At 67.2% G+C, this 222,592-nt stretch carries 207 protein-coding genes, 12 tRNA genes and 1 riboswitch (2 of these 220 cut by a window edge); of the genes, 118 read left to right on the top strand and 101 right to left on the bottom strand.

Annotation, left to right across the window (positions count from 1 at the left end):
* Positions 1-227 carry the 5' end (the start) of a polysaccharide lyase gene (locus tag AC5P56_RS13890; RefSeq protein WP_495231749.1) on the bottom strand. Its footprint begins 772 nt before the window's first position, so 227 of the gene's 999 nt are visible here — the first part of the coding sequence; it begins with the start codon at positions 225-227; its stop codon lies off the left edge, out of view.
* Positions 228-438: 211 nt separating this feature from the next.
* Here AC5P56_RS13890 and AC5P56_RS13895 point away from each other — a divergent pair, with 211 nt between their 5' ends.
* Positions 439-675, top strand: a complete 237-nt coding sequence (locus tag AC5P56_RS13895; protein ID WP_046429698.1) for a hypothetical protein — start codon at positions 439-441, stop codon at positions 673-675.
* Between the two features lie 89 nt (positions 676-764).
* Here the strand turns inward: AC5P56_RS13895 and AC5P56_RS13900 are convergent, their stop codons facing one another.
* Positions 765-2,573, bottom strand: a complete 1,809-nt coding sequence (locus AC5P56_RS13900; protein ID WP_495231750.1) for a DUF885 domain-containing protein — start codon at positions 2,571-2,573, stop codon at positions 765-767.
* Between the two features lie 112 nt (positions 2,574-2,685).
* On the opposite strand from AC5P56_RS13900, the gene AC5P56_RS13905 reads away from it, so the two are divergent.
* A complete protein-coding gene (locus AC5P56_RS13905; protein WP_014646478.1) occupies positions 2,686-3,042 on the top strand; it encodes a GFA family protein in 357 nt (118 codons plus the stop codon).
* Positions 3,039-3,854, top strand: coding sequence for a DUF4349 domain-containing protein (locus AC5P56_RS13910; protein WP_032956827.1), 816 nt, complete (start codon positions 3,039-3,041; stop codon positions 3,852-3,854). Before AC5P56_RS13905 ends, AC5P56_RS13910 begins: the two co-directional genes overlap by 4 nt.
* A 31-nt stretch (positions 3,855-3,885) precedes the next feature.
* Here the strand turns inward: AC5P56_RS13910 and AC5P56_RS13915 are convergent, their stop codons facing one another.
* Together AC5P56_RS13915 and AC5P56_RS13920 are read right to left on the bottom strand one after the other, a co-directional pair.
* On the bottom strand, positions 3,886-4,179 hold the full coding sequence (locus tag AC5P56_RS13915) for a hypothetical protein (RefSeq protein WP_005408721.1): 294 nt from the start codon (positions 4,177-4,179) through the stop codon (positions 3,886-3,888).
* A gap of 68 nt (positions 4,180-4,247) precedes the next feature.
* The gene (locus AC5P56_RS13920) at positions 4,248-5,192 is read right to left on the bottom strand and encodes a LysR substrate-binding domain-containing protein (protein ID WP_014646480.1); all 945 of its coding nucleotides are present in this window, start codon (positions 5,190-5,192) and stop codon (positions 4,248-4,250) included.
* Between the two features lie 115 nt (positions 5,193-5,307).
* Here AC5P56_RS13920 and AC5P56_RS13925 point away from each other — a divergent pair, with 115 nt between their 5' ends.
* Entirely contained in the window at positions 5,308-6,180 is an 873-nt protein-coding gene (locus tag AC5P56_RS13925; RefSeq protein WP_197621005.1) for a DMT family transporter, read from the top strand.
* Positions 6,181-6,768: 588 nt separating this feature from the next.
* Here the strand turns inward: AC5P56_RS13925 and AC5P56_RS13930 are convergent.
* Positions 6,769-7,671 carry a peptidylprolyl isomerase gene (locus tag AC5P56_RS13930; protein WP_075075656.1) on the bottom strand — a complete coding sequence of 301 codons (903 nt, stop codon included), beginning with the start codon at positions 7,669-7,671 and terminating at the stop codon, positions 6,769-6,771.
* Positions 7,672-7,807: 136 nt separating this feature from the next.
* Between AC5P56_RS13930 and AC5P56_RS13935 the strand changes: the two genes are divergently transcribed.
* Both AC5P56_RS13935 and AC5P56_RS13940 read left to right on the top strand, forming a co-directional pair.
* On the top strand, positions 7,808-8,173 hold the full coding sequence (locus AC5P56_RS13935) for a PadR family transcriptional regulator (protein WP_059033797.1): 366 nt from the start codon (positions 7,808-7,810) through the stop codon (positions 8,171-8,173).
* Positions 8,170-9,159: a sensor domain-containing protein gene (locus tag AC5P56_RS13940; protein ID WP_014646483.1), complete on the top strand. Its 990-nt coding sequence runs from the start codon at positions 8,170-8,172 to the stop codon at positions 9,157-9,159. Before AC5P56_RS13935 ends, AC5P56_RS13940 begins: the two co-directional genes overlap by 4 nt.
* A gap of 199 nt (positions 9,160-9,358) precedes the next feature.
* Here the strand turns inward: AC5P56_RS13940 and AC5P56_RS13945 are convergent, their stop codons facing one another.
* Complete coding sequence (locus tag AC5P56_RS13945) at positions 9,359-10,666, bottom strand: polyhydroxyalkanoate depolymerase (RefSeq protein WP_014646484.1); 1,308 nt, start codon at positions 10,664-10,666, stop codon at positions 9,359-9,361.
* Between the two features lie 93 nt (positions 10,667-10,759).
* Positions 10,760-11,350 carry a class I SAM-dependent DNA methyltransferase gene (locus AC5P56_RS13950; protein ID WP_032956833.1) on the bottom strand — a complete coding sequence of 197 codons (591 nt, stop codon included), beginning with the start codon at positions 11,348-11,350 and terminating at the stop codon, positions 10,760-10,762.
* A gap of 149 nt (positions 11,351-11,499) precedes the next feature.
* Here AC5P56_RS13950 and AC5P56_RS13955 point away from each other — a divergent pair, with 149 nt between their 5' ends.
* Complete coding sequence (locus tag AC5P56_RS13955) at positions 11,500-11,955, top strand: CopD family protein (protein ID WP_014646486.1); 456 nt, start codon at positions 11,500-11,502, stop codon at positions 11,953-11,955.
* A 139-nt stretch (positions 11,956-12,094) separates the two neighbouring features.
* On the opposite strand, the gene AC5P56_RS13960 is transcribed toward AC5P56_RS13955, so the two are convergent.
* From AC5P56_RS13960 to AC5P56_RS14075, 24 genes are all read right to left on the bottom strand, one after another.
* Entirely contained in the window at positions 12,095-13,054 is a 960-nt protein-coding gene (locus tag AC5P56_RS13960; RefSeq protein ID WP_014646487.1) for an acetyl-CoA carboxylase carboxyltransferase subunit alpha, read from the bottom strand.
* Between the two features lie 113 nt (positions 13,055-13,167).
* Positions 13,168-14,037, bottom strand: coding sequence for a hypothetical protein (locus tag AC5P56_RS13965; RefSeq protein WP_014646488.1), 870 nt, complete (start codon positions 14,035-14,037; stop codon positions 13,168-13,170).
* Positions 14,038-14,101: 64 nt separating this feature from the next.
* Positions 14,102-17,692 (bottom strand): DNA polymerase III subunit alpha, encoded by a 3,591-nt coding sequence (dnaE, locus tag AC5P56_RS13970; protein ID WP_126411871.1) that lies wholly within the window; start codon positions 17,690-17,692, stop codon positions 14,102-14,104.
* A 237-nt stretch (positions 17,693-17,929) separates the two neighbouring features.
* Positions 17,930-18,589 carry a ribonuclease HII gene (rnhB, locus tag AC5P56_RS13975; RefSeq protein ID WP_014646490.1) on the bottom strand — a complete coding sequence of 220 codons (660 nt, stop codon included), beginning with the start codon at positions 18,587-18,589 and terminating at the stop codon, positions 17,930-17,932.
* Positions 18,586-19,788, bottom strand: coding sequence for a lipid-A-disaccharide synthase (gene lpxB, locus AC5P56_RS13980; protein WP_134967132.1), 1,203 nt, complete (start codon positions 19,786-19,788; stop codon positions 18,586-18,588). Before lpxB ends, rnhB begins: the two co-directional genes overlap by 4 nt.
* A gap of 53 nt (positions 19,789-19,841) precedes the next feature.
* The gene (gene lpxA, locus AC5P56_RS13985) at positions 19,842-20,633 is read right to left on the bottom strand and encodes an acyl-ACP--UDP-N-acetylglucosamine O-acyltransferase (protein ID WP_014646492.1); all 792 of its coding nucleotides are present in this window, start codon (positions 20,631-20,633) and stop codon (positions 19,842-19,844) included.
* A gap of 16 nt (positions 20,634-20,649) precedes the next feature.
* Complete coding sequence (gene fabZ, locus AC5P56_RS13990; protein WP_005415845.1) at positions 20,650-21,108, bottom strand: 3-hydroxyacyl-ACP dehydratase FabZ; 459 nt, start codon at positions 21,106-21,108, stop codon at positions 20,650-20,652.
* Positions 21,105-22,127 carry a UDP-3-O-(3-hydroxymyristoyl)glucosamine N-acyltransferase gene (gene lpxD / locus AC5P56_RS13995; RefSeq protein WP_014646493.1) on the bottom strand — a complete coding sequence of 341 codons (1,023 nt, stop codon included), beginning with the start codon at positions 22,125-22,127 and terminating at the stop codon, positions 21,105-21,107. The genes fabZ and lpxD overlap by 4 nt, the downstream gene beginning before the upstream one ends.
* 388 nt (positions 22,128-22,515) lie before the next feature.
* The gene (gene bamA / locus AC5P56_RS14000) at positions 22,516-24,879 is read right to left on the bottom strand and encodes an outer membrane protein assembly factor BamA (RefSeq protein ID WP_495231751.1); all 2,364 of its coding nucleotides are present in this window, start codon (positions 24,877-24,879) and stop codon (positions 22,516-22,518) included.
* A 74-nt stretch (positions 24,880-24,953) separates the two neighbouring features.
* On the bottom strand, positions 24,954-26,312 hold the full coding sequence (rseP, locus tag AC5P56_RS14005; RefSeq protein ID WP_014646495.1) for an RIP metalloprotease RseP: 1,359 nt from the start codon (positions 26,310-26,312) through the stop codon (positions 24,954-24,956).
* Between the two features lie 55 nt (positions 26,313-26,367).
* On the bottom strand, positions 26,368-27,558 hold the full coding sequence (locus AC5P56_RS14010) for a 1-deoxy-D-xylulose-5-phosphate reductoisomerase (RefSeq protein ID WP_049403801.1): 1,191 nt from the start codon (positions 27,556-27,558) through the stop codon (positions 26,368-26,370).
* 2 nt (positions 27,559-27,560) lie between these two features.
* Entirely contained in the window at positions 27,561-28,397 is an 837-nt protein-coding gene (locus AC5P56_RS14015; RefSeq protein WP_014646497.1) for a phosphatidate cytidylyltransferase, read from the bottom strand.
* Positions 28,394-29,161 carry a polyprenyl diphosphate synthase gene (gene uppS / locus AC5P56_RS14020; RefSeq protein ID WP_032956844.1) on the bottom strand — a complete coding sequence of 256 codons (768 nt, stop codon included), beginning with the start codon at positions 29,159-29,161 and terminating at the stop codon, positions 28,394-28,396. The genes AC5P56_RS14015 and uppS overlap by 4 nt, the downstream gene beginning before the upstream one ends.
* A gap of 5 nt (positions 29,162-29,166) precedes the next feature.
* Positions 29,167-29,721: a ribosome recycling factor gene (gene frr / locus AC5P56_RS14025; protein ID WP_014646499.1), complete on the bottom strand. Its 555-nt coding sequence runs from the start codon at positions 29,719-29,721 to the stop codon at positions 29,167-29,169.
* A 96-nt stretch (positions 29,722-29,817) separates the two neighbouring features.
* Positions 29,818-30,546 (bottom strand): UMP kinase, encoded by a 729-nt coding sequence (pyrH, locus tag AC5P56_RS14030; protein WP_014646500.1) that lies wholly within the window; start codon positions 30,544-30,546, stop codon positions 29,818-29,820.
* Positions 30,547-30,667: 121 nt separating this feature from the next.
* On the bottom strand, positions 30,668-32,206 hold the full coding sequence (locus AC5P56_RS14035; RefSeq protein WP_046429719.1) for a GGDEF domain-containing protein: 1,539 nt from the start codon (positions 32,204-32,206) through the stop codon (positions 30,668-30,670).
* A gap of 258 nt (positions 32,207-32,464) precedes the next feature.
* Positions 32,465-33,340, bottom strand: a complete 876-nt coding sequence (gene tsf, locus AC5P56_RS14040; RefSeq protein WP_495231752.1) for a translation elongation factor Ts — start codon at positions 33,338-33,340, stop codon at positions 32,465-32,467.
* Positions 33,341-33,465: 125 nt separating this feature from the next.
* Positions 33,466-34,272 carry a 30S ribosomal protein S2 gene (gene rpsB, locus AC5P56_RS14045; protein WP_005408748.1) on the bottom strand — a complete coding sequence of 269 codons (807 nt, stop codon included), beginning with the start codon at positions 34,270-34,272 and terminating at the stop codon, positions 33,466-33,468.
* 220 nt (positions 34,273-34,492) lie between these two features.
* A complete protein-coding gene (locus AC5P56_RS14050; protein ID WP_227863795.1) occupies positions 34,493-35,191 on the bottom strand; it encodes a fimbrial biogenesis chaperone in 699 nt (232 codons plus the stop codon).
* Entirely contained in the window at positions 35,191-35,406 is a 216-nt protein-coding gene (locus tag AC5P56_RS14055; RefSeq protein ID WP_041863203.1) for a hypothetical protein, read from the bottom strand. Before AC5P56_RS14055 ends, AC5P56_RS14050 begins: the two co-directional genes overlap by 1 nt.
* 152 nt (positions 35,407-35,558) lie before the next feature.
* A complete protein-coding gene (locus tag AC5P56_RS14060; RefSeq protein WP_495231753.1) occupies positions 35,559-36,596 on the bottom strand; it encodes a Csu type fimbrial protein in 1,038 nt (345 codons plus the stop codon).
* Complete coding sequence (locus tag AC5P56_RS14065) at positions 36,593-38,962, bottom strand: fimbria/pilus outer membrane usher protein (protein ID WP_495202573.1); 2,370 nt, start codon at positions 38,960-38,962, stop codon at positions 36,593-36,595. Before AC5P56_RS14065 ends, AC5P56_RS14060 begins: the two co-directional genes overlap by 4 nt.
* Positions 38,963-38,969: 7 nt before the next feature.
* Positions 38,970-39,719: a fimbrial biogenesis chaperone gene (locus AC5P56_RS14070; protein ID WP_495231754.1), complete on the bottom strand. Its 750-nt coding sequence runs from the start codon at positions 39,717-39,719 to the stop codon at positions 38,970-38,972.
* A complete protein-coding gene (locus AC5P56_RS14075) occupies positions 39,719-40,249 on the bottom strand; it encodes a Csu type fimbrial protein (protein ID WP_032956855.1) in 531 nt (176 codons plus the stop codon). The genes AC5P56_RS14070 and AC5P56_RS14075 overlap by 1 nt, the downstream gene beginning before the upstream one ends.
* 230 nt (positions 40,250-40,479) lie before the next feature.
* On the opposite strand from AC5P56_RS14075, the gene map reads away from it, so the two are divergent.
* From map to dapE, 6 genes are read left to right on the top strand one after another with little or no spacing between them, the layout of a single operon-like run.
* Positions 40,480-41,265, top strand: coding sequence for a type I methionyl aminopeptidase (gene map, locus AC5P56_RS14080; RefSeq protein ID WP_005412748.1), 786 nt, complete (start codon positions 40,480-40,482; stop codon positions 41,263-41,265).
* Between the two features lie 20 nt (positions 41,266-41,285).
* Positions 41,286-43,895: a [protein-PII] uridylyltransferase gene (locus AC5P56_RS14085; protein WP_445978323.1), complete on the top strand. Its 2,610-nt coding sequence runs from the start codon at positions 41,286-41,288 to the stop codon at positions 43,893-43,895.
* Entirely contained in the window at positions 43,895-44,974 is a 1,080-nt protein-coding gene (dapD, locus tag AC5P56_RS14090) for a 2,3,4,5-tetrahydropyridine-2,6-dicarboxylate N-succinyltransferase (protein WP_014646511.1), read from the top strand. Before AC5P56_RS14085 ends, dapD begins: the two co-directional genes overlap by 1 nt.
* Before the next feature lie 2 nt (positions 44,975-44,976).
* Entirely contained in the window at positions 44,977-45,843 is an 867-nt protein-coding gene (locus tag AC5P56_RS14095) for a hypothetical protein (RefSeq protein ID WP_495231755.1), read from the top strand.
* Positions 45,844-45,874: 31 nt separating this feature from the next.
* On the top strand, positions 45,875-46,246 hold the full coding sequence (locus tag AC5P56_RS14100; protein ID WP_014646513.1) for an arsenate reductase: 372 nt from the start codon (positions 45,875-45,877) through the stop codon (positions 46,244-46,246).
* A complete protein-coding gene (gene dapE, locus AC5P56_RS14105; RefSeq protein ID WP_197574138.1) occupies positions 46,243-47,370 on the top strand; it encodes a succinyl-diaminopimelate desuccinylase in 1,128 nt (375 codons plus the stop codon). The genes AC5P56_RS14100 and dapE overlap by 4 nt, the downstream gene beginning before the upstream one ends.
* 120 nt (positions 47,371-47,490) lie before the next feature.
* On the opposite strand, the gene AC5P56_RS14110 is transcribed toward dapE, so the two are convergent.
* The gene (locus AC5P56_RS14110; RefSeq protein ID WP_495202597.1) at positions 47,491-48,369 is read right to left on the bottom strand and encodes a tetratricopeptide repeat protein; all 879 of its coding nucleotides are present in this window, start codon (positions 48,367-48,369) and stop codon (positions 47,491-47,493) included.
* A 338-nt stretch (positions 48,370-48,707) separates the two neighbouring features.
* Between AC5P56_RS14110 and asnB the strand changes: the two genes are divergently transcribed.
* Both asnB and AC5P56_RS14120 read left to right on the top strand, forming a co-directional pair.
* Positions 48,708-50,399, top strand: coding sequence for an asparagine synthase B (gene asnB, locus AC5P56_RS14115; RefSeq protein WP_049441563.1), 1,692 nt, complete (start codon positions 48,708-48,710; stop codon positions 50,397-50,399).
* Positions 50,400-50,500: 101 nt separating this feature from the next.
* Positions 50,501-51,889, top strand: a complete 1,389-nt coding sequence (locus tag AC5P56_RS14120) for a cation:proton antiporter domain-containing protein (protein ID WP_495231756.1) — start codon at positions 50,501-50,503, stop codon at positions 51,887-51,889.
* An 82-nt stretch (positions 51,890-51,971) separates the two neighbouring features.
* Here AC5P56_RS14120 and AC5P56_RS14125 read toward each other — a convergent pair whose 3' ends face one another.
* The gene (locus AC5P56_RS14125) at positions 51,972-54,299 is read right to left on the bottom strand and encodes a penicillin acylase family protein (RefSeq protein WP_046429734.1); all 2,328 of its coding nucleotides are present in this window, start codon (positions 54,297-54,299) and stop codon (positions 51,972-51,974) included.
* A 123-nt stretch (positions 54,300-54,422) separates the two neighbouring features.
* Between AC5P56_RS14125 and bfr the strand changes: the two genes are divergently transcribed.
* Positions 54,423-54,911, top strand: a complete 489-nt coding sequence (gene bfr, locus AC5P56_RS14130; protein ID WP_005408763.1) for a bacterioferritin — start codon at positions 54,423-54,425, stop codon at positions 54,909-54,911.
* A gap of 318 nt (positions 54,912-55,229) precedes the next feature.
* On the opposite strand, the gene parC is transcribed toward bfr, so the two are convergent.
* Together parC and AC5P56_RS14140 are read right to left on the bottom strand one after the other, a co-directional pair.
* Positions 55,230-57,473 (bottom strand): DNA topoisomerase IV subunit A, encoded by a 2,244-nt coding sequence (gene parC, locus AC5P56_RS14135; protein WP_288494573.1) that lies wholly within the window; start codon positions 57,471-57,473, stop codon positions 55,230-55,232.
* Between the two features lie 60 nt (positions 57,474-57,533).
* On the bottom strand, positions 57,534-58,415 hold the full coding sequence (locus AC5P56_RS14140) for a helix-turn-helix domain-containing protein (RefSeq protein WP_495231757.1): 882 nt from the start codon (positions 58,413-58,415) through the stop codon (positions 57,534-57,536).
* A gap of 172 nt (positions 58,416-58,587) precedes the next feature.
* On the opposite strand from AC5P56_RS14140, the gene emrR reads away from it, so the two are divergent.
* From emrR to emrB, 4 genes are read left to right on the top strand one after another with little or no spacing between them, the layout of a single operon-like run.
* Positions 58,588-59,031, top strand: a complete 444-nt coding sequence (gene emrR / locus AC5P56_RS14145; RefSeq protein WP_014646521.1) for a multidrug efflux system transcriptional regulator EmrR — start codon at positions 58,588-58,590, stop codon at positions 59,029-59,031.
* Positions 59,028-60,521 (top strand): multidrug efflux transporter outer membrane subunit EmrC, encoded by a 1,494-nt coding sequence (gene emrC / locus AC5P56_RS14150; RefSeq protein WP_046429738.1) that lies wholly within the window; start codon positions 59,028-59,030, stop codon positions 60,519-60,521. The genes emrR and emrC overlap by 4 nt, the downstream gene beginning before the upstream one ends.
* 11 nt (positions 60,522-60,532) lie before the next feature.
* Complete coding sequence (gene emrA / locus AC5P56_RS14155; protein WP_032956867.1) at positions 60,533-61,714, top strand: multidrug efflux MFS transporter periplasmic adaptor subunit EmrA; 1,182 nt, start codon at positions 60,533-60,535, stop codon at positions 61,712-61,714.
* Positions 61,715-61,721: 7 nt separating this feature from the next.
* Positions 61,722-63,308, top strand: a complete 1,587-nt coding sequence (gene emrB, locus AC5P56_RS14160; protein WP_005408769.1) for a multidrug efflux MFS transporter permease subunit EmrB — start codon at positions 61,722-61,724, stop codon at positions 63,306-63,308.
* Between the two features lie 152 nt (positions 63,309-63,460).
* Here emrB and AC5P56_RS14165 read toward each other — a convergent pair.
* Both AC5P56_RS14165 and AC5P56_RS14170 read right to left on the bottom strand, forming a co-directional pair.
* Positions 63,461-63,545: transfer RNA gene (locus AC5P56_RS14165), tRNA-Leu, on the bottom strand.
* Between the two features lie 50 nt (positions 63,546-63,595).
* Positions 63,596-64,495, bottom strand: a complete 900-nt coding sequence (locus AC5P56_RS14170) for a LysR family transcriptional regulator (protein ID WP_134966017.1) — start codon at positions 64,493-64,495, stop codon at positions 63,596-63,598.
* Between the two features lie 98 nt (positions 64,496-64,593).
* On the opposite strand from AC5P56_RS14170, the gene AC5P56_RS14175 reads away from it, so the two are divergent.
* Entirely contained in the window at positions 64,594-65,340 is a 747-nt protein-coding gene (locus AC5P56_RS14175) for a sulfite exporter TauE/SafE family protein (RefSeq protein WP_288494570.1), read from the top strand.
* 56 nt (positions 65,341-65,396) lie between these two features.
* Here AC5P56_RS14175 and AC5P56_RS14180 read toward each other — a convergent pair.
* Positions 65,397-65,481 (bottom strand) — tRNA-Leu (locus AC5P56_RS14180).
* A gap of 207 nt (positions 65,482-65,688) precedes the next feature.
* Positions 65,689-65,773, bottom strand: a tRNA-Leu gene (locus tag AC5P56_RS14185).
* Positions 65,774-65,901: 128 nt separating this feature from the next.
* On the opposite strand from AC5P56_RS14185, the gene rnr reads away from it, so the two are divergent.
* The 3 genes from rnr (at position 65,902) to rlmB (ending at position 69,833) form a co-directional block, all read left to right on the top strand.
* Entirely contained in the window at positions 65,902-68,361 is a 2,460-nt protein-coding gene (rnr, locus tag AC5P56_RS14190) for a ribonuclease R (protein ID WP_049442198.1), read from the top strand.
* 84 nt (positions 68,362-68,445) lie between these two features.
* Complete coding sequence (locus AC5P56_RS14195; RefSeq protein WP_014646528.1) at positions 68,446-68,928, top strand: GFA family protein; 483 nt, start codon at positions 68,446-68,448, stop codon at positions 68,926-68,928.
* Between the two features lie 161 nt (positions 68,929-69,089).
* Complete coding sequence (gene rlmB / locus AC5P56_RS14200; RefSeq protein WP_005408775.1) at positions 69,090-69,833, top strand: 23S rRNA (guanosine(2251)-2'-O)-methyltransferase RlmB; 744 nt, start codon at positions 69,090-69,092, stop codon at positions 69,831-69,833.
* A 77-nt stretch (positions 69,834-69,910) separates the two neighbouring features.
* Here the strand turns inward: rlmB and AC5P56_RS14205 are convergent, their stop codons facing one another.
* From AC5P56_RS14205 to AC5P56_RS14215, 3 genes are read right to left on the bottom strand one after another with little or no spacing between them, the layout of a single operon-like run.
* Positions 69,911-71,350, bottom strand: coding sequence for a TolC family protein (locus tag AC5P56_RS14205; RefSeq protein ID WP_046429746.1), 1,440 nt, complete (start codon positions 71,348-71,350; stop codon positions 69,911-69,913).
* The gene (locus AC5P56_RS14210) at positions 71,347-73,305 is read right to left on the bottom strand and encodes a MacB family efflux pump subunit (protein ID WP_288494566.1); all 1,959 of its coding nucleotides are present in this window, start codon (positions 73,303-73,305) and stop codon (positions 71,347-71,349) included. Before AC5P56_RS14210 ends, AC5P56_RS14205 begins: the two co-directional genes overlap by 4 nt.
* Complete coding sequence (locus AC5P56_RS14215) at positions 73,302-74,543, bottom strand: efflux RND transporter periplasmic adaptor subunit (RefSeq protein ID WP_288494564.1); 1,242 nt, start codon at positions 74,541-74,543, stop codon at positions 73,302-73,304. Before AC5P56_RS14215 ends, AC5P56_RS14210 begins: the two co-directional genes overlap by 4 nt.
* Before the next feature lie 204 nt (positions 74,544-74,747).
* Between AC5P56_RS14215 and AC5P56_RS14220 the strand changes: the two genes are divergently transcribed.
* The 3 genes from AC5P56_RS14220 to AC5P56_RS14230 all read left to right on the top strand — a co-directional run bounded on the left by AC5P56_RS14220 (position 74,748) and on the right by AC5P56_RS14230 (position 80,095).
* Positions 74,748-75,476 (top strand): response regulator, encoded by a 729-nt coding sequence (locus AC5P56_RS14220; protein ID WP_041863210.1) that lies wholly within the window; start codon positions 74,748-74,750, stop codon positions 75,474-75,476.
* Positions 75,477-75,482: 6 nt separating this feature from the next.
* Positions 75,483-76,892, top strand: coding sequence for an ATP-binding protein (locus AC5P56_RS14225; protein WP_032956880.1), 1,410 nt, complete (start codon positions 75,483-75,485; stop codon positions 76,890-76,892).
* Between the two features lie 176 nt (positions 76,893-77,068).
* Positions 77,069-80,095: a ligand-binding sensor domain-containing diguanylate cyclase gene (locus tag AC5P56_RS14230; protein ID WP_288494561.1), complete on the top strand. Its 3,027-nt coding sequence runs from the start codon at positions 77,069-77,071 to the stop codon at positions 80,093-80,095.
* A gap of 162 nt (positions 80,096-80,257) precedes the next feature.
* Here the strand turns inward: AC5P56_RS14230 and rnt are convergent, their stop codons facing one another.
* From rnt to pstS (AC5P56_RS14285), 11 genes are all read right to left on the bottom strand, one after another.
* A complete protein-coding gene (rnt, locus tag AC5P56_RS14235; RefSeq protein WP_032956522.1) occupies positions 80,258-80,908 on the bottom strand; it encodes a ribonuclease T in 651 nt (216 codons plus the stop codon).
* A gap of 131 nt (positions 80,909-81,039) precedes the next feature.
* The gene (locus AC5P56_RS14240) at positions 81,040-81,561 is read right to left on the bottom strand and encodes an HvfX family Cu-binding RiPP maturation protein (RefSeq protein ID WP_032956524.1); all 522 of its coding nucleotides are present in this window, start codon (positions 81,559-81,561) and stop codon (positions 81,040-81,042) included.
* A gap of 24 nt (positions 81,562-81,585) precedes the next feature.
* Positions 81,586-82,341: an HvfC family RiPP maturation protein gene (locus AC5P56_RS14245; protein WP_014646535.1), complete on the bottom strand. Its 756-nt coding sequence runs from the start codon at positions 82,339-82,341 to the stop codon at positions 81,586-81,588.
* Positions 82,334-83,209 carry an HvfB family MNIO-type RiPP peptide maturase gene (locus AC5P56_RS14250; protein ID WP_032956527.1) on the bottom strand — a complete coding sequence of 292 codons (876 nt, stop codon included), beginning with the start codon at positions 83,207-83,209 and terminating at the stop codon, positions 82,334-82,336. The genes AC5P56_RS14245 and AC5P56_RS14250 overlap by 8 nt, the downstream gene beginning before the upstream one ends.
* On the bottom strand, positions 83,196-83,549 hold the full coding sequence (locus AC5P56_RS14255) for an HvfA family oxazolone/thioamide-modified RiPP metallophore (protein ID WP_014646537.1): 354 nt from the start codon (positions 83,547-83,549) through the stop codon (positions 83,196-83,198). Before AC5P56_RS14255 ends, AC5P56_RS14250 begins: the two co-directional genes overlap by 14 nt.
* 237 nt (positions 83,550-83,786) lie before the next feature.
* Positions 83,787-84,494, bottom strand: coding sequence for a phosphate signaling complex protein PhoU (phoU, locus tag AC5P56_RS14260; RefSeq protein WP_005408787.1), 708 nt, complete (start codon positions 84,492-84,494; stop codon positions 83,787-83,789).
* 76 nt (positions 84,495-84,570) lie between these two features.
* Positions 84,571-85,401 (bottom strand): phosphate ABC transporter ATP-binding protein PstB, encoded by an 831-nt coding sequence (gene pstB / locus AC5P56_RS14265; RefSeq protein WP_005408788.1) that lies wholly within the window; start codon positions 85,399-85,401, stop codon positions 84,571-84,573.
* A gap of 19 nt (positions 85,402-85,420) precedes the next feature.
* Positions 85,421-86,284, bottom strand: coding sequence for a phosphate ABC transporter permease PstA (pstA, locus tag AC5P56_RS14270; protein ID WP_014646538.1), 864 nt, complete (start codon positions 86,282-86,284; stop codon positions 85,421-85,423).
* A complete protein-coding gene (gene pstC, locus AC5P56_RS14275) occupies positions 86,284-87,252 on the bottom strand; it encodes a phosphate ABC transporter permease subunit PstC (RefSeq protein ID WP_005412771.1) in 969 nt (322 codons plus the stop codon). The genes pstA and pstC overlap by 1 nt, the downstream gene beginning before the upstream one ends.
* Before the next feature lie 79 nt (positions 87,253-87,331).
* Positions 87,332-88,420 carry a phosphate ABC transporter substrate-binding protein PstS gene (pstS, locus tag AC5P56_RS14280; RefSeq protein ID WP_049405775.1) on the bottom strand — a complete coding sequence of 363 codons (1,089 nt, stop codon included), beginning with the start codon at positions 88,418-88,420 and terminating at the stop codon, positions 87,332-87,334.
* 414 nt (positions 88,421-88,834) lie between these two features.
* Positions 88,835-89,851 carry a phosphate ABC transporter substrate-binding protein PstS gene (gene pstS, locus AC5P56_RS14285; protein ID WP_049405778.1) on the bottom strand — a complete coding sequence of 339 codons (1,017 nt, stop codon included), beginning with the start codon at positions 89,849-89,851 and terminating at the stop codon, positions 88,835-88,837.
* A 554-nt stretch (positions 89,852-90,405) separates the two neighbouring features.
* Here pstS (AC5P56_RS14285) and AC5P56_RS14290 point away from each other — a divergent pair.
* On the top strand, positions 90,406-91,638 hold the full coding sequence (locus tag AC5P56_RS14290; RefSeq protein WP_014646541.1) for a porin: 1,233 nt from the start codon (positions 90,406-90,408) through the stop codon (positions 91,636-91,638).
* Positions 91,639-91,719: 81 nt separating this feature from the next.
* Here the strand turns inward: AC5P56_RS14290 and nth are convergent, their stop codons facing one another.
* The 3 genes from nth to AC5P56_RS14305 are packed head-to-tail and all read right to left on the bottom strand — an operon-like array spanning position 91,720 to position 93,552.
* Positions 91,720-92,412: an endonuclease III gene (nth, locus tag AC5P56_RS14295; protein ID WP_014646542.1), complete on the bottom strand. Its 693-nt coding sequence runs from the start codon at positions 92,410-92,412 to the stop codon at positions 91,720-91,722.
* The gene (locus tag AC5P56_RS14300) at positions 92,412-92,765 is read right to left on the bottom strand and encodes a hypothetical protein (RefSeq protein WP_049442206.1); all 354 of its coding nucleotides are present in this window, start codon (positions 92,763-92,765) and stop codon (positions 92,412-92,414) included. The genes nth and AC5P56_RS14300 overlap by 1 nt, the downstream gene beginning before the upstream one ends.
* A gap of 4 nt (positions 92,766-92,769) precedes the next feature.
* A complete protein-coding gene (locus AC5P56_RS14305; RefSeq protein WP_049407492.1) occupies positions 92,770-93,552 on the bottom strand; it encodes an enoyl-CoA hydratase/isomerase family protein in 783 nt (260 codons plus the stop codon).
* A gap of 167 nt (positions 93,553-93,719) precedes the next feature.
* On the opposite strand from AC5P56_RS14305, the gene AC5P56_RS14310 reads away from it, so the two are divergent.
* The 3 genes from AC5P56_RS14310 to AC5P56_RS14320 all read left to right on the top strand — a co-directional run bounded on the left by AC5P56_RS14310 (position 93,720) and on the right by AC5P56_RS14320 (position 96,301).
* On the top strand, positions 93,720-94,421 hold the full coding sequence (locus tag AC5P56_RS14310; RefSeq protein WP_014646545.1) for an FKBP-type peptidyl-prolyl cis-trans isomerase: 702 nt from the start codon (positions 93,720-93,722) through the stop codon (positions 94,419-94,421).
* Between the two features lie 177 nt (positions 94,422-94,598).
* Positions 94,599-95,402 carry a CoA pyrophosphatase gene (locus AC5P56_RS14315; RefSeq protein WP_032960242.1) on the top strand — a complete coding sequence of 268 codons (804 nt, stop codon included), beginning with the start codon at positions 94,599-94,601 and terminating at the stop codon, positions 95,400-95,402.
* Complete coding sequence (locus tag AC5P56_RS14320) at positions 95,399-96,301, top strand: sulfurtransferase (protein ID WP_032960239.1); 903 nt, start codon at positions 95,399-95,401, stop codon at positions 96,299-96,301. Before AC5P56_RS14315 ends, AC5P56_RS14320 begins: the two co-directional genes overlap by 4 nt.
* Before the next feature lie 262 nt (positions 96,302-96,563).
* Here AC5P56_RS14320 and AC5P56_RS14325 read toward each other — a convergent pair whose 3' ends face one another.
* Positions 96,564-97,130, bottom strand: coding sequence for an N-acetylmuramoyl-L-alanine amidase (locus tag AC5P56_RS14325; protein WP_414611643.1), 567 nt, complete (start codon positions 97,128-97,130; stop codon positions 96,564-96,566).
* 72 nt (positions 97,131-97,202) lie between these two features.
* Here AC5P56_RS14325 and AC5P56_RS14330 point away from each other — a divergent pair, with 72 nt between their 5' ends.
* On the top strand, positions 97,203-97,730 hold the full coding sequence (locus tag AC5P56_RS14330) for an alpha/beta hydrolase (RefSeq protein WP_032961606.1): 528 nt from the start codon (positions 97,203-97,205) through the stop codon (positions 97,728-97,730).
* A 145-nt stretch (positions 97,731-97,875) separates the two neighbouring features.
* Positions 97,876-100,014, top strand: a complete 2,139-nt coding sequence (gene rlmKL, locus AC5P56_RS14335; protein ID WP_049405921.1) for a bifunctional 23S rRNA (guanine(2069)-N(7))-methyltransferase RlmK/23S rRNA (guanine(2445)-N(2))-methyltransferase RlmL — start codon at positions 97,876-97,878, stop codon at positions 100,012-100,014.
* 120 nt (positions 100,015-100,134) lie between these two features.
* On the opposite strand, the gene AC5P56_RS14340 is transcribed toward rlmKL, so the two are convergent.
* The 6 genes from AC5P56_RS14340 to aptA form a co-directional block, all read right to left on the bottom strand.
* A complete protein-coding gene (locus AC5P56_RS14340) occupies positions 100,135-100,464 on the bottom strand; it encodes a DUF3325 domain-containing protein (protein ID WP_032961601.1) in 330 nt (109 codons plus the stop codon).
* Positions 100,461-102,098 (bottom strand): PepSY-associated TM helix domain-containing protein, encoded by a 1,638-nt coding sequence (locus tag AC5P56_RS14345; RefSeq protein ID WP_134808666.1) that lies wholly within the window; start codon positions 102,096-102,098, stop codon positions 100,461-100,463. The genes AC5P56_RS14340 and AC5P56_RS14345 overlap by 4 nt, the downstream gene beginning before the upstream one ends.
* Entirely contained in the window at positions 102,095-102,409 is a 315-nt protein-coding gene (locus AC5P56_RS14350) for a DUF3649 domain-containing protein (RefSeq protein WP_046429774.1), read from the bottom strand. The genes AC5P56_RS14345 and AC5P56_RS14350 overlap by 4 nt, the downstream gene beginning before the upstream one ends.
* Before the next feature lie 245 nt (positions 102,410-102,654).
* Complete coding sequence (locus tag AC5P56_RS14355) at positions 102,655-103,941, bottom strand: DUF445 domain-containing protein (protein WP_046429775.1); 1,287 nt, start codon at positions 103,939-103,941, stop codon at positions 102,655-102,657.
* Positions 103,942-104,065: 124 nt separating this feature from the next.
* The gene (locus tag AC5P56_RS14360) at positions 104,066-104,944 is read right to left on the bottom strand and encodes a ParB N-terminal domain-containing protein (RefSeq protein WP_014646555.1); all 879 of its coding nucleotides are present in this window, start codon (positions 104,942-104,944) and stop codon (positions 104,066-104,068) included.
* A gap of 62 nt (positions 104,945-105,006) precedes the next feature.
* Entirely contained in the window at positions 105,007-106,359 is a 1,353-nt protein-coding gene (gene aptA / locus AC5P56_RS14365; RefSeq protein ID WP_288494539.1) for an omega-aminotransferase AptA, read from the bottom strand.
* Between the two features lie 103 nt (positions 106,360-106,462).
* On the opposite strand from aptA, the gene AC5P56_RS14370 reads away from it, so the two are divergent.
* Both AC5P56_RS14370 and AC5P56_RS14375 read left to right on the top strand, forming a co-directional pair.
* A complete protein-coding gene (locus AC5P56_RS14370) occupies positions 106,463-107,959 on the top strand; it encodes an aldehyde dehydrogenase (RefSeq protein ID WP_032961594.1) in 1,497 nt (498 codons plus the stop codon).
* A gap of 200 nt (positions 107,960-108,159) precedes the next feature.
* Entirely contained in the window at positions 108,160-109,461 is a 1,302-nt protein-coding gene (locus AC5P56_RS14375; RefSeq protein WP_032961593.1) for an MFS transporter, read from the top strand.
* Here the strand turns inward: AC5P56_RS14375 and AC5P56_RS14380 are convergent.
* The 3 genes from AC5P56_RS14380 to AC5P56_RS14390 all read right to left on the bottom strand — a co-directional run bounded on the left by AC5P56_RS14380 (position 109,442) and on the right by AC5P56_RS14390 (position 112,991).
* Positions 109,442-109,903: a bacteriohemerythrin gene (locus AC5P56_RS14380; RefSeq protein WP_004151683.1), complete on the bottom strand. Its 462-nt coding sequence runs from the start codon at positions 109,901-109,903 to the stop codon at positions 109,442-109,444. The two genes, AC5P56_RS14375 and AC5P56_RS14380, sit on opposite strands and share 20 nt — an antisense overlap.
* A gap of 85 nt (positions 109,904-109,988) precedes the next feature.
* A complete protein-coding gene (locus tag AC5P56_RS14385; protein WP_041863220.1) occupies positions 109,989-111,332 on the bottom strand; it encodes a diguanylate cyclase in 1,344 nt (447 codons plus the stop codon).
* A gap of 96 nt (positions 111,333-111,428) precedes the next feature.
* Entirely contained in the window at positions 111,429-112,991 is a 1,563-nt protein-coding gene (locus tag AC5P56_RS14390) for an MASE1 domain-containing protein (RefSeq protein ID WP_495231758.1), read from the bottom strand.
* Between the two features lie 459 nt (positions 112,992-113,450).
* Between AC5P56_RS14390 and AC5P56_RS14395 the strand changes: the two genes are divergently transcribed.
* Complete coding sequence (locus tag AC5P56_RS14395) at positions 113,451-113,939, top strand: hypothetical protein (RefSeq protein ID WP_049405537.1); 489 nt, start codon at positions 113,451-113,453, stop codon at positions 113,937-113,939.
* 158 nt (positions 113,940-114,097) lie between these two features.
* On the opposite strand, the gene AC5P56_RS14400 is transcribed toward AC5P56_RS14395, so the two are convergent.
* On the bottom strand, positions 114,098-115,690 hold the full coding sequence (locus tag AC5P56_RS14400; protein ID WP_049405548.1) for an MASE1 domain-containing protein: 1,593 nt from the start codon (positions 115,688-115,690) through the stop codon (positions 114,098-114,100).
* 225 nt (positions 115,691-115,915) lie between these two features.
* Positions 115,916-117,193 carry an NAD(P)/FAD-dependent oxidoreductase gene (locus tag AC5P56_RS14405; RefSeq protein ID WP_495231759.1) on the bottom strand — a complete coding sequence of 426 codons (1,278 nt, stop codon included), beginning with the start codon at positions 117,191-117,193 and terminating at the stop codon, positions 115,916-115,918.
* Between the two features lie 161 nt (positions 117,194-117,354).
* Between AC5P56_RS14405 and AC5P56_RS14410 the strand changes: the two genes are divergently transcribed.
* From AC5P56_RS14410 to AC5P56_RS14440, 7 genes are all read left to right on the top strand, one after another.
* Positions 117,355-118,116 carry a gamma-glutamyl-gamma-aminobutyrate hydrolase family protein gene (locus AC5P56_RS14410; RefSeq protein WP_014646563.1) on the top strand — a complete coding sequence of 254 codons (762 nt, stop codon included), beginning with the start codon at positions 117,355-117,357 and terminating at the stop codon, positions 118,114-118,116.
* The gene (locus AC5P56_RS14415; protein ID WP_032960938.1) at positions 118,113-119,510 is read left to right on the top strand and encodes a glutamine synthetase family protein; all 1,398 of its coding nucleotides are present in this window, start codon (positions 118,113-118,115) and stop codon (positions 119,508-119,510) included. The genes AC5P56_RS14410 and AC5P56_RS14415 overlap by 4 nt, the downstream gene beginning before the upstream one ends.
* A gap of 92 nt (positions 119,511-119,602) precedes the next feature.
* The gene (locus AC5P56_RS14420) at positions 119,603-120,712 is read left to right on the top strand and encodes a polyamine ABC transporter substrate-binding protein (protein ID WP_014646565.1); all 1,110 of its coding nucleotides are present in this window, start codon (positions 119,603-119,605) and stop codon (positions 120,710-120,712) included.
* A gap of 189 nt (positions 120,713-120,901) precedes the next feature.
* Complete coding sequence (locus AC5P56_RS14425; RefSeq protein WP_014646566.1) at positions 120,902-122,038, top strand: ABC transporter ATP-binding protein; 1,137 nt, start codon at positions 120,902-120,904, stop codon at positions 122,036-122,038.
* Positions 122,035-122,967, top strand: a complete 933-nt coding sequence (locus AC5P56_RS14430) for an ABC transporter permease subunit (RefSeq protein WP_014646567.1) — start codon at positions 122,035-122,037, stop codon at positions 122,965-122,967. Before AC5P56_RS14425 ends, AC5P56_RS14430 begins: the two co-directional genes overlap by 4 nt.
* Complete coding sequence (locus AC5P56_RS14435; RefSeq protein WP_005415928.1) at positions 122,964-123,806, top strand: ABC transporter permease subunit; 843 nt, start codon at positions 122,964-122,966, stop codon at positions 123,804-123,806. The genes AC5P56_RS14430 and AC5P56_RS14435 overlap by 4 nt, the downstream gene beginning before the upstream one ends.
* An 83-nt stretch (positions 123,807-123,889) precedes the next feature.
* Positions 123,890-125,254 (top strand): NAD-dependent succinate-semialdehyde dehydrogenase, encoded by a 1,365-nt coding sequence (locus AC5P56_RS14440; protein ID WP_049408076.1) that lies wholly within the window; start codon positions 123,890-123,892, stop codon positions 125,252-125,254.
* Positions 125,255-125,420: 166 nt separating this feature from the next.
* Here the strand turns inward: AC5P56_RS14440 and AC5P56_RS14445 are convergent, their stop codons facing one another.
* The 7 genes from AC5P56_RS14445 to AC5P56_RS14475 form a co-directional block, all read right to left on the bottom strand.
* Positions 125,421-126,443: a magnesium and cobalt transport protein CorA gene (locus tag AC5P56_RS14445; protein WP_014646569.1), complete on the bottom strand. Its 1,023-nt coding sequence runs from the start codon at positions 126,441-126,443 to the stop codon at positions 125,421-125,423.
* A gap of 6 nt (positions 126,444-126,449) precedes the next feature.
* The gene (locus tag AC5P56_RS14450; protein WP_288494517.1) at positions 126,450-127,709 is read right to left on the bottom strand and encodes a lipoprotein N-acyltransferase Lnb domain-containing protein; all 1,260 of its coding nucleotides are present in this window, start codon (positions 127,707-127,709) and stop codon (positions 126,450-126,452) included.
* Entirely contained in the window at positions 127,706-128,587 is an 882-nt protein-coding gene (locus AC5P56_RS14455; protein ID WP_014036584.1) for a CorC family transporter, read from the bottom strand. Before AC5P56_RS14455 ends, AC5P56_RS14450 begins: the two co-directional genes overlap by 4 nt.
* A gap of 64 nt (positions 128,588-128,651) precedes the next feature.
* Positions 128,652-129,218 carry a hypothetical protein gene (locus AC5P56_RS14460; protein WP_069117598.1) on the bottom strand — a complete coding sequence of 189 codons (567 nt, stop codon included), beginning with the start codon at positions 129,216-129,218 and terminating at the stop codon, positions 128,652-128,654.
* 77 nt (positions 129,219-129,295) lie between these two features.
* Positions 129,296-129,871: a hypothetical protein gene (locus tag AC5P56_RS14465; protein WP_227863814.1), complete on the bottom strand. Its 576-nt coding sequence runs from the start codon at positions 129,869-129,871 to the stop codon at positions 129,296-129,298.
* Between the two features lie 77 nt (positions 129,872-129,948).
* Positions 129,949-130,434: an rRNA maturation RNase YbeY gene (gene ybeY, locus AC5P56_RS14470; RefSeq protein WP_014036587.1), complete on the bottom strand. Its 486-nt coding sequence runs from the start codon at positions 130,432-130,434 to the stop codon at positions 129,949-129,951.
* Complete coding sequence (locus tag AC5P56_RS14475; RefSeq protein WP_032960924.1) at positions 130,431-131,417, bottom strand: PhoH family protein; 987 nt, start codon at positions 131,415-131,417, stop codon at positions 130,431-130,433. The genes ybeY and AC5P56_RS14475 overlap by 4 nt, the downstream gene beginning before the upstream one ends.
* Before the next feature lie 524 nt (positions 131,418-131,941).
* On the opposite strand from AC5P56_RS14475, the gene AC5P56_RS14480 reads away from it, so the two are divergent.
* From AC5P56_RS14480 to AC5P56_RS14490, 3 genes are read left to right on the top strand one after another with little or no spacing between them, the layout of a single operon-like run.
* Positions 131,942-132,898 carry an HlyD family secretion protein gene (locus AC5P56_RS14480; RefSeq protein WP_495231760.1) on the top strand — a complete coding sequence of 319 codons (957 nt, stop codon included), beginning with the start codon at positions 131,942-131,944 and terminating at the stop codon, positions 132,896-132,898.
* Positions 132,899-132,918: 20 nt separating this feature from the next.
* Positions 132,919-133,842: an ABC transporter ATP-binding protein gene (locus tag AC5P56_RS14485; protein ID WP_495231761.1), complete on the top strand. Its 924-nt coding sequence runs from the start codon at positions 132,919-132,921 to the stop codon at positions 133,840-133,842.
* A complete protein-coding gene (locus AC5P56_RS14490) occupies positions 133,839-134,951 on the top strand; it encodes an ABC transporter permease (RefSeq protein ID WP_032960915.1) in 1,113 nt (370 codons plus the stop codon). The genes AC5P56_RS14485 and AC5P56_RS14490 overlap by 4 nt, the downstream gene beginning before the upstream one ends.
* Before the next feature lie 88 nt (positions 134,952-135,039).
* Here AC5P56_RS14490 and miaB read toward each other — a convergent pair whose 3' ends face one another.
* Complete coding sequence (gene miaB / locus AC5P56_RS14495; RefSeq protein ID WP_014646577.1) at positions 135,040-136,458, bottom strand: tRNA (N6-isopentenyl adenosine(37)-C2)-methylthiotransferase MiaB; 1,419 nt, start codon at positions 136,456-136,458, stop codon at positions 135,040-135,042.
* Between the two features lie 187 nt (positions 136,459-136,645).
* Positions 136,646-137,263, bottom strand: coding sequence for a glutathione S-transferase family protein (locus AC5P56_RS14500; RefSeq protein ID WP_014646578.1), 618 nt, complete (start codon positions 137,261-137,263; stop codon positions 136,646-136,648).
* Positions 137,264-137,343: 80 nt separating this feature from the next.
* Between AC5P56_RS14500 and AC5P56_RS14505 the strand changes: the two genes are divergently transcribed.
* From AC5P56_RS14505 to AC5P56_RS14535, 7 genes are all read left to right on the top strand, one after another.
* A complete protein-coding gene (locus tag AC5P56_RS14505) occupies positions 137,344-138,312 on the top strand; it encodes a helix-turn-helix transcriptional regulator (protein WP_014646579.1) in 969 nt (322 codons plus the stop codon).
* 46 nt (positions 138,313-138,358) lie between these two features.
* Complete coding sequence (locus AC5P56_RS14510) at positions 138,359-139,264, top strand: lytic transglycosylase domain-containing protein (RefSeq protein WP_046429799.1); 906 nt, start codon at positions 138,359-138,361, stop codon at positions 139,262-139,264.
* Between the two features lie 199 nt (positions 139,265-139,463).
* Positions 139,464-140,084 carry a ubiquinol-cytochrome c reductase iron-sulfur subunit gene (gene petA, locus AC5P56_RS14515; RefSeq protein ID WP_004151998.1) on the top strand — a complete coding sequence of 207 codons (621 nt, stop codon included), beginning with the start codon at positions 139,464-139,466 and terminating at the stop codon, positions 140,082-140,084.
* The gene (locus tag AC5P56_RS14520) at positions 140,084-141,343 is read left to right on the top strand and encodes a cytochrome b (protein ID WP_014646581.1); all 1,260 of its coding nucleotides are present in this window, start codon (positions 140,084-140,086) and stop codon (positions 141,341-141,343) included. Before petA ends, AC5P56_RS14520 begins: the two co-directional genes overlap by 1 nt.
* Entirely contained in the window at positions 141,336-142,085 is a 750-nt protein-coding gene (locus tag AC5P56_RS14525; RefSeq protein ID WP_288494498.1) for a cytochrome c1, read from the top strand. Before AC5P56_RS14520 ends, AC5P56_RS14525 begins: the two co-directional genes overlap by 8 nt.
* A gap of 134 nt (positions 142,086-142,219) precedes the next feature.
* Positions 142,220-142,855, top strand: coding sequence for a glutathione S-transferase N-terminal domain-containing protein (locus tag AC5P56_RS14530; RefSeq protein WP_005408842.1), 636 nt, complete (start codon positions 142,220-142,222; stop codon positions 142,853-142,855).
* A gap of 84 nt (positions 142,856-142,939) precedes the next feature.
* Positions 142,940-143,392: a ClpXP protease specificity-enhancing factor gene (locus AC5P56_RS14535; protein WP_014646584.1), complete on the top strand. Its 453-nt coding sequence runs from the start codon at positions 142,940-142,942 to the stop codon at positions 143,390-143,392.
* A 104-nt stretch (positions 143,393-143,496) separates the two neighbouring features.
* On the opposite strand, the gene AC5P56_RS14540 is transcribed toward AC5P56_RS14535, so the two are convergent.
* The 4 genes from AC5P56_RS14540 to AC5P56_RS14555 form a co-directional block, all read right to left on the bottom strand.
* A complete protein-coding gene (locus tag AC5P56_RS14540) occupies positions 143,497-143,847 on the bottom strand; it encodes a DUF3301 domain-containing protein (RefSeq protein ID WP_005415950.1) in 351 nt (116 codons plus the stop codon).
* 67 nt (positions 143,848-143,914) lie between these two features.
* On the bottom strand, positions 143,915-144,916 hold the full coding sequence (locus AC5P56_RS14545) for a DUF2272 domain-containing protein (RefSeq protein ID WP_495231762.1): 1,002 nt from the start codon (positions 144,914-144,916) through the stop codon (positions 143,915-143,917).
* A 180-nt stretch (positions 144,917-145,096) separates the two neighbouring features.
* Entirely contained in the window at positions 145,097-145,948 is an 852-nt protein-coding gene (nadC, locus tag AC5P56_RS14550) for a carboxylating nicotinate-nucleotide diphosphorylase (protein ID WP_014646586.1), read from the bottom strand.
* Complete coding sequence (locus tag AC5P56_RS14555) at positions 145,945-146,214, bottom strand: Trm112 family protein (RefSeq protein WP_014036599.1); 270 nt, start codon at positions 146,212-146,214, stop codon at positions 145,945-145,947. The genes nadC and AC5P56_RS14555 overlap by 4 nt, the downstream gene beginning before the upstream one ends.
* Positions 146,215-146,272: 58 nt before the next feature.
* Here AC5P56_RS14555 and purE point away from each other — a divergent pair, with 58 nt between their 5' ends.
* From purE to AC5P56_RS14570, 3 genes are all read left to right on the top strand, one after another.
* On the top strand, positions 146,273-146,776 hold the full coding sequence (gene purE, locus AC5P56_RS14560) for a 5-(carboxyamino)imidazole ribonucleotide mutase (protein ID WP_005412808.1): 504 nt from the start codon (positions 146,273-146,275) through the stop codon (positions 146,774-146,776).
* On the top strand, positions 146,773-147,921 hold the full coding sequence (locus AC5P56_RS14565) for a 5-(carboxyamino)imidazole ribonucleotide synthase (RefSeq protein WP_241884905.1): 1,149 nt from the start codon (positions 146,773-146,775) through the stop codon (positions 147,919-147,921). The genes purE and AC5P56_RS14565 overlap by 4 nt, the downstream gene beginning before the upstream one ends.
* Positions 147,922-148,046: 125 nt before the next feature.
* A complete protein-coding gene (locus AC5P56_RS14570) occupies positions 148,047-148,388 on the top strand; it encodes a carboxymuconolactone decarboxylase family protein (protein ID WP_004152082.1) in 342 nt (113 codons plus the stop codon).
* A 75-nt stretch (positions 148,389-148,463) separates the two neighbouring features.
* Here AC5P56_RS14570 and AC5P56_RS14575 read toward each other — a convergent pair whose 3' ends face one another.
* The gene (locus AC5P56_RS14575; RefSeq protein ID WP_049408054.1) at positions 148,464-149,042 is read right to left on the bottom strand and encodes a superoxide dismutase; all 579 of its coding nucleotides are present in this window, start codon (positions 149,040-149,042) and stop codon (positions 148,464-148,466) included.
* Between the two features lie 120 nt (positions 149,043-149,162).
* Here AC5P56_RS14575 and grxD point away from each other — a divergent pair, with 120 nt between their 5' ends.
* From grxD to AC5P56_RS14630, 11 genes are all read left to right on the top strand, one after another.
* A complete protein-coding gene (gene grxD, locus AC5P56_RS14580) occupies positions 149,163-149,483 on the top strand; it encodes a Grx4 family monothiol glutaredoxin (protein WP_005415957.1) in 321 nt (106 codons plus the stop codon).
* Complete coding sequence (locus AC5P56_RS14585) at positions 149,480-150,256, top strand: SDR family NAD(P)-dependent oxidoreductase (protein ID WP_053494946.1); 777 nt, start codon at positions 149,480-149,482, stop codon at positions 150,254-150,256. The genes grxD and AC5P56_RS14585 overlap by 4 nt, the downstream gene beginning before the upstream one ends.
* A gap of 251 nt (positions 150,257-150,507) precedes the next feature.
* Positions 150,508-153,708, top strand: coding sequence for a TonB-dependent receptor (locus tag AC5P56_RS14590; RefSeq protein WP_049442246.1), 3,201 nt, complete (start codon positions 150,508-150,510; stop codon positions 153,706-153,708).
* 253 nt (positions 153,709-153,961) lie between these two features.
* The gene (gene ppnN, locus AC5P56_RS14595) at positions 153,962-155,350 is read left to right on the top strand and encodes a nucleotide 5'-monophosphate nucleosidase PpnN (RefSeq protein ID WP_014036604.1); all 1,389 of its coding nucleotides are present in this window, start codon (positions 153,962-153,964) and stop codon (positions 155,348-155,350) included.
* A 161-nt stretch (positions 155,351-155,511) separates the two neighbouring features.
* Positions 155,512-156,027, top strand: a complete 516-nt coding sequence (locus AC5P56_RS14600; protein WP_041863227.1) for a pilus assembly FimT family protein — start codon at positions 155,512-155,514, stop codon at positions 156,025-156,027.
* A complete protein-coding gene (gene pilV, locus AC5P56_RS14605; protein ID WP_046429810.1) occupies positions 156,024-156,521 on the top strand; it encodes a type IV pilus modification protein PilV in 498 nt (165 codons plus the stop codon). The genes AC5P56_RS14600 and pilV overlap by 4 nt, the downstream gene beginning before the upstream one ends.
* Before the next feature lie 8 nt (positions 156,522-156,529).
* A complete protein-coding gene (locus AC5P56_RS14610) occupies positions 156,530-157,687 on the top strand; it encodes a PilW family protein (protein WP_495231763.1) in 1,158 nt (385 codons plus the stop codon).
* A gap of 5 nt (positions 157,688-157,692) precedes the next feature.
* Entirely contained in the window at positions 157,693-158,214 is a 522-nt protein-coding gene (locus AC5P56_RS14615) for a pilus assembly PilX family protein (protein ID WP_046429812.1), read from the top strand.
* 13 nt (positions 158,215-158,227) lie between these two features.
* Positions 158,228-161,995, top strand: coding sequence for a pilus assembly protein (locus AC5P56_RS14620; RefSeq protein ID WP_049407951.1), 3,768 nt, complete (start codon positions 158,228-158,230; stop codon positions 161,993-161,995).
* Between the two features lie 23 nt (positions 161,996-162,018).
* Entirely contained in the window at positions 162,019-162,426 is a 408-nt protein-coding gene (locus tag AC5P56_RS14625; protein WP_014646597.1) for a type IV pilin protein, read from the top strand.
* Between the two features lie 47 nt (positions 162,427-162,473).
* Positions 162,474-162,550: transfer RNA gene (locus AC5P56_RS14630), tRNA-Asn, on the top strand.
* Positions 162,551-162,602: 52 nt separating this feature from the next.
* On the opposite strand, the gene AC5P56_RS14635 is transcribed toward AC5P56_RS14630, so the two are convergent.
* Positions 162,603-163,148: a GspH/FimT family pseudopilin gene (locus tag AC5P56_RS14635; protein WP_495231764.1), complete on the bottom strand. Its 546-nt coding sequence runs from the start codon at positions 163,146-163,148 to the stop codon at positions 162,603-162,605.
* Between the two features lie 128 nt (positions 163,149-163,276).
* Here AC5P56_RS14635 and uvrB point away from each other — a divergent pair, with 128 nt between their 5' ends.
* From uvrB to AC5P56_RS14650, 3 genes are all read left to right on the top strand, one after another.
* Entirely contained in the window at positions 163,277-165,307 is a 2,031-nt protein-coding gene (gene uvrB / locus AC5P56_RS14640; protein WP_134808684.1) for an excinuclease ABC subunit UvrB, read from the top strand.
* 106 nt (positions 165,308-165,413) lie between these two features.
* Positions 165,414-165,488, top strand: a tRNA-Val gene (locus AC5P56_RS14645).
* Between the two features lie 98 nt (positions 165,489-165,586).
* Positions 165,587-165,661: transfer RNA gene (locus tag AC5P56_RS14650), tRNA-Val, on the top strand.
* A gap of 132 nt (positions 165,662-165,793) precedes the next feature.
* Here the strand turns inward: AC5P56_RS14650 and AC5P56_RS14655 are convergent.
* Positions 165,794-166,096 carry a hypothetical protein gene (locus AC5P56_RS14655; protein ID WP_049442248.1) on the bottom strand — a complete coding sequence of 101 codons (303 nt, stop codon included), beginning with the start codon at positions 166,094-166,096 and terminating at the stop codon, positions 165,794-165,796.
* Between the two features lie 182 nt (positions 166,097-166,278).
* Here AC5P56_RS14655 and AC5P56_RS14660 point away from each other — a divergent pair, with 182 nt between their 5' ends.
* Complete coding sequence (locus tag AC5P56_RS14660; protein WP_162838510.1) at positions 166,279-166,419, top strand: hypothetical protein; 141 nt, start codon at positions 166,279-166,281, stop codon at positions 166,417-166,419.
* Positions 166,420-166,506: 87 nt separating this feature from the next.
* On the opposite strand, the gene AC5P56_RS14665 is transcribed toward AC5P56_RS14660, so the two are convergent.
* Both AC5P56_RS14665 and AC5P56_RS14670 read right to left on the bottom strand, forming a co-directional pair.
* Positions 166,507-166,791 (bottom strand): hypothetical protein, encoded by a 285-nt coding sequence (locus AC5P56_RS14665; RefSeq protein WP_014646601.1) that lies wholly within the window; start codon positions 166,789-166,791, stop codon positions 166,507-166,509.
* 29 nt (positions 166,792-166,820) lie between these two features.
* Positions 166,821-167,588 (bottom strand): MipA/OmpV family protein, encoded by a 768-nt coding sequence (locus AC5P56_RS14670; protein ID WP_032960877.1) that lies wholly within the window; start codon positions 167,586-167,588, stop codon positions 166,821-166,823.
* Positions 167,589-167,733: 145 nt separating this feature from the next.
* Here AC5P56_RS14670 and AC5P56_RS14675 point away from each other — a divergent pair, with 145 nt between their 5' ends.
* The 19 genes from AC5P56_RS14675 to AC5P56_RS14765 all read left to right on the top strand — a co-directional run bounded on the left by AC5P56_RS14675 (position 167,734) and on the right by AC5P56_RS14765 (position 187,674).
* Positions 167,734-168,405 carry a response regulator transcription factor gene (locus AC5P56_RS14675; RefSeq protein ID WP_005415973.1) on the top strand — a complete coding sequence of 224 codons (672 nt, stop codon included), beginning with the start codon at positions 167,734-167,736 and terminating at the stop codon, positions 168,403-168,405.
* Between the two features lies 1 nt (position 168,406).
* Positions 168,407-169,750, top strand: a complete 1,344-nt coding sequence (locus AC5P56_RS14680; protein ID WP_142234488.1) for a sensor histidine kinase — start codon at positions 168,407-168,409, stop codon at positions 169,748-169,750.
* Positions 169,751-169,809: 59 nt separating this feature from the next.
* Complete coding sequence (locus AC5P56_RS14685) at positions 169,810-172,209, top strand: DNA internalization-related competence protein ComEC/Rec2 (protein ID WP_495231765.1); 2,400 nt, start codon at positions 169,810-169,812, stop codon at positions 172,207-172,209.
* Positions 172,210-172,212: 3 nt separating this feature from the next.
* Entirely contained in the window at positions 172,213-172,875 is a 663-nt protein-coding gene (locus AC5P56_RS14690) for a MotA/TolQ/ExbB proton channel family protein (protein WP_014646605.1), read from the top strand.
* A 3-nt stretch (positions 172,876-172,878) separates the two neighbouring features.
* Positions 172,879-173,301, top strand: coding sequence for an ExbD/TolR family protein (locus AC5P56_RS14695; RefSeq protein WP_053494939.1), 423 nt, complete (start codon positions 172,879-172,881; stop codon positions 173,299-173,301).
* Positions 173,298-175,046, top strand: a complete 1,749-nt coding sequence (msbA, locus tag AC5P56_RS14700) for a lipid A export permease/ATP-binding protein MsbA (protein ID WP_014646606.1) — start codon at positions 173,298-173,300, stop codon at positions 175,044-175,046. The genes AC5P56_RS14695 and msbA overlap by 4 nt, the downstream gene beginning before the upstream one ends.
* On the top strand, positions 175,046-176,065 hold the full coding sequence (gene lpxK, locus AC5P56_RS14705) for a tetraacyldisaccharide 4'-kinase (protein WP_032960871.1): 1,020 nt from the start codon (positions 175,046-175,048) through the stop codon (positions 176,063-176,065). The genes msbA and lpxK overlap by 1 nt, the downstream gene beginning before the upstream one ends.
* Positions 176,066-176,140: 75 nt before the next feature.
* On the top strand, positions 176,141-176,914 hold the full coding sequence (gene kdsB, locus AC5P56_RS14710; RefSeq protein ID WP_495231766.1) for a 3-deoxy-manno-octulosonate cytidylyltransferase: 774 nt from the start codon (positions 176,141-176,143) through the stop codon (positions 176,912-176,914).
* The gene (locus AC5P56_RS14715; RefSeq protein ID WP_014646609.1) at positions 176,911-177,399 is read left to right on the top strand and encodes a low molecular weight protein-tyrosine-phosphatase; all 489 of its coding nucleotides are present in this window, start codon (positions 176,911-176,913) and stop codon (positions 177,397-177,399) included. The genes kdsB and AC5P56_RS14715 overlap by 4 nt, the downstream gene beginning before the upstream one ends.
* The gene (locus AC5P56_RS14720) at positions 177,396-178,808 is read left to right on the top strand and encodes a hypothetical protein (RefSeq protein WP_495231767.1); all 1,413 of its coding nucleotides are present in this window, start codon (positions 177,396-177,398) and stop codon (positions 178,806-178,808) included. Before AC5P56_RS14715 ends, AC5P56_RS14720 begins: the two co-directional genes overlap by 4 nt.
* Positions 178,805-180,649, top strand: coding sequence for an excinuclease ABC subunit UvrC (gene uvrC / locus AC5P56_RS14725; protein WP_014646611.1), 1,845 nt, complete (start codon positions 178,805-178,807; stop codon positions 180,647-180,649). Before AC5P56_RS14720 ends, uvrC begins: the two co-directional genes overlap by 4 nt.
* Positions 180,650-180,667: 18 nt before the next feature.
* Positions 180,668-181,294 (top strand): CDP-diacylglycerol--glycerol-3-phosphate 3-phosphatidyltransferase, encoded by a 627-nt coding sequence (pgsA, locus tag AC5P56_RS14730; protein ID WP_012510614.1) that lies wholly within the window; start codon positions 180,668-180,670, stop codon positions 181,292-181,294.
* Positions 181,295-181,543: 249 nt separating this feature from the next.
* Positions 181,544-181,619 (top strand) — tRNA-Gly (locus AC5P56_RS14735).
* A gap of 139 nt (positions 181,620-181,758) precedes the next feature.
* Positions 181,759-182,865: an NAD(P)/FAD-dependent oxidoreductase gene (locus tag AC5P56_RS14740; RefSeq protein WP_495231768.1), complete on the top strand. Its 1,107-nt coding sequence runs from the start codon at positions 181,759-181,761 to the stop codon at positions 182,863-182,865.
* 117 nt (positions 182,866-182,982) lie between these two features.
* A tRNA-Gly gene (locus tag AC5P56_RS14745) sits at positions 182,983-183,058 on the top strand.
* Between the two features lie 366 nt (positions 183,059-183,424).
* Positions 183,425-184,888 (top strand): efflux transporter outer membrane subunit, encoded by a 1,464-nt coding sequence (locus AC5P56_RS14750; protein ID WP_288494430.1) that lies wholly within the window; start codon positions 183,425-183,427, stop codon positions 184,886-184,888.
* Entirely contained in the window at positions 184,885-186,024 is a 1,140-nt protein-coding gene (locus AC5P56_RS14755; RefSeq protein WP_032959316.1) for an ABC transporter permease, read from the top strand. The genes AC5P56_RS14750 and AC5P56_RS14755 overlap by 4 nt, the downstream gene beginning before the upstream one ends.
* Positions 186,025-186,034: 10 nt before the next feature.
* A complete protein-coding gene (locus AC5P56_RS14760) occupies positions 186,035-186,763 on the top strand; it encodes an ABC transporter ATP-binding protein (protein WP_495231769.1) in 729 nt (242 codons plus the stop codon).
* Complete coding sequence (locus tag AC5P56_RS14765; RefSeq protein ID WP_014646637.1) at positions 186,760-187,674, top strand: HlyD family secretion protein; 915 nt, start codon at positions 186,760-186,762, stop codon at positions 187,672-187,674. Before AC5P56_RS14760 ends, AC5P56_RS14765 begins: the two co-directional genes overlap by 4 nt.
* A 2-nt stretch (positions 187,675-187,676) precedes the next feature.
* On the opposite strand, the gene AC5P56_RS14770 is transcribed toward AC5P56_RS14765, so the two are convergent.
* Both AC5P56_RS14770 and AC5P56_RS14775 read right to left on the bottom strand, forming a co-directional pair.
* Entirely contained in the window at positions 187,677-188,126 is a 450-nt protein-coding gene (locus AC5P56_RS14770) for a hypothetical protein (RefSeq protein ID WP_495231770.1), read from the bottom strand.
* Positions 188,119-188,520 (bottom strand): hypothetical protein, encoded by a 402-nt coding sequence (locus tag AC5P56_RS14775; RefSeq protein WP_046429875.1) that lies wholly within the window; start codon positions 188,518-188,520, stop codon positions 188,119-188,121. Before AC5P56_RS14775 ends, AC5P56_RS14770 begins: the two co-directional genes overlap by 8 nt.
* Before the next feature lie 130 nt (positions 188,521-188,650).
* On the opposite strand from AC5P56_RS14775, the gene AC5P56_RS14780 reads away from it, so the two are divergent.
* From AC5P56_RS14780 to AC5P56_RS14800, 5 genes are all read left to right on the top strand, one after another.
* Positions 188,651-188,726, top strand: a tRNA-Gly gene (locus AC5P56_RS14780).
* 142 nt (positions 188,727-188,868) lie between these two features.
* A tRNA-Gly gene (locus tag AC5P56_RS14785) sits at positions 188,869-188,944 on the top strand.
* A gap of 66 nt (positions 188,945-189,010) precedes the next feature.
* Positions 189,011-189,084, top strand: a tRNA-Cys gene (locus tag AC5P56_RS14790).
* A gap of 121 nt (positions 189,085-189,205) precedes the next feature.
* Complete coding sequence (locus tag AC5P56_RS14795; protein ID WP_014646667.1) at positions 189,206-190,120, top strand: ADP-ribosylglycohydrolase family protein; 915 nt, start codon at positions 189,206-189,208, stop codon at positions 190,118-190,120.
* Positions 190,121-190,337: 217 nt separating this feature from the next.
* Positions 190,338-190,607 carry a hypothetical protein gene (locus AC5P56_RS14800; RefSeq protein ID WP_032959304.1) on the top strand — a complete coding sequence of 90 codons (270 nt, stop codon included), beginning with the start codon at positions 190,338-190,340 and terminating at the stop codon, positions 190,605-190,607.
* A 175-nt stretch (positions 190,608-190,782) separates the two neighbouring features.
* Here AC5P56_RS14800 and AC5P56_RS14805 read toward each other — a convergent pair whose 3' ends face one another.
* A complete protein-coding gene (locus AC5P56_RS14805) occupies positions 190,783-191,856 on the bottom strand; it encodes an alpha/beta hydrolase family protein (RefSeq protein WP_164077629.1) in 1,074 nt (357 codons plus the stop codon).
* 260 nt (positions 191,857-192,116) lie between these two features.
* Here AC5P56_RS14805 and AC5P56_RS14810 point away from each other — a divergent pair, with 260 nt between their 5' ends.
* Complete coding sequence (locus AC5P56_RS14810) at positions 192,117-192,635, top strand: P-loop nucleotide/nucleoside kinase family protein (protein ID WP_049442329.1); 519 nt, start codon at positions 192,117-192,119, stop codon at positions 192,633-192,635.
* Between the two features lie 141 nt (positions 192,636-192,776).
* The gene (locus AC5P56_RS14815; RefSeq protein WP_014646671.1) at positions 192,777-193,610 is read left to right on the top strand and encodes an AraC family transcriptional regulator; all 834 of its coding nucleotides are present in this window, start codon (positions 192,777-192,779) and stop codon (positions 193,608-193,610) included.
* 3 nt (positions 193,611-193,613) lie between these two features.
* Here AC5P56_RS14815 and crcB read toward each other — a convergent pair whose 3' ends face one another.
* The gene (gene crcB, locus AC5P56_RS14820; protein WP_014646672.1) at positions 193,614-194,006 is read right to left on the bottom strand and encodes a fluoride efflux transporter CrcB; all 393 of its coding nucleotides are present in this window, start codon (positions 194,004-194,006) and stop codon (positions 193,614-193,616) included.
* Positions 194,007-194,087: 81 nt separating this feature from the next.
* A riboswitch (Fluoride riboswitch) is annotated at positions 194,088-194,151 on the bottom strand.
* Positions 194,152-194,173: 22 nt separating this feature from the next.
* Positions 194,174-194,575, bottom strand: coding sequence for a helix-turn-helix domain-containing protein (locus AC5P56_RS14825; RefSeq protein ID WP_005415999.1), 402 nt, complete (start codon positions 194,573-194,575; stop codon positions 194,174-194,176).
* Between the two features lie 111 nt (positions 194,576-194,686).
* On the opposite strand from AC5P56_RS14825, the gene AC5P56_RS14830 reads away from it, so the two are divergent.
* A complete protein-coding gene (locus AC5P56_RS14830) occupies positions 194,687-194,890 on the top strand; it encodes a helix-turn-helix domain-containing protein (RefSeq protein WP_014646673.1) in 204 nt (67 codons plus the stop codon).
* 359 nt (positions 194,891-195,249) lie between these two features.
* The gene (locus AC5P56_RS14835; RefSeq protein WP_005416001.1) at positions 195,250-195,486 is read left to right on the top strand and encodes a hypothetical protein; all 237 of its coding nucleotides are present in this window, start codon (positions 195,250-195,252) and stop codon (positions 195,484-195,486) included.
* Between the two features lie 9 nt (positions 195,487-195,495).
* Here the strand turns inward: AC5P56_RS14835 and AC5P56_RS14840 are convergent, their stop codons facing one another.
* Positions 195,496-196,551, bottom strand: coding sequence for a 4Fe-4S dicluster domain-containing protein (locus AC5P56_RS14840; RefSeq protein ID WP_241886667.1), 1,056 nt, complete (start codon positions 196,549-196,551; stop codon positions 195,496-195,498).
* Positions 196,548-196,835 carry a hypothetical protein gene (locus AC5P56_RS14845; protein WP_134808706.1) on the bottom strand — a complete coding sequence of 96 codons (288 nt, stop codon included), beginning with the start codon at positions 196,833-196,835 and terminating at the stop codon, positions 196,548-196,550. Before AC5P56_RS14845 ends, AC5P56_RS14840 begins: the two co-directional genes overlap by 4 nt.
* A gap of 179 nt (positions 196,836-197,014) precedes the next feature.
* Between AC5P56_RS14845 and AC5P56_RS14850 the strand changes: the two genes are divergently transcribed.
* Both AC5P56_RS14850 and hemN read left to right on the top strand, forming a co-directional pair.
* Complete coding sequence (locus AC5P56_RS14850; protein WP_134808707.1) at positions 197,015-197,455, top strand: group III truncated hemoglobin; 441 nt, start codon at positions 197,015-197,017, stop codon at positions 197,453-197,455.
* Positions 197,456-197,499: 44 nt separating this feature from the next.
* Positions 197,500-198,909, top strand: coding sequence for an oxygen-independent coproporphyrinogen III oxidase (hemN, locus tag AC5P56_RS14855; protein WP_041864131.1), 1,410 nt, complete (start codon positions 197,500-197,502; stop codon positions 198,907-198,909).
* 21 nt (positions 198,910-198,930) lie between these two features.
* Here the strand turns inward: hemN and AC5P56_RS14860 are convergent.
* Positions 198,931-199,017 (bottom strand) — tRNA-Leu (locus tag AC5P56_RS14860).
* Between the two features lie 131 nt (positions 199,018-199,148).
* Here AC5P56_RS14860 and AC5P56_RS14865 point away from each other — a divergent pair.
* The 4 genes from AC5P56_RS14865 to AC5P56_RS14880 all read left to right on the top strand — a co-directional run bounded on the left by AC5P56_RS14865 (position 199,149) and on the right by AC5P56_RS14880 (position 203,249).
* Entirely contained in the window at positions 199,149-199,583 is a 435-nt protein-coding gene (locus tag AC5P56_RS14865) for a BLUF domain-containing protein (RefSeq protein WP_014646679.1), read from the top strand.
* A gap of 134 nt (positions 199,584-199,717) precedes the next feature.
* Positions 199,718-201,004, top strand: coding sequence for a nucleotide sugar dehydrogenase (locus AC5P56_RS14870; protein WP_134808708.1), 1,287 nt, complete (start codon positions 199,718-199,720; stop codon positions 201,002-201,004).
* A gap of 55 nt (positions 201,005-201,059) precedes the next feature.
* A complete protein-coding gene (locus AC5P56_RS14875) occupies positions 201,060-202,682 on the top strand; it encodes an FMN-binding glutamate synthase family protein (protein WP_134808709.1) in 1,623 nt (540 codons plus the stop codon).
* A 105-nt stretch (positions 202,683-202,787) separates the two neighbouring features.
* The gene (locus AC5P56_RS14880) at positions 202,788-203,249 is read left to right on the top strand and encodes a GNAT family N-acetyltransferase (protein WP_032959291.1); all 462 of its coding nucleotides are present in this window, start codon (positions 202,788-202,790) and stop codon (positions 203,247-203,249) included.
* A 91-nt stretch (positions 203,250-203,340) separates the two neighbouring features.
* On the opposite strand, the gene AC5P56_RS14885 is transcribed toward AC5P56_RS14880, so the two are convergent.
* Positions 203,341-204,588: a TIGR03862 family flavoprotein gene (locus tag AC5P56_RS14885; protein ID WP_241886668.1), complete on the bottom strand. Its 1,248-nt coding sequence runs from the start codon at positions 204,586-204,588 to the stop codon at positions 203,341-203,343.
* Complete coding sequence (locus AC5P56_RS14890; protein WP_241886669.1) at positions 204,575-205,009, bottom strand: FKBP-type peptidyl-prolyl cis-trans isomerase; 435 nt, start codon at positions 205,007-205,009, stop codon at positions 204,575-204,577. Before AC5P56_RS14890 ends, AC5P56_RS14885 begins: the two co-directional genes overlap by 14 nt.
* Positions 205,010-205,079: 70 nt before the next feature.
* On the opposite strand from AC5P56_RS14890, the gene AC5P56_RS14895 reads away from it, so the two are divergent.
* The 4 genes from AC5P56_RS14895 to AC5P56_RS14910 all read left to right on the top strand — a co-directional run bounded on the left by AC5P56_RS14895 (position 205,080) and on the right by AC5P56_RS14910 (position 208,272).
* The gene (locus AC5P56_RS14895; RefSeq protein ID WP_032959288.1) at positions 205,080-205,445 is read left to right on the top strand and encodes a DUF6164 family protein; all 366 of its coding nucleotides are present in this window, start codon (positions 205,080-205,082) and stop codon (positions 205,443-205,445) included.
* A 308-nt stretch (positions 205,446-205,753) separates the two neighbouring features.
* The gene (locus AC5P56_RS14900) at positions 205,754-206,521 is read left to right on the top strand and encodes a sulfurtransferase (protein ID WP_134808711.1); all 768 of its coding nucleotides are present in this window, start codon (positions 205,754-205,756) and stop codon (positions 206,519-206,521) included.
* A gap of 190 nt (positions 206,522-206,711) precedes the next feature.
* Positions 206,712-207,707 carry an LLM class flavin-dependent oxidoreductase gene (locus AC5P56_RS14905; protein WP_053463437.1) on the top strand — a complete coding sequence of 332 codons (996 nt, stop codon included), beginning with the start codon at positions 206,712-206,714 and terminating at the stop codon, positions 207,705-207,707.
* Positions 207,708-207,774: 67 nt separating this feature from the next.
* Positions 207,775-208,272: a pyridoxamine 5'-phosphate oxidase family protein gene (locus tag AC5P56_RS14910; protein ID WP_288494397.1), complete on the top strand. Its 498-nt coding sequence runs from the start codon at positions 207,775-207,777 to the stop codon at positions 208,270-208,272.
* 92 nt (positions 208,273-208,364) lie between these two features.
* Here AC5P56_RS14910 and AC5P56_RS14915 read toward each other — a convergent pair whose 3' ends face one another.
* Together AC5P56_RS14915 and AC5P56_RS14920 are read right to left on the bottom strand one after the other, a co-directional pair.
* Complete coding sequence (locus tag AC5P56_RS14915) at positions 208,365-209,024, bottom strand: exopolysaccharide biosynthesis protein (RefSeq protein ID WP_014646689.1); 660 nt, start codon at positions 209,022-209,024, stop codon at positions 208,365-208,367.
* The gene (locus AC5P56_RS14920; protein WP_032959200.1) at positions 209,008-210,312 is read right to left on the bottom strand and encodes a hemolysin family protein; all 1,305 of its coding nucleotides are present in this window, start codon (positions 210,310-210,312) and stop codon (positions 209,008-209,010) included. The genes AC5P56_RS14915 and AC5P56_RS14920 overlap by 17 nt, the downstream gene beginning before the upstream one ends.
* Positions 210,313-210,604: 292 nt before the next feature.
* On the opposite strand from AC5P56_RS14920, the gene AC5P56_RS14925 reads away from it, so the two are divergent.
* Positions 210,605-211,231 carry a DUF47 domain-containing protein gene (locus tag AC5P56_RS14925; RefSeq protein WP_004152833.1) on the top strand — a complete coding sequence of 209 codons (627 nt, stop codon included), beginning with the start codon at positions 210,605-210,607 and terminating at the stop codon, positions 211,229-211,231.
* Between the two features lie 13 nt (positions 211,232-211,244).
* Positions 211,245-212,366 (top strand): inorganic phosphate transporter, encoded by a 1,122-nt coding sequence (locus AC5P56_RS14930; protein ID WP_014646691.1) that lies wholly within the window; start codon positions 211,245-211,247, stop codon positions 212,364-212,366.
* A 265-nt stretch (positions 212,367-212,631) separates the two neighbouring features.
* Here the strand turns inward: AC5P56_RS14930 and AC5P56_RS14935 are convergent, their stop codons facing one another.
* From AC5P56_RS14935 to parE, 3 genes are all read right to left on the bottom strand, one after another.
* The gene (locus tag AC5P56_RS14935; protein ID WP_046429900.1) at positions 212,632-214,128 is read right to left on the bottom strand and encodes a S10 family peptidase; all 1,497 of its coding nucleotides are present in this window, start codon (positions 214,126-214,128) and stop codon (positions 212,632-212,634) included.
* Positions 214,129-214,238: 110 nt separating this feature from the next.
* Entirely contained in the window at positions 214,239-214,817 is a 579-nt protein-coding gene (locus AC5P56_RS14940; protein ID WP_111205705.1) for a GNAT family N-acetyltransferase, read from the bottom strand.
* A gap of 178 nt (positions 214,818-214,995) precedes the next feature.
* Positions 214,996-216,885 (bottom strand): DNA topoisomerase IV subunit B, encoded by a 1,890-nt coding sequence (gene parE / locus AC5P56_RS14945; protein ID WP_032959196.1) that lies wholly within the window; start codon positions 216,883-216,885, stop codon positions 214,996-214,998.
* A gap of 171 nt (positions 216,886-217,056) precedes the next feature.
* On the opposite strand from parE, the gene AC5P56_RS14950 reads away from it, so the two are divergent.
* The 7 genes from AC5P56_RS14950 to ftsB form a co-directional block, all read left to right on the top strand.
* Entirely contained in the window at positions 217,057-217,290 is a 234-nt protein-coding gene (locus tag AC5P56_RS14950; protein WP_014646695.1) for a hypothetical protein, read from the top strand.
* Positions 217,291-217,690: 400 nt separating this feature from the next.
* Positions 217,691-219,355: a CTP synthase gene (gene pyrG / locus AC5P56_RS14955; protein ID WP_014646697.1), complete on the top strand. Its 1,665-nt coding sequence runs from the start codon at positions 217,691-217,693 to the stop codon at positions 219,353-219,355.
* Positions 219,356-219,444: 89 nt separating this feature from the next.
* Positions 219,445-220,275, top strand: a complete 831-nt coding sequence (gene kdsA / locus AC5P56_RS14960) for a 3-deoxy-8-phosphooctulonate synthase (protein ID WP_005408999.1) — start codon at positions 219,445-219,447, stop codon at positions 220,273-220,275.
* Entirely contained in the window at positions 220,272-220,619 is a 348-nt protein-coding gene (locus tag AC5P56_RS14965) for a hypothetical protein (RefSeq protein ID WP_032959194.1), read from the top strand. The genes kdsA and AC5P56_RS14965 overlap by 4 nt, the downstream gene beginning before the upstream one ends.
* On the top strand, positions 220,619-220,948 hold the full coding sequence (locus AC5P56_RS14970) for a hypothetical protein (protein WP_049442298.1): 330 nt from the start codon (positions 220,619-220,621) through the stop codon (positions 220,946-220,948). Before AC5P56_RS14965 ends, AC5P56_RS14970 begins: the two co-directional genes overlap by 1 nt.
* A 96-nt stretch (positions 220,949-221,044) precedes the next feature.
* Positions 221,045-222,337, top strand: a complete 1,293-nt coding sequence (gene eno, locus AC5P56_RS14975; RefSeq protein ID WP_014646700.1) for a phosphopyruvate hydratase — start codon at positions 221,045-221,047, stop codon at positions 222,335-222,337.
* Between the two features lie 4 nt (positions 222,338-222,341).
* Positions 222,342-222,592: the 5' portion of a cell division protein FtsB gene (gene ftsB, locus AC5P56_RS14980; protein ID WP_005412924.1), read on the top strand. It continues 103 nt past the right edge of the window; the window shows 251 of its 354 coding nt (coding positions 1-251); it begins with the start codon at positions 222,342-222,344; the stop codon falls past the right edge of the window.

Here is a 222,592-nt window from a genome sequence, read left to right on the forward strand (position 1 = left end):
TCGTCGCTCATGCGCGCCACGTCGGCGGCATAGCGGTCCAGCGGCGCGGTGGCGTCCTTGTTCTGCTGGCGAAGTGCCGGGTCGATCACCGAACCGGCCTTGTCGGTGTAGTAGCCCAGGGCACGGATGTCGGGCTGTCCCGCCGGTGGCGGCGGGCAGGCAGCGTAGGCAGGAGTGCTGGCCAACAGCGCGGGCAGCAGCGCAAGACGCAAGAGGGGGAGAGACATGGACGCCGGCGGAAGGGGGAACCTGGCGAAAGATGCGCCCGGAGTTGTTCGCCAGGTGTGAGGTCACGCACGCCCGATGTGCAACGGTTCAGGACCGGAGCGGCTCCAACGTGGCGGGAAGGATGCGTTGCCCTGTAGGCGACGCGTGCCCTTCTGGGCTGCGGGGTTGCGATGTAGTCTGCGGGTGATTCACCTACTCTGGAGATCGACCATGAAAATCACGGACTTTCTGGTAATGGATCACTATGGCGACCAGATCGACGCCGATCCCCATGGCAACAACATTGCATTCTGCTGTTTCGACTGCGGGCATCCCATACTGGCCGTCGCGCTGGAGAACCAACGTGGGTTTGATGAAGTGCATCCGGCGGCATGCCGGGGCTGCAAGGTGAAGTACTTTCTTGATATCCGCAGCAATGCCGGGAAGCTGTACATACACCGGATGTGAGGCCGTCGGGCGCTTCAAACGAGAACGGCCCGGGAAGCCCGGGCCGTGAGGTGCTGCCAGAGCCGCGGGGCATTCAGCCCCGCAGCCGATCACTCGATCGGCTGGTCCAGCATCATCTGGCGTGCGAAACGCACCGGCGGTGCGCCGTAGGACAGTACCTGGTCGTGGTACGCCTTCAAGTTGAACTTGTCGCCCAGCTTTTCCTGCACCGCCTTGCGGGTGTCGAAGTGTTCCTGCGCACCCACGAAGTAGGTCGGCAGCTGCGCCGAGGTCAGCTGCGCGCGCACCCACTTGCCGGCCGCTTCGCTTTCCTGCTGGAACGCGTCGTGGGTCATCAGGTGCATCGCCTTCTCGCGATCCCAGTTGTCCACGTGCACGCCCTGGTCGAGGATCGCGTTGGAGATCGTGCGCAGGTAGAACTTCAGCTGCACCAGGTGGAACAGCGGGTCGTTGTCGAGGTAGCCCTGCTCCTGCATCATGCGCTCGGTATAGACCGCCCAGCCTTCGGCGAACAGGCCCGAACGCAGCACCGCACGCAGGGTGGAGGGGAACTTGGCCGAGTGCCAGCCTTCCAGGTAATGGCCCGGGGTGCCTTCATGGATGCTCAGCAGGTGGATCATGCGCGAGTTGTATTCACGCAGGAACGAGTCGACCTGCTTCTCGTTCCAGTCGTCCGGAATCGGCGACACGGCGTAGAAGGTCTTCAGGTTCTTGTCCAGCGGGCCCGGAGAATCGCAGTAGGCCACGGCCACGCCACGCTGGAATTCCGGCATCAGGATGATGTCCACCGGCGCATCGGGCAGGGTCACCAGGTCGTGCTCGCGCACGAACGCGGTAGACTGCTCCAGCGCGGCCTTGGCATCATCGACTACCTTGTCGCGCGCCGGCTTGTCGGCGTAGGCCAGTTCCAGTGCGGCCTCGATCGCCTTCTGCTGCTGCTCGTCGGTCGGCTGGGCCGGCATCTCCGGCGCACCCGGCTTGTCCTTCAGTACGGTCTGCGCGATGCCGTACATGTCCTCGCGCACGCGCTTGAGTTCGGCGCGTGCACGCTCACCGATCTCCTGGCGCGACAGCGAGGAGCTCAGCGCGAACTTCAGCTTCTGGTCGTACTTTTCCGCACCAATGCGGAAGTCGCCCTTGGCGTTCGGCACCAGGGTCTTGTCCAGCCAGGTCTGCTGCTCGTCCACGGCCTTCTTCAGGCCGTCGATGGCGGCCTGCAGGCGCTGCTGGTCGGCCTGCGGCAGTTCGCCGATGTGCGGGGTGATGAAGGTATCGACGATGCTGAGGATGCCCTTGTTCTGCTTGGCCACCGTCTCGGCATGGATCTTCGGAACGCGGGCCGGATCCAGGTTCTCGCGTGCCTGGGCGAAGATCGCCGGCAGCTTTTCCATGCGCGCGGTCGCCGACTTCAGGCGTTCCGGCAGCGGTGCGAACTCCCGGGCCATCAGGCCATAGATCGCGCTGCCGGCGATGCCGTTGTACAGCTGCGGGTCCCACTTGCCGGACTGGAGCACTTCGGCGTTCCAGATTTCCGACTGCAGCTGGTTGCGCAGGATCGCCGCGTCCACCTGGTTCTCGCGGCCCAGCTTGGCCACCTCGATCTTGTCCAGCTCGCCCAGCAGCGCCTTGTAGGCGGCCACGGTCTTCTGCTGGCCGGCGGCGCTCAGGTCGTCCAGTTCGCTGTCGTAGCGGTGGTCACCGATCTGGGTGGCGCTGACCGGCGACAGCTGCATCCAGGTGTCCAGGGCGCGCTTGGACAGATCGGCGAAGGCGGCATCGACCGCCGCGTCACCGGCCTGCTGGCTGGTGCCCGGGGTGGAAGCGTTGGTCGGGGCGTCGGCAGGCTGGCAACCGGCCAGCGCAGCGACCAGGGCGAGGGCAAGAAGATGCGGGCGCATCGGCATTCCTGTACGGGGTCAAACCCTGAGCATAGGGCCCCGTCGCTGCTTTGTCCCCGTGCCATAGGATTACCATGGGCGGTTTCAAGGACCCTCCAAAGGAGCGCAGGACATGGAATACCAGGGAAGCTGCCATTGCGGCAGGATCGCATTCACCGTACAGGCCGAGGCGCCGATCAGCGACGTCATCGACTGCAACTGCTCGATGTGCCGCCGTCGCGGCAGCCTGCTGTGGTTCGCCCCGCGCGAGGCGTTCCAGCTGGCCACCGATCCGGCTGACGTGGCCACCTACCACTTCAACAAGGCGCATATCGACCACCACCACTGCCGCCAATGCGGTATCGCCCCCTACAGCGAAGCGATCGATCCGCGTACCGGCACACCGATGGTGGCGGTGAACGTTCGCTGCGTGCCGCAGGTCGATCTGGCCGGTCTTTCGGTGACCTCCTACAACGGAGCCGCGCTGTGAGGCCGCTGTGCGCGTGGACGCGCACGCTGGCAGTGCCGGTGCTGCTGTTGGCACTGGCAGCCTGCGCCAAGAACGGTGAGCGCGCTGCAGAGGCGGGCGCGACCGCGGCCGATGCCGCTGTTGCTTCGCCGGAAGGCGCATTCCTGGCCTACGAACATGACGTGCAGGTGCAGCTGGAGGCGGCGCAGATCGCACCGCGCATCCAGCAGATCGCCCAGGCCTGCCAGAGCGCGAAGTTCGGCGACTGTGCAGTGTTGCAGGTCGACCAGCGCGGCGGCGAGCAGCCCAGCGGTGAAGTGAAGGTGCGCATCGCGCCGAAGGGCACCGAGCCGCTGATCGCGATGGCCGGTGAGGGCGGCACGCTGCAGTCGCGCAACACGCGCGCGGAGGACCTCGCGCAGGAAGTAGCGGACACCGCGCTGACCAAGTCCCGGCTGGAGAAGGAACACGCGCGGCTGTTGTCCTACCAGGACCGCAAGGACCTGAAGATCGAGGACCTGATGGCGATCACCACGCGGCTGTCGGAGATCGAAGCAGGCGTCGAGCAGGCCAACAAGGATGCCGCACAGCAGCGTCGGCGCATCGATACCCAGCTGGTGACGATCCACTTCGACACCACCTCGGGCCAGCGCAGCCGCAGCGAGATCGGCGAGGCGCTGAGCGAGTCGGGCAGCATCCTCAGCGGCAGCATTGCGTTCCTGATCCGCGCCGTCGCCGCGTTGCTGCCGGTAGGTGTGCTGGCCCTGGTCGTGGCCTGGGGTGTGCGGGCGTGGTGGCGTCGCCGCCGTCGCACGCTGCCGCCCACCCGCTGAGGTGACGGCTGATGCCGGCAGGGAGCCGGCGTCAGCCCTCGTCGGTCTCGTACTCGACGAACACATCCAGCTCCAGCGCCAGTTCCTGCACCGCGTCGCGCACCTTCTGCGCGGTGCTTTCATTGCCGACTTCCACTTCCAGCTCGTGGATGCCCGGGCCGATGTCATCGGACAGCCCGGCCGAACTGGAATCGTCGTCGTCCATGTGTGGCATCAGGTCGTCGGTTTCCTCGACATGTTCGATGCCCTCCAGGCCGAGCAGCAGGTCGCTGATGGCGCGGGCGTCGTCTTCGGTTCCGGTGATGCGCAGTCGCAGCATGGCCATGGCGTAGGTACGTTGTGGAGTTGCCTGCAGCCTAGCCAGCGCCGGGCAAAGAACGGGTGAGGGCGCAGTCAGGCGCGTGTGGCCGGGCGTCCGAGCAGGCTGTCCGGCAATGCGGGAATCGGCGTGCGTTCGTCCTGCGCCTGCTCCAGCAACCAGTCGATGAACAGGCGTGCGGCCGGGCTCGGCGGTTGTCCTTCGGCATGCACCACGTGATACGCATAGCGCGCCTTCAGCGCCGGGCCGGGCAGGCGTACCACCTCGTAGCGCTGCAGGTAGGGCTGCGCGATGTGGGTACGTGCCAGCACCGCGCCCATGCCGTACACCGCTGCACGCATCGCATCGGTGCTGTCGGCGAAGGTGTGCATCGGCGGCAGCGGCGAGGGCGGGCGCACGCCGGCATGACGGAACCAGTCGCGCCAGCCCTGCGGCGACAGGTCGGTCAGCAGCGGCAGGTCGGCGATGCGCGCCGGATCGACCAGTGCTTCGACCCCGGCCAGCGCCGGCGAGGCCACCGGGAACAGGTAGTCGTCCATCAGGTGCTGCGCACGCAGGCCCGGCCACTGGCCCAGACCGTAGCGGATGCCGACTTCCGGCCCATTGTCGTCGTAGCGATCCAGGCCGCTGCCGGTGTGCAGCTCGATGCGGATGTGCGGATGGGCCTGGGTGAAGCGCGGCAGCCGTGGCAGCAGCCAGCAGTAGGAGAGCGAGCGCAGCGTGGTGATCCGCAACGGCACGCTGTCGGCATCCGGCTGCAGGTGATGGGCGACGGCCGCGACATCGGTGAAGGCGGCGCTGGCGGCGTCGGCCAGTTGCCGGCCCTCGGCGGTCAGGCGCACGCCGCGGGCGTGGCGCAGGAACAGGCGTACTTCCAGCACTTCTTCCAGCCGGCGCACATGGTGGCTGACCGCGCTGGCGGTCAGGTGCAGCTCCTGCGCGGCCTGGGCGAAGTTCTGGTGGCGCGCGGCGACCGCGAACACGGCCAGTGCGGGGAGCAGGGAAGGGCGTAGCTGCATGTCGAGCCTCAAACCATATTTGTGGCTGGCAGCGATACTACGCGCTTGTGCGGCAGGCGTCTGCGCCCGATCCTGTCTGCCTTGACGAGGAATTGACGATGGACGGAGGCGAGGCATGAATGCGGTCCCACAGGCAGCCGAGCGCGACTGGCGCACACCGCTGGAGTTGACCCTGCTGGGCGCCATCTGGGGCTGCTCGTTCCTGTTCATGCGGGTGGCGGTGCCGTCGTTCGGTCCGTTCGCGCTGGTCGAGGTGCGGCTGGTGCTGGGCGCGCTGGTGCTGCTGCCGTTCCTGTGGCGTGCCCGCGCGCAGTTCCCACCGCGGCGCTGGCTGTGGCTGGCACCGATCGGGCTGATCAACTCGGCGCTGCCGTTCGTGCTGTTCGCCTACGCGGCCGAGCGAGCCCCTGCGGCGATCGGCGCCATCTGCAATGCGATGACCGTGCTGTTTGCCGCGCTGATCGCCTTCCTGTTCTTCGGCGAGAAGATCGGCATGCGCCGCGCGGGCGCGTTGCTGGTCGGCTTCGCCGGCGTGGTGGTACTGGCCACGGCCAAAGTCTCGGGCCTGAGCATCGGCACTGCAGTGCTGGCTGGTGCCGCGGCTTCGTTGCTGTACGGCCTGGGCGTGAACCTGGTGAAGCGGCACATGACCGGCCTGCCTTCGGCGGCGGCCGCTGCTGCAACGCTGTCGTGTGCCTCGCTGTGGATGCTGCCGATGGCGGTGACCCACTGGCCGCAGGCGGCGATTCCGCTGAAGGCGTGGGGCGCGGCGATTGCCTTGGGCGTGGCCTGCACCGGGATGGCGTTCCTGATGTTCTACCGCCTGATCGGTCGTATCGGCCCGTCGCGGGCGTCGACGGTGACCTACCTGATTCCGCTGTTCGGCGCGGCGTTTGCGTGGTTGTTCCTGGGGGAGGCGGTGACGGTGCAGATGTTGATTGCGGGTGTGTTGATTCTGGGCAGCGTGGCGGTGAGTCAGAAGGGCTGAGCGCGCCGACGCACTGGTAGTGCCGGGCGCTGCCCGGCAGCTCTTTTCCACGCCTGCGGAGAGGTGTCACTTTCTTTGCTCGTGCAAAGAAAGTAACCAAAGAAACACGCCGCCAGGCCGCGAGCCGGTGCTGCGCACCGGTGCCCTGCGCTCCTCGGCCCGTCGAGGGACGGCGCGGGAACTCGCTGCGCTCAGACACCCGCGCCTCTTCGCCCTCGCCAGACCTGCGGTGCTCGGCTCGCTCAAGGCGGACTGGAAGGTCAAGATCAACAGCAAAAGCATCCACGCATTGCGTGGATCTTCTGGATGCAGCTGTGGCCTTTGAACTGGGTCCGCCTTGAGCGACCCGAGCATCGCAGGGGAATCAGGGGCGAAGAGGTGCCGATGTCCTGTAGAGCCGACTGCTAGTCGGCTGCCTTGTGCACACCGTCCCCTGATTCACCGAGAAGCGCAGGGGACCGACGTGCGAAACACGGCGGCTCGCGACCTGGCGGCGCGTTTCTTTTGGTTACTTTTCTTTGCGTACAAAGAAAAGTAACGCCCATGAACAGTGAAGCACCTTCAGCACGCGTCACGCGCAGGAAACCATCAGCGAACCGGCACCGGAATATTGCACAGATCGATATGCCCGGCCGGGCGCTTGTAGAAATCATCCACGCGGTTGCGCCGCGCCTCCACCGTATCGGCGAAGGTCTTCGAGTCGGTACGCAGTACCTGGATCGGCGTGCGCTCGGCTGCCGGCACGTCGCTGGCGCGGCGGATCGACACGATCGGCGTGCGCAGTGTCGGGTCGGTGTAGAAGCCCATCGGCGCCGGCCCGCGCGGCGTCGCGCTGAGCAGCTCCATGCCCTTCAGCACGCGACCGACCAGGGTGATGTTGCGGTCCAGTTGGCGCGGCGACTGTCCGGTCACCACGTACAGTTCGGCACCGATGCTGCTGTCTTCCTCGTTGCTGCGGCCCGCGCCCAGCATGCCGTAGCAATGTGCCAGCCAGGCCTTGCCGGCCTGTGGGTCCTGGCCGACCGGGAAGCCGTCGACAAAACCGGTCTGCGCGGCCCAGCCATCGCGGTCCGGCAGCACGGTGACCTTCAGGCCGGCGCTGGCGCGCTCGAACTCGGCCGGCAACTTGCGCGCGGCGCTGCCGAACGGCTTGGCCTTGGCTGCGTCATCGGCGTCGGCATCGCCGAACTGCACCACGAAGTTGTCCTGCGAGCGGTAGATGCTGGTGCCGTCCCAGAAATGCTCGTGGGCGAAGGTCTGGATGTTGGCGACATGGCGCGGGGCGAACTGCGGTGCCAGCTCGATGATGACCCGACCGGCCGGCAGGTCCATGTACAGCAGGTTGGCCGGGTCCGGGGTGCGCCAGTCGCTGGCCGCCGAGGCGTCGAGGATCTGCTGAGGGCTGCGGTAGGGCGTGGCCGCGCTGGCCAGGGCGGGCAGCAGGCAGGCCAGGGCGAGGGCGGTCAGGGCAAGGCAACGGCGGTGCGGCATGGGAACCCCGGAACATGAACGAGGCTTCGATTCTGCGCGAGCCGCGCAGCGGCGCCAACCGGGAGAGTGACTAACGACACATTCGCTATACCGAACTTCGCACTACTGTGGACTTCAACGTAGTGGAGGGCCGGTCATGTCCGAGGACGATGTCCACCTGAAGAAGTTCCAGAAGGAGCTCAGCGCCGGAACGGTGTCGCTGGCCCTGCTGGCGGTGCTGGCCCGGGCCGGGGAGCCGCTGTACGGCTACCTCATTGCCAAGGAGCTGGAGCGGGTGGGCGAGGGCGTGCTGAGCGGCAAGCAGAGCGCGCTGTACCCGGTACTGCGCAACCTGGAGGGCGCCGGCCTGCTGGAAAGCCATGTGGAACCTTCCAGCAGCGGGCCGCCGCGGCGCTACTACCGCATCAACGAACGTGGCCGCGAGGTGCTGGCGCAGTGGCGCCACGCCTGGCAGGCCACCCGCGATTCCGTCGATTCCGTGTTGGAGGGGGTACCGCAATGAACGACCCGAGCCTGGCAGGCCGCGCCCTGCCCACGACCATCCCGCAGTACCTGGCGCAGCTGCGCGCGGCGCTGGAAGGTGCCGATCCGGCGATGGTGCAGGACGCGCTGTACGACGCCGAGGAATACCTGCGCTCGGAGCTGGCGGCGCAGCCCGGCCGCAGCGAGGCCGAGGTGATCGCCGACGTTGCCGGCAGCTATGGCGCGCCGGATGAAGTGGCCGACATCTACCGCGAGACCGAAGTGACGGTGAACCGCGCGCTGCGTACGCCGCGTGCGGATACCGCGCCGGTGCTGCGTGCAGCGGCGGAAGCCAGTGGCGTCGAGCCGGCCTCACCGCCGCAGGCGCCGGTGCAGCGTTCGCTGCTGGCGCGCTTCTTCGGCGTGGTGACCGATCCGCACACCTACGGTGCGCTGTTCTACATGCTGCTGTCGCTGGCCACCGGCATCTTCTTCTTCACCTGGGTGGTGACCGGCCTGTCATTGTCGCTGGGCCTGCTGATCCTGATCATCGGCATTCCGCTGACCGTGCTGTTCTTCGGCTCGGTGCGCGGGCTGGCGCTGCTGGAAGGACGGCTGGTGGAAGCGCTGCTGGGCGAGCGCATGCCGCGCCGCCCGCGTTACACCGACCGCAGCCGCACCTGGCTGCAGCGCATCGGCGACATGTTCACCGATGGCCGTACCTGGCTGACGCTGCTGTACTTCGTGCTGATGCTGCCGCTGGGCGTGATCTACTTCACCATCGCGGTGACGCTGCTGTCGCTGTCGCTGAGCCTGATCTGGGCGCCGGTCGCGGCGATCTTCAGTGGTGACATCCCCGGCGTGTACATCAACGACGTGAATGTGCTGCCGATGGCGGCCTCGCCGCTGGTGGCGATCGCGGTTGCTGCGGCGGGCGCACTGCTGCTGGTGCTGACGATGCACCTGGCACGCGGCATCGGCAAGCTGCATGGGCTGATTGCCAAGAACCTGCTGGTGCGGTTGTAAGCGGGCGCGCATGCTTCGGCAGGTGCCAACCTTGGTTGGCACAAGCCATCAGCGCCGGGACGTTTGGTGGGCTTTGCTTTGGCAGGTGCCAACCTTGGTTGGCACGATCCATCAGCTGCAGGGATTCACGGTAGAGCGCCAACCAAGGTTGGCATCTACCAAGGCGTACCGACCAAGGTCGGCACACGCCAGAGGCGAGTTACCCCGCCTTGCGCCGCAACGGGGTGACGTTGCTCTTCTTCTTCGCGGCCTTCGCCGCCGGGGCTTCGGCATGCGCGGCGAAGAAGTCGCGCACCTTCGGGTACACCACCTCGCGCCAGCGACGGCCGCTGAAGATGCCGTAGTGGCCAGCACCTTCGACGATGAAATGCTCACGGCGGTCCGCAGTGATGCCGGTGCACAGCGCCTGCGCGGCTTCGGTCTGACCAAGGCCGGCGATGTCGTCCAGCTCGCCTTCGATGCTCAGCAGCGCGGTATCGCGGATCGCCGACGGATCGACCTTCTCGCCGTTGACCACCCACTCGCCACGCGGCAGCAGGAAGTCCTGGAACACCACGCGGATGGTATCGAGGTAGTACCTGGCCGGCATGTCCAGCACCGCGTTGTACTCGTCGTAGAAACGACGGTGCGCGTCGGCGTCTTCCAGGTCGCCCTTGACCAGGTCGGTGTAGAAATCCCAGTGCGAGCTGAAGTGGCGGCTCGGGTTCATCGACAGGAAGCCGGCGTGCTGCAGGAAGCCCGGGTACACGCGGCGGCCGGCACCCGGATAGCTGGCCGGCACGGTGTGGATGACGTTGTTCTCGAACCACGACAGCGGGTTCTGCGTGGCCAGGTTGTTCACTGCGGTCGGGCTGCAGCGCGCATCGATCGGGCCACCCATCATCACCAGCGTGCGCGGCGTCGGTTCACCACGGCTGGCCATCAGTGAAACCGCGGCCAGCACCGGTACGGTCGGCTGGCACACGCTCACCACGTGCAGGCGTTCGACGCCGAGGTGGCGGATGAACTCCTGGATGTAGGCGATGTAGTCATCCAGCCCGAACTCGCCTTCGCTGGCCGGCACCATGCGCGCGTCGACCCAGTCGGTGACGTACACGCGGTGGTCGCGCAGCAGCGTGCGCACGGTGTCGCGCAGCAGCGTGGCGTGGTGGCCGGACAGCGGCGCCACCACCAGCACGAACGGCTGGTTGAGCATGGTGTGCAGCTGGTCGGCTTCATTGCTGTGGCGCTTGAAGCGCAGCAGCTTGCAGAACGGCTTGCTCACTTCCTCGTGCACGACGATCGGCACGCGCTCGCCATCGACGTCGATTTCGTTGATGCCCCACTCGGGCTTCTCGTAATCCTTGCCGATGCGGTGGAAGAGTTCATTGACCGCCGCCAGGCGATCAGCACCGGGCATCTGCGACCACCAATGGCCCTGGTTGGCGAAGAATCTGGCGTTGGCCTGGGCCTGGTGCACCCAGGGGGCGAGCAGGTTGCGGGTCAGTTCGTGCAGTTGATAGAGCATGACGACCGAATATGTATGGTCATATGTTGCCGCGCAGCATATCCCATCCAGGTGTCCCGCAGGTTAAGTCGGCTGAAAATAATGAATCCGGATTCACATCCGTTCCAGCGCGGCCGCATCGCCCGCCAGGGCGGGGCCGAGCCAGCAGTGCGACCCTACCGGCTGCAGGCCCTGGCCGGCCAGCGTGCGGCGGTACCAGCGCGCCGGTCGGGCCTGGAAGCCGTCGTGGTCGCCTTCGAACGCGTCCTCGGCGGCGAAGGTCTCCAGGAAGGCCACGCCGCCGGTCAGCTCGGCCACGCCGGCCAGTCCTGCACGCAGCTCGCGGTCGGGCACGTAGTGCATCACGTCCGAACACACCAGCAGGTCAACCGGGGCACAGGGCCGCAGCCAGGCGAAGTCGCCGAAGCGGGCCAGGTGCAGGTTGCGGGTCCTGCCGTAGCGGCGCACAGCGTACTCGCTGCTGTCGAAGCCGAGATATTCGACCTTCGGACGCAGCTTCAGCAGCGGCGCGCGCCAGGCGCCTTCACCGCAGCCGATATCCAGCACGCTGCGGATCGGCCGCTCCAGGTAGTACTCGGCGCTGGCCACGGCCAACGCCACCTTGCGCGCCAGGCGGGCGCTGCCGCCGATGTCGGCACGGCGGTACCAGCGTTGGAAGTAGGCGGCGTCGTAGGTCTTGTCCATGGGGCAGTGCGCGATCGGGGAAAACGGCGCCTATCGTACGGTGTTGCGGCGCGCCATGCGTCGATGTGTCGCGGCGCGCGTGCCTGCGGCGGCTTCGCCACGGCATGCGAGAATGGCCGCCAACCTACGCCAGCCGCCGGAGCGAGCGCATGCAGAGCTACTACTGGGTCAAGACCTTCCACATCGTGTTCGTGGTGGCGTGGATGGCCACGGTGTTCTACCTGCCGCGCATCCTGGTGAACCTGGCCGAGACCGCGGGCCAGCCGGCGGTGACCGAGCGCCTGCAGCTGATGGGCCTGCGCCTGTACCGCTTCGGCCACTCGATGTTCGGCCTGGCGTTCCTGCTCGGCCTGGTGCTGTGGCTGGGCTACAAGGTCATCCCCGATTTCCCGACCATGGTGGCGCCGGGAGCTGCCGGCTGGCTGCACGCCAAGCTGGGGCTGGTGGTGGTGCTGCTGGTGTACTTCGGCTGGACCGGCCGCCTGCTCAAGGGCGTGGCCAAGGGCCGGGCGCTGCCGTCGTCGCGCGCGCTGCGCTGGATCAACGAGATCCCGCTGCTGGCGTTCATTCCGATCGTGTGGCTGGTGCTGGCCAAGCCGTTCTGAGGCGGGGTCACCTGCGTCCGGTAGATCCACGCCATGCGTGGATGCTGTCAGGGCACAAACGAAGGAGCCGGGCAAATGCCCGGCTCTTTCATTTCTGCAATCACCTCGTGTTGCCGGCCAGCGGCCGGCACTACCGGGCTTAGGCCGCTTCGTACGTGCCGTAACTGCGCAGGCGCGTGTAGCGCTGTTCCAGCAGCTGTTCGGTGGACAGCTTGTCCAGCGCGTCCAGTTCGTTCAGCAGCACGGCCTTCAGGCGCTTGGCCATCTGCGTCGGGTTGCGGTGGGCGCCACCGGTCGGCTCGCGCACGACCTTGTCGACCAGGCCGAGGCTCTTCAGGCGCGGCGCGGTCAGGCCCAGCTGTTCGGCCGCTTCCTTGGCCTTGCCCGCGTCCTTCCACAGGATCGAGGCGCAGCCTTCCGGGGTGATGGTCGAGTACACCGCGTATTCCAGCATCACGGTGCGGTCGCCCACACCCAGTGCCAACGCACCGCCGGAGCCGCCTTCACCGATCACGGTGCAGATGATCGGCACCTTCAGCTCGGCCATCTCGATCAGGTTGCGCGCGATCGCTTCGGACTGGCCGCGCGACTCGGCGTCGATGCCCGGCCAGGCGCCGGCGGTGTCGATCAGGGTCAGCACCGGCAGGCCGAAGCGCTCGGCCATCTTCATCAGGCGCAGTGCCTTGCGGTAACCCTCCGGCTTGGGCATGCCGAAGTTGCGCTTGATCTTTTCCTTGGTGTCGCGGCCCTTCTGGTGGCCGATCACCATTACCGCGCGGCCATTGATGCGGGCCAGGCCGCCCATGATCGCCTTGTCGTCGGCGAAGGCGCGGTCACCGGCCAGCTCCTGGAACTCATCGAACATGACGCGGAGGTAGTCGGCGGTGTACGGGCGCGACGGGTGGCGGGCCAGCTGCAGCACCTGCCACGAGGTCAGGTTGCGGAAGATCTGCGCGGTGCGCATGCGCAGCTTGTCCTGCAGCGCGTGCACTTCCGCCTCGACATTGACCGCCGGCCCGGCACTGGCGTTGCGCAGCTCCTGGATCTTGGCTTCCAGGTCGGCGATGGGTTGCTCGAAGTCGAGGTAGTTCGGATTCATCGGAAGCCGTCGTGTAAAGAAGGGGGGAATTCTAGCCGAATGCGTGCAAACCACCCGTACGCCTTCGTCTGGAAGGCGACGGTAGCGCAGCCGGGCAGGGGGCGCCAGTCAGCTCAGGGCACCACCAGGGCGCTGCGGCCCATCAACTGGCTGCGCTGGGAGACGAAGTCGTTGTAGGCCTCGTTGGCTTCCCGGCCAAGGCCGCTGCCCAGGGTGGCAGTGGCCGAGGTGAAGGCCATCTGCGCGGCGAAATCCTGCTTGCGCAGGGCCTTCTGTTCATCGGCGGTGGTGGCCTTCAGCCAGCGCGCATAGACCTCGCGCAGGGGCGCGGCGTGGGCCTCGAAGGCCGGCACCAGCGCCGGCAGGCTGGCCGGGGCCGGTTCCAGGCTGTAGGCCGGGGCCACGTAGCCACCTGGTTGTTCGCGCTTGAACGCGCCGGGCTCGCCCATGCCTTCTTCCACGTAAGCGATGAAGTCGGGAGCGGTGAACACCTTGGCCACGATCTGGCCGCCGCTGGAATCAACGTGGGCCACCACCTTTTCCTTGGGGAAGGGTTCGCGCACGCCGTAGGTCCAGGTCTTGTCGATGAACAGGTCGTGGCGCTTCTCGAACGGGCCTTCGAAGTCGACGCCGCCGAGCTGGATACCGCTGTTGCCGACGCCGAAGTTCTTCACCTTGCTCTCGTCGGTGACGTAGATCTCGCGGGCGATCACGTACTCGCTGAGGGTCGGATTGATCAGCCCGCCACGACCGTCGACGTAGACGATGAAGCGCACATCACCGAGCTTGTCGGTATGCAGGCGATGCTCGCCGACAGCGAGCGAGACCGGGCGCGAGCCCTGTGCGGCCACCGGCAGGTCCTGGCCGTCGATGCTCAACGCCAGCGGCGTGTCGGTCGGGTTGTCGATCTGGAACTCGATCTTCGACGGGGAGCAGGCGGCCAGGGCCAGTGCGGCAGCGAACGGGAACAGCAGGGTCTTCATCGGCAATCGTCCTTGATACTTGGAACGGGGAAACAGGGGAGACAGGACAGCGAGGGAGCCAGCCTCAGCTGGCCCATGGCGGGCTGTAGCGCACCTTCAGCGTGCGCACGGCCGGGTCGGCGCGCAGCGCCTCCATCAGCTTGGAATCGATGCGTACCGCGCTCTGCCCGGACACATCGAGCATGCCGGCGACGCCGCCGTGCGGCCCCTTCAGCAGCAGGTCCAGGCGCAGTGGCGTCCGTCCCGGGCGATGGCGGTCGAGCAGCGCATCGATGCGCTCCCAGACCGGGCGCTGCTGGCGCAGGTCCAGGCGCAGCGACAGCCGCGTGGCGTAGTTGGCGCAGACCTCATCGAAGTCCCAGCACTGGCGGATGCGCAGCGCGAAGCCGCCGTTGAACTCGTCCTCGCGCAGGCCGCCCTTGACCACCAGGATGCGGTCCTTGGTCATCAGGTGGCCGAACTCGGCCATCGCGTCGGAGAACGCGCTGCACTCGACGCGGCCACGTCCGTCCTCAAGCTGGATGAAGATCTGGCTTTCGCCCTTGCGGCGCACGCCGACCACCTGGCCGGCCAGCACCGTCTGCACTTCCGGGCGCCAGCGCTTTTCGCCGCCGCCGCCACCACCGCTGTTGGCGCTCCAGATCTTCTCCACCGAACTCAGGTCATTGCCGACCAGGTCGCGCACATCGTCGCGCCAGGGATCGAACGGGTGGCCACTGAGATAGAAGCCCAGCGTGTCGCGCTCGCCGTTCAGGCGCTGCAGCAGCGGCCACTCCTCGGCTTCGGGCAGGTCCAGCTGGATCGTGGTCGCGCTCGGGTCCGGGCCACCGAACAGCGAGTTCTGTCCCGAAGCCCGCTCGCGGGCCATCTGGTCGGTAGCCTTGATCACCTCCGGCAGCTGCAGCATCAGCGAGGCACGGTTGCGGCCGAGCTCGTCCAACGCACCACAGTTGATCATCGCTTCCAGCGTGCGCCTGTTGAGCTTGGCCGAACCAACGCGCGTGCAGAAGTCGAGCAGGTCCTTGAACGGGCCGCCCTTCAGCCGCTCCTCGACCACCGCCTCGCAGGCACCCTGGCCGACGCCCTTGATCGCCCCGAGGCCGTACTGGATGGTGTCCGGCGTCACCGCTTCGAACATGAAGGCCGACTGGTTCACCTTGGGCGGCAGCACGGTCAGGCCGAGGTTGCGCACCTCGTCGAGGAAGCCGACCACTTTGTCGGTGTTGTCCAGATCGGACGACAGCGTGGCCGCCATGAACTCAGCCGGGTAATGGCGTTTCAGCCAGGCGGTCTGGTAACTGACCAGCGCGTAGGCAGCGGCGTGCGACTTGTTGAAGCCGTAGCCGGCGAACTTCTCCATCAGGTCGAAGATTTCGTCGGCCTTGGGGCCATCGACGCCGCCCTTGGCTGCACCTTCGCGGAAGATCTCGCGGTGCTTGGCCATTTCGGCCGGGACCTTCTTGCCCATCGCGCGGCGCAGCAGGTCGGCGCCGCCCAGCGAGTAGCCGCCGACGATCTGCGCCATCTGCATGACCTGCTCCTGGTACACCATGATGCCGTAGGTGTCCTTCAGGATGGCTTCGGTGCGCGGATCGGGATAGATGATCTCTTCCTGGCCGTGCTTGCGCGCATTGAAGGAGGGAATCAGGTCCATCGGGCCGGGGCGGTACAGCGACACCAGCGCGATCAGGTCTTCGAAACGGTCGGGGCGCGCGTCCTTCAGCAGGCGGCGCATGCCCGAGGATTCGAACTGGAACACCGCGCCGGTATTGCCGTTGGCGAAGATGTCCCTGTAGGTGGGCGTGTCGTCCAGCGGGATCGCGGCGATGTCCACCGGCGGGATGCCGGCGCGCTCATGGCGCTTGTTGATCGCCTTCACCGCCCAGTCGATGATGGTCAGCGTGCGCAGGCCCAGGAAGTCGAACTTCACCAGGCCCACTTCTTCCACGTCGTTCTTGTCGAACTGGGTGACCGGGTTCTTGCCGAGGCCGTTCTCGTCGTGTTCGGCGTACAGCGGGCAGAACTCGCTCAGCGGCTCGGGCCCGATCACCACGCCACCGGCGTGCTTGCCGGCGTTGCGGGTCAGGTCTTCCAGCTGCAGCGCCAGGTCGATCAGGTCGCGGACATCGTCCTCGGTCTCGTAGCGCTGGATCAGTTCGGCCGACGCCATCTCAGAGCTCGGGCCTTCCTTGCCCTTGCCCAGCGCATCTTTCAGGTGGATGCCCAGAATGTTCGGGATCAGCTTGGAGACGCCGTCGACCAGGCCGTACGGGAAGCCGAGCACGCGGCCGGAGTCGCGCACCACCGCCTTGGCGGCCATGGTGCCGTAGGTGATGATCTGGCTGACGCGCTCGCGCCCGTACTTGCGGGCGACGTAGTCGATCACCTCGTCGCGGCGGTCCATGCAGAAGTCGATGTCGAAGTCGGGCATCGACACGCGTTCCGGGTTCAGGAAGCGCTCGAACAGCAGGTTGTACGGCAGCGGGTCCAGATCGGTGATCTTCAGCGCCCACGCCACCAGCGAACCGGCACCCGAACCACGGCCGGGGCCGATCGGAATACCCTGGTTCTTGCCCCACTGGATGAAGTCGGCCACGATCAGGAAGTAGCCCGGGAAGCCCATCTTGATGATGGTGTTGAGCTCGAATTCCAGGCGCTCGAAATACTCTTCGCGGGTCTTGCCCGGCGCCAGCGGATTCTTCTCCAGGCGCTCTTCCAGGCCATCGCGCGACATCTTCTGGATCCAGGTGTCCAGCGTCTCGTCGTCCGGCACCGGGTAGTTGGGCAGGAAGTAGGTGCCCAGCCGCATCTCGATGTTGCAGCGCTCGGCCAGCGCCAGCGTGTTGTCGATCGCATCGGGGATGTCGGCGAACAGCGCGCACATCTCCTCGGCCGACTTCAGGTACTGCTGGTCGCTGTATTCGCGCGGGCGCTTGGGGTCGTCCAGCACGCGGCCGGTGGAAATACACACGCGCGCTTCGTGCGCGCTGAAGTCCGACGGCGACAGGAAGCGCACGTCGTTGCTGGCCACCACCGGCAGGCCACGCTGGCCGGCGGCCATCAGCGCGAACTGGTTGAAGGTTTCCTCGCCCTCGCGGCCGGTGCGGGTCAGCTCCAGGTGCAGGCCATCGCCGAACACGCGCTGCCAGTCGGCCAGCTGCTGCTCGGCCAGTTCATGCTTGCCGTCCAGCGCCAGGCGCCCGGCCAGGCTCTGCCGCCCGGCCAATGCGAACAGGTTGGCGTTGCCGGCCTTCAGCCAGTCCGGGTGCACGGCCACGCCGCCCTCGGGGCGATGGCCTTCCATCCAGGCGCGGGTCAGCAGCCGCGACAGGCTCAGGTAACCCTCGCGGTCGCGGCACAGCAGGGTCATCCGCCACGGGTCCTGGCCTTCCTCGGCGATCAGCACGTCGGCACCGGCGATCGGCTTGATGCCCACGCCTTCGGCGGCCTTGTAGAACTTGACCAGGGCGAACAGGTTGTTGAGGTCGGTCACCGCCAGCGCGGGCAGGCCGAGTTCGACCGAGCGCGACAGCAGGTTGGCCTGCTTGGCCTTCTTCGGGTCCGCCTGGTCCGGTTTGGCCGGCACACGGATGGTGGAGTCCGCCAGCGAGAACTCGGTGTGGACGTGGAGATGTACGAAGCGGGAGTTGGACATGCCGGACCAGGTTGGAGCGCGCGGGCCCCGGGTGCTGACGGACGATCGTCGCCGGGGTCGGGAAGCGCTGGAATGCCCGGTCAGGGTAGCGAGGGCAGGGGGTTGCCACAAGGCTTGACAGGGGCACGGCGTGGCGCCGGATTCAGGCGTGCGGGAGGCCGCCTTCTGTAGAGCCGAGCCCATGCTCGGCTGTCCACAGCAGCCGAGCATGGGCTCGGCTCTACAACTCCAGCAGGCTCAGGCGATGGCCGCCGCCTGCGTCAGGCCCAGGCACTCACGCACCGGGGCGAAGCTGCGCCGGTGTTCCATGCAGGGGCCGTGCTCGCGCAGGGCGGCCAGGTGGGCCGGGGTGCCATAGCCCTTGTGCTGTTCGAAGCCGTACTGCGGGTGGCGGGTATGCACGTCCTGCATGTAACGGTCGCGCGAGACCTTGGCCAGGATCGAGGCGGCCATGATCGCGCGGTCGATGCCATCGCCGCCGACCAGCGCCTGCGCCGGCAGCACCAGGCCCTTGGGCACCACGTTGCCATCGATGCGGGCGAAGCCGGCCACATGGGCAACCGCTGCAACGACGTCACGCATGCCCTGCAGGGTGGCCTGGTAGATGTTCAGGCGGTCGATGGTGTCCACGTCCACCAGTACCACGTGCCAGGCCAGGGCACGCTCGATGATGCGGTCATGCAGCTGTTCGCGGCGGGCCGCCGTCAACTGCTTGGAATCGTCCAGGCCGTTGATGCGTGGCCGTGACGGATCGAATACCACCGCCGCCACCGCCACCGGCCCGGCCAGCGGGCCACGTCCGGCCTCGTCGACGCCAGCGACCAGGCGTTCCGGCTCGACCACCGTCGCGCCGTCGAACAGGGCCAGGCTGGCCGCTGCGGCGTGACGGCGGCTCATGCCTGCGCCTGGTCGCGCATCAGCAGTTCGCCGACGGCATCGGCGGCACGCGCCGAAGCATTGCGGCGCAGGCGCTCGTGCAGTCGCACGTACGTGTCCTGCAGGTCGATCACCCGCTGCGGGTGGTCGAACCATTGCTGGATGGCCGCGGCCAGCCTGTCCGGCGTGCAGTCGTGCTGCATCAGCTCCGGCGCCAGGTCCTGGCCGGCCAGGATGTTGGGCAGGGCGAAGCGGTCGACCTTGATCAGGCCCAGCGCCTTGACCAGGCGATAGGTCAGTTCGTTGACGCGGTAACCGACGACCATCGGCCGCTTCACCAGCATGGCTTCCAGGGTCGCGGTGCCGGAGGCCAGCACCACCACGTCGGCGGCGATCATCGCGTTGCGCGCCTGGCCATCCAGCACGTGCGAGTAGGCCACCGGCAATGCCGAGCGCGACAGCTGTTCTTCGATCAGCTGCCGGCAGGCCGGGTTGGCGGCAGGCACCACCACATGCAGGCCCGGAATGCGTTCAGAGACCTGCCAGGCGGCTTCGAAGAAGGGTTCGCCCAGGCGCGAGATCTCGCCCAGGCGGCTGCCCGGCAACACCGCCAGCACCTTGGCCGAGGTCGGCAGCCCGAGCGCGGCACGGGCTTCCTCGCGGTTGCCCTGCAGCGGAATGTCATCGGCCATCGGGTGGCCGACGAAGCGTGCGTCGATGCCGTGCCTGGCATAGATCGGCGGTTCCATCGGGAACAGGCACAGCACCAGATCCGCGCTGCTGCCGATCTTCTCGGCGCGCTTCTCGCGCCAGGCCCAGACCGAGGGACTGACGTAATGCACGGTGCGCACGCCGCGTTGCTTCAGCCAGCGCTCGATGCCCAGGTTGAAGTCGGGTGCGTCGATGCCGATGAACACGTCCGGCTGCCATTCCAGGGCGCGCTGGCGGAACGCCGAGCGCAGCTTGAGCAGCCGCGGCAGGTGGCGCAGCACTTCGGTCAGGCCCATCACCGCCAGCTCGCTGGCATCGTGCCAGGTCTGGCAGCCGGCGCTGCGCATGGCATCGCCGCCAATGCCGGCGAACTCGGCATTCGGGAAGCGCGCCTTCAGTTCACGCACCAGGCCCGCACCGAGCAGGTCGCCGGACGCTTCGCCGGCAACCAGCGCGATCCGCAACGGGCGCTCGCTGAGCACCCGCTGTGCGGGAACGCTGCCGGCCATCGAGGCCAACGGAATCACCGCGGCGCCGGCCGCCGCCTGGCCGGTCGTGCTGCTCATCGCAGCAAGGGCCTCTCGGCGTGCTCGATGAAGTCCAGCATGGCCTTCACGTCATTGCTGTCACGCGCCTGTTCGGTCAGCTGCTGCTTGGCTTCGGCCAACGGCAGGCCGGCCACGTACAGCGTGCGGTAGGCACGCTTGATGGCCGAGATGCGGTCGGCGTCGAAGCCGCGGCGCTTCAGGCCTTCGCTGTTGATGCCGCGCGGGCGGCCCAGCGAATCGGTACCGACCATGGTGAACGGCGGTACATCGCCATTGGTCAGCGCGCCCATGCCGAGGAAGGCATGCGCACCGATGCGGCAGAACTGGTGGGCACCGGCGAAGCCGCTGATGATCACGTAGTCGCCCACGGTCACGTGGCCGGCCAGGGTGGTGTTGTTGGAGAACACGCAGAAATTGCCGACATGGCAGTCGTGCGCCACGTGCGTGTAGGCCAGCATCCAGTTGTCGTTGCCGATGGTGGTGATGCCGCCGCCGCCGCCGGTGCCACGGTTGAGCGTGACGAACTCGCGGAACACGTTGCGGTCGCCGATCACCAGTTCGGTGCGCTCACCGGCGAACTTCTTGTCCTGCGGCTCGCCACCGATCGCGGCGTGGCCGACGAAGCGGTTGTCGCGGCCGATCCGGGTCGGGCCGTGGATGCTGCAATGGGGGCCCACCACCGTGCCGGCGCCGATTTCAACATCGGGGCCGATCAGGGTGAAGGCGCCCACCTGCACATCGTCGGCCAGGCGCGCGGCCGGATCGATGACGGCGGTGGGGTGGATCCGCGGTGCGTTGTCAGTCATTGCTGCCTCCAGTGGATCAGCCCTTGGCGCCGGCGCACATGACCTCGGCCGACGCGACGACTTCGCCGTTGACCTTGGCTTCGCCGTAGTACCAGCCCATGTTGCGGATCAGGCGCTTCATCTGCACGTCCAGCATCAGCACGTCGCCGGGCACGACCTGCTTGTTGAAGCGGGCGTTTTCCACCTTGACCATGTAGAACAGCTTGGACTGCGCATCGCGGCCGAGCGTGAGCTGGGTCATGACGCCGCCGGCCTGCGCCAGCGCTTCGATGATCAGCACGCCGGGCATGATCGGGCGGCCCGGGAAGTGGCCCTGGAAGAACGGCTCGTTGATGCTGACGTTCTTCTGCGCCAGGATGCGCTTGGCCTCGACGTCGAGTTCAAGCACCCGGTCCACCAGCAGGAACGGGTAGCGGTGCGGAAGCAGTTCCTGGATCTGGCAGACATCGATCGGAAGCTGCAGCGAATCGTTCATTCTTTCTCCTTGCCAGCAGCCAGGACGCGGCGAGCCAATGCGTCCAGCTGCTTGAAGCGCGCGGCGTTCTTGCGCCACGTGCGGTTGTCGGTCAACGGGGTGCCGGACGAGTACTCGCCTGGCTCATGGATGGAGTTGCGGACCACCGACTTGCCGGTGATCACGACCTTGTCACAGATTTCGAGGTGGCCGACCACGCCAACGTGGCCGCCAAGCAGGCAGTAGCGGCCGATCTTGGCGCTGCCGGCGATGCCGGTGCAGCCGGCGATGGCCGAATGCGCGCCGATCTGCACGTTGTGGGCGATCTGCACCAGGTTGTCCAGGCGCACATCCTCGTCCAGCACGGTGTCTTCCAGCGCGCCGCGGTCGACGCAGGTATTGGCGCCGATCTCGCAATCGTCGCCGATGCGGACGCCGCCGAGCTGCGGCACCTTGATCCACTTGCCAGCGTCCATCGCCAGGCCGAAACCGTCGGCGCCGAGCACGGCACCGGGATGCACGCGCACGCGCTTGCCCAGCGTGACCCGGGTGACCAGGGTCACGCGGGCGATCAGTTCACAGCCGGCATCCAGGCTGCAGTCCTCGCCGATCACGCTGCCGGTGCCGATGATGCAGTTCTCGCCGACCACGCTGCGCGCACCGACCGAAACGAACGGGCCGATATGGGCGCTGGCGGCCACCTGGGCGCTGGGGTCGATGACGGCGCTGGGGTGGATGCCCGGCGGGCGGGTCGGCGCGATGTCGAACAGCGCGGCGATCTTGGCGAACGCGGTGTACGGGTCCTTGGCGACGAGCGCAGTGCCCGGGGCGGCCTCGGCGTCGTCGGCACGCAGGACCACCAGCGAGGCCTGGCTGTCGGCCAGCTGGGCGCGGTAGCGCGGGTTGGCAAGGAAGGTCAGCTGGCCAGGGCCGGCATGGGCGAGGGTGGCCACGCCATGGATGGCGGTGGCGGGGTCGCCATGGACCTGCAGGCCGAACTGCTCGGCGAGTTGCTGGGCGGTGTAGGTGGGAGTATTCACGGCGGGAGTTTAACGTGTGACGCCATTTCGGTCATGCGGGGGCAGGGCTTGGCGCCTGCCTGGTACGGGCGGGAGGCGGCGGGTGGCCCTGGCCAGGACACGCAAAACCCCCTCCATGGTGCTCGATGGCGCCATCCATGGCGCCAACGGTCCTGTCCAGGGCCACCCGCCGCCTCTGGACAATTTCCCGCGAGCGCGGCCAAAAGCCCGTGCAGTGCAGTGTCATCTGCAAAACGAAAACGCCGGGCAATGCCCGGCGCTTCGCGCCCCGTCTGGTGGAGAGCCCCCCTTCTATTAAGGGGGGCGCGCCAATGGCGCGGGGGATAGGAGGTAGGTCGGGACCCGCTGCTTGCGCAGCAAGCCGCGGCGCACCTTCGGTGGTCAGTTCTTAGAACTGACCGCCGAAGGTGAACTGCAGACGCTCGATCTTGTCATCGTCTTCCTTCTTCAGCGGGAAGGCGTAGCTGATCGAGATCGGGCCGACCGGGGCGCGCCACAGCAGGGCCACGCCGGTGGACACGCGCAGCTCGTTGGCCTTGAAGTTCTGGGTGCCATTGTAGACGTTGCCGAAGTCGACGAAGGCCGACACGCGTGCCGACGGGCTGTCGAACAGGCGCGGGAAGTAGGCTTCGACCGAACCGACGGTCTTCAGCGAACCACCCAGCGGCTGGCCTTCCGGATAACCGGTGGTGACTTCGCGCGGGCCGAGGGTGTTGTCCTCGAAGCCGCGCACCGAGTTGGTGCCACCGGCGTAGAAGTTCTCGAAGAACGGCAGGCCGCTGGCGGTGACGGTGCGGGTGGTGCCATCCGGATTGGTCAGCGTACGGGTGTAGTCGTTGCCGTAGGCATCGCCGTAGCCGATTTCCGCGCGGGTGTTGATCACCAGCGACGGCATGATCGGCCAGTACTTGCTGATCTGGTAGTTCAGCTTGTAGTACTCGATGGTCGAACCCGGCAGCGTGGTTTCCAGGCCGACGCGCTGGTAGGTGCCGCGGGTCGGCATGAAGTAGTCGTTGCGCGAGTCGCGCGCCCAGCCCAGCTCGGTGCGCCAGGCGTGGAAGGTGCGCTGACCGACCGCGTTGATGTAGTCGATGATCGACTGCGGGGTCGAGCCCTGGTAGGTGGTGATCTGGTTGCTGTCGATGCCGAACATCAGCGAGACGGTATCGGTCTCGGTCAGCGGCACGCCGAACACCACCTGCGCCGAACCATTGGTGCTGTTGTACTGCGCGGTATTGAAGTCGGAGTAGTCCAGTTCGCGCCAGGACAGGTTATAGCCCAGCGACACGCCGTCATCGGTGAAGTACGGGTTGGTGTAGCTGAAGCCGTAGCGCTGCAGGTAGCTGCTGCGCGAGGCTTCGACCGACACGCGGTTGCCGCCGCCAAGGAAGTTGTTCTGCGACAGCTGCACCGAGGTGGTCATGCCGTAGGACTGCGAGTAGCCCAGGCCGAACACGAAGCTGCCCGAGGTGGTTTCCTTGACGTTGTAGACGACGTCGACCTGGTCGTTGCTGCCGCTGACGGCCGGGGTCTCCACTTCCACCGATTCGAAGTAGCCCAGGCGCTGCAGGCGGATCTTGGAGCGGTCGATCGCGGCCTGCGAGTACCAGCTGTTCTCGAACTGGCGCATTTCGCGGCGCATCACCTCATCGGAGGTGCGGGTATTGCCACGGAACAGGATGCGGCGCACCGACACGCGCGGGCCGGGCACGACCTGCATGTTGATGGCGACGGTCTGCTCGGCGCGGTTGGTGGTCGGGATCGGGTTCACCTTGGCGAACGCGTAGCCGATGTTGGACAGCGAATTGGTGATGGTGTCCGAGCTGAATTCCAGCAGGGCACGCGAGAACGTGTCGCCGGACTTCTGGATCACCATGCGCTCGACGTCCTCCTGCGGGAGGATGGTGTCGCCGCTGACCTTGATCTCGGAGATCTTGTACTGCGCACCCTCGGTCACGCCCGCAGTCAGGAACATGTCGCGCTTGTCGGGGCTGATCGAGACCTGGGTGGAATCGATGCTGAAATCGACGTAGCCGCGGTCCAGGTACCAGGAGTTGAGCTTTTCCAGGTCACCGGACAGCTTTTCCTTGGAGTACTGGTCGTCACGGCGGTACCACGACGCCCAGTTGTGCTCCTTGGACTCCCAGGTCTCCAGGATGTCCTTGCTCTCGAACTTTTCGGTGCCGACCAGGTTGACGTGGCGGATCTTGGCCGCCTTGCCTTCCTTGATGGCGATGGCGATGTCCACGCGGTTGCGGTCCAGCGGGCTCACCGTCGGGGTGATGTCGACGTTGTATTTGCCACGGTCGTTGTACTGGCGGCGCAGTTCCTGGGTCACGCGGTCCAGGCTCAGGCGATCGAAGGTGCCGCCCTCGGTCAGGCCGATGTCGGACAGGCCCTTGAGCAGCTGGTCGGACTTGATGTCCTTGTTGCCGGTCACGGTCAGCTTGTTGATCGCCGGACGTTCCTTGACGGTCACCACCAGGATCGTGCCCTGGCGGTCCAGCTGCACGTCTTCGAAGAAGCCGGTCTTGTACAGGGCGCGGATCGTCTCGCCGACCTTGTTGTCGGTGACCGTCTCGCCACGTTCCACCGGCAGGTAGGTGAATACCGTGCCCGAGCTGATGCGCTGCAGGCCATCGACGCGGATGTCGCTGACAGTGAAGGGCTCGGCTGCCTGGGCCAGGGCGGGAGCGCCGGTGACGGCGGCGAGGGCGAGGGCCAGCAGGCGGCGATTGGGGAGTCGCGTCATGTCACGTCCGGTAGGAAGGTCGATTTCATTGGTGCGGGATGCCGACGCTGTAGACGGCAACAACATGGAAAAGTTCATCGCGGGACCAGGCCGAGGATGTCGTTGTAGAACGCCAACCCCATCAGCCCGGCCAGCAACGCCAGGCCGATGTATTGGCCGGCGGCGATGGCACGCTCGCTCAGCGGGCTGCCCTTGACCAACTCGATAAGGTAATACAGCAGGTGGCCGCCGTCCAAGATCGGGATCGGCAGCAGGTTGATGATGCACAGGCTGAGGGACAGCAGGGCAAGGAACTGCAGGAACCAGTCGAGGCCGCGCTTGGCCGAGACATTGGCCACGCGGGCGATGGTGACCGGCCCGGAAACGTTCTGCAGCGAGGCCTTGCCGGTGACGATGCGGCCCATCATGCCCAGCGAGTCGGCCGCCAGGCGCCCGGTTTCGCGTACCGCGACGGTGACCGAGTCCAGGGGGCCGTAGCGCAGGAGGGTGTCGTAGGGGGGGCTGAACTTGGTCGGGAACTGAACGCCGATCTGCCACGTGGGGCCGCCCTTGGCATCCTGGCCCTTGCGCGGCGTGACTTCCAGCGCCAGGCGCTCGCCGCCACGCAGGACCTCGATCATGCCCGGGCCACCGGCACGGCCCAGCGCCTGGATCTCGCCGATCACCTGGTCGGCGCCGTCGATGCGCTGGCCGTCGATGGCCACGATCAGGTCGCCCGGCTGCAGTTGCCCGGCCACCACGGAGTCCGCGGTGAGCGACTCGACCAGCGCGGGCTGCAGCCACGACTGCCAGTACATGCCAGCCAGGATCGGCACCCGCCGCTCATCGAAACCCGCCGGCAGCTGCGACAGCGGCAGGGTGCGCGTGCGCACCTGGTCGGCCGTATCCAGCACTTCCAGCTTCACGTCGCGGCGGTCCATCGCGGCCGCGGTCAGTGCCATGCTGGCCTCGCCGAGGGTGACCACCTGGCGGTCGTCCACGCGCAGCACGCGGTCGCCGCTGGCCAGGCCGGCACTGGCGGCGATGCCGCTGACGCGGCCGACGGTGGGCGAGTAATCCTGCTTGCCGATCACGAACATCGCCCACAGCAGGAGGATGCACAGCAGCAGGTTGGCGATCGGGCCGGCGGCAACGATCGCGATGCGCTGCCAGACGGTCTTGTGGTTGAAGGCCTGGCCGCGCTCGTGCGGGTGGACTTCGACCTCGCGTTCGTCGAGGAACTTCACGTAGCCACCCAGCGGAATGGCGGCGATGGCGAACTCGGTACCATGCCGGTCGCGGCGCGACCACAGCGGCCGGCCGAAGCCGACCGAGAAACGCAGGATCTTGACCCCGCACAGGCGCCCGACCCAGTAATGCCCGAACTCGTGGAACGTGACCAGCAGCCCGAGGCTGACAATCATCCACCAGACCGATCCGATGAAGTCAGTCATGCAGGCTCACAGTGGCGGGCAGGGGCGGCGGCGTCATGCTGGGCGAGGCGGTCGTTCAGGCGGCGTCGATGGCGTTCAGGGTGAGCTGGCGTGCCCGCTGGTCGGCGGACAACAGGACCTCCAGTGTATCGGCTGCTTGCGTCGGCAGTGTTGAAAGAGCGTTAGCAACCAGCGCCGGGATCGTCAGGAAACCGATCCGGCCCTGAAGAAACGCTGAAACCGCCTCCTCGTTGGCAGCATTCAGCACCGCCGGTGCGGTGCCGCCGGCCTGCATGGCCTGCCAGGCCAGGGCCAGGCAGGGGAAGGCGTCGGTGTCCGGGGCCTCGAAATCCAGCCGGCCCTGGGCCAGCAGGTCCAGCCCGGCCACGCCCGATTCGATGCGCTGTGGCCAGCCCAGGCCAACGGCGAGGGTGGTGCGCATGTCCGGCAGGCCCATCTGCGCCAGGGTCGAGCCGTCGACGAACTCGACCAGCGAATGGACCAGGCTCTGCGGGTGCACCAGCACTTCGATGCGTTCACCGGGCACGCCGAACAGGTGGTGGGCCTCGATGACTTCCAGGCCCTTGTTCATCAACGTCGCCGAATCGACCGAGATCTTCGGTCCCATCGACCACTTCGGGTGGGCAACGGCCTGGGCCGGGGTGACCTGGGCCAGTTCGGCGCGGCTGCGGCCACGGAACGGGCCGCCGGAGGCGGTCAGCAGGATCCGGCGCACGCCGGCGCCGTCGACGCTGGCGTCGCGCGAGCGCAGGCACTGGAAGATCGCGCTGTGTTCGCTGTCGATCGGGATGATTTCGGCGCCGGCACGTTCGGCGGTACGGGTCAGCAGTTCGCCGGCCAGCACCAGCGATTCCTTGTTGGCCAGCAGGATGCGCTTGCCGGCGGCGGCCGCGGCCAGGGTCGAGGACAGGCCGGCAGCGCCGACGATGGCCGCGACCACGGTATCGCAGGCGTCGCTGGCGGCCAGCTGGTCCAGCGCGGCATGGCCGGCATGGGCTTCGGTGGCCAGTCCGGCGTCGCGCAGGCCGTCACGCAGTTCGGCGAACAGCGATTCGTCGGCGATCACCGCGTGCGCGGGCTTGTGCTGGCGGCACAACGCCAGCAGCCCCTGCACCTGGCGTCCGGCGGCGAGCACGGTCGCCTGGTAGCGCTGCGGGTGGCGGGCGATCACGTCCAGCGTGGAGGCACCGATCGAGCCGGTGGCGCCGAATACGGCGACCCGGCGCAGGTCTGCAGCAGCATTCATGGTCAGAACCCGAAGATTTCCTTGCCCAGCGCGAACACCGGGACGGCGGCGAGGACGCCGTCGACCCGGTCGAGCACGCCGCCATGGCCCGGGATCAGGTGGCCCGAATCCTTGGCGCCCGCGTGGCGCTTGATGAGGCTCTCGAACAGGTCACCCAGCACCGAGGCGAACACGGCCACGACCGCGGTGATCAGCAGGCCCGGCAGGTGTGCGGTATCGATCCCGGCCAGCCAGCCCAGGCCGACGGCCACGGCGACACCGGCCAGCAGGCCGCCGAACAGGCCTTCCCAGGTCTTGTTGGGGCTGATCCGCGGGGCCAGCTTGTGCTTGCCGAAATGGCGGCCGGCGAAGTAGGCGCCCGAGTCGGCCGCCCACACCAGTGCCAGTGCAGCCAGCAGCCACAGGTGGCCCTGCTTGCCCGGCGGATCGCCACCGGCATGGATCAGCACCAGCGCGGCCCAGGCGGGCACGATGGCAAGCGTGCCGGCCAGCATCTTCAGGATGCGCGAGGGCGCCGACGGCTGTGCACCGAAATTGAAGAAGCGCAGCCAGACCAGCGCGGCCAGCCACCAGGCAACGCCGGCCAGCGTGGTTATCTGGAACAGCACCAGCGTACTGCCATCGGCCCAGACCAGCAGCACCATCAGCAGCAGGTTCAGCACCAGAAGTACGGTGCGTGCCAGGGTGTCTTCGATACCGGCCAGCTTCAGCCATTCCCACAGGCCGATCAGCAGCACCGCAGCGGCGGCGGCGGCCAGCCATTGCGTGGGCAGCAGCAGGATCGCCGCAATGGCAACCGGCGCCATGATCAGCGCGGCGAGGACTCGGGTCTTGGTCATGGGCTGGAAGTCTCGGTGGCCAGTGCGGCAATCTGGGCGCTGGTCAGGCCGAAACGACGCTCGCGGCCGGCATAGGCGTCCAGCGCCTGCTGCAGCTGCCCGGCATCGAAGTCCGGCCACAGGGCCTCGGTGAACCACAGCTCGGTGTAGGCCAGCTGCCACAGCAGGAAGTTGCTGATGCGGGTGTCGCCGCCGGTGCGGATGAACAGGTCCGGCGGCGGCAGGTCGGCAAGGGCGACCTGGCTGCCCAGCAGCGATTCGTCGATCTGCTCGGGCAACAGGCGACCGGCCGCCACTTCGACGGCCAGGGCGCGCGCGGCGCGGGCGATGTCCTGGCGGCCGCCATAGCTGGCCGCGATCGACAGGGTCAAGGTGGTGTTGTCGGCGGTGCGCTGTTCGGCCAGCTGCATGCGGCTGACCAGCCCGGCACCGAAGCGCTCGCGTTCGCCGATGAAGCGTACGCGCACGCCGCGCCGGTGCAGCTCGTCCACCTCGCGGTCGAGCGCGCCGAGGAACAGCTTCATCAACGCATCCACTTCCTCCTGCGGCCGGCCCCAGTTCTCGCTGGAGAAGGCGAACAGGGTCAGCGCCGGAATGCCCAGTTCAAGGCAGCGCTCGATGGTGCGGTTGACCGCGCGCGCGCCGGCACGGTGGCCGATCACGCGGGGGCGACGGCGCTGCTGTGCCCAGCGCCCATTGCCATCCATGATGATGGCAATGTGGCGGGGCAGGGCGGCCGGTAACGGAGGCGGGGCTGAAGGCATCGACTTCAGACCGACAGCAGTTCTTTTTCCTTGTCGGCGACGACCTTGTCGACGTCCTTGATGTTGGCGTCGGTCAGCTTCTGGATGTCGTCTTCGCCGCGCTTCTTCTCGTCTTCGCTGATCGCCTTGTCCTTGACCAGCTTGGCGATTTCCTTGTTCGCGTCCTGACGGATGTTGCGGATCGCGATCTTGGCGCCTTCACCTTCCTTCTGCACCTGCTTGGCCAGCTCCTTGCGGCGCTCTTCGGTCGGCGGCGGCATGTTGATGCGGATCGCGGTGCCGAGGGTGTTCGGGGTGAACTCGGCGTTGTAGAGACCCTTTTCGATCTCCTTGATCATGCCCTTGTCGAACGGCGTGACCAGCAGCGAGTGCGCGTCGGCGTTGGAGATCGAGGCAACCTGGTTCAGCGGGGTGCTGGCGTTGCCATAGGCACTGACCGTCACGCGGTCCAGCAGGGCAGGCGTGGCACGCCCGGTCCGGATGGAGGTGAGGGTGTGCTTCAGAGCGTCGATGCTCTTGGCCATGCGCGTCTGCGCGTTGTTCTTGATGTCGTTGAGCATCGCCCGGTCCTGGATGTATCTGGAATCGGGCGATTATAGGCGAATACGGGACGCTGCCGGGCCTGAATCGGCCCGATCGCCGCTTCGCGCTCAGGCTCAGGCCGGGTCGCGGCCCTGGACCAGGGTGCCGATGTTCGCGCCGTTGAGGATCTTCAGCAGCTCGCCCGGCTGGCCCATGTCGAACACGCGCATCGGCAGGTCGCTGTCGCGGGCCAATGCGAAGGCCGCCGTGTCCATCACTTCCAGGCCGCGGCGGATCACTTCGTCGTAGCTCAGGCTGTCGAAGCGGACCGCATCGCTGTGCTTGTTCGGGTCCTTGTCGTACACGCCATCGACCTTGGTGGCCTTCAGCAGCAGGTCGGCGCCGATCTCGATCGCGCGCAGGGCGGCGCCGGAATCGGTGGTGAAGAACGGGCTGCCGACGCCGGCGGCGAAGATCACCAGGCGGCCTTTTTCCAGGTGGCGGATGGCGCGGCGGCGGATGTAGTCCTCGCACACGTCGTTGATCTTGATCGCGCTCATCACGCGGGCCTTGGCGCCCAGCTTCTCGAGGGCATCCTGCATGGCCAGGGCGTTGATGACCGTGGCCAGCATGCCCATCTGGTCGCCGGTGACCCGGTCCATGCCGCCGGCGGCCAGGCCGGCGCCGCGGAAGATGTTGCCGCCGCCGATCACCAGCGCCACTTCGGCACCGGCCTGCTGGGCTTCGATGACCTCGCGGGCCAGGCGATTGATGACCTTCGGGTCGATGCCGTAGTCCTCGTCTCCCATCAGCGCCTCCCCGGACAGTTTCAGAAGGATGCGGCGATAGGCGAGCTTGGACATGAGGACCTCGGGTGCGTGGAAATCGCGGGCGATTCTACGCGCATGCGGCGTCGTGCCAAAGTGTTTTGTGCACTGCGGCGCAGAATCCGGTCGTTCGCCGCGGTCAAACGGGGCTTCCCGTTCAGCCCAGCTCGGCGCCAGCGGTGGCCGACAGCTCGTCGTGGCCGAGGGCACCTGGCGAGCGGGCGATCACCCGGTTGCGGCCCAGGTTCTTGGAGCGGTACAGCACGTCGTCGGCTGCGCGCAGCAGGTCCTGCACGTCGGCGAAGCGCTCGTAGCCACCCTGGGTGGCCACGCCGGCGGAGAAGGTGACGAACAGCGGCCCGCCCTCCAGCTCGGCCATCGGCGTGGCGACGATGTTGGCCAGCACCCGGCGGATCACGTCCAGGGCCACGCTTTCGCTGGTGTTTGGCAGCAGCGCGACGAATTCCTCGCCGCCGAAGCGGGCGACGGTGTCACTGTTGCGCAGCTGGCCCTGCAGCTTGCCGGCGAAGGCGCGCAGTACCTCGTCGCCGGTCAGGTGGCCGTGGGCGTCGTTGATCTTCTTGAAGTCGTCCAGGTCGATGAAGGCCACCGACAATGGCCAGCCCTGGCGGCCGGCGCGCAGGAATTCCTGCTCCAGCACCGCTTCCAGCTGGCGGCGGTTGAGCACGCCGGTCAACGCGTCACGATGGGCCTGGTCGGCGAGGCGCTTGGCGCGCGCCTCGAACTCGTCGGCGCGGCGTCGTGCCTGGTCGGCGTCCTGCAGTTCGCGCAGGTTGCGCAGCGTGGCCAGCTCCTGCGCGTGATCGATCAGCTCGCGCACCCGCGCCGGGGAATTGAGGCCGGCATCAAACAGGCTGGCGATGTCGGGCAGGGCTTCACTGATGCGGGCGAGGACCTGGTCGAAGCGCGCGCTGTCCAGCTCCAGGCGGTCGTGCACCTGCTGCAGGGCGCGCTCACGCGCGGCGTCGGCGTCGCTGTCCAGCCAGATGTCGGCCACCGCGCCGGACAGCTGCACGCAGGCCTGGAACGGCGATTCGGCGGCGTCCTCGTCCTCGCTGTGGCTGATGCTCTCCACCAGGTAGCGGGGCAGGCCCCATTGCTCGGCCACCCACGCGCCGACCTCGGCATGGCTGCAGCCCAGTTCCTCGCGTTCGCGGGCGACCAGGTCGATGTTGTCGCGTGCCTCGCGCAGCAGCGGCAGGTAGCGCTCCGACTCGGCCTGGGCCAGGCACAGTACGCCCAGGTCCTGCAGCAGGCCGGCCAGCATCAGTTCTTCCAGCCGGCGCAGGCCGCGCGCCTGGCCCAGCTGGCTGGCAGCCAGGGCGCTGAGGATGCTTCGCTTCCAGGCGCGCTGGCGCAGGTCGTGGTCGGCGCCGGTGCCGCCGGTCAGGCCCTGGGTGACAGTGAAGCCGAGGGCGAGGCTGATCGTGGCGTTCAGGCCCAGCATGGTCAGCGCCTGGCCGAGGTTCTCGATCCGGCGGCGGCTGGCGTAAAGCGGCGAATTGGCGATGCGCAGCATGCGAGCGCTCAGCGCCATGTCGATGGCGATGATGTCGGCAGCGGTGGCGATGTCCGCTTCCGGGTCCTGGGCCAGTTCGATGATGCGCAGGGCAATACCGGGTGGCGAAGGCAGGTTGCGGCAGAGCGCCAGGGCAGCTGTCAGCTCGGGAGGCATGTCGGGTCGTTCAATTCCATTAGGACAAGAATACCTAGGAATGCATCACAGTCCGCGATTTTCGTTCCTGCTAAATGACTGTGGATTCCCTGCGCCGAGTATCGGCTTGATTCGCGCGCAACGCAAAGGTGCCGGTTGTGCTCACCAACGGTGCGCACCCACCGGTGGGCCATGGGTTGATCCCTGGGTCCATGCATAAAAAAAGAGCCGCGGTTTCCCGCGGCTCCTTCTGGTCGCTTCACAGCCGGAAGGCTGGAATCAGACCTGCATCGCCTTGGCAACTTCGGCGGCGTAGTCTTCCACCACCTTCTCGATGCCTTCGCCGACGATCAGCAGCTTGAAGCCTGCCACGTCGGCGCCGGCGGCCTTGACCACCTGCTCGACGGTGGTGTCGCCCAGCACGTAGGTCTGGCCGTACAGGGTCACGTCGCTGACGATCTTGTTGATCTTGCCGCTGATGATCTTTTCCAGGATGTCGGCCGGCTTGGCCTTGTCCTTATCGGTCATCTTGGCCAGCTCGATTTCCTTTTCCTTCTCGACGAACTCGGCCGGGACGTCCGCAGCCTTGTTGTGCGGCGGCTTCAGCGCGGCCACGTGCATGGCCAGGCCACGGGCCAGCTCGGCGTCGCCGCCGATCAGGTCGACCAGCACGCCGACCTTGCCGTTGGTGTGGACGTAGGCGCCGATGTTGCCGGTGGTGTCGACCTTGACCATGCGGCGGATCTGGATGTTCTCACCCAGGGTCTGCACGGCGGTGGCGCGGGCTTCCTCGACGGTACGGCCGTCGGCCAGCGTGGCGGCCTTCACGGCTTCGACGTCGTTGGCGCCCGATGCCAGGGCAGCAGCGGCGACGGCGTTGACGAAGGACTTGAAGTTGTCATCGTTGGCGACGAAGTCGGTTTCCGAGTTGACTTCGACCAGCACGGCCTTGCCGCCGTCCTGGGCCAGGCCCAGGCGGCCTTCGGCGGCCACGCGGTCAGCCTTCTTGTCGGCCTTGGCGGCGCCGGACTTGCGCATGGCTTCAGCAGCGGCGTTGATGTCGCCGTTGGCTTCGGTAAGCGCCTTCTTGCATTCCATCATGCCGGCGCCGGTGCGCTCGCGCAGTTCCTTGACCAGGGAAGCAGTGATTTCCACGGGATTACCTCACGAAAGAAAGGGGTTGGGCCGGCATGGTGGCCGGCCCGTGTGACACGGTCCTGTCACGCGCCGATGGCTGCGTGCAGGGAGGGTGGACGCCGAGCGTCCACCCGGGGCCTGGATCAGGCCTGGGCGTCGTCGCCCTTCTTGGCAGCCTTCTTGGCCGGAGCGCGGCGGGCCGGCTTCTCTTCGCCTTCAGCAGCGGCTTCAGCGAATTCTTCCTCGCGCACCGAAGCGGCGTGCGGGGCAGCCGCCTTGCCTTCCAGCACGGCGTCGGCAGCGGCGCGGGCGTACAGCTGCACAGCGCGGATGGCGTCGTCGTTGCCCGGGATGGCGTAATCAACCAGTTCCGGGTTGTAGTTGGTGTCGACCACGGCGATGACCGGGATGCCCAGCTTCTTGGCTTCCTTGATCGCGATGTCTTCGTGGCCGATGTCGATCACGAAGATGGCGTCCGGCAGGCGGTTCATGTCCTTGATGCCGCCCAGCGAGGCTTCCAGCTTGTCGCGCTCGCGACGCAGGCCCAGCACTTCGTGCTTGACCAGCTTCTCGAAGGTGCCGTCGGTTTCACCGGCTTCCAGTTCCTTCAGGCGGGCAACCGACTGCTTGACGGTACGGAAGTTGGTCAGGGTGCCACCCAGCCAACGCTGGTTCATGAACGGCATGCCGCAACGCTCGGCTTCTTCCTTGATGGTTTCGCGGGCGCTGCGCTTGGTGCCCAGGAACAGGACGGTGCCGCGCTTCTGGGCAACCGACGAGATGAAGTTCATCGCGTCATTGAACAGCGGGACGGTCTTTTCCAGGTTGATGATGTGGATCTTGCCGCGGGCGCCGAAGATGTACGGAGCCATCTTCGGGTTCCAGTAGCGGGTCTGGTGGCCGAAGTGGACGCCGGCTTCCAGCATCTGACGCATGGTGACCTGGGGCATTGCAATACTCCTGATATGGAACCAGCGATTCCGCCCGCGGGGATAGGTATGCGGGACGCGTGGAAGCGCGATCGGTTCCGGGGTTGGGCTTCCCTGTTGCCTCCGTGGCCGAACTCCTTGCGGAGCACCCCGGCACGGATGGGGGCAGCAGGTGTGGATTCACCGGTGACGTCCGGTGTGGACGGGTTCGTGCGCACGCTGGCGGCAGGAATCCGGTCGATTATAGCCCGCTGGGGGTGCTTGCTGCAATTGCAGGGTCAGTTGCGGCCAGATCGACCTCGCGGCCGTCCTGCAGGCGTGCCTGGAAGCGGCCGCCTGCATAGCCATCGGCGCGGGCAGGCAGGGGCCAGCGGCGTTCATGGCCCGCCAGAATGTAGCCGGCCAGGCCAGCCGTCAGCAGCGTTGCCTGGCCGTCCGCCGTGATGAAGCGCAGATCGTGCAGGCGGCCGTGCAGGGTACCGGCATTGCTGAGTCGCAGTACGGCCAGAGACCCGTGGGCCTCGACGCGGCCCAGCAGCCGGGCCTGCAGTGCTGGCCCCGCTGGGCCGCGGAACAGCGGCAGCGAATAGCGCGGCAACCCCGGCAACGTCGGTGCCAGTACGACCCGATAGGCCTGTTCAGCGGCCGCCGCTGGCGGATCGCCCGGCAACAGCCAGACGCGCTGGGTGCTGCCGGGGGCCAGGTCCAGCCGCGCCGGGCTGACCCGGATCTGGTCGCTGGGGTGCAGTCGTTCGGCGTCCAGCTGCTGATCCCACGCCAGCACCTGCACCTGGCCCTGCCAGCGGCCGGGCCCGGGGTTGTGCAACCACAGTTCGGCGCTGCCGCCCTGGGCCGGCAGCTGCAGGGTGGTCGGCAACAGCTCCAGCGCTGCGGCAGGCAGTGCCAGCAGCAGTGCCAGCAGGATCAGCAACGCGCGCATCAGTAGATGAGGGTCACGGAGGGTGTTGCGTTCTCGTCCGTCGCCGGTGGTGCGAGCTCGCGGACCTGGCGCGGCGCCTGGGGTGCGTCACTGCGCTGGTGCGGTGCCGGGCAGCGGATGCCGCCGCCATCGTCGCTGCAGGATTCAACCACGGTCAGCCGGATCTGCAGGGGGCTGCTGGGTTCGGCCCATGCCGGCAGGCTGGCGACCAGCATCGCCCCGATCAGGAATGTGCGAACCACCTGCCATCCACCATGCTGAAAGACTTGCTGCGCGGTATCGGCGGGATGTGCCGGAACTGTAGCGCCGAGCCGGCGCTCGGCACGGCCTTCGTCCGGTGGGTGCCGACCGTTGGTCGGCACGCCGGTCAGTAGGTGATCGTCACCGTCACCAGGTCGTTGTAGGTGCCGGCCGGCGGCTGGCTGCTGACCGGTGGCACCCGGCCATGGATGGTCAATTGCTGCGCGCTGCCGGTACCGGTGCCGCTGGCCGTGTCGACGGTCAGGGTATTGCCCCAGCGCAGGCTCCGCGCCGAGTCCCGGTAGAGCTCGTAGGCGAGGTAATAGGTGCTTCCGCCGAGGGTGGTGGCCATGCGCCGGGTGGTGGTGGCGGTGGGATTGTTCTGGCCGTTGTCGAGGCCGACCTGGAAGGCAGTGTTCTTCAGGCAGGTCAGGGTGAGGGTGGCGGTCCGGTCGATGTTGGCCGGAATGCCGCCGGCGACGTTGCCGAAGTCCATGGTGGTGGTGACGTAGCTGCCACATTGCGGCAGCACGTTGGCGGTGGCGGTGAAGCTGAAGGCTGCACTGGCGCTGTTGGTGCCGGTGGCGCCGCCATTGCAGGTGGCGGGCACGGTGGCGGTACCGAGCAGGACTTCGTTCCAGGCCCAGGTCAGGACCACGTTGGCCCCGCTGAAGGTGCTGCTGTACGCGCCGGAGGCCAGGATCTGGTTGGCCGGGATCTGCCCGAACAGCTGTATGGACTGCGCACCGCTGCCGCCCGTCACCAGCGGCACGTTGTAGGTCATGGTCAGTTCCTGCGCAGGTGGCGTGCCGCGCGGCACCAGTCCGGTGACCTGGCCGAAGCTGGCGTTGTTGTACAGCTGGAAATTCAGGGTGTCACTGCTGGAGGTGGCCATCGTGCGGAAGGTGGAACTGCTGCCGCCGCCACTGCCTGCGCCGATGCCCACGCAGACGCGCACGCCGGTGGTGGCCAGCAGGCTCAGCGCGGCGGTGGTGCAGGTCACCGTGATGTTGAGGTTGGCCGTACTCGGGCCGGGTGCATTGCTGTTGATGTTGCCGAACGGCAGGGTCGGATTGGCGACCGCCGTGCAGACCGCGGTGGCACCGGCGGGCGCCGCTGCCAGCAGGCCGGCCCAGAGCAGCAGGACGAGCAGCAACACCCTCATGGCGCCACCTCCGGGATGCACTGCTGCGGCGCCGGCTTCGGCCGTGCGCCGGACGCCACCACCTTGGGCAGGTCCGGCACTTTCACGCGGCAGGGGCCGCGGCTGGTGGTGACGTACAGCACGCTGCCGGCGGCAACGTCTTCCAGATAGAGCAGGCCGTCGTAGCCGACCGTGGCCTGGCGGCCATCGGGCAACCGCACCTCGCTGCCGACCTCCAGAGGCTGGCCGTCCATTGCCAGCAGGGTCAGGCTCAGTGACGGCCGCGAGCGCAGCTGGAAGGTCACGCGGGTGCCGGCGCGCTGGCGCGGGGTCACCCAGTCCTCGATGCGGTCGGCGCGCATGTCTTCGGGCAGGTCCAGGGTGTCGATCGAGACCCGGTTGCGCTGCCAGGACAGCAACGGACTGACCAGCAGCAGGCCGCGATCATCGGTGACGCCGATCAGGCGGTTCTCCAGCCGCACCGGGACGCCGCCCACCCCATTGGTGCTGATCACCGCGAACGCATCGGACACCTCGCGCGTGGCGAAGGTGTGCCCGCCCATCCACACCAGGCTGCCGCTGGCGCTGGCGTAGGCATAGTTGAGTCCATCCTGGCGCGAGGCGCCGAACGAGTAGCGACCGACATCGTTGAGGATGCCGACCTCGGCCAGGCCGCCGTTGCCGTCCTCGCCGTGGCGCAGCTGCGCGCGCCAGCCGACGCCGCCGGCGCTGCCATCGCCCGGCACTGGCTGGGTCACGTCCGCCACCCAGCTCTGGCTGTCGCCGTTGCGCTGGCTCGAAAGGCTGGCCTGGCGGTTGTTGCCCAGGCTGGCAGTCACCGACAGGTAGATGCTGCGGTCGTCGCTGCGGTCCAGGTTCTGGTTTACCGAAAGATAGGCCGACCAGCGCTGGCTCCAGGTACGTGACCAGAACAGGCTGGCATAGCGGTTGTCGTCTCCATCCGGGTAGCGCAGGCGCAGATAGCTGGCGCTGAGCGTGCCCAGCCGCAGCAGGTCCAGGCCGAGCGTGGCCTGCTCGCTGATGCTCGGCGGCAGGTTGCCCTGCAGCGCGCCGAGGTCGCGGTAGTCGCCGTGGCTGCGTACGCTGCGCAGATTGACGTTGAAGCGACGGTTGTTCCAGCTGTAGCCCAGCGCCCATTGCCCACCCTGCAGGCCGTGGTAGCCGCTGTGCGCATAGGCGGCATTGAACACGCCAGCGGCGCCGAGCAGCCACCAGCCACCGACACCGGCCTGGGCCAGGCCGCCGCCGCCTTCGGCATGCGCCTCGCCGGTGAACGTGTCGGTGACACCGCCGCGCCAGCTGGCACTGGCCACCGTGCGATCGTCATAGGCGAAGGAGCGCTGGCCAAAGTCCTCGCGCAGGTGGCCGACGCCGGCCGACCAGTCCGAAAGGCCCCTCGCCAGCAGCTGCTGGGTGCCATAGAAACTGAAATCCAGCGTCTGCATGCGGCCGAACGCATCGGTCACCACCACCTGCGCGTTACCGGTGCCGCTGATGCCGGGCTGCGCCGCCAGCTGGAAGGGCCCGACCGGCACCTGGCCGCTGTACTGGCGCAGGCCATCGACATACAGCTCGACCGTGGAGGGCACCACCGCCTGGCCGAGGAAGCTCGGCGTGGGCGTGAGCACGCGGTAGGGCTGCAGGCCGTAGTTGCGGCCGATCTGCAGGCCGCCCAGGCGAACCGGGCGGGTCCAGTCGACGAAGCCGCTGTAGAAGTCACCGACCTCCAGCGTGGTTGCACTGTCCGGGAAATCCAGGCTCCAGCGTGTGTCCAGGCGCACGCTCTCGCCGCGCCAATGGCGGTCGCCGGGTTGCTGGTAGCGGCGGCTGATGGCGGTGTTTTCGAAGGTGCCGTTGCCGATACCGAACACGCGCAGCTCCGCGCTCAGGCTGAGGTTGCTGAGCGTGTCCACCCGGCTGCCGTAGACGTCGTAGTTGAGCAGCGCGCCGGGCGAGGCGTTGCCGGTGGGCGCGCGCGTCTGCGGGCGGCTGAGCACGGTGGTGGGCAGGATGAGCTGGTCCAGCGGCACGTCCAGTGCCAGGGTCTGCATGTGCGCGTCATAGCGCACCACCGCACCGCTGATCTGGTCCAGGTAGACCGGCGCATCGCCGCTGGCGTTGAAGCCAAGCTGGCGCAGCACTTCAGGGCTGGCCTGCAGCCGGCCGCGGTTCTCGGTGAATGGCAGCAGGCCGCGCGGGGTGCTGTTGAGCGACACATCCAGGTACAGCGCCTGGCTGGCGGTCAGCGGGGTCGGGGGAGGCAGGATGGCATCGGCCGACACGCCGGATACATCAACGGCCGCCACGCCGGACACATCGGCGGCCTCGGTCGCCGCGGGAGCCAGGGCCGCCAACAGCGCGCCCATCAACGCCTCAGCGAGCCGGTGGGGGCGACAGTGGCGTCTGTTCCGACTCGCCATTGAGCTTGGCCGTGATCTGGTCGTTGTCGCGGTCGATCGCCGTGCGTTCGATCGGCCAGCGCATCACCTGGCCCGGCAGCACGTAGCCCAGCAGCCCGGGATGGACAATGCGCGGGCGCGCGGCGCTGCCCAGCGCAAGATCGGCGATCTGTGCGTAGCTGTCGCCCGTATTGGCGACTTCCACGCCATTGCGGCCGTCCGCCAGTTTCACCCGGCGCGCCTGCAGCCGTGGGGCCAGGCGGCCGGCCGAAGGCTGCACGAACACCGGGATCGAATAGCGCAGCACGAACTGCATGCCCTCGGCACGGGTGGCCAGGTCGGGTACCTCGTCCACGATCAGCCGGTAGTGCCGCTGTGCAGGCGGTGGCTCGCTGTCCGGACGCATCACCCGCACCAGCTGCTGCTGGCCGGCGGCCAGTTCCTGCATCGGCGGCGTGGCCATCACTTCATCGGTGGGCAGCAGCTGTTCCTGGCCGTCCTGCTGCACCCAGCGGAACACGCGCACCTGCAGCGTCACCGGTGAGGTGCCGCTGTTGGTCAGCCACAGCTCTCCGGCACGCTGGCGGACTTCCAGCTGCAGGCTGGTCGGGGCAACCTGCAGGCTGGTGGCGCCGGCGCCGGCGGGGGCCAGCAGGTACAGGGCGAGCAGCGCCACGCCGGTGGCGCGCCACGGGCGGGGTCCGGCCATGCGGGCGTGCTCCATCAATAGGTGATCGTGGCGGTAACCGTATCCAGGTAGTTACCGGTGGCCGGGTTGTTGGTGCTCAGGTTCAGGATCTGGCCATAGACGATGTAGGGCACGGCCAGGCCAGTGCCGATGCCGGCCTGGGTATTGGTGCCGGTTGTGGCGCCCCAGACCAGGGTATGTGCGGCATCCTGGTAGAGCTGGTAGCCGACATAGTTGTTGGCGGTCACCGCGGCATTGGTGTTCTTCATGCGCCGGGTGGTGACGTCGTTGGCGGTGCCGGCGTTGGCGCCCGCGTTCAGCGCAATCGTGTAGGGCGTCAGTGCCGAGCACTGCGCGGTCACCGTACCCTGGCCCAGGGTGGGCGTGGCGGTGGTCGAGGCCGCCGTGCCGAAGTCGACGTTGGTGGCGGCCGCCGCCGTGATGGTGCAGGCCTTGGTGACCACCAGGGTGACGTTGAAGGTGGTGGTGTCGGCGGCCAACGCCGGGCTGGAAAGCAGCAGCCCGGCCATGACCCATGTCAGCGGGGATCGAACTGGGGATCGCATGGACAACCTCCCTGACCCGAAGGTCCGTTGAACAAGGCGAAGACGGCACGTTCGGCGCCGCTTTGACGACAGTGGGTCCAGCTTAGGAGGCGTAAGTGTCTGTAATCCGTGATAAATAGGCAGGCGCAAGAGTGGAGGCCATCACGCTTTCACTTTCCTTGCCGGAATCGTGCATGGCCCGGATCGCCAGTTGGGCGGCGTTCGTTCAGATTGCGGCCGGATCGGCGATAATGGGTGCCATGAGCGTGAATCTGAAAACCCCGCAGGAAATCGAGATGATGCGCATCGCCGGCCGCCTGGCCAGCGAAGTGCTCGACATCGTCACCCCCCACGTCAAGCCCGGTGTCACCACCGAGGAACTGGACCGCATCTGCCACGACCACATCGTGAACGTGCAGGGTGCCATTCCGGCCAACGTCGGCTACCGCGGCTTCCCGAAGACCGTGTGCACCTCGGTCAACAATGTCATCTGCCACGGCATCCCCAGTGAAGGGAAGGTGCTCAAGGATGGCGACATCATCAATATCGACGTCACCGTCATCAAGGACGGCTGGCACGGCGACACCAGCCGCATGTACTTCGTCGGCACCCCGTCGGTGATGGCCCGCCGCCTGGTGGAAACCACTTACGAAGCGATGTGGCGCGGCATCCGTGCGGTGCGTCCGGGCGCCACCCTGGGCGACATCGGCCATGCCATCCAGAGCTACGCCGAAGGCGAGCGTTTCAGCGTGGTGCGCGAGTACTGCGGCCACGGCATCGGCAAGGTCTACCACGACGAGCCGCAGGTGGTGCATTACGGCCGCCCGGGCCAGGGCCTGGTGCTGCAGCCCGGCATGACCTTCACCATCGAGCCGATGATCAACGAGGGCACCCGCTACAACAAGGTGCTGCCGGATGGCTGGACCGTGGTGACCAAGGACCGCAAGCTGTCGGCGCAGTGGGAGCACATGATCGCGGTCACCGAGACCGGCGTGGACGTGCTGACCCTGTCGCCAGGCGAGTCGCAGGTTTCCTGAAGATGCTGCCGGCGAGTTCGCTGCTGGACACGCCGGCCGCGTCGCTCAACGACCCGGATTGGGCTGCTGCCGCGCGCCAGGCGCTGCAGCAGGCCGACGCGCGCCTGTACCGCCGCTTCGACCAGGGCGACAACATCGAGCGCCTGCTGGCGTTGCGCGCGCGCGCTGCCGACCATCTGATCCGCCTGGCCTGGCAGCGCTGCCTGCCGGCCGACAGCGGCCTGTCGCTGTTCGCGGTCGGCGGCTATGGCCGCGGTGAACTGTTCCCGCGTTCGGACATCGACCTGCTGGTGTTCGGCGATCCGCCGGCACAACTGGCGCACGAGGCGGCATTGGCGCGCCTGTTCGCGCTGCTGTGGGACTGCGGATTGGCTGTCAGCCATGCGGTGCGTTCTGCATTGCAGTGCCGGGAGGCGGCGGCTGACCAGACCGTGCTGACCGCGCTGATCGAGGCGCGCCCGATCCTGGCCGATGATGCTGCGCGCCGCGCGCTGCGCGAGGCGATCGACGACCGCGAACTGTGGCCGGCACGCGCCTTCTTCCTGGCCAAGCTGGAAGAGCTGCGCAACCGCCACCAGCGCTTCGGCGATACCGCCGACAACCTGGAGCCGGACCTGAAGGATGGCCCCGGCGGCCTGCGTGATCTCAATACGCTGGGCTGGATGGCGTTGCGTGCCTTCGGCGTGCGCGACCTGGAGGCCCTGGTCGGGCTTGGCCACCTGGGCGCCGACGAAGCCGCGGCGTTGAAGCGCGAACGTGCAGTGCTGGCGCGGTTGCGCTTCGGTCTGCACCTGGTCGCGCGCCGTCCGGAAGAGCGCCTGCGTTTCGATTACCAGAAGACCCTGGCCGCGCGGCTGGGCTTCGAAGACGATGCCGAGAACCTCGGCGTCGAGAAGATGATGCAGGGCTTCTACCGCGCCGCGCTGGTGGTGCGCCGGATCAGCGACCGGCTGCTGCAGCGCTTCGAGGAACAGTTCGACGGCGAGGCCCAGCCGGAGCCGCTGACCGTGGGTTTTTCCCTGCGCCGTGGTTACCTGGCCGCCAACGAGGCCGACTGGCCGCGCGGCGACATCGGCCAGGTGTTCGCCCTGTTTTCCAGCTGGGCCAACAACCCGCAGGTACGCGGCCTGCATTCGCTCACTGCGCGTGCACTGGCCGAGTCGCTGCCGCTGCTGCCGGCCTATGACCAGGCCGATGCCGATGCACGCGAGCAGTTCCTGGCCCTGCTGCGCGGCCAGCGTCCGGTCGATACGCTTTCGCGCATGGCGCGGCTGGGCGTGCTTGGCCAGTGGATTCCCGCGTTTGCCCAGGTCAGCGGGCGCATGCAGTTCGACCTGTTCCATGTCTATACGGTCGACCAGCACACGCTGATGGTCCTGCGCAACATCGGCCAGTTCGCCAGCAGCCGCGCCGACGAGCGCTTCTCGATCGCGCACGAAGTGTGGCCGCGCCTGCGCAAGCCGGAACTGCTGCTGCTGGCCGGCCTGTTCCATGACATCGCCAAGGGGCGCGGCGGCGACCACTCGGAGCTGGGTGCGGTGGACGCGCGCGCGTTCTGCCAGGCGCATGCGCTCAGTGGCACCGATACCGAGCTGGTGGCATGGCTGGTCGAACAGCACCTGCGCATGTCGGTGACCGCGCAGAAGCAGGACATCGCCGATCCGGTGGTGATCCATCGCTTCGCCACCCTGGTCGGCAGCCGCGACCGCCTGGATTACCTGTACCTGCTGACCTGTGCCGACATCGCCGGCACCAGCCCGAAACTGTGGAATGCCTGGAAGGACCGCCTGCTGGCCGATCTGTACTTTGCCACCCGGCGCGCGCTGCGCGAGGGGCTGGAGCACCCGGTACCGGCCGCCGAGCGCGTGGCCGAGGCACGTGACAGCGTGCGCGCACTGGTGCGCGAGCAGGGTTACGACGATGCCACCATCGACCGCCAGTTCGCGGTGATGCCGGATGAGGGCTTCATCCGCCTGCGCCCCGAGCAGCTGGCCTGGCAGGCCGCCGCACTGGTGCCGGTGAAGCAGGGCCAGGCGCTGGTGAAGGTGCGCCGGATCAGCGTCGACGACCCGGCGCTGGAAGTGTTCGTGCACTCGCCCGACCGTGATGGCCTGTTTGCCGCGATCGTGATGACCCTGGACCGCAAGGGCTACGGCATCCATCGCGCGCGCGTGCTGGACGGTCCGGCCGACACCATCTTCGATACCTTCGAAGTGAACCCGGCCGACACCTTTGCCGATGGCAGCAGTGCCAACCTGGAAGCGGCACTGCGCGAGGCACTCAGCGGTGACCTGTCGCGCCTGCGGCCGTCGCGCCGGGTGGTACCGCGGCAGCTGCGGCACTTCCGCTTCGCCCCGCGCATCGAGTTCCGCGATGAACCGGGCGCAACCCGATTTGCCCTGGTCGCACCCGACCGTCCCGGCCTGCTGGCCGATGTGGCGTTCGTGCTGCGCAACCAGGGCCTGCGCGTGCATGATGCGCGCATTGCCACGTTCGGCGAACGCGCCGAAGACACCTTCGTGATCAGTGACGAACACGACCTCCCCCTGACTGAACCTGCCCGGCAGCAGCTGCATGACGCGATGCTGGCCTGCCTGGACCCTGATCGAAACGCCGGAGACCCCGCCTGATGGCCACCAAGCCCGCCAAGAAGACCGCCGCGACCCCCAAGAGCGCAGCGGCCCGGAAACCCGCTGCTGCCGCACCGGCCGCGAAGAAGACTCCTGCGCCGAAGAAGGCCGCTGCGGTGAAGGCCCCGGCGAAGAAAACGGCTGCAGTGAAGCGTGCTGTGAAGAAGCCGGCCCCGGCCAGGAGCGCCGAAGCCGTCCGCGCCGAAACCATCGCCCGCAAGTCGCTGCGCAAGCCGTCGGCACCAGGCGTGGAAGAACTCAAGTTCGGCATCGAGAGCGCCTTCGAGCGCCGCGCCACCTTGACCCTGCACGAGCTGGAAGGGTCGACCAAGCCGCTGGTCAACCGCGTGATCGACGGCCTGGAGAGCGGTGAGTTCCGCGTCGCCGAGCCGGACGGCCAGGGCGGCTGGAAGGTCAATGAGTGGCTGAAGAAAGCCGTGCTGCTGTATTTCCGCGTCAACGACATGGCGGTGGTCGATGCACGCCCGGCGCCGTTCTGGGACAAGGTCGAATCGCGCTTCGCCGGCTATGACGAAGCGAAGTTCCGCCGTGGTGGCGTGCGCGTGGTGCCGGGCGCGATCGCCCGCCGCGGTACCTACTTCGGCAAGGACGTGGTGCTGATGCCGAGCTTCACCAACATCGGCGCCCATGTCGGCGAAGGCACCATGGTCGACACCTGGGCCACCGTCGGTTCCTGCGCGCAGATCGGCCAGCACTGCCATCTGTCCGGCGGCGCCGGCATCGGTGGCGTGCTGGAGCCGCTGCAGGCCAGCCCGACCATCATCGAGGACCACTGCTTCATCGGTGCGCGTTCGGAAGTGGTGGAAGGCGTGGTGGTCGGCCACCACAGCGTGATCGGCATGGGCGTGTTCCTCAGCCAGAGCACCCGCATCTACAACCGTGCCACCGGCGAGGTCACCTACGGCTACATTCCGCCGTACAGCGTGGTGGTGTCCGGCTCGCTGCCGAGCAAGGACGGTACCCATTCGCTGTATTGCGCGGTGATCGTCAAGCAGGTTGATGCCAAGACCCGCAGCAAGACCAGCGTCAACGACCTGCTGCGCGGCCTGGCTGACTGAAGATGACGGCGCCGGAGGATCTGGCGCAGTCCGCGATCTACCAGCATCCGTCCGACACCCTGTTCGGGCGGATGCTGCCGCGCCTGCTGCACGCTCCACGCTGGACCCGGCTGCGCCGCGCGCTGTCGCGGCGCTGGCCGATGCCGGCGCTGGTAAGCGATGTGCGCGACGTGGTCTACGTGAGCTGGTGGGTCGACGTACGCCAAGCGCCGATGCCACCACCAGGCCATCACTACGTGGTCCATGCCGGACGCATGCCCTACACCATCCTCAGCTACCGGCACGGCCACTTCGGGCCCGCGCTGGCCGGGCCGCTGCGCTCGCTGATGCCGTCTCCCAGGCAGAGCAACTGGCGCTGGTACCTGCGTCGTGACGACGATCGGGACGGGACGCCGGTGGTGCTGTTTGATCGCAACGTGATGGACCAGCTGGCCTTCGTCGCCGGCGCGCGCGCTTTCAGCGATGCCATGCAGCCGCATCTGTCGGTGCGCTTCGCGCACGTGGTGCGCGCCGATGGCGGTGGGTACACCCTGATCGAGGGCGGGCAGGGCAGTGCGCCGGCGCTGCACCTGCAGTGGCAGGGCGCTGCGGGCTGGGACGATGCCGGGTGGGCGGCGGCCTTCGGCGGCCACCAGGCCCTGCTGCGCTTGCTGACCTGCCAGGACGAGGCCATCGCCCGCACCTGCGACCAGCGCTGGGCCAGCACCCGCATTGCCCTGCCGGTGGACATCGCGCAGCTGCAACCGCTGCAGCTGGAAGGCGAACAGCAGTGCCCGCGCCTGCAGGCGATGGGCGTGGCGCTGCACGAGGGGCTGGCCTTCCAGCTGCCAAGGGTACCTTTCCGGGTCGTGTCCGAGCGCCTGTTGTGAGATTCTGGCCCTCTGTTTTCCAGCATCACAGATGGCCATGAGCACCACTGTCTACGGTTTGAAGAACTGCGATACCTGCAAGAAGGCGACCAGGTGGCTGGACCGCTTCGGCGTGCCGTACACCTTCGTCGACTACCGCGACAACAAACCCAGCCCGGAAATGCTGTTGGCGTGGGCCGCGCAGCTGGGTGGCCTGGCCGCGATGGTCAACAGGTCCTCCACCACCTGGCGGCAGCTGCCGGACAACCGCAAGGCCGCCGATTCCGAGGCCGAATGGAAGCTGCTGCTGCGCGAGTACCCGCAGCTGATCAAGCGCCCGCTGGTGGTCACGGCCGATGGCACGGTCAGCCAGGGCTTCAGCGACAACGGCTTCAAGGCCCGCTTCGGCGTGGGTGACGCATGAGCGCGGTGCTCGACCTGACCTGCGAGCTGATCGCGCGGCCCTCGGTGACGCCCGATGATGCCGGTTGCCAGGCGCTGCTGGCGGCACGCCTGAAGCAGGCCGGGTTCCAGTGCGATCACCTGCGGCTGGGTGAGGTCGACAACCTGTGGGCGACCCACGGCCAGGGCGCGCCGGTACTGGTGCTGCTGGGCCATACCGACGTGGTGCCGACGGGCCCTCGTGAGGCCTGGGCCAGCGATCCGTTCAGCCCGCAGATCCGCGATGGCGTGCTGTATGGCCGTGGCGCCGCCGACATGAAGGGCAGCGTGGCGGCGTTCGTGGTGGCCGCCGAGCAGTTCGTTGCCGCGCATCCTGATCATCACGGCACGCTGGCGGTGCTGCTGACCAGCGACGAGGAAGGCGACGCCATCGATGGCGTGCGCCACGTCGCACGCCTGTTCGCCGAACGCGGCCAGCGCATCGACTGGTGCATCACCGGCGAGCCGTCTTCGACTGCGACGCTGGGTGACCTGCTGCGCGTGGGGCGTCGCGGCAGCCTGTCGGCCAAGCTGCGCGTGCAGGGCGTGCAGGGCCACGTGGCGTATCCGGAGAAGGCACGCAACCCGATCCACCAGGCGGCGCCGGCCCTGGCCGAGCTGAGTGCGCGGCGCTGGGATGACGGCTACGAAAGTTTCCCGCCGACCAGCCTGCAGGTCTCCAACATCCATGCCGGTACCGGTGCCAACAACGTGATTCCCGGCGAGCTCGAGGTGGATTTCAACATCCGCTACAACCCGCACTGGGATGCACCGAAGCTGGAAGCGGAGATCACCGCGCTGCTGGAACGGCATGGCCTGCAGTACACGCTGAAGTGGCACCGCAGCGGCGAGCCGTTCTACACCCCGGAGGGCACGCTGCGCGCCACCGCGCGTGCGGTGCTGGCCGAGCACATCGGCCGTGCACCGGAAGAAAGCACCGGCGGCGGCACCTCCGATGCCCGCTTCATCGCGCCCTTGGGCGCGCAGTGCATCGAAGTGGGGCCGGTCAACGCCAGCATCCACCAAGTGGACGAGAACGTGCGCGTGGCCGATCTGGAGGCATTGCCGGGGCTGTACCAGCGGCTGGTGGAGCGGCTGCTGGCGTGAACCTGCGACGCTGGGTGCCGACCGTTGGTCGGCACGCCTTTCGCCGGCATTGCTTTCCTGTAGAGCCGAGCCATGCTCGGCTGCTTCTGCAGGGAATGCCAAGCCGAGCGTGGCTCGGCTCTACTCAGAAAAAATGAAGAACGGCGGCTCGACCGCTTTTTCCCAGTAGCTCGGCGCCGCCATGTAGAAGCGCTGCGCCTCGGCCCGGGCGAACCAGCGTGCGGCTGCGTCGGTGTCCTTCTCCACGCCCGGTGCACCGCGGCCCAGCAGCAGTCCGGCGAAGTACTGGCCGAACACATTGCCCTTCTCGCCGGCACGCTGGTACAGCTGCAGCGCACGTGCGGGATCGCGCGGCAGTCCCATGCCCTTTTCCAGCAGCGCGCCCAGGTCTACCTGCGCTTCGGCATCGCCACGCTCGGCGCGGCGCTGGATCTGCGCAACCAGTGGATGCACGGTGCCATCCTGTGCGGCCACCGCATCCGGTAGCCGTGACGATGAACTCGGGTAGCGCTCGTAGATCATTCCGCGCAGGTCCCAGCGCAGCGCCTGTTGCGCGTCGCCTCGCTGACGATAGGCCTTGGCGAGTTCGTAGAACGCATAGGGATTGCCGTGGTAGGCCGCCGCCAGGTAGGCGCGTTCGCCACGTCGCCAGGACGCGCGCAGCACCGGTGCCGGGTTGATGTGGGGGCTGTCGGCATGCCGCAGCGTGCCGGAGATCCAGATCCGTCCCAGTGCTTCTTCCGCCTTGGTGTTGTGGAAGGTCCAGGGTGTGACCGCGGCGGCACGCTCGTAGTAGGCGATGGCGCGTGGATCGTTGAAGCGCTCGAAGGTTTGCGCAGTGTCAAAGGCACCTTCGAAGCTGCCGTCGGTGCCGCGTTGTTCCAGGCCCTGCAGCTGGGCCGGCGGCAGGGGAGACGGTGGGGCCAGGGTCTGGCAGGCGACCAGGCCCAGGCAGAGCAGGGCGGCCAGCGCCACGTTGCGTCCAGTGCGGTGTTGCATTTCCATTACACGTTTCACGGCGCGCCATTATGCGCGCCGGGGAGTGGTTGCCAACGCAACGGTTGCGCTGCGCCGGAAAGCGGGGTAGGGTCAATGCCATGTCGATCCGCCTGGCCACCGCCGTCAATAACAACAACCGCAATAATCTGCGCGCGAATAATCGTGCGCGGCCGATGCGGGACTGCGCCCTGGGTAGATAGACAGCAACACACGCCCGGACACCAGAAAACCCGCATCGGTCGATGCGGGTTTTTTTGTGCCCGGGCGTAGTCCCACCCGGGCCTGGATGGCCGGTCGAACACCCTCCCACCCGTGAAATCCCCAACAGGAGCTCCCCCATGTGTTCGATCTTCGGAATCTTCGGCCTGCAGGCCGGTGACGATCTTCCCGCCCTGCGCCGGCACGCGCTGGAACTGTCGCAACGCCAGCGCCACCGTGGCCCGGACTGGAGCGGCGTGTACCTCGACGAAGGTGCGCTGCTGGTCCATGAACGGCTGGCCATCGTCGATCCGGCCGGTGGTTCGCAGCCGCTGCTGTCGGCCGATGGCCAGCTGGCGCTGGCGGTGAACGGCGAGATCTACAACCACCAGGCGTTGAAGGCGGCGCTGACCACCACCTACGACTTCCAGACCGGCTCGGACTGCGAGGTGATCAACGCGCTCTACCGCCAGGGCGGCGCGCCGGCGCAGTGGCTGGAACAGCTCAACGGCATCTTCGCCTTCGCGCTGTGGGACCGTGACAGTGGACGCGTGCTGGTGGCGCGCGACCCGGTGGGCGTGGTGCCGCTGTACTGGGGCCACGATGCCCAGGGGCGCTTGCGCGTGGCCTCGGAAATGAAGGCGCTGGTCGATACCTGTGCCGATGTCGCGCAGTTCCCGCCGGGCCACTATTTCGACAGTGCCAGCGGTGAGCTGGTGCGCTACTACCAGCAACCGTGGCGCGACTACGCCGACGTGCAGGGCCGCCGGGCCGATCTGGCTGAACTGCGCCAGGCGTTCGAGCATGCGGTGGAGCGCCAGCTGATGAGCGATGTGCCTTATGGCGTGCTGCTGTCCGGTGGCCTGGACTCGTCGCTGGTGGCGGCGGTGGCCGCGCGCTATGCACGTCGTCGCATCGAGGATGGGGGACAGACCGAAGCCTGGTGGCCGCGCCTGCACTCGTTCGCGATCGGCTTGAAGGGCTCGCCCGATCTGGCCGCCGCAGCGATCGCCGCCGAAGCGCTGGGCACCGTGCATCACGGTTTCGAGTACACGTTCGAGGAAGGCCTCGATGCGCTGCCGGAGGTGATCCGCCACATCGAGACCTACGACGTCACCACCATCCGCGCATCGACGCCGATGTTCCTGCTGGCGCGGCGGATCAAGGCGATGGGCGTGAAAATGGTGCTCTCCGGCGAGGGCAGCGACGAGATCTTCGGTGGCTACCTGTACTTCCACAAGGCACCGGATGCGCGTGAATTCCACGACGAGCTGGTACGCAAGCTCGACGCCCTGCACAACTACGACTGCCTGCGCGCCAACAAGTCGATGATGGCCTGGGGCGTGGAGCCGCGCGTGCCGTTCCTTGACCGTGAGTTCCTCGATGTGGCGATGCGCTTCGATGCCGCGCACAAGATGGTCGGTGCCGGTTTTGGCGGCCGCCGTATCGAGAAGGCCGTGTTGCGCGAGGCGTTCGACGGCTACCTGCCGGACAGCATCCTGTGGCGGCAGAAGGAACAGTTCAGCGATGGCGTGGGCTATGGCTGGATCGATGGGCTGAAGGCACATGCCGAGGCGCAGGTGAGCGACCGTGTACTGGCGGCCGCCGACAAGCGCTTCCCGCACAACCCGCCGCAGACCAAGGAGGCGTACTACTACCGCCACCTGTTCGAGCAGTTCTTCCCGAGCCGGGCAGCGGCCGAGACCGTGCCGGGAGGCAAGTCGATCGCCTGTTCGTCGCCCGCGGCCATCGCCTGGGACGCCAGCTTCGCCGCGGCGGCAGATCCCTCCGGTCGCGCGATCGCCGGCGTGCACGAGCAGGCACTGGCCTGAGCACCCCCAAAAGGGGACGGAGGGGATTAAGTCGTTTGTGGCACAAACGACTTAATCCCCTCCGTCCCCTTTTTGTATGATCGCCCCCTGCGCATTGGGGAATGTTCATGGACGTACAGGCAGGCGGCAACGCGCCGCCCACGAAATGGGGATGGCGCTACCTGGCGTGGGCCGGGGTTCCGTTGCTGGCTGGCGTGCTGCTGGCGCGGTATGCCGGGCCGGCGGCGCCCGAGGCGGTTGCCCATGCCTCCGTCGCCGCCGAAGGCGGCTGGGTGCAGCATCTGGCGTCTCCGCTGGGCCTGTTCCTGCTGCAGCTGCTGGTACTGCTGCTGGTGGCCAAGGGCGCGGGGGCGCTGCTCAAGCGCATGGGACAGCCGGCGGTGATCGGCGAAATGGCCGCTGGCCTGATGATGGGGCCGCTGGTGCTTGGCAGCCTGCTGCCGCAGCTGCATGGTGCGCTGTTCCCGGCCAGTTCGCTGGGCCCGCTGGGCATGCTCAGCCAGCTGGGCGTGCTGATGTTCCTGCTGGTGGCCGGTGCCGAACTGGACCTGGCGGCGCTGCGTGGCCGCCGGCGTTTCGCCTTTACCGTCAGCCATGCCGGCATTGCAGTGCCGTTCGTGCTCGGCGTCGCCTTGGCGATCTGGCTGTATCCGCAGCATGGCCCACAGGGTGTGGGCTTCACCGCATTCGCACTTTTCGTAGGCATCTCGATGAGCATCACGGCCTTCCCCGTGCTGCTGCGCATCCTGGCCGACCGCGGGATCACACAGACGCCGCTGGGGCAGACCGCGATCGCCTGCGCTGCCTTGGGCGATGCCACCGCGTGGTGCCTGCTGGCGCTGATCGTGGCTGCCGCCCAGGCCAGCGGCTGGTTGCCGGCCAGCATCAACCTGGTGTGCGTGGTCGCGTTCGTGGCGCTGATGCTGGGGCTGGTGAAGCCGTGGTTCGCGCGCCGGCAGATTGCGCCGGGCCGTGAGGGGCGCTGGCTGCTCGGCATCCTGCTGCTGTCGCTGGGCAGTGCGCTGGTCACCGAGATGCTGGGCATCCACGCGCTGTTCGGCGCGTTCGCTGCGGGTGTCGCGGTATCGTCCAACGCGCAGCTGCGTGACCTGCTGATGGCCCGTGTCGAGCCGTTCGCGGTCACGCTGCTGCTGCCGTTGTTCTTCGCCATGACCGGGCTGCGCATGCGCGCCGATGCGCTGCAGGCCAGCGACATCGTGCTGTGCGTGGTGGTGATCGCGTTGGCCACGACGGGCAAGCTGCTGGGCACCTTCAGTGCCGCGCGCAGTGCCGGCATGCCCACGCGCGAAGCGTGGCGGCTGGGCGCGCTGATGAACACCCGCGGCCTGATGGAGCTGATCGTGCTCAACCTGGGGTATGAGCTGGGCCTGCTCGGTGACCGCCTGTTCGCGGTGCTGGTGATCATGGCACTGGTGACCACGGCGATGACCGGGCCGCTGCTGAACCTGATCGAACGGCGCAGGGCCTGAGCGTTGAACGGTAGTGCCGGCCGCTGGCCGGCAACCTGATGATGCTGGACACACCTGCATGGATGCCGGCCAGCGGCCGGCACTACCGCGCTGGCACCAGTGTCATCACGTGCTGCGTCTTGCCCGGCAGGAACGGTGTCGGGCGCCCATGCACCCAGTCCTCGTGGCCGGCACCCCAGTACGGTGACAGCGGATGGCCGCTCTGGCCGCCGGGCATGTGCACGATGCCGTCGGCCTCGTGGCCGGGCGAGACCACCATGCGCTCGGAGGCGCCGAAGTTCGGCGTCTGCACGCGCGGCATGTCCCGGTCGCCGGGCAGGCGGTCGGCGGGCATGCACAGCCAGCGCTTGGCGATGTCCGGCAGCGCCCGTGCGATGGGGTGGCAGATCGCCGCGGTATTGCGTTCACCCCAGCTGCGCTTGGCCAGCGGCCCCTGCTTGGCCAGCTCACCCTCGGTACGGCGGGCGGCGTCGATCAGCAGCGCATCCCAGCTGTCGAAGGCCGGTGGCAGCAGGTTGGCCGGGCGCTGTTCCAGCATCGGCCAGGCCACGCCTTCCAGCTGTGCCAGGCGTGGGTCCAGGTAGGCATCGCCCAGCTGCGCGTTGGCCGGGGCCAGCAGTGCATCGGACAGCGTGGCCATGACCTGCGTGCGGAATTCACGCACCACCCGGTAGCTGACCGAACTGGCCGAGGCGCGCCCGCCCCATTGATGGCTGGCCTCCTTCAAACGCTTCAGCGCAGGGTCGTCACTGCGTTCGATGACGTCGTGCAGCAGAGCCCACCAGCGCTGCAGGAACACCGCGCGGTCGTCGAGCTGGATCGCCAGCAGGTCGTGCTCGTCGAAGCGCTCCTGGATTGCCAGCAGGTCGCGGATCTGCCGCGCCCGCGCACCCAGGTCATAGCCGCCGTTGCCGACGCTGGCGAGTGCCTCGCCGTCGAGGACGCGTCCATTGGCGGTCCACAGGCGATGGTTGGGGGGATCGATCAATGCCGGCGAGGCATCGCTGCGGATCGGCCACGGCGCGCAGCCCTGGTTGCTGGCGGCATTGAAGCCGGCCGGTGCACAGCCGGGGCCGCGGTCCGGGCGAGCGCCGATCAGGCGCCAGGCAATGCGCCCGCTGCGATCACCGACCACCAGGTTCTGTGCGGGGATGCCGGCACGGTCGGCGAAGTGCAGTGCACCGTCGAGGTCACCGGCGCGGGCCAGGTCAGCGAAATCCAGGCGTACGGCACCGGGCAGGTGTGCGACCCAGCGCAGGGCGTCGCCACTGCCATCGGCATGGGTATGCAGGATCGGCCCCCAGTCGGTTTCGCGCACCGCGAACAGCACGTCGGCCTGGCCGGCCACGGCGATGCGCTCTTCGTGCACGGTCACGGCGGCGTTGGCCGGTTCCGTGCGATAGTCCGCCGTGTCGATGTAGCTGTTGGTGAAGCCCCAGGCGACGTGCCCGTTGCTGCCGACGATCACCGCCGGCAGGCCCGGCAGGGAGAAGCCGGTGACATCGACCTGGCCGCCGGCGGCCTGCGGGTCGGGGTAGCGCAGGCGCACGCGGAACCACAGGCCGGGTGCACGCAGGCCCAGGTGCATGTCGTCGGCAACGATGGCGCGGCCGTCGGCGGTAAGCGCCCCGGCCACCGCGAAGTTGTTGCTGCCGATGACGTCGCCCTCTTCCTGCTCAGTGCCCGTTTTTCCCTTCAATGTGCGCAGGTCCAGCTGGCTGGCATCGGGCAGGGCGGCGTTGCCGGTGGGTTCGCCAAACAGCGGCGCATCCCATTCGGTGCCGTCGTGGGCGATCAGCGCGTACAGCGCCGGCGGCACCACTGCGCGGATGCGGCTGAGCGCAAGCTCGGTCTGGTTGCCGGGGTCCTGCAGGTCGGCATACATGGCCAGCCCGGTCAGCACGCTGTCGCTGGCCTGCCACGGTTGTGGTGATTGCCGCAGCAGCAGGTAGGCCCATGGGCGCACGGAGAGATCGGCCAGGCCTTCGTTGACGCCATCCACGTAGGCGCGCACGGCCGTGCCGTTGTCGCCCAGTGCGGCCTGCAGATTCGCCTCGGTGCGTGCACGCAGCCGGTGCACGCGCATGCGCTTGTCGGCGTCGATGGCCTTCGGCCCGAACAGCGCCGACAGCTCGCCAGCGGCACTGCGGCGCATCAGGTCCATCTCGAAATAACGTTCCTGCGCGTGTACGCGGCCGAGCGCACGCATCGCGTCGGCCTGGCTGCCGGCAGTGATGGTGACCACGCCCAGCCCATCGCGCTCGATGGTGACCGGCTTGGCCAGCCCCGGCAGCGCATGCTCGCCGTCCAGGTCGGCCAGGCTGCCGCGCAGCAGCAGCCACAGCACCAGTGCGGTGACCAGCACGATGGCGATCAACACGCCCAGCACCCAACGCCATGTACGTCGCATCGCACGTCCTTTCCGAACTCGTGGGCCGATTGTAGCCGCAGGCGCAACTGCGACTGATTCCGATTAGATCACCGTATTTTGAAATGCGGCACCCTATGCCGCATCGATTCACAGGAGCCCCCCATGAAAGGCAACCCGGACGTCATCGCCTGCCTGAAGGAACTGCTGCGCGGCGAGCTTGCTGCGCGCGACCAGTACTTCATCCATTCCCGCCGCTACGAGGACCAGGGCCTGTTCGCGCTGTACGAGCGCCTGAACCACGAGATGGAAGAGGAAACCCAGCATGCCGATGCGCTGCTGCGCCGGATCCTGTTCCTGGGTGGCGACCCGGACATGCGCCCGCATGCCACCGAGCCGGGCAAGACCGTGGAGGAGATGCTGCAGAAGGATCTCGATACTGAATACGCCGTTCGGAACAATCTCGCCGCCGGCATGAAGCTGTGCGAGGAGAAGGGCGATTACGTGAGCCGCGACATCCTGCTGGCGCAGCTGAAGGACACCGAGGAAGACCACGCCTGGTGGCTGGAGCAGCAGCTGGGCCTGATCAAGCGCATCGGCCTGGAGCTGTACCAGCTGAGCAAGATCGACGGCAACGGCGCCCCGGCGCACTGAGCGGGCATCGTTTTTGTAGAGCCGAGCCAATGCTCGGCTGCCTTCCGGTAGAGCCGACCGCTGGTCGGCTGCTCTGCAGAAAGCAGCCGACCAGCGGTCGGCTCTACCAGGAGCCAAAAGCAGCCGACCAGCGGTCGGCTCCACCAGCAGCACAGCGTTCTGTCGCCCGCCAGCACCGGAGCACCGCCAGCCAGCCTTCGCCCGCCAGCCGCTCCACCGCCCGCCAGCCGACAACGAAAAAGCCGGGGAATGCCCCGGCTTTTTCGTGCCTGGGGTCAGAGCCCTTTCCCATGGAAAGGGATCCGACCCCCGTACCTCTTATTCCACCGACAGCCCTTCCACCTTCTGCCAGCCGCGCGGCAGCAGGTGGCCGCGGGTGGCACGGGCGCCGAGGTAGGCGTCGAGCTCGTTGAACTTCAGGCCCATGGTGCGCTGGCCGCTGCGCACCTGCAGGGTCTGCCCCGGGCTGATCGCCACGATGGCGACCACGCGTTCAGTGGCGAGCTTGGCCTTCGGGATCTCGATGATCTTGTTGCCCTTGCCCTTGTCCAGTTCCGGCAGGTCGTTGGCGGCGATCGCCAGCAGGTTGCCGGAACTGGTCACCGCCACGATGCGGTCGGTGGCCACGTTGGCGACCATCGACGGGGTGAGCACCGACGAGCCGGACGACAGGTTCAGCATCGCCTTGCCGGCCTTGTTGCGACCGATCAGGTTCTCGAAGCGGGTGACGAAGCCGTAGCCGTGGCTGGAGGCCAGCACGAAGCGGGCATCCGGCTCGGCACTGGCCAGGGTCACGAAGCTGGTACCCGCTGCCGGCGAGAAGCGGCCGGTCAGCGGCTCACCATTGCCACGCGCGGAGGGCAGGGTGTGCACCGGCGTCGAGTAGGCGCGGCCCTCGCTGTCGAGGAACGCGACCTGCTGGGTGCTGCGCGCACGCACTGCGCCCTGCAGGGCGTCGCCATCGCGGTAGGACAGGGCGGACGCATCGACGTCGTGGCCCTTGGCCGCTCGGATCCAGCCCTTCTCCGACAGCACCACGGTCATCGGCTCGCTCGGCACCAGCTCGGTCTCGTCGATGGCCTGCGCGGCCTGGCGCTGCACCAGCGGCGAGCGGCGTGCGTCGCCGAACTTCCTGGCGTCGGCGGTCAGTTCGTCGCGGATCAGCTTCTTCAGCTTGGCCTTGCTGTCGAGGATGCCGAGGATCTTCTCGCGCTCCTTGGCCAGCTCGTCCTGCTCGCCACGGATCTTCATCTCTTCCAGGCGGGCCAGCTGCTTCAGCTTGGTTTCCAGGATGTACTCGGCCTGTTCCTCGGACAGGCCGAAGCGCGCGATCAGCGCGGCCTTCGGTTCGTCCTCGGTACGGATGATGTGGATCACCTCGTCCAGGTTGAGGAAGGCGACCAGCAGGCCTTCCAGCAGGTGCAGGCGGCGCTCGACCTTCTGCAGGCGGTGCTGCAGGCGGCGGGTGACGGTGTTGCTGCGGAAGGTCAGCCATTCGCTGAGCAGCATCTTCAGGTTCTTCACCTGCGGACGCCCATCCAGCCCGATCACGTTGAGGTTGACGCGGTAGCTGCGCTCCAGGTCCGTGGTCGCGAACAGGTGGCCCATCAGCTGGTCGGCGTCGACGCGGTTGGAACGTGGCACCAGCACCACGCGCACCGGGTTGGCGTGGTCGGATTCATCGCGGATGTCTTCCAGCCACGGCAGCTTCTTGGCGCGCATCTGCGCGGCGATCTGCTCGATCACCTTCGACGGCGACACCTGGAACGGCAGCGCCGTCACCACGATGTTGCTGGCCTCCTTGGTGAAGGTCGCACGTGCACGCACGCTGCCGTTGCCGGTCTCGTAGATGTTCCGCAGGTCGTTGGCCGAGGTGATGATCTCGGCGCTGGACGGATAGTCCGGACCCTGCACGTGCTCGCACAGGTCGCGCACGCTGGCATCGGGGTTGTCCAGCAGGTGCAGCAGTGCGCTGACGATCTCGTTGAGATTGTGCGGCGGCACGTCGGTGGCCATGCCCACGGCGATGCCGGTGGTGCCGTTGAGCAGCAGGTGCGGCAGCCGTGCCGGCATCCAGGTCGGCTCCTGCAGGGTGCCGTCGAAGTTCGGTGCCCAGTCGGTGGTGCCCTGGCCCAGTTCGCCCAGCAGCACTTCGGCGATCGGGGTCAGCTTGGATTCGGTGTAACGCATCGCCGCGAACGACTTCGGGTCGTCGCTGGAGCCGAAGTTGCCCTGGCCCTCGATCAGCGGATAGCGGTACGAGAACGGCTGTGCCATCAGCACCAGGGCCTCGTAGCACGCGCTGTCGCCGTGCGGGTGGTACTTGCCGATGACGTCACCGACGGTGCGCGCGGACTTCTTCGGTTTGGACGCGGCATTCAGGCCCAGCTCGCTCATCGAATAGATGATGCGGCGCTGCACCGGCTTCAGGCCGTCGCCGATGAACGGCAGGGCGCGGTCCAGGACCACATACATCGAGTAGTCGAGGTAGGCGCGTTCGGCGTACTCGCGCAGCGGCAGTTGTTCGAATCCGTGGAACACGGGGCGGGCAAGTTCGGTCATGCGGCGTTGTTACCTGTTGTCGGGAGGCGGCGACGGCGGTCGCCGCTCGCAATCCTGTGATTATCCGGATGCGGCGGGGGATGCCAAGCCGCGCGCAGGGTCCAGCCCGGTTTCCAGGCCGTGCCCGGCCCGTGCCAGGTAGCGCCCGGGCGGCAGCCCGAAGTGGCGGCGGAACACGGTAACGAACGCGCTGGCGCTGCTGAAGCCCAGCGCGTGGGCGATGTCGGCCACGCTGCGGCCGTCGGTCAGCTGGCGCAGGGCCTCTGACAGGCGCGCCTGCTGCCGCCACTGGGCGAAGCTGAGCGTGGTCTCGTCGCGGAAGTGACGGGTCAGGCTGCGCGGTGACAGACCGGCCCAATGCGCCCATTCGGCCAGGCTGCGTTCGTCGGAGGGGTCGGCCAGCAACTGCGAGGCGATCTTCAGCAGGCGCCGGTCGTGCGGCATCGGCAGGTGCATGCGCTGCCGCGGCGCGGTGCGGATCTCGTCCAGCAGCACGTCGATGATGTGCTGGCGCTCGGGCGTGGTGTCATGGCCGAGCGGCCATTCGCAGATGCGGTCGGCCAGCGCCTGCGCCAGCTTGGACAGGCCCAGCACGCAGGGGTCGGCGGGCAGGGTGGCGCAGGCCGGTGCAGCCAGTGCCATGCCCCAGCCGCGCAACGGGCCGTCGAGGGTGACGGTGTGCGGTTCCAGCGGCGGCATCCAGCCGGCCGAGCCCGGCGCCAGCGACCACGTGCCATGCGAGGTGCGGGTGGTCAGCAGGCCGCGTTCGACGCAGATCAACTGGGCACGCTGGTGGTGGTGCCAGTCGACCTCGCGGGCCAGGCCCTGCTGGCTGTCGAAGCGGAAGGCGATGACCGGCGGGCCGTCGTTGCGCTCGAACCAGTCCAGTGCCTCATCTCTGAGTAGGCGTTTGGGAACCTGAATTTCTGCCTTGTTCGTCATGTCCGCTGGCTGAAATGTGACATCCATTGGCTGGATTGTACTACCGGGCCACCTGACCAGATCATTAAGGTAGGCGCCTTCACTGATCGAGCCCGCTGCTGCAACACAGCATTCGATGCCAGATCGAATATTTCCATTGAGAAATATTTTTTTTGGAAGAGAATGCTCCCCCATGATCTGTCCTGCAACCACTCCCCCCAGCTTCGGCCTGCTGCTGCGCCAGGTGCGCGACGGCCTGGTGCGCCAACTCGACGCGTCCATGGCGGAAGAAGATCTGGGAATCGGCTTCACCCATTACATCGGGTTGAAGGTGCTTTCCCACATGGCGCCCTGCACCGCCAACGAACTGGCCCAGGCCATCGACCAGGTGCCCAGCGCGGTCACCCGCCTGCTGGACAAGCTGGAGGCGCTGGGCTGCGTCCGCCGCGAGGCGCATGCGCAGGACCGGCGGGCACTGCAGATCGTGCTGACCGACGAAGGCCGTGCGTTGTGGGCGCGGCTGAAGCTGCGCGGCGACGCGGTGATGGATTACGCGCTGCGTGATCTTTCCGCCGACGAGCGCACGCTGCTGCTGTCCCTCCTTACCCGAATCCGCGATTCACTGACGACCCCATGAACCCGATCCCGCATTCCACTCTCCGCCGGTCCGGGCGCGCGCTGCTGGTGTCAGCGCTGGCGCTGGCCCTGGCCGCCTGCGCCAGCAGTCGTGGCCTCAACCCGCAGGGCCACGTGCTTGACGTGGACAGCCTGCACAGCGAACGCACCCTGGCTGACACCGACCTGAGCGCCGCCGGCTTCCCGGCGCAGGACTGGTGGAAGGCACTGGGCGATGCGCAGCTGGACGCACTGGTCGCCGAGGGCCTGGCCGGCCACCCGAGCCTGGACGCCGCCGACGCGCGCCTGCGCCAGGCCCAGGCCCAGGTCGGTACCGCGCGCGCCGACGAGCTGCCCAGCCTGTCGGTGTCCGGCGGCTACACCGGCCTGCGCCTGCCCGAGTCGATGGTCGGCAGCGAGATGGGCGGCCGCTATGGCGGCAGCAGCCAGGTCGCCTTCGATTTCAGCTACGGCGTGGACCTGTGGGGCGGCAAGCGCGCCGCCTGGGAAGCGGCGGTGGATGGCGCGCATGCCGCCACCGTTGAAGCCCAGGCCGCACGCCTGAACCTGTCCACCGGCATTGCCCAGGCCTATGCCGACCTGGCCTACGCGTGGCAGCTCAACGACGTGGCCGAGGAAGAACTGACCCGCTCGCAGAAATCGCTGCAGCTGACCCGCCAGCGCCGCAGCGCCGGCATCGACAGCGATCTGCAGGTGCGCCAGGCCGAGGCCCGCGTGCCGGCCGCGCAGCAGCAGGTGCTGGCCGCGCAGCAGCGCATCGACGCCGCCCGCACCGCGCTGGCTGCACTGGTCGGCAAGGGGCCGGACCGTGGCCTGTCGATCCAGCGCCCGCAGCCGTTGAACCCGATGGCACTGCAGCTGCCGGGCGTACTGCCCAGCGAACTGCTCGGCCGTCGCCCCGACATCGTGGCTGCGCGCTGGCGCGTGGAAGCGGCCGACAAGCAGATCAAGGTCGCCAAGACCAAGTTCTACCCGAGCTTCAACCTGACCGCGCTGGCCGGCGTGGTCGCCCCGAACGTGGGTGACCTGCTGAAGAGCAGCTCGACCTTCGCCTACATCGGCCCGGCGTTGAGCCTGCCGATCTTCGAAGGCGGCAAGCTGCGCGCCAACCTGGCCAACACCGACGCGCAGTACGACCTGGCGGTGGCCAACTACAACCAGGCCGTGCTCGATGCACTGCGCGACGTCGCCGACCAGGTCAACGCGGTGCGCTCGCTGGCGCAGCAGGCGCACGCGCAGCAGCAGGCAGTGGACACCGCACGCTCGGCCTTCGACCTGGCCCAGCAGCGCTACCGCGCCGGCATCGGCAGCTACCTGGACGTGCTGACCGCGCAGTCCACCCTGCTGCAGTCGCAGCAGCAGCTGGCCGGCCTGCAGTCGCAGCAGGTGCAGACCTCGGTGCGCCTGAGCAAGGCGCTGGGCGGTGGTTTCCAGCCCGCCGACACCGACCGCGCACCGATCGCCTCCCATTCCGATTCCTCGCATTCCTGAAGACGCCCGCCATGAGCCAGACCCAAGACACCGCGGCCCCGGCCGCCCCCAACCGCCGCGGCAACCTGCTGCGCGGCCTGTTCGTGATCGTCGTGCTGCTGCTTGCCGCCCTGGCGCTGTGGTACTTCATGTTCGGCCGTTGGTTCGAAGAGACCGACGATGCCTACGTGCAGGGCAACCAGGTGCAGATCACCCCGCTGGTGGCCGGTACCGTGGTCGCCATCAATGCCGATGACGGCATGCGCGTGGAGCGCGGCCAGCTGCTGGTGCAGCTGGACCCGTCCGACACTTCGGTAGCGCTGCAGCAGGCCGAAGCCAACCTGGCCAAGACCGTGCGCCAGACCCGTGGCCTGTACCGCAGCGTGGAAGGCGCGCAGGCGGACCTGAACGCCCGCCAGGTGACCCTGAAGCGCGTGCGCGAGGACTTCGCCCGCCGCAAGGATCTGGCCGCCACTGGCGCCATTTCCAACGAAGAACTGGCCCACGCCCGCGACGAGCTGGCTGCGGCCGAAGCGGCCGTTGCCGGTTCGCGCGAGACCGTCGAGCGCAACCGCGCGCTGGTCGACGACACCGTGATCGCCACCCAGCCGGACGTGCAGGCCGCCGCCGCGCAGCTGCGCCAGGCCTTCCTCAACAACGCCCGCGCCGGCATCGTCGCGCCGGTCACCGGCTACGTTGCCCGTCGTTCGGTGCAGGTGGGCCAGCGCGTGCAGCCGGGCAATGCCCTGATGGCCGTGGTGCCGACCGAGCAGATGTGGGTCGAGGCCAACTTCAAGGAAACCCAGCTGCGCCATATGCGCCTGGGCCAGGAAGTGGAGCTGAAGTCGGACCTGTATGCCGGTGACGTGAAGTACAAGGGCCGCATCCAGAGCCTGGGCCTGGGTACCGGCTCGGCGTTCTCGCTGTTGCCGGCGCAGAACGCCAGCGGCAACTGGATCAAGATCGTGCAGCGCGTGCCGGTGCGCATCGCCATCGATGCCAAGCAGCTGGCCGAACACCCGCTGCGCATCGGCCTGTCGATGAAGGCCGAAGTGAGCCTGCGCGACCAGAAGGGTGAAGTACTGCCGAGCACCCCGGCCAAGGGCACCGTGTTCGACACCGACGTATATGCCAAGCAGCTGCATGATGCCGACGAGGTGATCCACACGATCATCCAGGGCAACCTGCCGCAGCAACAGGCAAAGGTGGGCTGAGGTCGCCATGTCCGCACAAGCTCCAGCCGCACCCGGCGCTCCGGGTGCACCGGCGGCGCCGGGTGCGGCCTCCGGGTTCCTGCCACCCAGCGTCGCCCTGTGCACCGTGGGCCTGGCGATGGCGTCGTTCATGCAGGTGCTCGACACCACCATCGCCAACGTTTCACTGCCGACCATCGCCGGTAATCTCGGCGCCAGCTCGCAGCAGGCGACCTGGGTCATCACTTCGTTCGCGGTCAGCACGGCCATCGCGCTGCCGCTGACCGGCTGGCTCAGCCGTCGCTTCGGCGAGCGCAAGCTGTTCGTCTGGGCCACGCTGGCCTTCGTCATCACCTCGCTGCTGTGCGGCCTGGCGCAGAGCATGGGCATGCTGGTGCTGTCGCGTGCGCTGCAGGGTTTCGTGGCCGGCCCGATGTACCCGATCACGCAGTCGCTGCTGGTCTCGATCTATCCGCGCGAGAAACGCGGACAGGCATTGGCGCTGCTGGCGATGATCACGGTGGTGGCGCCCATCTGCGGTCCGATCCTCGGTGGTTGGATCACCGACAACTACAGCTGGGAATGGATCTTCCTGATCAACGTGCCACTGGGCATCTTCGCCGCGCTGGTGGTGGGCAACCAGCTGAAGGGACGCCCGGAGCAGATCGAGAAGCCGAAGATGGACTACGTCGGCCTGGTCACCCTGGTGATCGGTGTCGGTGCCCTGCAGCTGGTGCTCGACCTGGGCAACGACGAGGACTGGTTCTCGTCGATGAAGATCGTGGTGCTGGCCTGCGTGGCGGTGGTGACGCTGACGGTGTTCCTGATCTGGGAGCTGACCGACAAGGATCCGATCGTCGACCTGAAGCTGTTCCGGCACCGCAACTTCCGCGCCGGTACGCTGGCGATGGTGGTGGCCTACGCGGCGTTCTTCAGCGTGGCGCTGCTGATCCCGCAGTGGCTGCAGCGTGACATGGGCTACACCGCGATCTGGGCAGGCCTGGCGACGGCGCCGATCGGCATCCTGCCGGTGATCATGACGCCATTCGTCGGCAAGTACGCATCGCGCTTCGACATGCGCATGCTGGCCACGGTGGCCTTCATCGTGCTGTCGATGACCAGCTTCCTGCGTTCGAACTTCAACCTGCAGGTGGACTACATGCACGTGGCCGGCGTGCAGCTGATCATGGGCATCGGCGTCGCGCTGTTCTTCATGCCGGTGCTGCAGATCCTGCTGTCGGACCTGGATGGGCGCGAGATCGCGGCGGGCTCCGGCCTGGCCACGTTCCTGCGTACGCTGGGTGGCAGCTTCGCGGCGTCACTGACGACGTGGCTGTGGGCGCGGCGTACCCAGGTGCACCATGCCGACCTGACCGAGCACATCTCGGCCTATCAGCCCGGCATGCAGGACCAGGTGACGGCGATGGGGCAGGGCGACCTGCAACACGGTGCAGCGGTACTGAACAACATGATCAACCACCAGGCATCGCAGATGGGCTTCAACGACATCTTCTTCCTGCTGGGCTGGATCTTCCTGGCGATCATCACGTTCCTGTGGCTGGCCAAGCCGCCGTTCGGCGCGGGTGCAGGTGCTGCCGCCGGCGGCGGGCACTGACCGTTCATTGCTGTTGAAACGCAGAAACCCCGCCGCAAGGCGGGGTTTTTCTTTTGGTGGATCCACGCCACGCATGGGTGGATCTCGGGCGTGAATTCCCAGACCCCGGAAACGAAAAAACCCGCTTTCGCGGGTTTGATCATCTTGAGTCGTGGTGCCCAGGAGAGGACTCGAACCTCCACGGTTTTACCCGCTAGTACCTGAAACTAGTGCGTCTACCAATTCCGCCACCTGGGCGACTCAGGAGATGAATTATGGGGAGCCACAGAAGATGTGTCAACAACATTTCACACTTTTTTCTGGGGCTGCACGCCCAGGTGATGCAGCAGGCTGCGCATCGCCGGTGACAGTCGTGTCCACTCGGCAAAGCACGCGCACAGGCGTCGTTGCGCCCACGCATCGGCGAGCGGTACGGCGACGGTGTGCGTGCTGCGCCGATGCTGGCGCGCGATGGTCCGCGGCACGATGCCGACGCCGATGCCGTGGCCGACCATGATGCACACGCCTTCGAAGGTCTTCATGCGGATGCGTACATCCAGGCGGCGCCCGATGTCGCGCGCCTGGTCCTCGATGTAGGTCTGCAGTGCATTGCCATCGGCCAGGGCAACGAAGGTCTCGCCGGCAACCTCGACGAAGGTCACGCTGCGCCGCGAGGCGAGGCGGTGATCGGCCGGCAGCAGCATCACCAGCGGGTCTTCGGCAACCACATGCTGCTGCAGGCCGGCAGCGTCGACCGCATCACTGATGATGCCGGCCTCGGCCTGGCCCGCATTGATCGCACGCACGACCTCGGGGCTGGTGCGCTCCAGCAGTTCCACATGCAGGCGTGGGCGTTCGGCCAGCCACGGCGCGAGCCGCGAGGGCAGGTAGTTGGTCAGCGCGGCGGTGTTGGCATACAGGTGCAGGGTGCCGCGCGCACCCTGCGCGAACGCCTGTAGTTCGCCACGCAGCTGTGCCTGCTGCTGCAGGATCAGGCGTGCGTGGTGGGCGAGGGCGGCGCCGGCCTCGGTCAGGCTGACGCCGCGTGGGTGCCGGTGCAACAGCGCGGTGCCGGCATCGGCTTCGATCGTGCGCAGGCGCTCGCTGGCTGAACCCAATGCCAGGTTTGCCTGTGCCGCGCCGGCGGTGATGCTGCCGGCTTCGGCGATTGCCAGGAACAGGCGCAGGTCGGCGATGTCCATCCGCATGTCGTGCCTCATTGCTGATCCGGCGCCTTCGGGTCAGCCGAAGGCTGTGCCGGGAAGACCGCATTGTGCGCCTGGCGAGGGCCCGGTCCAATGAAGCCATGCATGAATCGACATACTTCTATTTGCTGCTGGTGGTGGTGTTCGTGCTGGCCGGCGTGGTCAAGGGCGTGACAGGGATGGGGTTGCCGACGGTGGCGATGGGCCTGCTGGGCAGCACCCTGTCACCGGTGGCGGCGGCGTCGATGCTGTTCATTCCAACCTTCGTCACCAATGCGTGGCAACTGCTGTCCGGGCCGTCGCTGGGCCACATCGTGCGGCGTTTGTGGCCGATGATGCTTGCCGTGGTGGTGGTGACGCTGGGTTCGGCCGCACTGCTGGTGCGGGTCGATCGCACCTGGTCGCGCGTTGCGCTGGGCGTGGCATTGGTGGTCTATGCCGCCTATGCGTTGCTCGCGCCGGTGTTCCGCGTGCCGCAGCGGCGCGAGCGCTGGCTGGGGCCGCTGGTGGGTGCGCTGTCCGGCGTGGTGACGGGGGCGACGGGTGTGTTCGTGATGCCGGCGGTGCCGTACCTGCAGTCGCTGGGATTGCAGCGCGAGGAGCTGGTGCAGGCGCTCGGGCTGGCGTTCACCGTGTCGACGATTTCGCTGACCACCGGTCTGGTGCTGCACGGTGCATTCGGTATCCAGCAACTGGGCCTGAGTGCACTGGCCGTGCTGCCGGCGTTGCTGGGCATGTGGCTGGGGCAACTGATCCGGCAGAGGATCAGCGCACGGGTATTCCGCGCCTGCTTCCTGGGGTTCCTGCTGCTGCTCGGGCTGGAACTGGTGCTGCGGCCGTTGTTCTGATGCCGGATCCGGGGCATGAAAAAACCCGCTTTCGCGGGTTTTTCTCATTCTCGACGTGGTGCCCAGGAGAGGACTCGAACCTCCACGGTTTTACCCGCTAGTACCTGAAACTAGTGCGTCTACCAATTCCGCCACCTGGGCGTCGAGGAGCGAGATTATGGGGTGCCGTGACGGGGGTGTCAACACTTTTTGCTGATCCCGGGTCGGTTGCCGTTGCGCATGCGAAACGGGCTCTGCCCCCCATCTCACTCGCTTGGGGCCAGAGCCCTTTCCTCTGGAAAGGAATCCGACCCCGGCTGCCGGATCACAGGCAAAAAAAATCCCCGCCGAAGCGAGGAGTTTTTTCGTTGGTGCCCAGGAGAGGACTCGAACCTCCACGGTTTTACCCGCTAGTACCTGAAACTAGTGCGTCTACCAATTCCGCCACCTGGGCGTTCCAGAGGCGCAATTGTGAAGATGAATCCGCAGGCTGTCAACGACTTCCTGAATATTTTTGACGCGATCGCTTGAAGGCGACCGCTGACCCGTTCTGCACGCCGCCAGCGGCTACCATGTAGGGCGATGACTACCAAAAAACCAAGCAAGGGCGGGAGCAAGTCCCGCAGCCAGGCCCCGAACAAGGGCGCCAAGGCGGGTGCAGCCCGCACCACCAAGCCGGGCAAGCCGCTGCCGGGCTGGTTCCCCGAATTGAATGAAGGCGGTGCACCGCCACGCGGCCGCAAGGTCCGCAGTACCGATGCACCGGGCCCGGCCCCGGGCCGCAAGCTGCCGCCGGCCGGCAAGGTGATCGACGATCCCTATGCCGCCCGCGAAGCGGAGAAGTACGAACAGCCCATCGCCAGCCGCGAGGCCATCCTGGCCCTGCTGGAGCGCTGCGAAGGGCCGCAGACCGCCGAGGAACTGGGCGCGCGCCTGGGCCTGACCGCTCCGGACCGGGCCGAGGCGCTGTCGCGCCGGCTCGGTGCGATGGTCCGCGACGGCCAGCTGGTGCAGAACCGTCGCGGCGGTTTCGCCCCGATCCAGACCCTGAACCTGGTCACTGGTGTGGTGATCGCCAACCCGGAAGGGTTCGGCTTCCTGCGCCCGGTCGAGGGCGGCGACGACCTGTTCCTGCCGCCTTATGAAATGCGCAAGGTCATGCACGGCGACAAGGTGCTGGCCCGCGTGACCGGCATCGATCACCGTGGCCGTCGCGAAGGCAGCATCGCCCGCGTGCTGGAGCGCGGCATGACCCGCCTGATCGGCCGCTTCAGCATCGAGATGGGCATCAACTACGTGGTGCCCGACGACAAGCGCGTGCAGCGCAACGTGCAGGTGCCGCCGGACCAGACCGGTGGTGCGCGCGACGGCCAGCTGGTGGTCTGTGAACTGACCCAGGCGCCGGACAGCCGCCGCCCGCCGATCGGCCGCATCATCGCGGTGCTCGGCGACAAGCTGACCGCGTCGCTGGTGGTGGAGACCGCCATCCATGGCCACGAGCTGCCGTTCGAGTTCCCGCAGGAGGTGCTGGACGAAGCGGCCTCGGTGCCGCTGGTGGTCGAGCCGGCGATGATTGGCGACCGTGTCGACCTGCGCAGCACGCCGCTGGTCACCATCGATGGCGAGGATGCCAAGGACTTCGACGACGCGGTGTACTGCGAGCCGAATGCCGAGGGTTTCCGCCTGGTGGTGGCGATTGCCGACGTCTCGAATTACGTTCGCCCTGGTACGCCGCTGGATGAAGAGGCGCAGAAGCGTGCGACGTCGGTGTACTTCCCGGGCTTCGTGGTGCCGATGCTGCCGGAGACACTGTCCAACGGCATCTGCTCGCTGATGCCGAAGGTCGACCGCATGTGCTTTGTCTGCGACATGCAGATCGACCGCGATGGCCTGGTCACGCATTCGCGCTTCTACGAGGCGGTGATGAACTCGCATGCGCGCCTGACCTACACCCAGGTGTGGAAGGCGGTGGGCGAGGACGATGCCGATACCAAGGCCTGGATGGGCGACCTGCTGCCGCAGGTGCAGCGCCTGCACCAGCTGTACAAGGTGCTGTCCAAGGCACGCGCCAAGCGCGGTGCCATCGAATTCGAAAGCAGTGAAGTGCGCTTCGTGCTGGACAACCGTGGTGAAGTGACCCAGGCCGGCATGCTGGTGCGCAACGACGCGCACAAGCTGATCGAGGAGTGCATGATCGCGGCCAACGTCGAGGCCGCCAGGTACCTGCTGTCGCGCCATGTGCCGGCGCCGTACCGCATCCACGAGAAGCCGCCGGAAACCAAGTACGCCGACCTGCTGGAATTCCTCAAGGAGTTCAAGCTGAGCCTGCCGCCGTGGTCGAAGGTGCGCCCGGGCGATTACACCAAGCTGCTGAAGAAGATCCGCGACCGCCCCGATGCCACGCTGCTGGAATCGGTGTTGCTGCGCAGCCAGAGCCTGGCGATCTACAGCCCGGAGAATCACGGCCACTTCGGCCTGGCTCTGGAGGCGTACGCGCACTTCACCTCGCCGATCCGCCGTTACCCCGACCTGCTGGTGCACCGTGCGATCAAGCATGCGTTGTCCGGCAAGCCGCTGGACAAGTTCACCTACAACGCGCGCGAAATGGCGGCCTTGGCGCTGCAGTGTTCCGAGCGCGAGCGCCGTGCCGACGAAGCCGAGCGCGAGGTCGACGAGCGTTACCGCGCGGCGTGGATGGAAAAGCACGTGGGCGGCCAGTTCGACGGCGTGATCAGCGGCGTGACCAGCTTCGGCCTGTTCGTGGAACTGGACGAGTCCAAGGTGCAGGGCCTGGTGCATGTGACCCAGCTGCCGCAGGACTATTACAAGTTCGACGCCACCCGCAAAACGCTGACCGGCGAACGCCGCGGCAGCAGCTACCGGCTGGGTGACCGCGTGCGGATCCTGGTGCTGAAGGCCAGCATGGAAGAGCGCAAGATCGACTTCCGCCTGGTCGAGCACAAGGGCGAGGACGAGGGCGATGGCCTGCCGCCGCCGCCCGAGCGGGGCAAGCCGGCCAAGCGCACCAAGAAGAAGTATTGAAAGGTGTGCCGACCAACGGTCGGCACCTACCGCAACTGGTAGGTGCCAACCTTGGTTGGCACGACGTTCCGGAGGAACCCCAGCATGCAAGGCCAACCCGAATACAGTGGCGGCTGCCAGTGCGGCGCGGTCCGCTTCCAGGCGCGTGGCGAGCTCACCGACAGCTCGATCTGCCATTGCCGGATGTGCCAGAAGGCGTTCGGTGCCTATTACGCGCCGCTGGTATCCGTGCGCGGCGTGCAGTTCAGCTGGACCCGCGGCCAGCCGCGCTATTTCCAGTCGTCCAACGTGGTGCGGCGTGGTTTCTGCGCCGACTGCGGTACACCCCTGACCTATGAAGCCCCGGATGGCGTGGCCGTGGCTGCCGGCGCCTTCGATGAGCCGGAACGCCTGCCACCGACGATCCAGTACGGGGTGGAGCGCAAGCTGCCGTTCGTCGACAGCCTGTCCGGCCTGCCGGCGCGGCGCACCGAGGACGACGTCGCCGCGCTGGAGTTCCTGGCCACCATCGTCTCCCACCAGCACCCCGACCACGACACCCCGCACTGGCCGCCGCGCAGTCGGTAACGCCCCTCTAGCGCCGAGCCCACGCTCGGCTGCTCCGGGTTCAGGCTTCATCGGCCCCCCGCCAGCCGAGCATGGGCTCGGCGCTACAGAGGGGCGGCCGGTCGCAGCGCCCGGCCTGCCGATGCTCTACCATAGCCACCCCCTTTCCGGTCCCCGCCCGCATGAGCAAGAACAGCCAGTGGATTGTCGGCGTCAACGCCGTCGCCTCCTCCATCGAGAACGACGCCGAGAACGTCCGCGAAGTGCTGGTCGAGGCCGGTGCGAAGAACCCGCGCCTGACCGAGATCGAAGAGAACGCCCGCCGCAAGGGCATCGATGTGCGCAAGGTGAACAGCCAGGCGCTGGACGGTGTTGGCGGTTCGGTGCGCCACCAGGGCGTGGCCGCGCGCTACGCCGCCGCCCGTACCTACAGCGAGAACGAGCTGGAAGGGCTGGTCACCGCGGCCGAGGGCAAGGCCCTGCTGCTGGTGCTCGACGAGGTGCAGGACCCGCACAACCTCGGCGCCTGCCTGCGCTCGGCCGCTGCCGCCGGGGCGACCGCGGTGATCATCCCGAAGGACAAGTCGGCCACGGTCAATGCCACTGTGCGCAAGACTTCGGCCGGTGCCGCCGACCTGATCCCGGTGGTGGCGGTGACCAACCTCTCGCGCTGCCTGAAGGACCTGCAGAAGCAGGGCGTGTGGATCTACGGCCTGGCCGGTGAAGCCACGGCCTCGCTGTACCAGCTGGACCTGAAGGGCAACATCGCGCTGGTGCTGGGCGGCGAAGCCGATGGCCTGCGCCGCCTGACCCGCGAGAACTGCGATGGCCTGGTCAAGATCCCGATGCCGGGCGAGATCGAGAGCCTGAACGTCTCCGTCGCCGCCGGCGTCAGCCTGTTCGAGGCCGTGCGCCAGCGCGGTTGATCGGCCAGCGCGATGTGATCGGGGTCAGATCCCTTTTCCAATGGGAAAAGGGATCTGACCCCGTTTCATGTCCCGCCTCACCCCGCGCTGCCGCCCAACGCCTTGAACAGCGTCACGTCGTTGTTGAGCTGGCCCTGGCGCGCACGTGCCAGCGACAGTTCGGCATCACGCCGGGTCTGCTGCGCTTCCAGCCAGGTGCGCAGATCGGTGGCACCCACGCGGTAACGCACTTCCTGCGCGCGTTCCACTTCCACCGCTTCGTCGTATGAAGCCTGCGAGGCCGCCACCTGGCGCGCCAGCTGCTCGCGCGCCGACAGTGCGTTGTCCACTTCCGAGAGCGCGGTATACAGCGTCTTGCGGAAGTTGCTGGCGGCGATCTGGTAGGCGGTGCCGGCGATATCGGTATCCAGCTGCGCACGCTGCAGGTTGAGGAACGGCAGCGACAGGCCGGCGCCCAGCGTGGCCACCGGGTTGCGCAGTACGTCGCCCAGCGAGGTCGCGCTGGAACCGAGGCTGCCGGTCAGGCTCAGCGCAGGGTAGTACTGGGTGGCGGTGACCTTGATGGTCTTCAGGCTGTTGCGCAGGCGAAGTTCGGCCGCGCGCAGATCGGGGCGGCGGCCGAGCAGATCGGTCGGCAGGCCTTCGCTGATGGCTGGGCTGCGTGCGCCCAGCAGGTCCTGTGGTTCGTCCTGCTGGGGCCAGGGCGTGCCGTCCAGCAGCACGGTCAGCGCGTTGCGCACCTCCACCCGCTGCTGTTCCAGCGCGCTCTGCGAGGACCGCTGCGACTGCAGGTTCTGCAGTGCCTGGCGCACTTCCAGGCGCGATACCGCACCGGCGTCGAAGCGGGCCTGCACCAGTTCGCGGGTGCGTTCCAGGCGCTCCAGGTTGGCCTGGCCGGTGGCGATCGACTGGTTGAGGTAGGCCAGGTTCCAGTACTGGGTGATGGTGTCGCTGATCACCAGCAGCGCGGTGTTCTGCCGGTCTTCCTCGCTGGCCTCGGCTTCCCAGCGGGCGATGTCGCGCTGGGTGCGCAGGCGGCCCCACAGGTCCACTTCCCAACCCAGCGAGACGCCGGTGGAATAGCTGCGGCGCCAATCATCAGACTGGTCGGTGGCGCGGCTGGCGCTGCCGCTCACGCCGGATGACGAGGGCTGCGGCCACAGTGCGTTGCTGGCCAGGCCGGCCTGCAGGCGCGAACGCTGCACGGCCAGGCCGGCGGCGGCCAGATCGCTGTTGGCGGCCAGCGCCTGCGCCACCAGACGGTCCAGGCGTTCATCGCCGAAGCCGGTCCACCAGGTGTCCTGGCGGATGTCGCGGCCCGGTGTATCCAGGCTGCTGCGCGGGTCATCGGCTGGCGCGTTGAGGGTGGCATCGCCACGTCCATACTGCGCCGCCACGGCCGGGTCGTGCACCGGGTAGCGGCCGACCGACGCGCAGCCGGACAGGGCGAGTAGAACGGCACCGGCCAGCAGCAGGTGCCGGGGAGCGGGGAAGGGCAGTCGGGTCATCATCTTCATTCGCGGGCCAGGGCCTCCACCGGGTCGAGCTGCGCGGCGTTGCGCGCTGGCAGGAAGCCGAACGCAACGCCGATCAGGGTCGAGCAGGCAAACGCGGCGACGATCGAGGCGGTGGAGAACAGCACCTGGAAGTCGCTGGCGAAGCGGCCGATCATCGAGCCCAGCAGCAGGGCCAGGCCGATACCGAGCACGCCGCCGAGCAGGCAGACCAGCACCGCTTCGATCAGGAACTGCTGGCGGATATCACTCTGCCGTGCACCGACGGCCATGCGCACCCCGATCTCGCGGGTGCGCTCGGTCACCGATACCAGCATGATGTTCATCACGCCGATGCCACCGACCAGCAACGCGATGGCGGCGATGGCACCGATCAGCAGGGTCATCGTGCGCGTGGTCTGCTCGATGGTCTCGCGGATCTCGGCGCTGTTGCTGAGGAAGAAATCCTCGGTGCCATGGCGCAGGGTCAGCAGGCGGGTGATCGCTTCCTGCGCGGCATCCATCGGCGTGTCATCGTCCACGCGCACGGTGATGCTGGACACGTGGCTCTGGCCGAGCATGCGCGACATCACCGTGGTGTACGGCACCCACACGCTGAGGCTGGTGCTGCCGCCGAAGCCGAAACTCTGCCGCTTGGCCACGCCGATCACGCGCGCCGGCACGTTGCCGAGCAGGATCACCTGGCCGACCGGGTCGACATCGGGAAAGAACTGGGCCTGGGTGTTCTCGTCGATCACCGCCACCTGGCCCAGGCCCTTGACCGCATCGGCATCGAAGAAGCTGCCGCTGAGCAGGGTCACGCCCTTGACCCGGAAGAACTGCTCGCCAACGCCGCTGACCTGGGCGGTGGACGACTGGTTGCGGTAACGCGCGGTGACCGAGGTCGATACGCTGGGGGTGGCGCTGTCCACGTAGCTCTGCCTTGCCAGTGCATCGGCATCGCTGGCCTTGAGCGTCTGTACGCGCGCCGAGCGCATGTCGCCGAAACCGCGGCCGGGATAGACGTCGATGGTATTGGTGCCGAGCGCGCTGATGTTCTGCAGGATCTGCTGCTGGGAGCCATTGCCCAGCGCCACCACCGAAACCACCGAGGCGATGCCGATGATGATGCCGAGCATGGTCAGGAAGGTTCGCAGCCGATGTGCGTTCATCGCCAGCAGCGCCATGCGGAACGCTTCGGTGAAGCGGTCGCGCGCGGCCCGCCAGCTGTTGCCGCGGGCGACGCCGGTACTGGCCTCGCGCTGCGCACGGTAGGTCGGCGCATTCGGGTTGGCGCGGTCGGCGATGATCTCGCCATCGCGGATTTCGATGATGCGCTGCGCGTGCTCGGCCACGCTCATGTCGTGGGTGACGATGATGATGGTGTGGCCTTCGGCATGCAGTTCGCCGAGGATCGCCATCACTTCCTCGCCGGATTTCGTGTCCAGCGCGCCGGTCGGTTCGTCGGCCAGGATCACCTCGCCGCCGTTCATCAGGGCGCGTGCGATCGACACGCGCTGCTGCTGGCCACCGGACAGCTGGCCCGGCTTGTGATGCATGCGGTCGCTCAGGCCCAGCCGCTGCAGCAGTTGCTCGGCACGCGCGTTGCGCACCGGGCCGGGGCTGCCGGCGTACACCGCCGGCACTTCCACGTTGCCGCGCGCATCCAGGTCGCCGAGCAGGTGGTAGCGCTGGAAGATGAAACCGAAATGCTCGCGGCGCAGTTCGGCCAGTTCGTCCGGTTGCATCTTCCCGGTTTCGCGGCTGGCCACCTGGTAGCTGCCACGGGTGGGACGATCGAGGCAGCCGAGGATGTTCATCAGCGTCGACTTGCCCGAGCCGGACTGGCCGACGATGGCCACCATCTCACCGGCGTGGATGTCGAGATTGACGTCGCGCAGCACGGCGATCACATCATCGCCGGCCGGGAATTCACGTCGCAGGTCGCGCAGGCGCAGCAGCGGCGCCGTCGTGCTCATCGGCGCCCCATGCCCGGGCCGCCAACCCGCATCTGCATGCCGCCGCGGTTGCCGCCGCCGGCGCTGGCACCGGCCGCACCCGCTTCGCCGACCACCACGCGCTCGCCTTCCTTCAGCCCGGACAGGATCTCGGCCGAGGCGCCATTGTTGATGCCCACCGTGACCTTGCGCGGCTGCGGCTGGCCCTTGTCGTCCAGCACCCGCACCATGCGCTCATCGCCACCGCGCTTCGGTCCCAGTGCCACCGCCGGCACCATCAGCACGCCCTTGGCCTGCTTGAGCAGTACCGAGACCTGCGCGGTCATGTCGATGCGCAGCGTGCCATCCGGGTTCTCCACGTCGAACAGCGCGTTGTAGTAGACCGCGCTGCTGGAACTGGAACTGGAGGAGCTGCTGGAGCTGGATGAATTCTCGTTGGCGATCGAGGCTGGCGCCGGATTGATCTGGCGCAGCGTGGCGTGGTACTTGCGGTCCGGGTCGCCGAGCGTGGTGAAGTACACCGGCATGCCGGCCTTGATCTTGACCACGTCGGCCTCGGAGATCTCCGCATTGACGGTGACCACGTCCAGCCGCGCCAGCATGACGATGGTCGGCGCGGTCTGGTTGGCGTTCACCGTGCGGCCTTCCTCGGCCACCACCGCCACCACGGTGCCGTCCATCGGCGCGGTGATGCGGGTGTAGGCCAGGTTGGCGCGGGCGGTGCCCAGCTCGGTTTCGCGGCCCTTGATCTGCGCCTCGTAGGACTGCAGCTGGGCACGGGCGGTCTTCAGCTGCGCCTCGGCGGCATCGTATTCCTGGCGCGAGGTGGCCTCGGCGGCCAGCATCTGCTGCTGGCGCGCGAATTCCAGTTCGGCCTGGCGCAGGGTGGCCTGCTGGACGGCGCGCTGGGCGGTGACCTGGTCCAGCGAGGCCTGTGCGTTGAGCACCTGGTTCTGCTGGGTGGTGGCGTCGATCTCGGCAATCAGGTCGCCTTCCTTCACGGTGTCGCCCAGCTGCACCTTCAGCGACTTGATCTGGCCCGAGGCCTGCGCACCGACGCTGACCAGCTTGTAGGCATCGATCACGCCGGTGGCGTCCACCGTCTGCTCGATGTCACCGCGGCTGACCGGCGAGGTGGCCACCGCCGGCGCGGCGGGCTTGCGCAGCAGCCACCAGGCGGTCGCGGCGACGATCAGGGCAAGCAGGGCGATCAGTATCAGGCGACTCCGGCGGGTCGCGGGCAGCAGGCGGAACGTCACGTCGTGGCTTCACTCTCGGGGCCGCGCGTGCGGCGTTGGCGGGCATTGTGAAGACCGGGCGATGGACGGCTCAATCCTCGGGGTATGTCTGTATGTAACACTGTCGGTGAATACGCGTAACCACAGGTATCCCGCCCGTGGGTGGATACACTGGTACGCATTGCCCCGGATGCGGTTCAGCTGCCGACACGGGATGATCGCGACATGGAGACTGAAAACCCGATGCATCGACTGCTGATCGTCGACGACGACAACGACATCCGCACGCTGCTGGCCGAGCAGCTCGGCCGCGCCGGTTACCTGGTGAGCACGGCGGCCGATGGCACCGCCATGCGCCAGCTGCTGGACCGCGAGCACGTGGACCTGATCGTGCTCGACCTCAACCTGCCGCGCGAGGATGGCCTGACCCTGTGCCGTGACCTGCGTGCGCGTTCGAACACGCCGGTGATCATGCTGACCGCACGCGCCGAGCCGATCGATCGCGTGCTGGGCCTGGAAATGGGCGCCGATGACTACCTGGCCAAGCCGTTCGAACCGCGCGAGCTGCTGGCACGCATCCGCAACGTGCTGCGCCGGACCGAGGCGCTGCCGGCCAACCTGGAGCCGCTGGCGGTGCGCCGTGCGCGCTTCTCGCGCTGGGTGTTCGACCTGGAACATCGCCACCTGGTCGATCCGGATGACCGCGTGGTGGTGCTGTCCGGCGCCGAGTTCCGCCTGCTGCGGGTGTTCATCGCGCACGCCAACAAGGTGCTGTCGCGCGAGCAGCTGGTCGCGCTCAGCAGTGGCCGCAACTACGAGGCACAGGACCGCGCGATCGACCTGCAGGTCAGCCGCCTGCGCAACAAGCTGGGCGACGACGGTGGCCCGGACGGACTGATCAAGACCGTGCGCAACGAGGGCTACGTGCTGGCCTCCGCGGTCAACCTGGAATAAGCCGCGATGAAGCGCCTGCGCCATTTCCTGTCCTCGATGGTCGGGCGGTTGTTCGTGATCCTGCTGCTGGGCATGGCGGTGGCTGCGATCGGCGCGACCATGCTGGCCACTTCCAAGCGCCAGCAGGAGTTCGAGCGGCAGAACCTGAACCGCATCGCCGACCGCCTGCAGGGCTACGTCAACCTGCTGGACGGCAATCCGGAGCTGCGCGAGCGCCTGCTGGCGATCGGCGGGCCGAGCGTGCGCGCGCTGCAGCCCGGAGCCCGCCTCGGGCGTGCCGACACGGCGCTGATGGAAGTGCTGGAAGACCGCCCCGGACCGGTGTCGCGCGCGCATGTGCACTTCGCTTCGTTCCGCTCCTGCATTCCCAAGCTGCAGGACCTGCTGCCGCCGCCACCGCCGGGTCACCGGCGGCCGCCGCGCGAACGCGACCCGGCGTTCATCCCGCCCAAGTGCCGCGCGGTGGACGTGACCCTCAACGACGGCACGCTGCTGAAACTGGCGCTGGACTCGCCGGCGGTGGCGCACAACGGCATCCTCGCCGTGGACCCGTGGTTCCTGACCCTGCTGGTGCTGGCGATTGCCGTGCTGGCCTATATCGTTGCGCGCATGGCCAGTGCGCCACTGCAGGAACTGGCCGCCGCTGCCGAGGATCTCGGCGACGATCTGCAGCGCGACCCGTTGCCATTGCGCGGGCCGCGTGAAGTGCAGCGCGCCGCCGAAGCCTTCAACGCCATGCAGCACCGCCTGCAGCGGCACCTGGCCGAACGCACGCAGATGCTGGCGGCGATCACCCATGACCTGCAGACGCCGCTGACCCGGTTGCGCCTGCGCCTGGAGAATGTCAGCGACGAAGCCCTGCGCGAGCGCCTGATCGGTGACCTGGCGGCGATGCAGGCGCTGGTGCGCGAGGGCCTGGAACTGGCCCGTAGTGCCGAGAGTGCCGAGCAGCGCGCCGCACTCGACCTGGATTCACTGCTGGAGAGCATCGTCGAGGACACCGCCGAAGGCGGCGCCGACGTGGTCTTCGAGGGGGGCAGTGGTTCGGTGCTGATGCTGCGTCCGCTGGCCATGCACCGCCTGTTCTCCAACCTGGTGGACAACGCGGTGATGTACGCGCAACGGGCGCGGGTACGGGTCGAGCGCAGCGGCGGTGCGATCACCGTAGTGGTGGCCGATGACGGCCCCGGCCTGGCCGAAGAGCAGCTGGAGGCGGTGTTCGATCCGTTCGTGCGGGTGGAAACCTCGCGTTCGCGCCAGACCGGCGGGGCCGGCCTGGGCCTGACCATCGCCCGCGCCCTGGCCGAGAAGGACGGCGCGCGGCTGTGGCTGCGCAACCGGGCCGAAGGTGGCCTGGAGGCGGTGGTGCAGTGGCCGGCCAGTGCCCAGGTGGTGGCGCCCGGCCGCGCCGGCTGAGCCGGCGGGCCGCGGACGGTGACGCCGGGGCCGGGGTTTGGCCTATCATCTGCCCATCTCCCCAGTCTCCCCTCGATGAGCCAGCCCGTTCCCGCCGGCATGCCAGTGCGCGCTGCCCGGCTGTTCCCGCACGCTGCCGCGCCCTGCAGCCGCACCTGGCCGCCGCTGCTGCGGTGATGGGCGGGCAGGGGGACGAGGGGCGCTGGGTGGAGCGCCGCGCATCAGGATTCAGGCGGGCACTGCGGCAGGGCCTGCTGTGGTTGCTGCTGGCCCTCGCGCTGCCGCTGGCGGCACAGGAGGGCGCGCCCCCGCTGCGCGACTACGCCATCGATGTATGGACCTCGCGCAACGGCCTGCCGCACAACTCGCTGCGCGACATCGCACAGACGCCGGAGGGCCATCTGTGGTTCGCCACCTGGGAAGGGCTGGTGCGCTACAACGGACTGGACTTCACCGTGTTCGACCGCAGTACGCGCCCGGGCCTGCGCGACAACGGCATCGGCGCACTGTTCGTCGACCGCCAGGGCGGGCTGTGGATCAGCGATTCGCGCGGCAACGTCAGCTACCGCGGCAGCGACGGCCAATGGCGGGTCTGGGAGCACCAGGCCGGTACACCCCAGGTGCTGATCCAGTCCATGCAGATGGACAGCCAGGGCCGGCTGTGGCTGCTGTACGAAGGCAAGGGCATCGGCTACCTGACGCCGGATGCCGGCATCGTCTACCAGGCACCGGCGGCGGACTTGCCGATGGCGATGAGCTTCACCAAGCTGGTGGTCGATGCACAGGACCGGGTATGGGTCGGCACGCTCGACGGGCTGGTGCTGCGCGACAACGACGGCGTGCTCAAGCGCGCGCCCGCCGCGTGGGGGCTGGGCGCCGGCAGCGGCCTGTCGTGGCCGTACCGGGCACCGGATGGCGCGCTGTGGATCGTCGCCGGCGAGCGCCTGTACCGGGTGGAGGACGACGAGCTGGTGCTGGTGCACCGCCTGCCGGGCCAGCTGCACATGACCTCGATGCTGCAGGACCGGCATGGCGATCTGTGGCTGGGTACCGAGAACCAGGGCCTGCTGCGCATTTCCGCCCATGGCCTGGAGCGGCTGCCGGCCGGCCTGAACCTGCCGGGCGGACGCGTGGTCAGCCTGCGCGAGGATGCCGAAGGCAGCATCTGGGTGGGAGCCAATGGGGGCCTGTACCGCCTGCGCGAAACACTGTTCAGCAGCTTCACCGAGCGCGATGGGCTCAGTGGCGACTACGTGCGCACGGTGTTCGAGGATCGCGACCGCCAGCTGTGGGTCGGCAGCGCCAGCGGCCTTGACCTCCAGACCCGCGACGGTCGTTTCCGCGCGGTGCCGCTGCACAACCGCGGCGGCAAGGCGCCCTCGGTACTGAGCCTGGCACAGGGGCCGGACGGTGACCTGTGGGTGGGAACCTTCGGCGACGGCGTTTACCGGCTGGGTCGCGATGGGGGCCTGCGCCACAACTATGCGGCGGCTGACGGCATGCCGGGCGGCAACATCCGTGCGATCACCGTTGACCCGCAGGGCGTGGTCTGGGCCGGCACGCAGAAGGGCGTGGTGCGCATCGACGGCGACCGGGTGCAGGTCTCGAACGTGCCGGGCATGCCCGGCGGCCTGATCACCGCGCTCGAGCATGACCACCAGGGCAACCTGTGGATCGGCACCATCGAAGGCATCCGCGTGCTGCGTGGCGACCACGTGCAGTCGATCGACCTGGCCCCGCTGGGGGGCGGCCGCAGCGTGTTCGGTTTCCACCAGCTGGGCGATGCGATGTGGATCAGCAGTGATCGTGGCCTGTACCGCTGGCGCAACGGTGCGCTGGCGCGGGTCGGCCTGGAGCAGGGCATGCCGGTGGACGCGGTGTTCCAGCTGGTGCCGGACCGCCTCGGCAATGTCTGGATCAGCAGCAACCGTGGTGTGCTGCGCACCGACATGGCCACCCTCAATGCGGTGGCCGATGGCCGCACGCCGCGGGTGGTGCTGGAGCGCTACAACGAGATCGACGGCATGGCCAATGCACAGGCCAATGGCAGCTCCAGTCCATCGGCGATCCTGCGCCAGGATGGCACGTTCTGGGTGGTCACCGCCGGTGGCCTGAGCACGGTCGACCCGCAACGCCTGCAGCGTTTCCGCGAGCGGCCATCGCCGCCGGCGGCGATCGAGAGCGTGCAGGTGGATGGTGCGCCGGTGCACTGGGAGGGACCGGATCGCAATTACATTCCCGGTGGCCGCCGGTTGGCGGTGAGCTATGTCGGCCTGAGCTACCTGATGTCCGACCGGATCCGCTACCGCACGCGGCTGGACGGCCTCGATGCCGGCTGGGTCGAGCGTGGCCCGCAGCGCAGCGTCGAGTTCGTTGGCCTGCCGCCGGGCGACTACACCCTGCATGTGGCTGCGGCGCATCCGGGCGGCAGCTGGGGACAACAGGAGGCGGTGTGGAGCTTCAGCGTCGAGCCGTTCTGGTGGCAGCGGCGCAGCGTGCAGGCGCTGGGCGGGCTGTTGCTGCTGGCCGGCCTGGTGGCACTGTACCGCCTGCTGCTGCAGCAGCTGAAGGCCAGCAACCTGCGCCTGGCGCGGCGGGTGGACGACGCGACCTTCGACCTGCAGGCCAAGACCGTGCACCTGCAGGCGCTGAACCAGGAAAAGACCGAGCTGGCCGAACGCCTGGCGCGCCAGGCCGAAGCCTTCGAGCGCCAGGCCCGCGAGGATGCGCTGACCGGGCTGGCCAACCGCCGCGGCTTCGACGAGACGCTGGCGCGTGACTTCGCCCGTTCGCAGCGCAGTGGTCATCCACTGTGCCTGGTGGTGCTGGACATCGACCATTTCAAGGACGTCAACGACCGCCACAGCCACAGCATCGGCGATGCCGTGCTGGTGCAGGTGGCGACGCTGATCGCAGCCGCCAGCCGCGACTCCGACCTGCCGGCGCGAACCGGCGGCGAAGAGTTCGCGCTGCTGCTCAACGACACCCGCCTGGAGGAAGCCGCGCAGCTGTGCGCGCGCCTGCGCGGCCTGTTCCATGACCACCCCGACTGGGCCGGTGTGGAAGGCCTGCGCGTGACCTTCAGTGCGGGGCTGGTGGAGCTGGATGCCGACGACCGCACCCCGGCGCTGCTGTACCAGCGCGCCGACCGCGCGCTGTACCGCGCCAAGAGCGACGGCCGCGATCGCACGAGCATTGGTTGATCGCATCCACGCATGGCGTGGATCTACTGTGCGGCGATTGATTCGCCACCATGCATCGATGGAACGACGTCGGCCTGTAGAGTCGAGCCGTGCTCGACCACCGCGCGGCAGCGCGGAAAAAGGTGCAGCCGAGCATGGCTCGGCTCTACAGAAAGCGCTGTCTTACCGCGGCCAGGCGTTGGCGATGGTGCAGAACAGCCGCGCGGTCTGCTCGGTGTCATATACCGCGCTGTGCGCTTCATTCGCATCCCAACCCAGCCCGGCGGCAGTGGCCGCACGCGCCAGCACGGTCTGGCCGTAGGCGATACCGGCCAGGGTGACCGTGTCGAACACGCTGAACGGATGGAACGGGTTGCGCTTGTGGCCGGTCCGCGCCACGGCCGCGTTGACGAAGCCGAGGTCGAAATGGGCATTGTGGCCAACCAGGATCGCGCGCTGGCAGCCGTACTTCTTCATCGCCGCACGCACCGGAGTGAAGATGTGGTCCAACGCCGCTTTTTCTTCCTTGGCCAGCCGGAACGGATGGTCGAGGATGATGCCGGTCACTTCCAGCGACTTCGGGTCGATCTCCAGGCCCTCGGCCGGGACCACGTGGGCACTGGCGGTCTGGCCGGGGTAGAGCAGGCCGTTCTCGTCCATCTCGATCGGCACCGCAGCGATTTCCAGCAGCGCGTTGCGCTGGCTGTCGAAGCCGCCGGTTTCGACATCCACCACCACCGGCAGGAAGCCGCGGAAGCGTTGTGACATCGCGCGCTGCGCCTGGGGAAGTGCGGAATCGGGAACGGCGGCAGGTGCGGGGATGGGGTCAGTCATGCGTGAATTCTATCAGAGCGGCCCTGAGCGCCCGGCCACGCAGCCCATGCCAGCCACCGTGGTGGCACGAACGCAGAACCCGGTAGGTGCCAACCTTGGTTGGCACATGACGCGCCGACCAAGGTCGGCATCTACCGAACCGCTGGCCGCGCAGGTGTGGCCGAGGGAGACCACCGCGCCAACCAGGCGTCCACGCTCAGCTTGCCGGCGCCGGTGAAGATCAGCGGCAGCAGCATGGCCATGAACAGCACCGGCAGCTTGAAGTTGCCGAAGCCCTGGTCGCTGATCGCATAGCCCATGGCCAGGTCGGCCAGCGAGTTCCACTCCATCGGCCAATGCACCGCATAGGTGGCCACCACGGTCAGCACCAGCAGGCTCGCGGCGGCGAAACGGGTGCCGAAACCGAACAGCAGGCAGGCCGCCCCGAGCAGTTCGAACCAGGTCGCCAGTTGCCAGTTCAGGGTGGCCGGCAACTGGTCGAACGGGAATGGAAAGGCGTCCTGCAGGTCGGCGAACCAGTTCTGGCCGCGCAGCTTCTCGCGGCCGGATTCGAAGAATTCCCAGGCCAGCAGCAGGCGCAGGCCGAGCGGGGCCAACCAGGGGGCGAGACGGTCCAGCTGGTCACGCGCGGCGGCCAGGGTCGGAAGGTTCATCAGGGGATCTCCGCAAATGGGGTGTCAGGGCGGGGCGGTGAGCGGGCCGATCACGCCGGCCTGCAGGAACTGCCGCAGCAGCGCGGCACCGGGGCCGGCCAGCGCGTCTTCGGCCAGCCCATGCGTGGTGGCGAGGCGTTGCAGGTACGTACGGCCTTCCAGCCCAGGCTGTTCACCGATGCTGGACAGCAGGTGCACCGCCAAGGGGCTGAGCGCGGCGAATCGCACTTCACCGTCGGCTTCGCGGCGGACCAGCAGGCCGGTGGGTTCTGGGAGGGGCTGGGTCGGCGCATCCTCTGCACCGAGACGGTGCACCGGCCACTGGTACAGCAGCGGCCACGCCAGCGGCGAACGCTGCAGCGGCACCCGCAGCGGATCGACATCGCCAGGCGCAGGAAGTGGCTCGGCCTGCAACTGGTACAGCGCGGTTTCCACCCACTCGTAGTGGGCCAGTTCGGCCAGCGCCGGGTGCGGCAGCTGCGGCTGTGCCTGCAGCCACTGCACGAACTCGGCGGCCAGCTCGGTGAACAGGGGGGTCTGGCAGCGATGGGTGGCGAAGTAGTGGCGCACCAGCGCGCTCCATGCCGGTTCGCCGAGCAGGCGGACGCAGACCGGGAAACCGTTGCTCAGGAGCCCGAGCAGGTTGTTGAACAGCAGGTGCTGGTACACCGCCAACCGGCGTGCATCCAGGCCGGCTGGTGCCGGCACCGCCTGTGGATCGCGCAGGTGCGCGGTGAACGCGTGCTGCTGCGCGCGCAGGGTGTCGATAGCGTCAGCCATGTGCAGCCCCGGCGTGTGCGGCCTGCAGGCGGCGGATGGTCTGCAGTTCGCCCTGCAGTTCCGCATAGGGCGGGAAATTGAAATCGCGTTCGAGCAGGGTGGGGCGTGGGCCGATGCGAGCATAGGTACGCGCCAGCAACTCCCAGACCGGATCAATCACCGCGCTGCCATGGGTATCGATCTTCAGGTCGGGTGCCTCGTCCAGGTGCCCGGCCACGTGCAGGCAGACGATACGCTGCGCGGGCAGGCCGGCGATGAAGGCATCGGCATCGTAGCCGTGGTTGCAGGCGTTGACGTAGACGTTGTTGACGTCCAGCAGCAGGTCGCAGTCGGCTTCGGCGAGCACCGCATTGGTGAACGCCAGCTCGTCCATCGCCGGTTCCGGCGCCAGGTAGTAGGACACGTTCTCCACCGCGATGCGGCGGCCGAGCAGGTCCTGCACGCGGCGGATGCGCTGCGCGGTATGGCGCACGGCTTCGTCGGTGAAGGGGATCGGCAGCAGGTCGTACAGGTGGCCGTCGTCGCTGCAGTAGCTCAGGTGCTCGCTGTACAGCGGCACGCGGTGCTTTTCGAGGAACCGGCCGACCTGCTCCAGCAGCGGGGTGTCCAGGGCGGCACTGCCGCCCAGCGACAGCGACAGGCCGTGGCAGCTCAGCGGATGGCGGTGTGCCAGTTCGGCCAGGGCATCACCGGCCGGGCCGCCGACATGGATCCAGTTCTCCGGCGCGCATTCCAGGAAGTCGAAGTCGCCTGCCGGAGCGTCACGCAGATCCTGCAGCAGCGCCCGGCGCAGGCCCAACCCTGCAGCCGCCGCGCGAAGCGGCGACTGCGGGTGGACGAGGCTGGCGCGGACGTCAGTGCTTGCCACCGCACTTGCCTTCGCCGCACTTGCCTTCAGCCGACTTCGTGTCGCCGGTCTTGGCCTTGGCGCCCGCTGCGCCGGCAGCCTTGCCCTTGTCGGCACCGCACTTGCCTTCGCCGGTCTTGCCGTCGGCACCACACTTGCCTTCGGCGTGCTTGGTCGCGTCGGCTGCCATCTTGGTATCGGCGGCCTTGGCATCGGTGCTGGCCTTGGCTGCCTGGCCGGCCACCAGGTAGCCCTGGGCGAGGTCGCTCATGCTCAGCGCCGAGGCGCTGGCGGTCATGCCCAGGCCGGCGGCCAGGGCGGTAGCGGTCAGCAGGGACAGGGTCTTGTTGGAACTGCTCATCGGTCTTACTCCTGGGTGGTGGGCAGGTGCCCGGGGTGAATCGATGGTGCAGCGATCCTACTCAACGAATCCTCGCCAAGAACTCAAATTTTCGTGAGATCTGTTACAGAAGCATCCGGCAGGTCCGCACCGGGCACGCGTGGCGCCCACAATGCGGATGAAACACCCCAAAAAAGAAGGCCGCTGTCACCAGGACAGCGGCCACCTTGGAGTCGACTCCGGTGTTGCAGTGCAGCGTCAGGGCTGGCCGGTGCTGGAGGTCTCGTCGCGCTTTTCACGCGGTGGCAGCGGCTGCTCGCCATGCACCAGGAACCATACGTTCTCGGCGATGTTGGTGGCGTGGTCGCCCACGCGCTCCAGGTTCTTGGCCATGAACAGCAGGTGCGTGCACGGGGTGATGTTGCGCGGGTCTTCCATCATGTAGGTCAGCAGCTCGCGGAACAGCGCGGTGTACTGCGCGTCCAGGCGGGCGTCGTCCTCACGCAGTTCCAGCGCGGCATCAGCATCGTTGTCGCGGTAGGCGGCAATGGCACGCCGGACCTGCTGCGCGGCCAGGCGGCCCAGTGCACGCAGGCCCTGGATCTGCGGCAGCGGCGGCACCTTGCCCAGCGCGATCGAGCGCTTGGCGACGTTGGCAGCGTAGTCACCGATGCGCTCGATGTCGGCCGGAATGCGCAGGCCGGCAAGGATCTCGCGCAGGTCGCGCGCCATCGGGCCACGCAGCGCCAGGCGCATCACGTCGTGGCTGATCTGCTGTTCCAGCGCATCGATCGCCTCGTCGTTGGCGATGATGCGATGGGCAGCGTTCTCGTCGCGCTTCTCGATCACGTCCATCGACGCTTCGAGCTGGGCGACGGCCATCTCGCCCATGCGCACGATCTCGGCCACCAGGCGCTGCTGCTCTTCGTCGTAGCTCTTGACGATGTGGTCGTTGGGAAGGTTCATGGTTGTTCCACTCTGTAGAGTCGAGCCACGCTCGACTGATGGTGTCTGCAGGGTCGAGCCGTGCTCGACTGACGTTTCAGCCGAAGCGGCCGGTGATGTAGTCCTCGGTCTGCCGCTGCGACGGCTGCGAGAAGATCACTTCGGTGCGGTCGTGCTCGATCAGGTCGCCCAGGTACATGAAGGCGGTGTAGTCGGACACGCGAGCGGCCTGCTGCATGTTGTGGGTGACGATCACGATGGTGTACTCGTGCTTGAGTTCTTCCACCAGCTGCTCGATGCGGCTGGTCGAGATCGGATCCAGCGCCGAGGTCGGCTCGTCCAGCAGCAGCACCGACGGGCGCAGGGCCACGGCACGGGCGATGCACAGGCGCTGCTGCTGGCCGCCGGACAGGCCCAGTGCGCTCTGCCCCAGCTTGTCCTTCACTTCGTCCCACAGCGCGCCCTGGCGCAGCGCCTGCTCGACGCGGTCGGCCATGTCGGCCTTGCTCAGCTTCTCGTGGTGGCGGATGCCGTAGGCCACGTTCTCGAAGATGGTCATCGGGAACGGCACCGGCTTCTGGAACACCATGCCGACCTTGCTGCGCAGGCGGTTCATCGGGTACTTCGGCGACAGGATGTTCTCGCCGTCCAGCAGCACTTCACCGCGCGCTTCCAGCTTCGGGTACAGCGCGTAGATGCGGTTGAAGATGCGCAGCAGGGTCGACTTGCCGCAACCGGAAGGACCGATCAGCGCGGTCACGCGCTTTTCCGGGATTTCCAGGTTGATGCCCTTCAGGGCGTGGAACTTGTCGTAGTAGAAGTCCAGTCCACGCGCAGCCAGCTTCACCGGCGACGGCGTGTGCAGGCTCTCGTGCGAGGACGGCACGGCGATGCGCTGCATCGGCACGGCGTTGGAAAGGTCGTTCATGGCGTTATCCACGGAAAGGTCAGTCATGGGAGATACGGTTGCGCAGCAGGATGCCGCGGGCGGCAAGGCTGACCAGCAATACGAAGACAGTCAGCACCAGGGCACCGGCCCAGGCCAGCACCTGCCAGGATTCATACGGGCTGCCGGCGAACTGGTTCATCACCACCGGCACCGAGGCCATCGGCTGGAAGATGTTGTTGTTCCAGTACTGGTTGCCGAAGGCGGTGAACAGCAGCGGTGCGGTCTCGCCGGAGATGCGGGCCAGTGCCAGCAGGATGCCGGTGATGATGCCGGCCGAGGCACTGCGGTACAGCACCTGCACGATCACCTTCCACTGCGGGATGCCCAGCGACAGGGCCGCTTCGCGCATCTGCGAGGGCACCAGGCGCAGCATCTCGTCGGTGGTGCGTACCACCACCGGCAGCACGATGAAGGCCAGCGACAGCGCACCGGCGAACGCCGAGAAGTTGCCGCCGGTCTGCATCACGTACAGGGTGTAGACGAACAGGCCGAGCACGATGGACGGGGCCGACAGCAGGATGTCGTTGACGAAGCGGACCACGGTGCCGGCCTTGCGGGCGTTGCCGTACTCGGCCAGCCAGGTGCCCGCCAATACGCCCAGCGGGGTGCCGATGCCGATGGCCAGCGCACACATCACGGCGCTGCCGAAGAACGCGTTGGCGAGGCCGCCTTCCTGCATCGGCGGCGGCGTCATCTTGGTGAACAGATCCAGGTTGATGCCGGCCAGGCCCTTGGAGGCCAGGGTGAACAGGATCCAGCCCAGGAAGAACAAACCGAACAGCGCGGTGGCGCAGGAGGCGGTGATCGCAACGACATTGCCGATGCGGCGGCGCAGGTACAGGGAGTCAGCGGTGCTGGACATCAGTTGCCCTCCTTGCGGGACAGGCGCATCAGCATCAGGCGGGCGATGGCGAGCACCACGAAGGTGACGATGAAGAGGACGAAGCCGAGCAGCAGCAGGGCCGAACGGTAGGTTTCAGTGGCTTCACCGAAATCGTTGGCGATCAGCGCAGCAATGGTGGTGCCCGGTTCCAGCAGCGACGGCGACAGGCGCACGCTGTTGCCGATCACGAAGGCCACCGCCATCGTCTCGCCGAGGGCGCGGCCGAGGCCGAGGAAGATGCCGCCGATCACCGCCGAGCGGGTGTAGGGCAGCACGATGTCCCAGCTCACTTCCCACTTGGTGGAGCCCAGCGCATAGGCCGATTCCTTCAGGCGGGTCGGCACGGTCAGGAACACTTCGCGCATCACCGAGGAGATGAACGGAATGACCATGATCGCCAGCACGAAACCGGCGGTGAGCATGCCGATGCCCAGCGGCGGGCCCTGGAACATCGGGCCGATGATCGGCCATTCGCCCAGGGTCTCGTTGAGGAACGGCGTGACGTACTCGGTCATCACCGGCACCAGCACGAACAGGCCCCACATGCCGTAGATGATCGAGGGAATGCCGGCCAGCAGTTCGATGGCTGTGCCGACCGGGCCACGCAGCCAGCGTGGCGCGACTTCGGTGAGGAAGAAGGCGATGCCGAAGCTGACCGGCACGGCGATGACCATCGCGATGACGGCGGTGACCAGGGTGCCGTAGATCGGGGCGAGCGCGCCGAACTTGTTTTCGACCGGATTCCAGTCGGCGGAGAAGAAGAAGCTCAGGCCCTGCATCTGCAGGGCATGGCGGCCGCCCCACAGCATCGACAGCGCGGCGCAGGCCAGGGCGATCAGGACGAAGATGACGGTGCCGACCAGCACCCATCGGAACAGTTTGTCGTTGCGGGCATCACGCGCATCACGCGTGGACGGGGCGGCTACAGGCTGGGCGATGGCATTCATGGGGACGGCAGGGCCAGGAAGGGGCGGGGCGGCACGGCGTGGAAGCGGTGCCCGCGCGGGGCGGGCACCGTCGAGTCCGTCACTTCAGGTCGGTCGCCCAGTAGGCCTCGATCTGCTTGACCAGTTCGGCCGGCAGCGGCACGTAGTGCAGCTCGTTGGCCTGGGCCTGGCCGTTCTCGAAGGCCCACTTGAAGAAGGCCAGGGTGTCCTGGTTGCGCTTGGCGTCCTTCGGCTGCTTCTGCATCAGCATGAAGTTGGTGGCGGTGATCGGCCACGCCTGCTCGCCCGCAGCGTTGGTGATGACCAGGTTGAAGTCCTTGGCGCTGGCCCAGTCGGCGCTGGCGGCCGCCGCGGCGAAGGTTTCCGCGCTGGGCTCGACCCAGTTGCCGGCGGCGTTCTGCATGGCGGTGTACGGCATGCCGTTCTGCAGCGCGTAGGCCAGCTCGACGTAGCCGATGGAGCCCTTGATCTGCTTCACGTACGAAGCGACGCCTTCATTGCCCTTGCCACCGACGCCGTCCGGCCACTGCACCGAGGTGCCTTCGCCGACCTTGCTCTTCCACTCCGGGCTGACCTTGGACAGGTAGTTGGAGAAGTTGAAGGTGGTGCCCGAACCGTCCGAACGGTGGACCAGGGTGATCTTGCCGTCCGGCAGCTTCACGCCCGGGTTGGCGGCGACGATGGCCGGATCGTTCCAGGTCTTGACCTTGCCCAGGAAGATGTCGGCCAGCAGGGCGCCGCTCAGGCGCAGCTTGCCGGCTTCCAGGCCTTCGATGTTGACCACCGGCACCACGCCGCCGATGGCCGACGGGAACTGGGCCAGGCCGGCCTGTGCCAGCTCTTCGCTGCTCAGCGGCTTGTCGGAGGAGCCGAAGTCGACGGTGCCGGCCTTGATCTGGGCGATGCCGCCGCCGGAGCCGATCGACTGGTAGTTGATCTTGGCCCCGGTGGTGGCGTTGTAGTCGGCCGACCACTTGGAGACCAGCGGGAAGATGAAGGACGCGCCCGCGCCGGACACTTCGGCGGTCACCTTGGCACCGGCAGCGGCCGGGGCAGCGGCACCGTCGGCCGCCGGCTGCTGCGCGGCCTGCTTGTCGCCACCGCAGGCCGACAGGCCCAGGGCGATGGCCAGGGAAAGGGCGGCAAGGCCGGCCGAGTGCAGTTTCATGGTCACTCCATAGCGGGGAAGAGCCGACGTGGTCGGCGGATGCGGCTATGAAATGATGTTTTTGTTACAGCCGTATTACGACCATGACAGAGGTGTCCTGGATCACGTTCTGACAAGGGTTTCACCGGGTTGGCCCATCCGGCAGAGCCCCGGAGACCCCGGATCTGCGCACCGGTATGGCGGCCGGTTGGCCCTTGTGGAGTCAAGCCATGTTCGATAGCTCCCTGCCCTCGGTAGGTGCGGACCGTCGGTCCGCACGCTCCAGCACCCAGCCGAGCGTGGGCTCGGCGCTGCAGAGGCAGATGCATGCATCCCCGAAAACAAGAAGAGCGCGAGATCTCGAGGATCTCGCGCCCGGTTGGGGCCGGCGGGGGAGAGAGGACCCGCCGGCCCCGTTCCTGCGGGGGAACGTGCTTACTTCAGGTTCTGCGACCAGTAGGTCTCGATCTGGCGGACCAGGCTGTCCGGCAGCGGCACGTAGTCCAGCTGGCGGGCCTGGGCGTCGCCGCTCTTGTAGACCCAGCGGAAGAACTCCTGGGTGGCCTTGCCGTTGGCAGCGTTCTTCGGCTTCTTGTGCACCAGGATGAAGTTGGTGGCGGTGATCGGCCAGGACTCGGCGCCCGGGGCGTTGGTCATCACCAGGTAGAAGTCCTTGGCGCTGGCCCAGTCGGCGCTGGCGGCAGCGGCGGCGAACGATGCATCGCTCGGCTGCACGAACCTGCCGGCAGCGTTCTTCATCGCCGTGTACGACAGCTTGTTCTGCAGTGCGTAGGACAGCTCGACGTAGCCGATGCCGCCCTTGATCTGCTTCACGTAGGCAGCAACGCCTTCGTTGCCCTTGCCGCCGATGCCGGCCGGCCACTGGACCGAGGTGCCTTCACCGACCGAGCTCTTCCACTCCGGGCTGACCTTGGACAGGTAGTTGACGAAGTTGAAGGTGGTGCCCGAACCATCCGAGCGGTGCACGACGGTGATCTTGGCGCTCGGCAGGGTCACGCCCGGGTTCAGCGCGGCGATGGCCGGGTCGTTCCAGGTCTTGATCTTGCCCAGGAAGATGTTGGCCAGCACGGTGCCGTCCAGCTTGAGTGCGCCCGGGCCAATGCCGGCCACGTTGACCACCGGCACCACGCCGCCGATCACCGACGGGAACTGGGCCAGGCCCGAGGCGGCCAGTTCTTCCGGCTTCAGCGGTGCATCGGAAGAGCCGAAATCAACGGTCTTGGCCTTGATCTGCGCAATGCCGCCGCCGGAACCGATCGACTGGTAGTTGACCTTGTTGCTGGTGGCAGCGTTGTAGTCGGCCGACCACTTCGACATCACCGGGTAGATGAACGAGGCGCCCGCGCCGGTGATTTCAGCGGCGTTGGCGGCGAACACGGACGACGCTGCGAAGACGGCAACGGCAACGCGCGACTTGAAGGCGTGGATCACGGGGTGGCTCCTGGGTTGATTGGAATGCGGGGTTACCCGCCCGGCGCACATTCCATAACGGTTCGATGACAGCGCGGGGACCGTTGTATGACGCATCCGTTACAGCGCTGGCTGACGCTTGCGCAGCGCGGGCCGTGAAGGTTTCGCGCAGCGGCTGAGGCGGTCGTGCGGGCACAAGGGAGGTGCGCCGGCGCCGGCTGCGGTCACCTTGCATAGGTGGCCGATGAGGTGACGGCTGCCTCCCTTCGCGCGGTCTGCGCCTGGCGTTGCGCAGGGATTCCGCGTCATCCGCGCGAAGCCGGGCGGTGCGGACCAGGGTGACCCGGCGGCTTGCCCGCGTGTCGGTGCCGATACACCACGCCATGGGGCGCAACGGATCGATAAGCATGTGCGCGCAAATGAGTCGTACGCATGACCGCACGAAGAAATCTGGGGTTGGTGCTCAATCTGTCATTCGGCTGTCATGGTTTTAACGGAACGTTCGCAAAACGCTTGACCGGCCTGCCGGCGTGGCGTTCTGCCCAAGCCATTCCAACCCTCTGGAGAAATCCAAAATGCGTTCCCATTTGCTCGCCGCCGCGGTCGTTGCAAGCCTCGGTCTGGTTTCCGCCGACGCCTTCGCAGCCCCCGCCAGCTCGGGCGTGTCCCAGGCACAGTTGCAGCAGCTGCAGGCACAGATCGCTGCGCTGCAGGCCCAGGTCCAGCAGTTGCAGAACGATTCGCAGGCGCTGCAGGCGCAGTCCGACGCGCAGTCCGAAGTGAACATCACCCAGGCGCAGGCCCTGGAAGGTGCGCAGAAGACCCAGACCAGCGTCGACAAGCTGGCCAAGCTGGTCAATGACAACAAGATTGGCGGTCGCATGTTCTTCGACCTGACCAACATCGACAAGACCAGCAACGGCAAGGACACCGCCGCCAGCGGCACCGGCCTGGACGTCAAGCGCTTCTACCTGACCGTCGACCACAAGTTCAACGACATCTGGTCGGCCAACCTGACCACCGACTTCCAGTACAGCTCGGCCATCGGCAACACCGAACTGTTCGTCAAGAAGGCCTACGTGCAGGGCAGCTTCGACCCGGCCTTCAACCTGCGCGTCGGTGCCGCCGACATGCCGTGGATCCCGTACGTCGAGAAGTTCTACGGCATGCGCTATGTCGAGAACACCCTGACCGACCGCCTGAAGTACGGCAACTCGTCCGACTGGGGCCTGCATGGCTTCGGCAACCTGGGCAACAACTTCAACTACGCCGTCTCGGTCGTGTCCGGCGCCGGCTACAAGAACCCGACCCGCAGCAAGGGCATGGACGTGGAAGGCCGCGTGGCCTACACCCCGAACGAGAACTTCGTGGTCGCCGTCGGCGGCTACAGCGGCAAGCTGGGCAAGGAAACCGACATCCAGAGCGCCGAGAACACCTACACCCGCGCCAACGCGATGGTGGCCTACGCCGACAGCAACTTCCGCGTCGGCGGCGAGTACTTCCAGGCCAAGAACCTCAACAACGTGCTGACCGTTGCCACCGACAAGACCAGTGGCTGGTCGGTGTGGGGCAGCGTGCGCGTGACCGACGGCGGCATCAACGTGTTCGGTCGTTACGATGACACCGACGTCAGCAAGACCCTGGACCCGACCCTGAGCGACAAGTACTGGAACGTCGGCGTCGAGTTCCCGGTCATGAAGAACCTCAAGCTGTCGACCGTGTACAAGTACACGCACCTGGCCAACGCCAGCGACAAGAAGAACGACAAGACCAAGGAATTCGGCGTCTGGGGCGACCTGTCGTTCTGATCTCCTGAAGCACCCTTGTCCATACACGCGGACGGCGGGCCTGGTGCCCGCCGTCTTCGTTTCGTCACAACACGATCCGCGTCACGTCTCGGCTGTGGTCTTTTCCTTGAACCGGCACAGGTCGGCGATCACGCAGCCCGGGCAATCCGGCTTGCGCGCCTTGCACACGTAGCGGCCATGCAGGATCAGCCAATGGTGCGCGTCGAGCAGGAACTCGGCCGGAATCACCTTCACCAGCGTGTCCTCCACTTCGCGCACGTTCTTGCCGGGGGCCAGGCCGGTACGGTTGGAGACGCGGAAGATATGCGTATCCACCGCCATCACCGGCTCGCCGAAGGCGGTGTTGAGCACCACGTTGGCGGTCTTGCGGCCCACACCGGGCAGCGCTTCCAGCGCTTCGCGGTCGCGCGGCACTTCGCCGCCGTACTTCTGCAGCAGGATCGCGCAGGTGGCGATCACGTTCTTCGCCTTGGCGTTGAACAGCCCGATGGTGGCGATGTACGGCTTCAGGCCATCCTCACCGAGCGCGAGGATCTTCGCCGGCGTGTTGGCGACCGGGAACAGGCGGCGGGTGGCCTTGTTGACGCCGACGTCGGTGGCCTGGGCGGACAGCGCCACGGCCACCAGCAGTTCGAACGGCGAGCTGTACTCAAGCTCGGTCTTCGGGTGCGGATTGAGCTCGCGCAGGCGGGTGAACATTTCCACCACGTCGGCGCGCGGCATGCGGCCGCCGCGCCGCGCCGGTGCGCGGGCAGTCTTCTTCGCGGTGGCCATTACGGCTCCTTGCCGGTGACGCGGGCCTTGGCCCGGGCGAGAATCGCGGCCGCCGCGGCGGGCAGGGGGGGCTTCACGTCCGGCGCCGGGGGCGGGGTGCGACGTGCATCGCGCTCGGCTTCGCGGCGGGCCAGGCGCACCGCGCGGGCGCGATAGCGTTCGCGTGCGGCCCAGGCCGTACGCAGTTGCTGCTGGGCCTGCTGCAGCCGCTGCGGAAGGTCCGGGTGGCCAGGCAGCAGCTGTTCGTCGCCGGCTCGGGCGACGTAGTCCATCAGCCCCGCCTGCAGGGCGCCATCGAGATCGTCTGCCTGGACCCGGGCGAACAACTGCGCGGGGTTGGGTCGGGATGCCATGGCGTCAGCGGTTCTGGAAGGCCGGCGGGCGGCGCTGCAGGAAGGCACTGGTGCCTTCACGCATGTCCTCGGTGGCGAACAGCAGGCCGAACTGCGCACTTTCGTATTCCAGCCCGGCCTCCAGGCTGCACTCGCCGCCCACGTGCACCGCGTCGAGCAGGCCACGCAGGGCCAGCGGCGCTGAGCGTGCCAGCTGGCGGGCGACGTCCTGTACACGGTTGTCCAGCGCGTCGGCCGGCACGACTTCGTTGACGATGCCCAGTTCCAGCGCACGCGCGGCGTTGATCGGCGCCCCCAGCAGGCACAGCTCCAGGGTGGCGGCGCGGCCACACAGGCGCAGCAGGCGCTGGCTGCCGCCGAAGCCGGGAATCAGGCCGAGATTGATTTCCGGTTGGCCGACCTTGGCGGTATCGGCGGCGATGCGCAGGTGGCACGCCATCGCCAGCTCAAGCCCGCCGCCCAGCGCGAAACCGTTCACGCGCGCGATGACCGGCTTGGGCATGCGTTCGATCTGGCGCATCAGGGCCTGGCCCAGCAGCGAGAAATCACGTCCCTGAACGGCGCTGAGGGTGTTCATTTCCGCGATGTCGGCACCGGCTACGAAGGCCTTCGGGCCCGCCCCGGTCAACACCACCACGCGCACCTCCGGATCGGCAGCGGCGTCCCTGAAGGCATCGGCCAGCGCCTGCAGGGTCGCGGCGTTCAGGGCATTGAGCTTGTCCGGGCGCTGGACGGTCACGGTGCGGATGGCGCCTTCGTCGGCAACAGCGATCAGGGCATCGGCCACGGGGAAACTCCTGGAACGTTAAAAAAAAGTGATATTGAACTCTGCAAACGCAGACGGGTCATAGCCTGCATCGTGAGTAGCGGTTACACGTTGCGCCCGTTATCCTAACCCGTCGCCTCAGGGCGGCGAAGAACGTCCCTGAGTTACCACCCCTGGAGAACTGTTTGATGAAGTTGCGTTCTATCGCGGTCGCCGTCGCGGCCCTGGCCCTGACGGGCAATGCCTTCGCCCAGGACATCGCGTCCGAGAAGGGCAAGCTGAGTTATTACTTCGGTTACGACTACGGCAACAACCTGGCGGAGCTGACCGGTCGCGGTGAGCAGCTGGACATCAACTCGGTGGTGAAGGGCCTGCAGGATGCCTACGCCAAGAAGCAGCCGGCGATCACCGCCGAGCAGCTGAAGCCGGCCGTTGAAGCGTTCCAGAAGCGCGAGCAGGGCCGTGCCCAGGCTGCCAAGGCCGAGTACGAAAAGGCGGCTGCCGAAAACAAGACCAAGAGCGATCAGTTCATCGCGGCGAACAAGGCCAAGGCCGGCGTGCAGTCCCTGCCGAGCGGCGTCCAGTACCGCGTGATCGAAGCCGGCAAGGGCGCCAAGCCGACCCAGGCCAGCACCGTGCAGCTGGAAGTGGCCGGTCCGTTCCCGTACGGCCAGCGCCCGACCGAAGCCCGCCCGGCCCAGCAGATCCCGTCGATCAAGGTCAGCGAAGTTGAAATGAAGGCCATGCGCGAGACCCTGCTGCAGATGCCGGCCGGCTCGAAGTGGGAAGTCACCCTGCCGCCGGACCAGGCCTACGGTGCCGACCCGCGCACCCCGTTCCCGCCGAACGTGGCTGTGCAGTTCGAGATCAAGCTGGTCAGCGTCAAGTAAATCGAAACAGCAAACGAAACGCGCCGGTGATCCCACCGGCGCGTTTCTGTTTGTGCAGCCCCTGGCGGTGAAACGCCCGCGCTGCGCGCGAGCGTCGACTGACAGTCGACTCTACCGTTGGGCCGGGCCACCCGCGCAAATTCAGCCCGATCGCGCTACTGTTGCCGGGTGCAAACAATGGAAGAAACGGCGCGTGTTGTCGCAAGTCCCTGCATCGGAGTGTGCACGCTGGATCCGTACCGGCAATGCACCGGCTGCGCGCGGCATATCGATGAGATCGCGCGGTGGTCGTCGATGAGCAACGAGGAACGCAGCCGCATCCTGCACCGCGTGCAGCCCCTGCGCGAACAACTGCAGCAATCGCTGCGTGGCTCGCTGGCCGACCACGAGCGACTGATGCGCGCGCTGCACCCCTTGGCCCAACCGCCGGCCGGCGACGGCTGGAACCGCAGTGAGCTGATCGACCTGCTGCCGCCCGGGCCTCCGGTGGAGGCTGCGGTGCTGGCCGGCATCGTCCCGCGCGCCAACGGCGCACAGGTGATCCTGACCCGCCGCACCGAAACCCTGCGCACGCACGGGGGCCAGGTCGGATTCCCCGGCGGCCGCACCGAGCCCGATGACCGTGACGCATTGGCGGCCGCGCTGCGCGAGAGCCAGGAAGAAATCGCATTGGCGCCCGGCCAGGTGCAGGCGCTGGGGTATCTCGATCCCTTCGTCACCATCACCGGCTACCGGGTCACGCCGGTGGTGGCGGTGGTGGATCCGGATTTCGTGCCGGTGCCGCAGCCCAGCGAAGTGGCCGAAGTGTTCGAGGTGCCGCTGGATTATCTGATGGCGCCCGACAGCCTGCGCCAGGTCGAAATCACTCATCGCGGCCGGGTCCGCCACGTCCTGGAGTATGGCTGGCCGGGGCAGCGCATCTGGGGCGCGACCGCCGCCATTCTCTACAACCTGCGTCGTCGCCTGGAGCAAGTGAAATGAAGCCGATCGATCCGCCGTGGACCACCCTGGTCGATGTCACCACCCTTGCCGCTGCGCTGGGCGCAGGCGTGCGCGTCGTCGACGCGCGTGCCACCGCCAGCACCGCCGTGCGCGTGGTCGATGCGCGTGCTTCGCTGGCCGATCCGCAGGCTGCGGGCGGCCAGTATCTGGCAGGGCACATACCGACTGCGGTGCATGCCGATCTCAACCGTGATCTGTCGGATCTGACCCGAAGCGGCCACGGCCGGCACCCGCTGCCGGACAGCGATGCGTTCGCCGCGAAGCTCGGCACGTGGGGCATCGGTCCCGAAACCCAGGTGGTGGTCTACGACGGCAGCGACGGTAGCATGGCCGCCTCGCGCCTGTGGTGGCTGCTGCGGCTGATCGGGCACACCCGGGTGGCCGTGCTCGACGGCGGTATTGCCGCCTGGCAGGCCGCCGGTCACGCGCTGGCGAGCGGGCCGACTGAAGTGACGGTGTTACCTGCCTACCCGGGCCGTTTCGACACCACCCAGATCGCCAACGCCGATGAAATCAGCGCACGGCTGAAGCACGCGCCGGGCTGGTTGGTCGACGCGCGCGCGGGTGAGCGCTTCCGCGGTGACGTCGAGCCGCTGGACCCGGTCGCCGGCCATGTGCCGGGCGCGGTCAACCGCCCGTTCGCCTTGAACGTACTCGATGGCCACCTGCGCGACCCACAGGCGCTGCGCGCCGAACTGCAGGGCGTGATCGGCAACCGCGATCCGCAGCAGGTGGTGCTGATGTGCGGCTCCGGCGTGACCGCCTGCCATCTGCTGCTGGCGATGGAAACGGCGGGCCTGTCCGGCGCGCGCATCTACGCCGACTCCTGGAGCGGGTGGGTCAGCGACAGCAGCCGCCCGGTGGCGACCGGCGCCTGAGCCGCGCGGGGTCGGATCCGTTTTCCAACGGAGAACGGTTCTGACCCCATCAACCGAAAATCGGGTCAGAGCCCGTTGCGTAGCAACGGGATCCGACCCCGTGTCGATTCGAAGGATCGCGGAGAACTGTCGAAGGCGGGGTGGGGCCGGTTGCGGGGGTGTCCGCAACCGGACCCACCCCGCCATCCCACGGAATGCCAGCGTTTGACGTTGACGTTGACGTTGCCGTTGCCTCTGCGGGTGCAGGGCGCAGCCCTGCCGCTTACCCAACCGGCTGCAACGGCACCTTCGCCAGCACCCGCGCCCACGGGAACAGCGGCCCCGGATCGCGCTTGCGCGCCACCGTCAACGTCGAATCGTCGCTGGCCGGCACCCGTTCCAGGTCCAGCTGGTCATGCCCGGCAATCCGTCGCAGCGACGGGTAGTGCGCCACTAGCGCCAGCAGCAGCTGTTCCAGCGCCTGCAGCTGTGCCTCGGTGTACGCCTCGTCCATCGCCTGGTGGCGGCTGTCGAACCAGTCCGGATAGCGCCCGGTATTGACCAGCTCGATGCCCAGCGTATGCGCGTTCATGCCGCGCACGTGATGGGCCACGCGTTCCGGTGCCACGTACTGCACCACGCTGCCATCGCGGTCGATGTAGAAGTGCCCGCTGTTGCCGGCGCCGCTGTCGTACAGCACGCGCTCGCCGTACTCGCGGGCCGTCGCCAGATCGGGCAGCTCGGTGCAGTGGATCACCACCATCTCCAGCGTGGCCGGGTCGCGCAGCGGCAGTCGGTCGTGGTAGGGCAGGGGCTGCAGCTGCAGGCCGGGCAGGAGCGGGTTGGGCATCCGGCGATGCTAGCATTGCGGCATGAACCTGCCTTCTCTTTCCTCGTTGGCCCGCTCGCACGGAGCACGTGCATGAGCCGCGGCCACTGCATCCTGTCGCATGGCTTCGAGAGCGGCCCGGAAGCGACCAAGGTCACCGCGCTGGCCGACGTGGCGCAGCGCCTGGGCTGGACCCATGAGCGCCCGGACTACACCGACCTGGACGCGATGAGCGAGGTCAGCCGGGTAGGCGACGTGCCGACCCGCCTGCGCCGCCTGGTCGAGCGCGCCGCCATCGCGGCCCGGCAAGGGCCGGTGGTGCTGGCCGGCTCCAGCCTGGGCGCCTACATTTCCGCCATCGCCTCGTTGCAGGTACCGGTGGCCGGCCTGTTCCTGATGGTGCCGCCGACCACGATGGGCCCGATGCCGGCGCTGGACGCCGCCGCCGTGCCGACCACCGTGGTCCAGGCCTGGCATGACGACGTGGTGCCAGCAGCGGGAGTGATCGCGTGGGCGCAGGCGCGCTCGGCGCAGCTGCTGCTGGTCGACGACGGCCACCGCCTCGAGCGCCACGTGGAGGCGTCCGCGCAGGCCTTCGAACGCTTGCTGCGGCAACTGTGAAGCCCGGGCGCACGGCGCGCCCGCCCGCATTGACTACAATGGCAGCCCCGCCGCCCCCGGCGCGGGCCTGCCGGCCGTGCCTACGGCCCTCCTTTCCGACCGGCCCGGCCCCTGTGCCGCGCCCGACCACCTGCGAACCGATCCCGTGAAATTCTTCGTCTCCTGCGCCAAGGGCCTGGAATACCTGCTTGCCGATGAACTGTCGGCCCTGGGCCTTGGCAAGGCCACTGCCACCATTGCCGGCGTCAACGCCGAGGGCGAACTGGCGCAGGCGCTGCGGATCGTGATGTGGTCGCGCCTGGCCAGCCGCGTGCTGTGGCCCATCGACGAGTTCGAGTGCCCGGATGAGCAGGCCCTGTATGACGGCGTGCGTGCGCTGCCGTGGCACGAGCACATCACGCCGGAGATGACCCTGGCGGTGGACGCGCACGTGTCCGGCGACAAGATCACCCACGCCCGCTTCGCCGCGCAGCGGATCAAGGACGCCATCGTCGACCGCATGCGCGATGAAGGCCTGGAACGCCCCTCGGTCAACACCGATCTGCCCGACGTGCGCGTCAACCTGTCGCTGCGCAAGGGCCGTGCCTCGTTGTCGATCGATCTCGGCGGCGGCCCGCTGCATCGCCGTGGCTGGCGTGGTGCTGCCCACGAGGCACCGCTGAAGGAAAACCTGGCCGCCGCGCTGCTGCTGCGCGCGCAATGGCCGCGCCTGCACGCTGCCGGTGGTGGCCTGCTGGATCCGATGTGCGGCAGCGGTACCCTGCTGATCGAAGGTGCGCTGATGGCCGCCGACGTCGCTCCCGGCCTGATGCGTCATGGCAGCCTGCCGCCGAGCCGCTGGCTGGGCTTCGACAAGGCCGCCTGGAAGTCCATCCAGAGCGAAGCACGTGAGCGCGAAGCGGCCGGCCTGGCCGCGCTGAAGCCAGTCATCCACGGCAGCGACATCGATCCGACCGCGATCCAGGCGGCACGCGAGAACGCCGAGGTCGCGGGCGTCGCCCACGCGATCCGCTTCACGCGCGCCGACGTGGCCGACCTGGCCGCGCCGGAACAGGAGATCGGTGCGGTGGTCTGCAACCCGCCGTACGACGAACGCCTGGCCGCCGATCCGGCGCTGTACCGCGCGCTGGGCAACGCCCTGCAGAAGGCGGTGCCGCAGTGGCGCGCCAGCCTGCTGTGCGGCAACGACGAACTGGCCTTCGCCACCGGCCTGCGCGCCGGCAAGAAGTACCAGATGTTCAATGGTGCGCTGGAGTGTGCGCTGATCGTCTGCGACCCGATCGCCGTGCCGGGCCGTGATCCGGCACAGCCGCGCGAGCTGAGCGAAGGCGCGCAGATGGTGGCCAACCGCCTGCGCAAGAACCTGAAGAAGTTCAAGAGCTGGCGTGCCCGCGAAGACATCACCTGCTTCCGCGCCTATGACGCCGACCTGCCGGAGTACGCGGCCGCCATCGACGTCTACGAGGAAGACGGCGGCAAGCGCCGTACCTTCCTGCACGTGCAGGAATACGCCGCACCGGCTGCCATTCCCGAGAACGACGTGCGCCGCCGCCGCAACGAGCTGCTGGCCGCTGCGCGCGAAGTGTTCGGCGTGCCGCCCGAGCAGGTCTCGATGAAGTCGCGCGAGCGCGGCAAGGGCGGCAGCAAGTACGGCCGCTTTGAGCAGCGTGACGAATTCATCGTGGTGCGCGAGAACAATGCACTGCTGCAGGTGAATCTGTTCGACTACCTGGACACCGGCCTGTTCCTCGACCACCGCCCGCTGCGCCGGATGATGGCCGAGCAGGTACGTGGCAAGCGCTTCCTCAACCTGTTCTGCTACACCGGCGTGGCCAGCGTGCAGGCGGCGGTGGCCGGTGCCGCCAGCACCACCAGCGTCGATCTGTCGGCGACCTACCTGCAGTGGTGCTACGACAACCTGGCGTTGAACGGGCAGGGCGGCAACCAGCACCTGCTGGTGCAGGCCGACGCGATGGCGTGGCTGGAGGGCGACCGTGGCCAGTACGACGTGATCTTCTGTGACCCGCCGACCTTCTCCAACTCCGCGCGCGCCGATGACTTCGACGTGCAGCGCGAGCAGATCAAGCTGCTGCGTGCAGCCGTGGCGCGGCTGGCGCCGGGCGGCGTGCTGTACTTCTCCAACAATTTCCGCCGCTTCAAGCTGGAAGAGAACGCCATCGCCGAATTCGCCCAGTGCCGCGAGATCACCGCGCGCACCATCGGCCCGGACTTCGAGCGCAACGCGCGCATCCACCGCGCGTGGGAATTGAAGCGGTTGGGGTAACGCGACGCCCGGGGTCGGATCCCCTGCGCGAAGGGCAGGGGCTCTGACCCCATCCGGATCTACGCACCAGGGGTCAGAGCCCTTGCGCTTCGCGAAAGGGATCCGACCCCGGTGGCCCGGCTACAGCACCGCCACCACCAGCCCCAGCACCGGCAGCACGATCGCCAACGCCGCGATCCACTTCGGCCGGTACGGGTACAGCCCGAACGACAGCGCCAGACCGCCCAGTGTCATCGTGCCCAGCCACAGCACCGGGCCCATCGCCCAGCCGTGGTCGATCACGCACAGCGCGAACGCCACCGTCAGCAGGGCCCAGCCCAGCACGCGCCACTGGGTGCGCCGTGCGGGCGTGGCTGCGGCCCTGCCGTGCAGGTCGTGCTGGTGCTTTTCCATCGCCAGCGACAACGCGGTGAACGCGGAGAACGACAGGGCCAGTGCCAGCAGCATCATGCGCTGGCCTCCGCTTCGGCGGTTTCCGCAGCGTCCACCGGGGCCCTGGGTGCTGCTGCGGCGGCGGCGCGCTTCTTCTTCTCGGCCGCGCTCAGCGGTGGCGTCCAGCGCTGCATGCGCCAGCCGCACAGCGCCAGCATCGCACCGAACGCGATCATCGACAGATCGACGCCAGCCAGTACCCAGTCACCGCTGCGCAATGTGATGCCAAGATGCGCGTGCGTGGTCAGCGCGTTGACCACCGGTACCAGCGCGAACGCAGCCGCACCCAGGTACAGCTGCCACGCCCACATCATCCGCTTCGGCCAGATGAAGGCGGCCAGCAGCGCGCCGCCCCAGGCGTAGAAGAACACGTTGGCTTCCGCACTCGCGCGCTCGGCGATGTCCAGCGGCAGCAGGCGGTTGCCCCAGAAGTAGGCCGCAAAGGCGATCGGCAGGCCGGCCACGGTGCCGATGTTCAGCGCATCGACCAGGCGCAGGCCGAAGCCGGTGCGGCCGCTCTTGGCATGCCTGGGCCGTTCCTTCACCGCCCACAGCACCACGCCGCTGGCGACCATCAGGCAGCCGACCAGGCCGGACAGGAAGAACAGTGCACGCAGGCCCCAATCGGCGAAGCGTGCCAGGTGCAGGCCGTACAGCACGCCACGGGTGGCGGTAGCGCCGCCGGATGGAGGCGTTTCTTCCAGCAACGTGCCGTTGACCATGTTGTAGCGAACGGCGGGAGTATCGGTGGACAGGCGCTTGCCGTCGCGTTGGCGGATGTCGATCACCGCATTGGCCGCCCCCGGGTTGGACACGGTGAAGCCGGCCACTTCCACGCCGTGCCAGTGCGCACGTGCGCTGTCCAGCAGCTGCGCGATCGGCAGCGGGGTGGCGCGTGCTTCGGCCGGCGCGGTCACCTCCGGCATGCCGCCGAAGGCTTCGCTGAAGAACTTGTCTTCGTCCTGCGGGTAGGCGACTTTCACCCCCCACGGCAGGTACATGACCATCAGGGTGACGATGCCGGTGTAGGTGATCATCGCGTGGTAGGGCAGCGCCATCACCGCGCTGACGTTGTGGAAATCGAGCCAGGAACGCAGGCCCTTGTCCTTGCGGAACGTGAAGAAGTCCTTGAAGATTTTCTTGTGGGTGATGACGCCGGTGATGATCGCCACCAGCATGAACATCGCGCAGAAGCCGACCAGGTAGCGCGCCCACAGCACCGGGATGTAGTGCAGGTCGAAATGCAGGCGGTAGAAGAAATCACCGCCCCGCGTTTCGCGTGCCTTCAGTGCCTGGCCGGTATTCGGGTCCAGCGTGGCTTCGCCGAAGCCACCGCGACGGCCGCGACTGGGATCGGCCAGCTCCGGTGGCAACCGCCAGAACATCTGCATGGCCGGGTTGCGCGGCTGCGGCAGGGTGACGAACCAGTTCCCGGCCTGCGCCGCATTGGCCTGCAGGTAATCCACGGCGCGCTGCGCGGCGACATCGATGCTGACCTGGCTGGACGGAAGTTCCGGTCGCATCCAGCGGCTGATTTCCTCGCGGTAGTAGCTGGCCGTGCCGGCCATGAAGATCAGCAGCAGCAACCAGCCGACCAGCAGGCCGGTCCAGGTGTGCAGCCAGGCCATCGACTGGCGGAAGCCGTTCTTCATGCCCAGGCCCCCAGCAGGCGCGCAATGGCGGCCATCAGCAGCGCGGGCGCGAGGATGCCCACCCAGGCGCGCAGCGCGCTGCGGGTCGCGAACGCCCACAGCGCTGCGCAGGCGGCCACCAGGATGGCCAGCAGCATGCCGGTCAGCACGGCCTGGCCGCGCGCACCGGGCAGCGCCACCGCGCAGAACACGCTGGTGGCCGAAGCCAGCGCGTAGCCGCCGAAGATCGCGGCCAGCGAGCGTGACAGCACGCCCCAGCGTGGATTGGAGAAGAAGGTGCGGGGGCTGGCGGTTGCGGGCGAGCGGTCCACGGCGTTCCTGCAGGTAGGGGAGGGGATGGAACGCGTCCGCGGCCCCCTTGCGCCCTGCGCATGTCGCCCAGCGTGTCCCATCGACGAAGCACTGCCCGCGCAGGCGGGCAATCCAGAGGTCGGGGATGTACACGGGCGATGGGCGCGTCTTCCGCGCCCGCTTGGCTAAGCGTACAACCGATCAGTAAATGATAGGCATTCGCATTTTATGAATCAAGCATGATGATCCGGGGGCGCACCGAGGCCTAGAACCTGAACACCACTGTCGCCGCATGCAGCAACAGGCCGATCAGCCCACCCACCAGCGTGCCGTTGAAGCGGATGAACTGCAGGTCGCGGCCCACGCTCAGTTCCAGCTGTTCGACCAGATGCCGCTCGTCCCAGCCCTTCACGGTCTGCGCGATATGCGTGGTCACACCCTCGCGCAGGCGGCCGGTCAGGCGTTGCGCACCTTCCAGCAGGTGCTGGTTGAGGGCCTCGCGCAGGGCCGGGTCGGCCTGCAGGCTGGCGCCCAGCGAGGCGAGGCTGCGCTGCAGGTGTCCGACCAGCGCCGAGTCCTCGCGCTGCAGGTCGTCGCGCAGGCTGGCGTGGATGCGCGCCCACAGCCCTTGCACGTAGTCCTGCAGGGCGGGGTGGTCGATCATTTCCCGCTTGAGCTGTTCGATGCGCTCGGCCAGGGCCGGGTCCTCGCGCAGGCGCTGCACGTAGTTCTGCAGCCAGGTCTCGTAGTCCTGGCGCAGCGGATGCTGCGGCTCGGCCAATACCTGCTGCAGTTCTTCCAGCACCGCCCGCGCCAGGCGCTCGGCCAGGCTGTCGCCGATCTCATCGATCGGCTTCACCCAGTTCACCGTGCTCGACAGCGTCGGCCATTCGCGCTGGATGTAGCGCACGATCAACTGCGAGGCGCGTTCCTTCACTTCTGGCTGTTCCAGCCAGCGGCCGAGCCGCTGCAGGCCCTCGTCCAGCACGCGCTGGTGGCGCCCGTCGGCGGTCAGCAGGGCAAGCAGCTCACCGGCGGTGGCGGCGGCATTCCACTGCCGCAGCTGCTGCACCACGAACGCATGCAGCTGCCGGCGCACCGCTGTCTCGTCGAAGAAGTCCAGTGCCTGCAGGGCCCAGCCGCGTGCCATGTCGGCCAGCATCCGCGAGCGCGCCGGGTCGGCCAGCCAACTGCCGAGGCGGCTGGCCGGATCGAACACCTGCAGCTTGGCCAGCAGCACCTGCGGTTCCAGGAACTGGTCACGCACGAACAGGGCGAGGCTGTCGCCGATGCGTTCCTTGCTGCGCGGGATGATCGCAGTGTGCGGAATCGGCAGGCCCATCGGGCGCCGGAACAGCGCGACGACGGCGAACCAGTCGGCCAGTGCGCCCACGGCTGCGGCCTCGCAGAACGCCGAGACCCAGGCCCAGATGCCGCGTTCGCCCTGCCAGTGGCTGACCGCGAATCCGGCCAGCATCAACAGCAGCAGGCCCAGTGCGAGGGCTTTCAGGCGTCGCAGCTGAGCGCGGCGCGGATCGTGGGCAGGCGTCATGCCGGAAGTCTAACCGCAGCCCGGTGACGCCTGCCTGTAGAGCCGAGCCCATGCTCGGCTGCCTTGCGCGTGGCAAAGAGCAGCCGAGCATGGGCTCGGCTCTACAGAAGCGCGTCGAGAGCGCTTACAGCGCTTCCAGTTGCTTGCGCAACGCAGCCAGCTGCGCGCGCAGGGTGTCGTTCTCGCGGGTCAGCGCGACGACGCGGCGGCGCAGTGCCGGGGCATCCTCGCCCAGTTGTTCCAGCGCCGACAGCACCTCGGCGTCGCGGCTGGCGATCTGCTCCTCGTCCGGTTCCTCGAAGTCCATCTCGGCCGCTTCCGGCTTCGGTGCGCGCGGCTTGCGCTTGGACTCGCGCACGCGCTTGGCGGCCTGCTTCAGCTCGTCCTTGCCACCGGCGGCGGCGGCGCGCTGCTCTTCTTCCGGCAGGTCGGCCACGGCGGCGGCGGCGCTGATCGAGATCACGCCGGCCTTGACCGCTTCCACCACCTCGGCGGCGGCCTGGGCGTGGATGCGCTCGATCATGCCGACCTGGCTGGTGCTCAGCTTGGCTTCGCGCGCCAGCTCGGCGCGGCTGATCTTCGGTGCCGGTTCCCACGGCGGACTGTCTTCACCGGTCTCATCGGCGACGTCGGCGGTGCCATCGCTCTCGCGCTGCAGCTGCGCCTGCTCGACCTGCTTGCGGGCGGCCAGGATGTCACGCTTGCGCAGCGCCAGCACGCCGCGCTGGAAGTCGGACACGCTGCGGCGGCCCAGATGCTGTTCGATCATCCACAGGTGCACGTCTTCCATGCTCTGGAAGCGGGTGTTCTGCACGGTATTGAAGGGCAGGCCATGCTTCTGGCAGATGCCGAAACGGTTATGGCCATCGACCAGTACATTCCCCCACAGCACCAGCGCATCGCGGCAGCCTTCGGCCAGGATGCTGCGCTCCAGCGCGTCATGTTCGTCCGCGGTCAGCGGGTCGATGTAGGCCTTGAGTTCTTCTTTGACGACGATATCCATGGGCACGGCAGCGAGCAGGAGCGGAACCGCCCATTGTACCCGCTCGCCACCATCGGCCCGGCTCAGGCGGTGGCCCGGATCATCTCGCCCAGGGTGCCGGTGATCTGGTCGATCTGCGCCTTGTCCACGATCAGCGGCGGCGACAGCGCGATGATGTCGCCGGTGCAGCGCACCAGCAGTCGGCCGTCGTGGAAGCAGCGCCGGTAGACCTCGTAGCCCCGGCTGCCCGGCGCATCGCGGCGAGGCGCCAGCTCAACCGCGCCGACCAGGCCGAAGTTGCGGATGTCGATCACGTTGGGCAGGCCCTGCAGCGCATGCAGTCGTTCCTGCCAGTACTCGCCCAGCTCGATGGCGCGCTCGAACAGACGATCCTCGGCATAGACCTCCAGCGTCGCCAGCGCCGCGGCGCAGGCCAGCGGGTGCCCCGAACAGGTATAGCCATGGAAAAGCTCGATGGCCTGTGGCGGTGCCTGCATCAGGGTTGCATGCACGGCGTCGCTGGCCAGCACGCCACCCAGCGGTACCGCGCCGTTGCTGACCGCCTTGGCGAAGGTCAGCAGGTCCGGGGTGACCCCGAAGCGCTGCGCGGCGAAGGGCATCCCAACCCGGCCGAAACCGGTGATGACCTCGTCGAACACCAGCAGGATGCCGTGCTGGTCGCACAGTTCGCGCAGGCGCTGCAGGTAACCCGGTGCGGGCAGGATCACCCCGGCTGAGCCGGCAATGGGTTCAACGAATACGGCGGCAATCGTCGAGGCATCATGCAGCGCGATCAGCCGTTCCAGGTCATCGGCCAGCTCCGCGCCCTGGCGTGGCAGGCCCCTGCTGAACGCATTGCGCGGCAGGTCCAGGGTGTGGCGCAGGTAGTCGACGCCGCCCAGCTGCAGGCCGAACGGCTTGCGGTTGTTGGGCAGCCCGCCCAGCGCCATGCCGCCGAAACCCACCCCGTGGTAGGCCTTCTCGCGGCTGATGAAGCGGGTGCGCTGGCCCTCGCCGCGCTGGCGGTGGTAGGCCAGCACGATCTTCATCGCGGTATCCACCGCCTCGGAACCGGAGCTGGTGAAGAACACATGGTTGAGCGGGCCCGGCGCCAAGGCGGCCAGCCGCTGCGCCAGCGCGAAGGCCGGCGGCGAGCCCATCTGGAAGGCCGGCGAATAGTCGAGCGTGCGCGCCTGCTCGACGATGGCCTCGACGATGCGCGGCCGTGCATGGCCCGCGTTGCAGCACCAGAGGCCGGCGGTGCCATCGAGGATCTGGCGGCCGTCGACATCCTCGTAGTGCATGCCCTCGGCACGCACCAGCACACGCGGCGCGGCCTTGAACTGGCGGTTGGCGGTGAACGGCATCCAGTACGCCTCCAATGACTCCGGGCGTCGGGTGGCCAGATCGTGCAGGTCGCTCGCGGAACGCTTCATGCCAGCTCCATCGGGTCCGATGGGGGAAATGTAGCGCAGCCACGTCACGGTGGAGTCGCGGCCGCGCCGGTATAACCGGGGGAACTGTTCCGAGGAGCCCGACATGGCCGACTTTCCCGACCGCAGCCACTGGCAGGCGCTGGCCCAGCAGCTTTCGATACCCGGACAGGCCTTTATCGAGGGTCGTTACACCGACGCTGCCAGCGGCGCGCGCTTCGACTGCATCAGCCCGATTGATGGTCGCGTGCTGGGGGTGGTCGCCGACTGCGATGCACAGGACGTGGAGCGCGCAGTGGGCGCGGCGCGGCGTGCCTTCGATGCGGGCCACTGGTCACAGGCCAGCCCGGCCCATCGCAAGCGCGTGCTGCTGGCGTTGGCGGCGTTGGTGGAAAAACACGCGGACGAGCTGGCCCTGCTGGAAACCCTGGACATGGGCAAGCCGGTGCGTGATGCGCGTCGTATCGACCTGCCCGGCGCGGTGCGCTGCCTGCGCTGGACGGCCGAAGCGGTGGACAAGCTGTACGGTGAGGTCGCGCCCACCGGCCCGCATGAGCTGGGCCTGGTCACGCGCGAGCCCGCCGGCGTGGTGGCGGCGATCGTGCCGTGGAATTTCCCGTTGCTGATGGCGTGCTGGAAGATCGCGCCTGCATTGGCCATGGGCAACTCGGTGGTGCTCAAGCCTTCCGAGCGCTCGCCCCTGAGTGCGTTGCGGCTGGCGGCGCTGGCCGCCGAAGCGGGCCTGCCGGAGGGCGTGCTGAACGTGCTGCCGGGCCACGGTGCGCGCGTCGGTGAGCCGTTGGCCCTGCACATGGATGTGGACGTGCTGGCGTTCACCGGCTCCACGGCCACCGGCGCGCGGCTGCTGCAGTATTCAGGGCGGTCCAACCTCAAGCGGGTCTGGCTGGAGTGTGGTGGCAAGAGCCCGCACGTGGTGTTTGCCGATGCCCCCGATCTGGATGCCGCTGCGAAGGCGGTGGCACGGGGCATCTTCTTCAACCAGGGCGAGGTCTGTACTGCCGGGTCACGGCTGCTGGTGCAGCGCTCGATCCGCGAGGATTTCGTGCACCAGGTGGTTGCCTACGGCCAGCACATGCAGCCGCGCCACCCGCTTGACGCCGACGCACCGATGGGCGCGCTGGTGGATGCCGCGCATCTGGACAAGGTGATGGGGGATATCGTGCGTGCCGAAAGCGAGGGCGCCCGCCTGCTGCTGGGCGGTCATCGCGCCGATGTCGAGGCGGGCGGTTGTTATGTGCAGCCCACGGTGTTCGATCAGGTGAGCCCCGACCAGGCATTGGCGCGCGAGGAAGTATTCGGGCCGGTGCTGGCGGTGCTCGGCTTTGACGACGAAGCCGAAGCGGTGCGCCTGGCCAATGACAGCCGCTACGGCCTCGCCGCCGGCCTGTGGACGCGCGATCTGGGCCGCGCCCACCGCGTCGCACGCCAGCTGCGCGCCGGCAGCGTCTGGGTGAACGGCTGGGATGGCGGTGACATGACCGCCCCGTTCGGTGGCTACAAGCAGTCCGGCAATGGGCGCGACAAATCGCTGCATGCGTTCGACAAGTACAGCGAGATCAAGGCCACCTGGATCCAGCTGTAACAGCGTCGGGGCTTGCGCCCACATGTAGAGCCGAGCCGATGCTCGGCTGCATTTCGTGGAATGTGGTCGAGCAGGGGCGAGAACCTGCAGAACAATGGCGCCTGCCACCCTCGTTGGCATCGGTGTCGGCTGAAACCATCGTCCCGTGCGGCCACCGGCCCGTGGCAGAATCGGGCGATCCGCCGTTACCCGTGTTGCCGATGTCGACGATCACCGCTGCCGCACCGCCCGTGAACTCTCCCCGCCGCGTCCTGTTGGCCAGCCTGATCGGCACCACCATCGAATTCTTCGATTTCTACATCTACGCCACGGCCGCAGTGCTGGTGTTCCCGCACCTGTTCTTCCCGGACAGCAGCGAACAGGCGGCGCTGTTGCAGTCACTGGCGACCTTCGCGGTGGCGTTCATTGCACGGCCGGTCGGCTCGGCGGTGTTCGGCCATTTCGGCGACCGCATCGGCCGCAAGGCCACCCTGGTCGCCGCGTTGCTGACCATGGGCCTGTCCACGGTGCTGATCGGTCTGCTGCCGACCCACGCGCAGATTGGCCTGTGGGCGCCCGCGCTGCTGGCGCTGTGCCGCTTCGGCCAGGGCCTGGGGCTGGGCGGCGAGTGGGGTGGGGCGGTGCTGCTGGCCACCGAGAACGCGCCGCCGGGCAAGCGCGCCTGGTACGGCATGTTCCCGCAGCTGGGCGCGCCGATCGGTTTCCTGTTGTCGGCGGGCATTTTCCTGGCGCTCGGCCGCTGCCTGAGCCAGGACGACTTCCTGCAGTGGGGCTGGCGTATTCCGTTCGTGGCCAGCGCGCTGCTGGTCGGCCTGGGCCTGTGGGTGCGCCTGAACATCCATGAGACGCCCGACTTCAAGCAGGCACTGGAGCGCAAGGCGCCGGTGCGGCTGCCGATGTGGACGGTGCTGCGTGACCATCCGGTGGCGATGCTGCTGGGCACGCTGGGGGCGTTCGCCACCTTCGTGCTGTTCTACCTGATGACCGTGTTCAGCCTCGGCCATGGCACCGCCGTGCTGGGCTACAGCCGCGAGCAGTTCCTGCTGATGCAGATGGCCGGCATGCTGTTCTTCGCGCTGGGCATCCCGTTGTCGGCGCGCTATGGCGACCGCTGGGGCACGCGTCGCACGATGATCGTGGCCAGCGTGCTGATCATCGGCTTCGGCGTGCTGTTCGCTCCGCTGTTCCAGCCGCACAGTCCCTGGCTGGTCACGGCGTTCCTGTGCCTGGGCCTGTTCCTGATGGGGCTGACCTACGGCCCCTGCGGCACCTTCCTGGCCGAGATCTACCCGGTGGAAGTGCGCTACACCGGCGCCTCGCTGTCATTCAACCTGGCCGGCATTCTGGGTGCGGCGCCGGCGCCGTACCTGGCCACCTGGCTGGCGGAACGCTTCGGCCTGGTCGCGGTCGGCTACTACCTGTGCCTGACTGCGGCAGCGACCCTGTGCGCGCTGGTGGCCCTGCACCGGCGCGCGCTGCGGCTCAGCCAAAGAAGCGCTTGAGCGTGCGCCCCAGCCAACCGCCGCCCTGGTGTTCGCGGGCGAACTGGTTCAAGTGCGCCTTGACCTGTTCGGCGTAGGCCTGGTCATCGCCGCGGATGTGGTTGAACAACCAGCGCGAGAGCATGGTGCGCAGTTCATCGCTGATGTCCTCGCCGGCCTGGAAGCGCATGCGGTACTCCGATACCCGCTTGATGAAGACTTCATGCACGCGCTTGTGCGCGGCACAGAACGGATAGCCCGCTTCCTCCATCAGTTCTTCCTCGAACGCGAAGTGCGACATGGTGTAGTCCACCACTTCGTCGATCACCTCGCCCACTGCCGCACGCTGCATGCTGGCCTGGGCCACGTGCAAATGGTTGAGCATCTCGATGATGCGGCGGTGTTGTTGGTCGATCACATCGATGCCGATGTTCAGATCGTCCTGCCAGACCAGTAGTGCCATCCCCGGCTCCCCTTCATGCGTATGTCGGGGCTGACTGTAGAGCTGCCGCGCTGGCGCGGCGTTGATCTGGATCAAGGCTGCCCGGTCAGGTCAGCGCGGGCTCGCGCGGGCGCAGCGGGCTGGCCACCGTGGTGCAGCTGACCCGGTTGCGGCCGCCGGCCTTGGCCAGGTACAGCTGGCGGTCGGCTTCGGAGATCAGCCGATGCAGTGCATCGCGCTGCGGGCGCAGGCAGCACAGGCCGATGCTCACCGTCATGCGCAGGCTGGCGGTGCCGATGTCCACTTCCAGCGCGGCGATGCGCTGGCGCAGTTCCTCGAAGTACAGCAGGGCCTCGTCCTGCTCCATGTCCGGCACCAGCAGGCAGAACTCCTCGCCGCCGAAGCGGGCGGTCAGGTCGTGGCTGCGGGCATGCGCGGCCACCGCACCGGCCACCGCGCGCAGCGCGTCATCGCCGGCTTCGTGACCGTAGGTGTCGTTGATGTGCTTGAAGTGGTCGATGTCGATCATTGCCACCGCCACGCACTGGCCATGCAGCTGCAGTTGCGGCAGCTGGCGCTGGCTCTGTTCCAGGAAGCAGCGACGGTTGGGCAGGCCGGTGAGGAAGTCGCGGGTGGCCAGGTCCTGCAGCGTGCCGATCAGCTCCAGCTGATCCACGTTCTGCGAGACCCGGCAGAAGAACTCCTCGCGCGAGAACGGCTTGCGCAGGAAGTCGTTGGCGCCGTTCTTCAGGAAGCGCGGGATCAGCGAAGCGTCGGTGTTACCGGAAATGCCGATCACCGCCACCTTGTCGCGCGAGCGCAGGGTGCGCAGGCGGCGGGTGAACTCCACGCCCTGCATGCCGGGCATTTCCTGGTCGACCACGGCCAGGCGGATCGCAGGATGCGCGTCGATCGCGGCCAGGCCCTCGTTGCCGTCAGCGGCCTCGTGCACCTCGTGGCCGTACATGCGCAGCAGGGCGGCGGCATAGCCGCGCGCGGACGGCGAGTCGTCCACCACCAGTGCCGCAATGCGCCGGTTGCGCTCCAGGCGCTGCACCAGCCACACCAGGTAGTCGATGCTGCCCGGCGTGTTCTTCAGCACGTAGTCGATGATCTGCTGCTGCAGTACGCGCTTGCGCAGATCCTCGTCGTAGACGCTGCTGACCACCACGGTGGGCAGGCCGCGCCTGAGGAAGAACTCGACCACCGCGTCGCGGTCGCCGTCGGCCAGCACCAGCCCGGTCAGTACCAGGAACCAGCCCCCATCCTCGCTCAGCAGGCGATCGGCCTCGGCCAGGGTGGAAGCGATCACCACCGGCAGTTCCAGGCGCTGCTCGATGGCCTCGCGCAGCATGCCGGTGAACGCACGGGAGTTTTCGACCAGCAGGATCCGCTGCGGCAGCGGATCGGCCAGGTCGCCATCGACGGCGGCCTGCGGCAGGACGGGCATGATGCGGTGGCTCACGAGGGAGGGACTCGGCACGGATAGCGGCGGTTTCGGGTGCAACTTTAGCCGGAGCAGCGTGCCCTGCGCGTCGTTCACCGATCAGGCAGGCGATGCGAATGCCGCCGCTGTACCCGCAAGCGATTCGTGCAGGACGAGCCGGAGCCGGTTGCCACGGCAATGCACCGTGCCGCCGTAGGCCATTATCCGGCCGGCCAGACGCTCGATGGCCTGCTGAACGGTCCGGTTCGACAGCGTGCGACCGCGGTCAAGCAGGCCAACGACCACCACGATGCCGCGCCGGTCGCCCGCCTGGCCGCTCCGGGCGCGCACGCTGACCTGTCCCGACTCCAGTTCCAGCAGCAGCGACACCGCCTCGATCAGCGAGCGATAGATGGCGAGCTGCAGGTCGACAGTCAGCAGGCAGGGGTTGCCCTCCAGCCGGGGCGGAATCACGCGATGGGAGTTGTCCCAGCTTTCGCATGCGCCGCTAACCCGCAGCGCGATATACAGCCCAACCTGCTCCAGCCCCGTGGGGTAGACCAGACTGGCCTGTTCACGGAACAGCCGCGAGTGCACGGATGAGGCGTGCTGCAGGCTGTTGGCCACCGCATGATGCCCCTGCGCCTTCAGCCAGCTGACCATCTCGCCGAGCGAGCTGTCCATGCCTTCGCCGAGTTGCTTGAGATGGGAGGCGCGCTCGCGAAGCTCACGCTCACGGGTCTGGTGCGAACTACGTGCCAGGCGCAACGTGGTTTCCTCTGCCAGTCCACGGCACCGTGCACGCTCATGGTGATAGCTGATGCTGGACCCCAGGGCGAGCAGTGCGACACTCATCACGGCCATGTTCTGCTGGGTGGCGAAGGTGCCCAGGTCGAACGAGGACGGTAGGCCGGTGCTGGGTGTGGCGAAATGGAGTGGAAGGTTCAACAGCGGAATCGCGATGGCAGCGCCACGCCACCCATGCATGAAGGTCAGGGCGATCGCTGGGAGGGAGGACAGCAGTACCAGGTGGGTGCGTGTGGTGTGGGCGCTGATGGCCGTAAGCTGCATGCACAGGCCCAGGACCAGCATCACCAGGATGGCCGTGACCGTAGGCGCAGCAAAGCGGCGCGTCCAATTGGGGGCCGCGTGTCGTCGCGACCAGAGGAATGCCAACGGCACGAGGGTGATGATGGCGGCGAAGTGGCCAAAGATCGTGCGATCAACTGCGCTAAGCAGGTTGCTCGGCGGTGGGTTCGACCACAGAGCAAATGAAATGCCCATATTGAGAGCCGGGACGAACAACGCCGTGCAGAAGGTCAACGACAGCAACCAGAGGCCGGTGGCGGACTCCGATGGCATTCTCATGCGATGCAGGTAGACCACCAGCATCGCCACCGGCATCAGCAGCGTCGAGGCCAGGATGACCCAGGCCAGGCCGTAGCTGTCGATCATGGGAATGCGCAAGGTTGCGAAGTACGCGTACTCGCCAAGCAGCAGGTAGGGCCACAGGCGGGTCGGGACGATCAGTAGTGCCGCTGCCCGGATGCCCGCGGGCAGGAAGAACTGATCCAGCGAGAACTGACGCGAGGCAAGGCAGCCCAGGGCGTAGACGGCCGCGAGTGCGATTCCGACGGGTCGGATCCGGAAGCTCAGTTCAACTGCTTCTTTGAATCGGTCCAAGCCCGCGCCTCTCGTCTCCCGGCCAATGATGACTGACCACTTCCGCAGACACTATCGACAGTTGGAGATGGGTGCAATCGAGGTGTCTGGCCTCCCTTTGCGCTGCAATCGGCGGCTTCCCATGCTTCGAGGCCCTACATGCCCGGCAGTGCGGCGGCATAGCCACCAGAGGACGGTGAATCATCCACAATCAGTGCGCCCATGTGTCGATCGCGTTTCAGCCGTTGCACCCGCCACGTTCGGCGGTTGATGCTGTCCGCTGTGTTCGCCGTCACACAATCGACGACATCCTGCTGTTGCACGCGCCTGTCCAGGTCCTTGTCGCAGATGCCGCTGACCCGCACCGTGCGCGGGTTTCGCCGCGGGTATTGGCGATTTCGGAGGCAGATTCGGCGTGGCATGGGTTTGCATCGATCCAGTGGATTATCTCCGACAGGCACTGCGGAGTCCGCCCGGTATATGCTGATGCGATTGGCGGTAGCATCCTTCTTGATCCGTATTGCATCCAACCTGGAGGTCAGTGTGAGAAGTTTCCGAATTCATGCATTTGCTGGTGCATTGATGTTGGTGCCGGTATCCGTTTTTGCTTTTGCCCCGAGTGACGACCATGGAATCAAGTTGGCCGGCCAAGGACTCGGCCAGTCGATTCCGCAGGCACAAGACCTCAGCGTGGATCCCGGCTGGTTGGTCTATGGGTTCGAGCGCGATGGCATGGATTATTTCCAGGTAAACGATCTCGCAGGGCACGTGCACATCGTGATCGGCAATGCTGCCGGCACGTTCTGGGTGCTGCCGGCAGGTGACCCGTCTGCGAAGGTGTCGTTGCCGGAGCAGCGCCTGCCTGTTCCCGCCAAGGCCACCAGAACGGTTGTCTATCGGGCCCCCGCATTCACGCTGGTCAGATATGCAAGCGGAGCTGATGTGTTGTGGGCAGTAGAGGCACCCTGATACTGACAGTTGCCGGGATATCGGCCAGCTTCAGTATCAGACTGCATGGGCACCCGGTGTTCGCCGGGTGCCCATGACGCCCTGGGCCAGGGGGACGAGCGGGACGTTATGCGATTCTGCTGTGTTGGTTCGATCCGGTCGCTTGACTGTGAAATGCACTACTGCAGCGCAGAGGGTGCGGGGCAGCCGTACCGCGATGGAGTACTGGCTACTGCCTCCAGTCTGGTTTCGCGGTCGAGGAACAGAATCCTGACCCGGTTGCGATAGCAGTCAACGGTCCCGTCATAGGGGAGGGTTCGCCCGGTCAGTCGCTCGAACGCTGCCATCGTTGTCTGCTTGGAAAGGCGTCTGCGCTGTTCCAGCAGTGACACGACCATGAGGATTCCGCGCCTGGAGCCCATTCTGCCGCACCTTGCACGAATGCGAATCTGACCACCTTCATGCTTGAGAAGAATGGAGACCGCGTCAATCAGTGTCCGGTAAGCGGCCAATTGCAGTTCCACGCTCAGGTTGCAGGGGTCGCCTTTCAGATCCGGGCGGAGAACGCGCTCCGTCAGCTTCCACGACTCACGGATGCCACCCGCCTGCAGGGCCACGTAAAGCCCAAGATGCTCCAGGCCCGAGGGATAGACCATGCTTGTCTGTTCGCGAAAGAGCCGCGAATGTACATTCGAGGTATGCAGAAGGCTGTTGGCCACTGCGTGATGTCCCTGGGCCTTGAGCCATTCGGCCAGCTCAACCAGCGACGTATCAATGCCGTCGCCGAGCTTGCGAAGGTGCAGGGCACGTTCACGCAGCTCCATCTCGCTGGCCAATTGCGAGCTCCTCGCCAGATGGATGGCGTCCCTTTCCCCCATCTCGCGCAGCCTGTAACGGTGGTAGAAGTGGGTGATGCGTGATCCGAGCAGCAGCAATACGATGCCGCTGATCGCCATGATCTGCTGGGTGATGAAGGCCGCTGGATCGAATGCGGTGGGATGGGTGTTGGGCGTGGTCAGGCCGATGACCATGTTGAGCACCGGCACTGCAAGGGCAGCCCCCTTCCAGCCATACAGGCAGGTAAGCGCGGCCGCGGGGAGTGCCAACAGCAGCAGGAACGTTGCCTTCAATGCAATCCAGTCTGCGGGCAGTTGAGTCGCTGCTATCCCGATCAGCAGCATCGATGAAAGTGCTGCCAGCATCGGGGTCTTTCGTCGAGCGTTCCACTCCTGCCCCACGTCCTGTCGCGCCCACAGCATGGCGATGGGGGCCACCGTCAGAATGCCGATGAAATCACCCACGCTGAAGCGCGCGGCATTGGTCAGGAAGGGTGTGGAAGGAGGTGTTGGCCAGAGCAGATGGGAAAAACTGAGGTTGAGCAGAGTAATAACGACGCTGGAAGCGGCGGCAATCAACAAGAGGCCGATCGTCTGCGACTCCGCCATCAGTCGCCGTTGCAGCTTCACAATCAGCATCACCGCTGGCATGAGGAATGCGGAGGCAACAATGACCCATGTCAGGCCGTACTTCTCGATCATCGGCACGCGGGACTGTGCAAAGTACGCATATTCGCCCAGCAGCAGGTAGGGCCACAGGCGCGGCGGGCACAACAGCACGGCTGCCACCCGGATGCCGGCTGGCAAATAGAACTGATCCAGCGACAGCTGTCGGGTTGCCCAATAGGCAACTGCATAAAGCAAGGCAATCATCAGGCCAGCCGGACGAATGCGCACCTTCAGCAACAATCCTTCTTTCCACCAGTCCAATCGCACGTCCCCCTCTCCTACGTGTCCCCTGTCAGCATCCATTCGCCGCGGGGCCCGGTTTCTCAGGACGGTATCGGTCTGCGAACGATTATGCAATTGCATAGCTGCGTATTTAGGAAATTGTCCAGCCATCCATCACAGATGTCGCGTGAAAATCTGTGACGTGTGCAGCACGATCAGCGCTGCGGTACGTTTGTCAGAACGTTCAATACAGGTGGAGATGCAGAATCTTCACCACAACGCATCCCGCAGCTTGTACCAGGACATCGCCGCCACCAGCAGCGGCGTGCGCAGCAGCCGGCCGCCGGGGAAGGGCGCATGCCGAAGGCGCTGGAACACGTCCAGGCGCTCGCTCTGGCCGGCAATGGCGGCGGCGATCACCTCGCCGGCCAGCCCGGCGGCGGCCACCCCATGGCCGGAGAAGCCCTGCGCGAAGTACAGGTCGCCGTCCAGCCGGCCCCAATGCGGGGCGCGGTTGCGGGTGATGTCGACGTAGCCGCCCCATACCTGGTCCAGTGCCACGTCGGCCAGCTGCGGGAACACCTGGTGCATGCGCCGTTGCATCACCCCACGCAGGCCGGGTGGGGGCAGCGCCGAGTAGCTGGCGCGCCCCCCGAACAGCAGGCGGTGGTCGTGGCTGAGGCGGAAATAGTCCAATGCCCAGGCGGTGTCGGCCACGGCCATGTCGTTGCCGATCAGGGCGCGGGCGCGCTCGGCCCCCAGCGGCGCGCTGGCGCCGATATAGGTGCCGACCGGCATGATCCGCCGTTCCAGCTCGGGCAGCAGGCCCTGCAGCCAGGCATTTCCGGCCACCACCAGATGCGCGGCGCGTACGCTGCCCTGCGCGGTGTGCAGGGTCGGCTGCGGTCCGCGCTGCACGCGGGTTACCGCCGAATGCTCGTGGATCACCACGCCGGCCGCGCGCGCCGCATCGGCCAGACCGCGCGCATAGGCCAGCGGGTGCAGGTGCGCGCTGAGCGGATCGAACATCGCGGCACGATAGCGCGGGCTGTCCAGCTGCGCGCGCAGGGCGTCACGGTCCCACCACTGCATGGGGTAGTCGTAATGGCGTTGCAGGTGCTCGCAGTTGGCCCGCAGCTCGCGCTCATGGCGTTCGCGGATGGCGACGCTGGCGTGGCCTTCCACCCAATGGCAGTCAATGCCGTGGCGATTGATGCGGGCGCGCATCGCCTGCACCGCGTCGCGCGACCAGTCGAACAGGTGGCGCGCATCATCACGACCGAGCTGACGCTCCAGCTCATCCACCTCGCAGCCGTAGCCGACCAGCGCCTGGCCACCATTGCGGCCGGACGCGCCCCAGCCGATCCGCTGCGCTTCCAGCACTACCACGCGCCGGCCACGCGCGGCCAGTTCCAGGGCTGCGGTCAGGCCGGTATAGCCGGCGCCCAGCACCGCAACGTCGGCCTGCACATTACCCTGCAGCGGGGGCAGTGCGGGCGGTTCGGGCAGGCTGGCGGCGTACCAGCTGGGCGGGAACGCGGCGCTCACTGCAGGCCTCGCGGGTGCAGGGCGGGAGGGCGGAGCGGGGCAGGTCGATCGGCGTTCACCCCGGTAGTTTCGCCGATGCGTGACGGCTGTGGTGTGACGGCACCGACTTGCCGGCTTCGCCGGGCGACGGGTAACGTGTCGGCACGCCAAGGAGTTTTCCCATGCGCCGCCTGCCCTGGGTGGGCCTGCCCACCGACAGCACCGTGCTCGGCCATCACCGTTTCGCGGTGGCCGGCGAGAAGTACGTGCGCGCGCTGGCCGAGGCGGCCGAGGTGACTCCGGTGGTGTTGCCGAGCCTGCAGCCACCGCTGCCGGCCGGCGACTGGCTGCAGGGGCTGGATGGCCTGCTGCTGACCGGCGCGGTCAGCAATATCGAACCGCAGCACTACGAAGGTGGCCGCAGCTGGCCAGGCAATCCACATGACCCGGCCCGCGATGCCAATGCCTTTGCGTTGCTGCACGAGGCACTGGCGCTGGACCTGCCGGTGCTGGCGATCTGCCGCGGCTTCCAGGAGTTGAACGTCGCGCTGGGCGGCAGCCTGCATCCGCAGGTTCACGCGGTGCCTGGCCTGGCCGACCATCGCGAAGAACCGCAGGCGCCGGTGGAGGTGCAGTATGGGCCGGCGCACGCGGTCACGCTGGCCGCCGATGGCTGGCTGGCGCAGTGGCACGGCAGTGGCCGCGCGCAGGTCAATTCGGTACACGGGCAGGGTGTCGCCCGCCTGGCGCAGGGGCTGCAGGTCGAGGCCGTGGCCGACGATGGGCTGGTCGAAGCGGCACGCAGCCTGCACCATCGTTTCGTGCTCGGCGTACAGTGGCACCCGGAGTGGCGTGTCATGCAGGCGCCGTTCTATCACGCTATTTTCCGTGCGTTCGGCCAGGCTTGCCGGCAGCACCAACAGAACCGACTGGATTCCCGATGAGTTCCCGAACGCGCCCGCGCAAGACGGCCACGCCCCCCGCACCGCAGGAAAGCACGCTGCTGCGCTGGCTGAAGGAGCGGCGCATCACCGAGGTGGAATGCCTGGTGCCGGACATCACCGGCAACGCGCGCGGCAAGATCATTCCCGCCGACAAGTTCTCGCACGACTACGGCACGCGCCTGCCTGAGGGCATCTTCGCCACCACCGTCACCGGCGAGTTCCCTGACGATTATTACGAGCTGACCTCGCCGTCCGACTCGGACATGATGCTGCGCCCCGATCCGGACACGGTGCGCATGGTGCCGTGGGCGGCCGACGCCACCGCGCAGGTCATCCACGATTGCTACACCAAGAGCGGTGAGCCGCACGAACTGGCGCCGCGCAACGTGCTGCGCCGCGTGCTGGCAGCCTACGCCGAGCTGGGCCTTCGCCCGGTGGTGGCGCCGGAACTGGAGTTCTTCCTGGTGCAGAAGAACACCGACCCGGACTTCCCGCTGCTGCCACCGGCCGGCCGCTCCGGGCGCCCGGAGACCGCGCGGCAGTCGTACTCGATCGATGCGGTCAACGAGTTCGACCCGATCCTCGACCTGATGTACGACTACGCCGATGCGATGAAGCTGGACGTGGACACGCTGATCCACGAGTCCGGCGCGGCGCAGCTGGAGGTCAACTTCACCCATGCCGATGCGATGGACCTGGCCGACCAGGTGTTCCTGTTCAAGCGCACCATGCGCGAAGCGGCGATGCGCCACGGGGTGTATGCCACGTTCCTGGCCAAGCCGATGGAAAACGAGCCGGGCAGTGCCATGCACATCCACCAGAGCCTGGTGCGGGTGAGCGATGGCAGCAACGTGTTCGCTGGCGAGACCGATGCCGAGGGCGAGTTCAGCCCGGTGTTCGGCCACTACCTGGGCGGCCTGCAGAAGTACGCACCGCAGGCGATGGCGTTCTTCGCGCCGAACGTGAACTCCTACCGCCGGCTGGTGTTCGGCGAAGTCTCGCCGAGCAACGTCCACTGGGGCTTCGACAACCGCACCTGCGGCCTGCGCGTGCCGCTGGATACGCCGGAGAACATGCGCGTGGAGAGCCGTTTCGCCGGGTCCGATGCCAATCCCTACCTGGCGATGGCCGCGACCCTGGCCTGCGGCCTGCTGGGCATCCGCGAGCGGCTGGCACCGGATGCGCCGGTGACCGGCAGCGCCAAGGAACTGGGCTACAACCTGCCGCGCTCGCTGGGCGAGGCGCTGGACGGGCTGGAGCGGTGCAGCGAGCTGCAGGCCCTGCTGGGCGAGCGCTTCTGCCGGGCCTACATCTCGGTCAAGCGCAAGGAATACGAGACCTTTTTCCGCGTCATCAGCTCGTGGGAGCGCGAGTTCCTGCTGCTGAACGTCTGAGCATCCGGAATAGAAAAATCCGCCGCCGGGGGGTAGGCTGGCACCCGTCGCCGGCCCCGCCGGCCCCCCCTTCCCGCATTCTGGAGCACCCGATGAAGCTGCGTATCCTCACGCTCGGCCTGGCCTCCGCCATGCTCGCCGCCTGTGGCGGTGGCAATGGCGGCGCGCAGGACAGCCAGGTCCTGAACGTCTACAACTACAGCGATTACATCGCCGAGGACACCATTCCGACCTTCGAGAAGGAGAGCGGGATCAAGGTGACCTACGATGTGTTCGACAGTGACGAGATGGTCGAGACCAAACTGCTGGCCGGCAACAGCGGCTATGACGTGGTGGTGCCGACCCTGAACTTCTTCGGTCGCCAGATCCAGGCCGGTGTGTTCCTGCCGCTGGACAAGAGCAAGATCCCGAACCTGGCCAACCTCGATCCGGCGGTGATGAAGCGCATCGCCACCCAGGACCCGGGCAACCAGTACGGCGTGCCGTACATGATCGGCACCACCGGCATCGGCTACAACGTGGACATGCTGAAGCAGCGCTTCGGCGGCAGCGCCGACATCGCCAACAGCTGGGACCTGGTGTTCAAGCCGGAGAACATCAGCAAGATGAAGGACTGCGGCGTGACCATCCTGGACACGCCAGCGGACATGATCCCGATCGCACTGCATTACCTGGGCCTGGACCCGCACAGCGGCGACCCGGCCGAGCTGCAGAAGGCCGCCGACCTGCTGAAGTCGATCCGCCCGTACGTGCAGAACTTCCACTCCTCGCAGTACGTGGGTTCGCTGGCCAACGGCGGTACCTGCCTGGTGGTCGGCTGGTCGGGTGACATCATCCAGGCCCGCGACCGCGCCGAGGAAGCCAGCAATGGCGTGCACGTGGCCTATTCGATCCCGAAGGAAGGCGCACCGCAGTGGTTCGACATGCTGGCGATCCCGAAGGACGCCAAGCATCCGGAAGCCGCGTACGCCTTCATCAACTACCTGCTGCAGCCGAAGGTTGCCGCGGCCAACACCAACTTCATCCACTACGCCAACCCGGTGCCGACCGCGACCCCGCTGGTGGACGAGGCGATCCGTACCGACCCGACCATCTACCCGCCGGCCGACGTGGCCGAGAAGATGTTCACCTACTCGATCAACACGCCGGAGACCGACAAGCTCTACACCCGGCTGTGGACCGAGGTGAAGACCGGGCGCTAAGGGCTGGCTGGCAGGTGGGTGCCGACCGTTGGTCGGCATGCTTTTCCGGCAGGGCCGACCAACGGTCGGCCCCCACCAGATCTGCAGATCCCCCCGGCCCGGTGGGTGCCACCCGTTGCCGTCATATCCCCTGCAGCCCCCGGCCGTTAGAATGGCGGCCGCTGTCCACCGCCCGCTCCCGGAGCCCCCATGCCCGTTGAAGCCCAGCCGGTAGCCGCCGTCGTCGACACGACCGGTGCGCCCGGCTATCTCTCCATTCGTGACCTGCGCAAGGAATTCGACGGTTTCGTCGCCGTCGACGACGTCAATCTGGACGTGCGCAAGGGCGAGATCTTTGCCCTGCTCGGTGGCTCCGGCAGCGGCAAGTCGACCCTGCTGCGCTGCCTGGGCGGCTTCGAGACGCCCACCAAGGGCAGCATCACCGTCGATGGCCAGCGCCTGGACGCGCTGCCGCCGTACCAGCGGCCGGTCAACATGATGTTCCAGTCCTATGCGCTGTTCCCGCACATGACGGTCGAACAGAACATTGCCTTCGGCCTGAAGCAGGATGGCCTGGGCAAGGACGCGATCAGCAAGCGCGTCGGCGAGATGCTCGACCTGGTGCAGATGGGCCACCTGGGCAAGCGCAAGCCGCACCAGCTGTCCGGTGGCCAGCAGCAGCGCGTGGCGCTGGCGCGGTCGCTGGCCAAGGGGCCGAAGCTGCTGCTGCTGGACGAGCCGATGGGCGCACTGGACAAGAAGCTGCGCTCGCAGATGCAGCTGGAACTGGTCAGCATCATCGAGTCGTCGGGCGTGACCTGCGTGATGGTCACCCACGACCAGGAAGAAGCGATGACCATGGCCACCCGCATCGCGGTGATGGATGCCGGCTGGATCCAGCAGGTCGGCAAGCCGGACGAGGTCTACGAGCAGCCGGCCAACCGCTTCGTCGCCGAGTTCATCGGTTCGGTCAACCTGTTCGACGGGGTGATCGACGAGGACCTGCCCGAGTACGTGACCGTGCGCTCGCCGCTGTTCCCGGCACCGATCTACATCGCCCATGGCATCACCTGTTACGAAGGGCAGCCGGTCGCATTCGCGCTGCGCCCGGAAAAGGTGATGATCGGCAAGGACGAGCCGGAAGGGCACACCAACAAAGCGCAGGGCGTGATCGAGGACATCGCCTATTTCGGCAGCCATTCGGTCTACCACGTGCGGCTGCCCAGCGGCGCCAAGGTGCTGGCCAACTTCGCCAACTCGCAGCGCTGGGCCAGCGACGGCCTGACCTGGGGTGACAGCGTATGGGTGCACTGGCGCGACAACGACGGCGTGGTGCTGACCTCATGAGCGTCGCCGGCCTGAAGCGCTGGCTGCCGGGGCTGCGTGCCACGGTGATCGGCATTCCGTACCTGTGGCTGCTGCTGTTCTTCGCAGTGCCGTTCCTGATCGTGCTGATGATCAGCTTCTCGCTCAGCCGGGTCGGCTCGCCGCCGTATACCTGGCTGCTGCAGTACGCCGACGGCGGCTTCTCGCTGAAGCTGAACCTGGAGAACTACCTGGCGCTGTTCCGCGATTCGATCTATGCGCAGGCGTTCCTGAGCTCGATCAAGATCGCGGCGATCTCCACCTTCTTCACCCTGCTGATCGGCTATCCGATGGCCTATGCCATCGCGCGCCTGTCGCCGGCCGCACGCAACGTGGCGATGATGCTGGTGGTGCTGCCGTCGTGGACCTCGTTCCTGATCCGCGTGTATGCGTGGAAGGCAATCCTGGACCGCAATGGCCTGCTTGACCAGTTCCTGCAGTTCACCGGCCTGCAGACGCTGATGACGTCGATGGGGCTGCCGAAACTGCAGCTGATCGATACGCCGACCGCCGCCTATATCGGCATCGTCTACTGCTACCTGCCGTTCATGGTGCTGCCGCTGTACGCCAACCTGGTCAAGCATGACCACCGCCTGCTGGAAGCGGCCTACGACCTCGGCGCCAAGCCGTGGCAGGCGTTCCTGCGCATCACGTTGCCGCTGTCGAAGGCCGGCATCATCGCCGGCTGCATGCTGGTGATGATCCCGGCGGTGGGTGAGTTCGTGATCCCGGAAATGCTCGGTGGTTCGGAGACGCTGATGGTCGGCCGCCAGCTGTGGAACGAGTTCTTCAACAACCGCAACTGGCCGGGCGCTTCGGCGATGGCGGTGGCGATGATCCTGTTGCTGCTGGTGCCGATCCTGCTGTTCAACCGTTCCCAGCAGCGCCTGCTGGAAGGGAAGCAGGCATGAGCCCGCGTACCGCCAAGGGCCTGGGGCTGGGCGTGCTGCTGCTCGGCTTCGCCTTCCTGTACCTGCCGATCCTGTTGTTGATGTTCTACTCGTTCAACAGCTCGCGGCTGGCGATGGTCTGGGCCGGGTTCTCCACCCGCGCCTACAGCGACCTGTTCGCCGACCGCGCGCTGATGGACGCGATGTGGACCAGCCTGGTGGTGGCGTTCTGGACCGCCTGTACCGCCACCGTGCTGGGTACGCTGGCGGCGATGGTGATGACCCGCTTCAAGCGATTCCGTGGCAAGCCACTGTTCGGCGCGCTGGTGACCGCGCCGCTGGTGATGCCGGACGTGATCCTGGGCTTCTCGCTGATGGCGCTGCTGGCATCGATGGGCGCGATTCCCGGCTTCCCGGCGCGTGGCCTGGCCACCATCTGGATCGCGCACGTGACCTTCACCCTCTGCTTCGTCACCGTGGTGGTGTCCTCGCGCCTGCAGGAAATGGACCTGTCGCTGGAAGAAGCGGCGATGGACCTGGGCGCCAGCCGGTTGACCGTGTTCACCCGCATCACCCTGCCCATCATCGCGCCGGCGCTGGTGGCGGGTTGGCTGCTGGCCTTCACCCTGTCGCTGGATGACGTGGTGGTGGCCAGCTTCGTGGCCACGCCGGGCTCGACCACGCTGCCGATGAAGGTGTTCGCTTCGGTGCGCATGGGCATCAGTCCGAAGATCAACGCGTTGGCCACGCTGCTGGTGTCGGCGGTGTCGATCGCTGCGGTGATCGGCTGGTACATCAACGCCCGCGCCGAGAAGCGGCGCCAGCGCGACCTGCAGCTGGCGCGGCAGGACAACGGCTGAGTACACGGCCTGTCGACAGCGCCGGCAACACCCGGCTCACGGACAGCGGCGCACAATGGGGGTCTTCCAGATGGAGACCCCCCATGACCGTCGAGATCATCGACCCGGCCACCGGCCAGGTGACCTACCGCCATGAACTGATGGGCGCTGCTGACATCGAGCAGCGCCTGCAGGCTGCCGCCGATGCCTTCCCCGGCTGGGCCGATCGCTCGCTGCAGGATCGCGGTGCCGTCCTTCGCCAGATCGCCGCGCAGTTGCGCACGCGTCGCGACGACCTGCAGCAGGCGATGACCCATGAGATGGGCAAGCTCAAGGCCGAGGCGCTGGCCGAGGTCGACAAGTGCGCTGCCGCCTGCGAGTACTACGCCGACCACGCGGCCGACTATCTCAAGCCGCAGCTGATCGATACCGAAGCCCAGCGCAGCTACGTGCGTTACGAGCCGATCGGCTGCGTGTTCGCGGTGATGCCATGGAATTTCCCGGTCTGGCAGGTGTTCCGTTTCCTGGCCCCGGCGTTCATGGCTGGCAACGTGGCCCTGCTCAAGCACGCCAGCAACGTGCCGCAGTGCGCCGACCTGATCCTGGCGGTGTGTCGTGACGGAGGCCTGCCTGAGGGCGTGTTCGACGTGCTGCACATCGACAACGACCAGGCTGCCGAGGTGCTGCGCGACGCACGGGTGAAGGCGGTGACGCTGACCGGCAGCGAACGGGCAGGGCGCTCGATCGCCTCCAATGCCGGCAGCCAGCTGAAGAAGTCGGTGATGGAGCTGGGTGGCAGCGATGCCTTCGTGGTACTCGACGATGCCGACCTCGACAAGGCCGTGGCGGCGGCGGTGAAGTCGCGTTTCGACAACAGCGGGCAGACCTGCATTGCGGCCAAGCGCTTCATCGTGGTCGATGCGGTGGCCGATGACTTCACCCGACGCTTCGTTGAAGCCGCGGGCCAGCGCCAGTATGGCGATCCCAGTGAGCGTGGCACCACGCTGGCGCCGATGGCGCGCGCGGACCTGCGCGATGAGCTGCACAAACAGGTGCAGGCCAGCGTGGCGAAAGGTGCGCGCGTTCTGGTCGGCGGCGAGCCCATTGCCGGCACCCATGCGGGCTATCCGGCGACCGTGCTCGATCAGGTCGGCCCAGGCATGCCTGCCTACGACGAGGAGCTGTTCGGGCCGGTGGCTGCGGTGATCCGGGTCAAGGATGAGGCCGAGGCGCTGCGCGTGGCCAACGACACCCGCTTCGGCCTGGGCGGCAGCGTGTGGACGCGCGACCCGGTGCGCGGCGAAGCCTTCGCGCAGCGCATGGAATGCGGCGCCGCGTTCGTCAACGCCATCGTCAAGAGCGACGCTCGGCTGCCGTTCGGTGGCAGCAAGCAGTCCGGCTTCGGCCGGGAGCTGGCCGACCACGGCATCCACGAGTTCATGAACATCAAGACCGTCTACGTGGCTTGATGCCGAAGGGTAGTGCCGGCCGCTGGCCGGCATTGCCCTGGTTGCCGGCCAGCGGCCGGCACTACCAGAAGCGGGGCATGTGCCACGACCAACGGTCGCGGCCTACCGTATTGCTGGGTATCGACGCCCCCGTGCATGGTGGGTATCGACCGTTGGTCGATACGCGCTACAACCACTTCGCGCGCTTGAACAACCGGTACAGGCCCACGCACACACCGCCCACGCCGACAATCATCAGCGGATACGACCACGGCTGGCTCAGCTCGGGCATGTGGCTGAAGTTCATGCCGTACCAGCTGGTGATCAGCGTCGGCGCCGCCAGCAGTGCGGCCCATGCACCCAGGCGCTTGACCGTCTCGCCCTGCGCCAGCGTCACCAGCGACAGGTTCACGCTCAGTGCGGTGCCCAGCATCTCGCGCAGGGTGTCGATCACATCGCTGATGCGTACCGCGTGGTCATGCACGTCGCGCACGTAGAGCTTCACTTCATCGGGAATCAGGTCACCCTGGTAGCGGCGCAGCTGCGCCAGCACATCCTGCAGCGGTGCCACCGCCATCCGCATCTTGTTCAGTTCGCGCTTGAGCTCGTAAAGCCGTACCACCGTGCTGCGCTTGTAGCTGTCGGCAAAGATGTCCTTTTCCAGCAGGTCCAGGGTGTCGCGGAAGCGGTGCACGATCGGCAGGTAGTTGTCGACCACGAAGTCGGTCACCGCGTACAGGCAGTACGACGGGCCCATCTTCAGCAGCTGCGGTTCACGCTCGACCCGTGCACGCACCGGGGCGTAGGACAGCGAGGCGCCGTGGCGCACCGTCACCAGGAAACGCGGGCCGAGGAAGGCGTGGGTTTCGCCGTACTGGATGCGTTCGTCCACCATCTGCGCGGTGGTCACCACCACGAACAGCGAATTGCCGTAGGTCTCGACCTTGGGCCGCTGGTGCGCATTGCGCGCGTCCTCGATGGCCAGGTCGTGCAGGCAGAACTCTTCCTGCAGTTTCAGCAGCACATCGTCGTTGGGGTCGTACAGGCCGACCCAGACGAAGCCGTTGCCACTGGCAATGACATCGCTGATGGCATCCAGGCTGATGTCGTGGCGTTTGCCGTCGTCATCGTAGTGGACGCAGTTGATGACGCAGGCGGGGTTGGCCGAGGCAGGGGCGGAAGCGGAGGCGGGCAATGACATGCCCGCCATCGTGCGTCAGTGCCGTGTTTCGGACAAGTGAGGACGGCGCCCCAGTACCCATGCCAGCGCGACGTGGACGGGCAGCAGAAGCACGATCCACTGCACGTTGTACTGCGCCTGCAGGCTCAGCCAGTGCAGCACCAGCGCCGCCACGGCCTGCACCGCCAGCAGCCACAGCACGACCCTGAACATGCGGCCCGGCGCGCGCCGGCGCAGCAGCGCGATCGCGCCTGGCAGCAGCAGCACGGCCAGTGGCGAAAGCAGCAGCAGGTTGCGGTTGGCCCAGGCGGCGTAGTGGGTGCTGAAGCCCCACAGGAACACCAGCAGGCTGCCGGCGATGGCACACAGCAGCCAGAACGGCAGGGCCAGCCCGGCCAGCAGGCGCGGGCGGCTGCGCAGCGCCAGTATGCCGGCGGCGATCACCAGGCCACACAGCAGCCACGGCCACCAGCGGCGTGCGAATTCCTTCGGCTCCGGGTCGATGCGGTGCGGCAGCAGTTCCTGTTCGGACTGCACCAGCGGCCGGCCATCGCTGTTGCGCGCCTGGCGCAGCGCATCGGCCAGGCGCATCGGCACGAAGGCTTCCTGCCAGCGCGACAGCGGCTGGTCGGCGAACGGCCCGAGGCCGACATCGAAGCCCAGCCACATCCATGGTGCCGGCGAGGCCAGGCGCACCGATTCACTGCGGTAGGTATTGCCGCGCGAGCGCCCCGACAGCTGCGACTGCAGGCCGCCACCCAGCGCCTTGTCCACCGTGTCGCGTACCATCGTGGCGCAGTTGGCGGTGTAGTAGTCGTAGTGGTAGCGCGCGTTTTCCGGCTTGGCGCGCTCGGCCAGGTCGGCGGCCAGTGTACGTGCCTGCTCCGGGCGCAGGTCCAGCCACTGCACGCTGGCGCCACGGCCGGTCTCGTCGTAGTACGACAGATCCTGCTGCAGCGGCAGCGCCACCAGGTAGTACATCATGTCGCCGCGCACGAAGCGGCTGATGAAATCGTCCTCGGACGGATCGAAGTAGCCGAAGTTGTACGAGGTCGCTTCGCCGCTGACCGGATCGATCACGACGATGGCGTCGTGGCCGAAGCGCTCGAAGAACACGGTGCCCGGCTGCATGGTCACCACCCCGATGCGCGGGGCGGGAGCCTCGGCGCTGGTGGCGGGTGCAGCAGGTTCGGGTGCCGCCGGCTGCGCGAAGGCGGCCAGCGGCAGGGCCGTGGCCAGCACGCACAGTGCCAGCCACAGCCTCAGGCGCAGTGCCAGGAGGGCGCCGCGCTTCAAGCGTCGTCCTGCGCGTCCGGCGGCAGCACGGTCACGTGGAAGGCTTGGACCCGGCGCGCATCGGCGCGGGCCACGCGGAACATGAAGCGGTCCAGCGCCAGCTCGTCACCGACTTCCGGCAGGTGGCCCACGGCCTCGGTGACCAGGCCACCGATGGTGTCGTAGTCCTCGTCGGAGAAGGTAGCGCCGAAGCGTTCGTTGAAGTCGCCGATCGGGGTCAGCGCGTCGACCACGTACTGGCCGTCGGACTGGATGGCGATCTGCGCCGACGGATCCTCGGCCTCGTCATGCTCGTCGTCGATCTCGCCGACGATCTGTTCCAGCACGTCCTCGATGGTGACCAGGCCGGCGACACCGCCGTACTCGTCGACCACGATGGCCATGTGGTTGCGTGACAGGCGGAATTCCTTCAGCAGCACGTTGAGCTTCTTCGCCTCCGGGATCAGCACTGCCGGGCGCAGCAGCTCGCGCACGTTGGCCGGGCCGTTGTCGGCGACCACGCCGCGCAGCAGGTCCTTGGCCAGCAGGATGCCAAGGATGTCGTCCTTGTTCTCGCCGTGCACCGGGAAGCGCGAATGGCCGGATTCGACCACCTGCTTCATCAGTTCCAGGAAGGGCGCTTCGACCGGCAGCGAAACCATCTGTGAGCGCGAGATCATCACGTCGCCCACGGTCAGCTCGGCCACCGAAATGGCGCCTTCCATCATCTTCAGGGTATCGGCGGCGATCAGGCCCTCTTCCTGCGCGGTGTGCAGGACAGCGACCAGCTCGTCGCGGGTATGGGGTTCGCCGGAGAAGGCGGAGGTCAGGCGTTCAAGCCAGCCGCGCTTCTTTTCACTGGGCTCCTGTGCGGAGCTACTACTGTCGTCTTCTGACATCTCTGGAAAAAGGGCACCCGGCAAGCCGGGCGTTGGCCCAAGTCTAGCAGGATGTGGCGGCCTGTCAGTGACCGTCGCTGCCCGGTCCGGTGATCGGCGGCGGGGCCAGTTCAGGCCGGGCGGGGGCTTCTTCCTCGGGCAGGTCCAGGCTGTAGGTGCAGCCGGCCAGGGTTTTGCCGGGATGGGAGGCCACGGTGGAGACGCTGAGGATGATCGACTCGATCCGGGCCTCGCCGGTCTTCGGATCGGTCACGTCGCGGCTGACCAGCTCGCGGCCGGCCATGAACTTGCCGTCCTGGTCGTAGCCGGTCTCCAGCCCCAGCCGCCCGGCCAGCGGCCGCGGATCGGCCTGGTCGAGGATCGCCATGACGCTGGACCCGGCCACGGCGACCCGTTCGGTGCGGGCGCCGAACACGCTGATCGGCTGGGCCAGCCGGTACTCGCTCATGAACTGGTTGCCCTGCGGCAGCGGCTGCAGGCCGTGGGCGACGGCTTTCAGCGGATCAGCCAGCAGGGGCGCCAGCGCGGCCTGCTCGGCCACGCCCTGGCGGCATTCGATCAGCGCCGGCAGGTCCAGGGCAGCGGCCGGGGCGGACACGGCGAGCAGCAGGGGCAGGGCAATACGCAGCACGGGCACGGGATCCGCAACGGGAGGCAGGCCGGTGATCGTACCGGTCCCGGCCAGCCATCGCGAGCGCCCCAAGGCAATCAGGGCGGATACCGGCGCGTGGTCGCAGGGTACCAGCGCAGCCTGACCGGATAGCCCAGTTGCACCTGCAGGTGATCGCGCACGGCCGCCGCCGTCGCGCGGTTGGCCGGGGTATCCCGCAGCTCAACCTCCAGTTCCCCGGTCGTGACATCCAGGCTATAGCCGAACAGGTCGGGCAGCTGGGCCAGCAGCCAGTCCCGCTGTGCGTGCAGGCGGCGCTGCATCTCCGCTTCGGTCATCGCGGCGCCGGTGATGTAGCGCACGCGTTGCGGGCCATCCGCCCCTGGATGTGTCTCATCGGCCGCGGGTGCTGGGCCAGTCAGTCGAACGACGACGTTCCAACCTGCCGCGTTGTCCACCCAGATTCCGGCGAGGCGTGCCGCGTGGCGCGCTTTCAAACGTTCCATCAATGCGTGCTGCTGCGCCTCGGCGACCGCCTGACGCGCCGTCTGTTGGCTGACGTCAAAGAACGCCTGCACCTCGGCGACCTTGGCGGCAATGTCGGCGGCGCTGTCGCTGGCCGGGAACGGCGACGGTCGTTCCCGGCCGGGGTCGATGCCCGGGGCAGTGGTCACCTGCAGAAGAGCGGCGATGAGTGCGGGCAGCAGCGCGATGGGCGCGTCCTCCGTGAAGATCCCGGTGTGCGTGGGCCTCAGCGCTCGCCGGCGTAGGGGTCGGCGATGCCGAGCTCGGCCAGGATCTCGCGCTCCAGCTGTTCCATGGCGTCGGCTTCCTTGTCGTCCTCGTGGTCCCAGCCGAGCAGGTGCAGCACGCCGTGCACGGTCAGGTGTGCGTAGTGGGCGTTGAGCGCCTTGCCCTGTTCATCGGCCTCGCGGGCCACCACCGGTGCGCAGATCACCAGGTCGCCCAGCAGCGGAAACTTCACGCCCTTGGGCAGCCCTTCGGGCACTTCGGCCGGGAAGCTGAGCACGTTGGTCGCGTAATCCTTGCCGCGATAATGGCGGTTCAGTGACTGCCCTTCCTTGGCATCGACCACGCGGATGGCCAGGTCGGCCTCGCGGATGCGGCCTTTCAGCGCAGCAGCCACCCACTTGCGGAAGCTGACCGCCGCCGGCAGGCCGGTGCGCGGCAGGGCATAACTGACGGCGACGTCCAGTCGCACGGGACCACGGGTCATGGAGTTGCTCCAGGTTGGATCTGATGCAGGTCACGGCGATCGTAGGCGCTGACGATGCGCGCCACCAGCGGGTGGCGGACTACGTCGCGCGACTCGAAGAAGGTGAAGCTGACGCCCTCGACCTCGCGCAGCACGTCGATGGCATCGCGCAGGCCGGACTTCACGTGCTTGGGGAGATCGGTCTGGGTCAGGTCGCCGGTGACCACGGCGGTGGAACCGTAGCCGAGGCGGGTCAGGAACATCTTCATCTGCTCGATGGTGGTGTTCTGTGCTTCGTCCAGGATCACGAAGGCATCGTTGAGCGTGCGGCCACGCATGTAGGCCAGCGGCGCGATTTCGATGACGTTCTTTTCCAGCAGCTTGACCACCTTCTCCACGCCCATCATCTCGTAGAGGGCGTCGTACAGCGGTCGCAGGTAGGGGTCGACCTTCTGGCTCAGGTCACCGGGCAGGAAGCCCAGCTTCTCGCCGGCCTCCACCGCCGGGCGCACCAGGATCAAGCGCTGCACCCGTGATTCGTTCAGCGCTTCGACCGCGCTGGCCACGGCAAGGAAGGTCTTGCCGGTGCCGGCCGGGCCGATGCCGAAGTTGATGTCATGCGTGGCGATCTGGTGCAGGTAGCGGCCCTGGTTGGCACCGCGACCGCGCACCGTGCCGCGCTTGACCTTGATCGCCACCTCCTGCGCTTCGTAGGAGCGTTCGGCGATCTGCTCGACGTTGGCCTGCGCCAGGCGCAGGTGGATGGCGTGGTTGTCGAAGGTGGTTTCGCCGGCTTCGGCGTACAGCGCTTCAACCAGCTTCTGCGCCTCGACGATGGCTTCGTTGGGCCCGCTGATGCGGAACACGAAACCGCGGTTGGCGATCTCCACGCCGAGCTTCAGCTCGATCTGGCGCAGGTGCCCATCGAAGGGGCCGCACAGGTTGGCCAGCCGCTCGGTGTCTTCCGGCGACAGGGTGAAGTCTCGATGTTCGATGCTTTTCATTGCCTTGGGTGGGGCGGAAGCCTTCCACCGCAGTGTATTCAGGGAGGACAAGGGTAGCGCGCGCAGCGGGCGCGCGGCCAGCACGGGGTCGATACATGCTTTTCCACACCCGGTGTGGACGGGGGCTGCGGAAACCTGTGGATAGACCTCTACAGTGCTTGTGCCACAAGCGTCATGAGGGGGTGGTGAAAAAATCGTCACGGACCCGGGCGTGCCGGCACCCGCAGGACGGGCGGACCGGGAGGGAGGGCACGTCGCAGCGCGTGGCCGAGAACTTCCCGGGCACGCCGGCGTTCTTCGTGATCGCAGCGCAGGTTCCGCTGCCATGCGAGCAACAGGATCCCGTGTTGCCGGTTTTCCACACCGGTTGTGGAATGATGCCGAATCAACCTGTGGATAGGTGGCGCGGAGCCTTGCAGCCAAAGGCTCGCCAACGCGTGGTGAAAAAACCGTCAGGGCTGATCGGAATCATAGAGGGTGCACGGGGCGGATGGCACCGTGGCGCCGTCGCAGGAGGGGATGGCATGGGCATCGGCAATGGGATGCGTGGAATCGGATTGGTGGGTATCGGCCTGCTGGCCGGGTGTGGGCAGGCGCCGCCTGCAGCGCTCGGCACGCTGGAGTGGGACCGGATCACGGTGCCGGCGCCGGCGGCCGAAGTGATCGCCACGGTGGAGGTGCGCGAGGGGCAGCAGGTCAAGGCCGGAGCAGTGCTGATGCAGCTCGACCCCGCCCGCGGCGACGCGCAGTTCGCCGCGGCGCAGGCCGACACGGTGCGCGCGCAGGCCCAGTTGGAAGAACTGAAGATCGGCCCGCGCCAGGAACAGATCGCGCAGGCCCAGGCGCAGCTGGCCGCGTTGCGCGCGCAGTCTGCTGAAGCCACGGCCTACTACCGTCGGGTGCAACCGCTGGCACGCCAGCGCCTGATCGCCGCCGCCGAGCTGGACCGTGCACGGGCGGCTGCCGGCAGTGCCGAGGCCAGCGTGCGGGCCGCCGAGCAGGCCTGGCTGGAACTGGTGCACGGCAGCCGCGCGCAGGACATCGCCCAGGGCCAGGCGGCCGCCGATGCCGCGCAGGCGCAGCAGGTGGTGCAGGGCGTCAACCTGCAGAAGCTGCAGCTGCGCGCGCCGCGCGATGGTGTTGTCGATGCCCTGCCTTACCGGCAGGGTGACCAGGCGCCGATCGGGGCGCCACTGGCGGTGATGCTGGTCGGCGAGCGCCCCTATGCACGCGTCTACCTGCCGCAGCCGCTGCGCCTGCAGGTCAAGGTCGGGCAGGCCGCGCAGGTACAGCTGGAAGGCGGCAGCACCGTGCTGAAGGGGCACGTGCGCTCAATCCGCAGCGAGCCCTCGTTCACCCCGTACTACGCACTGACCGGTGATGACGTCGAGCGCCTGAGCTATCTGGCCGAGATCGAAGTGGACACGGCCACCGACATGCAGAAGCTTCCGGCCGGACTGCCGGTGCAGGTGCGCTTCTGAACACCGGCGACGACATCGCGGTGCATGCGCAGGGCTTGACCCGCCGCTTCGGCGATCTTCTGGCTGTGGACAATGTCGACCTGACCGTGCCGCGCGGGCAGGTGTACGGCTTCCTGGGGCCGAATGGATCCGGAAAGTCGACCACCATCCGCATGCTGTGCGGCCTGCTGGAGCCGAGCGCTGGGCAGATCCAGGTGCTGGGGCTGGCGGTTCCCGAGCAGGCCGAAGCACTGCGCCGGCGCATCGGCTACATGACCCAGCGCTTCTCGTTGTATGAGGACCTGTCGGTGCGCGAGAACCTGGAATTCCTCGCCGCCATCCAGGATCTGCCACGCGCGCAGGCCCGGCAGCGGGTCGACGAACTGTTGCAGCAGTACCGTCTGCTGGACCGGCAGCCGCAGCTGGCCGGAACCCTCAGCGGTGGCCAGAAGCAGCGCCTCGCCCTGGCCGGCGCCGTCGTGCACGCGCCCGAGCTGCTGTTCCTGGACGAGCCGACCAGCGCGGTCGATCCGGAATCGCGCCGTGATTTCTGGGAAGCCCTGTTTGAACTTGCCGACGCCGGTACCACCGTGCTGGTGTCGACCCACTACATGGACGAGGCCGAGCGCTGCCACCGGCTGGCAATCCTGGACCGTGGTGCACTGGTTGCCGATGGCACGCCGGCTGAGCTGTGCGCACGGCTGGACGGCCGCACGTTGCAGGTCACGTCGTCGCAGCCGCGGCAGGCCAGCCGCGCACTGTCTGAGCTGCCCGGTGTGCTGAGCGTGGCGCAGATCGGCACCCAGCTGCGCGTGCTGTGCAATGAGGGCGCAGCGGACGTCGCAGTGCTGGCCCGTGCACTTGCCAACGCTGACCCGCAGGCCCGCATCGAGACAGTGGCGCCGAACCTGGAAGATGTGTTCGTGGCCGCCACCCGTGGCCGCGGCCGGGAGCCGGCGGCATGAACCTGCGCCGGCTGTGGGCGATCATGCTCAAGGAGCTGCGGCAGCTGCGCCGCGACCGCATCACGCTGGCGATGATCGTTGGCATTCCGGTGATGCAGCTGTTGCTGTTCGGCTATGCGATCAACCTCAACCTGCGTCATCTCGATGCGGGTGTCGCCGATCAGGCCAACAGCGCCGCTTCGCGCGCGCTGGTGCAGGACATGGTGGCCACCGGCGTGATCACGCCGCGCAGCGAAGCCTACACGCCTGCCCAGCTGATGCAGGCGCTGCGCCGTGGCGAGATCAGTGTCGGCATCGTGGTGCCGGCCGACTTCGAGCGTCGCCGCTTCGATGGACGCGAGGCGGTGCAGGTGCTGGTCGATGGCAGTGACACCGTGGTGCAGAGCGCGGCGATCCAGCTGGCGCAGGTGCCGCTGGACACGCGCCCGACCAGCAACACCCGTCCCCTGCGCGAAGGCAGCATCGCCAGTGGTCCGGTCAGCGTGACCAGCTTCTACAACCCGCAGCGGCGCTCGGCGGTGAACATCGTACCGGGCCTGATCGGGGTGATCCTGACCATGACCCTGGTGATGTTCACGGCGGTAGCGGTGGTGCGCGAACGCGAGCGCGGCAACATGGAACTGCTGATCGCCACGCCGGTGTCGCGCAGCGAGCTGATGGTCGGCAAGGTGCTGCCCTATGCGGCCATCGGCCTGCTGCAGACCACGCTGGTGCTGGTGTTGGGCACCTGGCTGTTCCAGGTACCCATTCGCGGCAGCCTGCTGGACATCTATCTGGCCGCGGTGCTGCTGGTGCTGGCCAACCTGGCGCTGGGCCTGCTGATCTCCACGCGTGCGCGCTCGCAGTTCCAGGCGATGCAGATGACCCTGTTCCTGTTCCTGCCGTCGATCCTGCTGTCGGGCTTCATGTTCCCGTTCGCCGGCATGCCGCGGCCGGTGCAGTGGCTGGCCGAGGTGCTGCCGCTGACCCACTTCCTGCGCCTGGTGCGCGGCATCATGCTGCGCGGCGCCTCGTTGTGGGAGCTGTGGCACGACGCGCTGGCGCTGCTGGCCTTCATCGTGGTGATGATGACCCTGGCCATCCTGCGCTTCCGCAAGCGCCTGGATTGAAGGCAGGGGGACGGATCCCCGCAGGGGCTCCGACCCCAATTTATCGGGCCGGCGGGTCGGAGCCCCTTTGGGGCTCCGACCCGAAAATTCATTCCGCCACCACCCGCGCGCGCAGCGAATTGGTCAGCGCTTCGGTGATCACCACATCCACGAACTGGCCGATCAGGCGCGCCGGCGCCGGGAAGTTCACCGAACGCATGTTCTCGGTCTTGCCGGTCAGCTCGTTCGGGTTCTTGCGCGAGGGCCCTTCCACCAGCACGGTCTGCACGGTGCCGACCATCTTCTCGGAAATGCCGGCGGCATGCGCATTGATGCGCTCCTGCAGGCGCGACAGGCGCGCGTGCTTCTCGGCATCGCTGATCGTGTCCTCCAGGTCCGCGGCCGGCGTGCCGGGGCGGCGCGAATAGATGAAGGAGAAGCTGTGGTCGAAGCCGATGTCCTCGATCAGCTTCATGGTCTTCTCGAAATCGGCGTCGGTCTCGCCGGGGAAGCCGACGATGAAGTCCGAGCTGATCGAGATGTCCGGGCGCACCGCCCGCAGCTTGCGGATCTTCGACTTGAACTCCAGCGCGGTGTAGCCGCGTTTCATCGCCGACAGCACGCGGTCGCTGCCGGCCTGTACCGGCAGGTGCAGGAAGTTGGCCAGCTGTGGCACGTCACGGAACGCATCGATCAGCGAATCGCTGAACTCCAGCGGATGCGAGGTGGTGAAGCGGATGCGGCCGACGCCATCGATCTCGGCGATGGTGCGGATCAGCAGGCCGAGGTCGGCGAACTCGCCGTCACCGTACGGCCCGCGATACGCGTTGACGTTCTGCCCGAGCAGGTTGATCTCGCGCACGCCCTGTGCGGCCAGCTGCGCCACCTCCACCACCACATCCTCGAACGGGCGGCTGACTTCGGTGCCGCGGGTGTAGGGCACCACGCAGAACGAACAGTACTTGGAACAGCCTTCCATGATCGACACGAATGCCGAGGGACCTTCGGCGCGCGGCTCGGGCAGGCGATCGAACTTCTCGATCTCGGGGAAGCTGATGTCGACCTGCGGGCGCTTCTGCTCGCGACGTGCACGGATCAGCTCCGGCAGCCGGTGCAGGGTCTGCGGGCCGAACACCAGGTCGACGAACGGCGCGCGCTTGATGATCGCTTCGCCTTCCTGCGAGGCGACGCAGCCGCCGACGCCGATGATGACTTCGCGGCCCTTGTTCTTCAGGCCCTTCCACACGCCCAGCTGGCTGAACACCTTCTCCTGCGCCTTCTCGCGGATGGAGCAGGTGTTGACCAGGATGACGTCGGCGTCGTCCGGGCTGTCGGTCAGTTCCAGGCCATCGCTGGCGGCAAGCACGTCGGCCATCTTGGCCGAGTCGTACTCGTTCATCTGGCAACCGTGGGTCTTGATGTACAGCTTGCCTTTCACCTGGTCGGGCTTGCGCGGACCAGCGGGCAGGGCAACGAGCGGGGTACCGCCCGGTGTGGTGGGCGGAAAGACGTCTGGCGTCCCGGTCATGGCGCTTAATCCATTCGGGTGGCGGGAAAGCGGGCAATTCTACCCGCATCCCACGCCAGCCGCCGCGCCCGTGCAACCGAGCCCATGCCCAGCGTGGCCATCACTGTAGAGCCGAGCCCGTGCTCGGCTGCCTTTGCAAGGCGGAGGAGCAGCCGAGCGTGGGCTCGGCTCTACAAGGGGCCGCTGCTTACGCCGCCAGCTCCGCATCGATCTGCCGCGAACGGTCGAAGGCGGTCATCGCGCTCATCCGTGCGATGTAATCGGCCGTGGCCGGCGCGGGCTGCACCAGGCCGAAGGCCGTGGTCCAGGCCAGCGCATTGCCCCACAGCACGTCGGCGGCGCTCATCGTCTCGCCGAGCAGGTAGGGGCCCTGCGCCAGCTGGGCCTCGATCACCTGCAGCACGGTCTCGGCGTCGTTGTACGGCGACATCAGGCGCGGCGGCGGCTCGCGGTGCATCGCCTTGTCGATCATCGCCGGCTCGAAACAGGCGCCATAGAAGGCCATCCAGCGCAGGTAGGGCCCGCGCAGGGCGTCGCCGATCGGCGGTGCCAGGCCGGCCTCCGGATACAGGTCGGCCAGGTACAGATAGATCGCCACCTGCTCGGTCACCAGCGCACCGTTGTGGACGATCGCCGGCACCTTGCCCATCGGGTTGATGGCCAGGTAGGCCGGGGCCAGGTTGGCGCCCGCCTTCAGGTCCAGCACCTGCATGCGGTAGTCGGCACCCAGTGCTTCGAGCAGGGCCACGGCGCCGCTCGAGCGGGAACGGGCGGCGTGGTACAGGGTGATCTGGCGTGAATTCATGGCATTGCTCCTTGCGGTGGGTGGTGAACTGGAGGCCATCCTGGGGCACTATTGCGGACGACTTCTGTCCTCGATCCTTCATGCGCCATACCGCCCATCGACTGCTGCGCCTGATCGCCCTGCTGCAGGCCCGTCGCCAGTGGTCCGGGGCCGAGCTCGCCGAGCGCATGGGCGTGGACCGGCGCAGCATCCGCCGTGACGTCGAGCGCCTGCGCGAGCTGGGTTATCCGGTCCGGGCCTCGTCCGGGGTTGGCGGCGGCTACCAGCTGGGGGCAGGGGCGCCGGTGCTGCCGATGCTGCTGGACGAGGAGGAGGCGACTACCCTGGCCATCGCCCTGCGCGCGGCCTCTGCGACCGTCGCCGGCATCGACGACACCGCGCGCGGCCTGTTGTCCAAGCTCGATCCGCTGGTGCCGACCCGTCGCCGCCAGCAGGCCGGCGAGGTGCATGCCGCCACCGCCACCCTGTCCGACCTTCCGTCCACCGACGCACGCCTGCTTGGGCAGCTGGCCCAGCACTGCCGGCAGGCGTCACGGCTGGCCTTCGAATACCGCAGTGCCCAGGAAGCGGTGACCCAGCGCGAGGTCGAGGCGCAGCACCTGGTCAACTACGGGCGGCGCTGGTACCTGCTGGCCTGGGACCTGGGCCGGCAGGACTGGCGCACCCTGCGCGTGGACCGGATGGGCGCGGTGCGCGAATGCGCCGAGCCGGGCATGCACCGCCGTACGCCCGCACCGCCGGATGTGATGGTGCGGCAGGCGGTCAGCCAGGCCCCGTTCGCCCTGCAGGCCATCGTCCGCCTGGCCGGCAGCCGCGCCGAGCTGGAAGGCCGCATCCCGCCCTGGTGTGGTGTGCTGGAGGACGATGGGCCCGACCATTGCCTGCTGCGCATGGGCGCCGAGAGCCGCGGCATGATGCTGGCGCAGATCCTCAGCCTGGACCGGGTGCCGGTGGCGGTGTGGACCACGCCGCCGGGCCTGCGCGATGAACTGGCACAGCGCCTGGCCGGATTGGGGCAGGTGCTGGCTGTGCCGCCGGTCACAGGCTGAGCCGCGTCGCTTGGCAAGCCCCGGCGAAGCTGGGACACTCGCCGGCATGAAGGGGATACTGGGGACAACGGCGATCATCATCGCTGCGCTGACCGCTGCGCCGGCCAGCGCGGGCACCCTGTTCAAGTGCCAGGGCGCCGACGGGGTCACCAGCTATGTCAGCAAGCGCCTGGCCGGGGCCCGCTGCAGCGCCATCAGCTACAGCCGCGACCTCCGCCCGGCACCGCGCCCGGTGGTGGCCGCGCCGAAGCCGGCGCCGACCACCGTGGCCAGCATCGAGCGCAACCCGGTGGCGGTGGCGGCCAGCACTGCGGCGCCGGCGGCTGCGCCAGCCGCCGTACCCGCGCCCCCGGTCGCCTCGCGCAGCGGGCGCATGGTCAGCGGCCAGGTCTATTCCTTCATGAAGGACGGCGTGCGCCACTACACCAGTGCGCGCCCGACCCAGGTCGCCAACCTCGGCCCGGTGCGCACCATCCGCTACAGTTTCATGGAGCGCTGCTACGCCTGTGGCGTCAACCCGCGCGTGGACTTCGGTTCGGTGCGGTTGAACACCACCGCGTTCCAGACCGAGATCAGCTCGGCCGCGCGCGAGTTCGGCGTCGACGAAGCCGTGGTGCGCGCCATCATCCACGCCGAGTCGGCCTACAACCCGACCGCGCTCAGCCGCGCCGGCGCGCAGGGCCTGATGCAGCTGATGCCGCCAACCGCGGCCCGTTTCGGAGTCAGCGATTCCTACGATGCCGGGCAGAACATCCGCGGTGGCGTGCAGTATCTTGCGTGGTTGTTGAAGCGTTTCAATGGCGACCTGACCCTGGCCGCGGCTGGCTACAACGCGGGCGAAGGCGCGGTTGACCGCCACGGTGGCGTGCCGCCCTACAGCGAGACCCAGTACTACGTGCGCCGGGTCGGGCAGCTGGCCGAGCGTTACCGCACCGCATTGACGCACCAGTAGTGCCGGCCGCTGGCCGGCAACCTTGGGCAATGGCCGGTACCGACCGGCCACTGGCTGGCAGCCCCGTAATCAATGTTGTTGCAATGCGTTGTGTGGCGCTCGACGGTTCCGCTACACTCGCCCATGATTCAATGCGGCTCTGGCCCCCACCGGATCCGCTGGCAGCCTTAAAGCTACCTAATCAATATCGGAGTGCCGGATGGCCAACGATGGGGTACACGATCCAGTCAACACCGGACGTCGGCGTTTTCTTTCTGCCACCACAGCCGTGGTGGGCGCCGTCGGCGTCGGATTCACCGCTGTTCCTTTCATCAAATCCTGGAACCCCAGTGCCCGTGCCAAGCTTGCCGGCGCACCGGTGGTGGCCGACATCAGCGCCCTGCAGGAAGGCCAACGCCTGATCGTGGAATGGCGTGGCCAGCCGATCTGGATCGTCAAGCGGTCCAAGGCGATCCTCGATGCACTGCACGGGCTCGATGGCCGCCTCAAGGACCCCGAGTCCGGCGAGAAGGACCAGCAGCCGGACTACGTGCTGAAGCAGAACCCCGAGCTGCGCTCGATCAAGCCGGACATTTCCGTGCTGGTCGGCCTGTGCACGCACCTGGGCTGTTCGCCGGAAATGGTCGCCGAGATCCGGCCTGAACCCTATGACCCGCAGTGGAAGGGCGGCTACTTCTGCCCCTGCCACAAGTCGCGCTTCGACATGTCCGGCCGCGTCTTCAAGGACGTGCCGGCGCCGATCAACCTGAAGGTGCCCGCGCACCATTACCAGGACGACAACACCATCATCATCGGTGTCGATCCGCAGGGGGCAGCCTGATGGCCAATATCCTCGCTCGTACCGCCAGCGGCGTGGCCGACTGGGTCAATGCCCGCGCGCCGGGCCTGATGCCGGTCTACCGCAAGCATGTCACCGAGTACTACGCGCCGAAGAACTTCAACATCTGGTACTACTTCGGTTCGCTGGCGCTGCTGGTGCTGGTCAACCAGATCGTCACCGGCATCTTCCTGACGATGCACTACAAGACCAACGCCGCCGAGGCGTTCGGCTCCATCGAATACATCATGCGTGATGTGGAGTGGGGCTGGCTGATCCGCTACATGCACTCCACCGGGGCCTCGCTGTTCTTCATCGTGGTCTACCTGCACATGTTCCGCGGCCTGCTGTACGGCAGTTACCAGAAGCCGCGCGAGCTGGTGTGGATCCTGGGCATGCTGATCTACCTGGTGCTGATGGCCGAAGCCTTCATGGGCTACGTGCTGCCGTGGGGGCAGATGTCGTTCTGGGGCGCCAAGGTGATCATTTCGCTGTTCGGCGCGATACCGGTGATCGGCAACGGCCTGACCGAGTGGATCATGGGCGACTACCTGCCAAGTGACGCCACGCTCAACCGCTTCTTCGCGCTGCACGTCATCGCACTGCCGCTGGTGCTGCTGTTGCTGGTGGTGCTGCACCTGGGCGCGCTGCACGAGGTGGGGTCGAACAACCCCGATGGCGTGGAGATCAAGAAGGGGCCCAAGGGCAACCGCTGGTCGCCGAACGCCCCGGCCGACGGCATTCCGTTCCATCCGTACTACACGCTCAAGGATGGCGTCGGTGCCGGCTTCCTGCTGATCATCGCCGCCTTCATCATCTTCTTCGCCCCCGGTTTCGGCGGCCTGTTCCTGGAGCACGACAACTTCACCGAAGCCAACCGCCTGGTGACCCCGGAACACATCAAGCCGGTCTGGTACTACACGCCGTACTACGCGATGTTGCGCGTGGTGCCGAACAAGCTGGGCGGCGTGCTGGTGATGTTCTCGGCCATCGCGATCCTGTTCCTGGTGCCGTGGCTGGACAAGGCGAAGGTGAAATCGGTGCGCTACCGCGGCTGGATCTCGAAGGTGATGCTGGGCGTGCTGGCGGTGTGCTTCGTGTGGCTGGGCGTGATTGGTTCCGGCCCGGGCACCGATGTGCACGAGACCTACATCGGGCGGGTGTTGACCTTCCTGTACTTCGCGTTCTTCATCACCATGCCGCTATGGACAAGGTTGGACAGGACCAAGCCGGTACCGGAGAGGGTGACCACGCATGACTGAGCGCTGGATGGTCCGGCTGGCCCTGGCGGCCACCCTGATGCTGGGCAGTTTCCTGGCCTCCGCCGCCGAAGGCGGCACCCCGCTGCTGCAGGCCGGCAACGACCTCGGTGACCGCGCCTCGCTGCAGCGCGGCGCGCAGCTGTACATGAACTACTGCTCCGGCTGCCACGCATTGAAGTACCTGCGCTATTCGCGGATGGCGCAGGACCTCGGCCTGACCGAGGAAGAGGTGATGAACAACCTCAACTTCACCGGCTCGGCGATCGGCGACCCGATCCCGGTGGCGATGCCCAAGGAGAACGCGGAGAAGTGGTTCGGCAAGATGCCGCCCGATCTCAGCCTGATCTCGCGCGTGCGGGGCAGTGACTGGGTCTACACCTATCTCAAGTCGTTCTATCTGGACAGCAGCCGCCCGCTGGGCTGGAACAACGCGCTGTTCGCCAATGCCTCCATGCCCAACCCGCTGTGGGAGATGCAGGGCCTGCAGCATGCGATGCACGGCAAGGCGGAAGCGCCTGGCATGGACCCGCCGGTGACCGGCCTGAAAATCGAAACGCCCGGGTCGGTCGATGCCGGCCAGTACGATCAGGCCGTTCGGGACATCACCAACTTCCTCGAATACGCCGGTGAACCGGCCGCGCTCAAGCGGCAGCAGCTGGGCGTATGGGTGATCCTGTTCCTGGCCCTGCTGACGTTCCTGCTGTACCTGCTGAAGAAGGAATACTGGAAGGACGTCCACTGATTCTGCCGCCGGCCATCGCCCGGGCCTATTGGCTTTTGTGATGGTCGGTTGCACACTCGGGGTGGAGTCGACCGCTGGCACGGTGCCGGCGGCGCCGATGCGGCAGGCGGTCTCCTGTCGTGGGAGAGCCTTTGATGGCGGCGAGCGTACGCATGCGCAATACACTGACGCTGTTTTCCTCGAACGACGACGTACTGTGCCACCGGGTACGCCTGGTGCTGGCGGCCAAGGGGGTCACCTTCGACTTTGTCCCGGTCGATCCGCAGAACCCGCCTGAAGACCTGATCGATCTCAATCCGTACCACTCGGTGCCGACCCTGGTCGAGCGCGAGCTGGTGCTGTACGCCGCGTCGGTGGTCAGCGAATACCTGGACGAACGCTACCCGCATCCTCCGCTGATGCCGGTCGATCCGCTCTCGCGTGCGCGTATCCGCCTGGCCATGCTGCGCATCGAGCACGACTGGGTACCGCAGGTGCAGGCCATCCAGCTGGGCAACAAGACCCAGGCCGAGGCCGGCCGCAAGCGCCTGAAGGAACTGCTGACCGCCTCGCTGCCGCTGTTCAAGGCCAGCAAGTTCTTCCTCAATCCGGAAATGAGCCTGGCCGACTGTGCAATGGCACCGATCATCTGGCGCCTGCAGTCGCTGGACGTGCCGCTGCCGAAGGACGGCAAGGCGATCGAGGACTATGGCAACCGCATCTTCCGTCACCCGGGTTTCGTCCGCAGCCTGACCGACCAGGAAAAGAAGCTGCGCGATCTGCCGGTCTGATCCGACCTTGCGTAACCCGTCTGCACGCCGACCGGCGTGCAGGCGATCCGCCCCGGCGGGGCGCCGGGCGCGTACACTTCACGCATGACCGAAGACTTCTTCCACATGACCAGCCACCGCCCGTACCTGCTGCGGGCGCTGGTGGAATGGATCAACGACAACCAGCTGACCCCGCACATCCTGGTCGACGCCGGCGTCCCCGGCGTGCAGGTGCCGCCTTCGGCGGTCAAGGATGGCCGGGTCGTGCTCAACATCGCCGAACGCGCCGTCGTGCGGCTGATGATCGACAACGAAATGGTGAGCTTCTCGGCCCGCTTCTCCGGCACCAGCTACCCGGTGCAGGTACCGATCAGCGCCGTGCTGGCGGTCTATGCCCGCGAGACCGGGCAGGGCATGGCGCTGCCGGATGACATTCCGGGCAGCGAGACCGCGCCGACCAGTGACGAACTGCTGCACGAGGACGGCACGCCGCCGGACGATACGCCACCGGCCAGTCCGCCGCCCAAGGGCCGCCCGAACCTGCGCGTGGTCAAGTAACCATTCCGACGCCGCCCCGATGGGCGGCGTCTTCCTTTGCAGGTTTTACCGGTGGGTGCCGGAATTGTGTGGGTGCCGACCGTTGGTCGGCACACCTTCAGTTCTTACACATCCTCGGCATCCTCCACATCCGGCCGGATCTGGCTGATCCGCGCGGCACCGGGGCCGGTGAACGAGATCAGCTGGTCGCCGCGCAGCACCATGCGGCCCACGTGGCGATCGATGCCATCGTAGGAATACTCGAACTTGAAGGTGCGCTCGAAACCGAGCCGTCCGTCCTCGCCACGCGACAGTCGCAGGCCGGTGGCATGTACCGCCTGATCCAGCCACTGCACGTCGGCAGCGCGGCAGGCATTGCGGCCCAGCTCGACCGCGCGCTCGGCGGCCGAACGCGCCGCATTCCAGAAGAAATAGATGATTCCGCCGGCAATCAGCAACAACAGCAGGGTGGGCATGGCGTCAGCCGTCAGAGGTCGATCCCGCAAAGATGGCGGCGAACGCGCGCTGGATCAAGCGCTGCACTCACCGCTGTGGCTGCGGTTCGCTGGACATCGGTGATGCGGGCACGTTAGACGGCGCCGTCGCCGGCACCGTCTGCATCGGCGCGGCGGAGGGCGAAGGCATCACCAATGGCGCGGTCGCCGTCAGCTGCAGCAGCGCTGCCCAGTCCTGGCGGTTGAAGCTGCATTCGTCCTCGCGGCCCGGCGTGCAGCTGGGCTCGATGCCGGTGCTGTTGCGTTCGCGCGCCGGCGGCAGCTTGATCAACCCGGTGCGGTCCAGCGGCAGCAGTCGCATCGCCACCGTGTTCATCACGTTGCCGCCCACCAGGTACAGGGTCTGGTCGCCCCCCAGGTTGGCGGCCACCACTACTTCGCAATGTGATTTCCAGTGGCCCACCGAACCGTTGCCCAGTGCCTGCACCAGCCCACTGTAGCTGAGCGTGGTGCTGCGATCGCGCAGGAAGCACAGCAGGTCGCCCGGTGCGGGCTTTGCGGTCGCGGGATCGACCAGCCGGTACGGCACGCCCGAGGGTCCGCCCTGGTACGCGGCACGGATGTAGTCGATGTGGCGTGGCGACGCGTTGAAGCCGGGGACGCCGGACTGCACCATCACCCAGGAAATGAACGCGGCCGACCACGGGTTGTCGATCAGGAAGGTGCGGCAGTCGCTGTCGGTGTAGCGCGTGCCCAGTGGTGCCAGACAGCTGCTGGCGCCGGCGATGCTGCCCATCGCGTTGAGCGTGCCGCTGTTGCGCCAGTAGCCGGCCACGCGCTGCCAGGCAATCAGCCCGTTGTCGGCCAGATGTTCGTTCTCGGCCTCGGTGACACTCAGGCTCGCCGCGCGGCCATCGCGATCGATGAAAGGCCGGAACCAGAGCCGGTGTTCATTGCAGGCAGTATTGCGGATGGCCACCGCCAATGGGCTCAGGCCGAAACGCGGTGGCACATCGCAGGCTTCGGCCGCCGCTGCGGACAGGGGGGCCGCGGCCAGCAGCAGACAGGCAGGCAAGAGCATCCGGCGCATGCGCGGCTCCTGTGGGGGATGCCGGCAGCGTCGCAGAGGCGGCCGTAGCCGAGCCGTGAAGGCGTCCCGGGTCGTGTAGAGCCGAGCCCATGCTCGGGTCATCGCGCGAAGCGCGCGCAGGGCGTGCCGCAAATCGACAAGCAGCCGAGCGTAGGCTCGGCTCTACAAGTCCTGCAGGCCTCAGCCCGGCGGTGGGCCGAGCTTCAACGACAGATCGATGGCCTGCACGTGCTTGGTCAGGCCGCCGATGGAGATGCAGTCGACGCCATCCTCGGCGATCGAGCGCAGGCCACCCAGGCCGACGCTGCCGGACACTTCCAGCGGAATGCGGCCGGCCGTGATGCGTACCGCCTCGCGGCGCAGGTCGGGGCTGAAGTCGTCCAGCAGGATGCGTTCGCAACCAGCGTCGAGCGCCTGGCGCAGCTGCGCCAGATCCTCGACCTCGACCACCAGCGGCAGCGCAGGCCACTGCCGGCGTGCGCCCGCCACGGCGTCGGCCAGTGAACCGGCAGCGCGGATGTGGTTTTCCTTCAGCATCACCGTGTCGTACAGGCCGAAACGATGGTTCTCGCCACCGCCGCAGCGCACCGCGTACTTCTGCGCCAGGCGCAGGCCGGGCAGGGTCTTGCGGGTGTCGAGGATGCGCGTGCCGGTACCGGCCACCGCCGCCACGTAGCGGGCGGTGGTGGTTGCCGTACCGGACAGCGTCTGCAGGAAGTTGAGCGAGGTGCGTTCGGCGCTGACCAGGCTGCGGCTGCGCCCATGCAGCAGGGCCAGCACGGTGCCTGCGGTGACCGCGTCGCCGTCGGAAACCTGCCATTCGATGCGTACGTCCGGGTCGAGCGCGCGGTGGGTGGCGTCGAACCAGGGGCGGCCGGCGATCACCCCGTCCTGCTTGCACAGCAGGTAGGCGCTGTCGGCCTGGTCGGGCAGCAGGGCGGCGGTGACATCACCGCTGCCCAGGTCCTCGGCCAGTGCACGCGCGACATCGGCGGCGACAACGGCCGCATCCGGCGTCGGCAGCGTGCTCATGCGGTCGGGAAATCGGCGATCTGGGCGGTCGGGATGGCTTCCTCGGCCAGCAGCACCGGGATGCCGTCGTCGACGCGGAAGACCTGCTTGCGGTCGCGGGTGACCAGCGCTTCGCGCAGCGGCTGCGCCAGCGGGTTGCCATCGGCCTTGTTCACCGCGCCGGCGGAAATGGCCTTGTTGAGGGCTTCCAGGCCCTTGCCATCCAGCAGGGACAGGGGCTGGCGGGTGTCAGGCGACACCAGCAGGTCGAGCAGCTTGCGATCCATGGTTCTTCGTCTTGCGTGGAAGATGGCTAGAATACGTCTTTAAGGCAGGTGACGGCCAATGACCCCCAACCCGATCGCGCCGCTTGTCGGCATCGTCATGGGTTCCCGTTCCGACTGGGAAACCATGCAGCACGCCGCCCAGAAGCTTGAAGCCCTGGGTGTTCCGTTCGAAGTGAAGGTGGTGTCCGCGCATCGGACGCCGGATGTGTTGTTCAGTTACGCCGAGCAGGCGGGCCCGCGTGGCCTGCGCGCGATCATCGCCGGTGCCGGCGGGGCCGCCCACCTGCCAGGCATGATCGCCGCCAAGACCGCCGTGCCGGTGCTGGGCGTGCCGGTGCAGTCCAAGGCCCTCAACGGCATGGATTCGCTGCTGTCGATCGTGCAGATGCCGGCCGGTATCCCGGTCGCCACCTTCGCCATCGGCAATGCCGGCGCGTCCAACGCGGCGCTGTTCGCCGCCGCGATGCTGGCCAGCGACCAGCCGGCGATCGGCCAGGCGCTCGACGCCTTCCGTGCACGCCAGACCGAAGACGTGATGGCCCACGACGATCCGCGCCAATGAGCCTGACCGTCGGCATCCTGGGCGGCGGCCAGCTCGCCCGCATGATGGTCCTGGCCGGTGCGCCGCTGGGGCTGCGCTTCGAACTGTATGACCCGGCGGCCGACGCCTGCAGCGGCCCGCTGGCGCCGCTCACCGTCGGTGCCTTCGACGACCGCCAGGCGCTGGCGGACTTCGCTGCCAAGGTCGATGTGGTCACCTTCGATTTCGAGAATGTGCCCGCCGACAGTGCACAGTTCCTGGCCGACCGCGTGCCGGTCTACCCGCCGCCGGCCGCGCTGGCGGTGGCCCAGGACCGGTTGAGCGAGAAGACCCTGTTCCAGCAGCTGGGCATCCCGCTGCCGGCCTTCGCTGATATCCGCAGCCGCGACGAGCTGGCGGCGAAGGCCGCCGAATTCGGCCTGCCGTGCATCCTCAAGACCCGCCGCCTGGGCTACGACGGCAAGGGCCAGTTCCGCCTGCGCAGCGAAGCCGACATTGATGCCGCCTGGGATGCGCTGGGTGCACAGGTCGAGCGCACCGGACTGATCCTGGAGGGCTTCGTGGCCTTCCAGCGCGAGGTCAGCGTGGTGGCCGTGCGTGGCCGCGATGGCAGTTTCGAAGCCTGGCCGATCACCGGCAACTGGCATGTCGACGGTGTGCTGTCGGCCAGCGTGGCCCCGGCCGTGCTGTCCGCCGCCGAGCAGCAGGCAGCCATCGGCTATGCACGCCGTGTCGCCGAACACCTGCAGTACGTCGGCGTGTTCGCGCTGGAACTGTTCTGCCGCGATGGCGAGCTGCTGGCCAACGAGATGGCGCCACGCGTGCACAACTCCGGGCACTGGACCATCGAAGGCAGCGAGACCTCGCAGTTCGAGAACCACCTGCGCGCCGTGCTGGGCCTGCCGCTGGGCAGCACCCGCATGCTCGGCCATGCCTGCATGCTGAATTGGCTGGGCCGGATGCCCGACCCGTTGCCGGTGCTGGCCCAGGCCAGTGGCCACTGGCATGACTATGGCAAGGAGTCGCGCGAAGGCCGCAAGGTCGGCCATGCCACGTTGCGCGATGACGATGCCGCAGCACTGGCCGACGCGTTGGACCAGGTGGGCCTGGAACTGGACCGCCAGGCCCAGGTGGCACCGGCGGTGCACGCGCTGCGCAACCGCTGAACGCGGGCGTGCCGGCGTGCTGCCGGCAGACCCCTGTATGGCTGCAACGGTGTGGCGCACCGGTGCAGCCATCGGCGCAACATTCCCGGTGGTAGCGTGGAGCTCCTTTCACAGGAGTCACGACCATGCTCGACTGGAATGCCTACCGCAAGGAACTGAAGGGCCGCATCGGCGAGATCGGCAAGCTCTCGCCGGATACGGTCAAGGGCTACGCCACCCTGGCCAATGCCGGTGCCCAGACCAACCACCTGGATGCCAAGACCCGGGAGCTGATCGCGCTGGCGGTGGCGGTGACCACCCGTTGTGACGGCTGCATCACCGTGCACGTGGACGCGGCGCTGAAGCATGGCGCCAGCCGCGAGGAAATCGCCGAGGCGCTGGGCGTGGCGGTCTCGCTCAACGCCGGCGCCGCGCTGGTGTACTCGGCGCGGGTGATGGATGCGGTGGCCGCGCACGAGAGCGCATGAAGCTTCATCTGTAGAGCCGAGCCCATGCTCGGCTGCTGTCCGGCCAGCCGAGCATGGGCTCGGCTCTACAGGGGGTCAGCGCAGCTGGCTCTCGGCGAATTCCCAGTTGACCATCTGCCAGAACGCGTCCAGGTAACGCGCGCGGTCATTCTGGTAGTCGGTGTAGTACGCGTGCTCCCACACGTCGCAGCACAGCAGCGGGGTGCTGTCGCCGGTCAGGGGCGTGCCGGCGTTGCGGGTGGCCTGGATGCCCAGCTGGCCGCCCGGGTGCTGCACCAGCCACACCCAGCCCGAGCCGAACAGGCCCAGTGCAGCGCGGTTGAATTCCTCGCGCAGGCGCTGCGCGTCACCGAACTGGCGCTTGACCAGCTCGCCCAGCCGGCCCTGCGGTTCGCCGCCGCCGCGCGGGCGCAGGCACTGCCAGTAGAAGCCGTGGTTCCAGGCCTGGGCGGCCGCATCGAACAGCGTGCCCTGGGCATGGCGCACGATCTCTTCCAGCGACGCCTCCTCCCACTCGGTGCCGAGGGTGCCGGCGTTGACCGCGTCGACATAGGCGCGGTGGTGGCGGCCGTGATGCAGTTCCACGGTCTGCGCGGACAGGTGGGGCTGCAGGGAGCCGGAGAGGTAGGGCAGGGCGGGCAATTCGACGGGCATGTGCAGGTTCGTGGCCAGGGGACGGCGGCAGCCTGTTCCATCCGCTTACAATGGCGGCTACCGTGGGCAGTCTAGCCGACCATCACGGTCGGGTTGTCCGGCGAAGCAAGGAGTGTGGTTGTGGCGGTGATGCAGCAAATCCAGGCCGAGGTCGATCGTTACCCGCTCGTGCTGTTCATGAAGGGCACCCCGCAGTACCCGATGTGCGGCTTTTCCAGCCGCGCCGTGCAGGCGTTGATGGCTGCCGGCGCCGTCACCCTGCGCACCGTCAACGTGCTCGAAGAACCGGAGATCCGCGCCAACCTGCCGCGCTTCTCCAACCTGCCGACCTTCCCGCAGCTGTTCATCAACGGCGAGTTGATCGGCGGCTGCGACATCGTCATGGAACTGTTTGAATCCGGCGAACTCAAGCGCATCGTCGAAGAGGCGACCCAGGGATGAGTGCCTGGCCGTCGACGTCACCGACTGACGGGGCGCTCGATGGCCGCCCGTTGCAGGACCGCGTGGTGCTGGTTGCCGGTGCCGGCGGCGGGCTGGGCAGTGCGGCGGCGATTGCCGCTGCGGCGGCCGGGGCTACCGTGGTCCTGCTGGGGCGCAAGCCGCGCCGGCTGGACCGGGTCTATGCCCAGGTCCAGGCGGTCGGCCCGGAACCCCTGCTGTACCCGATGGACCTGGAGGGTGCCGGCCCCGATGACTATGCCGAACTGGCCCAGGCCCTGCAGCGTGAGCTGGGGCGGCTGGATGGCCTGCTGGTCTGCGCCGCGCATTTCCCCGGCCTGACCCCGTTCGAGCTGGCCGACCCGGCCAGTTTCGCCCGTGCGGTCCATGTCACCCTGACCGCCCCGGCCTGGCTGGCCCAGGCCTGCCTGCCGCTGCTGCGGCAGCGCGAGGATGCTGCCCTGGTGTTCGCGGTCGATGCCCCCGAACGGGTGGGGCAGGCCTACTGGGGCGGGTATGGCGTGGCCCAGCACGGCCTGCGTGGCCTGATCGCGAGCCTGCACGATGAGCTGGGCCGCAGCCCGGTCCGGGTCAGTGGCCTGTACCCGGGGCCCCTGCGCACGGCCCTGCGCGCCCGCGCCTATTCCGTCGATCAGGACCCGGCTGCGCAAGGGCCCGAAGCGGCCGCCGCTGCGGCCGTCATCCTGTTGTCCCCGGCCGGCCATGCCTGGCGGGGGACGATTCTCGATGCCAGCGGGGCAGTTCCCCGCGAGTGAGCCCCGGGGGAAGGCGGAGTGAAGAACCCGTCACGATTGCGTTGCGAACCGGTGCCGTTTGTCGCACAACCGTCACATTGATGGCGTAGCGTGTTAATCTAGTGTTAACCGTTATGGCTGCCTTCAGCCAAGCGGTAGGGAACCCCAGATAACTCTCCGACCAGCCACCCGCAGGGCTGTTTGGATGCGCTTTTTTTTCCGCCATCGCCAACTCGCATCGAGGCTACCGAAAAATGACCCACCCACTCCGGATGTCCAAGCTTACCCTTGGTCTCGTGGCTGCACTTGCTGCCGCTCCCGCCTTCGCCCAGACCACCACTGCCGGTGTCGGCGGCCAGGTCGTGACCAGCGGCGGCCAGCCCGTCGCCGGTGCTGAAGTCACCATCACCCACACCGAGTCGGGCACGGTTTCGCGCGCTACCACCGACGCGGCGGGTCGCTACAACGCGCGCGGCCTGCGCGTGGGTGGTCCCTATACCATCACCATCACCAAGCCGGGTGAAGGCACCAAGACCGAAGATGGTGTCTACCTGGGCGTGAACCAGACCGGCACCATCAATGCCATCCTGACCGGTGACGTGGCCAAGGCCACCAACCTGGACACCGTGCAGGTCACCGCCGTCGGCGGCGGCTCGGAAGTGTTCAGCGCCACCAAGATGGGCTCGGGCACCAACATCAGCCAGGAGCAGATCGAGATTGCGCCGTCCATCGGCGGCAACATCCAGGATCTGATGCGCCTGGATCCGCGCGTGACCTTCATCGACCGCGCCTCGGGCTCGATCTCGGCCGGTGGCCAGAACCCGCGCTACAACTCGATCAACATCGACGGCGTCTCGGCCAGCGACACCTTCGGCCTGGAAGGCAACAACATGCCGACCCGCCGCCAGCCGGTCGCGATGGAGGCCATCGAAGCGCTGGACATCAACCTGTCCAACTACGACGTCAGCATCGCTGGCGCTGCCGGTGCCACCGTCAATGCGGTGACCAAGTCCGGTACCAATGAATTCCACGGTTCGGTGTACGGCACCTACCGTGACGGTGACTGGTTCGGCAAGAACCCGGAAGGCAAGAAGTTCAACGGCTTCAACGACGAAAAGACCTACGGCATGACCCTGGGCGGCCCGATCGTCAAGGACAAGCTGTTCTTCTTCGCCAACTACGAGAAGTTCAAGCAGTCCGCGCCGGGCGCCGACCTGTCCAGCACCGCGCTGGGCAAGGCCAATGCCGACTACAGCATGGCTGACGTGACCCGTGCCCAGGAAATCGCCAAGGGTTATGGCTTCGATGCCGGCGGTATCGAAAGCAACGGCAACACGGATCTGGAAGAGTACGCGCTGAAGCTCGACTGGAACATCAACGAGAACCACCGCGCCAACATCCGTTACAGCAAGCTCGAGCAGAGCAAGCTGCGCATCAACGGCATGGGCTCGACCTCGCAGGCTTCGCTGAGTTCTTACTGGTACCAGCACGTCAAGACCAACGAGAGCTACGTCGCCCAGGTCTTCAGCGACTGGACCGACACCTTCTCGACCGAGTTGAAGGCTTCGTACCGCGAGTACTCGGCCGTCCGCGAGGTGCCGACCAATGCCCCGAGCATCCGCATCTACTTCCCGCGCGGTGGCGATGTGACCACGCCGGAAGGCGACTCGCTGTTCCTGGGTACCGAGACCAACTCGCAGAACAACGTGCTGGAAACCAAGGCGTGGAACTACTACGCCGCCGGTACGCTGACCTTGGGTGACCACGACCTGAAGTTCGGTGGTTCGTACGACACCAACGATGTCTACAACTACTATGGCGCTGGTTCGTGGGGTGCTTACACCTTCTATGGCCTGGACAATTTCGCCAAGGGGCAGTGGCAGACCTACCAGCTGAACAAGGAAAAGAGCGCGAACTCGATCGCGGCTGACTACAAGTACAGCAACCTGGCCCTGTTCGTGCAGGACACCTGGTACGTCAACAGCAACCTGACCCTGACCATGGGTCTGCGTGGCGACCGACCGAAGGTGAGCCCGGCGCCGGCGTACAACCAGAAGGCGCAGACTGTCTTCGGTTATGACAATAGTGCGGTGTTCCCGAGCAAGTTCCTGATCCAGCCGCGCTTCGGCTTCAACTACACCTTCGACACCGAGCGCCCGACACAGCTGCGCGGCGGCATCGGCCTGTTCCAGGGTGATGCACCGCAGGTGTGGATCAGCAACAGCTACTCCACCACCGGCTTCAACTACGACTCGTACAACATCAGCCGCTACAACGGCCAGAAGTTCAATCCGGACAAGGACAACCAGCCGGTCCCGACCACTCCGGGCAGCGCGCTGCAGAACGTCAACTTCGTCGGCCGCGACTTCAAGCTGCCGTCGCTGTACAAGGCCAACCTGGCCTTCGATCACGAGCTGCCTTGGTACGGCATGGTCGCCTCGGCCGAGCTGCTGGTCACCAAGGTCAAGGATGGCCTGTACTACCAGCACCTGAACCTGGGCAAGGGCCGTCAGGTCGGTGCCGATGGTCGCGTGAACTACTACGTGCCTTCGGCTGACGGCAGGGCGTGGGGCACCAACGATGCGCGTAATGGTTACGCCGCACAGGGCTTCAACAACGTCTACCTGATCGACAACACCGATCAGGGCCGCACCTCGCAGTTCACCGTCTCGCTGAGCAAGCCGTGGAGCGCGAGCAGCGACTGGTCCTGGAACCTGGGCTACACCTACACCGATGCCAAGGAAGTGGGTAGCCTGACCAGCTCCACCGCCAGCTCGGGCTGGGGCTACCAGTATGCCTTCAATGCCAACGAGGAAATGCTGAACACCTCGCGCTACCAGATCCGAGACCGCCTGTCGGGCTCGCTGAACTGGAAGCACAAGTTCTTCGGCGACTACGAGACCAAGGTGGGTCTGGTGTACGAAGGCCGCAGCGGCCGCCCGTACAGCTACATCTATGTGAACGACGCCAACGGCGACGGCCGTTCGGGCAACGACCTGTTCTACGTGCCGCGTCGCGGCGAGGTCCTGTTCGGTACCCTGTCCAACAACGGCAAGTTCACCGCCGATGCGGCGATGGAGAAGTCGTTCTTCGACTGGCTGGCGGCCAACCCGCAGCTGGCCAAGTACGAAGGCCAGGTGGCTCCGGCCAACCAGTTCCGTACCGGCTGGATCAACACCTTCGACATCCGTATCAGCCAGCAGCTGCCGGGCTTCATGAAGGGCCACAAGTCGGAGATCTGGCTGGACATCCAGAACGTCGGCAACATGCTCAACAAGAAGTGGGGCAACATCTACGACTACGGCTTCTACGCCAACGCTCGTGTTGCCAGCCTGCAGGGCCTGTACAACGGCAAGTACGTCTACAACTACCGTGGCGCGGACCTGCCGAGCGTCGCCAACTCCGATGCTGACGGCTTCGACGTCGGTGTCTCGCAGTGGTCGCTGCAGCTGGGCTTCCGCTACCAGTTCTGATGCACTGACGTAGCGCTGCTGTAAACGGAAACGGCCGGGGAAACCCGGCCGTTTCCCGTTCAGGCGAAAGTCCTTGCGGGGCGCTGGGCAACGGCGTAGCATCTGGAAATGTGCGCGGCGTCAACGCCGCCCAGGCGGTCCCGGACAGGCGAACGCGGGCAGCACACATCCAACGGTCGGGCTTCCCGGCCGTTTTGCTTTTTAAGGGGGCGGCAGTACAGTCGGAAACCTTGAAGGAAGCGAAAAATTGGATATGACCACGAACGAAAAATCAGCCCGTGCACTGCCGGTGCAGGATGCGCGGATCTACCCGCGCGGTGGGCTGGATGTGCTGTCGCGCGCCGAGGTCGCACGCCTGCGCGATGCCTCCGCCGGCGGCATGCATGAGCTGCTGCGCCGCTGCGCGCTGGCTGTGCTGACCAGCGGCAGCGCTTCGGACGATCCGCGCGCGGCGCGCGACCTCTACCCTGATTTCGACATCCAGGTGGCGCAGCAGGATCGCGGCGTGCGCATCGACCTGGTCAACGCACCGGCGATGGCCTTCGTCGACGGCGAGATCATCCGCGGTGTCGCCGAACTGCTGTTCGCCGTCGTGCGCGACCTGGCCTACATGGCCATCGAGATGGGCCCGGCCTACGCGGCCGAGCTGGAGTCGTCCGAGGGCATCACCAACGCGGTGTTCGGCCTGCTGCGCAATGCGCGCATCCTCAACCCGGGCGATCCGAACCTGGTGGTGTGCTGGGGCGGCCATTCGATCTCGCGCGACGAGTACCTGTACACCAAGCAGGTGGGTTACGAGCTGGGCCTGCGCGGCCTGGACATCTGCACCGGCTGCGGTCCGGGTGCGATGAAGGGCCCGATGAAGGGTGCGACCATCGCCCATGCCAAGCAGCGCCGCACCGTCACGCGCTACATCGGCCTCACCGAGCCGGGCATCATTGCGGCCGAGTCGCCGAACCCGATCGTCAACCACCTGGTGATCATGCCGGACATCGAGAAGCGCCTTGAGGCCTTCGTCCGCATCGGCCACGGCATCATCGTGTTCGCCGGCGGCGTCGGCACTGCCGAAGAGATCCTGTACCTGCTCGGCATCCTGCTGCGCGAGGAGAACAAGGACCTGCCGTTCCCGCTGATCCTGACCGGCCCGACCGTGGCGGCGCCGTACTTCGAGCAGATCGACCGCTTCATCCGCCTGACCCTGGGTGATGAGGCTGCCGAGCGCTACGAGATCATCATCGGTGACCCGGTCGCGGTGGCCAAGAAGATGGCCAACGGCATCAAGCGCGTGCGCGAGCACCGCCTGGCGCAGAAGGACTCGTTCTTCTTCAACTGGTCGATCGAGATCCCGTGGGAGTACCAGCAGCCGTTCGTGCCGACCCACGAGGCGATGGCCGCGCTGGACCTGCACCACGGGCGTGCGCCGCACGCGCTGGCGGCCGATCTGCGCCGGGCGTTCTCGGGCATCGTCGCCGGCAACGTGAAGGAGGACGGCATGCGCCGCATCGAGCAGTTCGGGCCGTTCCAGATCCACGGGGACCCGGACATGATGCAGGCGCTGGATGCGCTGCTGCGCGCCTTCGTCGAGCAGCGCCGGATGAAGATCTCCGGCGAATACCAGCCCTGCTACCAGGTGCTGGCCTGAACCCGGGCCGGCGCGATGGGGATCGCGCCGGCACGGGCAGGGGAGGGCGGGTCGTCAAGCCTTTGACGCCCGTCGCCCCGGATTGACCGTTCATCCTGCCGCCGCTTGCCGGTGGCGGGACGATGGCCCATCGTGGCCACCAACACGCTGGGGAGCGTCCAATGTCTTTGCGCCGGCAAAACGGTTTCACGCTGGTTGAACTGATGGTCACGCTGGCCGTCTTCGTGATCCTGGCGTCGATCGCCTATCCGAGCTTCCGCGGGATGATCCGCTCGAACCGGCTGGCGACCGCCAACAATGAACTGATCGCGCTGGCCAACCTGGCCCGCAGCGAAGGCATCCGCAACAGCAACGGTGGCGGTGTCTGTGGCAGCGCCGATGGCAAGGCCTGTGATGGCGACTGGTCCAAGGGTGTGCTGGCCTGGTCGGACCTGGATGGCGACGGCCAGATGGGCAGCAATGACGTCGCGCTGCGCTTTTCTCAGGGCAATCCGCAGCTGAGCGTAGTCGGCCCACCGGGCGCGGTCATCGCCTTCGACGGGCGCGGCCGGCGCAGGGCGGTCGCTGATCAGACCCTGGTGCTGTCGCCGGATGCGTGCAAGGCCGGTGAATCGAAAAGCACGTTGACGATCAACCAATCCGGCCAGGTCCGGGTGACCAAGGGAGCCTGCTCATGAGCCGCCGCAACCTGGCCCGCCCGCGCTCGTCGCAGGGTGGCTTCAGCCTGATCGAAGTGATGGTGGCGGTGCTGATCCTGGCGTTCGGGCTGCTGGGCTTTGCCTTGCTGCAGACCACCAACGTCCGCTTCGTGCAGAGCGCAAACTACCGCACCCAGGCGACCAACCTGGCCAACGACCTGATCGAACTGATGCGCGCCCAGCGCACCGATACCCTGGCCGGTGGCGCCTACTCCTCGGCCTCGTTCTCGGCCGGCTCGGTGAAGCCCAGCGGCGTCTGCGCCTGGCCGACCGGCGCTGCCGTGACGCCGAAGACGAACGTGGCGCGCTGGCAGTGCGAGGTCGCGCGCACGCTGGGCGAGAAGGCCAGCGCGCAGGTGACCTTCGTGCAGAGCACCGGCCAGGTCACCGTGGCCATCAGCTGGGGTGACCAGCGCTGGGATCCGAAGGATCCCGACAGCCTTACCACCTTCGGCCTGACGACCTTCCTGTGAACGCGCCCATGAGTCCAATTTCGCGAGCCCGAGGCCTGTCGCTGATCGAACTGATGATCGCCATGGTCATCGGCCTGGTCCTGATGCTGGGCGTCACCCAGATCTTCATCGCCTCGCGTGCGGCGTCGCGGCTGTCCGAAGGCGCGGCCCGTACCCAGGAGAACGCGCGCTTCGCGCTGGATTTCCTGCAGCGTGACCTGCGCATGGCCGGCCACTTCGGCTGCGTCAACGACCAGGCCCACGTGGTCAAGAACACCGGCGATATCGGCTATCACCTGGGCATCAGCTCGGGCAGTGGCGACCCGCAGGATTTCTCGGTTCCGGTGCAGGGGTATGAGGCAGCAGGTACGGCGCCGGGCGCCACGCTGACGCTGGGCCGTGCGTGGAGCGCGGCGCAGTCGGTACCGAAGAGCATCACCAACCTCAAGCCGGCGCCGTTGCCTGGCAGCGACATCCTTGTGCTGCGCCTGATGAGTCCGGAAGGGGCCGTGGTGACCGGCATCTCCGTGGCCGCGGGTGCGACCACGCTGACCGTCTCCAGTGATGGCATGGCCCGACTGAAGGGCAACGCCGCAGGTACGCCGACGGTCTTCGGCATAGCCGACTGCACCCGTGCCGACGTCTTCCCCGCCACCATCAGCGGTTCGACCTTGAAGGTGGACAAGGTCGACCTGAGCAACTATTCGATCAACAACGCGATGACCATGCTGTATCGCGCCGATGGCATGGCGTACTACATCGCGACCAATCCCAATGGCGAGCCGGCGCTTTACCGGGCACGCGCGAATGGCGCCGGCGGCTACGCCGATGGCGAGGAGCTGGTGGAAGGCATCGAGAACATGCAGTTCCTGTACGGACTGGATGCCACCCCGGATATCGCCCTGCCCACGCCGCCGACCGGTCGCATCGTCGACCAGCGCGTGGCCAGTGCGGTCAGTACCGGTACCGATGCCACCGCCGCAGGGCAGTGGCGCCGCGTCGGCATGGTGCAGGTCGGCCTGCTGGCGCGCAGTCCGCAGCGTGCGTCGGCCGAAGCGCCGGGCAGTGCGGCCACGTATCCGGCCATCCTCGGGGTGGGCTTTGCCCCGGCCGATCCTTACGACCAGCGCCATCGTGGCGCCTATGAAGCGTCCGTTGCGCTGCGCAACCGCTTGTTCGGGAACTGACGACCATGCGCACTCATCCTTCCTCCCGACGCCGTCCCTTCGTTGCCCAGGCACGACAGCAGGGTGCCGTTCTCTATGTCGCGCTGATCATGCTGGTGCTGCTGGCCCTGCTGGGCGTGATCGGCATGCAGGTGGCCGGCATGCAGGAACGCATGGCGGCCGGCTACCGGGCGACCAACATGGCGCTCCAGAACGCGGAAGGCGCGGCACGCAGCGCCGAGAACGCCGTGGAGAACATCGCCAACCGCAAGGATGCCGGCGCCAATCCGGCCGTGGCCTCCTCCGACATCAACCAGCAGTGCGATGACGGCTTCGACCCCTCGGCCTGGGTCGCGAAAACCAAGCTGGGCAGCAAGCCGGCCATCTATGTCCGTGAGATCCAGGGCTGCATCCAGGGGGAGGGTGCGCTGGACATGGGCAAGTCGGTGGAGAAGCCGACGCCGGTCTACCAGATCACGACCTATGCCGGTGATACCACCAGTGATGCGACGTCGCGTGCGGCGATCGATACCGTATTCAAGCTGTGAGGGTGGGGAGCCCATGAACACTCGCAACCGCAGGATCCTGGCAGGCGTTGGCCTTGCCGTCTTGGCCGCTGGCGGCTATCTGGCGCATACCTTGTTTGCCGCACAGGCGCAGGGCGTGCTGGCACAGGAGCCGATGAACGTGCAGACGCGCGCGACACCGGCGTTCATCATGGCGGTGGACGATTCGGGTTCGATGAACTTCGAACGCATGTTCCCCGGTGGTGACGGCCGCATGCGCTGGAACAGCAACACCAACAGCTTCTTCAACAACGATGGAAGCTTCTTCAGCGTGGGCTCGGCGTGCGCCAGCAACTCGGTGGACTGTTACCTCTACCTGTATCCGCACGCGGAGTTCAACAAGGAATACTCGCCAGGCCGCGCCATTCCGCCGCTGGATATCTACGGCTTCGCGCGTTCGCATGTCTACAACGCCAGTTACTTCAACCCGGCAGTGACCTATCGGCCGTGGACCAATGCCGATGGCACGCTGTGGGCAGATGCCTCCATCACCCAGACCCGCGCCGATCCCCGGTCCGGCCAGCGCGGCTACAACGCCGTGTACAACATGACCGTCAATCGGGCCGACACGTCGGAAAAGTTCCAGTTCGTCAACGGCATGCGGATTCCCGACCTTTCCGGTACCGGCAATGAATACTATGTCGACAGCTGGTGGGATGGTGGATGGAAGACCGCCGCGATCAGCAACACCGGCAATACCACATACTCCATCAGTTATTTTCCGGCGACCTTCTACCTGCCGGCTGCAGCGCCTGCACCGGACGGATACAAGACCGACGACGCCAGTCGCCCAGTGATTACCGGTGCCTGTGGTCCGGGCTGCAACCTGCGTCGCTACCAGATCAAGCCGGGCAATTACTCGAGTCCGGCCGCCTACAACGCCGCGATCCAGAATTTCGCCAACTGGTTCCAGTATCACCGCAACCGCGTGCTGGCCATCGTCGGTTCGTCGACCGCCGCCCTGGTGAGCGTGGATACGATGCGGGTGGGCTACTTCACCATCAACAAGCTCAGCAACGCGACCATGTATGACATGGTCACCAACCGAGCTGACCTCTACAAGCAGATTTATGCGCTGACGGCCAACGGCGGCACGCCCAACCGTCGCGCGGTGGAGTATCTGGTCGACCAGTTCCGTCGTACCGACGCCGATGCCCCCGTGCAGCTGGCCTGCCAGCGTAATGGCGGCATGCTGTTCACCGATGGCTACACCAACTCCGGCAATGCACCGAGCGCGTCCTTCGGTGACGCCGACTCGGTGAACTCGACCCACCTGCCGTCCATTCCGTTCTCCGACGGCTACAGCAATACCATCGCCGACATCGCCGCGGCGGCTTATGCAGGCGCCCGGACCCCCCTGCGCACCGGGACCAGCTTCCCGGCGGGGCAGGTGCCGGTCAGTGACAAGTGCAGCTCCCTGGACAAGAGCAGCCCGGACTGGAAGCGCCTGGACTGCCAGACCGACCTGCACATGAACTTCTACGGCGTGACCCTGGGCGCGCAGGGCAAGATCTACGGCGTCAACCAGGCCGCAACCGCCGATCCGTACAAGACGGCGCCGAACTGGGCCGGCAATGGCAATCCGCTGGACGTCGATGACGGTACCGTCATCGATGAGCTGTGGCATGCGGCCGTCAACAGCCGTGGCGAATTCATCAACGCGCAGACCCCGGCGGACGTCACCGAGGCCATGCGTCGGGTGCTGTCCTCGATCAGTGGTGGTGCGTCGCCTTCAGGCACGATCGGTATCAGTGGTGCGCGCATCGGCACCGGCTCACTGGCGGTCACCCCACGCTATGACATCACCAACAGCGGCACCGACTGGTCGAGCAAGCTGACTGCGGCCAGCGTCAAGGTCAACGCCGACCAGGTCGCGGAGCTCACCGAGGTGTGGGAAGCCTCCAGCCGCCTGACGTCGTCCGGCCGCCGGATCGTGGCCAACAAGCTGGGTTCGCCGGTGGACTTCAACAGTGCCCGTATCAGCCTGCAGGATCTGTGCAGCAAACCCGACGGCAAGTACGCGTCGATGCTGGTCTGCTCCACCGACAAGCTGACGACGATCAAGGCCGATCTGGCCAGTGCCATCAACTATCTCAGTGCCGACAGCTCCACCGAGGTCCGCAACGGCGGCAAGTATCGTGACCGGACCACGCCGCTGGGTGACATCGTCAATTCGGCGCCGGTGGTCAGCTCGCCGCTGGACGACTACGGGTACCGCCAGCTCGGCGGCACCTACGCCAAGAGCTACACCGACTACCTGGCGACCAAGGCCAAGTCCCAGCGGTACATGGTCTATGTCGGTGCCAATGACGGCATGCTGCACGCCTTCGATGGCGGCATGAAGGCCGATGCCAAGCAGGACGGCACCGGCGGCACGGAGAGCTTTGCCTACATCCCGGCCACCGCGCTGGGGCACATGGCCAACCTGCTGTTCCCCTACAAGTCCGATACGGCCGACCAGACCTTCCGCCACCGCTATTACGTCGATGGCCCGATTGCCGTGGCCGATACCTACAACGGCACCGCGTGGCAGACCAGCCTGGTAGGCACCACGGGTGCAGGTGGCCGTTCGGTGTTCGCGCTGGACGTCACCACGCCGGGCAGCTTCGGCACCGGCAACGTGCTGTGGGAAATCAGCGACATCAACGCGTCGCTGAGGGACGAGGTGCGCAACAACATCGGATTCGTGCTGGGCAAGCCGGTGATCGTGCCGGTGAAGAGCGGCACCGGCGTCGCCTGGAAGGCGATCTTCGGCAATGGGTACGGCAGCGCCAATGGCAAGGCGGTGCTGTTCGTGGTCGACATGGCCAGTGGCGACATCCGGATGATCGAAGCCGTCGAGGGTACGTCAGGCGCCGGCATCTCCGGGAGTAACGGACTGGGCAATGTTGTGGTTGTCGATCGCTGGACCGGTACCAACCAGGATGCGCGCGGCCGTGATGGACTGGCCGACACCGTCTATGCCGCCGATCAGCGTGGCGCCGTGTGGAAGTTCGACCTGACCAGCAGTGCGAACACCACGCTGACCGTGCCGATGTTCACCAGCCAGGTTGCCCAGGACTCCTCCACCAAGACCTACCGCCAGCCGATCACCGGTGGCATGACTGCTGCCACCGGTCCTTCGGGCGGCGTGATGCTCTATTTCGGCACCGGCAGCTTCTCCTTCACCAGCGACAAGGATGACAAGGCGCAGCAGGCGCTGTACGCCGTGAACGATCTGTCGGGGAAGACGGTGACCTCGACGGTGACCGCTGCCAACCTGGTCCCGTACACGGCCGCGGCCGCCACTGCAGGCGTTGATGAACGCAAGATCACGGCGGGGACGGCCCCGGCAAATGCCCGGGGCTGGATGATCCAGCTGCCTGCCGGCAATGGCGAGCGTGCGGTGGGCAACCCGATCCTGGTCAGTGGCATCGTCTTCATGCCGACCTACGTGCCCAACATGCAGTCGGTAGGCTGTTCGACCAGCGGTTCGAACTGGCTGTTCGGGCTGTCGTCGATCAGCGGCTTGCCGATGTTGGAGAACGTGCGCTATGGCTCGCCGACCGGCAGCCGGCCCGGGGCAGCGACCGCCGCCATCGCGTTGAAGACCGGAGGAACTGCGCCGGTCCGTGACGTTTCGCTGTCGGTGCTGCCGCGTCCGACGGACAACAAGGCGCCGCCCGGAGGCAGCTCCTGCTGGATGGCCGTCGGCGCGGCGGGCAGCCAGTCGCTGTATCTGCCTTACCCTTGCGGTCGCCAGTCCTGGCGCCAGCTCCAGTAACCCCAGTGCGAGGATCCACGCTCATGCTGCACACTCACATGCCTCGCCGCGCGGCTGGCTTTACGCTGATCGAATTGATGATCGTGGTGATCGTCATCGGCATCCTGGCGGCGATCGCCATTCCGTCCTATCAGGAATACGTGCGCCGATCGCATCGTGCCGTGGTGAAGGCGGACCTAGCTGAGTACGCACAGCGCGCCGAGCGCTACCACACCAGCAACAACTCCTACACCGGCTACGCGCTGCCGACCAAGGTGTCGCCCCGTGATGGTGGTACCGTGCGCTACAACCTGGACTACAAGGGGGATGGCACCAGCTTCACCATCACCGCCACCCCGCAGGGCACGCAGGCCAAGGACAGCTGCGGCACGATGAGCGTGGACCAGGCCAACCGCAAGACGGCCGACGGTGGCGTTGCCAGTTGCTGGTGAAACAGGTGTTGATCTTCCTGTAATCGACCAGTACAATGCGCCTCCCCGCCCGAATAGCTCAGCCGGTTAGAGCACTTGACTGTTAATCAGGGGGTCGTTGGTTCGAGTCCAACTTCGGGCGCCAGACACTGCAAAAGCCGCGAGAAATCGCGGCTTTTGCTTTTCTGCGCAGGCAGTCAGCAGGGCGTATCGCGGTCCACGCGTTCACTTCGCACGCGGCCGCCATTGTTGACGATCAACGCACCGTGCAGCCGGTTGCCCGCGCAGATGCGCAGGGTCAGGTTGGCCCCTGGGCTGCGTCCGTCTGCCTGGAAGAACAGCTGGGGCCGCCCGCTGCTGGCCTGGGCAAGGATCGATATGTCCGAGCGCCCGGTGTGATGGTTCAGGATCGCCTCCGGCGACGTTGGCTCCCCGCGCTGGTCGCCACTGCGGTAGATGATCCAGCCGGCGCTCCAGTCGTCGCTGCAGTGCAGGCCGTCGATACTGGCGCAGAGGCCGATCAGCTCGCGTCTGCGCAATGCCTCGCTGCGCGCGCCGGCCAGGCTGGCGTGCAGGGTCAGTTGTAGTGCATCGGCGCGTTGCCGCAGCAGCAAAGGCTGCAGCGCCGGGCAGGACGCCGCCAGCAGCACCGCCAGCACGGCGATGACCACCAGCAGTTCGGTCAGGTGCACGCCCCGCGCAGAGCGGGGGCCGAGGGGGCAGGGGGCATTGGTCGGGTGCATGCATCCAGCCTCCGCGCCCGGCTGCGCGGCCGCCATCGGGAATCCCCGTGGCGGGCTGCCCGGCCACCCCTCAGCCAGCCGTCACCCCTCGCCCCGTATACTCATCCTTCCCGGGAACTGGCAACACCATGAGCGACAGTTTTGAACTTGTCTCGCCGTATTCGCCGGCGGGCGACCAGCCCGATGCCATCGCGAAGCTGACCAGCAACTTCGAGGCCGGCATCGCCAAGCAGACCCTGCTGGGCGTGACCGGCTCGGGCAAGACCTACACCATCGCCAACGTCATCCAGAACATTCAGAAGCCGACGCTGATCATGGCGCCGAACAAGACGCTGGCGGCGCAGCTGTATGGCGAATTCAAGGCGTTCTTCCCGCACAACGCGGTGGAGTATTTCGTCAGCTATTACGACTACTACCAGCCGGAAGCCTACGTGCCGTCGTCGGACACCTTCATCGAGAAGGACAGTTCGATCAATGAACATATCGAGCAGATGCGGCTGGCCGCGACCAAGACCCTGCTGTCGCGCCCGGACGCGATCGTGGTGGCGACGGTGTCGGCGATCTATGGCCTGGGCGCGCCGGAAGACTACCTGTCGCTGCGCCTGATCCTGTCCAAGGGCGAGCGCATCGACCAGCGCGACCTGATCAACCACCTGACCCAGCTGCAGTACACGCGCAATGAGTACGAACTGCAGCGCGGCACCTTCCGCGTGCGCGGCGAAGTGATCGACGTGTTCCCGGCCGAGTCGGACAGTGAAGCGCTGCGCCTCGAGCTGTTCGATGGCGAGGTCGAGAAGATCACCCTGTTCGATCCGCTGACCGGCGAGACGCTGCGCAACATGCAGCGCTTCACCGTGTATCCGAAGACCCACTATGCGACCACGCGCGAACGCGTGCTGGCGGCGATCGAGACGATCAAGGTGGAGCTGAAGGAGCGGCTGGAGCAGCTGTACGCGCAGAACAAGCTGGTGGAGGCGCAGCGTTTGGCGCAGCGCACCCAGTTCGACCTGGAGATGATGGCCGAGGTCGGTTACTGCAACGGCATCGAGAACTACTCCCGGCACCTGACCGGCAAGGCCGCCGGCGAGCCGCCGCCGACCCTGTTCGACTACCTGCCGGCCGATGCGCTGCTGGTCATCGACGAATCGCATGTGACCATTCCGCAGATCGGCGCCATGTTCAAGGGCGATCGCTCGCGCAAGGAAACCCTGGTCGAGTTCGGCTTCCGCCTGCCGTCCGCGCTGGACAATCGTCCGCTGCGTTTCGAGGAATGGGAGGAGCGTTGCCCGCGCAGCATCTACGTGTCGGCCACGCCGGGTCCGTATGAATACCGCGAGGCCGGAGACGAGATCACCGAACTGGTGGTGCGCCCGACCGGCCTGATCGACCCGGTGGTGGAGATCCGGCCGGTGGGTACCCAGGTCGACGACCTGATGAGCGAGGCCAACGCGCGCATCAAGGCGGGCGACCGCGTGCTGGTCACCACGCTGACCAAGCGCATGGCTGAAAACCTCACTGAATACCTCACCGAGCATGGCATCCGCGTGCGTTACCTGCACTCGGACGTGGACACTGTCGAGCGTGTGGAGATCATCCGCGACCTGCGCCTGGGCAAGTTCGACGTTCTGGTCGGCATCAACCTGCTGCGCGAAGGCCTGGACATGCCCGAGGTATCGCTGGTGGCGATCCTCGATGCCGACAAGGAGGGTTTCCTGCGCTCCACCGGCTCGCTGATCCAGACCATCGGCCGCGCCGCCCGCAACGTGCGCGGCAAGGCGATCCTGTATGCCGACCGGATCACCCGTTCGATGCAGGCGGCGATCGATGAAACCGACCGCCGCCGCGCCAAGCAGGTCGAGTACAACGAAGAACATGGCATCGTGCCGCGTTCGGTGGCGCGCCCGATCGTCGACGTCCTCGAGGGCGCGCGTTCGGATGCCGCGGAGAAGGAAGCCAAGAAGGGCAAGGGCAAGGGCAAGGGCCGGGCGGGCGTGGCCGAAGAGGCGACCGACTATCGTTCGCTGTCGCCGGCGCAGCTGGCTGTCCGTCTCAAGGCGCTGGAACAGCAGATGTACCAGCACGCCAAGGATCTGGAATTCGAGGATGCCGCGCGCGTGCGTGACCAGATCCGCCAGCTGAAGGAAGCCAGCCTGGGCTGAACGCGGCAGTGCAGCATCATCTTCACAAAAGTGTTGCGCTTCCCTGCCGGCATCCGTAATATACGCGGCCTGCACCGACGCAATCGCGGAAATGCAGAAGCAAAACGGGCGGTTAGCTCAGCGGTAGAGCACTACCTTGACATGGTAGGGGTCACAGGTTCGAACCCTGTACCGCCCACCACGAAGTCCTCGCAAAAGGGCTCTCGTGAACTGCAAAGCCCGGCCCTGGCGCCGGGTTTTTACGTAACAAGGCCAGCCTTCGGGCGGCAAGAACAAGATGGGCGGTTAGCTCAGCGGTAGAGCACTACCTTGACATGGTAGGGGTCACAGGTTCGAACCCTGTACCGCCCACCACCTGTTCCCGGCGTTGCCGGTGAAGCGGTGGAAACGATGAAAGCCGGCCCTGGGGCCGGCTTTTTTTCTTTCCAGGGGCAGGACCCCGGCGTTCCCGCGAAGCCACATTCCTGCAGGTTCAGTGGCGTGAAATCAGTGGGTGATGGTGATCGAACGCTGGATCCGCCAGTGGCCATCGACGCGTTCCCACAGCTGCGCTACACCTGCCCGGGCCAGCGCAGCATTCGGGCTGCCGCCATGGTCGCCTGCCAGTTGCTGGCTGCCCAGGCGCAGCACGCGGTCCTGGCGCAGGCGATAGAGCTGCAGGGGCAGCGCTTCATGCGTGTCCTGCGGTCCTTCGGTGCGCAGGATCTGGCTGCGTAGGGCATCCTCGGTGGGCCCGCTGCCGTCGCCGAACAGGCTGGAGAACAGCAGGACCAGGGCAAGCATCGGCATGGCACGGTGCTCCAGCGGGAAAGTGCGTGCAGGCTGGCATGGCCGGCCGGGCACCGCAGCCGGCCTGCGACGAAGACGGGGATTGCGCCGCCAAAGGCGGGCAGGCGGCGATGAATCCGGGACGCGCAGGCGTAGACTCGGCGCTACCGCGCAACCGCGCCGTCACTTCAGCGAGCTGCCGCATGAGCGATCACGTCCCGGTGTCCAGGCCCAATCCGTTCCTGGAACGCCTGTTCGGCGGCAACATGCTGGAAGGCACGTTCAAGGCAGTGATCTGGGTGGCGATCCTGTGCGCGCTGCTGGCGTGGACCACGCTGCGCTGAGCGACGCTACCGCGTGGGCTTGGCTGCTGATGCAGTGAATACGGGTGCCGCGGCAAGGGTGCGGCGGCAGTGTCCGTGCATGTGCCGTCAGGCGCTGAAGGCCTGGCGCAGGCTGCGCAGGGTTGCCTGGCGGTGCTCCCTGGCCGTCGGCTCGCCCATCTCCAGTTCCTGCAGGCGCAGTCCAACCAGGGTCATCGACAACGCATAGCCGCGTGCCGCGTCGGCAACGCGTGACAGGCCCACTGCACGGCGTGCCAGTGCATTCACATGTTCAAGGTCGGGCATCAGTCCCAGATAGACGCGCTCGGCGCTGTCCAGGTCGGGCGCGCGCAGGATCGCGTGGGCTTCGGTGGCGGAGGAGACGGAGGCCATGGGGGTCCTTGTCCGTAGGGGGCGCTCGCTCAGAACGAGCGCATCAGGGAAACGAAGGCCGACGTCTGCGTGCCACGTCGTGCCATCGGGCTGTCCTTCACTGCATCACCGAACCACTGGTTGGCCACCACGCCGGTGGCGCGCCATTTGGTGCCCAGTGGCGTGCTGACCGCGATCTGCAGGCTCGGCGACGTGGTGCTGCCGGGGCGGTAGGCGGCAAGGCCCGAGCGCAGGGCTTCTTCATCGCTGATGCCGTAGTAGTAGTCGAGCAGCCGTGCACTGGAGTGCACCACGCCCGCCCGCGGCACCCAGGTGAAGCGACCCGCCTGGATCGGGTAGCTGTAATGCAGGCGCGACTCGAAACCGCCGCCATGGCCGGTCACTTCTCGCATCACGCTGGCCTCGACCATGCCCCAGTCGGCACTGTACTCGCCGTTGATGCCGGCCATGGCCGACATCTGCCGGCTGTGCAGGCGGCGCAGCTGAGCATCGTTCACGTCGTCGGTCTTGAAGCGCAGCGTGTAGGGCGTGACCGCTGCCGACAGGCGCAGTCCCTGGCCCTTGTAGAGGTACATGCCCAGCGAGCCGGGGCTGGCGAAGAAGCGCTCGCCCTGCCAGGCAATGGCCGGTACCACCAGCGGTTTGACGTCGTAGTGCGCGTACGCACCGGAGGTCGCGCCAGCGCTGATGCCGGCCTGTACGCCCGGGTTCTGCTCGGCAGCGTGGGCGAGCAACGGCACGCCGAGGGCAGCGGTGAACAGCAGCGGGCGCAGCAGGGTCGGGGACAGCGACGGCATCGATCAGCCACGTTGCGGAGGATGGCTGCGCATGGTGAGGGGGCAACATTGTCAGAACATTGCGCCGGTGTGATCGGCACGCATGGGCGCAAAACCCTGGCGCCAGGCACTATGATCGGCAGCGTTTCCGGCAGACGAGTTCCTGATGCGCATCCTCCTGGTCGAAGACGATCCTGATCTGTCCCGCGCCCTGCAATCGGGCCTGGAGCGGCAGGGCGTGGTCGCCGACGTGGTCGGCAGCCTGGCCGAGGCCGCGCTCGCGTTGCGCGAACCGGTGCACCAGCTGCTGCTGCTCGATCGCCAGCTGCCCGATGGCGATGGCGCCGGATTCGTCGCGACGGCGCGTGCGCTGCGGCCGAACCTGGCGGTGATCATGCTGACCGCCAAGGGCACGCTGTCGGACAAGGTCGAAGGCCTGGACGTCGGTGCCGATGACTATCTGGTCAAGCCGGTGGCGATCGAGGAACTGATGGCGCGCATCCGCGCGGTATCGCGCAGGCCTTCGGCGATGGTGACACCGAGCCTGCGGCTGGGGCGCCTCGAGTTCGATTTCGAATCGCTGCAGGCGCAGGTGGAGGGCCAGCCTCTGGCGCTGCCACGTCGGCAGGTACTGGTGCTGCAGGCATTGGCGATGCGGCAGGGGCGCACGGTCACCCGCAGTGCGTTGGAGGCTGCGGTGTACGGTTTCGACGATGAGATCCAGTCCAATGCGCTCGACGCGCACATCTCCAAGCTGCGCAAGGCACTGCAGCAGGCCGGTGCCGGCGTCGAGATCCACGTGATACGGGGCGTCGGCTACCTGCTGGCGGAGGCCTGAGATGGCCCGTCCGATCCGTTCGATCACCCTTGGCCTGGCCTGGCGCCTGTTCCTGGCGCAGGCCTTCACCGTACTGTTCGCGGTGGTCGCGCTGATCCTGACCTGGGGTGACAAGGACTCCTGGGGCATGGACATGTTCGTTGCCGAGGCGGTGGCCAAGGCGGTGCACAGCGAAGACGGCCGCCTGGTGCTGGACCAGGCGCGCTGGGACAAGCTCGATGCCAACGCCGGGGGAAATCTCTGGTTCGCCGCGGTGGACGACAAGGGCATGTGGCTGGAGCGCGGCATCATCCCCGCGATCCACGCGCCGATGCTCGCGCGGCTGCCGACCGTGGGTGCCACCGAGCTGGGTTCGCTGGTACCGCCCTACCTGGACGTGGCGCGGGTGATGATCCGCAACGAGGATGGGCGCCGCATCACCGTGATGGTCGGTGGAGCACCCAAGGGCGGGCTGCTGGACGGTGCGCTGATGGTGCTGCGCCTGATCGGCCTGTGGTTCTTCCTGCCACTGATCGTGGTCACCCTGCTGGTGATGCCGACCGTGATCCACCGTGCCATGCGCGGTGTGCGCCGTTCCGCGCAGCAGGCCAAGGAGCTGGACATCGGCCAGCCCGGTGCGCGGCTGGATGCGCGGCTGGTCTCCACGGAAGTGGCGCCGCTGGTGGAAGCGTTCAACGATGCCATCGACAAGGTGCAGCAGGGCTACGCCGCGCGCGACAAGTTCCTTGCCGACGCAGCGCACGAGCTGCGCGTGCCGATCGCCGTGGTGCAGGCGCGCCTGTCGCAGCTGCCGCAGGGCGAGCTGAAATCGCAGTTGCTGACCGACGTGGCGCGGCTGGGCAATGTTGCCGAGCACCTGCTTGATCTGCAGCGGCTTGACCGCAATGTCGGCGCATTGCAGCGGCTGGACCTGGCCCTGCTGGTGCGTGAGGCAGCCGCGGACCTGGCGCCGTTGGTGGTGGGCGCCGGCTATGGATTCGAAGTGGACGCGCCGGAAGCGCCGGTGTGGATCCACGGTGACAGCCTGGCGCTGGGGCGGGTGATTGCCAATCTGGTACACAACGCGATCGTGCATGGTGGTGGCCGTGGCACCATCTGTGTGCGGTTGGACACGCGCGGGTTGCTGGAAGTCAGCGACCAGGGCGCGGGCATTCCAGTAGGCGACCGCGAGGCGATCTTCGAGCCGTTCCATCGCCTGCGCGCGGCGGGCAGCGGCAGTGGCCTTGGCCTGCACCTGGTGAAGGAGATCGTGCAGCACCATGGCGGCTCGGTCAGTGTCGGTGAGGCCGCGGGCGGCGGCGCAAGCTTCCGGGTCAATTTCCATCGCGGCAGCGCGCGGCGCTGACGCGTTTGCGGGGCAAGTCCCGATAGGCAACCTGCCGCCGGCAGCGGCAGGCTGGCCTCATGGCCATCGAGCGCTCCCCGTCTCCCTTGCTGGGCAGTGGCACCGCTGGGGCGCTCACACTGGGGGCGTTGGGCTGCGTGCAGCTGTCGCAGCTGCCGCCGCTGTGGGTCTGCACGGTGATGATCGTGCTTGGCATGGCCGGGTGGGGCCTGCGATGGCGGGGGCGCCTGCCGGCGGTCATGCTGCTCGGTGCCGGATGGACGTCGATGCACGGGCACTGGGCAATGCAGGACCAGCTGCCACCGGGCCAACCGGCTCGGGATGTAGTGGTCAGTGGCCGGGTCATCGATCTGCCGGATCATCGGGCCGCGCACACCCGCTTCCTGCTGCAGGTCAGCGAGAGCCGCGAACTGCCATCGCTGCGCGGCAAGCGCCTGCAGGTCACCTGGAACGACGGCTGGCAAGGCAGGTCCAGCGCCGCTGCCGAGGGGCGGCGCAGGCAGGTCCTGGCCGGTGCGCAGTGGCAGCTGGCGCTGCGTGTGCGGGCCCCTCGCTCGCGGATCAATCCCGGGGGTTTTGACAGTGAGCGTCATGCGCTGCTGCGTGGCGTAGCCGGCACTGGAACGGTGAGGGCGCCGGCCAGCGCGCGTGAGCTGCAGGCCGGACATGGCCTGCCGGCATGGCGTGAGCGCACCAGCGCCGCCATCGCGCTGCAAGTGGCCCATCCGGCCGCCCGTTTCGTGCAGGCGCTCGCCCTGGGCGACACGCGTGGCCTGTCCGACACCGATTGGGATCAGCTGCGGGCGCTGGGGCTGACCCATCTGGTGGCCATTTCCGGATTTCATGTCGGGGTGGTGGCGGGGCTGGGGGCGTTGCTGTGCCGAGGGCTGTGGTGGCTGTGCCCCCTGCTGGCCCGGCATTGGCCACGTCCACAGGCGGCGGCCTGCGCCGCGGCGCTGTCCGCAGCGGGCTATGCGGTGCTGGCCGGTGGTGAGTTGCCGACCGTGCGCACGGCACTGATGATCGGGCTGGTGGCCCTGGCGCGCAGCGGGCGGCGCCCGCTGGGTCTCGTGCAGGGGCTTGCGCTGGCGGCGCTGGCGCTGCTGCTGCCGGCGCCCCTGTCGGTGCTGTCAGCGGGCTTCTGGCTCAGCTTCGGCGGCGTACTGTGGCTGGTGTGGTGCTTGCCGCAGGGACGTCCGCGCGGGGTGGCCGCCAACCTGCGCGGGTTCCTGGCCGCACAAGGGGTGGCCAGCGTCGGCCTGTTGCCGCTGGGCATCGCCTTGTTCGGTGGCACCGCCTGGCTGGGGCCGCTGGTGAACCTGCCGGTCATCCCGTGGTGGACATTGCTGGTGGTGCCCCTGTCGCTGCTGGGCACCGCCCTGCAGGCGCTGCACGACGGTGCTGGGTGCTGGGCGTGGCGCGCGGCGGCGTGGCTGTTCGAGATCAGCTGGCAGGCCCTGCAGCCACTGGCGGCGCACCCGCAGGCGATGTGGTGGCTGGCCGAGGCGCCGGCCTGGGCAGTGCCGGCGGCGCTGCTGGGGGTGTTCTGGTGGCTGCTGCCACGGGGTGCCGGGGGCTGGCTGGCTGGCCTGCTGCTGTGCCTGCCGCTGCTGTGGCCGGCGCGTGAGCGCCCGGCCGAGGGAGAGCTGGAGCTGCTGGTGCATGACGTCGGCCAGGGCACGGCGGTGTTGCTGCGTACTGCGCGGCATGCCCTCTGGTACGACGTGGGGCCGCCGAACGGGGGCGAGGGCAGCGAGCGGATCCTGGTTCCGTCACTGCGGGCCTTGGGCCAGGCGCCGCCCGAGCGGGTGCTGCTCAGCCACGACGATCTCGATCATGCCGGCAACCTGCCGAGCCTGCGTCTTCAGCTGCCGGGGCTGTCATTGCTGGCGCCGCCGGGAAGTACGATCGCCGGGGCCGGCCGTTGCCAGCGCGGCCTGCGCTGGCACTGGGATGGCGTCGATTTCCAGGTGCTGCACCCGGATGCCGGCAGCCAGCGGGCCGAAAACGAAGACAGCTGCGTGCTGCGCGTGGCCGGTGCCCATGGCGTGGTCCTGTTGCCGGGGGACATCGGCCGTCCGGCCGAACAGGCGCTGTTGCGGGCGTCTGCGGCGGCGCTGAAGGCGGATGTGGTGCTGGTGCCGCACCATGGCAGTGGCGGCAGCTCCAGCGCGCCCTGGGTGGCGGCGGTGTCAGCCCGGCTGGCATTGGTCTCGGCCGGCCACCAGAACCGTTTCGGCCACCCGCGCCAGGACGTGGTCCGGCGCTGGCAGGGACAGGGCGCCGAGGTGGTGTCCACTGCGGAGTCCGGGGCGATCCGCGTATGGCTTGGCGCACAAGGGCTGCAGCTGCGTGAACAGCGCATCCATGCATCCCGGTGGTGGGATGCCGCTGGGCGGGCGCGGTCGGCTGCTATCCTATCGCCGATCGAACAAGCGGCCGTTGGGCCGGAGGGTTGAAACGTGTGGGAACTGGTCAAGGCCGGTGGCTGGCCGATGGTGCCGCTGCTGCTGTTGGGCGTACTGGCTTTGGCGATCATCCTGGAGCGTTTCTGGTCCCTGCGGCGAACGGAGGTGCTGCCGCCCGGCCTCGGCCAGGAAGTGCGCAACTGGGCCGCGCGCGGCAAGCTTGACCCGGCGCACCTGCAGACCCTGCGTGCCAACTCGCCGTTGGGCGCGCTGCTGGCGGCCGCGCTGGAAGCCCGCAACCGCCCGCGCGACCAGATCCGCGAGCGCATCGAGGATACCGGGCGTCACCTGGTGCACCGCATGGAGCGGTTCCTCAACGCGCTGGGCACCATCGCTTCGGCTGGCCCGCTGCTGGGCCTGCTCGGCACCGTGATCGGCATGATCCAGATGTTCCTGGGCATCCTCGACCATGGCGTGGGTGATGTGAACCAGCTGGCCGGTGGCATCGGCAAGGCCCTGGTGTGCACCGCCACCGGCATGATCGTGGCCATCCCGGCACTGATGTTCCATCGCTACTTCAAGGGCCGCATCCACGGCTACGTGGTGGAGATGGAACAGGAGGCCAGCGCCCTGCTGGATACGCTCGACGGCCGCCCGGGGGTGATGAACCCGTCCCCGTCGGCGCGCCCGGCCAACGCCGCTGCGGCGAAGGCCTGATCGATGCGTATCGGCAATGACCGATCCCAGGATGAGCCGCATATCGATCTGGTCCCGTTGATCGACGTCATCCTGGTGCTGATCATCTTCTTCGTGGTCACCACCACCTTCGATGCGCGCTCGACGTTGCAGGTGCAGCTGCCCACCGCCAGCCAGCAGCCCAACAACGAACCGCCGCGTTCGCTCAGCGTGCTGATCAACGCCGAAGGCCGTTATTTCATCAATGACCAGGAAGTGCTGCGCAGCGATGTCGAGTCCGTCAAGCAGACCATCGTCGCCGTCGCCGGCAGTGATCGCAGCCAGCCCGTGCTGCTGCGCGCCGACGCGCGTACTCCCTACCAGGCCGTGGTGACTGCGCAGGACGCGCTCGGTCAGCTCGGTTTCCGTCGTATCGCCATTGCAACTGCGCCAGAGGTGCGTCCATGAGTTCCCATCACGCGCCGGTGTGGCCGATCTACAAACGTCTGCTGGGCTACACCCGCACCTACTGGGTGTTCATGGTCGGCGCGGTCATCGCCATGGTGGTCGAAGCTCTTGCCGGCTACCACTTCACCAAGCTGATGGAGCCGCTGGTCAACGAAGGTTTCGTCGATCCGCAGCCGCGCGCGGCCGTGGTGCTGCCGCTGACCATCCTCGGCCTGTTCCTGATGCGCAGCCTGGCCACCTGGGTCAGCGACTACACGCTGGCCAAGACCGGCCGCAGCGTGGTCCGCGACCTGCGTGAGCAGGTGCTGCAGAAGTACCTGCACCTGCCGTCGTCGCACTTCGATACCGAAGCGACGCCGGTAATGGTCAGCCGCCTCAACTTCGATACGGAACAGGTCACCCAGGCCAGTGCCGACGCGCTGAAGACCGTGGTCGCCGATACCCTCACCATCATCGCGATGCTGGCGGTGATGCTGCAGATGAGCGTCAAGGTGACCCTGGCGATGCTGCTGGTGGTGCCGCTGATCGGCGGCATCGTGTCCTACGTGGGCAAGCGCTACCGTCGCATCAGCCGCGGCATCCAGGACGGCATGGGCACGATGGCGCAGACTGCCGAGCAGTCGCTGGCCGCGCAGCAGGAAGTGAAGGTGCACGGCACCCAGCAGCATGAGATCTCGCGCTACTCGCGCCTGGCCAACCGCATGCTGGCGCTGAACATGAAGGTCGAGGTCACCCGCGCCGCCGCGTCCAGCGTGGTGCAGTTCCTGGCCGCACTGGCGCTGGCGGTGATCGTCTGGGTGTCGACCCGCGAAGCCCTGGCCGGCCGCCTCAATGCCGGCCAGTTCATGGGCCTGATGACCTCGATGATGGCCATCATTCCCTCGCTGCGCCGACTGACCAGCGTACAGACCTCGATTTCGCGCGGCGTCTCCGCCGCCGAGCGCCTGTTCGGCATCCTCGACATGCCGGTGGAGCGTGATGAGGGCCAGCACCGCGTGCAGCGCGTGCGCGGCGAACTGGCGTTCGACCACGTCATGCTGCGCTACCGCGAAGACAGCGGCATTGCCCTGGACGACATCAGTTTCGTTGCCAGGCCGGGCACGGTGACGGCCATCGTCGGCCGTTCCGGCAGCGGCAAGACCAGCCTGATCCGGCTGGTTCCGCGCTTCTACGAGCCCAGTGGCGGCGTCATCACCCTCGATGGCGTGGCCCTGGATGACTATCCGCTGGCCGACCTGCGCCGGCAGGTGGCGATCGTCGGGCAGAAGGTGATGCTGTTCGATGACACCATCGCGGCCAACATCGCCTACGGCATGGAGGCGACCGATGAGCAGATCCGTGCGGCGGCCGAAGCGGCCAATGCCTGGGAGTTCATCGCACGCATGCCGCAGCAGCTGCAGACCCCGGTCGGCGAGAATGGCGCGCTGCTGTCCGGTGGCCAGCGCCAGCGCCTGGCGATTGCCCGCGCGATCCTGCGCGACGCGCCGATCCTGATCCTCGACGAAGCCACTGCGGCGCTGGACAACGAATCCGAGCGCCTGGTGCAGGATGCGCTGCAGCGCCTGATGCCGGAACGCACCACGCTGGTCATCGCGCACCGCCTGTCGACCATCGAGCATGCCGACCAGGTGCTGGTGATGGACCATGGCCGCATCGTTGAACGTGGCACCCACAAGGAGCTGCTCGAACTGGGCGGCCTTTACCAGCATCTGCACAGCATGCAGTTCCGCGAAAGGCAGGACTGATGGCCGGCAAGGGTACCCAGACCCCGGCGTACTGGTACGACGGCAGCCCCGTTCCGTGGACGATGCGCCTGCTGGCGCCGCTGTACGCAGGTGTCACCGCGCTGCGCCGGCGCGCCTATCGGCGTGGCTGGCGCAAGCGCCACTCGCTGCCGGTGCCGGTCATCGTGGTCGGCAACATCACCGCCGGTGGTACCGGCAAGACGCCGCTGACCATTGCCCTGGTCGAGCGCCTGCGCGCGGCCGGCTGGAAGCCGGGCGTGGCCAGCCGTGGTTATGGTCGCGAAGACGCCGACAAGCCGCTGTGGGTGCAGGCCGATACGCCAACTGCCAAGGGCGGTGACGAGCCGGTGCTGATCGCCTGGAAGACCGGTGTGCCGGTGCGCGTGGACCGCGACCGTGTCGCCGCCGGCAAGGCGCTGATCGAGGCCGGCTGCGATGTGATCGTCTGCGACGATGGCCTGCAGCACTACCGCCTGGCGCGCGACATCGAGATCGAAGTGGTCGATGCGCAGCGTCGCTACGGCAATGGCCGGATGATTCCGGCCGGGCCGTTGCGCGAGCCCGTCAGCCGCGCCAGCGAATGCGATTTCCGGGTGGTCAACCTCGGCCAGGCCGATGAGGAAACCGCAGCGCAGGCCTGTGGCTTCGGCCAGTGGCCGATGGCGCTGCACATCGACAGTGCACAGCCGCTGGCCGGTGGCCGCGCTCGCCCGCTGGCGTACTTCAAGGGCCAGCGCGTGCATGCGGTGGCCGGCATTGCCCATCCCCAGCGCTTCTTCGACATGTTGCGCGCGCGCGGGATCGGCGTGGTGCCGCATGCGTTCGCCGACCACCAGGCCTACCAGCCGCAGGACCTGTCCTTCGGCAGCCAGCTGCCGGTATTGATGACCGAGAAGGACGCGGTGAAATGCCGTGCGTTCGGCAACGACTGGCACTACGCGGTTCCGCTGCGCGCCGAGCTGCCCGCGGCGTTCTGGGTGGCGCTGACCGATCGCCTGGACAAGCTGCGGCCGAACTGAGTGGTGCGGCGGCGCTTGCATTCACGCGCTGCTGCCCGCATTCCCGTTGTAACGAGCCTGCCGAGTACCGCCTGCATGACTGAATTCGTCGTCGCCATTCCGGCCCGCTATGCCGCCTCGCGGCTGCCGGGCAAGCCGTTGCGCCCGCTGGGCGGCGAGCCGCTGGTGCTGCATGTGGCGCGCCGCGCGCTGCAGGCCGGTGCCCGTGAAGTCTGGGTAGCGACCGACGATCAGCGCATTGCCGATGCGCTGTCCGGGCTGGCCGAAGTGAAGGTGGCGGTGACCGCGACCACGCACGCCTCCGGCACTGATCGCCTGGCCGAATGCGCACGCATTGCCGGCTGGGCCGATGACACGGTGGTGGTCAACCTGCAGGGCGACGAACCGTTCGCACCGGCGGCCGGTATCCGTGCGGTGGCCGATGCGCTGGTCGCAGGCACTGCGACGATGTCGACTCTCGCCACGACCGTCGAGGACGCGCACACCCTGTTCGACCCGAACGTGGTGAAGCTGGTGCGCAACGTGCGCAACGAGGCGATGTACTTCAGCCGCGCGCCGATCGCCTGGCACCGCGACGGCTTCGCACGCAGCCGCGACACGCTGCCGGACGGCCACCACTGGTTGCGCCACATCGGCATCTACGGCTATCGCGCCGGCTTCCTGCAGCAGTTCGCGGCGATGCCGCCGGGCCAGCTGGAGCAGGTCGAATCGCTGGAGCAGCTGCGCGTGCTGGAAGCGGGCTATCCGATCAGCGTGGCGATCTCGCCCGAGCCGTTCCCGCCGGGCATCGACACGCCCGAGGACCTGGAGCGCGCCGAGGGGCTGCTGCAGGCGATGGCGCCGCGATGAGGCTGCTGGTCGTCTGCCTCGGCAACATCTGCCGTTCGCCGATGGCCGAAGGCGCGCTGCGCGCACGCCTGGATGCCTCGCCGCTGGCCGGGCGGGTGCAGGTTGATTCGGCTGGCACCGGCGACTGGCACGTGGGCGAGCCGCCGGACCGCCGCGCGATCGCCTGCGCGGCCGGGCACGGCGTGGACATCGGCGGCCTGCGAGCACGCCAGCTGCAGGCCGTGGATTTCGACCGTTTCGACTGGATCCTGTGTGCCGACGAGGCCAACCTGCGTGATGCAGGGCGCCTGGCGTCGGCGGCCCAGCGTGAACGGCTGGCGTTGTACCTGCCCTGGTCGGGTGTTCAGGGGCGGGTAGCCATCCCTGACCCCTATACCGGCGGCAGCGATCATTTCGAACAGGTCTGGTCGCTGGTCGACGATGCTGCAAAACGTGCGGTGGCACGACTGTTGCATGACGCCGACTCCGGCATAATCGGGTCATGAACGTCCAGCCCGTCCCGGACCTGCCCGAGTTCGCCACCTGGCTCAATGCCACCCCCTGCACCCTGACCGAACTGCGCGGCCGGCCGGTCGCGCTGCTGTTCGTCAATGCGGCCTCCGCCTGGAGTGCGCAACGCCTGGCCGAGTTCGGCCAATGGCTCTCGCGCCACCCCGGCAAGCTGCAGCCGCTGGTGCTGCAGGTGCCGCGCTTCGATTTCGAGCGCGACGCCAGTGCCGCACTGAAGCTGCTGCGCCGCCAGGGTCTGGCCATGCCCGTACTGCTCGATGCCGATTGGGATGGCTGGCGCCGCTTCGGCGTTACCGCCTGGCCGACCGTGGTGCTGCTGGACGCGCAGGGTCGCGAGCAGCAGCGGCTGGTCGGGCAGGGAGCACCCGGTGAACTGGAGCGCGCCCTGAACACGCTGTGCCAGGGCGCGCCTTCGGCGCCGCCGCGCGGCGGCAGCGAACTGCATCCGGAACCACGCCAGGCGCTGCGGTTCCCGCTGGGCCTGGCGGTCAGCACCGAACGCCTGTACATCGCCGACAGTGGCCACCACCGCATTCTCGAATGCAGCCATGGCGGCCGCATCCTGCGCCAGTTCGGCCTCGGTACCGCCGATTTCATGGACGGCAACCTGGCCGAAGCGGCGTTCCACCGCCCGCAGGCGCTGGTGCTGGAGCGCGATTCGCTGTACGTCGCCGACACAGGCAACCATGCGGTGCGCCGCATCAACCTGCTGACCGGCATCGTCGACACGCTGTGTGGCAACGGACGTCCCGGTGCGCCGATGGAAGGTCCGGTGGCGCAGGCGCGGCAGGTCTCGCTGGACCATCCTGTCGGCCTGGCCATCGCCGACAACCAGCTGCACATCGCGATGGCCGGCGACAACCGCATCTGGAGCTACCACCTGGGCCAGCGCAGCCTGCAATGGCGCGCCGGCAGTGGTTCCATCGAAGAGCGTGACGGCAGCGGCCACCTGGCTGCCTTTGCCCAACCGACTGCGCTGGCCGTGGTGCAGCAGGTGTTGTACGTCGCCGACGCCTTGGGATCCTCGATCCGTGCACTGCAACTGCGCGGCGACCTGGTGCAGACGCTGGTCGGGCAGGGGCCCTGGCGCTTCGGCAGCGAAGACGGCCCGCGTGCGCAGGCCAGCCTGCAGTATCCGCAGGCTATCGCATTGAGCGCGGACGCTCCGCTGCTGTGGATTGCCGATACCGGCAACGGTCGCCTGCGCACGCTGCGCCTGGGCGGCGGTGAACTGACCACCCAGCCGCTGCCGCGCCGCCTGCATGGCCCGGCCGGATTGGCGGTGGGCGCCGGTGCGGTGTGGATCGCCGAGACTGACGCCCATGCCGTGCTGCGATTCGACCCCGACAGCGGCGTGCTCAGCGAAGTCCCGATCAGCGAATGACCGACGTTCCCGCCCCGGCCTTCGACGGCAAGGCCTTCGCGGCCCAGCTCAGCACCGCCCCTGGCGTGTACCGCATGTACGCCGCCGACGACACCCTGCTGTACGTGGGCAAGGCGCGCGCGCTGCGCAACCGTGTCGGCAGCTATTTCAACGGCAGCCCGAAGAACGCGCGGATCATGTCGATGATCTCGCAGATCACGCGCATGGACGTGACCGTGACGCGCTCGGAAGCCGAGGCGTTGCTGCTGGAAAACCAGTTGATCAAGTCGCTGTCGCCGCGTTACAACGTCTCGCTGCGTGACGACAAGACCTACCCGCATGTGCTGCTGACCCGCGAGGACTGGCCGCGCATCGCACTGCATCGTGGCCCGCGTGCCATTCCCGGGCGCTACTTCGGGCCGTATCCCGGCGTCACCGCCGTGCGCGAGACGCTGAACCTGATGCACAAGCTGTTCAAGCTGCGCAGCTGCGAGGACAGCGTGTTCCGCAACCGTTCGCGACCGTGCCTGCAATACCAGATCGGGCGTTGCAGCGCGCCCTGCGTGGAGCTGGTCCCGGCGCCGGAGTACGCCGAGTCGGTGCGCCGCGCCGCCCTGTTCCTGGAAGGCAAGAGTGACGAGCTGACCCGCGAACTGGGCGAGCAGATGCAGGCCGCCAGCGAGGCGCTGGAGTTCGAGCAGGCCGCGCGCCTGCGCGACCTGATCTCCTCGCTGCGCAGCATGCAGACCCGCCAGTACGTGGATGGCCGCGCCGCGGACCTCGATGTGCTGGCCGTGGCCATGCAGGGCTCGCAGGCCTGCGTGCTGCTGCTGGCCTTCCGTGATGGCCGCAACCTCGGCACCCGCCCGTTCTTCCCGCGCACCAATGGCGAGGAAAGCCCGGAAGAGGTGCTTGCCGCCTTCGTCTCGCAGTACTACATCGAATTCGAGCCGCCGCGCGAGATCCTGCTGGACCGCGAGATTCCCGACGCCGACCTGCTGGTCGCCGCGCTGTCGGCCTCGGCCGAGCGCAAGGTGCAGCTGAAGTGGAACGTGCGCGGCGAGCGCGCCGGCTATGTGGAGCTGGCCAGCCGCAACGCGCAGCTGACCCTGGCCACCGAACTCAACAGCCGCAACGCGCAGCATGCACGCAGCGATGCGCTGCGCGAGATGCTGGGCCTGGCCGAGCCGGTCAAGCGTGTCGAGTGTTTTGATATCAGCCACACCCTGGGCGAGGCCACCGTAGCCTCGTGCGTGGTGTTCGACGCCGCCGGCCCGGTGCGCGCGCAGTACCGCCGTTTCAACATCAGCGGCATCGAGCCGGGCGACGACTACGCCGCCATGCGCCAGGCCATCGACCGCCGTTTCCGCCGCGCAGTGGAAGAGCAGGGCGTGCTGCCGGACGTGCTGCTGATCGACGGTGGCGCCGGCCAGCTGTCGCAGGCCCAGGCCGCACTGGCCGATCTGGGCGTGGAAGGCGTGCTGCTGGTGGGCGTGGCCAAGGGCGTGGAGCGCCGTGCCGGCCACGAGGCGCTGGTGATGCCCGATGGCCGCGAGCTGCGCCCGGGCGCGGCCAGCCCGGCGCTGCAGTTCATCCAGCAGGTGCGCGACGAGGCGCATCGCTTCGCCATCACCGGCCACAGGGGGCGCCGCCAGAAGGCGCGGATGACCAGCAAACTGGAGGATATCCCCGGCATCGGGCCGCGCCGCCGCGCCAGCCTGCTCAAGCATTTCGGCGGCCTGGTGGGCCTGAAAGCCGCTGGCGAAGCCGAGATCGCCAAGGTGGAAGGCATCAATGACGCCCTCGCGGCACGTATCTACGCTAACCTGCACGGGTTGGCCACGCCTGATGCGGCCGAGTAGAGAGAGAAGCACGCAAGCATGAAGTTGACCCTGCCCACCTGGCTGACGTTGTTGCGGATCGTGATGATCCCGGTGCTGGTGCTGGTGTTCTACCTGCCCTACACCTGGACCAACTTCGCTTCGGCGGCGATCTTCGGCCTGGCCGCGATCACCGACTGGCTCGATGGCTGGATCGCACGCCGTTACCAGCTGGAGTCGGCCTTTGGCGCCTTCCTCGACCCGGTCGCGGACAAGCTGATGGTAGCGGTGGCGCTGTTCCTGATCGTGCAGGGTCACCCGACGCCGTGGATGGCGTTCTGGGCGGCGGTCATCGTCGGCCGCGAGATCGCGGTGTCCGCGCTGCGCGAATGGATGGCCGAGCTGGGCCAGCGCGCGAAGGTGCGCGTGGCGATGATCGGCAAGGTCAAGACCACCGCGCAGATGGTCGCGCTGTTGTGCCTGCTGTATTCGGTGGCCCCGAACGTGCCGGTGGAAGACATCTGGATGGGCTGGCCGGTGTTCCATATCGGCGACTGGACCCTGGCCATTGCCGCCGTGCTGACCCTGTGGTCGGGCCTGCAGTACCTGCACGCCGCCTGGCCGAGCCTGCGCGACGATGAGCGCGCTGCGCGCGAGCGTGCGCGGCAGAAGAAGCTGGGCAACTGAGCCCGGGGTCTGAGCCCCGGGGTCGGATCCCTTTCCGAAGGAAAGGGCTCTGACCCCATCGATGCGCCTATCCCCGCATGGCGTGGACCTACTGGAAATGCTGCGTCCACGGATGGTGCGGATCCATCGGTTTGCGGGGATGCCGTGGTAGATCCACGCCATGCATGGATACGCGGTGCAAGGCGCCTCGCAGGCCCCGGAAAAACCGCTTGACGCCATCCTTGGAACAGGTAGAATTTCGCCTCCCAAGCGGGAATAGCTCAGTTGGTAGAGCGCAACCTTGCCAAGGTTGAGGTCGCGAGTTCGAGTCTCGTTTCCCGCTCCAGATTCAAGAAGAACGCTCCCGGAAGGGAGCGTTTTTTCGTTTGTGTGCAGGGCACTTCATCCCTGCTTCACCGCCACCCCATCGCCTCACCACGCGTGCTCGCGAAGCTGTATCTCCGTTCCAGCCCGGCGATGCCGCGATGCCTCATCAATCCTCTGCTTACGACCACGATGTGGTCATCGTCGGCGCCAGTTTCGCCGGCGCCGCCTGCGCATTGGCCGCTGTCCAGTACGGGCTGCGCGTCTGCGTGCTGGAACGCAAGGCCGACCCCGGTGAGCGCCTGCACACCACCGGCATCGTGGTGAAGGAAGCGATGGAGCAGACCTGGCTGGGGCGCATGCCCGAGCATCTGGTGCAGCGAGTCGCAAACGTGCGCCTGTATGCGCCGAACCTGCGCAGCGTGTTGCTGGCCGCACCGGGCTATTACTTCCTCACCACCGATACGCCGAACCTGATGCGCTGGCTGACCCGTGAGCTGCGCGCGAATGGCGTCGACCTTCGCCTGCAACAGTCCTTCACCGACGCCCATCGCAGTGGTGACGGCTGGCAGGTGGAAGGGGCAGGGCGCTGCGCCTATCTGGTTGGCGCTGACGGCGCACGCTCACGCGTGGCACAACGCACCGGGCTTGGCCAGGTGCGTGACAACCTCTACGGCGTCGAGCGTGAGTTCGCCGGCCTGCAGGTGTCGCAGGGCGATGCACTGCATTGCTTCGTCAGCAAGCGCCACGCACCGGGCTACATCGGCTGGGTCGCGCAGAATCCGACCGGGCTGCAGGTCGGGTTGGCAGTGCGCCATGATCCGGACCGGGTGCGGCCGCCAGATATCGATGATTTCCTTGAGCATGTGCGCGATGTGGTCGGCATTCCGGCCTCGGCGCGTCCTTCGGCCACCCGCGCCGGTCTGGTGCCCTGCGGCCGGCCGGACGGCCCGATCAGCGGGCCCCGCCTGATCCTGACCGGTGACGCGGCGGGCATCGTCTCGCCGCTCTCGGCCGGCGGCATCCATTCCTCGTGGCGGCACGGTTGGACGGTCGGCGAGGCGATCGCGCGGCATCTGCGCGGCCAGGGGCCGGACGCCGAGCGGGTGGCGCGGCAGGCGGCCCCGGCCTTCGGTGGCAAGCGCCTGCTGCGCTGGGCGATGGACCATCTGCAGGCCGACTGGCCGCTCAATGCACTGCTGCACACGGCCGCCACGCGTCGCATCGCCGAGCAGGTCTATTTCCACCGACGTGGCCTGCGCAGGTAAAGCGAGCAGGCAGGGGGCGCCTGAACGCCGTCCTTCGGTTCACGTGAAAATTCCTGTTGACGCCGTGCAGCAATATCGACACAATAGCGCTCCTTCGACGCAGGTCGAACGGAATCTGCGGGAATAGCTCAGTTGGTAGAGCGCAACCTTGCCAAGGTTGAGGTCGCGAGTTCGAGTCTCGTTTCCCGCTCCAGATTCAAGAAAAACGCTCCCGCAAGGGGGCGTTTTTCGTTTGTCATGACGTTGGCCAGGCGGGTCGCTACAGGCGGGCCACGACATTTTCATGGTGGGCGTGGTAAGTCTGCAGCGGGGGCGATTCCGATATTGGTGTCGCAATCGGCATGACGGGGGGCGCAGCGATCGTGGGGACGATCGGAAGCACCTGGCATGAGGGGCTGCAACAGACGCAATGACCTGGAATCCGCACCAGTGTTCCGCCTGCTGCAGGCACTGAAAGGCTGGCGAAAGGCCTGCGCCGGCGTTGCCTGAACCGCACGGGTGCTGTGACCTTTTTCGGACCATTTCTCCATGTTCGCTCCACAATCGCACGGTAGCCTTCATGCTCCTTCTACACGTTGGCGGGCTGGTGGTCAGGCGTATCACTTCAGTGGCAGTGCCCAGGACGGGGCGCGGACTCTCCCTGCAGGCAGTGCTGCGACCCGGCGCGCTGCTCGCAAGTCTCGCATTGGCGGGCTGCATGTCGGTGCCGGTTCCGGATCTGCCTGATCGCACGCCCAGCACCTGGACCCAGGTGCCGCAGGGCCAAGGCGTGGCGGTGGACGCCAAACAGTGGTGGAAAGTGTTGTCCGATCCAGCGCTGGATGGACTGGTCGATCAGGCCATCGCCGGCAACCTCGACCTGCAGCAGGCCACGCTGCGCCTGCAGGCCGTGCGGATTGTCGCCGGCACGTCCGATTCGCGCTTCCTGCCGGAAATCACCGCCAGCGCCAAGCAGGTGCAGGATGCCGCTGCGGTCGACACCTACTTCCACGCGGGTATCGAAGCGATCTGGGACCTGGGCCTGTTCGGCGCCGCCGAGAGCGCGCAGTTGAGCGCGCAGGCGTCGGCCGGCAACGCCGAGGCGCTGCGTGGTGCCGCGCAGGTCGCGGTGATCGCCGACGTGGTGCGCAGCTATCTGGATCTGACCGTGGCGCAGGCCCAGCAGGACCTGTTGGCCCGCCAGCAGGCGGTGGACGATCGCGGCGAACAGTTGGCCCTGGTACGCCAGCGCCTGCGCCTTGATGAGCCCGGCGAACTTGATCGCCTGCGTGCACGTCAGGCCGCCACCCGCGCGGCCACGGCACAGGCACGGGAAAACGCGGACAACGCTGCCCATGCGTTGGCTTTGCTGCTGGGACGCGATGGCCCGGACCCGGCCTGGCGTGCCTATCGCACGCCGCCGACGCTGGGTGCGTTCTCGCTGCAGCAGGTCCCGGCCGATCTGCTGCGCCATCGGCCGCAGATCCTGCTGGCCGAATCGGAGGTGATGCAGGCTGCTGCCAGCAAGGGTTCGGCACGCGCCGCGATGTATCCGCGTGTCAGCCTCGGTGGCTCCATCCTGTACGCCTACAACCTCACCCAGAACGCCCGCTCCAATTCCGATTCGAGCCCGTCGATCGGCCCGTACATCGATATTCCGCTGTGGGACTGGGGCCAGCGCCGCGCACGCTTCCATGCCGATGAAAAGCAGCTGGATGCCGCCTTGCTGGGTTACCGCAAGGCGGTGCTGGAAGGCGTGAGCGAAGTGGAAGGCGCGCTCGGCAGCCTGGCGCGCCAGGACAGCAGCATCCAGTCGCTGCGCGCGGCCGATGATGCCGCCGGGCAACAGGTCAAGCGGCAGGCGCGGCAGGTGCAGTTGGGGCTGTCCAGCGAATTCGACGGGCTTGACGGGCAGCGTGCGGCACTCGCCGCGCAGGCCGACCTGATCGGTGCACAGGGTGCGCGCGTGCTGGCCTTTGCGTCGCTTTACCGCGCCCTCGGTGGTGCTCCGTTGCCTGTCGAGGGTGAGGGCGAATCGCAATGATCGCGCTGGCCCGCAAGACCCTGGCCTATGAATGGCGCCGGTTCCTGCCGGTGGTGCTGGCGATGTGCTTCGCCGGTGTGCTGTTGATCGTGCAGGCGGCACTGGTGCTGGGCATCTTCGGTACCGCTGCGATCTACGTGAAAGCGTCCTCGGCCGACATCTGGGCCGGCTTCCCCGGCACCCAGAGCGTCAACTACGGCCATGCGATCAGCGCCGACGTCGAAAGCCACCTGCGCATGGACCCGGATGTCACCCGCGTCGAACCCTACGAGTGGGTCGATGGCGAATGGCGCTCGGGTGCGCAGGGTACCGGCAACGTGTCGGTGTACCTGTCCGGCATCTCCACCGGCGATGACGCAATGATGTTCGCGCGCATCCTGCCTGCCGACCTGCGCGCGCAGCTGCGCGAGCCGGGGGCGGTGATCGTCGACAGCGCCGACCTGGATACGCTCGGCGTGGACCTGCAGAGCAACCGTGCATGGATCAATGGCAAGGCGGTGCGCGTGGTCGCCGCGCAACCCGGCCTGCGTGGCCTCGGTGGCGTCAACGTGCTGGCCTCGCTGGATACCGCGCGTGCCATCGCCGGTACCGATCCGCACGAGGGCAGTACCTATTTCGTGGCGGGCCTGCGCTCGCCGGACCTGGCCGACCGCGTGCGCGACCGCCTCGCTGCGTCGATGGGCCAGGCCACGCCGGTCGAGTTCTGGACCGCGCCGGCGTTCGCCAGCCGTTCGCAGCAGTACTGGTTGTTCGACACCGGCGCCGGCATCGCGGTGCTGTTCATGGCGGTCATCGTCTGCTTCGTCGGCGCGGTGATCACCAACCAGTCGTTCGCCTCGGTGGTGGCTGGTTCGGTGCGCGAGTACGCCACGCTCAACGCGCTCGGCGCAGGTCGCTACGCGCTGGCACGGGTGGTATTCGAGCAGGCATTGCTGATCGGTGGCGTGGGCATGTTGCTGGCGGCGGCGTTCAGTACCGTCGTGCTGTTGATCGCACAGTCCCAGCGCGTGCCGGTGCAGCTGACGCCGATGGTCATCATCGGCTGCGTGGCGCTGGTCGCGGTGATGGCCATGCTGTCGAGCATCATGGCGGTACGCAGTGTGGTCCGCTCCGATCCATCGTTGCTGCTGCGTTGAGGACCGGCCGATGACCTCCAAACATGCCGTCGCCCCCACGTTGCAGGCCGACGCACTGGAAAAAGGCTTCATGTCCGGCGATGTACAGGTGCCGGTGCTGCGCGGCCTGTCGCTGGACATCTATCCGGGCGAGTTGACCCTGGTCTCGGGCCCTTCGGGGTGCGGCAAGAGCACGCTGCTGTCGCTGCTGTCGGGCCTGTCCGCGCCGGATGGCGGTCGCGTGCACGCGCTGGGTCAGGACGTGGGGCACATGACCCGCGGCGAGGTGGAGCGCTTCCGCCTGCACCATGTCGGCTTCGTGTTCCAGGGCTTCAACCTGTTCCCGGCACTGACTGCGCTGGAGCAGGTGCAGCTGCCGCTGGGCTACCGCGGCATGCGCAATCGCGAAAGCGAGCCGCTGGCGCGCAAGGCGCTGGAAGAAGTGGGCCTCAGCCACCGCAGCCACATGCGCCCGGCGCAGTTGTCCGGCGGTGAGAAGCAGCGTGTGGCCGTCGCCCGTGCCTTCGCCAAGTCGCCGACACTGATCTTCGCCGACGAACCCACCAGCGCGCTGGACGCCGAGAATGGCCAGCGCGTGATCGACATCCTGCATCGCTACGCACGTGCGCATGGCGCCACCGTGCTGTGCGTGAGCCACGATCCGCGCCTGATCCGGCATGCCGATCGGGTGATCGCCATGGAAGACGGCATGGTCCGTGATGACCACCGCCAGAACGAAACCGTAGAGTCCGCCCCATGACCAAGACGTCGCACCTGCTTCCCCTCAGCCTGGTACTGTCCGCGGCACTGCTGCTTTGCGCCTGTTCCAGGGACGCGCCCGCCCAGGCACCTGCAGGTAAAGCCAGCACTGCCACCGCCGGCAAGGTTGCGGTGGCGCGCGGCATCATCGATGTCGAGGGTGGCCTGATCGCGCTGGCGCCGCCGGTGGATGGTTCGATCACCGCCGCGCTGGTGAAGGAGGGCGCCACGGTGAAGAAGGGGCAGCTTCTGCTGTCGCTGGACGGTGCGCTGCTGCAGCAGGAAGTGGCGATGGCCACCGCTGATCTCGCACTGGCCAATGACCGCCTGAAGGGCAGCCAGGCGCAGCTGCGCGAACTGGAGCGCAATGCCACCCGCCTGTCCACGGGTGCGAGCGAAGGCGTGTCGTCCAACCAGCAGGCCGATGCGGCCAAGCAGCAGCTGGCTGGCGTACGCGCCGATGTCGACGTGGCCGGTGCGCAGGTCGACATGGCCCAGCACAAGCTGGAACACGCCAGGCTGAAACTGCAGCAGATGTCGCTGAGCGCGCCGGAAGCCGGCACCGTGGTCGGCCAGGTGCCGGGCCTCGGCGCCTTCGTGCAGGCCGGCAAGCCGGCGATATCACTGCTGCCGGCGCGCCCGCTGCAGGTACGTGCCGAACTCAGCGCGGCCTACGCCGATGCCGTGCAGGTGGGCATGAGGGCCACCGTGGTGCCAGACAGCGATGGTGCCGAGAACGCCAGCACGCTGCCGCCCGCACGCGTGGTACGCATCAGCCCGGTGTTCGCGCAGGCTCGCCTGCCTGAAGACGCGGGGCGTGGCGTGGCCAAGGTGGTGGAGTGCGTGCTGGAGTTCGATGGCGAGGCCAAGGCGCGCTTCGGCCAGCATGTGCGGGTGGAGTTCCGGAAGTAGGCCTAGTGCTGCAACGGGGGCACATCCGCGCGCCCTCGACGCCTGAACGCCCGCCACGCGCTCACCGCCGACACCATGCACAGCGCCAGCAGCAGGCCCACGTCCAACAGCAGCAGCCACAGCAGATGCATGCCTTGTACCGGCGGCTGATGCATCGCCGACAGCATCCACGGCACCGACCACAGCAGCAGAAGGGCGAAGGCGATCAGCAGGCGCAGCCACAGGCGTTTCAGTCTCCACGGCCGCACGATCAAGGCGGCTACCACCAGTTCGACCGTGCCCAGCAACGCGAAGACGATGACGGTGCTGGTCGGGTAGGGCAGTTCGGCGCCTTCCAGGTGGTGCAGCAGCCAGTAGTCCGGAGTGAAGCCGGCATTGACCAGTGCGGCGATCAGCGCCAGCCAGGTCAGCGCGACCAGCAGCCAGAACAGGCGGATGTAACGTCTAGGCATCGGTGGTGTCCGTGGTGTAGCGGGAGGTTGCCCGCGACGAATAGCGCAGGCTTGCGGCGATTGCGGCCAGTGCCAGCAGGCCAGGTCCAACGGTGAAGTACACCAGGCGCAGCGGATGGTCGTGCATCAGCGTCCAGCTGGCGAACGCCAGCGGCGCCGCCAGCACCAGCAGCTTGGCGAACAATGGCCGCAACACTGCGATCAGCAGTTGGGCGCCAATGAACATCCAGAACAGATGGAACTGGGCGATGCCCAGGCCGATGTCGCGATGGGCGGTGAAGCCGAAATGGTCGCGATACCAGTTCATTCCCAGCGGAATCAGTGCCCAGTACAGCAGCGCCACCAGCAGATGCAGCAGCAGGGCGATCAACAAGGGTTTGCCGCGAAGGAACATGGGCGCATGGGGCTGGGCGGGGCAGCGTACCCCAGTGCGGACGCCCGTGACCGCATGATGTGAAGACTGTTGACGGCGTGAAGGAATTTGGACACAATAGCGCTCCTTCGACGCAGGTCGAACGGAATCTGCGGGAATAGCTCAGTTGGTAGAGCGCAACCTTGCCAAGGTTGAGGTCGCGAGTTCGAGTCTCGTTTCCCGCTCCAGATTCTACAGGGCCCCGGCAGGGGCCTTGTTTTTCTCCCGCCACGGCAAGGCGGGGCACGTTGAGCCGCAAGGCTTTGCGCGCAGTCAGAAAGGTGAAATCGCTGGTGTGTTTTCCGGATTTCCGGTAGCATGTCGGCTTACGCGGGAATAGCTCAGTTGGTAGAGCGCAACCTTGCCAAGGTTGAGGTCGCGAGTTCGAGTCTCGTTTCCCGCTCCATGTTCCGACAGGCCCCATCATGGGGTTTTGTCTTGTCAGGGTTCCGTTCCTGGCGCGCAGTACGTTGGCCTCATGGCAGAGTGGCTATGCACCGGATTGCAAATCCGTTTACAGCGGTTCGATTCCGCTTGAGGCCTCCAATTGAAAAGCCCTGACTCCGGTCAGGGCTTTTTTGTTGGCTACGATTGCTTTCCCGCTTGCGCGATCGTTGCGCGGCCTGGCGGCCAGTCATGGCGGATCCGGTGGCGCTACACTGGTCTGATGAACCAGATTGATCACTTCCGCGGCGCCTTGCTCGGCCTCGCGTGCGGCGATGCCGTCGGTACCACGCTGGAGTTCAAGCCTCGTGGCAGCTTCACCCCGATCACCGACATGGTGGGCGGTGGGCCGTTCCAGCTGCAGCCGGGGCAATGGACCGACGATACCTCCATGGCGATGTGCCTGGCCGAGAGCCTGGTGCGTTGTGACACCTTCGATGTGCACGATCAGATGAACCGCTACGCCAACTGGTACCGGCATGGGTACTGGAGTGCGACCGGCGAGTGCTTCGATATCGGTATGGCAACGCGGGCTGCGATCGACCGGTTCCTGCAGGATGGCCATCCGCTGGCGGGTAGTGACGATCCACGCAGCGCTGGCAATGGCTCGATCATGCGTTTGGCGCCGGTGGCATTGCGCTACGCCGGGACCCCCGACCTGCAGGCAATGGCCGAGCTGAGTTCGCGAACGACGCACGCTGCGCAGGAGTGCCTGGAGGCGTGCCGCTTGCTGGCGGTCGCGCTGGAGCGGGCGTTGGCAGGTGGCACCCGTGACGCGGTGCTGGATCTCAGCAATGTCCCCGTCGAGAGCGCGCGGCTGCAGCAGATCGCGGCGGGCGGCTACCGCGGTGCCGCGCGTGAGCAGATCCGTGGCAATGGCTATGTTGTCGACAGTGTCGAAGCTGCACTCTGGTGCTTTGATCGCCACGACACCTTTGAAGCCGTCGTACTCGAGGCGGCCAATCTTGGCGAGGACGCCGACACCACGGCCGCCATCGCGGGGCAGCTGGCGGGCGCATTCCATGGTGCGCGCGGAATCCCCGGGCGGTGGTTGCAGCGGCTGGCCCTGCGTGCCGAAATCCAGGCGCTGGCCGATGCGCTGCACGCCTTGAACCAGGGCAGCGACCGCGCTGCGTGAGTCGGGTTCCCTGCCCGTGAACTGCGCCGGCAGGACGCTCCCTGCCGTCGCCATTTCCGACGCCGCGAGGGAACCCGTGCGGCAGCTCGCATGCCGCGGCCGCCAGTCTCAGCCACCCACGACATGGAAAGGCGCTATGGTCGGGTTCCACGTCTCAGGGAGCCGCAATGGCGAGCAAGGACATCACGCGTCGCTTCAGCCACGGAGCGAAACGGAAATGAGCAAAGTCATGGCAGATGTGCGTTGGCTGACCTTTCGCTTGAAGAACGGGCAATCCATCGGGCCGGAGCGGCTGAAGGACGGATGGGTGATTGCCTCGGAAACCGCCCGCTGCGAGGTCCGCCGCGAGCATATCGAGGGATCGGGCCTGGTGTATGCGCTGTATGCGCCGGCCAGCCTGGCCTCACCGCGGCGCGCGGAAATGCGCATGCGCGAATTCCTGATGAGCTCGGGCTACACCTTCACGATGGGCACGCTGGGCGGCTGACTGGGCCCGTCATGGTTGCGCTCGCACGGTCAGCGCCTGGCCCTGCATGCCGATCGGGCGGCGTGCATCGTGCAGCACCATGCTGGTCAGGCCGAGGCCTTGGCGGCTGAACGACACACGCCACCCGAGCAGCCCCTTCCCGCACGGTGGTGATGCGTTGCGGCACGCGATGGACTCAGCGTTGCACTGCTTTCAAGGCGTCGACCACCTGTGTCCCAGAAAAACCACAGTGTCCTTCGCCCACCGGCGGCAACACGCGTGGCAGCGGGCGTGCGCCAGCCCGTACGGCCAATTGCGGATACACCGTCTGCATGTGCGGCACGATGGTCGGGTCGTTGTGGTTGAACTGGATCACCAGCGGTCGCTTCAGTGCGCCGGTCATTGCCAGCGTGTCGCGGACATGCGCCTGTGCCGCAGGCACGGGATCGATGCGCTGAACGCCGGCATTGAATGCGGCGTCGTCACCGAATCCGCTGTACACCACCCCCAGGTTGCCGACCGGCATGCCGCCGCTGCGCGTGGCCAGTTCGTGCAGCACCAGTGCGTGCAGGCTGATGGCGCCGGCCAGTGCATCAGGGGACACCTGCAGCCGCCGCGCCAGCACTGCGGCGTGCGACGGATCACGTTGCAGGGCATTGGCGATGCCCTGGTACAACTCGCCCTGTGGCAGCGCGGCGACTTCGCGCGCTACCAGGCCGGCGGCCGGCAGCCCATCGGCCTTAGGGAAGAAGTAATCGAATGCGACCAGCGTGGTCAGCAGATCGGTCGCGATCTGTTCGCCACCGAGATTGGCGCCGCACAGCGACACGCCACCTGCGTAGTGCTGCGGGAAGCGCTCGAGGCTGCCGATGGTCACGGCGCCGCCCATCGAGAATCCCAGCATCCAGGTGTGGCGGACATGCTTGAGTTCAGCCACTGCCTGTTGGCGCAGGCGTTCCATGTCGGTGATCGCATCGGCCACCGCCCAGCCCTGGCTGGCATAGGCGCTCTGCGCGACGGCGTAACCTGCTGCCAGCAGTGGCGCGGTGCTGTCATTGGCCGCCATGGGTGCGGTGCGTGGCATGCCGACCGGTTCGTAGCCATGGGCCAGCATCACCAGGTCGCCGTTCCAGCTGGCCGGAACATCCAGCCGCCACGGTGCGCCCTGCCGCTCGCCGCTGAGCGTGCGCGGTGCCGGCGGTGGTGCAGCCAGCAATGTCATCCAGGGCAGCAGGCAGAGGGCAAGCGCACATCGAAACAAGGTTCGCATCGGGGTCATTCCATGCGGGAATGGCGCCGAGCATAGATCCCTGCACAACCTTGCGCGCGCTGCAGTGCCGCAGGGCATTGCCGGTCGGCGGTGCTGCGCTCTACGCTGGCGGCATGGCTCTGCACAGCATCGCGTCGATTATCCGCATTCCCCACGGGAAGGCGGGGTAGCGCGCGGTCATCTCGGCCAAGCAACCTGCCCAGGAGGGCGGGTTGCATGCAGCGCTCTCCCGGGTAATGAATCCACCAAGGAGAATGCAGATGCACGACCTTTCATCGAACGACGCTGCGCCGACCCTGCACCTGGTGTGCGGCAAGATCGGTGCCGGCAAATCCACCCTGTCGCAGCAGCTGGCGTTGAAGCCGCGCCACGTATTGATCGGTGAAGACACGTGGCTGGCGGCGCAGTATCCGGGCGAAATCCATTCCATTGCCGACTATCTGCAGCGTGCAGCCACGTTGCGCAATGTGCTGGCCGATCATCTGCGCACATTGCTGCAGGCCGGTGTTTCGGTGGTGCTCGATTTTCCATTCAATACGCCAGCCAGCCGCGCGTGGGCACGTGAAGTGTTCTCGCCGGTTGGCGCTGCACATCAACTGCATTTCCTCGACATTGCCGATGAGGTCTGCAAGGCGCGGCTGCGCGCGCGCAATGCTCTCGGCGAACATCCGTTCCAGGCCAGCGACGAGGAGTTCGAACGTATCACCCGCCACTTCGTTGCACCGGCCGCGGAAGAGCGCTTCGTGGTGATGCGCTATACCGAGGCAGGCCCGGCGTAGCGCAGCACCAGGCGGCCGTCGTCATGCTGGCGCAGCTGCATGAATTCGAGACGGATCACTCAGCCAGTGCCGCCCCCTCAACCGCCGATTCCGATACGATCTGTCACATTGCGTTAGTCTCGCTTGACCCGGAGTCCCGTCATGGTCGACCGTCTCGCCATTCTGCTGGAACGTTTTTCGGTCACCGCCTCGGTGTTCCATGCCGGCGCGCTGTGCGGCATCAACACGCTGGAGGGCGAGGATGAAGCCGGGCAGTTGCACCTGGTGCGACGTGGCCCGCTGCAGGTCAGCCACGGCCAGCAGACCGTGCAGGTCGAGGTGCCGAGCCTGCTGCTGTACCCGCGGCCGATGCCGCATCGGTTCAGTACCGATCCGCAGCACGGCGCCGACATGGCCTGCGCCAACCTGCATTTCGAGGGTGGACGGCTCAACCCGATCAGCGCCGCATTGCCCGATTTCATCTGCCTGCCGCTGGCCGATCTGTACGGCGGCAACGCAGCGCTGGAACTGCTGTTCGAGGAAGCCTTCGAGCAGCGCTGCGGGCGTGCGGCGATGGTCAACCGGCTGTTCGAGGTGGTGATGATCCAGGTGTTGCGGCAGCTGATGGAAGGGGGCGAAATGCGTGGTGGCCTGTTTGCCGGGCTGGGGCATCCGCGGCTGCGGCTGGCGCTGGTGGCGATGCATGAAGCGCCCGCACAGTCCTGGACCCTGGAAGACCTGGCCGAGGTCGCCGGCATGTCACGCAGCGTGTTTGCTGCCAGTTTCCGTGAGGCGATGGGCACCACGCCCGGTCAATACCTGCAGGGCTGGCGGGTGGGCCTGGCGCAGCAGGCACTGCGCCAGGGCAGACCGCTCAAGCGGATTGCCGACGATGTGGGGTACGGCAGCGAAGCCGCGCTGTCGCGCGCATTCAAGGCGCACACCGGGCAGTCGCCGCGCGAGTGGCGCGGGCAGGCCCGCGCCGGCGCGGCCTGAGTCTCAGCCCAGCACCAGCCGGGCCAGTTTCATGCCACCGAACAGGCCGACCAGGCCCAGTGCCACCGAACCGCCGGCGTACAACGCTGCCAGGCCGTGCTGGCCGCGCTGCAGCAGCACGCCGATTTCCAGCGCATAGGTGGAGAACGTGGTGTAGCCGCCGAGAACGCCGGTGGCCAGCAGCAGGCGCAGCTGCGGCGAGGCGCCATTGCGCAGGGCGAAGGCTTCGACCAGCACGCCCATCAGCAGCGCGCCGCTGATGTTGATCAGGAAGGTCGACCATGGCCACGGGCTGCCGACTGCCACCCGCGTACCGATCAGGTTGCAGGCATGGCGAAGGCAGGCGCCGAGCCCGCCGCCGATGAAGACCAGCAAGTAGTTGTTCAATGCGTGCATCACGTGCCTCGGGTACGGGTTCGCTGATTCGATGGCGAACGCCGAGGGCAGGCACGGCCTGCCATCGACGAACGCCGGTTCGTCCTGGCAGGAGCCATCAGCCCTTTCAGGCGGTTATCGGGGGAGCCCCATCCCCATCGGCGACCATGCTACCAGCGGTAGTGCATTCACGTCATCGAGGTCGTCAGCACCCGGATGACCTTGCTGCGGCTGAAGCCGTCCATCAGCAGTTCGAAGGCCAGCAGGTCCAGGGCCGCGTGGCGGCGGTGGTCGATCTCCAGGCCCTTCTCTTCCACCAGATGGCTGACCAGTTCGTAGGCGTCCTGCCAGACATCCAGGTGGGCCTGGCTGGGGATATAGGTATTGCCCCGCTCACCGACGCCAAGCCCGCTCACGCCATACAGCAGTTCACGCGCGTCCAGCTTGGCCGCATCGGCGATGCGGAACAGCTGTTCGGCCTTCACATGGGCGGGGCTGACGTGGTCGTTGAGCCAGTTGCTGATGGTTGCCGTCGTCGAATCGGCGGCGCGGGCCAGATCGGCCGGGCGAGGGTGCCCGGCTTTCTTCATGGCAATGGCGAGTCGTTGGCCGAGAGTATTCATCTATGCAAGCCAGCTTAACGCGTGGATCGCAAAGATCCCTTGTTCCAAGAATAAGTCTGGTTAACAGAAGGGCCGACCGTGACCGAATTCTGGAGCAAGGGGCAGGTGCGCACCCGGCTGGGTTTCCGCACCGATGCCGAACTGGCGCGCTTCTTTGGCATAAGCCGATCTGCAGTGTCGCAATGGCCCAAGGATTTCCCGATTCCTGCGTTACGCCAATACATCCTGCATCAGCGCTATCCCAACCTGTTCCCGGCAACTGAAGCCACGCAGGGCGAATAAGCCTCAACTGCGCCGCCTTTTGTCGCATATAGCACTCTAAGTGCCATTTGCTAAGTATGCTTAGCAACATAGGAAACTTCGATGGAACGGGGTCGGGCTATCGATGAGGCCTACCAGGGCAGAGGCTGGAGGAATCGGGTAGGTTGTCGGCTCCGGCCCATCCGGGAAGCCTGTCATCCCGTATGTGGTTTCGTGAACGATTAATAATTTCGATCACGAAAGTCGCTGCATGTAATTGACCTGTCGTGAAATCTATGACTAATTGGCATCAACCGGGCGTGAAGCCCGGGAGTCTTTCAGTAGCTCGCAAGTGAGTCGGTAGACCGTCAACGATGCAGAACAAGTCCAACGGAGGTCGTATGGAATACGGCATGCATGGCTTGGCTGAACGGGTACGCCGCGAACTGGAAGCCAGTTATCACAAACACGGATGCGGTCCGGCGTTCTGGGATACCTACCAGCAGGTGCTGGACCGCCTGGTCCCGCAAGGGACCGAGCGTACCGAAGTCACCAATGAAATGGCGCTGATCATCGAACAGCTCGGCATCGTCCGACGTGCACAGCTGGTGCCGCCGCACGCCAACGGGCCGCGTTGACCCGTTGATTCAAAGCAGGCGCCAGGCGCCACAGGCCAACAGCGCCAGCAGCATTGACAGCAGTGCCAGGGTCCGCGGTCGCCACCATTGCCGCGGTTGCCCGGCCATGGCCTGCGGGCTGCAGTAGCGCACCAGCCCCGGGCCGAAACCGGCCTGGTGCTGCTGCCGCGAGCAGGCGTCCAGGCAGGCGCCGCAGGCCAGGCAATCGGCCTGCGGTCCCTGGCGGATGTCCAGCTGCATCGGGCAGGCGCTGACACACGCGGCGCAGTCGGTGCAGTCGCCCAGGCGATCGGCGCTGAAGGTGGGCATCGGTCCGGCCAGCAGCGGATGTGCGGCGCGGAACACGTAGTCCTGTGCGGTGGTCGGGTCGAGCAGGCCGCGTCCGCGTCCGAGCACGCCCCCCATGCCCGGAGGGCGCATGCCGCGCGGTTCGCCGCGGCGCGCGTCGTACAGCATGCGTGGTGTATGTGGATCGATCAGCAGTGGTTGCATGCGCGCGAACGGGCACAGCGAACGGCACACCTGCTCGCGCAGGAAGCCGGCATTGCCCCAGGTGGCGGCGGCATAGAACAGCACCCAGAATGTTTCCCAGCCGCTCCAGCCGGCATGCGGAGCGGCGGTCAGCAGTCCGGCGATCGGGCTGAACAGGCCGACGAAGGTGATGCCAGTCCACAGCGACAGCAACCCCCAGGCGACCTGGGTGGCCGGGCGCACGGCTGGCACTGGCAAGACCTTGGCCATGCCGTGCGCGATCCAGTCGAAGGCACGACGCCACAGCGTCTGCGGGCAGGCATGACCGCACCAGATGCGGCCGGCGAGGTGGGTGAGCAGCGCAAGGCCCACCGCCAGCACCGCCAGCAACCCGATCAGCACGCCGACATCGCCGGGCCACAACGTCCAGCCGAACAGGTCGAAGCGCCGTGCGTTGATGTCCAGCAGCAGGGCCTGGTGTCCATTCCAGCGCAGCCATGGCAGGGCATAGAACAGAATCAGCAAGAGCGCGCTGAGCGCGCCGCGCCAACGCCAGGGGCGTGGGGTTCCGGTTCCGGTACAGGGCGTACTCATCCCAGCGGCAGCTCGTCGTCGTCATCGCTCGGCAGGGGCCGCTGCAGGTACCAGGTGACTGCGCTGGAAAGTGCGGTCACCGACCAGAACATGAAGAATCCTGCCGTATAGCCCAGTTCACGGCTGATCGCCTTGCCCGGGAAGCTGATCGCCTGCAACCGCAGCGGGTCGACGAAGGCGAAGAACACCACGCTGGCCAGGCCGGCAGCGATGAAGCTGGGCCAGAGGATGGCGCCCCAGTGCTGGATCAGCTGCTGGCGGCGGCTGGGAGAGGGTCTGTTCATGCTGTCCCGGATCGGAATGAGGGCGGCGCGTATACTCCGCCGAGGCCGGCGCAGCATCCGCAGGGCATGCTTCCTGCAATCGTGGCAGCCTAGGTGCAGCGGACTGCGCCGACATTGATCTGGATCAACGGCGGTGCCGGCCGGCTGCGGCACACTGCCGGCACGCTTTGGGTACCCCGATGAACGCAATACCGCCACCTGTCCTGCCCGTCGCCTCGCCCGGGCTGTGCACCGAGCAGGAAGTGACCCGCCTGGTCCACGACTTCTATGCGCGCGTGCGCGAGGAAGAGCGGTTGGGGCCGGTGTTCCAGGCGCATGTCCAGGACTGGCCGGAACATCTGGCGCAGCTGGTCGATTTCTGGTCGGCGATGCTGCGCGGCACGCGCCGCTTCAAGGGCTCGCCGATGTCCAAGCACATGGCCATCGAGCTGGACAAGGACTTGTTCGATCGCTGGCTGGTGCTGTTCCGGATCACCACCGCCGAGTGCGGCAACCCGCCGATGCAGGAGCTGGCCAACGACGTCGCCGCGCGCATCGGTGACACCTTCTGGAAGCGCTACCAGATGCTGCGCTGGCCGCAGGTGGGCCTGCCGGTGCTGGGAATCCCCACCCGCGATTGATCTGGGTCAAGGCGGTCATGGCCGTCCGGCGCGATGCTGGCGGCATGGACACGTTCTCTCCCGCCGCCGGTGGCCTGGCCTGGACCTTCGACCCCGACCTGCTGCGCCGGCATGACCGGCCGGGGCCGCGCTACACCTCGTATCCGACCGCGCCGCACTTCCACGATGGCTTCGACGCGCCGGCGCTGCGCCAGGCGATCGCCGACAGCAACCAGCTGGCGCGCGCGCTGTCGCTGTACGTGCATGTGCCGTTCTGCTCCAGCCCCTGCTTCTACTGCGGCTGCAACCGGGTGATCACCCGCGACCGCGGTCGGGGCCACAGCTACGTCGCGCGCGTGCTGGCCGAGGCCGACCTGCTGGCGCCGCAGTTCGAGGACGGCCGTGAGGTCATCCAGCTGCATCTGGGCGGTGGTACGCCGAACTTCCTCGAGGCCGAGGCGATGACCACGCTGGTGGAGGGGCTGCGCCGGCGCTTCGATTTCAGCGATTCGCCGCAGCGCGATTTCTCGATCGAACTCGATCCGCGCTTCATCGATACCCGCGATGTCGCCATGCTGGCGCGGCTGGGCTTCAACCGGGCCAGCCTGGGCGTGCAGGATTTCGATCCGCATGTGCAGGAATCGATCAACCGCATACAGGGCGTGCAGCAGACGCTGGACATCCTGCATGCCTGCCGCGACAGCGGCATGCGCTCTGTCAACGTCGACCTGATCTATGGGCTGCCTGGACAGAGCCTGCAGGGATTCGGCCGCACCCTGGAACGAGTGCTGGCATTGCGACCGGATCGCCTGGCGGTGTATGGCTACGCACACCTGCCACACCTGTTCCGCGCGCAGAAGCAGATCGACGAGCGCCGGTTGCCTTCACCGGAAGACAAGCTGGCGCTGCTGGGCCTGGCGGTGGAGAAGCTTTCTGCTGCGGGTTACCAGTACATCGGCATGGATCACTTCGCGCTGCCGGAAGAGGACCTGTCGCGCGCGCAGCGTGCCGGCCAGCTGCATCGCAACTTCATGGGCTATACCACCCACGCCGATACCGACCTGCTCGGCCTGGGCGTGAGTGCGATCAGTCATATCGGTGCCACCTACAGCCAGAATCCGCGTGACCTGCCGTCGTGGGAGGACGCGGTGGACCAGGGCCAGCTGCCGGTCTGGCGCGGCGTGGCACTGAGCGCCGACGACCAGCTGCGCGCTGAACTCATCCAGCAGCTGATGTGCCAGGGCGAGGTGGACGGTGCCGTGCTGGGCCAGCGCCATGGCGTCGATTTCGAGCAGTACTTCGCCGAGGACCTGCGTTCGGTGCAGCGGTTGCAGGAAGACGGCCTGGCCGAATACCGCGACGGTGTAGTGCGCGCCAGCGAGCCGGGTCGGCCGCTGCTGCGGCTGCTGGCAATGTGTTTCGACCCCTACCTGCGCGCGGCGCATGAACAGCCGCGTTACTCGCGTGCAATCTAAGGTGTACTCGCGCAGCGCGGTTGGTGCCCGGAGCCGGAATCGAACCGGCATGGGGTTGCCCCCGGCGGATTTTAAGTCCGATGCGTCTACCAGTTTCGCCATCCGGGCCTGCAGCGCGGCGCCGATTGTAGCCCAGCTGCAGAATCGCAGCTGGATTGCCGTGGAGCGGCAGCGTGTTTAACTGTCGCTCCCATTCATGTCATAGTCCCAACCATCGTTCCCAGGGGGGGAGCCGCACGATGTCGCTGCACGCGATTGCCTATGCCAGTGAGGCCCGCGCCGATCTGCAGACAACCGATCTTGACCGCCTGCTGGCCGATGCCACGGCATTCAACCGTGTAGCCGGTGTCACCGGTGTGCTGATGTTCGATGGCAGCCGTTTCCTGCAGTACCTGGAAGGCCCGGAGGACGGTATCGATTCGGTGTACCAGCGCATCGTCAATGCGCGCAGCCACGGCCAGCTGAAGGTGCTGTGCCGCGCGCCGGTGGCGCAGCGGGCGTTTCCGCGCTGGTCGATGGGAACCCGGCGCATTGATGCGGAGCTGCTGGCACAGATCGTTGAATCGGCGTGGCCGGGCTTCCTGCTTGGCAGCGGTGGCTTCGAGCGCCTGCGGCAGGCCTGGACCGGCGCCGATGGCGAACTGGAACCGGCCGCAGTCGCACTGGGCTCCTGATCCCGTCTTGGCGGGCAGGCGCCTGGGCCGTTACGCTGTCGCCTTTCTGGCGTGGAATTACACGGAGTGGTGCAGCGAATGAGCAGGTCGGCCGAATCCATGGCGGCATGCATGCCGTTGCGCGGGACATGCCAGTGAGCGCGTCCCTTGCGGCAGCGGAGACCCCGCGTTTTGCGGTGATCGGCCTGGGCTACGTCGGCCTGCCGTTGGCGGTGGCCTTCGGTCGTCACTGGCCGACGCTGGGCTTCGACATCGATGCCGATCGCATCGCCGAGCTGCGCGGTGGCCAGGACCATACGCTGGAGGTGGAGGCCGACGAGCTGGCCAGTGCTCGGCAGCTGCAGTACGGCAGCGATCCGGCCTTGCTTGATGCATGCAACGTCTACATCGTCACCGTGCCGACGCCGATCGATGCCTATGAGCAGCCCGATCTGGAGCCGTTGCGTTCGGCGACGCGGCTGATCGCCAGCCATCTGCGCGCGGGTGACCTGGTGATCTACGAATCCACGGTGTACCCCGGCACCACTGAAGAAGTCTGCGTGCCGCTGCTGGAAGAAGGCTCGGGCCTGCGCTTCAACGAAGACTTCTACTGCGGCTACAGCCCGGAGCGGGTCAGTCCCGGTGACCGCCAGCGGCGCCTGGCTGACATCCGCAAGATCACCTCGGGGTCGACAGCGGAAGTGGCTGCGGTGATCGATGGCCTGTACCAGCGCATCATTGCCGCCGGCACGTTCCCCGCGCCATCGATGCGCGTGGCCGAGGCGGCCAAGGTGGTCGAGAACATCCAGCGCGATGTGAACATCGCGCTGGTCAATGAGTTGGCGCTGATCTTCGACAGGCTGGGCATCGATACCCAGGATGTGCTCGATGCCGCCGGCAGCAAGTGGAACTTCCTTCCATTCCGGCCGGGCCTGGTCGGCGGCCATTGCATCGGCGTGGACCCGTATTACCTGCTGCACAAGTCCGAGAGCGTGGGCTACCACCCGGACCTGATCCACACCGCGCGGCAGGTCAACAACCGCGTCGGTGAGCATGTGGCGTCGCGGGTGCTGGCGATGCTGGCCGAACGCGGCCGCGAACCAGTGCAGTCGCGCATCCTGGTGCTCGGTGTGACCTTCAAGGAGGATTGCCCGGACCTGCGCAACAGCCGCGCGCTGGAGCTGGCGCAGCGCCTGCGTGATGCCGGCGCTCAGGTCGAGGTCAGTGATCCCTGGGTCGGCCCGGCGGCATTGGCCGATGAGGGCGTGCAGTGGCTGGCCGAACCCGTGGCAGGGGCCTATGACGCGGTGGTGCTGGCGGTTGCCCATGCCCGCTTCAAGGCGATGGACGAGGCCGGTATCCGGTCGCTGCTGGCGCCGGGCGGCCTGGTCTACGACGTCAAATCGGCCTGGCCACGCAACGTGGTTGACGATCGCCTGTAAACCCGGGCGGCGGGCAGCACGGTAGACTCGCAGGCAGTTGCAACCAAGGAACGCCATGCACCGGTATATCGTCTACCTGCTCGCCATCCTGATGTTCCCCATCTGCCTGTGGTTGGCCACGATCTGGCCGGCCTGGTACTGGGGCGTCGGCCTGACCGCCGCGATGGTGGCACTGGGGACCTGGGACCTGCTGCAGAAGCGCAGCACGCTGCGCCGCAACTATCCGGTGATGGCGCACTTCCGCTACGGCCTGGAATCGATCGGTCCGGAAATCCGCCAGTACTTCGTGCAGAGCGACCTGGAGGACGTGCCGTTCTCGCGCCAGCAGCGTGCACTGATCTACCAGCGGGCCAAGAACGAGATGGACACGGTGCCGTTCGGCACCCTGCGCAGCACCTACGCGGTGGATTACGAGTGGATCAACCACTCGCTGGCGCCGACCGCCATCGCCAAGCACGATTTCCGCGTGCTGATCGGCGCCAATTGCACAAAGCCGTATTCGGCGAGCGTGTTCAATATTTCGGCGATGAGCTTTGGCTCGCTGTCGGCCAACGCGATCCGCGCACTGAACGAAGGCGCGCGACGTGGTGGCTTCTACCACGACACCGGTGAAGGTTCGATTTCGCCATACCACCGCGAGATGGGCGGCGATCTGGTGTGGGAGATCGGCTCGGGCTACTTCGGTTGCCGTGACGAAAAGGGCGGTTTCAGTGAAGAGCGCTTCGTCGCCAACGCCACCCATGATCAGGTCAGGATGATCGAGATCAAGCTGTCGCAGGGCGCCAAGCCCGGTCATGGCGGCGTGCTGCCGGCGCCAAAGGTGACCGCCGAGATCTCGGTCACCCGTGGCGTGCCGATGGGCGTGGACTGCGTATCGCCGTCGCGTCACTCGGCATTCTCGACGCCGGTCGAACTGCTGCAGTTCGTCGCCCGTCTGCGCGAACTGTCCGGTGGCAAGCCGGTCGGTTTCAAGCTGGCCATCGGCCACCCGTGGGAGTGGTTCGGCATTGCCAAGGCGATGCAGGAAACCGGCCTGCTGCCGGACTTCATCGTGGTCGACGGTGCCGAAGGCGGTACTGGCGCAGCACCGGCGGAGTTCGTCGACCATGTCGGCGTGCCGATGCACGAAGCACTGCTGCTGGTGCACAACACGCTGGTCGGCCTGGACCTTCGCGAGCGGATCCGCATCGGCGCGGCGGGCAAGATCACCAGCGCCTTCGACATCGCGCGCACCATCGCGCTGGGTGCCGACTGGTGCAATGCCGGCCGTGGCTTCATGTTCGCGCTGGGCTGCATCCAGTCGTTGAGCTGCCATACCGACAAGTGCCCGACCGGCATCGCCACCCAGGACCCGGCGCGCTGGAAGCACCTGGATGCACCGGACAAGGCCACCCGCGTGTACAGCTACCACGAGCACACGCTGCACGCCCTGAAGGAGCTGTTGTGTGCGGCCGGCCTGAACGATCCGGCCGAACTGGGGCCGGAGCACATCCTGCGTCGTGTTTCGCCTGTCGAGATCCGCTCGCTGGCGTCGCTGTACCGCTACCTGGAACCGGGCGAGCTGCTGCACAAGGTGCCGGATCATGCGGTGTTCCATGCATTCTGGGCCGATGCACGCAGCGATTCGTTCCAGCCGCCGCCGAAGATCCAGGCGCTGCGCGCCAGCAAGTCGCGATAATGTGTTGCTGTAGAGCCGAGCCCATGCTCGGCTGCTTCTCTCATCGCGATGTTGGAACGAAGAACAGCCGAGCCGAGCATGGGCTCGGCTCTACAGGGAGATGTCATGCGGTTCAGGACCGGCACCATCGACGATGTCGCCATGCTGTGGGCACTGCGCACGCGTTGCGTTCGCGAGACGTGCAGCAGCCACTACCCGGCGGAGGTGATCGATCCGTGGTCTGCTTCGCCGCCGCCGTCGCAGTACGCACGGCTGCTGGGGCAGGGAGGCTGCGTGGTGGCCGAGGACGGGCAGGGTGTCCTGCTCGGGTTCGGCGTGTTTGATACCGACGCCAATGAAGTCGATGCGCTGTTCGTCGATCCGGATCGTGGCGGCACGGGCATCGGCCAGGCGCTGATGCAGCGTCTGCTGGCGATGGCCGATCGTGAGCGCGAGGTGGTGCTGTCAGCCTCGCTCAATGCGGTGCCGTTCTACCAACGGCAGGGATTCATTGCCGTGCGGGAGGAAGCCTACCCGCATCCCAGCGGCGTGGCGCTGGCTTCGGTGAGCATGCGCAGGCCGTGGTGAGCGCCGGGGATTGCAGAGTCGAGCCATGCTCGACTGCTTCATCGCCTGAATCAAAGGCCGTCGAGCATGGCTCGACTCCACAATGCGGGCGTCACCGCCCAGCCAGCCACCCGATCACGCCCTCGGCGGCGCGCAGGCCACTGGCATAGCACGCCGTCAGCAGGTAGCCCCCCGTGGGGGCCTCCCAGTCCAGCATCTCGCCGGCACAGAATACGCCGGGTGCTGCCCGCAGCATCAGGCCATCATCCAGCGCATCCAGGCGCACGCCGCCGGCAGTGCTGATCACCTCGGCCATCGGCCGTGGACGCAGAAGGCGCAACGGCAGGCGCTTGAGCGTGGTAGCCACGGCAGGCAGGTCGTGGCCCGCATCCTTGCCAAGGATCTCGAACACCAGGGTGGCCTTCACCGCATCCAGGCCGGCCTGGCGGCGCAGATGCTCACCAAAACTGCGACCCTTGCGCGGCCGCGAAAGATCGGCCAGCAGGCGTGCTTCATCGCGTCCCGGCACCAGGTCCAGCCACAGCATGGCATGGCCATCACGGTTGATGGTCTCGCGCAGGTCTGCGGCCAGCGCGTAGATCAGGCTGCCTTCGATGCCGTACTCGCTGGCTACGCATTCGCCCTGCAGCGACTGCGGTTGTCCGGCCAGGTCGAGCCAGTGCGCGACCACCGGCTTCAACGGTGCGCCTGCATTGCGCTGGGCGAAGAACGGCGTCCAGTCGATGTCGAAGCCGCAGTTGGCCGATTGCAGCGGCGCAATGTCCACGCCTCGTGCCTGCAAGGGGGCGACCCAGGCGCCATCACTGCCCAGCTGCGGCCAGCTGCCGCCACCCATCGCCAACACGCTGGCATCGGCGTGGACATCGATCTCGCCGGCTTCGGTGGCGAAGCGCAGCGCGCCGTCGTTGCCCCAGCCGATCCAGCGGTGGTTGGCATGCAGGCGCACGCCCTGTTCCTTCAGTCGGCGCACCCAGCCGCGCAGCAGCGGCGCAGCCTTGCGGTCGACCGGAAACACGCGGCCGGAGCTGCCCACATAGGTCTCCACGCCAAAGCCGGCAGCCCAGTCGCGCAATGCCTGCGCATCGAAGCCATCCAGCCAGCGGCCCACGGTCGTGGACTGCTCGCGGTAGCGGCTGTCGAACAGCGGCCGCGGATCGGAATGGGTGAGGTTGAGACCGCCCTTGCCGGCGATCAGGAACTTGCGGCCGGGTGAGCCCTTGGCCTCGTACAGGTCCACGTCCAGCCCCGCGGCGCGCAGGCGCTCGGCGGCGAACAGGCCGGCCGGGCCACCGCCGATGACGGCGACCCGATGGGGCAATGCGGTATTACGGCTTGACATCGAGCAGCTCGACATCGAACACCAGCGACGAACCGGCCGGAATCGGGCCGACCCGGCGGTCGCCGTAGCCGTAATCCGGCGGGATCATCAGCGTGCGCTTGCCGCCGACCTTCATGCCGGCCACGCCCTCATCCCAGCCGCGGATGACCTGGCCGGCGCCGAGCGCGAAGGTGAACGGCTGGCCGTGCTTGAAGGAGCTGTCGAAGGTCTTGCCGTGCTTGGTTTCGGTGCGGTTGTCGTAGATCCAGCCGGTGTAGTGCACGGTGACCTTGCTGCCGGGAACGGCTTTGGTGCCGGTGCCAGCGACGGTATCGATGCGCTCGAAGGTGGTCAGGGTGCCGCCCGGCGGCGGACCGGAGGGCTCGCTCGAGCAGCCAGCGGCGGCGAGGGACAGCAGCAGGGGAAGCAGCAGGCGGCGCATCGGGCGTCTCCAGAAGGGCGCAGGGCGAGGGCGGCAAGGGTAGCGCATCGGCGCCGGGTATCATGGCGGCATGGCAAAACTCCTGCTCAATCTGCGCAATGTCGGCGACGACGAATATGCCGATGTCTGCACGCTGCTCGACCAGCACGGCATCGCCTGGTACCGCACCGAACCCAGCCCTTGGGGCATTTCCAACGGTGGCCTGTGGCTGCGCGAGGACGCCGATCATCCGCGCGCGAAGGCGCTGATGGCCGGGTACCAGGCGGCGCGCGGTGTGCGCGTGCGGGCCGAGCGTGAGCAGGCGTTGCGGGATGGCACGGCGGAGACCTTTGGCAGCCTGTTCCGGCGGCGGCCGGTGTTCGTGGTGCTGGTGCTGCTGGGCATGGCCGCTGCGGCGGCGCTGGTGCTGCTGCCGTTCATGCTGTTGCGGGGGTAGGGGGCGCGGCCGGGTTGCACCCGGCACCCGCGGTAATGCCGGCCGCTGGCCGGCAACAGCAACAGCAACAGCAACGGCAGGCAATCCGTGGCGGGCAGGGCGGTGTCGGCAGGCGGGACACGCCGTAAACCCATCCTTGGGGGCTCGATGGCGCCATCCATGGCGCCAACGGTCCCGCCTGCCCACACCGCCCCGCCTCTGACAGATTCCGGGTGTCTGCCGGGCTTGGGGTCGGATCCCTCTGCTGCGCAGAGGGCTCTGCCCCCCCTGAATCTGTCTGTGCGGGCTGGAGGCGCTAAAATGGCAGGATGATCGCCAACACCGCTGCCTACCATTTCGCCGTCATCGACGCCCCCCAGGCCCTGTGCGACCAGCTGCTGTCGCGTGCCCAGGCGGCCGGGTTGCGGGGCACGATCCTGGTGGCGGGCGAGGGACTGAACCTGTTCCTGGCCGGCGCGCCGGAGGCGGTCGAGGATTTCTACGCCGCGCTGCATGCCGATGCGCGTTTCGCCGGGATGCGGGTCAAGACCAGCCTGAGCGAGCACCAGCCGTTCGCGCGGCTGAAGGCCAAGGTGAAGGACGAGATCATCAGCTTCCGCCGCGATGACGGCCAGCCGCTGGACTATCCGCGTGCACCGGCGGTCGATCCGGCCACCGTGCAGCGCTGGCTGCGGCAGGGCCACGATGACGCCGGCAAGCCGGTGGTGATGCTCGATACCCGCAACCTGCAGGAAGTGGAGTACGGCACGTTCAAGGATGCGCTGGTACTGCCCATCCACAAGTTCACCGACCTGCCCGAGGCGCTGGCGCCGCATCGCGAGGCGCTGAAGGACAGCACCGTGGTCAGTTTCTGCACCGGCGGCATCCGCTGCGAGAAGGCCGCACTGTGGATGGCCAACGATGGCATGGACAACGTGCTGCAGCTCGATGGCGGCATCCTCGGCTACTTCGAGGAGGTCGGCGGCGAAGGTTATGAAGGCCGCTGTTTCGTGTTCGACGAGCGCGTGGCGCTGGATGCCGAACTGAAGCCGATGGTCGACCAGCCGCTGCCGGAGCCGCGCCCCAGCGCGTTCTGACACGCTTCTGTAGAGCCGAGCCCATGCTCGGCTGCCTTTTGTTGATCAACAGCAGCCGAGCATGGGCTCGGCTGTACACGGTCCGGCAGGCCCTGAACCGGCTCCGCGGGAATCAGCATCCCGCCACCGTCACTGGCCGCTGCGCCTGGCCGACCCCATGCAGGGGAGATCCTGAGACGGAAAACCGCTGATGATCCCGTTGTCGATCCTTGACCTGGCCCCGGTCTGCGAGGGCAGTGACACCACCGCCGCCTTCGCCAACATGCTGGAACTGGCCCAGCACGCCGATGCGCTGGGCTACCGCCGTTACTGGCTGGCCGAACACCACAACATGCCCGGCATCGCCAGCGCGGCCACGGCCGTGCTGATCGGCCACGTCGCGGGCGGCACCCGGCGTATCCGCGTCGGTGCCGGCGGCATCATGCTGCCCAACCATGCGCCGCTGCAGGTGGCCGAGCAGTTCGGCACGCTGGCTTCGCTGTATCCGGACCGCATCGATCTCGGCCTCGGCCGTGCGCCGGGCACCGATCAGCCCACCGCGCGTGCACTGCGCCGCTACTTCGACAGCGCCGACCAGTTCCCGCAGGACGTGCGCGAACTGCTGCACTACTTCGAGCCGGTACAGCCCGGGCAGGCGGTGCAGGCGGTTCCGGGCGGTGGCCTGCGGGTGCCGACCTGGATCCTGGGGTCCAGCCTGTTCGGCGCGCGCATGGCCGCCGCGATGGGCCTGCCCTATGCGTTTGCCTCGCACTTTGCGCCCGATGCCATGGACGAGGCGCTGGCGGTGTACCGCCGCGAGTTCCGCCCCTCGGCCACGTTGAAGCAGCCGCACGCGATGCTGGCCCTGAATGTCGTCGCCAGTGACAGCGAGGCCGAATCGCGCCGCCTGTTCACCAGCCAGCAGCAGAGTTTCGTCAACCTGCGCCGCGGCCGGCCGGGCAAGATTCCGGCGCCGATCGACGACATCGAAGCCTTCTGGGAGCCGCACGAAAAACTCGGCGTAGAGCGGGCCCTGGCCTGCACCGTGCTCGGCGATCCGCAGCAGGTGGCCGATGGCATCGCCGCGTTCGTTGAGCGTCACTCGCCGGACGAGCTGATGCTCACCGCCAACCTGTATGACCACCGCGCGCGCCTGCGTTCGTTCGAACTGGCGATGCAGGCCTGGCACGCCCGCCACGCGGGCTGAACAATGGCGTCACGGCCCGTTGCAGCCGCGACGGGTCTGATGGGGGCTCTACCCATTGGAGCCTCCCATGGCGGATACCCGCGCCGAACACATCGCCCAGCTGGCCGAACTGATCAAGGACGTGGAGGTGGCGATGTTCACCACCACCGGCGTCGACGGACGACTCTACAGCCGGCCGCTGGCCACCCAGCAGGTCACCTTCGACGGTGACCTGTGGTTCGTCATCACCGCCGACAGCCCGAAGGTTGCCGAGATCGCGCTTGATCCGCACGTCAACGTGGCCTATGCCTCGCCGTCGAAGAACACCTACGTATCGGTGGCAGGGCGCGCGCGCATCGTTGATGACCGCGCGAAGATCGAGGAACTGTGGTCGCCGGTGATGAAACTGTTTTTCCCGGGCGGCAAGGACGACCCGAACCTGCGCCTGATCCACGTGCGGGCCGACTCGGCCGAGTATTGGGATGGTCCGGGCACGCTGCTGGGCAAGGCGTTGAATTTCGTGCTGTCGGCGGTGCAGGACGAGCCGGCGCAGTTGGCCGACAATGGCTTCATCGATCTTCGGTGAGGATCGATATCCGGTATTGGTAGTGCCGGACGCTGGCCGGCAGACCTGGAAACGTGGCAGCCGGCCAGCGGCCGGCTCTACCGGATTCCGGCTCAGAACCAGCGCTGGAACAGGTCCACCGTGTAGCCCACCAGCTGTCCCGAACTGAAGCCGAAGAACGCGATCGCCGCCAACGCGGCGATCCAGTTGAACAGCATCAGCGCGCCATCGCGTTCCAGCAGCGCCAGCGAGAACAGCAGCAGCTGGAAGCCGAACAGGAAATTGGTGAAGGGGATCGGCAACGACAGCAGCAGGCCCAGCAGCACCAGCAGCAGGCCGCTGAAGGCGTGGGCGGGGAGGGGTGTCAACAGCTGCGGCAGGCGTGGCCTCAGCATCCTGTCCAGGCGCCGCAGTGGGCGGTCGATGCGGTCCAGGAAACGGTGCATGGTGCCGCGCTTGGGTCCGCGGCGGGCAATGAAGCCGGGCAGCCACGGCCGGCGCAGGCAGAACAGCATCTGCAGGCCGATCAGGATCACCAGCGGGCCGCTGACCGCGCCACCCATGCCCGGGATCGGGATGAACGAGGGCAGGATCGCCACGAACAGGAACACGCCGAACGCGCTCTGCTGCAGGTTGCTCAGGATCTGGCCGAGCGGCATGTGCTCGGCGGGGTCGCCGGAAGCGAACATCTCCAGCAGGGTGCGGATGCCCTCGTTGCGGTAGGCCGGGCGCTCGGCGCCTGGACCCTGGCCAGCCTCAGGCGGTGAGCTCATCGGCCTGCTCGTCGGACAGCGTGCGCAGCAGCAGCTTGTCCACCCGCGCACCGTCCAGGTCGACCACTTCGAAGCGCCAGCCGGCCCAGTCGAAGTACTCGCCTGCGTGCGGGATGCGGCCGAAGTAGTGGATGCACATGCCGGCCAGGGTGTAGTAATCGCCGTCCTCGGCATCGGGCAGCTCGTTGCTGCCGATCAGTTCGCGCAGGTCTTCGATCGGCAGCGAGCCATCCACCAGCAGCGAACCGTCCTCGCGGGTCACCACCAGCGCATCTTCATCGGCATTCTCCACCGCCTGCAGGCGGCCGACCACGGCGCCCATCAGGTCGCTGATGGTCACCAGGCCCTGGATCTCGCCGTACTCGTCAACCACCAGCGCCATCGACTGCTGTTCCTCGCGGAAGATCTCCAGCAGCTTCATCGCGTGGGTCGATTCGGACACGTAGAGCGGTTCGCGCAGGGTCTGGAACAGCGCGTTGTCGCCGCGTGCCATGCGCGTGGCCAGCGATTTCAGTTCAAGTACGCCGACCACGTCCATGTCGTTGTCGCGGTACACCGGGTACCGCGAGAACTCGTGCTCGGCCATGATTTCCAGGTTGCGCTCCAGCCCGGCCTGGGTGTCCAGCCAGGCAATGCGGTTGCGCGGGGTCATCAGGCTGTCGGCGGTGCGGTCGCCCAGGCGCATGACGCGGTTCATCATGTCACGCTCGTGGGCGTCGATCACACCGGCTTCGTGGCTCTCGGCCACCAGCATGCGGATCTCTTCTTCAGTCACCGAGGCGACTTCGTCCTTGCCCAGGCCGAACAGGCGCAGCACCAGCTGGGTGGTCTTGGACAGGAGCCAGACGAAGGGCAGGGCCAGCTTGGCCAGCCAGCTCATCGGCATCGCGACCAGGCCGGCAATGGCCTCCGAGCGGGTCAGCGCCAGGCGCTTGGGCACCAGTTCGCCGAAGATCAGCGTGATGAAGGTGATCAGGCTGACGGCCAGCGCGGTACCGATGTTGCCCGCGTACGCAAACCCCGGCATCAGCCCCTGGATCCAGCCGGCGAAGGCCTCGCCCAGCGCCTCACCGCCGAGGTAGCCGGTCAGCACGCCGATCACGGTGATGCCGATCTGCACGGTGGACAGGAAGCTCTCCGGCTTCTCGGACAGCTCCAGCGCCTTGGCCGCGCGCTTGGAGGTGGCAGCCATCTGCTTCAGGCGGCTCTTGCGCGAGGTCATGACCGACATCTCGGACATGGCGAAGAAGCCGTTCAGCAGAACAAGCGCGAAGACAATCAGGATCATTTCAAACACGGGCGTCGTCCCCGGTTGGTGGCAGGGAGGGCGGGTGCTGGCGATGGCGGCAGGCGCTCAGGAACGGGATCCGGCGCGGCGCAGGGGGATAAGGGTCGTCGTCCATAAGGTGCGCCCGAAGGCGCGCTGGCATCTTAGCAAAGGGGCATGGCAGGGTGGCAACCGCCTGTTCAGGTTGGGGGTTCCAAGGCCTCGAAAGGGGGCGGGGATACCCGTGATGGTCATCTAGCCGTCATAATTCCATCTGGTGCCGTCCTTCCCGCGACGGCTGACAGGTTTCTCAATGTTCTCTCTGCAGACCATTTTCGGTTCCGGCAAACAGTTCTACACCCTGCTCGATGAGGCTGCCGTCGCGGCTTCCGACGCCGCCAAGGCGCTGCATTCCATGCTGCGCGAGGCCGACCGCCAGCCCGCGCTGGACGCCTTCAAGCTGGCCCGCCTGCGCGAACGCGCGGCCTCGGACAAGATCAGCCAGGCGCTGGTGGACAGCTTCATGACCCCGATCGAGCGCGAAGACATCGAAGCGCTGGGCTCGGCGCTGTACAAGATTCCCAAGCAGATCGAGAAGTTCGCCGACCGCTATTCGCTGGCCACGACGCACCTGGAGCACATCGACTTCGCGCCGCGCGCGGCGATGCTCGAACAGGCCGCCGGCGTGGTGGTGGAGATGGTGGCCGACCTGCGCCACATGAACCTGGACCGGATGACCGCGCTCAACGAGAAGCTGCGCTCGCTGGAGAACGAGGCCGACCGCCTGATGCTCGAGCTGTACCGCGACATCTATTCGGGCCGCCTGGACAACCTGCAGATGTTCCTGCTGAAGGAATTCTTCGAGATCCTGGAAAAGGCCATCGACCGCTGCCGCGAGGCTGGCGTGGTGGCGTACCAGATCGTGTTGAAGAACAGCTGACGGACGCCGCCGCATGTTGACCCTTGTCCTGGTGGTGATCCTGGCCGCGCTCGTCTTCGAGTTCATCAACGGCTTCCACGACACTGCCAACTCCATTGCCACCGTGGTGGCGACCAAGGTGCTCTCGCCCGGCTGGGCGGTGATGCTGGCCGCCTTCATGAACCTCATCGGTGCACTGACCGGTACCGCGGTGGCGCTGACCATCGCCTCGGGCCTGCTCAACACCAACGTGGTCGAGGTCACCCCGCAGGTGATCCTGTGCGCCCTGCTGGGCGGCATCATCTGGAACCTGATCACCTGGTGGAAGGGCCTGCCGTCCTCGTCCTCGCACGCCCTGATCGGTGGCCTCTGCGGCGCCGGCCTGGCTGCCGCCCACAACAACTGGGACGCGCTGATCTGGTCCGAGCGCCTGGGCAGCTGGGCGCAGAACAAGGGCCTGCTGTGGAAGGTGTTCGTGCCGATGATCACCTCGCCGATTGCCGGCTTCCTGCTTGGCATCGTGGTGATGGTGCTGCTGTGGGCGCTGATCGCCGGCCTGGCCAAGATCGGTGGTGCCATCGGCCGCCTGGCGCGTCCGCGCATCGTCAACGCCTTCTTCGGCAAGGCGCAGATCGCCTCGGCGGCCTACATGGGCTTCGCCCACGGCCACAACGACGCGCAGAAGACCATGGGCATCATCGCCATGACCCTGATCGGTGCCGAAGCCACCGGCGCATTGAACGACCTGCCGTCCTGGCTGGCCTTCATGCACCCGGACGCGCATGCCGGTGATGGCATCGCGATGTGGATCGTGCTGACCTGCGCGGTGGTGATGGCGGCCGGTACCGCTTCGGGCGGCTGGAAGATCATCAAGACCCTGGGCCACAAGATGGTCAAGCTGCACCCGATCCACGGCTTCGCCGCGGAGACCAGCTCGGCAACCATCCTGACCCTGGCGGCCCACTTCGGCATGCCGGTCTCGACCACGCACAGCATCTCCACCGCGATCATGGGCGTCGGCTTCGCCAAGAACCCGCGCTCGCTGAAGTTCGGCGTGATCGAGCGCATCGTCTGGGCCTGGATCCTGACCATCCCGGCGGCCGGTGGCTGTGCGTACCTGATCCTGAAGCTGTTCGAGCTGTTCGGCTGGACCTGATCGCCACGCCAAGGTTGCAAACGAAAAAGCCCGCCGTATCAGGCGGGCTTTTTCATGGGCAAGAATTTTCCGCACCCACCGTGTCGACCAAGGTCGACACCTGCCAGAGCAGAACCAGGGTCAGAGCCCGTTGCCAAGCAACGGGATCCGCCCCCGTGCCGACCAACGGTCGGCACCCACCAACAGCCCTCAGGAAGCCAGCTTTTGCAGTTGCCGTTGCCGTGGCTGTCAGCGGGTGCCGGGCCGCAGGCCCGGCCAAACCCCTTCAATTACGCTGGAACAACGCCTGTACATCCTTGCGGAACGCCGCCTGGCTGTCCGCCCGGCTGTAGAACATGTGCCCGCCCGGATAACTGCGCACCTGCACCCGGTCCGGATTGCTGCCCATCGTCGGCATCTGGTCCACGGTCAGGATCGAGCCCATGAACGGGCACGACAGGTCGTTCCAGCCATGCACGATCAGCACCTGCAGATGCGGGTCGATCGCCACCGCCTGGCGCAGCTGGGTCACCGCACCCTGGCGCAGTTCGCCATTGCGGTCCCACAGCCGGTTCACGTCGTAGTTCAGCGCCTGGTAGCGCGCATCTACTTTCCAGCCGACCACGCGCGTCACGAAGTCGACCATCGCCGTGGTGGTCGGCGCGATGATGCTGTCCAGCAGTGGATCGTTGGCGCGCTGCTCCGGATCATTCGGGAACGGATCGAACGCGGTCACGTTGGAGTCGTAGCGGCTGCCCAGCGTGCCCTTGTCGCGGAACACTTCACGCAGGTAGGCCTGGGTCTCCAGGCGCCCGCCAGCGCGGCGCACGAACTGCGGGTCCAGTCCGGTCAGCGCGGTGACCCGGCGCAGCATGGCTTCCGTAGCCTGCGGATCGCTGCGGCCCTTCATCAACGCGGTGGCGTAATCGCCACGGGTGTACTCCACCACCTCGCGCATCGCCGCATCGGTCAGCTTGCCCTGGCGCTCCAGGTGCGCCGCGGCGATCGACGGCAGCGTCTGCATCCACGCCATCGGCGAGACATCGGCGTTGTCTTCCAGGGTCGGGCTCAGGTAGGGCGAGACCAGCACCAGTCCGTTCATTGCCACGCCCAGCCGGGTCTGCAGGAAGTGGGTGATGCGCGGGCCGCGGTAGCCACCGTAGCTCTCGCCGGTCAGGTACTTGCGCGAGGCCATGCGCTGGTTGCGCAGCAGCCAGTCGTAGATCGAGCGCGACAGGTATTCGACGTCGGCACTGGGGTTGTAGAGCGCTTTCTTGGCTTCATCGTCGCCGATCCGCGCGCGGCTGAAGCCGGTACCGACCGGATCGATGAACACCAGATCGGTGAAGTCCAGCCAGGTGCCCGGGTTGTCGTGCAGGGTGGCCGGCGCCGATGCGCTGTCACCCTCGGAGCCGAAGGTCACCACCTTGGGCCCGATCGCGCCCATGTTGAGGTACACCGACGACGCACCGGGGCCGCCATTGAGCGCGAAGGTCACCGGCCGGTCCTTGCCCGGCATCGTGTAGGCGGTGAACACCACATCGGCGATCACCTTGCCCTTGGCATCGCGTACCGGCAGGGTGCCGACGGTGGCGGTGTAGTCCAGGGTGCGGCCGGCCAGGCGCATGCTCTGGCGGGCCGAGGCGTCGGCGGGCAGCGCAGGCGCTTCGGTCTTGTCGTCTTTCGGGTCGGGCTTGCCCTCGGCGTCGGACGCGGCCAGCACGCTGGCAGGGGCGATGAGCAGGCCGACGCAGAGCGCGGCAGTGTGCAGCAGGGACTTCATGGCACCGGTTCGGCAGCGGAAGGGGGTTCCGATGCTAGGCCGGTGGCGGGCCATGCCGTATGTGTCCAAAGGCATGGCCGTGCGTTGAGCCCGCTACTGGCCAGATTGGGTCAAGCGGGGAGGGTGGCTGCGGCGGCGTCGTCGGCCAGCAGGCCGTAGACGGCCGAGTCGGCCAGCTGCCCCTGGATGCGCCAGCGCTGGCGCAGCACCCCCTCGCGGTGGAAGCCCAGGCGTTCCAACACGTGCGCGGACGGCGCATTGCGCGGGTCGATCTCGGCTTCCACCCGATGCAGGTGCAGGGTGCGGAACAGGTAGGCCAGTACCTGTTGCAGGGCCTCGTGCATATAGCCCTGGCCCTGGCGATCGGGTGCCAGCAGGTAGCCGATCTCGGCGCGCGCCGCATCGCGGTCCACCGCGAATACCACGCAGATGCCCAGCAGCGGACCTTCCAGCGACTCGCGTACGGCCAGCTTCAGCTGGGTGCCGATGGCATGGGCGGCGAGGTCATCGTCGATCTGCTCGCGCGCTTCGGCCAGTCGCGTCCAGGCTGGATGGTTCCACCATCGCATGACATCCGGGTTGGACTGCAGCGTGAACAGCGCGGCGGCGTCGTCACGACGGATCGGGCTCAGGACCAGCCGTGCACTGTGCAGCGGCAGGCCGGGGAACAGCAGCGAGTGGCTGGCCAATACGATGGTCCACACGGGTGGACGCGCATTATGGCGCTGCCGGGTTTGCCGATGGGGGCGGATGGGGTCGGAGCGCATGGGGTCGGATCCGTTTCCTGACAGGAAACGGCTCTGACCCCACTGCCGCCAACCGGGTCAGAGCCCTTTCCTGCGGAAAGGGATCCGACCCCGCTCCGGATCAGACCTCCAGCGAGGCCAGATCGCCCTTCGACTCCAGCCAGCCCTTGCGGTCGGACGCGCGCTTCTTGGCCAGCAGCATGTCCATCAGCGAACGGGTCTGCTCGCCATCGTCCACGGTCAGCTGCACCAGGCGGCGCGTATCCGGATGGATGGTCGACTCGCGCAGCTGGTTCGGGTTCATCTCGCCCAGGCCCTTGAAGCGGGTGACGTTGACTGCGCCCTTGATCTTCTCGCGCTCGATCTTGTCCAGCATCGAACGCTTCTCTTCCTCATCCAGGGCGTAGAACACCTGCTTGCCCACGTCGATGCGGAACAGCGGCGGCATTGCCACGAACACGTGGCCGGCATCGACCAGCGCCGGGAAATGCCTGAGGAACAGCGCGGTCAGCAGGGTGGCGATATGCAGGCCGTCGGAGTCCGCGTCGGCCAGGATCACCACCTTGCCGTAGCGCAGGCCGGTGATGTCGTCCTTGCCGGGGTCGCAGCCGATGGCCACGGCCAGGTTGTGCACTTCTTCGGAGGCCAGCACGCTGTTGGACGACACTTCCCAGGTGTTGAGGATCTTGCCGCGCAGCGGCAGGATCGCCTGGAAATCCTTGTCGCGCGCCTGCTTGGCGCTGCCGCCTGCCGAGTCACCTTCCACCAGGAACAGCTCTGTGCGCGACAGGTCCTGGCTGATGCAGTCGGCCAGCTTGCCAGGCAGGGCCGGGCCCTGCGTGACCTTCTTGCGGACGACCAGCTTCTCGGTCTTCAGGCGCGCACTGGCGCGCTCGATGGCGATCTGCGCGATCTTCTCGCCCAGCTCCACGTTCTGGTTCAGCAACAGGCTGAACGCATCGTGCGCGGCGCCCTCTACAAAGCCGGCGGCCTGGCGCGAGGACAGGCGTTCCTTGGTCTGGCCGCTGAACTGCGGGTCGGTCATCTTCAGCGACAGCACGAACGACACCCGGTCCCACACGTCTTCCGGGGCCAGCTTGACGCCGCGTGGCAGCAGGTTGCGGAAGTCGCAGAACTCGCGCAGCGCCTCGGTCAGGCCGGTACGCAGGCCGTTGACGTGGGTGCCATGCTGGGCGGTCGGAATCAGGTTGACATAGCTTTCCTGGACCAGCTCACCTTCCGGCAGCCAGGCCACGGCCCAGTCCACCACCTCGGTGTCCTTCTTGAGGTTGCCGACGAACAGGTCGGCCGGCAGCGATTCGCGCTCGCCCAGTTCCAGCTTCAGGTAGTCGCGCAGGCCGTCTTCGTAGTACCAGGTATCGACTTCACCGGTGGCTTCGTCGGTCAGCTTGACGGTCAGGCCCGGGCACAGCACGGCCTTGGCGCGCAGCAGGTGCTTCAACGCGCGCACCGCGAACTTGGGCGTGTCGAAGTACTTCGGGTCCGGCCAGAAGCGCACGCGGGTACCAGTGTTCTTCTTGCCGACGGTGCCGACCACCTCCAGCGGCGTGGCGCGGTCGCCATTGCGGAAGGTGATGCGGTGTTCGGCACCTTCGCGCTTGATGTGCACCTCCACCAGGGTCGACAGCGCGTTGACCACGCTGACGCCGACGCCATGCAGGCCGCCGGAGAAGGTGTAGTTGTTGTTGCTGAACTTGCCGCCTGCATGCAGGCGGGTGAGGATCAGTTCGACGCCCGGGATCTTCTCTTCCGGATGGATGTCCACCGGCATGCCGCGGCCGTCATCGCTGACCTCCACGCTGCCGTCCTTGTACAGGGTGATCTCGATCGAGCGGGCATGGCCGGCGAGGGCCTCGTCCACCGAGTTGTCGATCACTTCCTGCGCCAGGTGGTTCGGGCGCGCGGTGTCGGTATACATGCCGGGACGGCGCTTGACCGGGTCAAGGCCGGACAGGACTTCAATATCGGCGGCGTTATAGCGGGCGTTCATCTATCTTCTAAAGCGCGGAGCGACGCGCAAGTGTGCGGTCTGGACGGCGATTTTGCACGCCTGCGGTTCAGCCTCGGCGCCGGGGAGGGGGTAAAATGGCAGCCGCTGGAATCTGAACGCCGGCGGCCCCATCGGGTCGAAACATCCAAGCCATACCGCGAGGAGGACCTCATGAAGAAGTTGCTGACCGTTGCAATCCTGGCCGCTGCCGCCGTTGCAGTGCCGCTGGTGGTGGCGCAGAACGCGGGCCAGCCGGCCCCGCAGCAGGGTGACCAGGCCGACAAGGCGCAGGCCGAGGCCGATGCCAAGGCCAAGCGTCGTGCCCAGGCCAATGCCGAAATGAAGGCGCAGGGCCAGCCGGCCCCGCAGAAGGAAGAAGAGGAAGAAGCGCGCAAGAAGCGCTGATCCCGCAACCTGCCAAGCGCCCTTGCGACAAGGGGGGCGCAACGGAACGCCCCGCTCAGCGGGGCGTTTCTTTTTAGGAACGTGGCGTCTGCCCCTTGGGTTGGCGGCCATCAATCTGTAAACTATGGCTTTCCGGGAGTAAGTGCGTGTCCACCCTTTGCGAATGGGCTGGAGCGGCCAAGCGTGGCTTCCAGCATGGCGGGTCGCAGGTGACGGTCGATTTGGCCGGCACGGCCGCCCCGACCTCGCACGATGGTCCCCGTCCGGCGCCTGCCGCCGCACGGATCCGCACCTCCCTCGCTGTCCCAGCGAACCGGAAAACCCCCTCCGAGCACCATGCCCGCCCTCCGGGTGCGCGTGGTGTTGCCGTTTTCCATTTCCAGACAGGATGCTTGCAGCCATGACTCCCTTGATTTTCGTAACCGGCGGCGTGGTGTCCTCGCTCGGCAAAGGCATTGCCGCCGCGTCGCTGGCCGCCATTCTCGAAGCCCGGGGCCTGAAGGTGACGATGATGAAGCTCGACCCTTACATCAACGTCGACCCGGGCACCATGAGCCCGTTCCAGCACGGTGAGGTGTATGTCACCGATGACGGCGCCGAGACCGACCTCGACCTGGGCCACTACGAGCGCTTCGTGCGCACCCGCCTGAGCCGCAAGAACTCGGTCACCACCGGCCGCATCTACGAGAACGTGATCCGCAAGGAGCGCCGCGGCGACTACCTGGGCGCGACCGTGCAGGTCATTCCGCACATCACCGACGAGATCCGCCGCTGCATCGACGAAGCCACCGAAGGCTACGACGTGGCGCTGGTCGAGATCGGTGGCACCGTCGGCGACATCGAGTCGCTGCCGTTCCTGGAAGCGATCCGCCAGGTGCGCACCGAGCGTGGCCCGGAGAAGGCGCTGTTCATGCACCTCACCCTGGTGCCGTACATCGGCGCCGCCGGTGAGCTGAAGACCAAGCCGACCCAGCATTCGGTGAAGGAACTGCGTTCGATCGGCATCCAGCCGGACGTGCTGCTGTGCCGTTCCGAGCAGGCCGTGCCGGATTCGGAGCGCCGCAAGATCGCCCAGTTCACCAACGTCTCCGAGCGCGCAGTGATCAGCGTGCCGGACGTGGACGTGCTGTATCGCATTCCGTCGGGCCTGCACGCGCAGGGCCTGGACGAGATCGTGGTCAACCAGCTGAAGCTGGCCGACAAGGCCGGTCCGGTCGATCTGTCGATGTGGGAGGACGCAGTCGATGCGACCCTGCATCCGCTGGATGAAGTGACCATCGCCGTGGTCGGCAAGTACGTGGATCACCAGGATGCCTACAAGTCGGTCGGCGAAGCACTGAAGCACGGCGGCCTGCGCCAGCGCACCAAGGTCAACCTGAAGTGGCTGGAAGCACAGGATCTGGAAGGCACCGACATGGCCGCACTGGCCGATGTCGACGGCATCCTGGTGCCGGGTGGCTTCGGTGACCGTGGTTTCGAAGGCAAGGTGCTGACCTCGAAGTTCGCCCGCGAGCAGCACGTGCCGTACTTCGGCATCTGCTACGGCATGCAGGCGGCCGTCGTCGATTACGCGCGCAACGTGGTCGGCCTGGAAGGCGCCAACAGCACCGAGAACGACCGCCAGTCGCCGAACCCGGTGATCGGCCTGATCACCGAATGGCGCACCGCCACCGGCGATGTCGAGAAGCGTGACGACAAGAGCGACCTCGGCGGCACCATGCGCCTGGGCCTGCAGGAACAGCGCCTGAAGCCGGGCACGCTGGCCCGTGAGCTGTACGGCAAGGACGTCGTCGCCGAGCGCCACCGCCACCGCTACGAGTTCAACAACCGTTACCGCACCCAGCTGGAAGATGCCGGCCTGGTGATCGCCGGCAAGTCGATGGACGACACCCTGGTGGAAGTGGTCGAACTGCCGCGCGACGCGCATCCGTGGTTCCTGGCCTGCCAGGCGCACCCGGAATTCCTGTCCACGCCGCGTGACGGCCACCCGCTGTTCATCGGTTTCATCCGTGCCGCGCGCGAGCGCAAGGCCGGCGGCAAGCTGCTTTCCGAAGCGCGCGCCTGACTTGTGAATGGGGGCTTCGGCCCCCATCCTGCATGCTTCAACCCCCAGCGCACCGGCCCGGCCGGTGCTGCGGACAACAAGGAAACGCCATGAAACTGTGTGGATTCGAGGTCGGGCTGGACCAGCCCCTGTTCCTGATCGCCGGCCCCTGCGTGATCGAGTCGATGCAGCTGCAGCTCGATACCGCCGGCAAGCTGAAGGAAGTCACCGACAAGCTCGGCGTCAACTTCATCTTCAAGTCCAGCTTCGACAAGGCCAACCGCACCTCGGGCACCGCGTTCCGCGGCCCGGGCATGGAAGAGGGCCTGAAGGTCCTGGCCGAGGTCAGGAAGCAGATCGGCGTGCCGGTGCTGACCGACGTCCATGAGTACACCCCGATGGACGAAGTGGCCTCGGTGGTGGATGTGCTGCAGACCCCGGCGTTCCTGGTCCGCCAGACCGACTTCATCCGCAAGGTGTGCTCGGCCGGCAAGCCGGTCAACATCAAGAAGGGCCAGTTCCTGGCGCCCTGGGACATGAAGCCGGTCGTGGAGAAGGCCAAGGCCACCGGCAACGAGCAGATCATGGTCTGCGAGCGCGGTGCCAGCTTCGGCTACAACAACCTGGTCAGCGACATGCGCTCGCTGGCGGTGATGCGCGATACCGGTTGCCCGGTGGTGTTCGATGCCACCCACTCGGTGCAGTTGCCGGGCGGGCAGGGCACCAGTTCCGGTGGCCAGCGTGAGCACGTGCCGGTGCTGGCCCGTGCTGCCGTCGCGGTGGGCATCTCCGGCCTGTTCGCCGAGACCCATCCGGATCCGTCCAAGGCCCTGTCCGATGGCCCCAACGCGTGGCCGCTGGACCAGATGGAAGCGCTGCTCGAGACCCTGATGGAGCTCGACGCGGTGACCAAGAAGCACGGCTTCTCGCGCTTCGCGTGAGTCGTGACCCGAGGGTGGCGCTGGAAGCCCAGCGTCATCGCCGGCACTGGAAACAGTGGCCCTGGGGCCTGATCGCACTGGGCCTGGCCGTGCTGTTCACCGTGGGCATGTTTGGCCTGGTGCTGATCGGTGCGGCGTCGGTGCGCCCCCCGGGTGATGGCAGCAGCGCGCTTGATCTGCGTGCGTATTTCATTGCGCTGCTGGTCGCGGAGCTGCTCGGTGCCGCGGGCTGCCTCGCGGCCGCGGTGCTGGCCTGGCGGCTGAATCGCGGCAAGGTGGCGGCTGGCTTTGCGATCATCCTGCTTTCGCTGTGGCTCGGCGCCCTGTTCTACGGATTGCTTTGATGAATACGAGCACGTCGGCGCGCGGCTGGCCCTGGGGCCTGGTCGCGCTGGGGCTGTCCGTGCTCGCCTGGGCGTCCCTGCTGCTGGGAGTAATGGCCTTTGCGGCCAGCTTCGGCTCGCCGGGTGACGGAAACCATGGCATCCAGGCCATGCAGTACTGGATCGTGGCCGCGCTGGTCGCGCTGGGTGTGTCTTTCGTCGGCAGCCTGGTGGCGATGGTGCTCGCCTGGCGACGCCGTCGTGGACCCGTCGCGGCGGCGGTGGCCGGTGCGTTGCTGGTGATGCTGGTGTCGCTGGCCCTGATCGTGATCGGGTCCAGCTGGGGCTGATGCCGCCCAGGCCATTTGGCAAGTGGCGGGCAGCCGGGGATAATCACGCGGCATTCGTTTTGTCGCCCCCTCTCCAGACAGGTAACCGGCCCGACCATGAGTACGATCCGCAGCATCCACGCCCGTGAAATCCTTGACAGCCGTGGCAACCCCACGCTGGAAGCCGAAGTCATCCTGGAGGACGGTTCGTTCGGTCGTGCCGCGGTTCCCTCGGGCGCCTCGACCGGCACCAAGGAAGCGGTCGAGCTGCGTGACGGTGACAAGACCCGTTATCTGGGCAAGGGCGTGCGCAAGGCCGTCGACAACGTCAACACCACGATTGCCGCCGCGCTGAAGGGCTTTGAGGCTACCGACCAGGCCGGCCTCGACCGTCGCCTGATCGATCTGGACGGCACCGAGAACAAGGGCCGCCTGGGTGCCAACGCGCTGCTGGGTGTTTCGATGGCCGCCGCGCATGCCGCCGCTGCATCGAACAAGCAGGCACTGTGGCAGTACTTGGCCGCCAGGACCGGCGTGACCCCGGCGCTGCCGGTGCCGATGATGAACATCATCAATGGCGGCGCGCATGCCGACAACAACGTCGACTTCCAGGAGTTCATGGTGCTGCCGGTCGGCTTCACCTCGTTCTCCGAAGCGCTGCGTGCCGGTACCGAAATCTTCCATTCGCTGAAGTCGGTGCTGAAGGGCCACGGCCTGAGCACCGCGGTCGGCGACGAAGGTGGCTTCGCGCCGGACTTCCGCAGCAACGTCGAAGCGCTGGACACCATTCTCGAAGCGATCGGCAAGGCGGGCTACACCGCCGGTGAAGACGTGCTGCTGGGCCTGGACGTGGCCTCCAGCGAGTTCTTCGAGAACGGCAAGTACAACCTGGTCGGCGAGAACAAGCGCCTGACCTCCGAGCAGTTCGTCGACTTCCTCGCCGACTGGGCCGCGCAGTACCCGATCATCACGATTGAAGATGGCCTGGCCGAGAACGACTGGGCCGGCTGGAAGCTGCTGACCGACCGCATCGGCAAGAAGGTGCAGCTGGTTGGCGACGACCTGTTCGTGACCAACCCGAAGATCTTCCAGGAAGGCATCGACTCGGGCACTGCCAATGCGATCCTGATCAAGGTCAACCAGATCGGCACCCTCAGCGAAACCCTGGAAGCGATCGCCATGGCCGATCGTGCCGGCTACGCCGCCGTGGTCTCGCACCGTTCGGGCGAAACCGAAGACACCACCATCGCCGACATCGCAGTGGCCACCACCGCCACCCAGATCAAGACCGGTTCGCTGTGCCGCAGCGATCGCGTGGCCAAGTACAACCAGCTGCTGCGCATCGAGGAAGCCCTCGGCGCCGGCGCGCGTTACGCCGGTCGTGACGCGTTCGTTTCGCTGAAGCGCTGAGCCGATGCGCGACTGGCGCTGGATGCTGCTGGTGCTGGCCCTGTTGCTGGGCTGGCTGCAGTACCGCTTCTGGTTTGGTCCGGGCAATTCGGGTGAAGTGATGATGCTCGAAGCCCAGGTCGCCAACCAGGAGCGGGACAATGAGGGCCTGCAGCAGCGCAATGATGCGCTCGCTGCGGAAGTGAAGGACCTCAAGGAAGGCCAGTCCGCCATCGAGGAACGCGCGCGCAGCGAGCTGGGCATGATCAAGCCCGG

This window comes from Stenotrophomonas sp. YJH_SMC_131 (genome assembly GCF_059367975.1).

Bases quoted from the DNA above. Each gene is read 5' to 3' on its own strand.
- AC5P56_RS13895 (WP_046429698.1), top strand. From the start codon at position 439: ATGAAAATCACGGACTTTCTGGTAATGGATCACTATGGCGACCAGATC.
- AC5P56_RS13900 (WP_495231750.1), bottom strand. From the start codon at position 2,573: ATGCGCCCGCATCTTCTTGCCCTCGCCCTGGTCGCTGCGCTGGCCGGT.
- AC5P56_RS13905 (WP_014646478.1), top strand. From the start codon at position 2,686: ATGGAATACCAGGGAAGCTGCCATTGCGGCAGGATCGCATTCACCGTA.
- AC5P56_RS13915 (WP_005408721.1), bottom strand. From the start codon at position 4,179: ATGGCCATGCTGCGACTGCGCATCACCGGAACCGAAGACGACGCCCGC.
- AC5P56_RS13920 (WP_014646480.1), bottom strand. From the start codon at position 5,192: ATGCAGCTACGCCCTTCCCTGCTCCCCGCACTGGCCGTGTTCGCGGTC.
- AC5P56_RS13925 (WP_197621005.1), top strand. From the start codon at position 5,308: ATGAATGCGGTCCCACAGGCAGCCGAGCGCGACTGGCGCACACCGCTG.
- AC5P56_RS13930 (WP_075075656.1), bottom strand. From the start codon at position 7,671: ATGCCGCACCGCCGTTGCCTTGCCCTGACCGCCCTCGCCCTGGCCTGC.
- AC5P56_RS13935 (WP_059033797.1), top strand. From the start codon at position 7,808: ATGTCCGAGGACGATGTCCACCTGAAGAAGTTCCAGAAGGAGCTCAGC.
- AC5P56_RS13940 (WP_014646483.1), top strand. From the start codon at position 8,170: ATGAACGACCCGAGCCTGGCAGGCCGCGCCCTGCCCACGACCATCCCG.
- AC5P56_RS13945 (WP_014646484.1), bottom strand. From the start codon at position 10,666: ATGCTCTATCAACTGCACGAACTGACCCGCAACCTGCTCGCCCCCTGG.
- AC5P56_RS13950 (WP_032956833.1), bottom strand. From the start codon at position 11,350: ATGGACAAGACCTACGACGCCGCCTACTTCCAACGCTGGTACCGCCGT.
- AC5P56_RS13955 (WP_014646486.1), top strand. From the start codon at position 11,500: ATGCAGAGCTACTACTGGGTCAAGACCTTCCACATCGTGTTCGTGGTG.
- AC5P56_RS13960 (WP_014646487.1), bottom strand. From the start codon at position 13,054: ATGAATCCGAACTACCTCGACTTCGAGCAACCCATCGCCGACCTGGAA.
- AC5P56_RS13965 (WP_014646488.1), bottom strand. From the start codon at position 14,037: ATGAAGACCCTGCTGTTCCCGTTCGCTGCCGCACTGGCCCTGGCCGCC.
- dnaE (WP_126411871.1), bottom strand. From the start codon at position 17,692: ATGTCCAACTCCCGCTTCGTACATCTCCACGTCCACACCGAGTTCTCG.
- rnhB (WP_014646490.1), bottom strand. From the start codon at position 18,589: ATGAGCCGCCGTCACGCCGCAGCGGCCAGCCTGGCCCTGTTCGACGGC.
- lpxB (WP_134967132.1), bottom strand. From the start codon at position 19,788: ATGGCCGGCAGCGTTCCCGCACAGCGGGTGCTCAGCGAGCGCCCGTTG.
- lpxA (WP_014646492.1), bottom strand. From the start codon at position 20,633: ATGACTGACAACGCACCGCGGATCCACCCCACCGCCGTCATCGATCCG.
- fabZ (WP_005415845.1), bottom strand. From the start codon at position 21,108: ATGAACGATTCGCTGCAGCTTCCGATCGATGTCTGCCAGATCCAGGAA.
- bamA (WP_495231751.1), bottom strand. From the start codon at position 24,879: ATGACGCGACTCCCCAATCGCCGCCTGCTGGCCCTCGCCCTCGCCGCC.
- rseP (WP_014646495.1), bottom strand. From the start codon at position 26,312: ATGACTGACTTCATCGGATCGGTCTGGTGGATGATTGTCAGCCTCGGG.
- AC5P56_RS14010 (WP_049403801.1), bottom strand. From the start codon at position 27,558: ATGAATGCTGCTGCAGACCTGCGCCGGGTCGCCGTATTCGGCGCCACC.
- AC5P56_RS14015 (WP_014646497.1), bottom strand. From the start codon at position 28,397: ATGACCAAGACCCGAGTCCTCGCCGCGCTGATCATGGCGCCGGTTGCC.
- uppS (WP_032956844.1), bottom strand. From the start codon at position 29,161: ATGCCTTCAGCCCCGCCTCCGTTACCGGCCGCCCTGCCCCGCCACATT.
- frr (WP_014646499.1), bottom strand. From the start codon at position 29,721: ATGCTCAACGACATCAAGAACAACGCGCAGACGCGCATGGCCAAGAGC.
- pyrH (WP_014646500.1), bottom strand. From the start codon at position 30,546: ATGTCCAAGCTCGCCTATCGCCGCATCCTTCTGAAACTGTCCGGGGAG.
- AC5P56_RS14035 (WP_046429719.1), bottom strand. From the start codon at position 32,206: ATGCCTCCCGAGCTGACAGCTGCCCTGGCGCTCTGCCGCAACCTGCCT.
- rpsB (WP_005408748.1), bottom strand. From the start codon at position 34,272: ATGCCCCAGGTCACCATGCGTCAGATGCTGGAAGCCGGCGTCCACTTC.
- AC5P56_RS14050 (WP_227863795.1), bottom strand. From the start codon at position 35,191: ATGCGCGCGTTGCTGATCCTGCTGGCACTGCTGCTGGCACTGCCTGCC.
- AC5P56_RS14055 (WP_041863203.1), bottom strand. From the start codon at position 35,406: ATGCTGGTCGCCAGCCTGCCGGCATGGGCCGAACCCAGCAGCCCCCTG.
- AC5P56_RS14060 (WP_495231753.1), bottom strand. From the start codon at position 36,596: ATGAGGGTGTTGCTGCTCGTCCTGCTGCTCTGGGCCGGCCTGCTGGCA.
- AC5P56_RS14065 (WP_495202573.1), bottom strand. From the start codon at position 38,962: ATGGGCGCGCTGTTGGCGGCCCTGGCTCCCGCGGCGACCGAGGCCGCC.
- AC5P56_RS14070 (WP_495231754.1), bottom strand. From the start codon at position 39,719: ATGGAGCACGCCCGCATGGCCGGACCCCGCCCGTGGCGCGCCACCGGC.
- AC5P56_RS14075 (WP_032956855.1), bottom strand. From the start codon at position 40,249: ATGCGATCCCCAGTTCGATCCCCGCTGACATGGGTCATGGCCGGGCTG.
- map (WP_005412748.1), top strand. From the start codon at position 40,480: ATGGGTGCCATGAGCGTGAATCTGAAAACCCCGCAGGAAATCGAGATG.
- dapD (WP_014646511.1), top strand. From the start codon at position 43,895: ATGGCCACCAAGCCCGCCAAGAAGACCGCCGCGACCCCCAAGAGCGCA.
- AC5P56_RS14095 (WP_495231755.1), top strand. From the start codon at position 44,977: ATGACGGCGCCGGAGGATCTGGCGCAGTCCGCGATCTACCAGCATCCG.
- AC5P56_RS14100 (WP_014646513.1), top strand. From the start codon at position 45,875: ATGGCCATGAGCACCACTGTCTACGGTTTGAAGAACTGCGATACCTGC.
- dapE (WP_197574138.1), top strand. From the start codon at position 46,243: ATGAGCGCGGTGCTCGACCTGACCTGCGAGCTGATCGCGCGGCCCTCG.
- AC5P56_RS14110 (WP_495202597.1), bottom strand. From the start codon at position 48,369: ATGCAACACCGCACTGGACGCAACGTGGCGCTGGCCGCCCTGCTCTGC.
- asnB (WP_049441563.1), top strand. From the start codon at position 48,708: ATGTGTTCGATCTTCGGAATCTTCGGCCTGCAGGCCGGTGACGATCTT.
- AC5P56_RS14120 (WP_495231756.1), top strand. From the start codon at position 50,501: ATGTTCATGGACGTACAGGCAGGCGGCAACGCGCCGCCCACGAAATGG.
- AC5P56_RS14125 (WP_046429734.1), bottom strand. From the start codon at position 54,299: ATGCGACGTACATGGCGTTGGGTGCTGGGCGTGTTGATCGCCATCGTG.
- bfr (WP_005408763.1), top strand. From the start codon at position 54,423: ATGAAAGGCAACCCGGACGTCATCGCCTGCCTGAAGGAACTGCTGCGC.
- parC (WP_288494573.1), bottom strand. From the start codon at position 57,473: ATGACCGAACTTGCCCGCCCCGTGTTCCACGGATTCGAACAACTGCCG.
- AC5P56_RS14140 (WP_495231757.1), bottom strand. From the start codon at position 58,415: ATGACGAACAAGGCAGAAATTCAGGTTCCCAAACGCCTACTCAGAGAT.
- emrR (WP_014646521.1), top strand. From the start codon at position 58,588: ATGATCTGTCCTGCAACCACTCCCCCCAGCTTCGGCCTGCTGCTGCGC.
- emrC (WP_046429738.1), top strand. From the start codon at position 59,028: ATGAACCCGATCCCGCATTCCACTCTCCGCCGGTCCGGGCGCGCGCTG.
- emrA (WP_032956867.1), top strand. From the start codon at position 60,533: ATGAGCCAGACCCAAGACACCGCGGCCCCGGCCGCCCCCAACCGCCGC.
- emrB (WP_005408769.1), top strand. From the start codon at position 61,722: ATGTCCGCACAAGCTCCAGCCGCACCCGGCGCTCCGGGTGCACCGGCG.
- AC5P56_RS14170 (WP_134966017.1), bottom strand. From the start codon at position 64,495: ATGCGGATGGACATCGCCGACCTGCGCCTGTTCCTGGCAATCGCCGAA.
- AC5P56_RS14175 (WP_288494570.1), top strand. From the start codon at position 64,594: ATGCATGAATCGACATACTTCTATTTGCTGCTGGTGGTGGTGTTCGTG.
- rnr (WP_049442198.1), top strand. From the start codon at position 65,902: ATGACTACCAAAAAACCAAGCAAGGGCGGGAGCAAGTCCCGCAGCCAG.
- AC5P56_RS14195 (WP_014646528.1), top strand. From the start codon at position 68,446: ATGCAAGGCCAACCCGAATACAGTGGCGGCTGCCAGTGCGGCGCGGTC.
- rlmB (WP_005408775.1), top strand. From the start codon at position 69,090: ATGAGCAAGAACAGCCAGTGGATTGTCGGCGTCAACGCCGTCGCCTCC.
- AC5P56_RS14205 (WP_046429746.1), bottom strand. From the start codon at position 71,350: ATGAAGATGATGACCCGACTGCCCTTCCCCGCTCCCCGGCACCTGCTG.
- AC5P56_RS14210 (WP_288494566.1), bottom strand. From the start codon at position 73,305: ATGAGCACGACGGCGCCGCTGCTGCGCCTGCGCGACCTGCGACGTGAA.
- AC5P56_RS14220 (WP_041863210.1), top strand. From the start codon at position 74,748: ATGGAGACTGAAAACCCGATGCATCGACTGCTGATCGTCGACGACGAC.
- AC5P56_RS14225 (WP_032956880.1), top strand. From the start codon at position 75,483: ATGAAGCGCCTGCGCCATTTCCTGTCCTCGATGGTCGGGCGGTTGTTC.
- AC5P56_RS14230 (WP_288494561.1), top strand. From the start codon at position 77,069: ATGGGCGGGCAGGGGGACGAGGGGCGCTGGGTGGAGCGCCGCGCATCA.
- rnt (WP_032956522.1), bottom strand. From the start codon at position 80,908: ATGACTGACCCCATCCCCGCACCTGCCGCCGTTCCCGATTCCGCACTT.
- AC5P56_RS14240 (WP_032956524.1), bottom strand. From the start codon at position 81,561: ATGAACCTTCCGACCCTGGCCGCCGCGCGTGACCAGCTGGACCGTCTC.
- AC5P56_RS14245 (WP_014646535.1), bottom strand. From the start codon at position 82,341: ATGGCTGACGCTATCGACACCCTGCGCGCGCAGCAGCACGCGTTCACC.
- AC5P56_RS14255 (WP_014646537.1), bottom strand. From the start codon at position 83,549: ATGAGCAGTTCCAACAAGACCCTGTCCCTGCTGACCGCTACCGCCCTG.
- phoU (WP_005408787.1), bottom strand. From the start codon at position 84,494: ATGAACCTTCCCAACGACCACATCGTCAAGAGCTACGACGAAGAGCAG.
- pstB (WP_005408788.1), bottom strand. From the start codon at position 85,401: ATGAACGACCTTTCCAACGCCGTGCCGATGCAGCGCATCGCCGTGCCG.
- pstA (WP_014646538.1), bottom strand. From the start codon at position 86,284: ATGTCCAGCACCGCTGACTCCCTGTACCTGCGCCGCCGCATCGGCAAT.
- pstC (WP_005412771.1), bottom strand. From the start codon at position 87,252: ATGAATGCCATCGCCCAGCCTGTAGCCGCCCCGTCCACGCGTGATGCG.
- pstS (WP_049405775.1), bottom strand. From the start codon at position 88,420: ATGAAACTGCACTCGGCCGGCCTTGCCGCCCTTTCCCTGGCCATCGCC.
- AC5P56_RS14290 (WP_014646541.1), top strand. From the start codon at position 90,406: ATGCGTTCCCATTTGCTCGCCGCCGCGGTCGTTGCAAGCCTCGGTCTG.
- nth (WP_014646542.1), bottom strand. From the start codon at position 92,412: ATGGCCACCGCGAAGAAGACTGCCCGCGCACCGGCGCGGCGCGGCGGC.
- AC5P56_RS14300 (WP_049442206.1), bottom strand. From the start codon at position 92,765: ATGGCATCCCGACCCAACCCCGCGCAGTTGTTCGCCCGGGTCCAGGCA.
- AC5P56_RS14310 (WP_014646545.1), top strand. From the start codon at position 93,720: ATGAAGTTGCGTTCTATCGCGGTCGCCGTCGCGGCCCTGGCCCTGACG.
- AC5P56_RS14315 (WP_032960242.1), top strand. From the start codon at position 94,599: ATGGAAGAAACGGCGCGTGTTGTCGCAAGTCCCTGCATCGGAGTGTGC.
- AC5P56_RS14320 (WP_032960239.1), top strand. From the start codon at position 95,399: ATGAAGCCGATCGATCCGCCGTGGACCACCCTGGTCGATGTCACCACC.
- AC5P56_RS14325 (WP_414611643.1), bottom strand. From the start codon at position 97,130: ATGCCCAACCCGCTCCTGCCCGGCCTGCAGCTGCAGCCCCTGCCCTAC.
- AC5P56_RS14330 (WP_032961606.1), top strand. From the start codon at position 97,203: ATGAGCCGCGGCCACTGCATCCTGTCGCATGGCTTCGAGAGCGGCCCG.
- AC5P56_RS14340 (WP_032961601.1), bottom strand. From the start codon at position 100,464: ATGATGCTGCTGGCACTGGCCCTGTCGTTCTCCGCGTTCACCGCGTTG.
- AC5P56_RS14345 (WP_134808666.1), bottom strand. From the start codon at position 102,098: ATGAAGAACGGCTTCCGCCAGTCGATGGCCTGGCTGCACACCTGGACC.
- AC5P56_RS14355 (WP_046429775.1), bottom strand. From the start codon at position 103,941: ATGACGCCTGCCCACGATCCGCGCCGCGCTCAGCTGCGACGCCTGAAA.
- AC5P56_RS14360 (WP_014646555.1), bottom strand. From the start codon at position 104,944: ATGGATATCGTCGTCAAAGAAGAACTCAAGGCCTACATCGACCCGCTG.
- aptA (WP_288494539.1), bottom strand. From the start codon at position 106,359: ATGAAGCGTTCCGCGAGCGACCTGCACGATCTGGCCACCCGACGCCCG.
- AC5P56_RS14370 (WP_032961594.1), top strand. From the start codon at position 106,463: ATGGCCGACTTTCCCGACCGCAGCCACTGGCAGGCGCTGGCCCAGCAG.
- AC5P56_RS14375 (WP_032961593.1), top strand. From the start codon at position 108,160: ATGTCGACGATCACCGCTGCCGCACCGCCCGTGAACTCTCCCCGCCGC.
- AC5P56_RS14380 (WP_004151683.1), bottom strand. From the start codon at position 109,903: ATGGCACTACTGGTCTGGCAGGACGATCTGAACATCGGCATCGATGTG.
- AC5P56_RS14385 (WP_041863220.1), bottom strand. From the start codon at position 111,332: ATGCCCGTCCTGCCGCAGGCCGCCGTCGATGGCGACCTGGCCGATCCG.
- AC5P56_RS14395 (WP_049405537.1), top strand. From the start codon at position 113,451: ATGCTGATGCGATTGGCGGTAGCATCCTTCTTGATCCGTATTGCATCC.
- AC5P56_RS14410 (WP_014646563.1), top strand. From the start codon at position 117,355: ATGCGCCGCCTGCCCTGGGTGGGCCTGCCCACCGACAGCACCGTGCTC.
- AC5P56_RS14415 (WP_032960938.1), top strand. From the start codon at position 118,113: ATGAGTTCCCGAACGCGCCCGCGCAAGACGGCCACGCCCCCCGCACCG.
- AC5P56_RS14420 (WP_014646565.1), top strand. From the start codon at position 119,603: ATGAAGCTGCGTATCCTCACGCTCGGCCTGGCCTCCGCCATGCTCGCC.
- AC5P56_RS14425 (WP_014646566.1), top strand. From the start codon at position 120,902: ATGCCCGTTGAAGCCCAGCCGGTAGCCGCCGTCGTCGACACGACCGGT.
- AC5P56_RS14430 (WP_014646567.1), top strand. From the start codon at position 122,035: ATGAGCGTCGCCGGCCTGAAGCGCTGGCTGCCGGGGCTGCGTGCCACG.
- AC5P56_RS14435 (WP_005415928.1), top strand. From the start codon at position 122,964: ATGAGCCCGCGTACCGCCAAGGGCCTGGGGCTGGGCGTGCTGCTGCTC.
- AC5P56_RS14440 (WP_049408076.1), top strand. From the start codon at position 123,890: ATGACCGTCGAGATCATCGACCCGGCCACCGGCCAGGTGACCTACCGC.
- AC5P56_RS14445 (WP_014646569.1), bottom strand. From the start codon at position 126,443: ATGGCGGGCATGTCATTGCCCGCCTCCGCTTCCGCCCCTGCCTCGGCC.
- AC5P56_RS14455 (WP_014036584.1), bottom strand. From the start codon at position 128,587: ATGTCAGAAGACGACAGTAGTAGCTCCGCACAGGAGCCCAGTGAAAAG.
- ybeY (WP_014036587.1), bottom strand. From the start codon at position 130,434: ATGACCCGTGGTCCCGTGCGACTGGACGTCGCCGTCAGTTATGCCCTG.
- AC5P56_RS14475 (WP_032960924.1), bottom strand. From the start codon at position 131,417: ATGAAAAGCATCGAACATCGAGACTTCACCCTGTCGCCGGAAGACACC.
- AC5P56_RS14480 (WP_495231760.1), top strand. From the start codon at position 131,942: ATGGGCATCGGCAATGGGATGCGTGGAATCGGATTGGTGGGTATCGGC.
- AC5P56_RS14490 (WP_032960915.1), top strand. From the start codon at position 133,839: ATGAACCTGCGCCGGCTGTGGGCGATCATGCTCAAGGAGCTGCGGCAG.
- miaB (WP_014646577.1), bottom strand. From the start codon at position 136,458: ATGACCGGGACGCCAGACGTCTTTCCGCCCACCACACCGGGCGGTACC.
- AC5P56_RS14500 (WP_014646578.1), bottom strand. From the start codon at position 137,263: ATGAATTCACGCCAGATCACCCTGTACCACGCCGCCCGTTCCCGCTCG.
- AC5P56_RS14505 (WP_014646579.1), top strand. From the start codon at position 137,344: ATGCGCCATACCGCCCATCGACTGCTGCGCCTGATCGCCCTGCTGCAG.
- AC5P56_RS14510 (WP_046429799.1), top strand. From the start codon at position 138,359: ATGAAGGGGATACTGGGGACAACGGCGATCATCATCGCTGCGCTGACC.
- petA (WP_004151998.1), top strand. From the start codon at position 139,464: ATGGCCAACGATGGGGTACACGATCCAGTCAACACCGGACGTCGGCGT.
- AC5P56_RS14520 (WP_014646581.1), top strand. From the start codon at position 140,084: ATGGCCAATATCCTCGCTCGTACCGCCAGCGGCGTGGCCGACTGGGTC.
- AC5P56_RS14525 (WP_288494498.1), top strand. From the start codon at position 141,336: ATGACTGAGCGCTGGATGGTCCGGCTGGCCCTGGCGGCCACCCTGATG.
- AC5P56_RS14530 (WP_005408842.1), top strand. From the start codon at position 142,220: ATGGCGGCGAGCGTACGCATGCGCAATACACTGACGCTGTTTTCCTCG.
- AC5P56_RS14535 (WP_014646584.1), top strand. From the start codon at position 142,940: ATGACCGAAGACTTCTTCCACATGACCAGCCACCGCCCGTACCTGCTG.
- AC5P56_RS14540 (WP_005415950.1), bottom strand. From the start codon at position 143,847: ATGCCCACCCTGCTGTTGTTGCTGATTGCCGGCGGAATCATCTATTTC.
- AC5P56_RS14545 (WP_495231762.1), bottom strand. From the start codon at position 144,916: ATGCGCCGGATGCTCTTGCCTGCCTGTCTGCTGCTGGCCGCGGCCCCC.
- nadC (WP_014646586.1), bottom strand. From the start codon at position 145,948: ATGAGCACGCTGCCGACGCCGGATGCGGCCGTTGTCGCCGCCGATGTC.
- AC5P56_RS14555 (WP_014036599.1), bottom strand. From the start codon at position 146,214: ATGGATCGCAAGCTGCTCGACCTGCTGGTGTCGCCTGACACCCGCCAG.
- purE (WP_005412808.1), top strand. From the start codon at position 146,273: ATGACCCCCAACCCGATCGCGCCGCTTGTCGGCATCGTCATGGGTTCC.
- AC5P56_RS14565 (WP_241884905.1), top strand. From the start codon at position 146,773: ATGAGCCTGACCGTCGGCATCCTGGGCGGCGGCCAGCTCGCCCGCATG.
- AC5P56_RS14570 (WP_004152082.1), top strand. From the start codon at position 148,047: ATGCTCGACTGGAATGCCTACCGCAAGGAACTGAAGGGCCGCATCGGC.
- AC5P56_RS14575 (WP_049408054.1), bottom strand. From the start codon at position 149,042: ATGCCCGTCGAATTGCCCGCCCTGCCCTACCTCTCCGGCTCCCTGCAG.
- AC5P56_RS14585 (WP_053494946.1), top strand. From the start codon at position 149,480: ATGAGTGCCTGGCCGTCGACGTCACCGACTGACGGGGCGCTCGATGGC.
- AC5P56_RS14590 (WP_049442246.1), top strand. From the start codon at position 150,508: ATGTCCAAGCTTACCCTTGGTCTCGTGGCTGCACTTGCTGCCGCTCCC.
- ppnN (WP_014036604.1), top strand. From the start codon at position 153,962: ATGACCACGAACGAAAAATCAGCCCGTGCACTGCCGGTGCAGGATGCG.
- AC5P56_RS14600 (WP_041863227.1), top strand. From the start codon at position 155,512: ATGTCTTTGCGCCGGCAAAACGGTTTCACGCTGGTTGAACTGATGGTC.
- pilV (WP_046429810.1), top strand. From the start codon at position 156,024: ATGAGCCGCCGCAACCTGGCCCGCCCGCGCTCGTCGCAGGGTGGCTTC.
- AC5P56_RS14610 (WP_495231763.1), top strand. From the start codon at position 156,530: ATGAGTCCAATTTCGCGAGCCCGAGGCCTGTCGCTGATCGAACTGATG.
- AC5P56_RS14615 (WP_046429812.1), top strand. From the start codon at position 157,693: ATGCGCACTCATCCTTCCTCCCGACGCCGTCCCTTCGTTGCCCAGGCA.
- AC5P56_RS14620 (WP_049407951.1), top strand. From the start codon at position 158,228: ATGAACACTCGCAACCGCAGGATCCTGGCAGGCGTTGGCCTTGCCGTC.
- AC5P56_RS14625 (WP_014646597.1), top strand. From the start codon at position 162,019: ATGCTGCACACTCACATGCCTCGCCGCGCGGCTGGCTTTACGCTGATC.
- AC5P56_RS14635 (WP_495231764.1), bottom strand. From the start codon at position 163,148: ATGCACCCGACCAATGCCCCCTGCCCCCTCGGCCCCCGCTCTGCGCGG.
- uvrB (WP_134808684.1), top strand. From the start codon at position 163,277: ATGAGCGACAGTTTTGAACTTGTCTCGCCGTATTCGCCGGCGGGCGAC.
- AC5P56_RS14655 (WP_049442248.1), bottom strand. From the start codon at position 166,096: ATGCCGATGCTTGCCCTGGTCCTGCTGTTCTCCAGCCTGTTCGGCGAC.
- AC5P56_RS14660 (WP_162838510.1), top strand. From the start codon at position 166,279: ATGAGCGATCACGTCCCGGTGTCCAGGCCCAATCCGTTCCTGGAACGC.
- AC5P56_RS14665 (WP_014646601.1), bottom strand. From the start codon at position 166,791: ATGGCCTCCGTCTCCTCCGCCACCGAAGCCCACGCGATCCTGCGCGCG.
- AC5P56_RS14670 (WP_032960877.1), bottom strand. From the start codon at position 167,588: ATGCCGTCGCTGTCCCCGACCCTGCTGCGCCCGCTGCTGTTCACCGCT.
- AC5P56_RS14675 (WP_005415973.1), top strand. From the start codon at position 167,734: ATGCGCATCCTCCTGGTCGAAGACGATCCTGATCTGTCCCGCGCCCTG.
- AC5P56_RS14680 (WP_142234488.1), top strand. From the start codon at position 168,407: ATGGCCCGTCCGATCCGTTCGATCACCCTTGGCCTGGCCTGGCGCCTG.
- AC5P56_RS14685 (WP_495231765.1), top strand. From the start codon at position 169,810: ATGGCCATCGAGCGCTCCCCGTCTCCCTTGCTGGGCAGTGGCACCGCT.
- AC5P56_RS14695 (WP_053494939.1), top strand. From the start codon at position 172,879: ATGCGTATCGGCAATGACCGATCCCAGGATGAGCCGCATATCGATCTG.
- msbA (WP_014646606.1), top strand. From the start codon at position 173,298: ATGAGTTCCCATCACGCGCCGGTGTGGCCGATCTACAAACGTCTGCTG.
- lpxK (WP_032960871.1), top strand. From the start codon at position 175,046: ATGGCCGGCAAGGGTACCCAGACCCCGGCGTACTGGTACGACGGCAGC.
- kdsB (WP_495231766.1), top strand. From the start codon at position 176,141: ATGACTGAATTCGTCGTCGCCATTCCGGCCCGCTATGCCGCCTCGCGG.
- AC5P56_RS14715 (WP_014646609.1), top strand. From the start codon at position 176,911: ATGAGGCTGCTGGTCGTCTGCCTCGGCAACATCTGCCGTTCGCCGATG.
- AC5P56_RS14720 (WP_495231767.1), top strand. From the start codon at position 177,396: ATGAACGTCCAGCCCGTCCCGGACCTGCCCGAGTTCGCCACCTGGCTC.
- uvrC (WP_014646611.1), top strand. From the start codon at position 178,805: ATGACCGACGTTCCCGCCCCGGCCTTCGACGGCAAGGCCTTCGCGGCC.
- pgsA (WP_012510614.1), top strand. From the start codon at position 180,668: ATGAAGTTGACCCTGCCCACCTGGCTGACGTTGTTGCGGATCGTGATG.
- AC5P56_RS14740 (WP_495231768.1), top strand. From the start codon at position 181,759: ATGCCTCATCAATCCTCTGCTTACGACCACGATGTGGTCATCGTCGGC.
- AC5P56_RS14750 (WP_288494430.1), top strand. From the start codon at position 183,425: ATGCTCCTTCTACACGTTGGCGGGCTGGTGGTCAGGCGTATCACTTCA.
- AC5P56_RS14755 (WP_032959316.1), top strand. From the start codon at position 184,885: ATGATCGCGCTGGCCCGCAAGACCCTGGCCTATGAATGGCGCCGGTTC.
- AC5P56_RS14760 (WP_495231769.1), top strand. From the start codon at position 186,035: ATGACCTCCAAACATGCCGTCGCCCCCACGTTGCAGGCCGACGCACTG.
- AC5P56_RS14765 (WP_014646637.1), top strand. From the start codon at position 186,760: ATGACCAAGACGTCGCACCTGCTTCCCCTCAGCCTGGTACTGTCCGCG.
- AC5P56_RS14770 (WP_495231770.1), bottom strand. From the start codon at position 188,126: ATGCCTAGACGTTACATCCGCCTGTTCTGGCTGCTGGTCGCGCTGACC.
- AC5P56_RS14775 (WP_046429875.1), bottom strand. From the start codon at position 188,520: ATGTTCCTTCGCGGCAAACCCTTGTTGATCGCCCTGCTGCTGCATCTG.
- AC5P56_RS14795 (WP_014646667.1), top strand. From the start codon at position 189,206: ATGAACCAGATTGATCACTTCCGCGGCGCCTTGCTCGGCCTCGCGTGC.
- AC5P56_RS14800 (WP_032959304.1), top strand. From the start codon at position 190,338: ATGAGCAAAGTCATGGCAGATGTGCGTTGGCTGACCTTTCGCTTGAAG.
- AC5P56_RS14805 (WP_164077629.1), bottom strand. From the start codon at position 191,856: ATGCGAACCTTGTTTCGATGTGCGCTTGCCCTCTGCCTGCTGCCCTGG.
- AC5P56_RS14810 (WP_049442329.1), top strand. From the start codon at position 192,117: ATGCACGACCTTTCATCGAACGACGCTGCGCCGACCCTGCACCTGGTG.
- AC5P56_RS14815 (WP_014646671.1), top strand. From the start codon at position 192,777: ATGGTCGACCGTCTCGCCATTCTGCTGGAACGTTTTTCGGTCACCGCC.
- crcB (WP_014646672.1), bottom strand. From the start codon at position 194,006: ATGCACGCATTGAACAACTACTTGCTGGTCTTCATCGGCGGCGGGCTC.
- AC5P56_RS14825 (WP_005415999.1), bottom strand. From the start codon at position 194,575: ATGAAGAAAGCCGGGCACCCTCGCCCGGCCGATCTGGCCCGCGCCGCC.
- AC5P56_RS14835 (WP_005416001.1), top strand. From the start codon at position 195,250: ATGGAATACGGCATGCATGGCTTGGCTGAACGGGTACGCCGCGAACTG.
- AC5P56_RS14840 (WP_241886667.1), bottom strand. From the start codon at position 196,551: ATGAGTACGCCCTGTACCGGAACCGGAACCCCACGCCCCTGGCGTTGG.
- AC5P56_RS14845 (WP_134808706.1), bottom strand. From the start codon at position 196,835: ATGAACAGACCCTCTCCCAGCCGCCGCCAGCAGCTGATCCAGCACTGG.
- AC5P56_RS14850 (WP_134808707.1), top strand. From the start codon at position 197,015: ATGAACGCAATACCGCCACCTGTCCTGCCCGTCGCCTCGCCCGGGCTG.
- hemN (WP_041864131.1), top strand. From the start codon at position 197,500: ATGGACACGTTCTCTCCCGCCGCCGGTGGCCTGGCCTGGACCTTCGAC.
- AC5P56_RS14865 (WP_014646679.1), top strand. From the start codon at position 199,149: ATGTCGCTGCACGCGATTGCCTATGCCAGTGAGGCCCGCGCCGATCTG.
- AC5P56_RS14875 (WP_134808709.1), top strand. From the start codon at position 201,060: ATGCACCGGTATATCGTCTACCTGCTCGCCATCCTGATGTTCCCCATC.
- AC5P56_RS14880 (WP_032959291.1), top strand. From the start codon at position 202,788: ATGCGGTTCAGGACCGGCACCATCGACGATGTCGCCATGCTGTGGGCA.
- AC5P56_RS14885 (WP_241886668.1), bottom strand. From the start codon at position 204,588: ATGTCAAGCCGTAATACCGCATTGCCCCATCGGGTCGCCGTCATCGGC.
- AC5P56_RS14890 (WP_241886669.1), bottom strand. From the start codon at position 205,009: ATGCGCCGCCTGCTGCTTCCCCTGCTGCTGTCCCTCGCCGCCGCTGGC.
- AC5P56_RS14895 (WP_032959288.1), top strand. From the start codon at position 205,080: ATGGCAAAACTCCTGCTCAATCTGCGCAATGTCGGCGACGACGAATAT.
- AC5P56_RS14900 (WP_134808711.1), top strand. From the start codon at position 205,754: ATGATCGCCAACACCGCTGCCTACCATTTCGCCGTCATCGACGCCCCC.
- AC5P56_RS14905 (WP_053463437.1), top strand. From the start codon at position 206,712: ATGATCCCGTTGTCGATCCTTGACCTGGCCCCGGTCTGCGAGGGCAGT.
- AC5P56_RS14910 (WP_288494397.1), top strand. From the start codon at position 207,775: ATGGCGGATACCCGCGCCGAACACATCGCCCAGCTGGCCGAACTGATC.
- AC5P56_RS14915 (WP_014646689.1), bottom strand. From the start codon at position 209,024: ATGAGCTCACCGCCTGAGGCTGGCCAGGGTCCAGGCGCCGAGCGCCCG.
- AC5P56_RS14920 (WP_032959200.1), bottom strand. From the start codon at position 210,312: ATGATCCTGATTGTCTTCGCGCTTGTTCTGCTGAACGGCTTCTTCGCC.
- AC5P56_RS14925 (WP_004152833.1), top strand. From the start codon at position 210,605: ATGTTCTCTCTGCAGACCATTTTCGGTTCCGGCAAACAGTTCTACACC.
- AC5P56_RS14930 (WP_014646691.1), top strand. From the start codon at position 211,245: ATGTTGACCCTTGTCCTGGTGGTGATCCTGGCCGCGCTCGTCTTCGAG.
- AC5P56_RS14935 (WP_046429900.1), bottom strand. From the start codon at position 214,128: ATGAAGTCCCTGCTGCACACTGCCGCGCTCTGCGTCGGCCTGCTCATC.
- parE (WP_032959196.1), bottom strand. From the start codon at position 216,885: ATGAACGCCCGCTATAACGCCGCCGATATTGAAGTCCTGTCCGGCCTT.
- AC5P56_RS14950 (WP_014646695.1), top strand. From the start codon at position 217,057: ATGAAGAAGTTGCTGACCGTTGCAATCCTGGCCGCTGCCGCCGTTGCA.
- pyrG (WP_014646697.1), top strand. From the start codon at position 217,691: ATGACTCCCTTGATTTTCGTAACCGGCGGCGTGGTGTCCTCGCTCGGC.
- kdsA (WP_005408999.1), top strand. From the start codon at position 219,445: ATGAAACTGTGTGGATTCGAGGTCGGGCTGGACCAGCCCCTGTTCCTG.
- AC5P56_RS14970 (WP_049442298.1), top strand. From the start codon at position 220,619: ATGAATACGAGCACGTCGGCGCGCGGCTGGCCCTGGGGCCTGGTCGCG.
- eno (WP_014646700.1), top strand. From the start codon at position 221,045: ATGAGTACGATCCGCAGCATCCACGCCCGTGAAATCCTTGACAGCCGT.